This is a genomic window from Streptomyces sp. NPDC104307 (genome assembly GCF_055584045.1).
The window spans coordinates 1-228,304 of sequence record NZ_JBVJMU010000008.1 but is presented as its reverse complement, the minus strand read 5'-3'; the positions used below and the strand labels follow the sequence as shown (position 1 = coordinate 228,304).

Below are 228,304 nucleotides of genomic sequence, written 5' to 3'. Positions count from 1 at the left end.
CGGTGAGCGCGGCGTCGACCCGCGCCGCGGTCCGTCCGTCGGGGACCACGACCAGGGCACCGCGTCCGGAGGCGAGGGTCGCGGCGACGGCCCTGGCGGTCTCCTCCGGCCAGTGCGGTCCCGGCAGGGCGGTCCACACCGCCCTGGGCGCGCCGCCGGAGGCCAGCGCGTCCAGGAACGCCGCGCCCTGCCCGTAGCGCGCCCAGCTCCCGGGAGCGGGCACCGGAGGCGGCGCCATGGGCTCGGGAGAGGGCTTGGACTCTGCGCGGGCGTTCCTCGGTGGCACCGCGAGCTGCAGGACGTCCGCGAGACTGCCCGCGTACCGGTCGGCCACGGCTCGGGCGAGGCCGAGCAGCTCGGGCCCGAGGACCGGTTCGGGTGACACGACGGAGGCGAGGGCGGCCAGCGCCCCGCTGTAGTCGGACTCGGCCAGTCGCTCGACCAGGAACCCGTCGATCAGGCCGCCGCCCTCGCGCCGTCCGCCCCGGACGTTGCGGCCGCCCGCGCCGAAGCGCACCCGCACCCGCACGCCGGGCCGCGCGACGGCGTCGAGCTCCTCGGGGACCGCGTAGTCGAAGTACTGGTCGAGGTGGAGCGCGCCCTTGTTCACCAGGACGCGGGCCACGGGCAGCTCACCGGCGAGGGCTGCCCCGCGCCAGGTTCTCGGTTTGGCGCGGGGCACCTTGGCCTGCCGCACCGTCTCCCGGATCAGCGCAAGCTGCTCCGGAGCCCCGGTGCCGGGCTCGTCGGACCGCTCGTTGTCGCTGCTCACAGCCAAATTCCTACCAGACGCCACTGACATTCCGGCCGGCGCCGGACACCGGAGCAACGCCTGAGCCCGGACACCGATGAGGTGTCCGGGCTCAGGGGAAGGCGTGCCCGCCGGGCGGGGCCTACAGGCCCGCGGCCCCGCGCAGTGCGGCCACCCGGTCCGTGCGCTCCCAGGTGAAGTCGGGGAGCTCGCGGCCGAAGTGGCCGTACGCGGCGGTCTGGGCGTAGATCGGGCGGAGCAGGTCGAGGTCGCGGATGATCGCGGCCGGGCGGAGGTCGAAGACGTCGCCGATGGCGTGCTCGATCTTCTCGGTCTCGATCACGGCCGTACCGAAGGTCTCGACGAAGAGGCCCACCGGCTCGGCCTTGCCGATCGCGTAGGCGACCTGGACCTCGCAGCGGGCGGCGAGCCCGGCGGCGACGACGTTCTTGGCGACCCAGCGCATCGCGTAGGCGGCCGAACGGTCCACCTTCGACGGGTCCTTGCCCGAGAAGGCACCGCCACCGTGGCGGGCCATGCCGCCGTAGGTGTCGATGATGATCTTGCGGCCGGTCAGACCGGCGTCGCCCATCGGGCCGCCGATCTCGAAGCGGCCGGTCGGGTTGACCAGCAGGCGGTAGCCCTCGGTGTCCAGCTTGATGCCGTCCTCGATGAGCTGGTTGAGGACGTGCTCGACGACGAACTCGCGGATGTCCGGTGCGAGGAGCGAGTCGAGGTCGATGTCGCTGGCGTGCTGCGAGGAGACGACGACCGTGTCGAGCCGGACGGCCTTGTCGCCGTCGTACTCGATGGTGACCTGGGTCTTGCCGTCGGGACGCAGGTACGGGATGGTCCCGTTCTTGCGGACCTCGGACAGCCGGCGCGACAGCCGGTGCGCGAGGTGGATCGGCAGCGGCATCAGCTCGGGCGTCTCGTCGCAGGCGTACCCGAACATCAGGCCCTGGTCGCCGGCGCCCTGCTTGTCGAGTTCGTCCTCATCGCCCTCGACCCGCTTCTCGTAGGCGGTGTCGACGCCCTGCGCGATGTCGGGCGACTGCGCGCCGATGGACACCGAGACGCCGCAGGAGGCGCCGTCGAAGCCCTTCTTGGAGGAGTCGTAGCCGATCTCCAGGATCTTGTCGCGCACCAGCTGGGCGATCGGGGCGTAGGCCTTGGTCGTGACCTCACCCGCAACATGCACCTGACCTGTGGTGATCAAGGTCTCGACGGCGACACGCGACGTCGGGTCCTCTCGGAGGAGTGCATCGAGAATGGTGTCGCTGATCTGGTCAGCGATCTTGTCGGGGTGACCCTCGGTGACGGACTCCGAGGTGAAGAGACGGCGGGACACATCGCTCCCTGGGGTTGCAGCGGCTGCTGGCTGATCATTGGCGGACGGGCCCGGGAGCTGCGCCCGGTACGGTCCTGGACCAGTTTATCGGTCGGCTTCGGCCACTGGACAACGTGTCTCGCCCTTTGGGAGTTCTGTGACATGTGGCACGGCCCTCCGAAGGCCACTCGGCGGCCTCCGCGGAAGCCGTCCGGCGCCGTGTTCCCGGGGCACCGGGCCAACGGAGCGGCGACACGGGAAATTCACGCAAGTCGTGGCGACACGAGGTCCCAGACTGTGTCGGCGAGCGCCTCCTTGGGGCCGAACGGCACCGGGGTCTCGGCGCCGTCGGCCGCCAGCACCACCGCTTCGTTCTCCTCCGCGCCGAAGGTCCTGCGCTCCCCCACCTCGTTGACCACCAGCAGGTCGCAGCCCTTGCGGCGGAGCTTCTCCCGACCGTTGGCCAGGACGTTGTCGGTCTCGGCGGCGAATCCGACGACGATCTGTTCCGGCCGGGCGCGCCGCCCGGCGACCTCCGCGAGGATGTCCGGGTTGCGGACGAGTGCGATCGGCGCGGGCTCCTGGCCGTCCTTCTTCTTGATCTTCCCGGCGGCGTACTCGGCCGGGCGGAAGTCGGCCACCGCCGCCGCCATCACCACGACGTCCGCGTCCGCCGCCGCCTTCAGCACGGCCTCGCGCAGCTGCGTCGCGGTGCCGACCCGGACGATGTCGGCCCCGGACGGGTCGGGCAGGCCGGTGTTGGCCTCGATGAGCGTGACCCGCGCGCCGCGGGCGACGGCGGTGCGGGCGAGCGCGTACCCCTGCTTCCCCGAGGAGCGGTTGCCGAGGTAGCGGACCGGGTCGAGCGGTTCGCGGGTGCCGCCCGCGCTGATCACCACGTGGCGGCCCGCCAGGTCGGGGGCGACGGGCCCGCGGGCCAGCACGCGGCGGCAGACCTCGAAGATCTCCGCCGGCTCCGGCAGCCTGCCCTTGCCGGTGTCGACGCCGGTGAGCCGCCCCACGGCGGGCTCGATGACGACGGCGCCCCGGCGGCGCAGCGTGGCGACGTTCTCCCGGGTGGCCGGGTGCTCCCACATCTCGGTGTGCATGGCGGGCGCGAAGACGACCGGACAGCGTGCGGTGAGCAGCGTGTTGGTGAGCAGGTCGTCGGCGAGCCCGTGGGCGGCCTTGGCCAGCAGGTCGGCGGTGGCGGGGGCGACGACGACGAGGTCGGCGTGCTGCCCGATGCGCACGTGCGGGACCTCGTGGACGTCGTGCCAGACCTCGGTCGACACCGGGTGACCGGAGAGCGCCGACCAGGTGGCCGCGCCGATGAAGTGGAGCGATGCCTCGGTCGGCACGACCCGTACGTCGTGGCCGGACTCGGTCAGCCGCCGCAGCAGCTCGCACGCCTTGTACGCGGCGATGCCGCCGCTGACGCCCAGAACGACCTTCGGCTTCTCCACTGCGTCTCCCCGCACTCGGGTACGTACTCGGATACGTACGCCCCCATGCTGCCTCACCGTCGCGGACGCCGGTCTGCCGCCCCGGACACACCGCGGGCCCGGCGGTGGTGACCGCCGGGCCCGTGGTGAAGGTGCGTTTTCCTGCTACTGCGCGGGGCCCTCGATGGCCTCGGAGGTGAGCAGGCCCGCGTTGATCTCGCGGAGCGCGATCGAGAGCGGCTTCTCGTGCACGTGGGTGTCGACGAGCGGACCGACGTACTCAAGGAGTCCCTCACCGAGCTGCGAGTAGTACGCGTTGATCTGGCGCGCGCGCTTGGCGGCGTAGATCACGAGGCTGTACTTCGAGTCGGTTGCTTCGAGGAGCTCATCAATCGGCGGGTTGATGATGCCCTCGGGCGTGGTGATGGAAGAGGACACTCTCTGCCTTCCGAAGGGGGTGAAGATCAAAGAAATCTTTGACAGTCAGGGGCTGTGTGGTGCGGTCCCGTTCCGGTGCGACCCGTTCGTTCAGTCGCCGGCGGCACGGTGGCCGGAAGCCTCCAGCATCAAGGCTAGCAGCTCACGTGCCACATCCTCGACGGAGGTATTGACAAGCGTCGTATCGAACTCGGATTCGGCGGCCAGTTCGATCCTGGCCGCGGCGAGCCGTCGCTCGATCACGGCGGGTGCCTCGGTGCCCCGGCCGGTGAGCCGGCGCACCAGCTCGTCCCAGCTCGGCGGCGCCAGGAAGACCAGCTGCGCGTCGGCCATCGACTGCCTGACCAGCCGGGCGCCCTGGAGGTCGATCTCCAGCAGCACCGGCTCGCCCGCCTCAAGACGCTCCTGCACGGCGCGCCGCGGCGTGCCGTAGCGGTTGCCGGCGAACTCGGCCCACTCCAGCAGCTCGCCGTTGGCGATCAGCTTGTCGAACTCCTCGTTGTCCACGAAGAAGTAGTGGACGCCGTTGCGTTCGCCGGGGCGGGGCTTGCGGGTCGTCGCCGACACGGAGAGCCAGACCTCGGGGTGGACCTTGCGCATATGCGCGACGACCGTGCTCTTGCCGACCCCCGAGGGGCCGGAGAGCACGGTCAGCCGCGGACGTGCGTCCGGGGGTACGGGGGACGTCCCCCGGGATGTTGCAGCCATGGAGCGATTATCCAGGTTCTCAGGAGTGCCTGAGAACGTCAGGCGGGGCTGCCCCCGAACTCACGCTCCAGGGATGCGATCTGGTTGGAGCCGAGACCCCGCACCCGGCGGCTCTCGGAGATGCCGAGCCGTTCCATGATCTGCTTGGCGCGGACCTTGCCCACGCCGGGCAGGGACTCCAGCAGGGCGGAGACCTTCATCTTGCCGATGACGTCGTTCTCCTGGCCCGACTTGATGACCTCGTGGAGGGAGGCGCCGGAGTGCTTGAGTCGATTCTTGACCTCGGCCCGCTCCCGGCGAGCCGCGGCGGCCTTTTCGAGCGCGGCTGCGCGCTGTTCAGGGGTAAGGGGCGGAAGAGCCACGCCTACGTCACCTCGGATGTCGATCTGTCGGATACGGACCGGTGAGGCAGCGGGATCGCCCCTCACCTGGTGAGCAACGAACAACCTGTGTGCGTTGGCTCTCGACGGAGACTAGCGGCCAGGGCCGCCGGAGTCAGCGAGAACAGACGAAAAGTCCTGGTCAGCCTTTGCCGACCAGGACATTCCTGGCATAACAACCGAGATTTTTGGTCAGGATTACGTCAACACGCTGTTACGTGGGATGGTCAGCCTTCCGGGACGGCCGCGCGGACCTCGTCCGCGAACCGCTCGGCGGCTTCGCGCAGCCCTGCCGCGTCCGGACCCTGGCGCAGCACGCCCCGGCTCACGCTGGGCAGCACATTGCGTACCGCGTCCCCGAAGACCCCCGGCAGATCCGCGGGGGTCGCGCCCTGCGCGCCGATGCCGGGCGCGAGCAGCGGGCCGTTGACCGCGAGGTTCACTCCCGCTTCCCCGAGGGTGGCGCCGACGACCGCGCCGACCGAGCCGAGCGGGGTGGCCCCCTCGTTCTCGGCGGCCATGTGGTCGAGCATCAGCTGGGCCAGCGAGCGGCCGTCGGCCGCGGTGGCGCGCTGCACCTCGGCGCCCTCCGGGTTGGAGGTGAGGGCGAGCACGAAGACCCCGGAGCCGGAGATCGCCGCCGCGTCCAGCGCCGGCCGCAGCGAGCCGAAGCCGAGGTACGGCGAGACGGTGACCGCGTCGGAGAACAGCGGCGAGTCCTTGTCCAGGTAGGTGGCGGCGTAGGCGCCCATGGTGGAGCCGATGTCGCCGCGCTTGGCGTCCATCAGGACCAGCGCGCCCGCCGCCCGTGCCTCCTCGACGGCCTTCTCCAGGACGGCGATGCCGCGCGAGCCGAAGCGCTCGAAGAACGCCGACTGCGGCTTGAGGACGGCGACCCGGTCCGCCAGTGCCTCGACGACCGTACGGGTGAACCGCTCCAGGCCCGCGACGTCGTCGTTCAGCCCCCAGGAGGTGAGCAGGGAGGCGTGCGGGTCGATGCCGACGCAGAGCGGCCCACGGGTGTCCATGGCACGGCGCAGGCGTGCGCCGAAGGGTTCCAGGGTCATTTCACGGCCTTCCGGGTTTCCGCGCCGACCGCGTCGGCGAGGGTGGCGTACGGGGAGGCGGCCAGGCGCGCGGCCAGGCCCTTGTGGATCGACCGGGCGTAGAACGGGCCCTCGTAGATGAAGGCGCTGTAGCCCTGTACGAGCGTGGCGCCGGCCAGGATGCGCTGCCAGGCGTCCTCGGCGTTCTCGATGCCTCCGACGCCCACCAGGGTGATCCGGTCCCCCACTCGCGCGTAGAGGCGGCTCACGACCGCCAGGGAGCGTTCCTTGAGGGGTGCGCCGGACAGCCCGCCGGTCTCCCCGGTCAGGGACGGCGAGGACTTCAGGCCCAGGGTGTCGCGGGCGATGGTGGTGTTGGTGGCGATGATGCCGTCCAGGCCGAGTTCGACCGCGAGGTCCGCGACCGCGTCGATGTCCTCGTCCGCGAGGTCGGGGGCGATCTTGACGAGCAGCGGGACCCGGCGCCCGGTGACGGTCCGGTCCGCTGCCTCGCGTACGGCGGACAGCAGCGGGCGCAGCGACTCGGTGGCCTGGAGGTTGCGCAGGCCCGGGGTGTTGGGCGAGGAGACGTTGACGACGAGGTAGTCGGCGTGGGCGGCGAGCCGCTCGGTGGACTTCACGTAGTCGGCGGCGGCCTCGGCCTCCGGGACGATCTTGGTCTTGCCGATGTTGACGCCGACCGTGGTCCGGAAGACCGGGTTGCGGGCGGCCAGGCGCTCGGCCACGGCGGCGGAGCCCTCGTTGTTGAAGCCCATGCGGTTGATCAGCGCGCGGTCCGCGACGAGGCGGAAGAGCCGCTTCTTCGGGTTGCCCGGCTGTGGTTCGCCGGTGACCGTGCCGATCTCGATGTGGTCGAAGCCGAGCATCGACATGCCGTCGATCGCGACAGCGTTCTTGTCGAAGCCGGCGGCGAGTCCGAAGGGGCCGTGCATCCGCAGGCCGAGGGCCTCTGTGCGCAGTTCCCGGTGGCGGGGGGCGAGCGCGGCGGCGACGAAGGTGCGCAGGACGGGGATACGGGCGGCGAGGCGGATCCACCGGAAGGCCAGGTAGTGCGCCTGTTCCGGGTCCATCCGCTTGAAGACCAGCTGGAAGAAGAACTTGTACATCACGGTGTCCTAGGTGTTCTCACGAAGAGGGGGACACCGTTTCCGGTGTCCCCCTGTGGGCTGCTAGTCGCGGGCCGCGGTCAGATGTTCCGCGTGTTCCTGGAGCGATCGGACGCCCACGTCTCCGTGGTTGAGGGCGTCGATGCCCTGGACCGCGGCGGCGAGCGCCTGGACCGTGGTGAGGCACGGTACGGACCGGGCGACGGCCGCGGTGCGGATCTCGTAGCCGTCGAGCCGGCCGCCCGTTCCGTACGGCGTGTTGACGATGAGGTCGACCTCGCCGTCGTGGATCAGCTGGACGATGGTCTTCTCACCGTTGGGCCCCTCGCCCTCGGACTGCTTGCGGACCACGGTGGCGTTGATGCCGTTGCGCTTGAGGACCTCCGCGGTGCCGGAGGTGGCCATCAGCTCGAAGCCGTGGGCGACCAGCTCGCGGGCCGGGAAGATCATCGAGCGCTTGTCGCGGTTGGCGACGGAGATGAACGCGCGGCCCGAGGTGGGCAGCGGGCCGTACGCGCCGGCCTGCGACTTGGCGTACGCCGTGCCGAAGACCGAGTCGATGCCCATGACCTCGCCGGTGGAGCGCATCTCCGGGCCGAGGACCGTGTCGACGCCGCGGCCGCGGATGTCGCGGAAGCGCGACCACGGCATGACGGCCTCCTTGACGGAGATCGGCGCGTCCAGCGGCAGCGTGCCGCCGTCGCCGTGCTTCGGCAGCAGGCCCTCCGCGCGCAGCTCCGCGACGGTCGCGCCCAGCGAGATGCGGGCGGCGGCCTTGGCGAGCGGCACCGCGGTCGCCTTGGAGGTGAAGGGGACGGTCCGGGAGGCGCGCGGGTTGGCCTCCAGGACGTAGAGGATGTCTCCGGAGAGCGCGAACTGGATGTTGATCAGCCCGCGTACGCCGACGCCCTTGGCGATGCCCTCCGTGGAGGCGCGCAGCCGCTTGATGTCGTAGCCGCCGAGGGTGATCGGGGGCAGTGCGCAGGCGGAGTCGCCGGAGTGGATACCGGCCTCCTCGATGTGCTCCATGACGCCGCCGAGGTAGAGCTCGGTGCCGTCGTAGAGCGCGTCCACGTCGATCTCGATGGCGTCGTCGAGGAAGCGGTCGACCAGGACCGGCCGGGTGGGGCTGATCTCGGTGGACTCGGAGATGTACGAGGCGAGGCGGGTCTCGTCGTACACGATCTCCATGCCACGGCCGCCGAGCACGTACGAGGGGCGTACGAGGACGGGGTAGCCGATCTCGTCGGCGATGGCCTTGGCCCCGGCGAAGGTGGTGGCGGTGCCGTGCTTGGGGGCGGGCAGTCCGGCCTCGGCCAGGACCTGGCCGAAGGCGCCTCGGTCCTCCGCGGCGTGGATGGCCTCCGGCGGGGTGCCGACGACGGGCACGCCGTTGTCCTTGAGCGCCTGGGCGAGGCCCAGCGGGGTCTGGCCGCCGAGCTGGACGATGACGCCCGCGATCGGGCCCGCGAGGGACTCCGCGTGGACGATCTCCAGCACGTCTTCCAGCGTCAGGGGCTCGAAGTACAGGCGGTCGGAGGTGTCGTAGTCCGTGGAGACGGTCTCGGGGTTGCAGTTGACCATCACGGTCTCGTAGCCGGCGTCGCTCAGGGCGAAGGAGGCGTGGACGCAGGAGTAGTCGAACTCGATGCCCTGGCCGATGCGGTTGGGGCCGGAGCCGAGGATGATCACCGCAGGCTTGGTGCGGGGCGCGACCTCGCTCTCCTCGTCGTAGGAGGAGTAGAAGTACGGCGTCTTCGCGGCGAACTCGGCGGCGCAGGTGTCGACCGTCTTGTAGACCGGGCGGATACCGAGCGCGTGCCGGACCTCGCGGACGACGTCCTCGCGCAGACCTCGGATCCCGGCGATCTGGGCGTCGGAGAAGCCGTGCCGCTTGGCGTCGGCCAGCAGTTCGGGCAGCAGCTTGTCGGCGGCGGCCAGCTCGTCGGCGATCTCCTTGATGAGGAAGAGCTGGTCGACGAACCAGGGGTCGATCTTCGTGAACTCGAAGACCTCTTCCTGGGTGGCGCCGGCCCGGATCGCCTGCATGACGGTGTTGATGCGGCCGTCGGTCGGGCGGACCGCCTCGGCCAGCAGCTCGGCCTTGTCGCCGGGCTCACCGGTGAAGGTGAACTGCGAGCCCTTCTTCTCCAGGGAGCGCAGCGCCTTCTGCAGCGCCTCGGTGAAGTTCCGGCCGATCGCCATGGCCTCGCCCACCGACTTCATGGTGGTGGTGAGGGTGGAGTCGGCGGAGGGGAACTTCTCGAAGGCGAAGCGCGGGGCCTTGACGACGACGTAGTCGAGGGTCGGCTCGAAGGAGGCCGGGGTCTTCTCGGTGATGTCGTTGGGGATCTCGTCGAGCGTGTAGCCGACGGCCAGCTTGGCGGCGATCTTGGCGATCGGGAAGCCGGTGGCCTTCGACGCGAGCGCGGAGGAGCGGGAGACGCGCGGGTTCATCTCGATCACGATGACCCGGCCGTCGACCGGGTCGATGGCGAACTGGATGTTGCAGCCGCCGGTGTCGACGCCGACCTCGCGGATGATCGCGATGCCGATGTCGCGCAGCCGCTGGTACTCGCGGTCGGTAAGGGTCATCGACGGGGCGACGGTGATCGAGTCACCGGTGTGGACGCCCATCGGGTCGAAGTTCTCGATGGAGCAGACGACCACGACGTTGTCGTTCCGGTCGCGCATCAGCTCCAGCTCGTACTCCTTCCAGCCGAGGATGGACTCCTCCAGGAGCACCTCGGTGGTCGGGGAGAGCGTGAGGCCCTGTCCGGCGATGCGGCGCAGCTCCTCCTCGTCGTGGGCGAAGCCGGAGCCGGCGCCGCCCATGGTGAAGGAGGGGCGGACGACGACGGGGTAGCCGCCGAGCGTGTCGACGCCCTTCATGATGTCGTCCATGGAGTGGCAGATGACCGAGCGGGCGGACTCGCCGTAGCCGATCTTCGCCTTGACGGCTTCGACGACGCCCTTGAAGAGCTCGCGGTCCTCGCCCTTGTTGATGGCCTCGACGTTGGCGCCGATGAGCTCGACGCCGTACTTCTCCAGGACACCGTTCTCGTGCATGGAGATCGCGGTGTTCAGCGCGGTCTGGCCGCCCAGGGTGGGGAGCAGCGCGTCGGGGCGCTCCTTGGCGATGATCTTCTCGACGAACTCGGGGGTGATCGGCTCGACGTAGGTGGCGTCGGCGATCTCCGGGTCGGTCATGATCGTCGCCGGGTTGGAGTTCACCAGGATGACGCGCAGGCCCTCGGCCTTGAGGACGCGGCAGGCCTGGGTGCCGGAGTAGTCGAACTCGGCGGCCTGGCCGATGACGATCGGACCGGAGCCGATGACCAGGACGGACTGGATATCGGAGCGCTTAGGCACGCTGGCCCTCCATCAGGGTGACGAAACGGTCGAAGAGGTACGCGGCGTCGTGCGGGCCGGCGGCCGCCTCGGGGTGGTACTGGACGCTGAAGGCGGGCCGGTCCAGGAGCTGGAGGCCCTCGACGACCTGGTCGTTCAGGCAGACGTGGGAGACCTCGGCCCGCCCGTAGGCGGTGTCGGAGACCTTGTCGAGCGGGGCGTCGACGGCGAATCCGTGGTTGTGCGCGGTGACCTCGACCTTGCCGGTCGAGCGGTCCTGCACGGGCTGGTTGATACCGCGGTGGCCGTACTTCAGCTTGTAGGTGCCGAAGCCGAGCGCGCGGCCCAGGATCTGGTTGCCGAAGCAGATGCCGAAGAGCGGGGTCCGCCGCTCCAGGACGCCCTGCATGAGGGAGACCGGGTGGTCGGCGGTGGACGGGTCGCCGGGGCCGTTGGAGAAGAAGACGCCGTCGGGCGCGACCGCGTACACCTCCTCCAGGGTGGCGGTCGCGGGCAGGACGTGCACCTCGATGCCGCGTTCGGCCATCCGGTGCGGGGTCATGCCCTTGATGCCGAGGTCGATCGCGGCGACGGTGAACTTCTTGGTGCCGATCGCGGGGACGACGTACGTCTCCTTGGTGGCGACCTCCGCGGAGAGGTCGGCGCCGCTCATCTCGGGGGCCTGGCGCACCTTGGCGAGGAGGGTGCCCTCGTCGGCGAGCGCGTTGCCGGAGAAGATGCCGACGCGCATCGCGCCGCGCTCGCGCAGGTGGCGGGTGAGGGCGCGGGTGTCGATGCCGCTGATCCCGACGACGCCCTGGGCCGTGAGCTCCTCGTCGAGGGAGCGCTGTGAGCGCCAGTTGGACGGCTTGCGGGCGGGGTCACGTACGACGTAGCCGGAGACCCAGATGCGCTTCGACTCGGGGTCCTCGTCGTTCACCCCGGTGTTCCCGACGTGCGGGGAGGTCATCACGACGACCTGGCGGTGGTACGAGGGGTCGGTCAGCGTCTCCTGGTAGCCGGTCATGCCGGTGGAGAAAACCGCCTCGCCGAAGGTCTCCCCCACAGCCCCGTAGGCGCGGCCGCGGAAGGCGCGGCCGTCCTCCAGGACGAGTACGGCGGGAGCTTTGTCGGCTCCCCGGGTGGAGATCGTCATCGTGCGGTGCCTTCCGTAGAGCTGGTGAGGTGGTTGACGGCTTCGACCCAGGCAGGGTGTTCGGCCGAGTGGTCGGAGCGGAATCCGGAGTCGATCAGCTGGTCGCCGAGCGCCCAGGTGATGATCAGCAGCCCGCCCTCGGGGAGGACCTTGCCGGCGAGTGCCTTGTCGATGCGGGCCTCGCGCAGGTCGGCGGCGGGGACGAAGAAGTCCGCCGCGCCGGGCCGTACGACGTCGAGGCCCTGCTCGGTGAGGGTGAGTTCGACGCGGCTGCGGGTGCCGAGACCGTGGGCGACGATGCGGTCGAGCCACTGCCCGGCCGTCGTCGAGGCGTGGTAGCGCCCGGTCAGGGTGAGCAGCCGCTCGCCGTCCGCGAAGCCGTCCGGGCGGGTCGCGAGGTCCGGCAGTCCGGACTGGAGGCTGCCGCGCCACTTCCATCCCTGGCGCATCAGCCAGTAGACGAAGGCGACGAGGACGGCCAGTCCGATCACCCAGCTGATCCGGGCGGACCAGTCGGTCACCTCCGCCGACTTCTGCTCGGCGGCCAGTCGGTACAGCTGTTGGTTGGTGCTGAGTGTTGTCACGCGAGCTTCCCGTCGACGACCGTGGCACGGCCCCGCAGGAATGTGTGGGTCACTCGGCCCGGCAGCTCGCGTCCCTCGTACGGAGTGTTGCGGCTGCGGGAGGCGAAGCCCGCGGGGTCCACCGCTCCACGGTATGCCGGATCGACCAGGGTGAGGTTGGCGGGTTCGCCGGCGGCGACGGGGCGGCCGTGTCCTTCGAGGCGGCCGATGGCGGCCGGGCGCAGTGACATCCGGTCCGCGACGCCCGCCCAGTCCAGGAGCCCGGTCTCGACCATCGTCTGCTGGACGACGGAGAGCGCGGTCTCCAGGCCCACCATCCCCATGGCGGCCGCGGCCCACTCGCAGTCCTTGTCCTCGTGCGGGTGCGGGGCGTGGTCGGTGGCGACGCAGTCGATGGTGCCGTCGGCGAGCGCCTCGCGCAGGGCCATGACGTCGGCCTCTGTGCGCAGCGGCGGGTTCACCTTGTAGACCGGGTTGTAGGAGCGCACGAGCTCGTCGGTGAGGAGCAGGTGGTGCGGGGTGACCTCGGCGGTGACGTTCCAGCCCTTGGACTTGGCCCAGCGGACGATCTCGACGGATCCGGCGGTCGAGAGGTGGCAGATGTGCACCCGGGAGTCCACGTGGGCGGCGAGCAGCACATCGCGGGCGATGATCGACTCCTCCGCGACGGCCGGCCAGCCGCCGAGGCCGAGCTCGGCGGAGACGACGCCCTCGTTCATCTGGGCGCCCTCGGTCAGGCGGGGCTCCTGGGCGTGCTGTGCGACGACCCCGTCGAACGCCTTCACGTACTCCAGGGCGCGGCGCATGATCACCGCGTCGTCCACGCACTTGCCGTCGTCGGAGAAGACCTTCACTCCGGCGGCCGAATCGTGCATGGCGCCGAGTTCCGCGAGCTGCTTGCCCTCCAGGCCGACGGTGACGGCGCCGATGGGCTGCACGTCGCAGTAGCCGGACTCCTTGCCGAGCCGCCAGACCTGCTCGACGACTCCGGCGGTGTCCGCTACGGGGAAGGTGTTGGCCATGGCGTGGACGGCGGTGAAGCCGCCGACGGCCGCGGCCCTGGTGCCGGTCAGAACGGTCTCGGAGTCCTCGCGGCCGGGCTCGCGCAGGTGGGTGTGGAGGTCGACCAGTCCGGGCAGCAGGACCTGGCCCGCCGCCTCGATGACGGTGGCGCCGGCGGCGTCGAGGCCGGTGCCGAGCGCCGCGATGGTCTCGCCGTCGATCAGGATGTCCTGCGGCTCGCCGCCGAGGACCTTCGCGCCGCGAATAAGGATCTTGCTCATGGTTAGTTGTTCTCCTCGGTACGGGCGGCGGGCGACGGGTGGGACGGGGCGGCGGGTCCGGAGCCGCCCAGCAGCAGGTAGAGCACGGCCATCCGGATGGAGACGCCGTTGGCGACCTGCTCGACGACCGTGCAGCGGTCGGAGTCCGCGACCTCTGCGGTGATCTCCATGCCGCGGACCATCGGGCCGGGGTGCATGACGATGGCGTCGCCGGGCATCTTCGCCATCCGCTCGCCGTCCAGGCCGTAGCGGCGGGAGTACTCCCGCTCGGTCGGGAAGTACGCGGCGTTCATCCGCTCACGCTGCACACGCAGCATCATCACCGCGTCCGACTCCGGCAGCACCTTGTCGAGGCTGTAGCTGACGTCGCAGGGCCACTGCTCGACGCCGACCGGGACCAGGGTCGGCGGAGCCACCAGGGTGACGTGGGCGCCGAGGGTGGTCAGCAGGTGGACGTTGGAGCGGGCGACCCGGCTGTGCAGGATGTCGCCGACGATCGTGATCCGGCGGCCCGTGAGGTCCTCGCCGAGTCCGGCGTCCGCCCCGACCAGCCGGCGGCGCATCGTGAAGGCGTCCAGCAGGGCCTGGGTGGGGTGCTCGTGGGTGCCGTCTCCGGCGTTGACGACCGCACCGTCGATCCAGCCGGAGGTGGCCAGACGATAGGGGGCACCGGAGGCGCCGTGCCGGATGACGACGGCGTCGGCGCCCATCGCCTCCAGGGTCAGGGCGGTGTCCTTGAGCGACTCGCCCTTGGAGACGGACGAGCCCTTGGCGGAGAAGTTGATGACGTCGGCGGACAGCCGCTTGGCGGCCGCCTCGAAGGAGATGCGGGTGCGCGTCGAGTCCTCGAAGAAGAGGTTGACGACGGTGCGGCCGCGCAGGGTGGGGAGCTTCTTGATCGGCCGGTCCGCGACCCTGGCCATCTCCTCTGCGGTGTCGAGGATCAGGACGGCGTCGTCGCGGGTGAGGTCGGCGGCCGAGATGAGGTGACGCTTCATCTGGGTGTTCTCCGGGTGGCTGGAGGGTTCAGGCGTGCGGGCGTGCGGAAACCGCCGTACGGCACAGGTGAGCCGTACGCGAGGTGCGGTTACCGCTCGCCCGACGGGGCGGTCCGCCCGGCACCGAGCAGCACGGCGTCGCGGCCGTCCTCCTCGTCGAGCTGGACCTTGACCGTCTCCCGCAGCGACGTGGGGAGGTTCTTGCCGACGTAGTCGGCGCGGATCGGGAGTTCGCGGTGTCCGCGGTCGACGAGGACCGCGAGCTGCACCGCGCGGGGCCGGCCGATGTCGCCGAGCGCGTCGAGCGCGGCGCGGATCGTACGGCCGGAGAAGAGGACGTCGTCGACGAGGACGACCAGGCGGCCCTCGATGCCCTCGCCGGGGATCTCGGTGCGGGCCAGCGCCCGTGCCGGGTGCATCCGCAGGTCGTCGCGGTACATGGTGATGTCGAGGGAGCCGACCGGCATCTTCCGGCCGGTGATCTCTTCGAGCTTGTCGGCGAGCCGGCGGGCGAGGTAGACGCCCCGGGTCGGGATGCCGAGGAGCACCACGTCGTCGGCGCCCTTGGCGCGTTCGACGATCTCGTGGGCGATACGGGTCAGTACTCGGGCGATGTCGGGAGCCTCAAGAACGGGGCGTGCCGCATTGCCGGTGGCGTCGTGCTGTGCGTCCATAAGAAACGGACCTCCTTCTCCGCCTCACTGGACGGATCTTAAAGGACGTCGAAATTGCGTCATCCACGTTACCAGGGCTTGTGCAGGGCCCTCGACGCACCCCCGGGAGGTACCGGCCCGAACCTTTCAGCTTGACGCACCCAAGTAACGCTGCGTAACCTCACAGTGAGTTACCAGCCACGCGGCGGAGCCGCGAAATGTTCCAGCGTCCCGGGAGCCTTATGTCCAGCGAATACGCAAAGCAGCTCGGGGCCAAGCTCCGTGCCATCCGCACCCAGCAGGGCCTCTCCCTCCATGGCGTCGAGGAGAAGTCCCAGGGCCGCTGGAAGGCCGTCGTCGTGGGGTCGTACGAGCGCGGTGACCGTGCCGTGACCGTGCAGCGCCTCGCCGAGCTGGCCGACTTCTACGGTGTCCCCGTGCAGGAGCTCCTGCCCGGTACGACGCCCGGCGGCGCTGCCGAGCCGCCGCCGAAGCTCGTCCTGGACCTGGAGCGCCTCGCCCACGTCCCGCCGGAGAAGGCCGGACCGCTGCAGCGCTACGCGGCAACGATCCAGAGCCAGCGCGGTGACTACAACGGCAAGGTGCTCTCGATCCGCCAGGACGACCTGCGCACGCTCGCCGTGATCTACGACCAGTCCCCGTCCGTGCTCACGGAACAGCTGATCAGCTGGGGTGTGCTGGACGCGGACGCGCGCCGCGCCGTCGCCCACGACGAGGGCTGAGCGCCCCAGCAGAAACGTGCCGCCGGAGTGGTGGGGCCCTTTCCCGGACGCCCCGCCGCTCCGGCGTTCCTGTTTTTCCCGGCAGTCCGCCCCGCAGTCGGGCCGAGGCACGACGAAGGGCCCGCGGTCTGCTGACCGTGGGCCCTTCGTCGGCTGAGCGGCGCCGGAGGCTACTGCTCCCGGCGGAGGTTCGGCTTGAGGTCCTTGAAGCGGGCCAGCAGGCCGTTCACGAAGGACGGGGAGTCGTCGGTGGAGAACTCCTTGGCGATCTGGACCGCCTCGTCGATCACCACCGCGTCCGGTGTCGCGTCCACCCAGATCAGCTCGTACGCACCGAGCCGCAGGATGTTCCGGTCGACGACCGGCATCCGGTCGATCTCCCAGTCCACGGCGTAGGTGACGATGAGGTCGTCGATGCGGTCCGCGTATTGCGCGTACCCCTCGACGAGCTCCATCGTGTACTCGGTGACCGGCGGCTGACGGGTGTCGGACCGCGAGTGCCGCACCCAGTCCGCGAGGACCGTCTGCACGGACTCACCGCGCTGGTCGGCCTCGAAGAGGATCTGGAAGGCGCGCTTGCGGGCCGTGTTCCGGGCAGCCACGGTTAGCTGTTCACCCGGCCGAGGTAATCGCCCGAGCGGGTGTCGACCTTGATCTTCTCGCCGGTCGTGATGAAGAGCGGGACACCGATCTCGTAACCGGTCTCCAGCGTGGCGGGCTTGGTGCCGCCGGTGGAGCGGTCGCCCTGGACACCCGGGTCCGTGTGCTGGATGACGAGCTCGACGGCGGCCGGCAGCTCGACGTAGAGCACCTCGCCCTCGTGCTGCGCGACGGAGGCGGTGAAGCCCTCGATCAGGAAGTTGGCGGCGTCGCCGACGGACTTGCGGTCGACCATCAGCTGGTCGTACGTGTCCATGTCCATGAAGACGAAGTACTCGCCGTCCATGTACGAGAACTGCATGTCGCGCCGGTCAATGGTGGCCGTTTCGACCTTCACACCGGCGTTGAACGTCTTGTCGACGACCTTGCCGGAGAGCACGTTCTTGAGCTTGGTGCGCACGAAGGCGGGGCCCTTGCCGGGCTTGACGTGCTGGAACTCGACGACGGACCAGAGCTGGCCTCCGTCGAGCTTGAGCACCAGGCCGTTCTTGAGGTCGTTCGTGGAAGCCACGGTTGCGGAATCTCCTGGACTGAAGCTGGTGGAACGACCGAGGATGCGCGCTAGAGCGCGAGCAGCTCCTTGGTCGTAATGGTGAGTAGCTCGGGTCCGCCGTCCGCCTCGGGGCGCACGACGAGCGTGTCATCGATCCGGACCCCGCCCCGGCCCGGGAGGTGGACCCCCGGTTCGACGGTGACCGGCACACAAGCGTCCAGTTTACCCATGGCCGCAGGTGCCAGTTGCGGGTCCTCGTCGATTTCGAGCCCGACCCCGTGCCCGGTCCGGGTCGCAAGGCCCTCTCCGTGGCCTGCGGAGTCCAGGAGGTGGCGGGCCGCACGGTCCACGTCGCGGTAGGCGGCGCCGGGCACAAGTGCCTCCCGTCCAGCCCTCTGAGCGGCGAAAACCAGGTCGTAGAGCTCGATCTGCCAGTCGGCGGGAGCGGTGCCGATGACGAAGGTGCGGCCGATCTCGCACCGGTAGCCTCGGTAGTTCGCGCCGAGGCAGACGGAGAGGAAATCTCCTTCCTCCACCCTTCGGTCCGAGGGCCTGTGACGGCCCCGGCCGGAGTTGGGGCCGGTGGCGACGGACGTGGTGAAGGCGGGGCCGTCGGCGCCGTGGTCCACCAGCCGGCGTTCCAGTTCCAGCGCGAGGTGCCGCTCGGTGCGGCCGACCAGGATCGATTCGAGGAGTTCACCGAGCGCCTGGTCGGTGATCTCGGCGGCGATCCGCAGGCAGCCGATCTCCTCCTCGTCCTTGACGATGCGCAGCTGCTCGACGGTGACCCCGAGGTCGGCCAGCCGGAGCTTCGGGGCGACCGCGCCCATCGCCCGGTGCCGGGCCACGGTCAGATCGTGTTCCTCGACGGCCAGCGACTCCGCGCCCGCGGAGGTGGCCAGACCGGCGGCGGCGACCACCGGATCGCCGCCGGTGACCGACAGCAGGTCCACCCGGAGCTGTTCGTCGGTACGGCCGTCGGCCGGGTCACCGGTCGGCGGGCGGGGGCAGAGCAGAACGTCCTCGTCGGGGCCGAGCAGCAGCACGGCGCCCGGCGGCGCTCCCCCCGCCAGATAGCGGACATTGGCGGGGCGGGAGACCAGGGCGGCCGCGGATCCGACGGCGGCGCACCGGTCGCGGAGCAGCCCGCGTCGGACGGCGTACACCTCTGACATGCATCGAGCGTACGAGCGCGGCCCCGGGCCCGCTCGGTCAGCGCACCCGACCGGGGGCGGTGGGCCGCCGGGCCCGGCTACCAGGCCGGGGGGCTGGCTATGGAGCGGGCGAGTATGTCGTCCAGGACCCGGGCGGTGGTCTCCACGTCGTACGTGGAGTTGTCGATGATCGGCAGCCCGGAGCCGTACCAGCCGGCCATCCGGCCGTGGATGCGGGCGACCTCCTCGTCGGAGAGGCGGCGGTTGCCGCTGCGGGCGGCGTTGCGCTCCAGGACGACCTCCAGGCCCGGCAGCAGGACGACGGGCAGCAGCCCGGGGCCCACGTGGCGCTTCCAGCCGCCGAGGCCGACCACGGGGCGGTCCGGGAAGACCGCGTCATCGAGGATGCAGGAGATGCCGTTGGCCAGGAAGTTACGGGCGGCGAAGCCGCAGGTGCGGCGCGCCAGCCGGTACTGGGCCTCCGACTGGTCGTTCCACCCCGCCTGCGGGTCCGCGAAGCCCGAGCAGACCCACTCCCGGACGTCGTCGAGGCTGACGTGGGCGGTGGGGACCCGGCGGCGGCTGGCCCAGAGCTTGGCCACGGTGGTCTTTCCGGCGCCCGCGGGACCGATCAGGAGTACGGCGAGGGTCGCGGTGCCGGTCCCGGGCTCTGCGGGCGGCGCGGGCAGCGGTACGGGCCCGCCGGGCGGCAGCTGGATGTGCCCGGTGCTCTCCCGGGAGACCGGCGCCGGCGCCTGGTGCGGTGCCGGTCCGCTCCAGCCCTGGCCCTGCGCCTGCTGGGCGGGCGGGGCCTGCGGCGGCGCGGCGGGGCGGCCGGCCGGTGGCGGGGGGGCGGGGTGGCTCGACGGGGGCGGGCCCGGGGGGCCGGCCGGCGGCGGGACCGGCGGGCCGGGGTGTCCGGGGTGCTGGGCCTGCTGCGACCATCCGACAGGCCCGGTCCCGGGTCCGTGGGGCGGCGGCAGCGGTGCCCCCACTGCGTGCTGCATCCGGTGGCACTCCGTCTCGTACAGGCAACTGGCGCTGGTGGAACGGCAACCGTACAGTCCCCGGCCGCCACACAGGGAACGGCCGGGGACCGTACGAAGTGCCCCGACGGCCGAGTCGGCCACGTCGGCCGTGCGGTGCGACGTCCGTCAGTCCGTCAGTTCGTCCGCGAGGGCCCGCAGCGCGAGCCGGTAGGAGCCGATGCCGAACCCCGCCACGGTCCCGGTGGCGACCGGTGCGACCACGGAGTTGTGGCGGAATTCCTCGCGCGCGTACGGGTTCGAGATGTGCACCTCGATCAGCGGGGCGGTGCGCTGGGCGGCCGCGTCCCGCATTCCGTACGAATAGTGCGTGAAGGCGCCCGGGTTGAGAACGACCGGAATCGAACCGTCCGCGGCCTCGTGGAGCCAGCGGATCAACTCCCCCTCGTCGTTGGTCTCCCGGACGTCGACGTCGAAGCCGAGCTCCTTGCCGAGCGTGCGGCAGGCCTCGACGAGTCCGGCGTACGAGGTGGCCCCGTAGACGTCGGGCTCACGGGAGCCCAGCCGGCCGAGGTTGGGCCCGTTGAGGACGAGGACCCGTCGGGTCACGCCGACACCTCCCCGTAGGCGGCGAGCAGCACGGCCGGGTCGGGGCCCTCCAGGACGGTCGGCTTGCCGAGGCCGTCCAGGACGATGAAGCGCAGCAGGTCGCCGCGGGACTTCTTGTCGACCTTCATGTTCTCCAGCAGCTTGGGCCACTGATCGCCGCGGTAGGTGAGCGGCAGCCCGACGGACTCCAGGACGGCGCGGTGCCGGTCGGCGGTCGCGTCGTCCAGCCGCCCGGCCAGCCGGCCCAGTTCGGCGGCGAAGACCATGCCGACCGAGACGGCCGCGCCGTGCCGCCACTTGTAGCGCTCGTTCTTCTCGATCGCGTGCGCCAGGGTGTGCCCGTAGTTGAGGATCTCGCGCAGCCCGGACTCCTTGAGGTCGCTGGAGACGACCTCTGCCTTGACCCGGATGGCACGTTCGATCAGCTCGGAGGTGTGCGGTCCGGCCGGTGTCCGCGCGCCCTGCGGGTCGGCCTCGACGAGGTCGAGGATGACCGGGTCCGCGATGAAGCCGGCCTTGATGATCTCGGCCATGCCGCTGACGTAGTCGTTGACCGGCAGCGAGTCCAGGGCGGCGAGGTCGCAGAGCACTCCGGCGGGCGGGTGGAAGGCGCCTACGAGGTTCTTGCCCTCCGCGGTGTTGATGCCGGTCTTGCCGCCGACGGCCGCGTCCACCATGGCGAGCACGGTGGTGGGTACCGCGATCCAGCGCACTCCGCGCAGCCAGGTCGCGGCGACGAAGCCCGCGACGTCCGTGGTCGCGCCGCCGCCCACGCCGACGATGACGTCGGTACGGGTGAAGCCGGTCTGGCCGAGCGCCTTCCAGCAGTAGGCCGCGACCTCGACGGTCTTGGCCTCCTCCGCGTTCGGCAGCTGGATCGCGATGGCCTCGTAGCCCTGGTCCGCGAGGTCCTGGCGGACGGCCTCGCCGGTCTCCGCGAGCGCCTCGGGGTGCAGGACCGCTACGCGCTTGACGCGGTCGCCGATGAACGCGGGCAGCTCGCCCAGGAGTTGCCGGCCGATCACCACCTCGTACGGGTCGGTGCCCGCGCTGCCGGCGATCTGGATCCGGGTGGGGCCCTGCTCTGTCATCGTTGCGTTCTCCCGGCCGGACGACGGCGCGTCCGGCAGTTCCAGTGCTTCGAGGACCGCCTGGGCGACCTCTTGCGGTGTGCGCTCGTCGGTCGCGACGACCGCGCGGGCCACGTCCGTGTAGAGGTGGCGGCGGGCCTCCATGAGCTCGCGCCACTGCCGGCGCGGATTCACGGCGAGCAGCGGGCGCGCGGTGTTCAGCCCGACCCGCTTGACCGCTTCGTCGACGTCCATCGAGAGGTAGACGACGGCGTGGCCGGCCAGCAGGGCGCGGGTCGCCTCGTCGAGGACGGCGCCGCCGCCGAGCGAGAGGACACCCGTGTGCTCCGCGACCGCGTCGTGCACGGCCCGGCGCTCCAGCTCGCGGAACCGCTCCTCGCCCTCGTCGTAGAAGATCTCCGCGATCGGCTTCCCGGCCGTGGCGACGACATCCGCGTCGGTGTCCCGGTAGGTGGTGCCGAGCCGTCCGGCGAGCAGCTCACCGACGGTGGACTTGCCGACTCCCATCGGGCCGACCAGGACGATCAGCGGGGCGCTCATCGGATCTGCAGGTGGTCGAGGTACGACTGCACGTTGCGGTGGGTCTCGGCGACGCTGTCGCCGCCGAACTTCTCCGCGACCGCGTCGGCGAGCACCAGCGCGACCATCGCCTCCGCGACGATCCCGGCGGCCGGGACCGCGCAGACATCGGAGCGCTGGTGGTGGGCCTTGGCGGGCTCGCCGGTCACCACGTCCACGGTGGCCAGGGCGCGCGGGACGGTCGCGATGGGCTTCATCGCGGCGCGGACGCGCAGCAGCTCGCCGGTGGTGAGACCGCCCTCGGTGCCGCCGGAGCGGCCGGAGGCGCGCTTGATGCCGTCCTCGGTCACCAGGATCTCGTCGTGCGCCTGCGAGCCCGGCACCCGGGCCAGCTCGAAGCCGTCCCCGACCTCGACGCCCTTGATGGCCTGGATGCCCATGAGCGCGGCGGCGAGGCGGGCGTCGAGCCGGCGGTCCCAGTGCACGTGCGAGCCGAGGCCGACCGGCACTCCGTACGCCAGCACCTCGACCACACCGCCGAGGGTGTCGCCGTCCTTGTGGGCCTGGTCGATCTCCGCGACCATCTGCTTGCTCGCGTCCTCGTCGAGGCAGCGCACCGGGTCGGCGTCGAGCTTCCCGACGTCGGCCGGCGTCGGGTAGACCCCGTACGGCGCCTTGGCGGCGGCCAGCTCGACGACATGGCTGACGATCTCGATGCCGGCCGTCTCCTTGAGGTACGACCGGGCGACCGCTCCGAGGGCAACGCGCGCCGCGGTCTCCCGGGCGCTGGCGCGCTCCAGGATCGGCCGGGCCTCGTCGAAGCCGTACTTCTGCATGCCGGCGAGGTCGGCGTGGCCGGGCCGGGGGCGGGTCAGCGGGGCGTTACGGGCCTGCGCGGCCAGCACGTCGGGGTCGACCGGGTCGGCCGACATGACCTGCTCCCACTTGGGCCACTCGGTGTTGCCCACCATCACGGCGACCGGCGAGCCCATGGTCAGGCCGTGCCGGACCCCGCCCAGGAAGGTGACCTCGTCCTGCTCGAACTTCATCCGGGCGCCGCGGCCGTATCCGAGCCGTCGCCGGGCGAGCGCGTCCGCCACCATCTCCGTGGTGACCGGGACACCGGCGGGAAGACCCTCCAGCGTCGCCACCAGTGCGGGGCCGTGCGACTCCCCCGCGGTCAGCCAGCGCAACCTGCTCAACGGTGCTCCTCATGCTCGCGCCTGAAATCCGAACGGCGCGACCGGGTGCGCGGCCCTGGCCCGCCGCCCCCGATCCTCCCACGGACCGGACGGCCGACCCGCCGCCGGTCCAGCAGACGGACGGATCAAGCGGCCAGGAACGCGGTCGGCGGGCGGTCAGCGAGCGGCCAGTGCCTGCTCGCCGGCCTGCCTCATGGCGGCCAGCGGCGCCGGGGCGCGGCCCGTCATCTGCTCGACCTGGAGGACAGCCTGATGCACCAGGAGATCAAGACCTCCGATGACTGCACCGTTGCGGGCCGCCCAGGCGGCCGCCAATCCGGTGGGCCAGGGCTCGTACAGCACGTCGAAGAGGGTGCCCGGAGCCTTGGGCAGCGCTCCCGTCAGCGCGTCCGTGGCCCCGGCCGGGGTGGTCGCGATGACCAGCGGAGCCCGCAGTGCCTGCTCGGCCTCCGCCCAGTCGGCGATGCGGACGTCGACGCCGAGCCGTTCGCCCCAGCCGCGCATCTCGTCACCGCGTTCCCGGCTGCGGACGTAGGCCGTGACCGGTCCCGCGCAGATCTCGGAGAGCGCGGCGAGGGCGGAGGAGGCGGTGGCTCCGGCGCCGAGGACGGCCGCGGACTCCGTCTTCTCGACGCCCCGCTCGCGCAGGGCGGCGATCATTCCGGGGATGTCGGTGTTGTCGCCGGCCCGCCGGCCGTCCTCGGTGAGGACGACGGTGTTGACGGCCTCGACCGAGGCGGCGGTCCCGCTGATCTCGTCCAGCAACGGGATGACCGCCCGCTTGAGCGGCATCGTCAGCGAGAGCCCGGCCCAACTTCCGTCCAGCCCCTCGATGAAGCCGGGCAGCGCGGCCTCGTCGATCTCGTACCGGTCGTAGGACCAGTCGTCGAGCCCGAGTGCGGCGTACGCGGCCCGGTGCAGGACCGGGGAGAGCGAGTGGGCGATGGGCGAACCGAGAACGGCCGCGCGGTGATGCCCGTCAGTCGAGACCATGCAGTTCCTTGAACTTCTGGTTGAGCTTCTCGTGCTCTGCGGCCGTCTTGGTGAACTGGGTCTTCTTGCCGTCGAGCGAGATGAAGAACATCCAGCCGTCGCCGGTGGGCGCGAGCGTCGCCCGCAGGGCTTCGTCCCCTGGGTTGCTGACGGGACCCGGCGGAAGGCCGGCGTGGAAATAGGTGTTGTAGGGATCGGGATTGTTCCGGATGTCCTTCGACCTGATCTTGATTTCGCTCTGATTCGTGAGGTAGTTGTACGCCGAGTCGAATTCGAGCTTGCGGTTCGTCACCGTGTTATCGGGCTTCAGTCGGTTGTAGACGACTTCGGCCATCTTGCGGAAGTCATCGTGCGTGAGACCTTCCGCCTGGACCAGGCTGGCTACGGTGAGCACCTGCCACGGGCCGTCCAGCTTGTACTTCTTGGCGGTTCCTTCGAGGTCGAGCTTCTTGTACTCGTCGTTGGACCGCGAGACCATCTTTTCGAGGATCGCCTCCGGCTTGGTCTCCTTCGTGACCGGATATGCGGCCGGGTAGAGGAAGCCTTCCAGCGGGTCCTTGATGTCCTTGTTCTTGCTCGCCCAGCCGGGCAGGCCCAGATCGGACTTCCTGGACTTGGCGATGCCCTTGGTCGTGCCCTCCTTGAGGCTCAGCTTCTTGTCGATCATCGCGTAGACGGCGGCGTTGCGGGAACCCTCGGGAATCACCAGCAGGTTCTGGCTCTTCGGGTCGAGCATCATCTTCACGGCCTCGGCCGCGGCCATCTTCTCGTGCAGCAGATAGACGCCGGCCTGGATCGACTTCCCCTTGGGGTTCTCGCTCTGCGCGGAGACGAAGGCGTCGACACTCTTGACCACACCCTGCTTCTTCAGGATGTTGGCGATGTCGTACCCGTACGAGCCCTTGGGGATCTCGATCTCGACGGTCCCGGAGCCGCTGCCCGCGTAGTCCTCCGCCGGACCGAACTTGTCCTGGTAGTACGAGTAGCCGAAGTAGCCCACCCCGCCTACGCCGCCGACGAGGACAAGAGAGATGACCAGGCAGGCGCAGCCGCTGCGGCCCTTCTTCTTCTTGCCCTTGCCCCGGCGCTCGTCCCCGCCTCCACGGCGGGAGTCGCGGGGGTCATCATCGTCGTCGTAGTCGTCGTCCTTGGCATCGCCGCCGTCCACACCCGTGAAGAAGGGGTGGGTCTCCTCCGGCTGGACCTCGGGATCCCAGTCGGGGTTCTGCGCAGGCGCCTGTTCGGGTGCTTGTTCGGCTACTTGCTCGGGCGCCGACTGGCGGCGGCCGGGGGGCTGCGGCGGCGGGTAGGCCTCGGGGGTGCCGTAGTAGTCGTTCGTCTCGCCGTAGCCGTACCCGGCGGCGGGCCCGCCCTCGTACGGCATCGCGGCAGACTGCTGACCGGTGTCCCAGCCACCGTTATAAGGAGGCTGCTGGGCGTACGGATCCTGCTGGGCGCCGTACTGGGGCTGCTGCTGGTACTGCTGCTGCGCGTACGGGTCCTGCTGGTGGTGCGGCTGCTGCGCGTACGGGTCGTGCTGCTGCTGCGGCTGGGCGTACGGGTCGTGCTGTTGCTGCTGTTGTTGCTGCTGCGCGTAAGGATCCTGCGGCTGTTGTTGCGCGTACGGGTCCTGCGACTGCTGTTGCTGCTGCGTGTACGGGTCCTGCGACTGCTGTTGCTGCTGCGCGTACGGGTCCTGCGGGTAGGGCTGCTGCTGGCCGCCGTACTGGCCCTGGCCGTGGGCAGGCTGCTGGCCTCCCCATCCCTGGTCCCCGTACAAGGGGTCCTCGGGATGCCACGGTTCGGAGCCGGGGCCCCGGCCATACTCAGTCATCGATCCCCTTGAGCCGCGAGACGAGGTTCCGTCTCTTTGCTGTGCGGTGTTTGTTCGAACACCGCCGCATCGCGCGGAACGTTACCGTATCGCGATCAGACAACCACTTCGACGCCCTCGCCGGGAGGATTACCCGAAGCCCGTTCGGACTCCAGAGCGTTCTGAAGGATCACCACAGCGGCAGCCTGATCAATGACGGAACGGCCCTTTTTGGACTTCACGCCCGATGCGCGCAGGCCCTGACTCGCCGTCACTGTGGTCATCCTCTCGTCCAGCAATCGCACCGGAATGGGTGCGACCGCGCGGGCGAACACATCCGCGAATGCGCGGACCTTGACCGCGGCCGGCCCCTCTCCCCCGCCGAGGGAACGGGGCAGGCCGACGATGACCTCGATCGGCTCGTACTCCGCGACGATCTGGCCGAGCCGCCGGTGGGCGGCCGGGACATCGCGTCCCGGCACGGTCTCCACCGGCGTGGCGAGGATCCCGTCGGGGTCGCACGAGGCGACCCCGATCCGGGCGTCCCCGACGTCGATCGCCAGCCGGCGACCGCGGCGCATCGGCGTCATGTCCGGCGTCACGCCGTCTCGGTGACGAGGCGTTCGACAGCGGCGACGGCGTCACCGATGGCGTCCGGGTTCGTACCGCCGCCCTGGGCGACGTCCGGCTTGCCGCCGCCTCCGCCGCCGAGCGTCTTGGCGGCGGTGCGGACCAGGTCACCGGCCTTGAGGCCACGCTCGCGCGCGGCCTCGTTGGTGGCGATGACGGTCAGCGGGCGGCCGTTGGCCGTGGTGAACAGGGCCACGACGGCCGGCCGGCCGCCCTGGATGCGCCCGCGCACGTCGAGGACGAGCTTGCGCAGGTCGTCGGCGGAGGTGCCGTCCGGGACCTGGCCGGTGACCAGGGCGACGCCCCGGACGTCCTGGGCGGAGTCGACCAGACCGGCGGCGGCCGCCAGGACCTTCTCCGCGCGGAACTTCTCGATCTCCTTCTCGGCGTCCTTCAGCTTGCCGAGCATCCCGGCGATCTTCTCCGGAAGCTCCTCGGAACGGCCCTTGACGAGCTCCTGGAGCTGGGCGACGACCGTGTGCTCCCTGGCGAGGAAGTTGTACGCGTCGACGCCGACGAGAGCCTCGATGCGGCGCACGCCGGAGCCGATGGACGACTCCCCGAGCAGCTTGACCAGACCGAGCTGGGCGGTGTTGTGGACGTGCGTGCCGCCGCACAGCTCCTTGGAGAAGTCCCCGATGGTGACGACCCGGACCCGCTCGCCGTACTTCTCACCGAACTCCGCGATGGCGCCCTGCTTCTTGGCCTCGTCGATGGACATGACCTCGGCCTGGACGTCGAGCTCGCGGGAGAGCACGGTGTTGATCTTCTGCTCGACGTCGGTGAGGACCGTGCCGGGTACGGCGGCGGGCGAGCCGAAGTCGAAGCGGAACCGGCCCGGGGAGTTCTCGGAACCGGCCTGGGCGGCCGTCGGGCCCAGCGCGTCGCGCAGCGCCTGGTGCGTGAGGTGGGTGGCGCTGTGGGCGCGGGCGATGGCCCGGCGGCGGGTGTTGTCGATGGAGGCGAGGGCGGCGGCACCGACCGTGACCTCACCGACCTGGACGACGCCCTTGTGGACGTGGACGCCGGGGACCGGCTTCTGGACGTCGCGGACCTCGATCACCGCGCCGGTGTCGAGCCGGATCCGCCCGGTGTCGGCGAGCTGGCCGCCGCCCTCGGCGTAGAACGGGGTGCGGTCCAGGACGACCTCTACCTCGTCGCCCTCCAGAGCGGCGGGCGAGGGGACGCCGTCGACGAGGAGGCCGACGATCGTCGACTCGCCCTCGGTCATGGTGTAGCCGGTGAACTCGGTGGCGCCGGAGTTGTCCGCGACCTCGCGGTAGGCGGACAGGTCGGCGTGCCCGGTCTTCTTGGCGCGGGCATCGGCCTTGGCCTTGTCCCGCTGCTCCTGCATCAGGCGGCGGAACCCGTCCTCGTCCACGGACAGGCCCTGCTCCGCGGCCATCTCCAGGGTGAGGTCGATCGGGAAGCCCCAGGTGTCGTGGAGCAGGAACGCCTTGTCCCCGGCGATGACCCGGCCGCCGGCGGCCTTGGTCTCGGTGACGGCGGTCTCAAGGATGTTGGTGCCGCCCTTGAGGGCCTTGAGGAAGGCGGCTTCCTCCGCGAGGGCGACGGTCTCGATGCGCTTGCGGTCGGTGATCAGCTCGGGGTACTGGAGCCCCATCGTCTCGATCACGACGCCGACCAGGTCGTTGACGACGGACCCGGTGGAGCCCATCAGCCGCATCATGCGGATGGCGCGGCGCATGATGCGGCGCAGCACGTAGCCGCGGCCCTCGTTGCCGGGGGTGACACCGTCACCGATGAGCATCACGGAGGTGCGGATGTGGTCGGCGACCACGCGCAGCGAGACGTCCGTGGACTCGGCGGCGCCGTAGCGCACCCCGGTCAGCTCGGTGGCCTTGTCCATGACGACGCGCAGGGTGTCGGTCTCGTACATGTTCTGCACGCCCTGCAGGATCATCGCGAGGCGTTCCAGGCCGAGACCGGTGTCGATGTTCTTGGAAGGCAGGTCCCCGAGGATCGGGAAGTCCTCCTTGCCGTCACCGGCGCCGCGCTCGTACTGCATGAAGACCAGGTTCCAGATCTCCACGTACCGCTCGTCGTTGACGGCCGGGCCGCCCTCGACGCCGAACTCGGGGCCGCGGTCGTAGTTGATCTCGGAGCAGGGGCCGCAGGGTCCGGGGACGCCCATGGACCAGAAGTTGTCCTTCTTGCCCAGGCGCTGGATGCGCTCGGCGGGCACACCGATCTTGTCGCGCCAGATCTGCTCGGCCTCGTCGTCGTCCAGGTAGACCGTGATCCACAGACGCTCGGGGTCGAGGCCGAAGCCGCCGTCCGCCACGGAGCCGGTGAGCAGCTCCCAGGCGTACTCGATGGCGCCTTCCTTGAAGTAGTCGCCGAAGGAGAAGTTCCCGCACATCTGGAAGAAGGTGCCGTGCCGGGTGGTCTTGCCGACCTCTTCGATGTCCGGCGTACGGACGCACTTCTGCACGCTGGTGACGCGCGGGGCGGGCGGCTTGACCTCACCGAGGAAGTACGGCTTGAAGGGCACCATGCCCGCCGGGACCAGCAGCAGAGTCGGGTCGTCCGCGATGAGCGACGCCGAAGGGACGACGGTGTGACCGCGCTCCTCGTAGAAGCTCAGCCAGCGGCGGCGAATTTCAGCCGACTCCATCAGTGGTCCTCATTCCGGTTGTACGGGTTGTAGGGGAGCTTGCGGTTGCGGGCGCGTGCCCCGCGCCCGGCGGGCGGCGCCGCCTCGACGGCGAAGTGGGGCTGTACCGGGAGGTCTGGGTCGACCGGGGCTTCGAGCCCCAGCGCCTCGCCCAGCTCGGCCTCGCGCCTGACCATGCCCTCGCGGACGTCCAGCGCGAAGTCCTTGAGCCTGTGACCGGCCACGACCGCCTTGTCGGCGGCCTGCGCCGCGAGGCTCTCGGGGGTCAGCTGCTTGATCTTGCGGTTGACCTTGGCGGTGGCCCAGACCCCGGCGGCTGCGCCGGCGGTGAACCAGAACGTACGGCGGAACATCGCTGCGTCAGTCCTTCGATCCGCGGGAGTTTCTGCCGTTGCGCTTCCTGCCACGCGCGGACGGCACGGTCCGGCCGACGATCACCGATCGCCGGGAACGCGCTTCCGGTTCGGGGGCGGTCTTGCGGCCGATGGCCTGCCGGACCCCGTAGCCGAACGCGGCGACCTTGACCAGCGGGCCGCCGAACGTGGAAGCGACGGTGGTGGAGAGCGCCGAGGCGTTGGAGGTGACCTCCTGGACGTCCGTCGCGATCGCGTCGACCTTGTCGAGCTGGGTCTGCGCGGAACGTACGGTCGCGGAGGCGTCAGCGAGCAGCGGGACGGCCTGTTCGGTCACGTCCGCCACGAGTCTGGTGGTCGCCCTGAGCGTCTGCGCGAGCCTCACCAGCACGACGGCGAGGAACGAAACCAGGATCGCCCAGAAGACGGCCACCAGGATCCCGGCCACCTCACCACCGGACACAGTGCACCGCTCTCTCTGGCTTGTCGTCTGTCTCTGCGTTGTCCAGCGCGGTCCCGCGCTGGACTGCGTTGTTCAGCCTTGTTCGGTCTTGCTCTCTGCTCGTTCGGCGACGGCCCGCTTAGTGGCCGGTCACCGCCTCCGAGCCTATCGCGCCGGGGCTCGCGCCCTGTACCGCATTACCGCCTGGCACGACGGGAGTTCCCGCAACGAGATTGTACGGAGCGCTTTCGGGCCAGTACTCTGCGTGTTTCATGCGACGCTCTCAGCGCCCCTCCCCCTCCCCCGACGGTCCAGGTACACCGCCCACCGCCCGCGGCGGGCCCGCACACGGCCTTCCTGGCAATCTCCCGGCGGAACTGAACAGGTTCGTGGGACGTGATGACGAGCTGACCGAACTCGCCGGACTCCTGGAGGAGTCCCGGCTGGTCACCGTCGTGGGAGTGGGCGGGGTGGGCAAGACCCGCCTGGTCACCAGGGCCGCGGCCCTCCTGGAGAAACGGTACTGCGACGGGGTCTGGCTGCTGGAGCTGTCGGACGTGCACGATCCGGAACTGCTGGAACACGCACTCGTCGACGCGCTGGGCCTGACCGACCACACCAACAGGCCGCCGCGCACCACGCTCCTCGAACACTGCGCCGGGCGCCGGCTCCTGCTGGTGATCGACGGATTCGAACATCTCGTGGACGCCTGTGCGGAGTTGGTACGGGACCTGCTGCGCCGGGCCCCCCGGCTGCGGGTGCTGGCGGCCGGCCGGCTGCCGCTGGAACTCGACGGCGAGACCACCTACCCGCTCGCGACCATGACCGACCGGGACGCGCTCCGGCTCTTCACGGAGCGGGCCACCGCGGTGCAGCCGGAGTTCCGGCTGACCGAGGACACCCGGGGCGCTGTCCAGGAGCTCTGCCGGCGGCTGGACGGGATTCCGCTCGCGCTGGAGCTGGCGGCCGGACGGCTGCGGGCGCTCTCGGCCGAGCAGGTGCTGGAACGCCTCGACGACCGCTTCCGGCTGCTGACCGGAGGCAGCCGCAGCGCACTGGCCCGGCATCAGACGCTCCGTACGGCCATCGGCTGGAGCCATGAACTCTGCGCCCCGGAACAGCGGCTGCTGTGGTCACGGCTCTCGGTCTTCGCCGGGCAGTTCGACCTGGAGGCGGTCGAGTACATCTGCAGCGGCTCCGAGCTGCCGGCCGACTCGGTGCTCGACGTGCTCTCCGGGCTGCTCGCGCAGTCCATCGTGCTGCGGGAGGACTCGGCGGCCGGGACCCGCTACCGGATGCTCGACACGGTGCGCGAGTACGGCGCCGAGTGGCTGGCGGCCACCGGGGAGACGGAGCGGCTGCGGCGGCGTCACCGCGACTGGTTCCTGGGGCTGGCGACCTGGTGCGAGCTGGACTGGTTCAGCCCGAGGCAGAGCGAGGTGGCGGCCCGGGTGGAGAGCGAACTGCCCAATCTGCGGCGGGCCATGGAGTGTTCACTGGAGTGCCCGGAGGAGGCGCATCTCGCCCAGTACCTGGCGGGCACGCTCTGGTTCCTGTGGGTCGGCTGCGGGCGGCTCTCCGAGGGAAGGCACTGGCTGGACCACGTGCTGGAGGAGGAGACCCCGTACGACTCCTCCCGGTTGAAGGCGCTGTGGGTGCTCGGCTATGTCGCGGTCCTGCAGGGGGACCCGGTGGGGGCGATCTCGGCGCTGACCGAGTGCCGGGAGGAGGCGGAGCTGGCCGGCGACGCCACGGCCTCCGCGTACGCGCTGCACCGCACCGGCTGCCTGGCCCTCGTCACGGACGACACGGCGCGGGCGCAGGAACTGCTGCACGAGGCACTCGGCCGCTACCGGGAGCTCGGGGAGCTGAACAGCAATGTGCTGATGGCCCAGGTCGAACTGGCGATGTCGGTCGGGTTCCGGGGCGAGCTGGACCGCGCGGTCACGATCTGCGAGGAGGTCCGGGAGATCTGCGAGGACCACGGGGAGCGGTGGGCCCTCAGCTACGCGCTGTTCGTCCTGGCCTTCGCCGCCCTGGAGCGGGGCCGTCCGGCACGGACCAGGGAGCTCCTCGGGGAGTCGCTGTCCATCAGCCACGCCTTCCACGACCTGCTCGGCACCGTGCTCTCACTGGAACTGCTGGCGCTGGTCACGGTGGTCGAGGGCGACGCGGACGAGGCGGCGCTGTTGCAGGGGGCCGCCGAACAGATCTGGCCGTCGGTGGGGCTGCCGCTGTTCGGCTCCGAGCACTACGGGGCGCCCAGGGCCCGGTGCGAGAAGCTGGCCCGCCAGGAGCTGGGCGAGGAGCGGTACGCCTCGCAGCGACGGGCCGGCGCGGTGCTGGGCACCGACGCGGTGGTGGCCAGGGCACTGGCCGGGCGCCCCGGGAAGCGGCAGGACGGCGCGGAGACCGGCGCACCGGAGGCGCCGGGGCCGCTCCCCGAGACCGGGAAGACGCGAAAGCCCGCCGCCTCCCCGGCTTCGGGAAGGGGCGGGCCTGAGCGCTGGTGAAGAGCGACTACGCCTGGATCAGCGGGCGTAGTACTCGACGACGAGCTGCTCGTCGCAGATCACGGGGATTTCCTTGCGGTTCGGGTCCCGGTCAAGGCGGAAGGCCAGGGCCTTCAGGTTCACCTGCAGGTAGCGCGGGGTCTCACCGTCGGTGTCGTAACCACCCTCGCGGGCAACCTGGAAGGGGTGCTTGTCGCGGCTGCGCTCGCGGACCATCACGATGTTGTCGGGACGGACACGGAAGGACGGCTTGTCGACCTTCTGGCCGTCGACCTCGATGTGACCGTGCACGACCATCTGGCGCGCCTGGTAGATCGTCTTGGCGATACCGGAACGCAGGACCAGCGCGTCGAGACGGCGCTCAAGCTCGACGACGAGAGCCTCGCCCGTCTTGCCTTCGGCCTTCTTGGCGCGGTCGTAGGCGCGGGCCATCTGGCGCTCGCTGATGTCGTACTGGGCACGCAGACGCTGCTTCTCCAGCAGACGGACCTTGTAGTCCGAGTTCTGCTTGCGGCCGCGGCCGTGCTCGCCCGGCGGGTAGGGGCGGGCCTCGAAGTACTTGACGGCCTTCGGCGTCAGCGCAATGCCGAGCGCGCGGCTCTTCTTGACCTTGGGACGCGACTGATTAGGCACGTTCTCCAGACCTCCGTTGTAGGTTAGGTTAGGCTCACCTTACTCAAGGAGATCGCATGTCTCGCCCTGGGAACACCACACACGTCACGGACAGCACAGACAGCGGCAGCACACCTGAAGGTGCTGCTACGACGGAAGGCCGATCTGATCGTGGTCAGCCGCGTCCCAGCGGGCTTGAAAACACTCGGATGCCGTCAGCAGCCGAGCGCACACGAACTCTCGTACAGAGTACCTGCTCCTCGGTACTGCTCATCCCCGGCCTCGACTCCGCGGGCTCGGACCAGCTGATGCCGCTGTCCCGCAGCGTGGGTCCGGACGGGGATCTCTTCCTCGAATTCCCCGCGCAGTCCCCGGCGGTACGGGCCGCGACGCACGCCCAGGACGACGAGCTGACAGCTGTGCTGGAGATCACCGACGTGGCCCCGGTCTCCGTACCGCACCGCATCCGCGGCCGGGCCCGGGTCTTCGGCTGGCTCACCACCGTACCGGGCATGGCGGGACCCGGCCGGATGCTCCTGCGGCTGGAGACGGGTGAGGCGTACGTCGACGACCTCTGGGGCGCGCAGAGCGTCGAGCCGGAGGAGTTCCGCGACGCGTCCGCCGACCCGCTCGTCATCCACGAGGCGGAGCTGCTGCAGCATCTGCACGCGGCGCACGGCGATCAGCTGGGCGCGCTGTCCGGGCTGCTCGGCGAGCGGGCCACGGCCGGCTGCTCCGCGCACCGCCCGGCCGTCGTACCGCTCGCGCTCGACCGGCTGGGGCTGCGGGTGCGGGTGTGCGAGCGGGACGGCAGGTGCTTCGACGCACGCTTCGAGTTCCCCGAACCGGTGCGTGATGTGAACGAGCTGCGGCACGCCATGCACACCCTCTTCGAGGCGGCGGCGCACTGAGGGGCCCAGGCCCCCGGCCCCGGGCTATGTCCCGGACGGGCCCGCTTCGCCGTCGCCGCCGGTACGGCCGAGCCGCTCGCGGACCCGGTCCGCCACGTCCGCGTAACGCGCCTCCGCGCCGTACCGGGTGGGCTGGTAGTAGCGCTTGTCGCGCACGGCGTCCGGTGCGTACTGCTGGGCGGCGATTCCGCCGGGGACGTCATGCGGATAGACATAGCCCTGCGCGTGCCCCAGCTTGGCGGCCCCCTTGTAGTGGCCGTCGCGCAGATGTGCCGGGACGGGACCTGCCAGGCCCTTGCGCACGTCGTCCTGGGCGGCTGAGATCGCCAGCGTCGCCGCGTTGGACTTGGGGGCGAGCGCCAGGGCGATGGTGGCGTGGCTGAGGGTGAGCGCCGCCTCGGGAAAGCCGATCATCGCGACGGCCTGGGCCGCGGCGACCGCGGTGGGCAGCGCCGTGGGGTCCGCGAGACCGATGTCCTCGCTGGCCGAGATCATCAGCCGCCGGGCGATGAACCGGGGGTCCTCCCCCGCCTCGATCATCCGGGCCAGATAGTGCAGCGCGGCATCGACGTCCGAGCCTCGGATCGACTTGATCAGGGCGCTCGCCACGTCGTAGTGCTGGTCGCCGTCCCGGTCGTACTTCACCGCGGCGCGGTCGACCGTCTCCTCCAGGGTCAGCAGGGTGATCTCCGGCTCCCCCTTGGACAGCGCCGCGCCGGCCGCCGCCTCCAGCGCCGTCAGCGCCCGGCGTGCGTCACCGCCCGCGATGCGCAGCAGGTGCTCCTGCGCGTCCTGCGGCAGCGTCACCGCGCCGCCGAGTCCGCGCTCGTCGGCCAGGGCGCGGTGCAGCAGGTCGCGCAGGTCGTCGTCGGTCAGCGATTCCAGGGTCAGCAGCAGGGAGCGCGAGAGCAGCGGCGAGATGATCGAGAAGTAGGGATTCTCGGTGGTGGCCGCGATCAGCGTCACCCAGCGGTTCTCGACCGCCGGGAGCAGTGAGTCCTGCTGCGCCTTGGAGAAGCGGTGGATCTCGTCCAGGAAGAGGACGGTCTCCTTGCCGTAGCCACCGGTGGCGCGCCGGGCGCCCTCGATGACCGCCCGCACTTCCTTGACGCCCGCGGTGATCGCGGAGAGCTCGACGAAGCGCTTGTTGGTGGCCTTGCTGACCACGTACGCCAGGGTCGTCTTGCCGATGCCGGGCGGGCCCCAGAGGATCACAGACGAGGGGCCGGCCGGTCCCCCGCTCCCCTCTCCGACGAGGCGGCGCAGCGGTGAGCCCGGTTTGAGCAGATGCTGCTGGCCGACGACCTCGTCGAGGGTGCGCGGACGCATCCGGACAGCGAGGGGGCTGCTGGACGGGTCCTTCTCCTGGCGGTCTTCGGCTGCTGCGGTAAAGAGGTCGGGCTCCACATTCGAAAGCCTATGTCACCGCACTGACAACCCTGCCGGACCCCGGCCCGGAGCCGCGGCGCGCACGGGCCGCTCAGCTGGTCCAGAAGTCCCACCAGCGGGTCAGGATGAGCATGCCGATGATGCCGACCCACAGGACCGGCGGCACCCAGTGGAACTCGGTCAGTCCGTTGCGCAGCCAGCTGGGCGCCGGAATGATCCGGTGCTTGATGTTGTGTGTGGTGACGTAGCAGAACATGAAGATCGTGGCGACCCAGGCCAGGCAGCACCACAGGCACAGGGAGTTGATGTTGTACAGCGACTGGTACTGGAGCCAGGTGACGAAGCCGACGCCGAACAGGGTGCCCGCGTTCATCCCCAGCCAGTACCAGCCCCGGAAGCGCGCTCCGGCGAGCAGCGCCAGGCCGATGCCCATGATCACGGGGTAGGTGGCCAGACCGAGCCACGGGTTCGGGAAGCCGAAGGCGGCCGCCTGCTCGCTCTTCATGATGTTGCCGCAGGAGACCACCGGGTTGAGACTGCAGCCCGGGACGAAGCTGGGGTCCTCCATCAGCTTGAGCTTGTCGAGCGTGATGACCCACGCGGCGAGGAGTCCGGCAGCGCCCGTGATCACCAGCAGCAGTGCGAACGCACGACTGCCGCCGATGGTCCTCTTCCCGCCGTCCTCGTCCTGGTCGGAGGAGGGATGGTCAACCGCTGCAGTCGTCATATCGCCATTCCGTCACTGAGTAGCCTGCTGGGCACGGTCATTGTGCCGTACCGCCGCGCCGGTCCTCCGTTCGATGAAGATAAAGATGCGCGCGGAATCAGCGTGCGGTTCCGGGTACGGAGGGCGCCGACGGCACTGCTGGCAGGCGCTCCCGGGCCCGGCCGGGCTGCCGGCCGCCACGTACCGGCATCGGCTCTCCCGGACCGGAACCCCCCGGCAGCATGAATCCGGCTGCACCGAGTTGACGTGCCGGGCCGGGACACGGTGTCCCCGGTCGCGGGCGGGCGGGGACACCGCCCGCCCGCGACCCGTGCGGCGTCTACGCGAGGCGCGCCTTGATCGCCTCGGTCACCTCGGCCAGCGGAACGGCCGTCTGCTCACCGGACTCCATGTCCTTGAGCTGCACGACGCCCTCGGCCAGATCGCGCTCGCCGGCCACCACGGTGAACCGCGCGCCAGACCGGTTGGCGCTCTTCATCGCGCCCTTGAGTCCGCGGCCGCCGAACGCGAAGTCTGCGGCCACCCCCTCGCGGCGCAGCCGCGTCACGACGGCGAACAGCTTGCGCCGGGCCTCCTCGCCGAGCGGGACGGCGAAGACACTGGTGGTCGAGGGCAGTTCGAGCTCGATGCCCTCCGCCTCCAGGGCGAGCACCGTGCGGTCGACGCCGAGCGCCCAGCCGACCGACGGGAGCGCCGGTCCGCCGATCATCTCGGAGAGGCCGTCGTACCGGCCACCGCCGCCCACCGCGGACTGCGAGCCCAGTCCGTCGTGGACGAACTCGAAGGTGGTGCGGGTGTAGTAGTCGAGGCCCCGGACAAGCTTCTCGTCGTCCTCGTACACCACGCCCGCCTCGTTGAGCAGGTCGCGGACCTCCTCGTGGTACGCCTTGCAGGCGTCGCAGAGGTAGTCGCGCAGCACCGGGGCGCCGGTCAGCTGCTTCTGGACCTCGGGGCGCTTGTCGTCGAGGACCCGGAGCGGGTTGATCTCGATGCGACGGCGGGTCTCCTCGTCCAGGTCGAGCTCACGCAGGAAGCCCTGGAGCGCGTCGCGGTAGACGGGCCGGCATTCCTTGTCGCCCAGCGAGTTCAGCAGGATGCGGAACTCGCGCAGGCCAAGGGTGCGGTACGCCTGGTCGGCCAGGATGATCAGCTCGGCGTCCAGAGCCGGGTCCTCCGCGCCGATGGCCTCGGCACCGACCTGCGAGAAGTGGCGGTAACGGCCCTTCTGCGGGCGCTCGTAGCGGTAGTACGAGCCGGAGTACCAGAGCTTGACCGGCAGGTTGCCGAGCTTGTGGAGGTTGGCCTCCAGCGCGGCGCGCAGCACGGAGGCGGTGCCCTCGGGGCGCAGCGCCAGCTGGGAGCCGCCCTTGGTGGTGAGGGTGTACATCTCCTTGGACACGATGTCGGTGGACTCACCGACGCCCCGGGAGAACAGGGCCACGTCCTCGAAGCCGGGGGTCTCGATGTAGCCGTAGCCGGAGTTCTTCAGCGGTGCGGAGATCGCCTCACGCACCGCGAGGTACTTCGCGGAGTCGGGCGGGGTCAGGTCGTACGTGCCCTTGGGGGCCTTGAAGGTGCTCACGGTTTCGCTCTCGTCACATTCCTCGTCGGGGCGCGTCCATACCGCTCAGATACGGATTGGTGGCGCGCTCGCGGCCGATGGTCGTCTGGGGGCCGTGGCCGGACAGCACTACGGTCGAGTCGTCGAGCGGCAGGCACACACGGGCCAGCGACTCAAGCAGCTCGGCGTGGTCGCCGCCGGGCAGGTCGGTGCGTCCGACGGAGCCGGCGAAGAGCAGGTCGCCCGAGAAGAGGACCTGCGGAACATCCGCGGCCTCGGGCATCCTGAACGTCACCGACCCCTTGGTATGGCCGGGCGCATGCGAGACACCGAACTCCAGACCGGCCAGCGTCAGCCGGGCACCGTCGCTCAGCTCCTTGACGTCGTCCGGCTCCCCCACCGTCAGCTCGCCCATGAGCGGCATCCCGATGGAGCGGCCCAGTGCCTTCTCCGGGTCGCTCATCATGTAGCGGTCCTCCGGGTGGATCCAGGCGGGGACATCGTGGGCGCCGCACACCGGGACGACCGAGGCGACGTGGTCGATGTGGCCGTGGGTGAGCACGACGGCGACGGGCTTCAGCCGATGCTTGCGCAGTGCGTCCTCGACCCCGGACGCGGCCTGGTGGCCCGGGTCGATGATCACGCACTCCTCACCCGCGGCGGGGGCGACCAGGTAACAGTTGGTCCCCCAGGCCCCGGCGGGGAACCCGGCAATGAGCACGATCGTCCTTAATGGTCGTCCGACGAGGGATTGCGGCTGCGCGGTCGCAGCAGTTCAGAGCCTACCGGCGCTCCTCATTCCACAGCTAACCCATATACGGTACGGGGCAACTCAGGCCCGAACACACGACGCACAAGGAGATCACCCGGTGGTCAGCAGCGATCAGCGGCGGCGGCAGCTCGCCAGGGAGAAGTTCGAGCGGCAGCAGCAGCGCCGGGAGGAGGCCCGTCGCCGGACCCGGCGGCTGACGGTCATCATCACCTCCGCGGTGGCCGCGGTGGCCGTCATAGGCGGCATCACGTACTTCGCCACCGGCGACGACGGCAAGAAGGACAAGACCGACGCGGCCGCGAGCGCCAACCCGTCGGCGTCCCCCTCGCCCTCTCCCTCGGCGAGTGAGAAGAGCGCGCCCGAGCCGGCGATGAAGATCGACAAGAAGGCGAAGTACACCCTGTCGCTCAAGACGGGCCAGGGCGACATCGCGTTCACGATGGACGCGGCGAAGACCCCGCACACCACGAACTCCTTCAAGTCGCTCGCGGACAAGGGCTTCTTCGACGGCACCAAGTGCCACCGCCTGACCACGCAGGGTATTTTCGTCCTCCAGTGCGGTGACCCCAAGGGCGACGGCACCGGCGGTCCGGGCTACACGATCCCGGACGAGAACCTCACCGCGCTGGGCAAGCCGGGCAAGGACAGCGCGGTGACCTACCCGGCGGGCACGGTGGCGATGGCCAACACGGGCCAGCCGCACACCGGCGGCAGCCAGTTCTTCCTGGTCTACAAGGACACCAAACTGCCGCCCACCTACACGCCGTTCGGCACGATGGACAAGGCGTCGCTGAAGACCGTCGAGGCGATCGGCAAGGCAGGGGTCACCGGCGGCGCCGCCGACGGTGCGCCGAAGAAGGCCGTGAACATCTCGAAGGCGGCCGTCGACAAGGCGTGAGCACGGCGGGCCCCGGCACGATCCGCACGGCGGCGCCGGGCGCGCGCCGGATAATTTCGGCCGCGCGGAGTGCGGACAGCCGGGTGGCCCGTCGCCTAGATTGGCGTTGTGCAGGGCGGGCGCTGCCCGCCCCAGGAAACTGTGGACGATGCCAGGGGGGTGAACCCTCTCGCGGGCATCAGGTGGAGGAGGCGCTGTGAGCAGCGACCCGTGGGGCCGTGTCGATGAGACAGGCACCGTGTACGTGCGTACCGCCGACGGCGAGCAGGTCGTCGGATCGTGGCAGGCCGGTTCTCCGGCGGAGGCCCTGGCCTACTTCGAGCGCAAGTACGAGGGCATTGTGGTCGAGATCGGCCTCCTGGAGCGGCGGGTGAAGACCACCGATCTGTCCGCGAAGGACGCGACGACCGCCATCGAGCATCTGCGTGCGCAGGTCGACGAGCATCACGCCGTCGGGGACCTGGACGCGCTGCGCAAGCGGCTGGACGCCCTGGTGGCGACGGTCGACTCGCGGCGGGAGGAGCGCAAGGCCCAGAAGGCGAAGCAGACCGACGAGGCGAAGCACGCCAAGGAGGCGCTGGTCGTCGAGGCCGAGGAGCTGGCGCAGAGCGAGCAGTGGCGCTCCGCGGGCGAGCGGCTCCGTGCGCTCGTCGACACGTGGAAGGGCCTGCCCAGGCTCGACCGCAAGTCGGACGACGAGCTGTGGCACCGCTTCTCCCACGCGCGCTCGGCGTTCTCCAAGCGCCGCAAGGCCCACTTCGCCTCGCTGGACGCCCAGCGCGAGGAGGCCCGCAAGGCCAAGGAGAAGCTGGTCGTCGAGGCCGAGTCGCTGTCCCGTTCCTCCGACTGGGGTACGACGGCCGCCCGCTACCGCGATCTGATGACGGAGTGGAAGGCCGCCGGCCGCGCCCAGCGCGAGGCCGAGGACGATCTGTGGAACCGTTTCCGCGGTGCCCAGGACGTCTTCTTCGCCGCCCGCGGTGAGGTGTTCGCGGAGCGTGACGCGGAGCAGGGCGAGAACCTCAAGGTCAAGGAGGAGCTCGCGGTCGAGGCCGAGAAGCTGCTGCCGGTGAAGGACCTCAAGGCCTCCAGGGCGGCGTTCCGGGCCCTCAACGAGCGCTGGGAGGCCATCGGCCACGTACCGCGTGACGCCCGCCCCAGGATCGAGGCGCGGATGCACACGGTGGAGCGGGCGCTCCAGGAGGCCGAGGAGTCGGAGTGGCGCCGGACCAACCCGGAGGCACGTGCCCGTGCCGCGGGTCTGACCGGTCAGCTCCAGTCCGCCGTCGACAAGCTGCGCACCCAGATCGACACGGCGCGCGCTTCGGGCAACAACGCCCGTGCGGACAAGCTCGCCCGCGAGCTGGAGGGCCGGCAGGCGCTCCTGGACCAGGCCTTGAAGGGCCTTGAGGAGTTCGGCGGCTGAGACCGGTCCGCCGGTCCGCGTGTGAAGAACCCCTCCGCCGGTGGCGGAGGGGTTCTTCACGTCGTACGAGGGGCCGGACGGCCCGGGTTCAGGGCCGGCGGGCCGAGGTCACCCGGTAGACGTCGTAGACGCCCTCGACGCCGCGTACGGCCTTCAGGACGTGGCCGAGGTGTTTCGGGTCGCCCATCTCGAAGGTGAACCGCGAGGTGGCCACCCGGTCGCGGGAGGTCTGCACGGCCGCGGACAGGATGTTGACGTGCTGGTCGGACAGGATCCGGGTGACGTCGGAGAGCAGCCTGGAGCGGTCCAGTGCCTCGACCTGGATGGCGACGAGGAACACCGAGGACTGGGTGGGCGCCCATTCGACCTCAAGGATCCGCTCCGGCTCCTGCGAGAGCGAGTCGACGTTCACGCAGTCCGCACGGTGGACGGAGACTCCGCTGCCCCTGGTCACGAAGCCGATGATCGGGTCACCGGGAACGGGCGTGCAGCAGCGGGCCAGCTTGACCCAGACGTCCTCGACGCCCTTGACGACGACGCCCGGGTCGGCGTTGGAGCGGCGCTTGTTGCGGCCGTGCGAGGGCGGCGAGCTCTCCGCGAGGTCCTCGTTGGCCTCGTCCTGGCCGCCGAGCGCCTGGACCAGCTTCTGCACGACACCGGCCGCCGCGACATGTCCCTCACCGATCGCGGCGTACAGGGACGAGATGTCGGGGTAGCGCATCTCGTGGGCGAGCGTGACCAGGGAGTCGCCGGTCAGGATCCGCTGGATCGGCAGGTTCTGCTTGCGCATGGCCCGCGCGATGGAGTCCTTGCCCTGCTCGATCGCCTCGTCGCGGCGCTCCTTGGAGAACCAGGCGCGGATCTTGTTGCGTGCCCGGGGTGACTTGACGAAGCCGAGCCAGTCGCGCGAGGGGCCCGCACCGGCCGCCTTGGAGGTGAAGACCTCCACCAGGTCGCCGTTGTCGAGCGTGGACTCAAGCGGTACGAGCCGTCCGTTGACGCGTGCCCCTATCGTCCGGTGGCCCACCTCCGTATGGACGGCGTACGCGAAGTCGACCGGTGTCGCCCCTGCCGGGAGCGCTATGACGTCGCCCTTGGGTGTGAAGACGAAGACCTCGTTGCGCGAGAGGTCGAAGCGCAGGGACTCCAGGAACTCGCTGGGGTCCTCGGTCTCCTTCTGCCAGTCCAGGAGCTGGCGCAGCCACGCCATGTCGTTGACGGTGTCCTGGCCCCGGCCGGTGTTCCGGGGGACGTCGGTGCGCACCTTGGAGGCGCCCGCGACGGCCTCCTGCTTGTACTTCCAGTGCGCGGCGATGCCGTACTCGGCGCGGCGGTGCATGTCGAACGTACGGATCTGGAGCTCGACGGGCTTGCCGCTGGGCCCGATCACCGTGGTGTGCAGCGACTGGTACATGTTGAACTTGGGCATCGCGATGTAGTCCTTGAACCGGCCGGGGACCGGATTCCACCGCGCGTGGACGGTGCCGAGCGCCGCGTAGCAGTCGCGGACCGTGTCGACGAGGACGCGGATGCCCACCAGGTCGTAGATCTCCGCGAAGTCCCGGCCTCGCACGATCATCTTCTGGTAGACGCTGTAGTAGTGCTTCGGCCGGCCGGTGACGGTGGCCTTGATACGGGCGGCGCGCAGGTCGGACTGCACCTCGTCGGTCACTATGGCGAGGTATTCGTCGCGCTTGGGCGCCCGCTCCGCGACGAGCCGGACGATCTCGTCGTACATCTTCGGGTAGAGGATCGCGAAGGCGAGGTCCTCCAGCTCCCACTTGATGGTGTTCATGCCCAGGCGGTGGGCGAGCGGGGCGTAGATCTCCAGCGTCTCGCGGGCCTTCTTCTCCTGCTTCTCCCGCTTGAGATAACGCATGGTGCGCATGTTGTGCAGCCGGTCGGCGAGCTTGATGACCAGGACGCGCGGGTCCTTGGCCATCGCGACGACCATCTTGCGCACGGTCTCGGCCTGCGCGGCCTCGCCGAACTTGACCTTGTCCAGCTTGGTGACGCCGTCGACCAGCAGGGCGACCTGGTCGCCGAAGTCGCGGCGCAGGGTGTCCAGGCCGTACTCGGTGTCCTCGACGGTGTCGTGCAGCAGCCCGGCCATCAGGGTGGCCGGATCCATACCCAGCTCGGCCAGGATCGTGGTCACGGCGAGGGGGTGGGTGATGTACGGGTCGCCGCTCTTGCGCTTCTGGCCGCGGTGCCAGCGCTCCGCGACCTGGTAGGCGCGCTCGATCTGGCGCAGCGTGGAGGTCTCGATCTTGGAGTCGTTGCTCCGGACGGTACGCAGCAGCGGTTCGAGCACCGGGTTGTACGGGCTGGAGCGCTGGACGCCGAGGCGGGCCAGCCTGGCCCGGACCCGGTTGGAGGAGCCGCCACCGGTACGGGCCACCGGGCCCGCGGGCGCCGCAGCGGGCTTCGCCGGGGGCTTCGGCGCCGTCGGGGGCGGCGAGGCGGGTGCGGCCGGCTGGGCGGGGGAAGCGGGCGCGGGCCCGTTGGCCTCCGCGGCGGCCGGGCCCGTACCGGGCTCGGGCGCCGGAGGCTTCGGCTTCTCCGCGGGCTGCTTCGCGGGCGTGGCTGGGGCCGCCGCGGGCTGGTCGGGCTGCGGGGCGGCGACTGGCTGGGCCTCGTCTGGCAAGAGCGCTCCTCGTGCGGATCCGGACACCCGGAAAGGCCATCGTAACGACCCTGCGGCCGCTCCTCCCCCGGGGACCGTGGGAGAGCCCGCACAACGCGAAGCGGGCACCCGGTTGTTCCCGGGTGCCCGCTTCGGTGCCTGTCATGCGGTGCCGCGTGCGGCCCGCAGCGGTTCAGACCGTGATCAGGGCGTCCAGCGGAGCACCCTGCAGGCTCTCCTCGACGCGCGCCCGGCCGGCCAGGAACCCCAGCTCCATGAGGACGGCGACGCCCGCGACGCCGGCCCCGGCCCGCCGGATCAGCTCCAGCGAGGCGGCGGCGGTACCACCGGTGGCCAGCACGTCGTCGATGACCATGACCCGGTCATCGGCGGACAGGTCCTCCGCGTGGATCTCGATCTCCGCGCTGCCGTACTCCAGCTCGTACGTCTGGGCGAGCGTGGCACCGGGCAGCTTGCCGGCCTTGCGGACCGGGACGAAGCCGAGTCCGGCCCGTACCGCGACCGGTGCGGCCAGGATGAAGCCGCGGGCCTCCAGACCGACGATCTTCGTGGCGCCGTGCCGTACGCACAGCTCCGCCAGCGCTTCGGTGAGCGCGGTGAAGGCCACCGGGTCCGCGAGCAGCGGGGTGATGTCCTTGAACATCACCCCCGGCTTCGGGTAGTCGGCCACGTCACGGATCCGGCTGAGCAGGAGGTCCCTCGTGCTCGCGGTGGTGCTGCTGGTCATCGGCGCTTCCCCGGGGTGCGGCCATGGCCCCTGGGGGGCTCCTGGCGCTGTCCGACGACGGCGCCGGCGGGTGCGGCGTCCTCCGCCGCGTCCGGTGTGCCGCCCCGGCCGGCCCGGTCCGACTGCTCGGCCTCTGAGAGCTCGCCCTTGGCGGCGGCCGCCGCGCGCTTGGCGAGGACCCGCTTCTTGAGGGCCTTCATCTGGGGTTCGCGTTCCTTGAGGTCGGCGACCAGCGGAGTGGCGATGAAGATCGAGGAGTACGCACCGGCGGCGAGACCGACGAAGAGGGCCAGGGAGATGTCGTTCAGCATGCCGGCGCCGAGGACACCGCCACCGATGAACAGCAGACCGGCGACCGGCAGCAGGGCGACGATCGTGGTGTTGATCGAGCGGACCAGCGTGCCGTTGATCGAGCGGTTGGCGACATCGCTGTACGTCCACCGGGTCTGCTTGGTGATCCCCTTCGTGCCCTCCTTCAGGCTGTCGAAGACGACGACCGTGTCGTAGAGGGAGTAACCGAGGATCGTCAGCAGACCGATCACGGTGCCCGGGGTGACCTCGAAGCCGACCAGGGCGTAGACGCCGACCGTGATGGTGATGTCGTGGATCAGCGCGACCAGGGCCGCGATGGCCATGCGCCATTCGAAGGCGATGGCCAGATAGATCACGACGAGGACCATGAAGACGCCGAGCCCGGTCCACGCCTTGTTGGCGATCTGCTCACCCCAGCTGGGGCCGACCAGGTCGGCGGCGATCTTCTCCTCGGGGACGCTGAGGCCCTTGGAGAGGTCGCTCTTGATCGCGTCCGACTTCGAGGTGTCCACCTCGGTGATCTGGATGCGCAGTCCGCCGTTGCCCAGCTTCTGGACGATGGCCTGGTGGCCGGAGGACGTCGAGGCCAGGTCTTCCGCCTTCTCGACGGAGACGCTCGTCTTCGGCGTGGTGAAGACAGCGCCGCCCTTGAACTCGATGCCCATGTTCAGGCCGCTGACCGCCAGGCCGACGATGGCCGTGATGGTGATCAGGATCGAGATGCCGTACCAGATCTTGCGGTTGCCGATGAAGTCGTAGCCGACCTCGCCGCGGTAGAGACGGGCGCCGAGATTGCCGAGTCGCGACATCTCACGCCTCCTTCGGGTCGGTGGGGGCGTTGACACGGCGTGAACGGCGCAGCGGCGGCTTGGCGCCGAGCCGCTTCGGGTCCAGGCCGGACCACGGGTGACCGCTCGCGAAGAACTTCTTGCGGGCCATCAGCGTCATGACGGGCTTGGTGAAGAGGAACACCACGACCACGTCGAGCAGGGTGGTGAGACCCAGCGTGAACGCGAAGCCCTGGACCTTTCCGACGGTGACGACGAACAGCACCGCCGCGGCCAGGAACGACACGAAGTCGGAGACCAGGATGGTGCGCCGGGCGCGCGGCCAGGCCCGCTCGACGGCGGGACGGAGCGTGCGGCCCTCGCGGATCTCGTCACGGATGCGTTCGAAGTACACGATGAACGAGTCCGCGGTGATTCCGATCGCCACGATGGCGCCGCAGACAGCGGGCAGGTTCAGCGCGAATCCGATGGCCGGGCCGAGCAGCGACATGATCGTGTACGTCAGGATGCCGGAGACCAGCAGGCTGAGGAGCGCGATGAGCGCCAGTCCGCGGTAGTAGGCCACCAGGTAGATGACGACCAGGGCCAGGCCGATGGCACCGGCGATCAGGCCCGCCTTGAGCTGCTCACCGCCGAGCGCGGCGGTGACGGTGGTGACGCTCTGCTCCTGGAAGGAGAGCGGCAGCGCACCGTAGGACAGGACGTTGGCCAGGTCCTCCGCGGACTGCTGGGTGAAGCTGCCGGAGATCTCGGCGTCGGCGCTCAGCGCCTCCTTCACGGAGGGTGCCGAGACCACTTCGCCGTCGAGCGCGATGGCGAACTGGTTCTGCGGCTCCTGCTGCTGTGCGAGTGTGCCGGTGATCTTCTGGAACTTCTTGGCGCCGCCGCCGGTGAAGCCCATCTGGACGATCCACTGGCCGGACTGCTGGTTGATCGCCGCCTTCGCGCTGTCGACGTCCGTGCCGTCGACAGCGGCCGGGCCGAGCACGTACTTGGCGGAGCCGTCCTGCTCGCACGCGACCACCGTGTCGGTGGCCTTGGTGCCCTGGGAGGCCTTGGACCGGCCGGCCTTGGTGGAGCAGTCGAGCGCCTCGAACCGCTTCTGCAGCTTGGCGGCGGCCGCCTGCTCCTCTGCGGACGGCGTCGGAGTGCCGTCCGCCTTAGGGGTCTCGCTGGCCTTCGGGGTGGGCGTGGAGTCGGCCTTCAGGGCGCCGGTGACCGCGCGGCCCTGGGTGGTGGCGCTCGCGCTCGGCTTCGTGGACGGGTTCGACGCCTTGTCGGAGTCCGATGCCTTTTCGGAGGCGGAGGAGCTCGGCGACGGAGACGGGCTGCCCTTGCCGGTGGACGAGGCGCTGGGCTCAGGGGTGGGCGTTCCCTGGGCGACGGTCAGCACCGGCCGGAAGTAGAGCTTGGCAGTCGTACCGACCTGCTGCCGGGCCTGGGCGGAGTTCGTGCCCTTGGGGATGTTGACGATGATGTTGCTCTTGCCCTGCGTCTGGACCTCGGCCTCGGAGACACCAAGACCGTTGACGCGGCGTTCCATGATCTGGACCGCCGTGTCCATGTTGGTCTTGTTGATCGCCGACTCCTGGCCGGGCTCGGCCTTCGCCTCAAGCGTGATGGACGTGCCACCCGCCAGGTCGATGCCGAGTCGCGGCGTCGGCTGATGGGCCAGGAACATCCCGCCGGTGAGCGCGACCATGGCGATCAGGATCAGAGCCAGGGCGCGCCCCGGCCTGCCCTGACCGCCGGCCGGCCCTCGGCCCTTCTTCGGTGCTGCCACCTTCTCGTTTCTCCCTGTCCAACCGCCCCGCGCCGGTACGCGCCCAAGCGGCCACGAAGTGTAGTGGGGACCCGCCCCGCAGAAGACCGCACGGTCCGGGGACAGCCGGATGCCTGTGGGCTCACGGCATCCCCGGGTCGTGTGCTACTTCGCGTCGGCCTCGCCGTCGGACTTGCCGTCGGACTTCTTGTCGGCCGGCTCCGCGTCGTCCGCCTCGGCCTTCTTGCCGAGGTCGATCTTCGCGTCGTCGTCGGCGTCCGCGGAAGCGTCGTCGGCGGCGTCGAGCTCGGTCAGCGAGGAGGCGTCGTCGGGCACGACCGCGCCGTCGACGTCGAGCTCCTCCTCGTCGCCGTGGACGATGCGGTTGTACTCCGCGTCGTCGAGGACGGCACCGATGGAGTTCTTGGCGTAGACGGCGTGGACGCCGGGAGCGATCTCAAGGAGGACCGAGTCGTCGTGAAGCTCCTTGACGGTGGCGTACATGCCCCCGATCGTCCGGACGCCGGTACCGGGCTGCATTTCATTGCGCATGTTCGCAGCCGCCGCCTGCTTCTTCTTGGCGGACCGCGTCATCAGGAACATGGCCCCGATGAGCACGATGAAGGGGAGGAGAGTCACGGGATTCACGGGACGAGTTTCCTTCGCACGACCGCACTGGAAAGCGGCCTGGTCTACGGGGGTGGGTACACCGACCTTTAAGGGCGGCATCGGCGGAGTCTAAGCGAGTCCGCATCGATGGAACAACGCCCAGCATGGCACCCGGGTTCCGCTGCGGGCCAACCTGTGACTCATCACGCCCCGAACAGGCCCTGTTGTCCCTTTCCGCCCTGCTGCGGCGGAACCAGCCCGAGGTGGGCCCAGGCAGCCGGTGTGGCGACCCGGCCCCGGGGCGTCCTGGCCAGCAGTCCCTCGCGCACCAGGAAGGGCTCGGCGACCTCCTCGACCGTCTCGCGCTCCTCCCCCACGGCGACCGCGAGCGTGGACAGGCCGACCGGACCGCCACCGAAGAGCTTCATCAGGGCGCCGAGCACCGCCCGGTCCAGCCGGTCGAGCCCTCGGGCGTCGACCTCGTACACCTGGAGGGCGGCTCCGGCGATGTCCCGGTCGATCCGGCCGTCGGCCTTGACCTGGGCGTAGTCCCGGACGCGGCGCAGCAGCCGGTTGGCGATCCGGGGCGTGCCCCGGGAGCGGCCGGCGATCTCCGAGGCGCCGTCCACGTCGATCTCGACGTCGAGGAGGCGGGCCGAGCGGTGAATCACCCGTTCCAGTTCGACCGGCGTGTAGAACTCCATGTGCCCGGTGAAGCCGAAGCGGTCGCGCAGCGGGGGCGGCAGCAGCCCGGCCCTGGTGGTGGCGCCGACCAGGGTGAAGGGCGGCAGCTCCAGCGGGATGGCGGTGGCCCCGGGCCCCTTGCCGACGATCACGTCGACCCGGAAGTCCTCCATCGCCATGTAGAGCATCTCCTCGGCGGGCCGGGACATGCGGTGGATCTCGTCGAGGAAGAGGACCTCGCCCTCCTGGAGGGAGGACAGGATCGCCGCGAGGTCGCCCGCGTGCTGGATGGCGGGGCCCGAGGTGATCCGGATCGGCGCGCCCATCTCGGCGGCGATGATCATGGAGAGGGTGGTCTTGCCCAGGCCGGGGGCGCCGGAGAGCAGTACGTGGTCGGCGGTGGCGCCTCGGGCGCGGGCCGCCTTGAGGACCAGGTCGAGCTGTTCGCGCACCGTCTCCTGGCCGACGAACTCGTCGAGGTCCTTGGGGCGCAGTGCCGCCTCCACGGCGGTGTCCTCGCCGTCCGCTCCGGCGTCGACGAGGCGCTCGTCGAGCAGCTCGTCGGTGTCGGGTCCGGTCTCGTCCCAGTTCATCTCGTCAGTCCCGCCTCGGGTGTCTCTGTGCCGGGCCGCGCGGTGCCCGGCCCGGGGTGGCGAAGGTGCCCTCGGGGTCCGCTCAGCGCGTGCGGTTGAGGGTCTGCAGGGCGGCGCGCAACAGCTGCGGCACCGGCGGCTGGGCGCCCTCCGCGAGGGCCGCCTCCGCCTGCGGGGTCACGGCGGAGACCGCTTCGTCGGCCTCGCGGGTGGCGTAGCCGAGGCCGATCAGGGCGGCCTGCAGCTGGTCCCGCCAGGAGGAGGAGACCGCGGCGCCGATGCCCTGCTGGCCGATGTGGGCGCCGACCGGCTCGCCGAGTCTGTCCCTGAGTTCGAGCAGGAGCTTCTGCGCGCCCTTCTTGCCGATGCCGGAGACCGCGGTGAGCGCCTTCTCGTCACCGGTGGACACGGCGATGCGCAGGGCGTCCGGGCTGTGCGTGGCGAGCATGGCCTGGGCGAGCCGGGGGCCGACCCCACTGGCGGTCTGGAGCAGCTCGAAGGTCTGCCGCTCGTCGTCGTCGGCGAAGCCGTAGAGCGTCAGTGAGTCCTCCCGTACGACGAGGGAGGTGGCGAGCCTGGCCTCCTTGCCGATCCGGAGAGCGGCGAGGGTGTTCGGCGCGCACTGGACGGCCATGCCGATGCCGCCGACCTCGATCACGGCCGTGGTGGGGGCGATCGCGGCCACGGGGCCGGTGATGAAGGCGATCATCGGGTGACCTTCCGGACGGGAGCTGTTGCGGTGCGCGGAACGCGCGGGAGACGGGCCGCGGCCGCTGCCGCGTGCGCCTGCTGGAGGCGGTTGAGGGCCGGGGCGCGCCAGATGTGACAGATGGCGAGGGCCAGCGCGTCGGCGGCGTCGGCCGGTTTCGGCGGGGCGTCCAGCCGCAGGAGCCGGGTGACCATGGCCCCGACCTGGGCCTTGTCCGCGCGGCCGCTGCCGGTGACGGCGGCCTTGACCTCGCTGGGCGTGTGCAGGGCCACCGGGATGCCCCGGCGGGAGGCGCAGAGCATCGCGACCGCGCTGGCCTGGGCCGTGCCCATCACCGTACGGACGTTGTGCTGGGCGAACACCCGCTCGACGGCGACGTATTCGGGGCGGTGCTCGTCGAGCCACTCCTCGATGCCGCGCTCGATGGCCACCAGCCGGTGTCCGAGCTCCGCGTCGGACGCGGTGCGCACGACTCCGACACCGAGCATGGTCAGCGGACGGCCCGCGACTCCTTCGACGACTCCGACACCGCACCGGGTCAGCCCGGGGTCCACACCGAGTACCCGCACGGGTCGCCCCCTCCCTGCCGATCGGTCAACTGTTCTGGCAGGCTATCGGCTCGCACTGACAATGCGACGGGCCGACGGGGTGTGTCCCCCGTCGGCCCGTCCGCGAAAGCTGCGCCGGTCAGCCGGCGGCCGCTCAGGCGTCGACCTTCTCCATGACCTCGTCCGAGACGTCGAAGTTGGCGAAGACGTTCTGCACGTCGTCGCTGTCCTCCAGCGCGTCGATCAGCTTGAAGATCTTGCGGGCGCCCTCTTCCTCCAGCTCGACCTGCATGGTCGGGACGAAGTTGGCCTCGGCCGAGTCGTAGTCGATGCCGGCCTCCTGCAGCGCCGTGCGGACCGCGACCATGTCGGTGGCCTCACTGAGGACCTCGAACGTGTCACCGAGGTCGTTGACCTCCTCGGCGCCGGCGTCGAGCACCGCACCGAGCACATCGTCCTCGGAGAGTTCACCCTTGGGGACGATCACGACGCCCTTGCGGTTGAACAGGTACGAGACCGAGCCCGGGTCGGCCATCGAGCCGCCGTTGCGCGTCATGGCGACGCGCACGTCGGACGCGGCGCGGTTGCGGTTGTCGGTGAGGCACTCGATGAGCACCGCGACACCGTTCGGGCCGTAGCCCTCGTACATGATCGTCTCGTAGTCGGCGCCGCCGGCTTCGAGACCGGCACCGCGCTTGACCGCCGAGTCGATGTTCTTGTTCGGGACCGAGCTCTTCTTGGCCTTCTGGATGGCGTCGAAGAGGGTCGGGTTGCCGGACACATCGGCACCGCCGGTGCGGGCCGCGACCTCGATGTTCTTGATCATCTTCGCGAAGAGTTTGCCGCGCTTGGCGTCAATCACGGCCTTCTTGTGCTTCGTCGTAGCCCATTTAGAGTGGCCGGACATCTGCCTTCTCCTTCGCGTCACCAAATTCCGTACGAACCCCAGAGATCCTACCGGGATCGAGTCAGCCCGATGCGCGCACCATGTCGACGAAGTACGCGTGGAGGCGGTGGTCACCGGTCAGTTCCGGATGGAATGACGTGGCAAGGGCGTTTCCCTGCCGTACCCCCACGATGTGGCCGCCGTGCTCCGCCACAACCTGGGCCCGCGCCCCCACGGACTCGACCCAGGGGGCCCGGATGAAGACGCCCTCGACCGGTCCGCCGTCGATCCCGGCGACCTCCACGGCCGCCTCGAACGACTCGTTCTGCCGCCCGAAAGCGTTACGGCGCACGATCATGTCGATGCCGCCGATGGTCTCCTGGCCCGAGCGGGGGTCGAGGATCTTGTCCGCGAGCAGGATCATTCCGGCGCAGGTGCCGTAGACCGGCATCCCCGCGGCGACCCGATCGCGCAGCGGTTCCAGCATCCCGAACAGCTCGGCCAGTTTGGACATCGTGGTGGACTCGCCGCCGGGGACGACCAGGCCGTCGACCTCGGCGAGTTCCTCGGGCCGCCGGACCGGCCTGGCCAGGGCGTCCGCCGAGGCCAGGGCGATCAGGTGTTCCCGTACGTCGCCCTGGAGGGCCAGGACTCCGATCACAGGGGTGTCGCTCATCAGTGACTACCAGCCGCGGTTGGCGTAGCGCTCGGTCTCGGGCAGCGTGTCGCAGTTGATGCCGACCATGGCCTCGCCCAGGTCGCGGGAGGCATCCGCGATGATCTTCGGGTCGTCGAAGAACGTGGTGGCCTTGACGATGGCGGCGGCGCGCCTGGCCGGGTCGCCGGACTTGAAGATGCCGGAGCCGACGAAGACGCCCTCTGCGCCGAGCTGGCGCATCAGCGCGGCGTCGGCGGGGGTGGCGACGCCGCCCGCGGAGAACAGGACGACGGGCAGCTTGCCGAGCTCCGCGACCTCCTTGACCAGCTCGTACGGGGCACGGAGGTCCTTGGCGGCGGCGTACAGCTCGTTGTTGTCGTAGCCGCGCAGCCGGGCGATCTCGTTCTTGATCTGGCGCAGGTGGCGCACCGCCTCGACGACGTTGCCGGTGCCGGCCTCGCCCTTGGAGCGGATCATGGCCGCACCCTCCGCGATGCGGCGCAGGGCCTCGCCCAGGTTGGTGGCGCCGCAGACGAACGGGGTGGTGAAGGCGAACTTGTCGCTGTGGTTGACCTCGTCGGCCGGGGTGAGCACCTCGGACTCGTCGATGTAGTCGACGCCGAGGGACTGCAGGATCTGGGCCTCGACGAAGTGTCCGATGCGGGACTTCGCCATGACCGGGATGGAGACGGCCTCGATGATCTCCTCGATCATGTTCGGGTCGGACATCCGGGCCACGCCGCCGTCCTTGCGGATGTCGGCCGGCACCCGCTCCAGGGCCATGACGGCCACGGCGCCCGCGTCCTCTGCGATCTTCGCCTGCTCGGCGTTGACGACGTCCATGATCACGCCGCCCTTGAGCTGCTCGGCCATGCCGCGCTTGACGCGGGCGGTGCCGGTCGCCGGGGAGTCAGCGGACTGCGGGGTGGTGGGAAGCGTGGACACGGATCGACCTCACTGGGAGAAGGGGTGCTGAGCGTGCGGGGATGACGCACTGCTGAGCAAACTCTCCGGAGCCGGTCCACAGCAAGGGCCAATAGGAGGCCGGTGGATCGTTTTGACCCAGCGACGCCCCGCCCACGACTCGCCCACGACCTGCCGGCGACCCGCCCGCGACCGCGGCGCTAGGGCGTGGGTGTCAGCTGACCGGGCGGGCGGCGAGGGCGACCGGCGGCTCGTCGTCCATCTCGAAGGCGAGCGGGAACGGGGCATGACCGGCCAGCCGGAACCAGCGCACCGTACGGTGGCGGCGCAGCGCGCGGGCGGCCCGCACCGCGTCGTTGTGGAACCGGCGCGCCATCGGGACCCGGCGGACGGCGGCGGCCAGTTCGGACGCGGCCTCCTCGCCGCCCGGGATCTCCTGCACCGCCGCCACCTGCGCCGGCTCACCGAACACCGCGCGCAGGGCGGTGCTCAGTTCGCTCTCGGCGACCTCCCGGTGCTCCTCCTCCGCCTGACGGGCGGCGTGCGCGGCCTCGTACAGGACGATGGACGCGGCCGGGTCGAGGACTCCGGACGTGGCGAGTTCCTGGGTGACCGAGGCCCGGCGCAGCAGTTGCGCGTCGAGCGCGGCGCGGGCCGCGTCGATACGGGTGTGCAGGCGGTCGAGCCGGCCGGCGGTCCAGCTGAGGTAGAGGCCGATCGCGACGAGCACGACGACGGTCCAGATGAGGGTTTCGGTCACGGGCCGAAGGCTACCGGTGACCGGGCACCGTCCGGCCCGCGATCAGCCGGGCCGACAGCCCCGCGGGTCAGGTCACTGGTCCCGCGCCAGCCCGAACCTGGCCCGCAGCCCCGTGCGTTCGTCCGTGGCCACAGAGGCCGCGCCGTCCGCCACCGTCTCGTACACCGCGAGGATGTCCGCGCCCACCGTCGACCAGTCGAAGCGCCGCACATGTGCGCTGCCGCGCTCCCGCAGCTCCGCGCGCCGCTCCGGGTCGCCCAGCAGCCGGACCGCCGCCTCCGCCAGCGCGTCCGCGTCCTCGTTGGCGAAGAGTTCGCCGGCCGCTCCCAGGTCCAGGACCTGTGCGAACGCGTCCAGGTCGCTGGCCAGGACCGGTGCGCCCGCCGACATGGCCTCGACCAGGATGATGCCGAAGCTCTCGCCGCCGGTGTTGGGCGCGACGTACACGTCGACGCTGCGCAGCAGCCGCGCCTTGTCCTCGTCGCTGACCATGCCGAGGAACTCGACGCGCTCGCGCATCTCCTTCGGGAGCGAGGCGACGGCCTCCTCCTCGTCGCCCCGGCCGGCCACCAGGAGCCTGGTGTCGGGGCGGGCGGCCAGGATCGCGGGCAGCGCCCGCATCAGGACGGGCAGGCCCTTGCGGGGCTCGTCGATGCGCCCGATGAAGCCGATCGTGCCGCCCTGCCACTCGGGCCTGGGCTCGGCCGAGGCGAAGACGTCCACGTCGACACCGTTGGGGATGACCACCGCGTCGCCGCCCAGGTGTTCGACCAGGGTGCGGCGCGCGTACTCGCTGACCGCGATGCGCGCGCTGATCTTCTCCAGCGCCGGCTGGAGGATCGGGTACGCGGCGATCATCGCCCGGGAGCGCGGATTGGACGTGTGGAAGGTGGCGACGATCGGCCCCTGCGCCGCCCAGCAGGTCAGCAGGCCCAGCGACGGCGAGGTCGGCTCGTGGATGTGGATCACGTCGAAGGTGCCGTCGTGCAGCCAGCGCCGCACCCGCGCCGCGGACAGGAACCCGAAGTTCAGCCGGGCCACCGAGCCGTTGTACCGGACGGGCACGGCCCGGCCCGCGGAGACCACGTACGGAGGAAGCGGCGTCTCGTCGTCCGCCGGGGCGAGGACGGACACCTGGTGGCCGAGCCGGATCAGATGCTCGGCCAGATCGCGGATGTGGAACTGCACGCCGCCCGGTACGTCCCAGGAGTACGGGCAGACGATGCCGATTTTCAAGGCCCTAGTCTCCAAGGGGTTCGAGGTCGGCGAGCCAGAGTCGTTGCAGCATGTGCCAGTCCTCCGGGTGCTCGGCGATGCCCAGGGCGAACGCGTCGGCCAGGGCCTGTGTCATCACAGACGTCTTCTCCGCGCGGTTGCCTGAGCCGGGAACCTCGACGGGCGGATGGATCCGCGCCCTCATCACCGGCGTGTCGTCGTAGTTGAGCGTGACCGGCAGCAGCAGCGCCCCGGTCTGCTGGGCGAGCAGCGCGGGGCCGGCCGGCATCCGGGCCGTGTCGCCGAAGAACGAGACCTCGACGCCGGAGGCCGACAGATCGCGGTCCGCGACCAGGCAGACCAGGCCGCCCGCCCGCAGCCGCTGGGCCAGCGTGCCGAAGGCGGTCCCGCCGTTGTGCGCCAGGACCTCCATGCCCAGCCCCTCGCGGTACGCGACGAACCGGTCGTACAGCGACTCCGGCTTGAGCCGTTCCGCGACCGTGGTGAACGGGACCTTCAGATCCGTGGTGACCCAGGCGCCCGCCAGGTCCCAGTTCCCCAGGTGCGGCAGGGCGAGGATGACGCCTCGGCCGGCGTCGAGCCCCTCGGTCAGCCGGTGGGCGTCCGTCACGTCGATGGAGTCCTTGATCCGCCGCGCGCTCCAGGTGGGCAGCCGGAAGGACTCCATCCAGTACCGCATGTACGAGCGCATCCCGGCCTTGGACAGCGCGGCGAGGCGGGCGGGGCTCGCGTCCGGCACGATCCGCGCCAGGTTCGACTCCAGCCGCAGCACGCTCTTGCCGCGACGCTTCCAGACCTGGTCGGCGATGGTGCGGAAGAGGGCTCGTGCGGCCGGTTCCGGGAGCGTCTTGACCGCGGTCCAGCCGAGTCCGTACAGGGCGTCGCTGATCCGCTCCCCTGCGCCGGGCTTCGGTTCCCCGGTTGCGCGGCTCACTAGGCGGCCTCGCTCCCGGCCGCGTCGGCGGCCGCGGACTCGCGGCGCACCGTCACCACGCGCTGCACCAGCGTCACCAGGCTGCCCGCCGCGACGATCCACAGCGCGATCGGCAGGAGCACCTGGATGCCGGGCACCCCGAACCCGTGCAGACCCGCCAGACCGGCCGCCACCAGCGAGATCACCAGCCGCTCCGCACGTTCCACGAGCCCGTTGACCGCGACCGGCAGACCGATCGACTCACCGCGCGCCTTGGTGTACGAGACGACCTGGCCGCTCGCGAGACAGAAGATCGCGACGGCGCACAGGACGTTGTCGTCGCCGCTGCCCGCGTACCAGAGGGCGAAGCCGGCGAAGATCGCGCCGTCGGCCACCCGGTCGAGCGTCGAGTCGAGGAACGCGCCCCACCGGCTGGAGATGCCGGCCTGCCGCGCCATGTTCCCGTCGACGAGGTCGGAGAAGACGAAGATCGTGATGACGATCGTGCCCCAGAAGAACTCCCCCATCGGGAAGAAGACCAGCGCACCTGCCATCACCCCGGCCGTGCCGATCAGAGTGACCGCGTCAGGGCTCACGCCGAGACGGAGCAGCAGTGCGGCGAACGGTGTGAGGACACGCGTGAAGAATGCACGCGCGTACTTGTTCAGCATGGCCTTCCCGAGGGTTCGGTGGGCCGAGCGGCCCCATCGGCCACCGGCTGACCCATCGTAGTCACGACCGCCGCACTCCACCGTCCGGGCACCCCCGGCCTCCCGCCGCGGCCGGCCCCGGTCGTGGAGCCGCGCCCGACGTATGGACGGGACCCGGACACAGTGGAAAGCTCGGAAGTACCGCGGGCGTCGCCGAAGCCGCCGCGGCGGCTCCCCTCTGCCCGTGCACACTCCCCACCCCGCGCCCGGCGGTTCTCCCGCCCCGCGCCATCATCCGGGAGGCACGCACCATGGGCGACAAGGCACACGCACACACCGGGGCCGCCGGAGGAGTACCGACGGCCGGCCACCCCTCCTCCATCCGGAACGTGGTGCTGGTCGGCCACAGCGGCTCCGGCAAGACCACCCTCATCGAGGCCCTCGCACAGACCGCGGGCGCGGTCAACCGGGCGGGCCGGGTCGAGGACGGCACCACGGTCTCCGACCACGACGCAATCGAGCACCGCTCGCAACGCTCCGTACAGCTCTCCCTGGTCCCCGTCACATGGGACGGGGTCAAGATCAATCTGCTGGACGCCCCGGGATACGCGGATTTCGTCGGGGAGCTGAGGGCCGGTCTGCGGGCGGCGGACGCGGCCCTCTTCGTCGTCTCGGCGGCCCAGGAGGCCGAGGCGGTGGCCGGCGCCACCCGCGCCGTCTGGGAGGAGTGCGCCGCCGTCGGCATGCCGCGCGCCATCGTCGTCACCCACCTCGACACCGCCCGCACCCCGTTCGACGCCATGACGCGGATCTGCGGCGAGACGTTCGGCGCACTCCACCCGGACGGCGCGGGTGACGCCGTGCTCCCGCTCTATCTGCCCGTGCACGGGCCCGAGGGCTCCGACGGGCACGCGCCGCTGACCGGACTGACCGGGCTGCTCTCCCAGCGGGTCCTCGACTACTCCGGCGGCGAACGCGCGGAGAACCCGCCCGCGGCGGACCAGCGGGCCGCGCTCACCGACGCCCGCAACCGGCTCATCGAGGGGATCATCGCCGAGAGCGAGGACGAGACCCTGATGGACCGCTACCTCGCCGGCGCGGACATCGATATCAGGACACTCGTCGACGACCTGGAGCGCGCCGTCGCACGCGGCACCTTCCACCCCGTCCTGGCCGCCGCCCCCGCCGCCGAGGGCGCCCGCCAGGGCATCGGCACCGTCGAACTCCTCGACCTGATCACCGGCGGATTCCCGACCCCGCTCGAACACCCGCTGCCCGCCGTCACCACCCTGCGCGGCGCCCCGCTCCCCGCCCTCGGCTGCGACGCCGGGGGCCCACTGCTGGCCGAGGTCGTGAAGACGTCCTCCGACCCCTATGTCGGGCGGCTCTCCCTGGTGCGCGTGTTCTCCGGCACCCTGCGCGCCGACGACACCGTGCACGTGTTCGGCCACGGGCTCACCGGCCCCGGCCGCGAGGACCGCCCCTTCCACGAGGCCGAGACCCGCGTCGGGGCGCTCTCCGCACCGTTCGGGAAGCAGCAGCACCCCCTCACCGAGGCCATCGCGGGAGACCTCGCCTGCGTCGCCCGGCTGGGCACCGCGGAGACCGGCGACACCCTGTCGGACCCGGACCGCCCCTTGCTGATGGAGCCGTGGACGATGCCCGATCCGCTGCTGCCGCTCGCCATCGAGGCACACGGCAAGGCGGACGAGGACAAGCTCTCCGAGGGCTTGGCCCGGCTCGTCGCCGAGGACCCCACGATGCGCCTGGAGCAGAACCAGGACACCCGTCAGATGGTCCTGTGGTGCCTCGGGGAAGCCCAACTGGACGTGGCCCTTGACCGGCTGCGCAGCCGGTTCGCGGTCCAGGTCGACGCCGTCCCGCACCGCGTCGCCCTGCGCGAGACGTTCGCAGGGCCCGCCACCGGACGCGGCCGGCACGTCAAACAGTCCGGCGGCCACGGCCAGTACGCCATCTGCGAGATCGACGTCGAACCCCTGCCACCGGGGTCCGGCATCGAGTTCGTCGACAAGGTGGTCGGCGGCTCCGTACCGCGCCAGTTCATCCCGTCCGTCGAGAAGGGCGTCCGCGCACAGGCCGCCAGGGGCGTCGCCACCGGGCACCCGCTGGTCGATCTGCGGGTCACCCTGCGGGACGGTAAGTCCCACTCCGTGGACTCCTCCGACGCGGCCTTCCAGACCGCGGGCGCCCTGGCCCTGCGCGAGGCGGCCTCCGACACCCGCATCCAGCTGCTGGAACCCGTCGCGGAGATCAGCGTGCTGGTCCCCGACGACTGCGTCGGCCCGGTGATGAGTGACCTGTCGGGCCGCCGCGGCCGGGTGGTCGGCACCGAGCAGTCCGGGCCGGGACGCACCCTCGTCCGGGCGGAGGTACCGGAGCTGGAGATCGGCCGGTACGCGGTCGACCTGCGCTCCCTGTCGCACGGCACCGGCCGCTTCGACCGGGTGTACGCCCGCCACGAAGCCATGCCCGCCCACCTGTCGGACCGGATGCGCGGGCAGCGGGACGACGCCGCGAAGGATACGTAGCCGCCCCGCCCCCACGGTTGTCCACAGGGCCGGACACCGTACCGATTCGGACGATACGCTGTGGTTCCAGCTCAGAAAGTGTGCCGGGCACGGCAGTTGGGAAACAGCCGCAGGAGCGGTTCCTCGGCAGGCGAGTGGGGGCGGCAGTGGCCAACGACGGATTCGATTTCTCTCCCGGAGCGCAGATTCCGCTCCAGGGCTCCGCGGGAGCGGCGGTGGCGACCAACGCCCTCGCCTCCGCGGCGTACCGCGACACCCCGGTGGACGAGATCCTCAAGGCCAACAGCGAGTGGCACAAGTCGGAGGTGAAGGCGGGCCGGTCCAAGTTCTTCAAGTCCGACTACTTCAAGCCCAACTTCGGCGAGGCCTTCTCCCGAGCCGTTCAGGAACGCACCCTGGGCGGCGCCCGCAAAGCACTCATCCAGTCCTTCGGCAGCGATCCGCAGACCGTCGTCGAGCACTGCCTGTCCGCCTCGCGGCTCCGCAAGGCACGCGACACCAAACTCACCGCCGTGACCGCCGTCTTCGGCTTCCTCTTCCTCCCCGGAATGCTGCTGTGGATCATCGCCTTCCAGCTGCGCGACCTCCTTGGCAAGCCCAAGGACAAGCTGCTGGCCGGTCTGGGCGTCGTCCTGTTGCCGGTCATCGGCATCGGCGTGGTGTACCTCATGATCAAGATGCCCCTCAACGGATTCCTGGGCCTCTACGTGCGGGCGGCGGTCATCGCCCCGGTCATCGGATGGCTGATCGCCAAGCGGATCGCGGAGGCCTCCGCCCAGGACATGCGCGCCCGCTGGGAAGGGCTCCTGTCCGGCGGCGGTGTCATCGCCAAGATCCCCGAAGCCGTGCCGAAGAACCCGAGCGAGACCGCCCGGGAGGCGCTCCGCCAGGGCCTGGAGAAGCTCTCGGCCGAGCAGCAGTCCAACTCGGTGTTCTACGCGGGCCCCAAGGGCATCCTCGGCATGGGCACCCGCTGGGGCAGCTGGCAGCTCGCCGAGGATCTGGTGGCCAAGGATCCCGGCAAGGAGTTCCACCAGTTCCGCAGCTGGGACCTGATCCGCGTCATCCACGACCAGCTCAAGATGCTGGAGCGCGGCCCGCTGAACACGGGCGGCTTCCCCAAGCCCTCGGTCACCCACTGGATCGTGTCGCCCGTCGGTGAGAACGCCGACTCGGTCTCCCGCCCGGAGGGCGAGGACGTCGCCACCTTCCAGGTGAAGCCCCACGAGATACAGCGGATCTGCAACCACCAGCAGTTCGGCGGCGGCGACCGCCACTATCTGGGCGTCCAGTTCACCCTCTGGGACGGTCAGCTGGTCATCACCATGATGATCACCGTCACCGTGCTCTTCGAGACCCTGCGCATCGAGGTCACCGGGCACGCTCTCGGCCCGGTCCACTCGCTGTTCACCAGCAAACCCGCCGGCAAGAAGAAGACGGTCAACAAGACCGTCAGGTTCTGGGAGACCCGCGACATCACGCTGGCGCTGGTCGAGTCCAGCGAGGTGGTCCGGCTCGCCCTGCGCGCCCCGTTCACCTGGTACCCGCCGCTGCTCGACTACCTCGGCGGCAAGATCGCGCTGCCGGAACCCTTCGGACTGCGGCACGCCTGGGCCGAGAAGCCGTGGCGCCACCGCTTCATGGCGGACGACGCGATGCGCGCGGCCACACCCGTCCTGCGCGTGGTGCACAGCGCCGTCATCAAGGTGCTCGACGAGAACGGCGTCGACACCGAACGCTTCGGCAACCGCTCGTCGATACTGAGCGGACTCGTCCAGGACCCCTCCCCGCGCAAGGCCGACCTGTACGACGCGTAGGGCCTGTCACACCTGTGGGGCGCCCCGGGTTCCCCCCGGAGCGCCCCACACGGACAGTGTGATCGGCCGGGCCGATCAGACCGGCCAGGCGTCGGCCAGCATCTTCCGGGTGTCCGCCAGCAGCTGCGGCAGCACCTTGGTGTGACCCACCACCGGCATGAAGTTGGTGTCACCGCCCCAGCGGGGCACCAGATGCTGGTGCAGGTGCGCGGCGATACCGGCACCGGCCACCGCGCCCTGGTTCATCCCGATGTTGAAGCCGTGCGCACCGGAGGCCGCACGCAGCGCGGTCATCGCGCGCTTGGTGAAATCAGCCAGCTCGGCCGTCTCCGGACCGTCCAGCTCCGTGTAGTCCGCGACGTGCCGGTACGGCACCACCATCAGGTGTCCGCCGGTGTACGGGTACAGATTCAGCACGGCGTAGACCTGCTCGCCGCGCGCGACGACGAGCCCGTCCTCGTCCGACATCGGCGGAATCGCACAGAACGGACAGCCGTCGCCGGCCTCCGGACCGGTCGGCTTGTTCTCACCCTGGATGTACGCCATCCGGTGGGGCGTCCACAGGCGCTGGAACGCGTCGGGCGTCCCCACTCCGATCTGCTGCTCCGGCTCACTCGTCATGCCGATCAGCATATTGCTTACCCCGCGCGGCGCGTGTCGCCGGGGCCGGACCGGTTCCCGCACCGCGATGCTTGGCCGATGAGCGACCGCACCCGGGCCCGGACCCCGCCCGCCCTGACCAGGTGGGAGCAGCGCACCGAGGTACCGCTCTTCGCCGCGTCACTGCTGTTCCTGCTCGGCTACGCGGTCCGCGTCCTCGCCCCGCACGACGCCCAGCCGTGGCACGACATCTCCCTGATCCTGGTGGACACCACCTGGCTGATCTTCGCCGTCGACTACGCCGTGCGCGTCCGGCTGAGCGGCCTCGGCCACCGGTTCGTCCGGGTGCGCTGGCTCGACACGCTCGTGCTCCTGCTGCCGCTGCTGCGGCCGCTGCGCATGGTGAAGGTCTACTCGGCCGTCCAGCAGCGTCACGACGAACCCAGGCTCGGTCTGTACGCGCGCGTGATGACGTATGCGGGCCTGACGTCAGTGCTGCTGGGCTTCTCCGCGTCACTCGCCGTCTACCGGGTGGAACGCGACGCGCCGGGCGCCTCGATCCGGACCTTCGGCGACGCGGTGTGGTGGGCGTGCGCCACGCTCACGACGGTGGGGTACGGGGACGCCGCACCGGTCACGCCGACCGGCCGGGTCGTGGCGGCGGGCCTGATGGCCTGCGGACTGGCCCTGCTGGGTGCGGTCACGGGTTCGTTCTCGTCGTGGCTGATCCAGTCGTTCCGGCGGGAGGACGAGGAAGGGCCCCCGGCGAGCGGATAGCTCACCGGGGGCCCCTTTCTCCGGCCGGTCAGACCTGGACGCGGTCCTCGACGGCCTTCGCGATCTTGGCGATGGCGTCCTCGACGGGGATGCCGTTCTCCTGCGAACCGTCGCGGTAGCGGAAGGAGACGGCGCCGTTGGCCATGTCCTCGTCGCCCGCGATGATCATGAAGGGCACCTTGGCCTTCTGCTGGTTGCGGATCTTCTTCTGCATCCGGTCCGAAGAGGCGTCCACGTCGACCCGCAGCCCCTGCTTACGGGCCTTGGCGGCGAACTCCTGGAGGTACGGGATGTGCGCGTCGCCGATCGGGATGCCGACCGCCTGGACGGGCGCCAGCCACACCGGGAAGGCACCCGCGTAGTGCTCAAGGAGCACCGCGAAGAAGCGCTCGATGGAGCCGAACAGGGCACGGTGGATCATCACCGGGCGCTGCTTGGTGCCGTCGGGGCCGGTGTACTCCAGGTCGAAGCGCTCCGGCAGGTTGAAGTCGAGCTGCACGGTCGACATCTGCCAGGTGCGGCCGATGGCGTCCTTGCACTGCACGGAGATCTTCGGGCCGTAGAACGCGGCGCCGCCCGGGTCCGGGACCAGCGGCAGGCCCTGCTTCTCCGCGACCTGCTGCAGCGTCGCCGTGGCCTCTTCCCAGGCCTCGTCCGAGCCGACGAACTTCTCCGGATCCTTGGTGGACAGCTCCAGGTAGAAGTCGGTCAGTCCGTAGTCGCGGAGCAGGTTCAGGACGAAGGTGAGCGTCCGGTCCAGCTCCTCGGCCATCTGCTCACGGGTGCAGTAGATGTGCGCGTCGTCCTGCGTGAAGCCGCGCGAGCGGGTCAGGCCGTGCACGACGCCCGACTTCTCGTACCGGTACACCGTGCCGAACTCGAAGAGGCGCAGCGGCAGTTCACGGTACGAGCGGCCGCGCGCGTCGAAGATCAGGTTGTGCATCGGGCAGTTCATCGGCTTGAGGTAGTAGTCCACCCCGTCGTCGAGCTGCATGGGCGGGTACATGCCGTCGGCGTACCAGTCCAGGTGGCCGGACTTCTCGAAGAGCTTGCCCTTGGTGGCGTGCGGCGAGTAGACGAACTCGTAGCCCTCCTCCTCGTGGCGGCGGCGCGAGTAGTCCTCCATGGCCCGGCGGACGACGCCACCCTTGGGGTGGAAGACGGCGAGGCCGGGACCGATCTCGTCGGGGAAGGAGAAGAGGTCCAGTTCGTTGCCGAGCTTGCGGTGGTCGCGCTTGGCGGCCTCCTCCAGGAACTCCAGGTGCGCCTTCAGCTCGTCCTTGGTGGGCCAGGCGGTGCCGTAGATGCGCTGGAGCATGGGATTGCGCTCACTGCCCCGCCAGTACGCGGCCGCGTTGCGCATCAGCTTGAACGCCGGGATGAACCGGGTGGTCGGCAGGTGCGGGCCCCGGCAGAGGTCCTTCCAGCAGAGGTCCCCGGTCTTCGGGTCGAGGTTGTCGTAGATGGTCAGCTCGCCGCCGCCCACCTCGACGTCCGCGCCGTCGTCCGTGGAGGCGGAGCCCTTGATGCCGATGAGCTCCAGCTTGTACGGCTCGTCGGCGAGCTCCTCGCGGGCGGCCTCGTCCGTCACGACCCGGCGGGAGAACTTCTGTCCCCGCTTCTGGATCTCCTGCATCCGCTTCTCGATGGCCTTGAGGTCCTCGGGCGTGAACGGCTTCTCGACGTCGAAGTCGTAGTAGAAGCCGTCCTTGACCGGCGGGCCGATGCCGAGCTTGGCCTCGGGGTGCAGCTCCTGCACGGCCTGTGCCATGACGTGCGCGGTGGAGTGCCGGAGGATGTTGAGGCCGTCCTCGGACGAGATCAGGACGGGCTCGACACTCTCGCCGTCCTTGAGCTCGTACGCGAGGTCCTTCAGTTCACCGGCGATGCGGGCGGCGACGACGGTGCGCTCGCCGGGGAAGAGCTCGGCTGCCGTAGTGCCCGTCGTCACCACGCGCTCTTCCCGCTCGGAATCGCGTTGGATGGTCACACGGACGTCTGACACCGGTCTCTCCTGACTCAGGGGGTGCGCCGCATTCCCATGGCGGACGCAATGGGAATCGTACCGAGCCGACGGCCCCCATAGCGAAATGGGCCGCGTCCGCCCCGCTACTCCCCCGTGCACGCCTCCTCGAAATGGTCGACGTTCTCCTGGAGCGACTTCATCAGCCGGTCCCGCTCAGCGTCGTCGACCTGAACCGGAACCACCTGTGAGGTCCTGGTCAGCCGTCGGAATCCGCCCCGGCTCTCCAGCCGTCCCTCCACCCGTACCGGCAGTCCCACCAGGTGGGCGTGGCCCGCGATCCGGTACGCCTCCTCGTCCAGCTCCAGCCGCACGTGCGGCACCTCGGCGCCCGCCAGCACCCGCAGCCGTACGATTCCGGCGCCGCGCGGCCCCGAGCGGCGCATGCGGACGACCGCCCCGGTGATCCGTACCGGCACCGCGGGCTCGTCGCGGAGGTAGCGGGCGCCCGCCCGGCGCAGTGCGGGCAGATCGCCCGGGGAGAACTCCACCGGCTCCGGACGCGCCGGGCAGCCGTCGGGGGTGCCCGCGGCGGGCGCCCATTCCAGCGCGATCCCGGCACCCTCGGAGCCACGGACGAGCGCGACGACGGCCTCGGTCAGCTCACGGCTGACGCCCGCCGCGACGGCGCTGTCGAACGCGTCCATGCCGCCGGTGGCCCGTTGGTAGTCCACGGCCTCCCGGGTGGCGTGCAGGGCGTGGTGGAGCCGTACGGCGACGGGCCTGCCCGTCTCGACGGGGACGAACGCGGTGAGGTCGCGGCCGCCGGGCGCGGGCCCGATCAGGACACCGTCGAGGGCCGCGAGGGCGCGGCGCCGATGCCGGGCCCCGTGGTAGCCGGCCCGGCCACGGACCGCGAGGGCGCCGGCGAGCAGGATCTGCCGGGCCGCGCCGTGCAGCCGCTCCGCCCCGGTCCAGCTGGCCGCTCCGACGCCGGCGGCGGGTTCGGGGGCCTCGCGCCACCAGCGGATCTCGTCGCTGGGAACGGCGAGGGACACCAGGATGTCGCGGGCGGAGGGGGCCGCGCTGCGGGCCAGCGCGGTCAGCGCCTCGCCCAGCAGGTCCTCACTGTCCGGAAAGGCGCCGGTGCCGGGTACGAGCAGGCTGGTGGCGCCACCGGCAGCGGCGGAAGCTCCGGGCGGGGTCCAGCGGCTGTAGCGTCCGGCGGCCCCGCCGCGCCGCCGCCAGCCGTGCCGGGCGAGCAGCGCGGCGAGCACCGCGGGGTCCACCCGGGCGGGGTCGGGCAGGGTTCCGGTGGCCTCTGCGGGGCCGCCGGGCCGGAGTCCGGGTGGTTCGTCGGGGTGGGGTCGTACGGCTGACGGGATGGCTCCGTCGGCGGGCTCGTCCATCGGCCGGTGCATCAGGGTCTCCCTCCTGCCCCGACACGGGTCATGATCTCGCAGAGCGCCCGGTCGTCGAAGACGCGCGAGGTCGGGATCCGCACGGTGGTCCGGTGCCGGCCGGTCACCGGATGGCCGGCCAGGTTGGTCCAGTAACAGCAGTGCCGCAGGTCGAGGCGGTCGGGTCCGGCCCGCAGCCAGTCGTCCTGGCTGCGGGGGACGATCATCACAACCAGGATCTTGTGCACGGAGACGGGTGTCCGGGCGAGCTTCACGAGGTGTGCGTTGTCGAGCGTGAAGGCGAACGTCGCGCCGGGCGGGCGGGCCGGTATCTGATAGGTGCATTTCAGCTGGACCTTGATGGTCACCTCGTCGTCGACGAGGTGACCGGGGGCGCCGTGGCTGACGTGCCAGTCGATGCCGTTGTCGGGGAAGGGCTGCGACAGGGAGCACCCCGCCGCGGCCGCGACCGCGTGCAGGTAGCCCACCTGGAGGGTCTCCATGCAGGCGGTGGTGGCGAGTGTGCCGCGCAGCGGTGCGATCCGCCGGGGCAGCAGCCCACTCGGTTCGGGCTGCGCGAGTGCCATGGCTCCGTATGCCTTCCGGGCCGTGCCAATGGGATCGGGGACGCGGAGGTTCCGCCAACCACAGCCCCCTTCACATGTGTTGTCACCGCAGAGGACGGGCCGCAAACGGCGTATCAGGCAAAGGGCGCGGGTATCACCGAACCGGGCAGGGGAATCACGCCATCTGCCGCTCGGGCGCGAGGAGTTCGGGGATGACTCATTGGTACGAGGGGCCACTGGCCGCTTTTGACACCGAGACGACGGGAGTGGACGTGGAGGGGGACCGGATCGTGTCGGCCGCCCTCGTCGTCCAGGACAGCGCCGGCGGGCATATGCGCGTCACCCGCTGGCTGGTGAATCCGGGGGTGCCGGTGCCCGCGGGGGCGACGGAGGTCCACGGGCTGACCGATGACCACCTCCAGCGCAACGGGCGGTGGCCCGCGCCGGTGGTGGAGGAGATAGCGAGGGCGCTGGCCGAGCAGAGTGCGGCGGGGCGGCCGCTGGTGGTGATGAACGCCCCGTTCGACCTGACGCTGCTGGACCGGGAGCTGAGGCGGCACCGGGCGTCGTCGCTGGCCGGGTATCTGGAGAACGCGTCGTTGTGCGTGCTGGATCCCCGGGTGCTCGACAAGCACCTGGACCGCTACCGCAAGGGCCGGCGCACGCTCACGGATCTGTGCGAGCTGTACGGGGTGGTGCTGGACGGCGCGCATGACGCGGCGGCCGACGCGGCGGCGTCGCTGGAGCTGGTCCGGGCGGTCGGGCGGCGGTTCGCCGGCCGGCTGGAGCGGCTGACCCCGGCGGAGCTGCACACGCTCCAGGCCGCGTGGCACGCGGCCCAGGCGCGCGGACTGCAGGCCTGGTTCGCCAGGAGCGGCACGCCGGAGACGGTGGACCCGGCGTGGCCATTGCGTCCGGAGTTGCGCACGGCCGCGTGAGCGGACCGGTCGCGGACACGCAGAGGCCGGTCCGTCGGTGCTGCTGACGGACCGGCCTCTCCCGGGGTGGGCGATACTGGGTTCGAACCAGTGACCTCTTCGGTGTGAACGAAGCGCTCTCCCACTGAGCTAATCGCCCGGGAACGGGTTGAACCATACAGGGCCCTGCGGGTGTGGTTCAAACCGCTTCCAGCCGTGCCGCGAACCCCCGGCGTCCGGCCCGCATCATCAGGGCGTGATTGGCCCGGAACAGCGGGCGCCCCGGCACCGCGAGCACCCGCAGCAGCCGCTTGCGCACCTCGACCTCCTGCTCGTACGTGGCCCGGCTCCCGGCGCCGTGCGGGGTGACGGTCCAGCGGGCCCAGCCTTCGAGATCGCCGGTGATGGCCACTTCGAGGACCCCGGCGTGCGGATCGCGCCGTCGTTCGCGGACCGTGATGACCAGGTCGTACGGGAGCAGTGAGCGGATCCGGGTGGTGCCGGAGGTGTCGTCGGCGGAGGTGACCTGGCGGACCTGCGGCCACCATCGCGGGTACTGCTCCACCTGTTCCAGCAGCCGGTAGACGGCGCCGGTCGGGGCAGCGAGGTCCCAGACGGTGACAAATCGGTAGTGACTCCAGTCCATGCGTCCAGGATGCGCATACTCAGCCCGGGAACTGAGTATCCGTGCGCATGCCCCCTCGCTTGACCGCCACCACACTCGCGTTCATGGAACATCTGCCGCCGCCCACCGAGGAATTGGCGCTCCTCGACCGTGAGCTCGCCGGGCTGGACCTGCGCCGGTCCCAACTGCTGCACCGCCGCGCCTGGCTGCTGAACGCCCTGCGAGCGCCCGGCCCGATGACCGCGCCTCCCGCGCCCGCGTTCGCGGCGCCGTTCCCGGCGCCGGTCCGGCCGTCCGCCGCGGTCCGCACCGGGGGTGCGCAGAACGTGCTGCTCACCCTCGGCGGACTGCTGCTGACGGTCGCGGCGATCGCGTTCACCCTGGTCAGCTGGGGTCAGATGGGGATCAGCGGCCGCACGGCGGTGCTGGCGACCCTGACGCTCGCGGCGCTGGCCGCCCCGGCGGCGCTGCTGCGCCGGGGACTGTCCTCGACGGCAGAGGCGCTCGCCGCCCTCGCGTCGGTGCTGATGGTGCTGGACGCCTTCGCGCTGCACGAGCTGGCCGCGCCGGGGACGGGCGGTCTCGCCTTCGCCGCGACCGCTTCCGCGGTGCTGTCCGCACTGTGGGCGGGGTACGGACTGCTGCTCGGGCGGCTGCGGCTGCCGTTGCCCGCCTCGGTGCTCTGCGCGCAGTTGCCGTTGCTGCTGTGGGCGTGCGCGGAGCGGGCGGACGCCCTGGTGTTCTCCGCCGCGCTGCTGGCGACGGCGGCGCTGGACTGCGCGATCGCCGTGTGGGGCAAGGGAGTAGCGGTACGGGTGACGGCCTGCGCCGCGCTCTGCGCGACCGGTGGCACGGGACTGCTGATCGCGCTGGGGAAGTCGCTGGCGGCCGATGCGCCGTCAGGCGCGGTGCTGCCGGGGACTCTGCTGCTGGCGGGGGCGGCGATCGCGCTGTCCGGGGCCCGCCGGGCGCCGGTGGCGGCCGCGGTGGCCGGTGGTGTGGTGGCCGGTCTGGCGGCGGTGGCGGCCGTCGGCTCCGTGGTGGCCCCGGGGGTGCCCGGTGGCTGGGTGATGCCGGTGTATCTGCTGTGCGGCGGGGCGCTGTTGGCGGGTGTACGGGCTCCGCTGGGGCGTCCGGCCGGGCAGGGGTTGGTGTGGGCGTGCGGGGCGGTCACGGCGGGCTCCGTGCTGTTCTCGCTGCCGCCGGTCGCGGTGTCGCTGGTGGGTCCGGTGTCGCGGCTGGGCCGGGTGTGGGCCGGTGCGCCACGGGGCGGTGCCCGGGGTGCGGTGGGTGCGACGGGGCTGCCATGGACGGAGATGGGCGCGGCCCCCGTCGTCCTGCTCGTGGTGGCCGGGGCGCTCGCGGCGGCGTACCGGTGGTGGGAGGCCGTGCGGCGGTGGGCCGGGCCCGTACTCTCCCCCGGCCCCTCGGCGCGGGGTGCGGTCGGGGCCGTGGCTCCGGTGCTCGGCTGGGCGGGGATCACCGTGCTGCCCGCGGCACTCGACGTCTCGTACGCGGTGGCTGTCGCCGTACAACTGCTCCTGATCGTGGGCGTGTTCGCGGTGGCGGTGGGCGGTCTGCGGCGCGGGGCGACGGGCGTGGCGCTGACGGCTTCGGTGTGCGGGGCGGTGGGTGCGGTGGACGTGGCGCTGCTCTCGCTCGCCTCCGAGCCGGCGACCTATGCGGTGTTCGGAGCGCTGCTGGTGCTGGGCGCGGCTGCGGCGGTCGCGCTGGACGCTCACGTGGCAGGGAGCCCGCGGCAGGGCCGGGTGGTGGCGGCCGTGCGGGCGGTGGCGGCGTGCGCGGCGGTGGGCTGCGCCGTGGTGCTGACGGTCGCGGGCGGCGCCTCGCTGGGGCTGGCCGCGCACCGGGCGGCTCCGCTGGTGCTGGTGGTCCCCGCGCTGACCGTGCTGCTGGGCGCCCGGCTGAAGGCGCACGCGGTCGCGTTTCCGGTGGAGCTGGCCGGCGGTGCGGCGGCGGTACCGGCCGTCGTCATGGCTGCGGGCGATCTGCCGTCCCTCGCTCTGGTGCTGTCCCTGTGCGCGGTGCTGGCGGCGGGCACGGCGTTGCGTCCGGAGCGGCGGCCGGTGGCCGGGTATCTGGCGACGGCGCTGTTCCTGGCGGCCGCCTGGGTCCGGCTGTCCGCGTCCGGGGTGTCCTCCCCCGAGGCGTACACCCTGCCGGTGACCGTCGCGGCGCTGGTGATCGGCGTGCTGCGCCGCCGCCGAGACCCGGCCGCGTCGTCGTGGACGGCGTACGGGGCGGGCCTGGCGGCGACGCTGGTGCCTTCACTCGTCGCCGCCTGGGCCGATCCGCACTGGCTGCGGCCGCTGCTGCTCGGCGCGGCGGCCCTGGTGATCACGCTGGCGGGGGCGCGGTGGCGGCTCCAGGCGCTGCTGGTGCTGGGCGGTGCGGCGCTGGCGCTGGACGCCGTGCACGAGCTCGCGCCGTACGTGGTGCAGGTGGCCGGCGCACTGCCGCGCTGGGTCGCTCCGGCGCTGGCCGGGGTGGTGCTGCTGGCGGTCGGGGCGACGTACGAGAAGCGGCTGCGCGATGCCAGGCGGCTGCGGAACGCCCTGGGCCGGATGCGGTGAGGTGACCGCGGGGTGCGAACCGGCCGTGGACGGGGATCCGGAGAACCGGGCCCGAGTTCCCGATCCGGCGGGGGTCAGCCGCCGCGGTAGTGGTCGGCAACCGCGGCGAAGGCTGCCTTGGGCTCCCAGGGCAGATCCGGATACGTATCGCCGTGGCGGCCTTCGAGGATCTTGACGATGCCGAGGCTGGCGAGGTCGAGGTCGTCGCGGGGATCGCCGTCAGGCCGGTGCGGCAGGCTGTAGAGAGCGAAGAGGAACACGAAGGCGCTGTCGACACCCTCGCTGTCGAAGATCTCCAGCAGCTCGCTCAGGTAGGCCGCTTGGCCGGCTTCGTCCCGCTCGTACTCCCCGTTCAGCCGGAGCGGAGCGCCGGTGGCTTCGTCGGTTTCGAGGATCTCCATGCTGCGGGGTGCGACGTCGCCCGCGCCGCGCCAGGTGGCGGTGCCGAAGCCGGTGATGGCGACCGGTTTGGGCTGTGCGACCAGGCTGCGCACGGCGTCCCGGAACCGGTCTGCCACCTCCGCGGACCGGATGAGTTCGAAGGTCGTGAAGTCGAACAGGTCCCAGTCGACGGCTTCGAACTGGATGGCGGCGTACGTGACCTTGCCGTGGAAGCGCTCGCGGACCAGCGCCACGGCTTCACGGAGGAAGGCGTTGAGGCGGGTGCCGACCACGGCGAATCGCTCGGGCCTCAGGGCCGGGTCACCCAGGAGCCAGCCGATCCGCTCTTCGGTGCTGCCGCCTTCGAGGAAGCCGTGGTTCATGACGCTCAGCTCAGCGCCTGTGACGAACACGACCTCGGCTCCCTGCGACCGGAGTCGCTCGGCCCGCTCCGCGCAGTCGGCGAACAGCGTGAGGATCTCATCGGCCGTCAGGTCCAGCGGATACGGCGAAAACCAGATCTCCAGGCCGAGTTCGGCGGCGAGGCCGGCGGCGAGGTCCAGGCGATCCGGGTCACCGCCGGTGAGGTGGACCGCGGTGCAGTGGAGATCGTCGCGGATGACGGTCAGCTCCTTCTTGACCAGGTCGGGGTCGAAGCACTCCCGGGAGCTGCCGCCGTTGCGGATGAAGCCGGTGTCGTAACAGATGCCTTTGGCCCGCATGTCTCTGTCCTCTCGGTCGGGGCTTGAGCGTAGAAGCAAATATTGCGTGCGCGCAAGTTTGCGCGCACGCACCTCGACTGGGATAGTGCGGGGGTGACAGCAGGGCAGAACGGACTGCGTGAGCAGAAGAAGCAGGCCACCCGGGTGGCGTTGCGTGAGGCGGCACTGCGGCTGGCGCTCGCGCATGGGCCCGGCAACGTCCGCGTCGACGACATCGCGAAGGCGGCCGGGGTCTCACCGAGGACCTACAACAACTACTTCTCCAGTCGCGAACAGGCGATCGTCGCCGCCGTCACCGCCGAACGGGAATCGCGAGTCGTCGCGGCGGTGGCGGCCGCGCCCGCCCACGCCCGCCTCGCAGACGTCCTGACCGAAGCGGTCCTGGAGCAGTACACCGAACCACGTGACCGCGACGAGCTGCTGCTGATCATCGCCAGCCCCGCGCTGCGCGACACCTTCCTCGACACCACCGCGGCGATCGAACACCCCCTCGCCACCGCGATCGGCCGGCGCCTCGGCGGGACCGGCACGCCCACCGCCCGCGTGCTCGCGGCGAGCGTGGCCGCCGCTGTCCGGATCGCACTGCGGGAGTGGCTCCGGCCTCCGGCGGCACCCCTCGCGGCCGGTGGGCTCGTCGTGCCGTCCGGCTCACTGGCAGAGCCGCTCCGCTCCGCACTCGCCGTACTCGCGCCCGCACTCGACGCCGCCGAGGAAGAGGCACAGCCAGGCGCACGTCAGTCGGCCCGTGCCGCCGATGACGCGGCTTCGACGTAGCGCGGCGGCTCCCGCACCGGCGGCGAGGCGGTGAGGCGGCGAGATAGCTGAACAGCGCATGCGAAAACGCCGATGGCCCGGAAGCTTCAGGAAGCTTCCGGGCTATCGGTCCGGGGTGGGCGATACTGGGTTCGAACCAGTGACCTCTTCGGTGTGAACGAAGCGCTCTCCCACTGAGCTAATCGCCCCGGGCGCAGGCCAAACATTACCCCATGTCAGCGGCGTCCCCCGACCAGCTCCGGGTCACTCGTGGATCTTCCACGGCATGACGATTCCGAACTTCCACACATAGACCCCCACCAGCACCGCGACGATCACCAGGCCGATCACGGTGAGCGCGATGTTCCGCCGCCGGACCTTGGGATCGAGGGCCCGCTTGGCGGCCTCCGTGACCTTCCGCCGCGTCCAGCGCAGCACCAGCTGGGCCCAGACGAACTCGGTCGCCCAGATCGCCATGCCGCCGAAGATCACCAGCCAGCCGGGGCCGGGCAGCGGCAGCATGATGATGCCCGCCACCACCACGGCGAGGCCGACCAGGAACACTCCGACCTGCCAGCTCAGGTGCAGCGCCCTGGACGCCTTGATGAACCCGGGCGCCCTGGAGCCGAGCTCCGGACCCTCCTCCGTCGCATCCCGCGTGGCGTCCCCCGCCACATTTCCAGCCACGTCCCCCGTCGCGGGCGCCGGATCCGCCGCTGCGACGACCCCGTCCCGCTCGTCACTCTCCGCATTCATGGGGGCCAACCTACCGGAACGGCTCCCGTCACTGGAATGGCCGCATAACCCAAAGTTACACACCGCTGTACGAGCTACCTGAAGGATCACAAAACGGTCAGAGGGGTTTACAACGCCACCGTAGGTGGCATGTCGATTTCGCCGACGTGCGAATCCCCGAGCGCACACTGAGCGAAAGGCCCTGGCGCTTATGAACACCACGGTCAGCTGCGAGCTGCACCTGCGCCTCGTTGTGTCGAGCGAGTCCTCACTGCCTGTACCCGCGGGCCTGCGGTATGACACGGCCGATCCGTATGCCGTGCACGCCACCTTCCACACCGGAGCGGAGGAAACGGTCGAGTGGGTTTTCGCCCGCGACCTCCTTGCCGAGGGGCTGCACAGGCCCACCGGCACCGGAGACGTCCGCGTCTGGCCATCCCGTAGTCACGGCCAGGGCGTCGTCTGTATCGCACTGAGCTCCCCAGAGGGCGAAGCGCTGCTGGAGGCCCCGGCACGGGCCCTGGAGTCGTTCCTGAAGAGGACCGACGCCGCGGTCCCGCCGGGTACCGAGCATCGTCACTTCGATCTCGATACGGAGCTCTCACACATCCTGGCGGAAAGCTGAGCCAGGCCGAGAACTGCACGACGCCGTCCGACTCGGGGAGACGGCGTCGCGCGGACAACCTCATACGGCGGAAACCGGCGCCGTCACCACGGAATCCACCGTGGTGACGGCGCCGGTCCGCGTGCACACGCCCCCGCGCACCGCTGCCGTGCCAGTAGAGTCATCCGGCATCGGTGGGCGCCCCGCCCGCCGGAGGCCAGGGAGCGAATGCGTGCTGATCCCACACGACACCCGGATCGCCCTCGACACGGTGGTCGCTCTGGTGAACACCGCGCCCGAGAGCGCGCAGCCGCAGGAGGGAGCGCCGGCCGACGGGCTCGCCGGCATCCCCGCGCTCCACGCGTTCGCCGCCCGCCACCGGATGAGCGGGGTGACCGAGCTCGACGAGAAGGACCTGCGGGCCGTGCACGACGTACGGGCCCGGTTCGCGGCGGTCTTCGCCGCGCCGGACGCCCGGACCGCCGCCTCGCTCGTCAACTCCCTGGTCGCCGCCGCGGGCACCACGCCGCAGCTCAGCGACCACGACGGCTACGACTGGCACGTGCACTACTTCGCGCCGGACGCCTCGATCGCCGACCACCTGGCCGCCGACTGCGGGATGGCCCTCGCGTTCATCATCGTGGCGGGCGAGACGGAGCGGCTGCGGCGCTGCGAGGCGCCGGACTGCCGGCACGCCTTCGTCGACCTCTCCCGCAACCGTTCCCGTCGCTACTGCTCCAGCCGCACCTGCGGTAACCGCTTGCACGTCGCCGCGTACCGGGCGCGCCGCCGGGAGGCGGCCGACTGACCCCTCACAGCACTAAGAGATCGTGCAACGCAGCCATCAGCAGCAGGCCCCCGACCACCGTGAGGAAGATCATCAGAGGGGGCTGGGAAAGCGCGAAGAGGCAGCCACGCGGCTCTTCGGCGGGGGGTGCGGGGGCGTCGCCCCGGGAGGTGTCCACCATCTCGGGACGATCATGACGCAGGCCGGCCCCGTTGGCGATCAACACTCGTCTTTATGACGGCAGTTCACCCCTCACGTGGTGGCCGAAATCGCTCCGGCGTCCGATCCCCCATCACATATTCGGGACCGCCCCGCACTCCCCCGCCGCGTCGCCGTCAGTCCAGGTCCCGCAGCATCCGCAGCTGCACCGCCTGGTGGGGCGAGCCGCCGCCCTCATGACCGTTCCAGGGGTAGACCTCGATCTGCTTGGGGCCGGCCCAGTGGTTGTAGGCGGCGAAGACGGTGGACGGCGGGCAGACGGCGTCCATCAGCGCCACCGAGTACAGCGCGGGCACCGTCGCCCGAGCGGCGAAGCTGACGCCGTCGAAGTACGAGAGGGTCCGGAACACCTGCTCGGAGAAGCCGTTCTGGGCGGACAGGAAGCGGACGATCTCCTGGTACGGGTCCCGGTCCGTGAGCTCCACGGCGCGCCGGTAGTGCGTCAGGAACGGTACGTCGATGAGGGCCGCCTTGACGTGGGGGCTGAGCCCCGCCACCGCCTGCGCGATGCCGCCGCCCTGGCTGCCGCCGTGCACGACGATCCGGTCCGCGTCGACGGCCGGGTGGGCACGGGCCACCTCCACGGCGCGCACCGCGTCGGTGAACACCCGGCGGTAGTAGTACTCGTCGGGGGCGAGGATGCCCCGGGTCATGAAGCCGGGCGACTGCGGGTTGCCGCCGCCGTGCGGGTCCGCGGTGGAGCCCGGCGCTCTGTTGCTGACGGCGCCCTGGCCCCGGGTGTCCACGAGCAGGGTGGCCCATCCGGCGGCGGGCCAGACCAGGTGGTCGTGCGGCAGCCCGCGCCCGCTGCCGTACCCCAGGTAGTGGACGACGGTGGGGAGCGGGCCCTCGGCACCGGCGGGCACGTTCAGCCAGGCGCGTATGCGGTGGCCGCCCCAGCCGGCGAACGACACGTCGTGGGACACGACGTTGCTCAACGCCGCGTCGTACACGGTGAATTCCGCGTCCAGCGGATGGGCGGCCGCCTCTTCGAGGGTGCGCCGCCAGAAGGCGTCGAAGTCGTCGGGTTCAGCGACCTCCGGGCGGTAGGAGCGGAGTTGGTCCAGGGGCAGGTCGAACAGGGGCACGGCGTCTCCGTTTCGGGCAGGCTGAGGAAAACGGCACAGGTGTGGCGCACAGGTGACTGGCACGAGTGAACGGATCAAGGAAACAGCACCGCGCGCGACGGGCCGCGCGGGGGGGCTCAGCGCGGGGTGGAGCTCGACGCGCGTACGACGAGTTCCGGCTGGAGCACCACGCTGCGGTGCTCGTGGCGGCCGTCGTCGTCCGCCTCCTCCAGCAGGAGTTCGGCGGCCATCCGGCCCATCACTACGGCGGGCTGGCGGACCGAGGTGAGCGGCACGGCAGCGGCGGCGGCGAACTCGATGTCGTCGTATCCGACGATGGCGATGTCCTGCGGGACCCGTACACCGGCCGCGTAGAGGGCCTGCAGCACGCCGAGGGCGAGCAGGTCGTTGGCGCAGAACACGGCGGTGGGGCGCGGCACCAGGCCGAGCAGCCGGGCTCCGGCGTCGCGTCCCGCCGCCACGTCGAGCCGGTCGGAGGGGATCTCCACCAGGGCCTCGGGCTCCAGTCCGGCCTCGGCCAGGGCGGACAGCGCGCCGGTGCGGCGGTCCCTGATCTGGTGCAGGTCGCCCGGTCCGCTGACGTAGGCCACCGAGCGGTGCCCGGCGGAGATCAGGTGCCCGACGGCCAGGGCGCCGCCCCGCACGTCGTCGACGGAGACGGCGCAGGTCCCGGTGCCGGGTGCGACCCGGTCCACCAGGACGTAGGGAATCCGGTGGCGGCTGAAGGATTCGAGGTTGCGGCCGGTCGCGTCGGCCGGTGTGACCAGGACGCCGCAGACCCGCTGTTCCGCGAAGAGGCCGAGGTATTCGGCCTCTTCCGCGGAGCTCTGGCCGCTGTTGCAGACCATCACGCCGAGGCCTGCCCGCCGGGCGGCGCGCTCGGCCCCACGGGCGATGTCGACGAAGAAGGGGTTGCCCATGTCCAGGACGAGGAGGGCCATGATCCGGCTGCGTCCCGCCCTGAGCTGGCGGGCGGACTCGCTGCGGACGTAGCCGAGGTCCGCGATGGCCGCGAGCACCCGCGCCCGGGTCTCCGGGAGTACGGTCTCCGGCCGGTTGATCACATTGGAGACCGTGCCCACGGAGACCCCGGCCTGCCGGGCCACATCCTTGATCCCTGCCACACGCGCCACTTGTGTCCTGCCCCACTGGTGCCCTTGGCCGCGCTGGTCCAGCGGCGTCACCCCATCGTACGGACGGCGTGAGTGAATTGATTCAATCCGGTCGGGACGCTAGCCCTGATCCGCGAACACCGTCAAGGATCATGCGTGAATCGATTCAGACGGTACGGAGCACCGAGTGCCGGTCTCCGGGCACCAGTCGGGGGCGAACCCGGCGCCCCTCAGATGCCGTGCTTCTTCAGGATCGCCTCGATGTCGCTGAAGTCGTCGCCCGATCCGCTCGCCGCGGCCTGCTTCTTCGGCCTCTCCCGCTGCTGCGGCTGGGCCGCAGGGGAGCCGGCCCCCAGCGACGGCGCCGAGGCGGCCGGCTCCACCGCGCCGTCCCGCGCGGCACGGGCGGCGGCCTTGCGTTCCTTGCGGGTGCCGCCCGTGCGCCGTTCGACCGCGCGGGTCGTGATGAACAGCAGCCAGGCCACGCCCAGCAGGCCGAAGCCCAGCCAGACGCTCGGATTGAAGGCGATGTCCGTGACCCACTCGACGACACCGGTCAGCACCAGACCGACCGGGACCAGGGAGTAGGCCGCGATCCTGGTCGCCGCGAGGAAGCGCTTCCGGTACGCGGTGACGGCGGCGATGCCCAGGCCCGCCGCGGACGCCGCGGAACAAATGGTCTCGGCAAGCATCGGTGCCTCCAGGCGCAGGGGAAACGTCCCTTCCATCCTGCACCTGTCCATGGGCCCGGGGCCACGCCCGGAGCCCACTTCAGGGACATATCAGGGCCGGGATCCTCCGCAGGTGCCGTGCGGACGGACAACCGGGGCCGTACGCGCCGGTACCTGCCCGGATGCCGGTCGGGACTCGCCCCCGCACCCTGGGAGACTGGTCCCATGAGTGACTCCACCCCCGCAGCGCCGGTCGTTCTCGACATCTGGTGCGAGCTCCAGTGCCCCGACTGCCACCACGCCCTCACCGATGTGCACGCCCTGCGGGCCCGGTACGGCGACCGGATCGAGGTGCGGCTGCGGCACTTCCCGCTGGAGAAGCACAAGCACGCCTACGCCGCCGCACAGGCCGCGGAGGAGGCCGCGGCGCAGGGCAGGGACTGGCCGTACATCGAGGCGGTCCTCGCCCGCACCGCGGAGCTCGGCCGGACCGGCGAGCCGCTGCTGATCGAGGTGGCGGAGGAACTCGGACTGGACGCGGAGGAGTTCGACACCGCCCTGATCGACGGCCGGCACCTGCTGATCGTCGACGCCGACCAGGCGGAGGGCAAGGCGATCGGGGTCACCGGCACCCCGACCTATGTGATCGGCGGAGAGCGGCTGGACGGCGGCAAGAGCCAGGAGGGTCTGCGCGAGCGGATCGAGGAGATCGCCGACCGGCTGCTCTCCGGACAGAGCTGAGCCCTCCGGGGGCTCCTCGCACGCCCCGGCGGGAGCCTCCGGACGCCGCGAGGAGCCACCGGAACCCACGGAAGCCTTCCGGACCCCGCGAGGAGCCAGCGGAACCAGCAGAGGCCTCAGAGGTCCGGCGCGGGGCTACAACTGCTTGGCCAGGTTGTACCGGGTCGGCTCGTAACCCAGCGACTCGTACAGCCGGACCGCCGGGATGTTGGCCGTGACCACGTGCAGGCCCAGTCGGTCGTGGCCCGCCGCCAGCGCGATCCGCTCCGCCTCGGTCATCAGCGCCCGCCCGTACCCCCTGCCCCGGAACTCCTCGTGCACCTCCACGTCGAACACGTAGCCGACGAGCACGCCCGGGTGCATCTCGAACCGGGCCACCCAGACGTGCCCCACGGTCCCGCTCTCGTGGATCAGGAGGTGCAGGTGGGCGCCCTCGGTCGCCAGGCCGTCCGGAAGGTGCCCGGCGTGGGAGGCGCGGGCGGCCGGCAACGCGGCCTCCGCCGGGATTCCCCGGGTGACCAGGCTTTCGGCGTACCCCGCGATCGCACTGCCCTCCCACCGGGCGAACTCGTCGGGCGACATCGGGCGTGCGGTCAGCCCGTCCGGCAGGGCCGGAGGAACCGGTGGCAGTGACTTGATCATGTTCCTGCCGCGCTCGGTGTACCCGAGTGCGGCGGTGAGCCGCCGCGCCGGGACGTCGGCGGCGCCGACATCCGTACGCACCTGAACGCAGCCCCAGCCGCGCAGCACCTCCTCGGCCGCCAGCGCGGCGATGGTCCCGCGGCCACGTCTGCGGACGGGTTCGTCGATCCGCAGGGATCGCAGCACGCCCGCCCCGCCGGCCGAACCCGGCTCGACGGCGATCTCGACGGCGCCGACGGGGCGCCCGTTGTCGCACACGTCGTACGCGCGGTCCCGTGCGCCGTCGGCGCCTTCGTGTATCGGCCCGGAGGGCCGCAGTGTCGTGGTCATCTCGGGATTTCTATCCCCCTGACGCGACGTCGTCATCCGCTTTTACGAGCGCCCGTTCACGCGCCCCGACGACGTGTCCCCGGACACCGGCTACGGGTCCAGGTCCTCGCCGGCCCGCTCGTCGAAGACGCTCATGGCCTTGGCGGTCACCGGACCGGGAGCTCCGGGCAGCTCCCTGCCGTCGACCCGGTGGACGGCCTGGATGTCGCGGAGCGTGGAGGTGAGGAAGACCTCCTCGGCCCGTTCCAGTACGTCGAAGGGCAGTTCGGTCTCCTGCGCCCCTGTCCACTCCACCGCCAGGGCCCGGGTGATCCCGGCCAGGCAGCCCGAGGCGACCGGCGGGGTGTGCACCTGCCCGTCGAGGACGACGAAGACATTGGAGCCGGTGCCCTCGCAGAGCTGTCCGACGGTGTTGGCGAAGAGCGCCTCTGTGGCGCCGCGCTCGTGGGCGCGGGCGAGCGCGACGACGTTCTCGGCGTACGAGGTGGTCTTGAGCCCGGTGAGCGCGCCGCGTTCGTTGCGCGTCCAGGGGACGGTGATGACCGCCGTGGTGTCCGGGCGGCGCTTCACCTCCCCGAGCGCGACGACCAGACCGGGTCCGGCGGTACCCCGGTCGGAGCCGAGCGGCGAGATGCCTCCGGTGTACGTGATCCGGAGCCGGCCGAGGGCGGCGGGGTTGGCCTCGATGACGGCGGCGCAGGCCCGGCGCACCTCGTCCTGGTCGGGCGCCGGCAGGCCGAGTCCGCGGGCGGAGCGGGCCAGCCTGTCGAGGTGCCGGGTGAGTGCGAAGGGCTTGCCGCCGGTCGTCCTGACCGTCTCGAAGATGCCGTCGCCCACGGTGAGCCCGTGGTCGAGCACGGACACCCGTGCGTCATCGGCGTCGCGCAGTTCGCCGTTGACCCAGATCCTCATGGTGCGGTCCTTCCGGTTGCTTCGTATGCGCCCGACGCTACCGCGAGCAGCCTGGACGCCTTGAGTTCGGTCTCGTCCCATTCCCGTTCCGGATCCGACCCCCAGGTGATGCCGGCGCCGGTGCCGAAGCGCAGGACGGGGGCGGCCCCGGTGCGGTCGGTCCAGAAGGTGCGGATGCCCACGGCGAGCGAGGCGGTGGCGCGGTCGGCGTCCACCCAGCCGATGCCACCGCAGTACGGGCCGCGCGGGGCGGTCTCCAGCTCGCCGATGATCCTCAGCGCACTGGCCTTCGGGGCGCCGGTGACCGAACCGGGCGGGAAGGCCGCGTCGAGGATCTCCGGCCAGCCGGTCCCCTCCGCCAGCAGTCCGCGCACCGTGGAGACCAGGTGGACGAGGCCCGGGTGCTTCTCGACCGCGCACAGATCGGGAACGGTGACCGATCCGGTGGCGCAGACCCGTCCGAGGTCGTTGCGGACCAGATCGACGATCATCACGTTCTCCGCGTGGTCCTTCTCCAGCAGATCGTCCTCCGTGCGGCCGGTGCCCTTGATCGGTCCGGACTCCACGGTGCGGCCGTCCCTGCGGAGGAACAGTTCGGGGGAGGCGGTCGCGATCTCCACGCCGTGCGCGGGCAGCCGGATCGTTCCCGCGTACGGGGCGGGGTTGCCGCGCGCCAGCAACGCGGTGAGGGCGTCCACGTCGGCCGCGGACGGGTCCGGCAGCCGGGCCGTCATCACCCGGCAGAGGTTGGCCTGATAGACCTCGCCCGCCGCGATGTACGCGCGGATCCGGCGCACGGCGGCGATGTACGCGGCGCGGTCCAGCGACGAGTTCCAGTCACCGGCGGCGGGCCCGTGCCAGCCGCCCGGCACCGGGGCGGGCACGGCGGCGGTGCGTACGGTGGCGAAGCGGGCGCAGGTGAGCCGTCCCTCGAAATCGGCGGAAACGGCCCAGAACCCGGACGAGTCGAGGGCTGCTGGGTCGCTGGTCACATCCCGCAGATCGGAGGCGACGAGGCCGCCGAAGCGGGCCATTGGGGCAAGGTCGTGCACGTCGGTGAGTCTAGGACGGCCCGCGGTGACCTGCGCCGGGGCGAGTGCACCTCAGCACGCTGCACAAACGCGTTTTTGTACTGGCCCCGGAATCCGCTAGAGTTCATCACGTCGCCGGGACGCGCAAGTGAACCGGAACCGACAAGCGGACGTAGCTCAGTTGGTAGAGCGCAACCTTGCCAAGGTTGAGGTCGCCAGTTCGAACCTGGTCGTCCGCTCGCAGAAGGTGGGGGATCTTTCCCGAACCCCCATCCCTGGTGGAGTGGCCGAGAGGCGAGGCAACGGCCTGCAAAGCCGTCTACACGGGTTCAAATCCCGTCTCCACCTCCAAGGACGATTAGCTCAGCGGGAGAGCACTTCCCTGACACGGAAGGGGTCACTGGTTCAATCCCAGTATCGTCCACCGGTCCGCGAGGACCCCCGCGCGATTAGCTCAGCGGGAGAGCGCTTCCCTGACACGGAAGAGGTCACTGGTTCAATCCCAGTATCGCGCACGCAGTACACGCAGGGTCACCCTGCGCGATTAGCTCAGCGGGAGAGCGCTTCCCTGACACGGAAGAGGTCACTGGTTCAATCCCAGTATCGCGCACAGCCCGAAGCCCCGGTCGTCTCGACGACCGGGGCTTCGTCGTTGTCGTACGCGGCCGTGTCGTGGCCCGGCCGGATGCTGTCCGGGCCACGACGCGGGGCGAACCGGGTCAGGACGAGAAGAGCATCCGGCCGAAGCTCTTCTGCCGGTAGTGACCGTGGTGGCCGCCGCCGTGGTGCTGCTGGTGCGGAGCGCCCCAGGCGGGTGCGGGGGCGGCCGGGTAGGCCTGCGGTGCGGGCGGCGGGGGCGGAGCCTGCTGCGTCCACTGCGCTTCCATGCGGGTCAGGGACTCCAGCTCGCCGTAGTCCAGGAATATCCCCCGGCAGCCGCTGCACTGCTCGATCTGAATGCCGTTGCGGTTGTACGTGTGCATCGGTGCGTGGCACTTGGGACACTGCATGTTCGGGCTCACTCCTCGCCGTCGGTTAGCCGTCGCCGGAATGCGTGCCCGCCGACGGTCGGTTCACCCTACGACGCGTTTCCGGTGGCCAACTCGGGTGGGAGAGTAGCAATTCGGGCACAGCTCCCGATCATCATCTGTTCCACCTCATCCGGATCCCGGCCCTCCGCCGCCGACTTGGCGAGGGCCAGTGCGGCGGTCTGAACGGTCAGGGCGCGGGCGGCGACGTCCAACTCCGGCCAGGGGTCGCCGTCCGGGGGCAGCGCGGGCCCGCCGGCAGCCCGGTAGGCGCCCAGGAAACGGAACCAGACCTCGGGCGGCAGCAGCCCGGCCGCGTACCAGGCGGCGGGCCTGGCCAGGTCCCAGGCGGCGTCACCGATGCCCGCGTCGTCGACGTCGATCATCAGCCAGCGGCCGCGCGGGGCGGGATACCGGACGAGCTGGCCCAGGTGCAGATCGCCGTGGCAGAGGAAGCGGGCGCGGTCCGAGGGGGCGGGGGTCTCGGCACGCGCCCAGCCGGGCAGCCGCTGCCAGGCCGCGAGCACCGGCCCGGTGGACGGGTCACCGGGACGCGCCGCCCGCATCCGGTCCACGGCGAGCGCCGCCTTCGCGGGCCCCCGCATGACCGGGAGCGCGGGAACCGCGACACCGGGAGCCGGAGGCGCGATGCCGGGAGCCGGAAGACCGTGAGCCGGAAGACCGTGAGCCGGAAGCGGGGTGCTGTGGAGTCGGGCCAGGAGCGCGGCGGCCTCCTCCCACGGTGCCGCGTCCGGGTCACCCGGGTCCACGGGCTCTCCGTAGGGCCACAGGGTGACCGGGCGGCCGTGCAGCTCGGTGAGGTACGGCGACGGCCGGGCGGGACGCTCTGCGGCCGTCACGGGGGCTGCCGGCGGCCGTGCGGGCACGGGAAGGGGCGCGAGCAGGACGTCCGCCAGGGCGGGGAGGGCCGACAGCCGGAGGCGGGCGGCCAGGTCGGCGGTGTCCGTTCCGGGAGCGTGGGCCTTGGCGACGACCGCGCCGCTGCGGACCACGGTGCCGTCCGCCCGGTCTGCCAGCACGAGGGGCGGCGGGCAGTCGCAGCCGGCCGGGGCGGGGCTGTGGGCGTGGGCCGCGTCGTGGGCGAGGGCGCCCAGCGCACGTACGACTGCGGTGGTCACGGTCTCCCCCGGTGGCGCAGGATCTGCGGGCCCGGCCGGCGCCGCACCCGCCGAGGAGCGTACGCGGGCCGCCCGCACCGGTCACTCTCCGGGCTCCGCCCCATGTGAAGAGCCCGGTGGCTCGAAGACGGCGGCCCCTCAAGGACCCCGGACAGCGCGATGTCCGGTCAGCTCCCCAGCTGACCGGACAAACGCTGCCGTCCGCCGCACCCCCGTCCCCACGGGGTTGTTGGCCGGATGTCCCGGTCCGAACCGCTCTTCCGGACCCGGGGCGCCGCTCAGCGCCCCAGCATCACGCCCACGGACGACGCCTGTGTGACCACCGCGTCCCAGCCGCCGAAGACGACTACGAGCAGGGCCGCCAGAGGAAGAACCATGGCCGTCGCCACCAGCGGGTGGCGCTTGCCGGACGACGGACGGCTGCCGAACGAGGCGTACGCCTTACGTCCCTGCGTGCGGATCATGGTCCGCGCTGCCGTGTCCGCCATGGTTCCTCTCCTGACCTGATGTGGAGCGGCGGGCGTTTGGCCTCGGGGGACGAGTGCGACGCCCGCCGCACAACTTCAACATTAGGGATTCGGCCGACGGGCGGCGTCATGCCCGCGTACCGAATGCCGGGCCTCCCGGAGGATGAGCCGGCGGTGGTCGGCTACTCCCCTGGGTGGAGACCGGCCCGGCGGACCTTGGGGTCATCCCCGAGGGGACGCTCGGAAGCGTCCTCCCTGGGTACCGGTTGTTCGACCAGGGCCAGCACCCTGGTCGCCATGAAGCGGGCGGTGCGCACCACTGATCCGTTCCTGGTGACTTCACTCACTTCGACCACCCCCCGACGGACCGCTGTCTCCACCCGGCGACCCGCTCTGGAGGCCACTACTTCGTAGGTACGGGTCGTGTCCCCGGCGTCCACGACTATCTCGACTCGATCGCCCTTCACTGATCCAATCCCCCTTCTGCGACGGACCTTTGAGATCTCGCACGGGCCGGGGAGCCTGGATCTGCGGCTCCCTGACCACTCCTCAATTCTGGCACCCGGCACTGACAATCGATTCGGCGGCGAGGGCGCGGCCTCTGAGCACCCCGGGCGGCGGGTACGTAAGCTGTGCCTCGTCAGGCGGACCAGGCAGCGGGGATGGGCAGACATGGCGATGATGCGGCTCCGGCGCGAGGACCCGCGTGTCGTCGGTTCGTTCAGGCTTCACCGGCGGCTCGGGGCGGGCGGCATGGGTGTCGTCTACCTCGGTTCCGACCGGCGCGGCCAGCGGGTGGCGCTGAAGGTGATCCGCCCGGACCTGGCGGAGGACCAGGAGTTCCGCTCGCGGTTCGCCCGCGAGGTGTCCGCCGCCCGGCGGATCCGCGGCGGCTGTACGGCCCGGCTGGTGGCCGCCGATCTGGAGGCGGAGCGCCCGTGGTTCGCCACGCAGTACGTCCCGGGGCCCTCGCTGCACGACAAGGTGGCCGAGGAGGGCCCCCTGTCGGCCGCGGAGGTGGCTTCGATCGGGGCGGCGCTCTCCGAGGGTCTGGTGGCCGTGCACGAGGCGGGGGTCGTCCACCGTGACCTCAAGCCGTCGAACATCCTCCTCTCCCCCAAGGGCCCGCGGATCATCGACTTCGGGATCGCCTGGTCGACCGGCGCCTCCACCCTCACGCATGTCGGTACGGCGGTCGGATCGCCCGGCTTCCTCGCTCCCGAGCAGGTGCGGGGCGCGGCAGTGACGCCGGCGACGGACGTCTTCTCGCTCGGCGCCACGCTGGCGTACGCGGCGATGGCCGATTCACCGTTCGGGCACGGCAGTTCCGAGGTGATGCTCTACCGCGTGGTGCACGAGGAACCGCAGTTGTACGACGTCCACGACGCGCTCGCCCCGCTGGTGAGCGCCTGTCTGGCGAAGGACCCGGAGGAGCGGCCGAGCACGCTCCAACTCTCCATGCGGCTCAAGGAGATCGCCGCGCGGGAGGCGCAGGGGCTGCACGAGAGCCGGCCCCCGGCCCAGCGCTCCGCCCAGGAGGCGGACCGGCCGACCGGCCGGCTCGACGGCCCGTACACCGAGCAGCAGACCCGCCGCGCACCCGGCCCCGCCCCGTTGTCGCGCCCGCAGAGCCGGCAGAGCGCGCCGCCGCGTCCCTCCTCGCCGCGCACCGGGGGTTCGCGCCCGGAGCGTCAGCCGCGCGGCACGACGGGTTCCGGGAAGCGGTCGCAGGGCGCGAACGGGACGAAGGGCAGGCAGGGCACCCGGCCCGGGACGCGTTCGACCTCGACAGGACGGCGTCCGGCCAATCCCCGGCTGCTGCGGCAGCGGCTCGTGGTCTTCGTCGTGGTGACGCTGCTGGTGGCGCTGGGTATCGCGGCGGCCCAGGGCTGTCAGGGGCCGGCCCGCGGCCTCGGTGCGGGCCAGAGCCAGAACCCGGGCCAGAGCCAGGGCCTGAACGAGCAGTGGTAGCCGCCGGAGCCCTTCAGCTCTCTGGGCGGCCGGTGGCCACCGCGTAGAAGGCGACGGCGGCCGCCGCGCCCACGTTCAGCGAATCGACGCCGTGGGCCATCGGGATCCGTACCCATTCGTCGGCGGCGACGAGGGCCTGGGTGGACAGTCCGTCCCCCTCTGCCCCGAGCATCAGGGCCACCTGGTCCATCCGGTGCGGCGCCGCCTCCTCGATGCTGCTGGCCTTCTCGTCGGGCGTCAGGGCGAGCAGCTTGAAGCCCGCCTCCCGTACGGTCTCCAGCGCCTTGGGCCAGGTGTCGAGCCGGGCGTACGGGACGGAGAAGACCGCGCCCATCGAGACCTTGACCGAGCGCCGGTACAGCGGGTCGGCGCAGTCCGGTGAGAGCAGGACCGCGTCCATGCCGAGAGCGGCGGCGCTGCGGAAGATCGCCCCGATGTTCGTGTGGTCGTTGACGGCCTCCATGACGACCACGCGGCGGGTGGTGCGCAGCAGTTCGTCGGCGGCGGGCAGCGGTTTGCGCTGCATGGAGGCCAGGGCGCCCCGGTGCACGTGGTAGCCGGTGACGCGCTCGGCCAGCTCCGGGCTGACCGCGTACACGGGGGCCGGTACCTCGTCGATGACGTCGCGCATCAGGTCGACCCACTTCGCCGAGAGCAGCATGGACCGCATCTCGTACCCGGCCTGCCTGGCGCGTCTGATCACCTTCTCGCCCTCGGCGATGAAGAGGCCCTCCGCGGGCTCTCGCCTGCGCCGGAGCTCGACGTCCGTCAGGCCGGTGTAGTCGCGCAGTCGGGGGTCGTCGGGGTCGTCGACGGTGATGAGATCAGCCACAGGTTGATACTGCCTTGTCCGGTGTGTGGTGCCAACGGTCTGGAGGAAGATCCGTTACCGATGGTTACTCGGCGGAACTTCCGGTGCCGGCCGTCCCGACCGCGACGACGTCACCGATGACGATGACGGCGGGCGGGCGCACGTCCTCGGCCTCGGCCCGCTCGCCGACGGTCGCGAGCGTCGCGTCGACGCGGCGCTGGGCGGCCGTGGTCCCTTCCTGGACCAGCGCGACCGGGGTCTCGGGGTCCTTGCCGTGGGCGATGAGCGCGCGGGCGATGGCGCCGATCTTGTCGACGGCCATCAGGAGGACCAGGGTGCCGCGCAGCCGGGCGACGGCCGACCAGTCGACCAGCGAACGCTCGTCTTCGGGGGCGACGTGGCCGCTGACCACGGTGAACTCATGGGCGACCCCTCGGTGCGTGACCGGGATACCGGCCGCGCCCGGCACCGAGATCGAGCTGGAGATGCCGGGGACGACGGTGCAGGCGATGCCCTCCGCGGCGAGCGCCTGGGCCTCCTCCATGCCGCGCCCGAAGACGAACGGGTCGCCGCCCTTGAGCCGGACGACCGCCTTGCCGGCCTTCGCGTGCTCGATCAGCGCGTTGTTGATCGCTTCCTGCGCCATGTAGCGGCCGTACGGGATCTTCGCGGCGTCTATCACCTCGACGTGCGGGGGGAGTTCGTCCAGCAGGTCGCGCGGGCCGAGCCGGTCCGCGATGACGACGTCGGCCTCGGCCAGGAGCCGGCGGCCTCTGACGGTGATCAGGTCGGGATCGCCGGGGCCGCCGCCGACCAGGGCGACGCCGGGGGTCCTGGTGCGGTGGTGGGGTGCGGCGAAGGTGCCGTCGCGCAGGCCCTCGACGATGGCGTCGCGGACGGCGGCGGAGTGGCGCGGGTCGCGGCCGCCCTGCCCGTCGGTGGTAAGCACGGCGACGGTGATGTCCTCGCTGCGGCCGGTGGCGGGGGTCCAGGCGGTGGCGGCGTCCGCGTCGTCGCTGCGGACGCACCAGGTGCGGGTGCGCTCGGCCTCTGCGGAGGCGGCGTCGTTGGCCGCGGTGTCGTCGGACGCGATGAGCGCGTACCAGGTGTCGGTGAGGTCCCCGTCGGCGTACGCCCGGCGCTCCCAGCGGATCTCGCCCGCGTCCGCCATCGCCTCGACGGACGCGGTGGCGGAGGGTGACACGAGGACGATGTCCGCGCCTGCCGCGATGAGGGCGGGGAGGCGGCGCTGAGCGACCTGGCCGCCACCGACGACGACTACGCGGCGCCCGCTCAGGCGCAGTCCGACGGGGTACGCGGGGTGAACGGCGTGCTCGGCCATGGCGGTGCGGGCTCCTCGTGCGGTGCGTGTGCTGCGGCGCCGCTGCGGCGGTGGAGCGGCTGTGACGTGCGGGTTCACGATACGGGGTCGACCGGACGTCGGGTCCGACCCGGGGCTCCGCCCCGGACCCCGCGCCTCAAACGCCGGCGGGGCTGGTTTTTGCCCCTGCAAGGCTGGATGGTGCGCCTGCGGCGGGCCGATCAAGCCTCTCCGGCGATTGAGGAGCGGGGGTCCCGGGGGCAGCGCCCCCGGGACCCCCGCGGACAGCGTCCTACTTCTCCGTGACGCCCGCCGAGTCGAACGTCGCCACCTCGTGCATCGCGCGGGCCGCGCTCTGCACGATCGGCAGCGCCAGCAGTGCGCCCGTACCCTCGCCGAGGCGGAGGTCCAGGTCGACCAGCGGGCGCAGGCCCAGCTTGTTGAGCGCGGCGACGTGGCCGGGCTCGGCGCTGCGATGGCCCGCGATGCAGGCGGCCAGGGCTTCCGGCGCGATGGCACGGGCCACCAGGGCCGCGGCGCCCGCGCTGACGCCGTCGAGGATGACCGGCGTACGGAGCGAGGCCCCGCCGAGGAGGAATCCGGCCATCGCCGCGTGCTCCAGGCCGCCGACGGCAGCGAGCACGCCGATCGGGTCGGCCGGGTCGGGCCGGTGCAGTTCGAGAGCGCGGCGGACCACGTCGACCTTGCGGGCGTGCATCTCGTCGTTGATGCCGGTGCCGCGGCCGGTCACCTCTGCCGCGTCCATCCCGGTGTACACGCAGATCAGGGCGGCAGACGCCGTCGTGTTGGCGATGCCCATCTCACCGGTGAGCAGGCCCTTGTTGCCGGCCGCGACCAGATCGCGGGCGGTCTCGATACCGACCTCGATCGCCGCGAGGACCTCCTCGCGGGTGAGCGCGGGGCCGGTGGTGAAGTCGGCCGTCCCGGCGCGCACCTTGCGGGGCAGCAGTCCGGGCGTCGCGGGCAGTTCCGCGGCCACCCCGACGTCGACCACGCACACCTCGGCGCCGACCTGGGCCGCGAAGGCGTTGCAGACCGCGCCGCCGCCGAGGAAGTTGGCGACCATCTGGCCGGTCACCTCCTGGGGCCACGCCGTGACGCCCTGGGCGTGCACCCCGTGGTCGCCGGCGAAGATCGCGACTGCGGCGGGCTCCGGGACCGGCGGCGGGCACATCCGGGAGAGCCCGGACAGCTGCGCCGAGATGATCTCCAGCATGCCGAGCGCACCGGCCGGCTTGGTCATCCGCTTCTGGCGTTCCCAGGCCTCGCCGAGCGCCTTGGCGTCCAGCGGCCGGATGTTGGAGATGGTCTCCTGCAGCAGGTCGTGCGGCTCCTCGCCGGGCAGGGCGCGGCGGCCGTACGTCTCCTCGTGGACGACCCACGACAGCGGGCGGCGCTTGGACCAGCCCGCCTGCATCAGCTCGGGCTCCTCCGGGAACTCGTCCACGTAACCGACACAGAGGTACGCGACGACTTCGAGGTGCTCGGGCAGGCCGAGTGAACGGACCATCTCGCGCTCGTCGAAGAAGCTGACCCAGCCGACGCCGAGCCCCTCGGCCCGTGCGGCGAGCCAGAGGTTCTCGACGGCGAGCGCCGAGGAGTAGGGGGCCATCTGCGGCTGGGTGTGCCGGCCCAGGGTGTGGCGGCCGCCACGGGTGGGGTCGGCGGTGACGACGATGTTGACCGGGGTGTCGAGGATCGCCTCGATCTTCAGTTCCTTGAACTGCTTGGCCCTGGCCTTGGGGAGCGACTTTGCGTACGCGTCGCGCTGGCGCTGCGCCAGTTCGTGCATGGAGCGGCGGGTCTCCGCAGAACGGATGACGACGAAGTCCCAGGGCTGCGAGTGCCCGACGCTGGGCGCGGTGTGCGCCGCCTCCAGGACCCGCAGCAGGACCTCGTGCGGGACCGGGTCGCTGCGGAAGCCGTTGCGGATGTCGCGGCGCTCGCGCATGACGCGCAGGACGGCCTCGCGCTCGGCATCGTCGTAACCGGGCGCGGGGGGCGAGGTGACGGGCGCCTCCTCGGCCGGAGCCTCCGCGTCGACCTCGACCACGGTCTCGGTCTCGGTCTCGGTCTCGGTCTCCGGGAGAGCCTCGCGTACTTCAGCGGGTGCCTCAGGCGCGTCCACGGTCTGGATGTCGTCCACCGGCTCCGGCTGAACGGGCTCCAGCCGTACGGGCTCCGGGGCGTTCTGCGGTACGACCGGCTCGGGCTGTTCGGCGACGGGCTCGGCCTCGGCCACCTGGACAGGCGTGGCTTCCGTGCTGTCCGTCAGGTCCGGGGTCTCGATGACCTCGGGACCCGTCTCGGCCTCCGGCACGGGCTCCATGGCGAACGTCCGGACCTCGGGCTCGGCCTCCACGACCGCCTCGGGCTCGGCCGGCTGTTCGACGACGGGCACCGGGGCCGGGTGCGTCGCGGTCGGCAGCGAGCCCACCGCAACGAACCGGCCCAGCGAGGCACCGTCCGGCACAGGCTCCACAGGCGGCACGTCGACCGGAGCCGCGTGGGCCGGAGCCATGTCGGCCTGAGCCGCATCGGCCGGAGCCATGTCGTTGGGGGCTACGTCGTTGGGCGCTACGTCTGTGGGGGCCGCGTCCACGGGAGCCGCGTCCACGGATACCGCCTCCGCCGGTGCCGCCTCCGCAGGCGCTGCGTCGACCACAGCCTCGACCGGTGCCGGTACGGGCTGGGTCTCCGGCTCCGGCAGGGCCTCGACCGGAACCTCCGTCGGCACCGGAACGGCGACGGGCTCCTCGGCCACAACCGGCGCGGGCTCGACGGACACGGCGGCCGGCACGGGCTCCGCGGGCGCCTCCGGGACGACCGTTTCTGCTTCTGGCCGCAGATCCTGAGCCACCGCCGGCCCGGCTTCCACGGCGACCGGCGTGGCGGCCTGCTGCGGTGCCCGGCCCGCCCACTGGTTCCCCTGCGGGGGGATCTCGCCGAGCTGCGGGCCCGGCAGCGAGGCCGATTCCTCGGCCGTCATCTCGAAGTACTCGGGTTCGGCCGTGACCGGTCCCGCGTGCCGTGCGGGCGCGGGAGCCGGAGCGGACGGCTGGGTCTGGGCCTGCGGCGCGCCCGCAGGGCCCCGGTCCGCGAGCGAACGGACCACGCCGCCGCCCGACGTGCCGCCGTAGCCCGGCTCGGGCGAGGCCGGTCCGCGGTGCAGCGGCCGGCGCACGGGCGCTTGGGTCTGAGCCTGGGCCACCGGCACCTGGGCCGGTGCCGGCGCGGGAACGGGCGACGGGATGCGGACGCCGCTGAGGTCTACGGAGCCCGAATCGCGGCCGCCGGACTCGTGGGTCCCCTGGCCGGTCCGCGGCAGCGGCTCGGCGGGAGCGTGCATCGCGTACTCGGGCACCTGGACCCGCGCCTGCTCCTGGAGCTGCACGGGGCCCTGGGTCTGCAGGGGGCCCTGCGCCTGCGCCAGATGATCGTCGCCCGGCGGCCGCGACGAGTAACCGCCCTGCTCGGGCAGGGCGGCCTGCGGCTCGCTCCAGGCGCCCTGGGGGCTGGGCATCAGCAGAAGGTCGTCGTCCTCTGGCGCCTGCTCGGAGGGATCGAGGAAGGTGTAGCCGTCCGGGGCGGGGACGCCCGGCTGCTCCACCATGCCCGCGTTCTCCGGCAGTCCCTCGCCCGGGATCCGGCCGGTGTCACTCATGCGTACCCCTCGCCCATCGTCAGTGCTCCTTCGGCCCTTCGCCCGGGTCGCCCGAACACGGCACACAGGCGCTCGTCCAGTGGAACGAGCCGGCGCGCCGCGCGGCACGAAACGGTCGCGGACATACTGCATTCTCGCGGTCGTTCGCCGCCGCGGCAGCTCATTTCGCCACGGCTCGCTGTGGACTGCGCCACGTTGCGCGTCCCCCGGTTCCGCCGTACCACAACGGGGGCCAAAACGGTCCCCTTTTCCGGACATTGACGAACGAAGCGACGATGATCCGGGCGCGGTGCAACGATCGGCCAGCCTACCTCCCGCCGTGTACCGACAGGGTCAGGGGGCGAGATCCGAACGCAGTGCGGACAGCAGGAAGACGACCGAGCGTTCGCGCTCCGACCATGCGGACGTGTCGAGTTCGACGGACTGCAGGAGCGAGCAGGCGACCGTGTATCCGTTCTCGGTGAGGGCGGCGCCCAGTGCCTCGGCCTCGTCCCGGGTCGAGGCGTGGGTGACGATCCGCTCCGGCCTGCGGTCCGCGACAGCGGTGACGACGGGGACGCCGCCGCCCCCGATCCGTACGACATCGGGCTCTGGCAGCCTCTCCAGCACGTGCGGGGCGCGGCCCTCGACCACCTGGAGCTGGACTCCGAAGGCCCGCGCCGCCGCCGCGGTGCGGTCGCAGGCGTCCCGGTCGCTGTCCACGGCGAGGACCGCGGCGCCGAACCGGGCCGCCTCCACCGCCAGGGCGCCGCTGCCCGAGCCGATGTCCCAGACCAGGTCGCCGGTCCGGGGTCCGAGGTGGGCCAGCTGAGCGGCGCGCAGCCCGGGGGTCTCGCCCTCGCCGCCCTCCGCCACGGGTTCCGCTCCCTCGCCCCGGTAGGCGCCTGCGGGCAGCGCCCAGCCGCGTACGCCCTGGGGGTAGGCGGGGTGGCGGCCGGCGATCCACGCTCCGTCGGCCCGCTGTTCGGGGCCGCCGCCGATGACGATGACGACGTTGGGGTCGCGCCAGACGTGGTCGGCCGCCTTCTCCGAGGTGACGACGGTGACCTGTTCGCGGGTGGTGCCGAGCTCCTCGCAGATGACGAACGTGCGGTGGACGCCTTCGAGCAGCAGGGCCAGTTCGGCGGGGCCCGCGCCGGGCGAGGTCAGGACCGCGACCTTGTGGTGGGCACGGCACACGTTCACCGCGCGGCGCAGGGTGCGGGGGTGGGCGACGACGGTCTGGGCGTCCTCCCACGGCATGCCGGCGCGGGCGAAGGCGGTGGCCACGGCGGAGACGGCGGGCACCACTTCGACTTCGAGGCCGTGCTCGGGCGCGCGCAGACTGCGTACGACTCCGAAGAACCCCGGATCGCCGTCGGCGAGGACCACGGCGCTGCCCCGGTGGCCGGCGATCCGGCGGGCGGCCAGGTCGATCGAGCCGAGCCGGATCCGTTCCGCGCCGTGCGGCACTTCGGGCAGTGCGAGGTGGTGGGCGGCTCCGGCGACGAGCGTGGCGGCCGAGAGCGCGGCGGTGGCCACTCGGCTGAGTGGTGAGCCGTCCCAGCCGATCACTGTGACCCGGTCGGCCATCTGTCGTCAGTCTCCTGGAGTCGGGTCGGTGCAGGCGGGGATGGTCGCCCCGGGGCGGGCACGGCGGGATCACCCGGCCGGTGCCGGTGCGGTGCGGTGCGGAGCCGGGGAGGGGTCAGTTCCAGTCGTTGTACGTACCGTATCCACCGGCGTCGGCGAGCTGCTCGGCGACTCCCTCCAGGTCCTCGGGGAGCAGGCCCCAGACGATCAGGTCGGTCCTGATGTCGGCCCATCCGCCGTCCTCGGTCTGCGAGCGGGCTATCCGGGCGTTGCGCAGGATCCCCTCACTGATGCAGCCGAGCTTCTGGGCGACCTGCTGGGAGGCGGTGTTGTCGGCGGCGGTGCGCAGCTCTATCCGCTCGAAGCCCTGGTCGCGGAAGAGCCACTGGGCGAGGGCCAGCACGGACTCGGTGGCGTATCCCTCGCCGCGTGCCCAGGGGGCGGTGATGTAGGCGGCCTCCGTGGCCAGGGTCCGCCAGTCGGTGTTGTGCAGCCGGACCGAGCCGACGAGGCGCTGGGTGAGGAACTCGGTGACGGCGAAGACGATGCCGTCGCCCTTGGTGCGCTGCGCGGGGGCGATCCGGCGGACCCAGCGTTCCGCGTCGACCTGGGTGTAGGGGTGGGGTGCCTCGGTCCAGGCCGTGACGAGTTCGTCGTTCATCATCTCGATGTACGCGGGGACGTCAGCCATGTCGAAGGGGCGCAGCACCAACCGATCCGTGCTGATGGAGATGTCCGGAAAGGTGGAAGTCATGCGCAGCTCCATGCCGAAGACCGTGTAAAGGCACAGCATGCAGCATCGGGCCGGGCCTGTGCATGGGCGGGTCCGCACGGCGGAGCCCCGCACACCCGGGCGGGGTGTGCGGGGCTCGTCGGGCAAATGCCGCGCGGGGGTCAGGACTTGGCCGCGGACCCGAAGGCGGGGATGACCGAGCCCTGGTAGCTGTCCTCGATGAACTTCTTGACCTCGTCGGAGTGCAGGAGCTTCACGAGCTTCTGGACGCGGACGTCCTTCTCGTTGCCCTTCTTCACGGCGACGATGTTGGCGTACGGGTTGCCGTCGGCCTTCTCGATCGCGAGGGCGTCGGTGGCGGGCTTGAGCTTGGCCTCGATGGCGTAGTTGCCGTTGATGACGGCGGCGTCCACGTCGTTCAGGGCGCGGGGGACGGTCGCGGCCTCCAGCTCCTTGAACTTGAGGCCCTTCTTGTCGGTGATGTCGCTCAGCTTGGCGCTGGTGCCGACGCCGTCCTTGAGGGTGATCAGGCCGTTCTCCGCGAGCAGCTGGAGCGCGCGGCCCTCGTTGGTGGTGTCGTTCGGTACGGCGATGGTCTGGCCGGACTTGATGCCGTCCAGGTCCTTGACCTTGTGGGAGTAGAGGCCGAGGGGCTCCAGGTGGACGGTGCCGACGGAGACCAGGTGGGTGTTGTTCTTCTTGTTGAAGTCGTCGAGGTAGGGCTGGTGCTGGAAGAAGTTGGCGTCGACCTGGCCGGTCTCGGTGGCAGTGTTCGGCAGGACGTAGTCCGTGAACTCCTTGACCTCCAGCTTGAGGCCGGCCTTGGCCGCCAGGTTCTTCTTGACGAAGTCCAGGATGTCGGCGTGCGGCGTCGGGGACGCGGCGACGACGAGGGCCTTGGAGGTGTCGGCCTTGGCGCCGGTCTCGCTCTTGGACGCCGGGTCGGAGTCCGTGCCGCAGGCGGTGAGGCCGAAGGCGAGGGCGGCGGTGGCGGCGGCAGCTGCGGTGATCTTGATGTTCTTGCGCACGAAGAGTGCCTCTTTCAGGTGGTGATGGTGGTACGCCCGGACAAGGAGTGCGGGCTCGGAGGAGAGAAGTCTCAGGAGGTGGTGCGGCCGCGGCGGGCCAGCAGGCGTACGGCGGTGTCGCCGATCAGCTGGATCACGGTCACGATGACGATCAGGAGCGCGACGGTGATGAGCATGAACTGGTTGTCGAAGCGCTGGAATCCGTAGGTGACGGCCTTGGAGCCGAGTCCTTCGCCGCCGACCGCGCCGGCCATCGCGGAGTAGCCGATGAGCACGATGACGGTGGTGGTGACGCCGGAGACGAGGGAGGGCAGGGCCTGCGGCAGGAGGACCTTGCGGACGATCGTCGGGATGGAGCCGCCCATGGACTGGACGGCCTCGACGAGCCCGTGGTCGACCTCGCGGACGGCCGTCTCGACGAGCCGGGCGAAGAACGGGATGGCGCCGACGGCCAGCGGCACGATCATCGCGGTCGGGCCGATGAAGGTGCCGACGACCCAGGTGGTGAAGGGGATCAGGGCGATCAGCAGGATGATGAACGGCAGTGAGCGGCCGATGTTCACGATCACGCCGATGACCTTGTTCACCGGGGTGTTCCGCAGCAGTCCGCCCTTGTCGGTGAGGACGAGCAGGACGCCGAGCGGCAGCCCGACCAGGACGGTGACGACCGCTGACCACAGGACCATGTAGAGGGTGTCGACGGTGCCCTGTGTCAGCAGCGGCTGCATTTCGGACCAGGTCACTTCGCCACCTCCTTGGTGAGCGGTGCGGGAATCGTCGCGGGTTCGGCGTCCGTGTTCTCGGCGTTCTCGGTGATCTCGACGAGCTCCGCCTGGAGGCCCTGCTCGCGCAGGAAGCCGATGGGCACGACGTTCTCCTCGAACCGGCCGGGCAGCTCGATGCGCATCCGGCCGACCTGCCTGCCGCCGACGGTGTCCATCGCGGCGCCCAGGATCGATATGTCGATGTTGTACGTACGGGAGAGCTGCGAGATCACCGGCCGGGCGGCGGCGTCGCCGTGGAAGGTGACGTCGACGACCGTGCTGCCGGGTCCGGAGGCGCTGCCGCCGACCGGGAACAGCTCGTGGGCGAGTTCGGAGCCGGGGGTGGCGAGCAGTTCGCCCACGGTGCCGGACTCGACGATGCGGCCGCCGCGCATCAGGGCGGCGGAGTCGCAGACGGTCTTGACGACGTCCATCTCGTGCGTGATGAGCAGAACGGTGAGGCCGAGCTGCTGGTTGAGGTCGCGCAGCAGCTGGAGGATGGAGCGGGTGGTCTCGGGGTCCAGCGCCGAGGTCGCCTCGTCGGAGAGCAGCACCTTGGGGTCCCCTGCGAGTGCGCGGGCGATGCCGACGCGCTGCTTCTGGCCGCCGGAGAGCTGGCCGGGGTAGGCCTTGGCCTTCTCCGAGAGGCCGACCAGTTCGAGGAGTTCGAGGGCCTTGCGGGTGCGTTCGCGGCCGGTGACGCCGAGGATCTCCAGCGGGAGTTCGACGTTGTCGCGCACGGTGCGGGAGGCCAGCAGGTTGAAGTGCTGGAAGACCATCCCGATGCGGCTGCGGGCCTCGCGCAGTTCCCGGCCGGCCCGGCGGCCCCGTCCCGCGAGGGCGGTCAGGTCCTGGCCGGCGACGGTCACGGTGCCGGAGGTGGGGCGCTCCAGCAGGTTGACGCAGCGGATGAGGGACGATTTTCCGGCGCCGCTCTGTCCGATGACGCCGTACACCTCGCCCTCGCGGACATGGAGGTCGACGCCGTCCAGAGCGGTGACCTCACGGTCGCGCGACTGGTAGACCTTCGTGAGGCCCGTAGTGGTGATCACAGGGGTTTCCGTCACTGTCGAGTGCGCGGCGCGGTGTCCGCCGGGCACGGGGCATTCGTCCGGTGGGGCTTGGGACTTCGATCGGACGTTTCGAGCGGGGTCTCGGCACGGCCCGGCGCGGTGGTGACCGCGGGGCGGCGTGCCGGAGCAGCTCGTTCCGCTGGGTGCGGACGGCTCGGGCTCGGTCTCGCTTCGGGGCGCGAGGCTCAGGCGGGGGCCCTCAGAAGGCGCGCATTCGACACATACAACGAGCACCGGGCGTCGTGATCGCCTCGGTCGCAAGGGTGCGGCTGCTCGTCGTGGTCATGTCCCAAGTAAAACAGACGTAACGGTCCACCCCGACCGGATGTCCGAATAGCGGACGGCCCTGGATGACACCCAGGCCGCGCCGTGCCGGCCGTCTCGCTTTTTCGCCGCACCGCCCTGACCTGCAATTATCCGGGGAGCGGGCGCTCGGTGACGCGATCGGCCACCGGGACGGCCTGGTCCTGTCCTGTGGCCAAGGCCACGATCCCGGTGCGGGTACGGGGGCGCACGCGGCGGGCGGCCCGCCCCGTAATACCCTCGGCTCATGCTTGACGCCCTGACGATCGCGGTCGGCGTGGCCGCCCTCGCCCTCGCCGCCTGGTGCGGATTCGCCGCTTACCGGGACCAGCCGACCAAGGACTGGCACTTCATCGGGATGGCCGTGGTCTCGGTGCTCGCGCTGGCCCAGTTGGTGGTGGGGATCGTGCAGCTGGCCCGCGGTGAGCGGCCGGAGCAGGGCATGACCATCTTCATCGCGTATCTGATCGGGGCCTTCCTCGCCGTACCGGCGGCGGGGTTCCTGTCGCTGAGCGAGCGGACCCGGTGGGGTTCGGTGACGGTGGCGGCGGGCGCGGTCGTACTGGCCGTTCTCGAAGTACGGCTCTACGACATCTGGGGAAACTGACCGTGACCGACACCGATAGCACCCCCGCGGCGGACACCGGCGAGAAGAAGCCCTTCGACCTGGGCACCGGTCCGGGCCGGGTACTGGTCTGGTTCTACGGCGTGTTCACCGTGGCGGCGGCGTCCCGTTCGATCGTCCAGATGATCCTGGACTTCGGGAAGGCCCCGCTGGCCTATGTGCTGTCGGCGGTCGCCGCGCTCGTCTACGGCTTCATCACGTATTCACTGGTGCGCGGCGGGGAGCGGGCGCGCAGGACGGCGCTGGTGTGCTGCGCCGCCGAGCTCGCCGGGGTGCTGATCGTGGGTACGTGGACGCTGGCGGAGCCGTCCGCGTTCGCGGATGCCACCGTCTGGTCGGACTTCGGTGCGGGCTACCTGCTCATCCCGGTGATCCTGCCGGTCACCGGGATGATCTGGCTGCGCCGCGCGAGGACCGCGTAGGCGGCACGCGAGGACCGTCGTAACCGCCGGACGGGTCAGGCGCTGGTCACGTACGCGGCGGCCGAGGCCTCCTTCTCCAGCAGGATCATCCGGACGCCGTCCTGGCCGGTGGCGTTGCCCACGGGGGCGTAACCGGCCCGGCGGTAGAGCCGCAGGTTGCTCTCGCTGAGGTGCCCGGTGTGCAGCTGGAAGCGGGTGGCCGCGCGCTGGTCCGCGAGGCCGGATTCCGCGGCCCGCAGCAGCCGGGCTCCGAGGCCGTGCCCCTGGAGCCTGGGGTGGACGCAGAGCCGTCCGATCAGTCCGGTGCCGCTCTGGTCCGCGGAGCCGCGTACCGTACCGACGACTTCCTCACCCAGCCGGGCCACGAACACCAGGTCCGCGGCGATTTCGGCGCGCAGTGAGTCGAGGGTCTGGACAAGTGGCTCGATCCGGTAGTTCCCGTACAGCTCCGCCTCGCTCTGAAAGCTGAGGTACTGGAGCTTCAAGATCTGTTCGGCGTCCTGTGTGCCCGCCGCCGAGATGATCACGCTCATGCCCATCCGCGCATGCCTCCCGCTCATCTGATCCGCCGGTTGTCTACCGCTCCTTTCCCCGCGGTTCAGGAGCTACAACCTCCGCCGCCAGCATTCTGCGCAGACATCCAAGGCATCGGGAACGGATCGGGCCCAAACTCCCCTGTGACATAGCCAACTCCCCTGCGATCTCGCGGTAGGTGGGATCGTTCGGGGCCAGCAGCGCCCTCAGCAGTCGGGCGCAGCGGGCCGGCAGCCGGTCGACCGCCGCGCGCAGTAACCGGCGCTGTTCGGCGCCGGCGAAGGCCCGTTCCGGGCAGCCGGCCGGATCGGGGGCGGTCTCGTCACGGTAGGGCCGCTCGTTGCGACGGTACGGCGGGCCCGGCGCGCCTCCCCACGCACGGTGTCCCGGACCCAGCGGGCGGCGTCCTTCGGCGGTCCCTGCTCGGGCAGCCGTTCCAGCAGCCGCAGCCAGACGGCCTGTTCGAGGTCGGCGCGGTCGACAGCGGCGCCGGTGGCCGAGGCCGCCGCCTCGGCCCTGGCCTCGGCCCTGACCAGCGGATACAGGGTGCGGACCACGGCTGCCGGAGCGGGCCGGGACGGCGCGGCGGAAAGATCGAGAAGCGTCATGCACCCACCCGACGCGGCTCTGCGGCCGCAGGTTGCCGAACCGGCCCCGTACCACCCGACCGAGGTGCACCCGGCCGGGTGCTGACGGGCCCGTGCCCCGCCTGATCCGGACGAAAGGCCCTACTTCCCCGTGAAGTCCGCCGCCGCGAGCAGTGCCGTGTCCGGGTTGTCGGAGAAGATCCCGTCGATGCCCGTCGCGAAGTACGCGGCGAAGGCGCCGAAGGCGTCGCCGTACGCATTGGGGTCGCTGCCGCGCCGGAAGTCCGCGGGCAGGAAGGTGTTCTCGTTGCGCATCGTGTAGGGGTGCAGGATCAGCCCGCGGGCGTGCGCGTCGCGCACCAGGGTGGTGGGCTGCGCGAGCCTGCCGGACGCGTCCTTGGGGATGATCAGGTCCAGCGTCGGCCCGATGCCCTGGGCGAAGGACGCCATCCACTTCAGGCCCGCAGGCTTCACCAGGTCGTCGGTGGTGCGCGGGTCGCCGGTCGCCGTGAAGTCCCAGGGCTGGGTGCCGGTGCCGGAGAGGAGGACGACGCGCGGAGTGGCGACGAGCTTCGACAGCCGCTGGATGCTGGTCGGCTCGAAGGACTGGAGGATGAGCGGCGACTGGGCGCGGTGGCGGTCGTAGCGGCGCAGCAGCTTGACGAGGCGTTCCTCAAGACCGAGGCCGAGGCCGCGGAAGTAGGTGGGGTGCTTGGTCTCGACGTACAGCCAGACCGGCTTCCCGCGCTTGCGGCCCTCGCGGTCGGCCCAGCGCAGGACCTCCTCGAAGGTCGGGATCTCCCAGCGGCCGTCGTACAGCGTGTTCTTCTGGCGGTTGCCCGGGATGCGTTCCTTGGCCCGCAGTGTCTTCAGTTCGGCGAGGGTGAAGTCCTCGGTGAACCATCCGGTGAGCGGGATGCCGTCGACGGTCTTGGTGGTCCTGCGGCTCGCGAACTCGGGGTGCGCGGAGACGTCGGTGGTGGCGGTGATGTCGTTCTCGTGGCGGCAGACGAGGTGCCCGTCCCGGGTCGGCACCAGGTCCTGCTCGATGACGTGGGCGCCCATGTCGAGGGCCAGCTGGTACGAGCCGAGGGTGTGTTCCGGGCGGTATCCGCTGGTGCCCCGGTGTCCGATGACGGTCGGCACCGGCAGGTCGAGTCGGTGTCCGGAGCCGCCGTGGCCGCCGGAGCGCTCGGCGGTGTTCCCGGCGGCCCGCGCCGTCCCGGACAGGCCGACGGCCGCGGTCCCGAGTACGGCGGCTCCCACGCCCATGACGGTCCGTCGTCCGGGTGTGGCGTGCGCACGCTCTGTCATGAATGCTCCTCGCATATGATGTCCGGCATCTGTCGAGCGGGGCCCGAGCGTAGGCAGCTGGGCCGTCCGGACGGCGGCATCCGGGCCAACGTGGCGCAAACACACGTCAACACCGCGTATCCACTGCGTGAACCCGATGTGCGATCAGCGAGTACCCGCGAGTATCGTCCTCACCTGCATGGACCGCTCAATCCGTCGCTCGGCCGGCCCGGCCACTACACCGGAGGAACCGTTGTCCCGACACGCACTCATCAAGGCAGTGCTAGGACCGATCCTGCGCCTGATGTTCCGGCCGCGGGTGGAGGGCATCGAGAACATTCCGGGATCCGGGCCGGTGATCCTGGCGGGAAATCACCTCACCTTCATCGACTCGATGATCATGCCGATCTGCTGCGAACGTCCGGTGTACTTCATCGGCAAGGACGAGTACGTCACCGGCAAGGGCCTCAAGGGCCGCCTGATGGCGTGGTTCTTCACGGGCGTCGGCATGATCCCGGTGGACCGGGACGGCGGCCGCGGCGGTGTCGCGGCGCTGATGACGGGGCGCCGGGTGCTGGACGAGGACAAGGCCTTCGCGATCTACCCGGAGGGGACCCGCTCCCCCGACGGCCGCCTCTACCGGGGCCGGACGGGCATCGCGCGGCTGACGCTGATGACGGGTGCGCCGGTCGTGCCGTTCGCGATGATCGGCACGGACAAGCTCCAGCCGGGCGGCTCCGGTCTGCCCCGGCCCGGCAAGGTCACGGTGCGCTTCGGTGAGCCGATGGAGTTCTCCCGCTACGAGGGCATGGACCGCGACCGCTATGTGCTGCGGGCGGTGACGGACTCCGTGATGGCCGAGGTGATGCGGCTGTCCGGTCAGGAGTACGTCGACATCTACGCGACGAAGGCCAAGGCCGCCTGAGCCCGCTCGGTCCTGCGGAAGGGTCCGTACCCCGGTCGGGGGTACGGACCCTTCCGCGTACCGGTTTCACCCGTCCGGCTCACGGCGGTACGTCACCGGCGGCGCCGGGCGGCCGTCAGTCGTGCACGATGCCTTCCTCCAGCTCCTGGCCGCGCAGCAGGTACCAGGCCGCGACCGCCGTCGCCAGCAGGACGGCGGCGCCCACGGCGGAGGCGAGCCGCAGCCCGTCGACGAACGCGTCCTGGGCCGCGGAGACCAGGTCCGTCCCCTGCTGCCCGGGGAGTGTCTTGGCCGCCTCGACGGCGCCGCCCAGTGATTCGTGGGCGGCGGAGGAGGTGGCGGCGGGTACCCCCGCCGGAGTGGCGAAGCCCTGGTAGACCCCGGTGACGACGGAGCCGAGCAGGGCGATGCCGAGCGCCGCGCCCAGCTCGTACGCCGTCTCGGAGACCGCGGACGCGGAGCCCGCGTGTTCCTTGGGGACGCTGGAGAGGATCACGTCGGACGTCACGGTGAAGGCGAAGCCCGCGCCCACGCCCACAACCAGCAGCAGGGCGCCGATCAGCGGGTATCCGGTTTCCTTGTGGATCGCGGCGACCGCGGCCAGCGACAGGCCGATGGCCCCGAGGCCCCCGGACACCACGGACCGCACGGAGAAGCGGCGGGCGGTGGTCCCGGCCAGCAGGCCCGCGGTGACCGCACCGACGGCCGCCGGTAGTTCGGCCAGCCCCGCCTCCAGCGGCGCCCGGCCCTGGACCAGTTGCAGGAACTGGGAGAGGAAGAAGACCAGCCCGGACAGGCCGAGGATGGTCAGCAGGTCCGCGAGCACGGCGCCGGAGAAGCCCCGGTGGCGGAAGAGCCGCATGTCCAGCAGCGGCGCGGGGAGGCGGAACTGCCGGCGTACGAACCAGACGAGCGCGGCCGCACCACCGACGCCCGCGAGCGCGACCGGCCAGCTGCCGCCGTGCGCCGCCAGCTCCTTGACGGCGTACACGACTCCGAACATGCCGACCAGCGAGAGACCGACGCTGACGATGTCCCACGGTCCGGGCGCGGGGTTCTTCGACTCGGGGATCAGCTTGATCCCCACGACGACGAGCACGGCCATGACCGGCAGGTTGATCAGGAAGACCGAGCCCCACCAGAAGTGCTCCAGGAGGAAACCGCCGACGACGGGGCCCACCGCCGCGCCTGCGGAGGCCATCGCGCCCCAGATGCCGATGGCGAGGCTGCGTTCGCGCGCGTCATGGAAGATGTTGCGGATCAGGGCGAGGGTGGACGGCATCAGGGTGGCGCCGGCGACGCCGAGCAGGGCGCGCGCCAGGATCATCATCTCGGGCGTCATCGCGTAGGCGTTGAGCACCGAGACCGCGCCGAAGGCGGTGGCTCCGCAGAGCAGCAGCTTCTTGCGGCCGATGCGGTCACCGAGGCTCCCCATGGAGACGAGGAGTCCGGCGATGACGAAGGAGTAGACGTCACCGATCCAGAGCAGCTGGGTGCCGGTGGGCTCCAGGTCCTCGCTGAGGAACGGGGTCGCCAGACCGAGCACGGTCGCGTCGATGGCGACCAGCAGGACGGCCAGCACGAGCACGGACAGCGCGATCCACCGCCCGGGGCGGCGCAGCTCGGTCGGGGGCTCCGGGTGCTGTTCCATGCTGCTCATTGCTCCACGCTCCGGCGTGCGCCGCCGAGCAGCAACTCGACGATCATGTACTGGAAGTCCTGCGCGGCCACCCGTCCCACCTGGACGGCCCAGGCGCCGGTGCTGATGAGCCCGTAGAGGGCCTCGGTCAGCCAGGCGGGGGTCAGGTCGATGCGGATCTCGCCGCGCTCCTGGCCGCGCCGGAAGAAGGCGGAGACCCGTGCGTCCAGCCGGTCCCAGCCCTCGTTCATCTCGCCGCCCTCGAAGAGCTGGTTCTCGGTGACGAGGAAGGAGAGCAGTCCGGCACTCGGCTCGACGGCCGCGACGAACCGGCGCAGCGCCTCCTCCGAGGTGCCCTCGTCGAGCCCGGCCCGGTCGAGCGCGGCCCCGAACTCCTGGATGCCCAGCTCTTCCAGGGCCCTGACCAGGGCGTCCCGCCCGGCGAAGTGCCGGTGCAGGGTGGCGCGTCCGATACCGGCGGCCTTGGCGACCTCATCCATGGTGGCGGTCGATTTACGGGTCAGCAGGGCGGCGGCGCTGCGCAGCACCTGCTCACGATCGAGAGTCATGAGACGAGATTAGCCCACTTGAGACGCTCATGTCTCATTCGGGGTGCCGAAGCTCCTGCGCGCCGAGGGCTGCGCGCCGGCTGTCGCGTGCGGGGGCTGCGTGCCGGCTGTTGCGTGCCGCGAGGAGTCTCAGGGGTTGAATGACCGCGGGAAGCCGCTGTACGGCGTCGAGATCCGGTTGTCCGTCATCCGGCCATCGCGCCGGGCGGTGAGGGGAGCGGGCCACAGGCCCGTATCGTGGCGATCGGCCCAGGAAGCACCGGGCTCCGGCCGGAGGGTCGTGAACACGAACCCACTCCTTGCCACTTTTAACTTATAGCGCATGGGGGGGCTTGCCACAAGGCCCCCGTAATGGCGCAGAATCAGGTACACCGCGCCGGTCCAGGCGCCCCGCCGCGCGCATCGACCGCGAGCGGCCCAGTCCCGGAGCTGATGACGTGAACCCCCTGACCACCAGCGCGTTCGACCTTCCCGACCGCCTCTCCCACAAGGCCGATCCGGCCCTGATCGCCAGCGACGAGGAGCACTTCGCGGCCATCGCGGAGTGCCTCGACGCGTCGATCTCCGAGCTCACCGAGCGGCTCGCCGCCGAGCGCAGGACGCCCGGCGGTGCGGGCCGGCAGGCGATGGACCGGGACGTGGAGATCCACCGGCTGACCGCCCGGCTGCGCGCGCTGCGCCGCTTCGGCCTCGACCTCTGCCTGGGGCACATGGTCGCGGCGGACGACGGCGAGCCGCTGTTCGTCGGACGGCTCGGCCTCACCGACAGCTCGGGCCGCCGGCTGCTCATCGACTGGCGCTCCCCCGCGGCCGAGCCGTTCTTCGGCGCCACCCACGCCAACCCGATGGGGCTGGCGAGCCGCCGCAGGTACCGCTGGACCCGCGGCCTGATCAGCGACTACTGGGACGAGGTGTTCACCTCCGAGGGCTTCGCCGGGCACGCCGCGCTCGACGACCAGTCCGCGTTCATCGCCAGCCTGGGCAGCAACCGCTCGGCCCGGATGCGGGACGTGCTGGGCACCATCCAGGCCGACCAGGACGCCATCATCCGCGCGGGCTCGCGCGGCGCGCTCGTCGTCGACGGGGGCCCCGGTACGGGCAAGACGGTCGTCGCCCTGCACCGTTCCGCCTACCTCCTGTACTCCGACCCCCGGCTCGGTCACCGCCGGGGCGGCGTGCTGTTCGTCGGCCCGCACCAGCCCTACCTGGGCTACGTCGCCGACGTGCTGCCCAGCCTCGGCGAGGAGGGCGTGCAGACGTGCACCCTGCGGGACCTGGTGACCGAGGGGGCGGCCGCAGGACCGGAGGCAGACCCGGAGGTGGCCCGGCTGAAGTCCTCCGGGCAGCTGGTGGCGGCGGTCGACGCGGCCGCCAGGTTCTACGAGGAGCCGCCCGCCAAGGGGATGACGGTCACCACCCACTGGTCGGACATCCAGCTGACCGCCGCCGACTGGGCCGTGGCGTTCGACGCGGCGGAACCCGGCACTCCGCACAACGAGGCGCGCGACCAGGTCCGCGACGAGCTGCTCACGATCCTGGTCGAGAAGCACGAGGGCGACGTCTCGGACGCCGTACTGCGCAAGTCGCTGCTGAAGAACCGGGAACTGCTCACCACCTTCGACCGCGCCTGGCCGCTGCTGGAGGCGGCCGACGTCGTCGGGGACCTCTGGTCCGTCCCCGCCTACCTGCGCCGATGTGCTCCCTGGCTCAGCCGCGACGAGGTCTCCCGGCTCCAGCGGGCGGACGCCCAGGCGTGGACGGTGTCCGACCTGCCGTTCCTGGACGCGGCCCGGCAGCGCCTCGGCGACCCGGAAGCCTCCCGCCGCAGCCGCCGGCACCAGGCGGCGCTCGCCGCCGACCGCGAGCACATGGACAAGGTCATCGACACCCTGCTCCAGGCGGACGACGACGGTGAGGGCGCCGTGACGATGCTGCACGGGAAGGACCTCCAGGAGGCCCTGGTCGACGACAGCGGCGCACCCGGCACCGAACCGGACCAGCTCGCCGGGCCGTTCGCACACGTCGTCGTGGACGAGGCCCAGGAACTGACCGACGCGGAGTGGCAGATGCTGCTGCTCCGGTGCCCCTCCGGGAGCTTCACCATCGTCGGGGACCGCGCCCAGGCCCGCCACGGGTTCACCGAGTCGTGGCAGGAACGGCTGAAGCGGGTCGGGCTGGACCGGATCAGCCTGGCCTCCCTGAGCATCAACTACCGGACGCCGGAGGAGATCATGGCGGAGGCCGAGCCGGTCATCCGGGCCGTGCTCCCGGACGCCAACGTACCGGCGTCCGTCCGCAGCAGCGGACTCCCCGTCACGCACGGTTCCACGGCGGACCTGGGCCCGGTCCTGGACACCTGGCTCGCCGCCAATGACGACGGGATCGCCTGCGTCGTCGGCGATCCCGGGTTCGAGCCGACCGCCCGCGTCCGGTCGCTGGCCCCGGAACTGACCAAGGGACTCGAATTCGACCTGGTCGTCCTGATCGACCCGCAGACGTTCGGTGAGGGCATCGAGGGAGCCGTCGACCGCTATGTCGCGATGACCAGGGCGACCCGGCAGCTCGTCGTCCTCACGAGCCCCTGACGCCGGGCCGGCCGCGCCGCCTCACTCGTCGAGGAGGACCAGATCGCGGCCGGCCAGCCCGGCCGGGTCGGTGATGACGAACAGTTCGACGACCTTCCCGCGCTCGATCGCGAACCGCATGACGGAGAAACCCTCTCCCTCGCGCGCCGCGATGACCGCGGGGGCGCCGTCGAGCAGCGCGAACCGCGCCGACCTGGCGTACGGCGCGAACATGATCGCCCGCCGCGCCACGTTCGCCGCGCCACGCACCACCGTGGGGGCCTCGACGGCACTGCCGCCGGACCGGGACACGACATCGGGGTCGAGCACCGCGACGAGCGCTTCGAAGTCCCCGCCTCTGGCGGCCGCCAGGAAGGCGTCCACGATCTCGCGGCGGGCCGCCCCGGGGCCGGGCTCGGGGGCGACGCCCCGCACCCGGCGGCGGGCCCGGCTGGCGAGCTGCCGGGCGGCGGCCGGGGTGCGGTCGACGATGCGGGCGATCTCGTCGAACGGCACCGCGAACATGTCGTGCAGCACGAAGGCGAGCCGCTCGGCCGGGTCGAGCGTTTCGAGGACCACCAGCAGCGCGAGACCCACCGAGTCGGCGGTCAGCGCCTGCTGTTCCGGGTCCCCGCCGGGCTCGGGGACCGACGCCGGACCGGGCTCGGGCGCCTCGGGCACCCCCGTCTCCAGGGGCTCCTCGCGGCGGACGCGGCGCGAGCGGAGCATGTCCAGGCAGACCCGTCCGACCACGGTCGTCAGCCAGCCGCCCAGGTTCTCGATCGCCGCGCTGTCAGAGCGGGCGAGCCGGATCCAGGCCTCCTGGACCGCGTCCTCCGCCTCGTCCGACGAGCCGAGCATCCGATGGGCCACGGCCTTCAGATGGGAGCGGTTCTCCTCGAACCGCGCCGCCAGGAACTCGATCTCGTCCACAGCCGTCCTCCCGTGTCAGGTGTTCTCATCACGTTGACGCGGCAGACCCGCCGGATGTGACCACCGTGCCCGGATCCGTCGTGCGGGAAGCCGTCGTGCGGGGCGGACGGCTCAGCTCCACGGCAGCGAAGCCCGGTGGCGCCAGTAGGCCTCCGGCTCCTCCACCAGCGCGTCCAGCCGGGCGCGCCGTTCCTCGTCGAGGCCGAGGACGGCGGCGTGCAGGTTTCCGGCGAGCTGGCTGACGGTCGCGGCGCCGGAGAGCACCACCCCGGCCCACGGCTGGTGCAGCACCAGCGCCAGGGCCACCGCGTCGCTGCCCAGTCCCTCCTCTTCTGCGATCTCCCGCACCACGGCCGGGGCCTCCGTGCCCGCCAGCCGGCCGTTGGCCATGGCCTCCTTGACGATCACGGTGAGTCCGGCGGCGTGCGCGTCGGCCAGCGCCGGTCCGGCCGAGGTCTCCAGTGCGTTGTAGGTGGCCTGGACCGTACGGAAGAGGGGCTCGCCGTCGACCGTGACGGCGAGGGCCGCCCGGATGGCCTCTGCCTGCGCGGGCCCACTGGTGGAGAGGCCGATGCTGACGCCTTCCGCGGCGAGCGCGGCGAGGCGGGCGTGCAGCTCCTTGTCCGTCAGGGCCGGGCTGTCCGCGGTGACGGAGTGGATCTGGTAGAGGTCGAGCCGGTCACCGAGCAGCTCGGCGGTCTCGGCGCGCTGGCGCTCAAAGGTGGCGAGGCTGTGGTCCTTGACCTCGTGCGCCTCGGCGTCGACGGCCCAGTCGGCGGTGTAGGTATAGCCCCACTTGCTCCCGATGACGACGTCGCGCACCTCGGGCCGGGCCGTCAGCCACTCGCCGAGGAACTCCTCCGAGCGGCCGTAGGAGCGGGCCGCGTCGAAGTAGCGGACGCCCTGGGCGTAGGCGGCGTCGAGCAGTTCGTGGGTGCGGGCGCGGAGCGCGTCGGCGGTGCGCTCGTCCGGCAGGTCGCGGTCACGGTGGAGATTGATGTAGCCGGGCCTGCCGACCGCTGCCAGGCCGAGCCCGATGTGGGCGGTCGGGGTGGTGGTACTGGCCAGTCGGGCGAAGGGCATCGCGGGCTCCTCGTGTTCGGTGGGGCAACGCGGCCGGGGCCGTCCTGCCCCGGCCTGCCGCACAGGTCATGGGTGTTCACCTGCCCGGACCCGGCCCGGACAGGCCCCACCCGACCAACGTAGCCCGCGATGCCCGTCCGGCTACTTGCGCGCGGCCCAGGCGTGCTGTGTCGCGAGGTCCTCCTTGACCTCGGCCAGCTGGACGGCGACCGCGGAGGGCGCCGTGCCGCCCCGGCCGTCGCGGGAGGCCAGCGCGCCGGCCACGTCGAGGACGGTGCGGACCTCGGGGGTGAGGTGCTCGGAGATGTTCGCGAACTGCTCGTCGGTCAGCTCGTCGAGCTCGATGCCGTGCCGCTCGCACTCCTTGACGCAAGCGCCCGCGACCTCGTGGGCAACGCGGAACGGCACCCCCTGCTTGACCAGCCACTCCGCGATGTCGGTGGCGAGCGAGAAGCCGGCCGGGGCCAGCTCCTCCATGCGCTCGCGGTTGACGGTGAGCGTGGCCATCATGCCGGTGAAGGCGGGCAGCAGGACTTCGAGCTGGTCGCAGGAGTCGAAGACCGGCTCCTTGTCCTCCTGGAGGTCGCGGTTGTACGCGAGCGGCAGGGCCTTCAGCGTGGCCATCAGCCCGGTGAGGTTGCCGATGAGCCGTCCCGACTTGCCCCGGGCCAGTTCCGCGATGTCGGGGTTCTTCTTCTGCGGCATGATCGACGAGCCGGTGGAGAAGGCGTCGTGGAGGGTGACGAAGGAGAACTCCTTCGTGTTCCAGATGATGATCTCCTCCGCGATCCGGGAGAGATTGATGCCGATCATCGCGGTGATGAACGCGAACTCGGCGACGAAGTCCCGCGAGGCCGTGCCGTCGATGGAGTTGGCCACCGAGCCGCGCTCGAAGCCGAGGTCGGCCGCGACCGCCTCCGGGTCCAGGCCGAGCGAGGAGCCGGCGAGTGCGCCGGAGCCGTAAGGCGACACGGCGGTCCGCTCGTCCCACTGCCGCAGCCGCTCGGCGTCCCGGGACAGCGGCTGCACATGGGCCAGGATGTGGTGGGCGAACAGCACCGGCTGGGCGTGCTGGAGGTGCGTGCGCCCTGGCATGGCCACGTCCGGGTGGGCCTCCGCGAGGCCGACCAGGGCGTCCTGGAGCTCTGCGAGGAGACCGCCGATGATCCGGGCGTGATCGCGCAGGTACATCCGGAAGAGCGTGGCGATCTGGTCGTTGCGGGAGCGTCCGGCCCGCAGCTTGCCGCCGAGCTCCGCGCCGAGCCGCTCCAGCAGGCCGCGCTCCAGGGCGGTGTGGACGTCCTCGTCCGCGACGGTGCCGGTGAACGAGCCGTCCGCGACGTCCGCCTCCAGCTGGTCGAGTCCGGCGGTCATCCGCTTCAGCTCGTCCTCTGTGAGCAGCCCCGCCTTGTTGAGGACCCGCGCGTGGGCGCGGGAGCCGGCGATGTCGTACGGCGCGAGGCGCCAGTCGAAGTGGACGGACGCGGACAGCCTGGCCAGCGCCTCGGCCGGGCCGTCCGCGAACCGGGCACCCCAGAGGCGTACGTCGCTGTTGCCGTTGCCGTTGCTCACTGCGTGCTCCTCGGAAGAACAAGGGGGTTTGGATGTGCGGCCGCCTCCCCGCGCGGGCGGCCGGGGAGGCGGTGACGTAACGGGGTGGGGTCAGGTCAGGTCACGCCGGGCGGCGTCTCCGCCGCGAGCGGACCCGATGGCGACGGAGGTGTCCGGGCCGCCCGAGCAGGCGAGTACGACGCGCTCGGTCACGGGTTCCTCCTCACGGTGCGCTCACTGACGCGTATAACTATACGACCCTTCGTATGCTTTGCCAAAGTCGCAGGTGAGGGGCGCGGCGAAGGCCTTCCTGGCGCCGATATTCGCTGGTCGGCCGCTGCCCTCCCGCTTAGCATCGGCATTCACACAGACAGGGGGCGGCCATGGCGGCGGACTGGGCGGCGGCGGAACGACTGGCCCGGGGACTCCCGCTGCGGGAGGCGCTGGACGTCTCCCGCGCGCGGTCGTGGGTGAGCCTCGACCTCGGGGTGCGCGTCCTGGCGTGGGAGTCACCGCAACTGCTTCCGGCGCACGCCTGGGCGGATGGGCGGCGGCTGCGGTGGGACTGGGACGCGCCCCTACCGTCCGTACGCCTGCGCGACCGCCCCCCGTCCGAGAGCGAACTGGCGCTCGCCCTGTGCCACCCGGACGGCAGGATCCGGGAAGCGGCCCTCGGCCGGGCGGCCGGGTCCCCGGCCCTGCTGCCCCTGGTGATCGTCCGGTGCGCGGACTGGGCCGAACCGGTACGCGAGCGGGCCAGGGCCCTGCTGTCACGTGAGCCCGCGACCGCGCTCGCACCGTGGGCCGGGCTGGTCGTGCTGCTGTCCCGCCGCGCCCAGGGCCGATTCGCGCTGGAGCTGCTCGGACGGGCGCTGAGCGAGGGGCCCGCCGCGTCGGTGGAGGCGCTGCTCGGCGGCGGTGACCGCGCCACCCGCCGGTTCGCCCACCGCATCGCGCTCGGTCGCGCGCTCCTCGCACCGGACAGGCTGGCCCGCATCGCGGCGAGCACCGACGACACGCCCCTCCAGGACCTGTGCGCGGACGCGGCGATCGCCTCGATGGGTGCGGAGGACCAGGAAGTCGTGGTGAACACGCTCCTGGCGGCCGGGGCCCCGCGGGTGCGCGCCGCGGGCGTCACCGCGCTGCGCCGCACCGGACGGCACGGCGAGGCCCGTGACTTCCTCGCGGACCGGTCGGCCCCCGTCAGGGCCTGTGCCCGCTACGTGCTCCGGCAGGGCGGGGTGGACCCGCTGCCCCTGTACCGCGCACTGTGCGCGGCTCCGGCCGACCACCCCGGTGCCTGCGCAGGGCTGGGCGAATGCGGGGTGCCCGGCGACGCGGAGACGCTGTGGCCGCTGCTGGACCACCCGCTGCCCGCCGTCCGCCTCCACACCGTCGCCGGACTGCGGGCCCTCGACGCCGTGACCCGGGAACGGCTGGCTCCCCTGCTCGACGACCCGTCATCCCCGGTCGTCCGCGCGGCCACCCGGGCGCTGCTGCCGGACGCGGGCGGCTTCTCCCCGGAGTGGCTGCGCGACCGGGCGGCGGCGGACCGGCCGCGTCCGGTGAGGGTGGCGGCGGCCCGGCTGCTGCGTGCGGCCGGCCACTCCGGTCCCACCGGTTGAAATCTCCCTGCCCGCGCGGGCCCCGGGGAAGATAATCGAACGCATGGGAAAGACATACGAACGCATCGACGGGCGGCTGCGGACCTTCATCGAGGAGCAGCACATCTTCTTCACGGCGAGCGCGCCGCTGGACGGTGACGGCACGGTCAACCTCTCCCCCAAGGGGGTCAGCGGCTCCTTCGTGGTGCTGGACGAACAGCGCGTGGCGTACCTGGACTTCGCCGGGAGCAACGCGGAGACGGTGGCCCATCTGCGCGAGAACGGCCGGATCACCCTGATGTGGTGCGCCTTCCAGGGGCCGCCGACCATCGTGCGGGTGCACGGCCGGGGTGAGCCGGTCTTCCGCGACGACGACCGCTTCCCGGGTCTGCTCGGGAGGTTCGACGGGGTGGACGCCTCCCGGCACGGGCTGCGGGCGATCATCGTGGTGACCGCCGAGCTGATCCGGGACAGCTGCGGATACGCGGTCCCCTTCATGTCGTACGACGAGGACCGGCCGCTGCACGGCCAGCGCTTCTCGCGGGACGACGACGCCTCGCTCAGCGCCTACTTCGCCAAGAAGGACCACATCGCCACCAGCATCGACGGGCTGCCGGGGGTGCCGCTCCCGCTGCCCGCCATGCCGCCCGCGCAGTGAGCGGTTGGGCCGTACGGAGCAGGCGCGCGGGTGGTGGCGCGACGGCCGGTCTACGGTCCGGGACATGCGCAGACGTCTGGTCACCGCTTCGGTACTGCTCGCCCTCACCGCCCTCGTCGGGGCCCGGCCGCCGGCGGACCCGCCGTTGCCGGAGCGGCTGGCCGACACCGGGGGCGGCTCCCAGCTGATCACCGCGGAGGCCTCCGCCACCGGGGCCACCACGGGCACGGTCACCTGGTGGAGCAGGCGTTCCGGGCAGTGGGTGGCGGCCGGAACCGCCCCCGCCCGCTTCGGAGCCAACGGGCTGACCGAGGGCGCCACGCGCGAGCAGGGCACGAACACCACACCGACCGGGCTCTACGACCTGCCGTACGCCTTCGGGGTGGCGGCGGCCCCGCCCGGTACCCGCTACCCCTACCGCCGGGTCCACAACGGGTCCTGGTGGTGCCAGGACAACGCGGCGCGGGCGTACAACCGGTGGGTGGAGCCGCGGCCCGCCGACTGCCGGGCTTCCGAGGCCGAGCACCTGATCACGTATCCGGCGCAGTACGCCCGTGCGCTGCTCGTCGGCTTCAACTACGAACGTCCGGTGCGCGGGCGCGGAGCCGGGATCTTTCTGCACGTCAACGGGCGCGGTGCGACCGCCGGTTGTGTCTCCGTACCGGCGGCCGCGATGGACCGGATCCTGGCCTGGGCCGATCCTTCTCGTCGTCCGCACCTCGCGATCGGGACCCGTTCGGGCCCGACCGCGATCACCCGCTACTGAGCCTCAGCGGTCGTTCTGCGCGAGCCGCAGCAGGTGGTCGGCCAGCGCCTGTCCGCCCGCCGGGTCGCGGCTGATCAGCATCAGCGTGTCGTCCCCGGCGATGGTGCCGAGGATGTCGTGCAGTTCGGCCTGGTCGATGGAGGAGGCGAGGAACTGGGCGGCGCCCGGGGGCGTGCGCAGCACCACGAGGTTGGCCGAGGCCTCCGCCGAGATGAGCAGTTCGGCGGAGAGGCGGCGCATCCGCTCCTCCTTCGCGGAGCCGCCCAGCGGTGCGTGCGGGGTGCGGAAACCGCCCTCGCTCGGCACCGCGTAGATCAGCTCGCCGCCGGTGTTGCGGATCTTCACCGCGCCCAGTTCGTCCAGGTCCCGGGAGAGCGTCGCCTGGGTGACGCTCAGTCCGTCGTCGCCGAGGAGCTTGGCCAGCTGGCTCTGCGAGCGCACCGGCAGCCGGTTCAGGATGTCCACGATCCGGCGGTGGCGTGCGGTGCGGGTCTGCGGCACGGACGGCCCGCCGTGCTCGGATTCCTGCGCCTCGGTCATCGTCGTCGCCTCATTCTCCGGAACGTCATTCTCCGGATCGTCCGTGTGCCGCGTCGAGTACGCCGGGAAGTGCCCGGAGGAACGTGTCCACCTCCGCGTCACCGATGATCAGGGGCGGCATCAGCCGAACGACATCGGGTGCGGGTGCGTTCACCAGGAGTCCGGCGCCCTGAGCCGCCTGTTGCACCTGGGGTGCGAGGGGCTCGGTGAGCACGATACCCAGCAGCAGCCCGGAGCCCCGGACATGGGAGACCAGGGGGTGTCCCAGGCCCTCCACGCCTTCCCGGATCCGCTCGCCGAGCCGCTTCACGTTGTCCAGCGCGCCGTCGGCGGCCAGGGTGTCCAGGACCGCGAGTCCGGCGGCGCAGGCGACCGGGTTGCCGCCGAAGGTCGTGCCGTGCTGGCCGGGCGTCAGCAGTTCCGCGGCCGCGCCGAACGCCACCGTGGCGCCGATCGGCAGTCCGCCGCCGAGCCCCTTGGCGAGCGTGACGAGATCGGGCTCCACGCCCTGGTGCCGCTGGTGCTCGAACCAGGTGCCGCACCGGCCGATGCCCGTCTGCACCTCGTCGAGGACCAGCAGGGTGCCGGTGGCCCGGGTGATCTCCCGGGCGGCCTCCAGGTAGCCCTTGGGCGGGACGACGACGCCGTTCTCGCCCTGCATCGGCTCGATGATCAGCAGCGCGGTCTCCGTGGTCACCGCGGCCCGCAGCGCCTCCGCGTCCCCGTACGGGACGTGCGTGACGTCACCGGGCAGCGGGACGAACGCCTCGCGCTTCTTGGGCTGGCCGGTGAGCGCGAGGGCGCCCATCGTCCGGCCGTGGAAGCCGCCGTCGGTGGCGACCATGTGGGTGCGCCCGGTCAGCCGGCCAATCTTGAACGCGGCCTCGTTGGCCTCTGCGCCCGAGTTGGAGAAGTAGACCTTGCCGGTGCGGCCGAAGAGCTGGAGCAGCCGTTCGGCGAGCGCGACGGGCGGTTCGGCGATGAAGAGGTTGGAGACGTGGCCGAGGGAGGCGATCTGGGTGGTGACCGCCTCGACGATCGCGGGGTGGGCGTGGCCCAGCGCGTTCACCGCGATGCCGCCGACGAAGTCGAGGTACCGGTTGCCGTCGGCGTCCCACACCTGGGCACCCTCGCCTCGGACGAGGGACAGCTTCGGGGTGCCGTAGTTGTCCATCAGCGCGGTCTGCCAGCGCTGCGAGAGCTCGGCGTTGGTCATGCTTCCCCCTGTGCGTCGGGCACGACCATCGTGCCGATTCCCTCGTCGGTGAAGATCTCCAGCAGGATCGAGTGCTGGACCCGGCCGTCGATGACCCTGGCCGTCTCGACGCCGTTGCGGACGGCGTGCAGGCAGCCCCGCATCTTGGGCACCATTCCGCTGGAGAGTTCCGGCAGGAGCTTCTCCAGTTCGGTGGCGGTGAGGCGGCTGATCACGTCGTCGCTGTTCGGCCAGTCCTCGTAGAGGCCCTCGACATCGGTGAGGACCATCAGCGTCTCGGCGTTCAGCGCGGCGGCGAGCGCGGCGGCCGCGGTGTCGGCGTTGACGTTGTAGACGTGGTTGTCCTGCGCCGAGCGGGCGATGGAGGAGATGACCGGGATGCGGCCGTCGTCCAGGAGCGCCTGGATGGCCCCGGTGTCGATCGCGGTGATCTCCCCGACCCGGCCGATGTCGACGGCCTCGCCGTCGATGACGGGCCGGTGCTGGGTGGCGGTGATGGTGTGGGCGTCCTCGCCGGTCATGCCGACGGCGAGCGGCCCGTGCTGGTTGAGCAGGCCCACCAGCTCGCGCTGGACCTGTCCGGCAAGCACCATCCGTACGACGTCCATCGCCTCGGGCGTGGTGACGCGCAGACCGGCCTTGAACTCGCTGACCAGGCCCTGCTTGTCGAGCTGGGCGCTGATCTGCGGGCCGCCGCCGTGCACGACCACGGGCTTGAGGCCCGCGTGCCGCAGGAAGACGACGTCCTGCGCGAAGGCGGCCTTCAGCTCCTCGTCGATCATGGCGTTGCCGCCGAACTTGATGACGACGGTCTTGCCGTTGTGCCGGGTCAGCCAGGGCAGCGCCTCGATGAGGATCTGCGCCTTCGGGAGTGCGGTGTGCTTCCGCGCGGTGGTCATGAGCTGTACGCGCTGTTCTCGTGGACGTAGTCCGCGGTGAGGTCGTTGGCCCAGATGACGGCCGACTCGGTGCCCGCGGCGAGGTCGGCGGTGATCCTGACCTCCCGGTAGCGCATGTCGACGAGGTCGCGGTTTTCACCGACCCCGCCGCTCTTGCAGACCCAGACGTCGTTGATGGCGACGTTCAGCTCGTCCGGCTCGAAGGCGGCCTTCGTCGTGCCGATGGCGGACAGCACCCGGCCCCAGTTGGGGTCCTCGCCGTGGATGGCGCACTTGAGGAGGTTGTTACGGGCGATGGAGCGGCCCACCTCGACGGCGTCGTCCTCGGTCGCGGCGTTGACGACCTCGATCCTGATGTCCTTGGACGCGCCTTCGGCGTCCCCGATCAGCTGCCGGGCCAGATCGTCGCAGACGGTCCGCACGGCCTCGGCGAACTCCCCCTGCTCCGGGGTGATTCCACTGGCCCCGGAGGCCAGCAGGAGCACGGTGTCGTTGGTGGACATGCAGCCGTCGGAGTCGACCCGGTCGAAGGTGGTGCGGGTGGCGTCGCGGAGCGCGGCGTCCAGTCCGGCGGTGTCCACGTCGGCGTCGGTGGTGAGGACGACGAGCATGGTGGCGAGGCCGGGGGCCAGCATGCCCGCGCCCTTGGCCATTCCGCCGACGGTCCAGCCCTCGCCGCCCGCGACGGCGGTCTTGTGCACGGTGTCGGTGGTCTTGATGGCGATGGCGGCCTTCTCGCCGCCGTGCTCGCTCAGGACCGCCGCGGCCTTCTCGATGCCCGGGAGCAGCTTGTCCATGGGGAGCAGGAGGCCGATGAGCCCGGTGGAGGCGACGGCGATCTCGCCCGCGCTGTGGCCGCCCAGTACCTCGGCGGCCTTCTCGGCGGTGGTGTGGGTGTCCTGGAAGCCCTGCGGACCCGTACAGGCGTTGGCGCCACCGGAGTTGAGGACGACCGCGGTCACCGCGCCACCCTTGAGGACCTGCTCCGACCAGCGGACGGGGGCGGCCTTGACACGGTTGGAGGTGAAGACGCCCGCGGCGGCGCGACGCGGACCGTTGTTGACCACGAGGGCCAGGTCCGGGTTACCGCTGTCCTTGATTCCGGCGGCGATGCCCGCCGCCGAGAATCCCTGTGCTGCCGTGACGCTCACGGTGCGACTCCGATCGTGGAAAGACCTGTGTCCTCGGGGAGTCCGAGGGCGATGTTCATGCTCTGCAGGGCGCCGCCCGCGGTGCCCTTGGCGAGGTTGTCGATGGCGCTGATCACGATGACGCGGCCCGCCGCCTCGTCGTACGCGACCTGGATCTGGACGGCGTTGGAGCCGTACACGGCGGCAGTCGCGGGCCACTGCCCCTCGGGCAGCAGATCGACGAACGGCTCGTCCGCGAAGGCCTTCTCGTACGCGGCGCGCAGGGACTCGGCGCTGACGCCCGGCTTCGCCTTCGCGCTGCACGTGGCGAGGATGCCGCGCGGCATCGGCGCGAGGGTCGGCGTGAACGACACGGTGACCGGCTCACCGGCCGCCGCGCTCAGGTTCTGGATCATCTCGGGCGTGTGCCGGTGGACGCCGCCGACGCCGTACGGCGACATGTTGCCCATCACCTCGGACCCGAGCAGATGCGGCTTGGCCGCCTTGCCCGCGCCGGAGGTGCCGGACGCGGCGACGATCACGGCCTCGGGTTCGGCGAGCTGGGCCGCGTACGCCGGGAACAGCGCGAGCGACACGGCGGTGGGGTAGCAGCCGGGCACCGCGATACGCTTGGTTCCCGCCAGCCCGGCCCGCCCGCCGGGCAGCTCGGGCAGGCCGTACGGCCAGGTACCGGCGTGCGGCGAGGCGTAGAACTTCTCCCAGTCCGCGGCGTCCTTGAGCCGGAAGTCGGCCCCCATGTCCACCACGAGCACGTCGTCACCGAGCTGCTCCGCCACGGCGGCGGACTGCCCGTGCGGCAGCGCGAGAAAGACCACGTCGTGCCCGGCGAGCACCTCGGGCGTGGTCGGCTGAAGCACCCGCCCGGCGAGCGGCCGCAGGTGCGGCTGGAGCGCCCCGAGCGGCTGTCCCGCGTTGGAGTTCGCGGTGAGGGCCCCGATCTCGACCTCCGGGTGGACCAGGAGAAGACGCAGCAGTTCCCCGCCGGCGTATCCGCTCGCCCCTGCCACCGCTGCACGTACCACCATCGAAATCCTCCTCGTCGATGGCATGACTATACGCAGCGTCGCACTTTTATGCAAAGAATGGGCTGGTCGGGGCAGTCCGGACTGTGACTGAGCGCTTCGGTTGGCGGCTGAGCGTGGTGGTTGGCGGGGCTGAGCGTGGTGGTTGGCGGGCAGGTTTTCGTCAGGCGCCGGCCCAGACCGCGGCGTCCGTGCCCCACAGACCCGGCGGGCGTGCCCAGTTCACCGGGCCTCCCTCGTACGACACCGGCGGCAGCGCGTGCCGCAGTCGGCCCATGGGGCTGTCGGTCTCGGTCAGCCGGCGCCCGGCGTCGAAGCCGTCGTCCTCGCCCGGAGCGGGGGCCAGGTCGTGGACCAGCCAGTGCGCGGTCTGCGTCAGGGCCAGGCGGACCAGCCTGGTGCCGCCCGTGCGGTGCTGCTCGGTGAGCGCGCGCAGCACCCCGGCCGCCAGCAGATAGCCGGTGCCGTGGTCGAGCGCCTGGGCGGGCAGCGCGCCGGGCGAGTCCGGCGAGCCCTCCAGTTCGGCGATGCCGGTGGCCACCTGGACCAGGCTGTCGAAGCCTCGCCGCTCGTGCCACGGCCCGTAACGGCCCCACGCGGACAGCTGGGCGATCACGAGACCCGGACGGCGCCCGGCGAGCGCCTCGGGCGTCAGCCCGAACCGGTCCAGCGCGCCCGGCCGGTAACCGGTAACCACCACGTGCGCCTCGTCGAGCAGCTCCTCGAAGACCCGGCGGCCGGTGGCGTCACCCAGGTCCAGGGTGGTTGAGCGTTTCCCCATCCCCGTGTCGTTGTGGGCTTCCTGACTTTCCGGCAGCTGTGGGGCGTCGATCCGCAGCACGTCCGCCCCGAGCAGCGCCAGCGTTCGGGTGGCGACCGGCCCGGCGAGCACCCGGGTCAGGTCCAGGACGCGCAGCCCTGCGCACGGCAGCGCGGCGTCACCGAGCACCCGGTTCGGGGCGTCGTCGACGCACACCGTTGTCAGCAGCGGCTGCCCCGCTACCAGGACCCCCTGCTCGCTCTTGGCCCACTCCTCGGGGCCGCGTGCCGCGACGGCCAGACCGCCCGCCGCGTACACGGTCTCCTCCACCTCCAGCGCGGTACGCCCCGCGATCGCCCCGGCCACCGCCTCCTCGCCGGCGTCCCCCGGCACCCCGAGAGCGGCGAGCAACCGGGCCCGATGGTGCGGGTAATTGGCGTGCGTACGGACCCATCCATCGGCCGCCCGCCAGAACCGGGACAGCGGCGCGAAGGTCGACCACGCTTGCCCGTCGACCCGCACCAGCCGGTCGCTGAGGAACGCCGTCGCGACCGACTCGTCGTCGACCCGCACCCGGGGCACGGGCCGCCCCGTGCGTACGGAAGTGAGCTCGGCGGCCGCGAGCGAGCACACCGCGACAGTGGCCCGCGCCAGCTCCATGACGGGCAGCCGCGCCGGCAGCCCGCCGGACGGACCGCCGTAGGACACCCGGTCGAGCAGAGAAGAATCGGCACCCAGTGCCGCCCAAGCCTGCGAAGTACCTGCGAAGGTTGGCGAGTTCACACCCGCACTATGGCACTGAGTGCCTATTACGGGAAGGGTCCCGGCCGCCACACGCCCAGGACCTGACTTGACCCCGAACCGACGTCCCGCCAACCACCACGCTCATCCGCCGACTGAAGCGCTCAGTCACACGGACTCAGTTCCTGCGCTCGATCTTCTTCTCCTGCATCAGCTCCCGCAGCTCGGAGTCGGACGGCGGGTGCAGCGTGTCCAGCAGACGGCGCAGCCCGGGTTCGTCCAGGGTCTGGCTGCTGACCTCGGCCTCCGCGTCCGGGAGGCGACGGGTGAGGCTGATGGTGCGGCCGCCGGGGAAGACGCGGACCGTGCGCATCCCGCCGTGCGCGTCCACCGTGCAGGAATCGCCCTTCCTCACCGGCTCGGGGCACCGGGGCGCGGGAGAGAGTGCCGGACGCACGTTGATGTCGGCGTACCCCGTGCTGTTCTGTCGGGTGGGGCGGTACTCGACCAGGAAGTAACCCGGACCGGCCTCGGCGAGGACCAGTTCCATGCCGGACGGTGCGTCGGCCAGGTAGAGCAGCTCGGCGCGTTCCCGGTAGCGCGCGATCTCCGCCTCGCTCCGCCGCTCCCGCGACTGTGCGGGACCGACGAAACCCCCGTAGGCCACCGCGGCCGCCAGCACGACCACCGCCCCGACCCGCACCCACCGGTTCGGTACAAAGAGTGCCGCGGCCACCGCGTAGGGCACGCCCGTCAGCGCGAGGCGGGCGCCGGTGCTCCCCAGATCGACATCGCTGCCGTAGGCGGCCAGCCCTGCCAGGACTCCGAGCGTGCCGAGGACGAAGACCGCGACCGCCCAGCCGAACCGCCGCGACCCGGTCTCGCACATCGGCACCAGGCCCCGCACCGGGATGCCCGTCACGGTCAGCAGGCCCACGGTCAGCGCCACTCCGAGGACGAGGGCCGGGACCGCCGCGGCGAACCCGCCGCCCCACGCCGAAGCCAGCAGCGTGAACCCGAGTGCCGGCACCGCGACCGCCATCACCGCCCAGACCAGGAGCAGGTGAAGGGCCGTCAGCGTGCGTCTGTGACTCGTCATGCCGCGGATTCTGACAGTCGGTCCCGCGTCGCACATGAGTTCGCGTACTCAGCTCACACCGCGGCTGCCGACAGACGCCGCTACTCGGTGAGGCGCTGGGTTCCCACGACGGACAGGAAGTCGAGGCGCTCCGCGTCACGGGTCCCGGGCTGTGCCGTGTAGACCATGACGCGCAGGCTGCTGCCCGCGACGTTGAGGACGTCACAGTCGAGGGTGAGAGCACCGGCGTGGGGGTGATCGATGGTTTTACGGCCGGCTTCGTGTTCTGCTGCCGTGCCGCTTTCCCAGAGTCCGGCGAATTGGGCGCTGCGCGTGCGGAGTTTCCGAACCAGCGATTTCAGCTCGGGATCGTGGGGGTATTGGCCACTGGTGCGTTTCAGGTCGGCGGCCAGGAGTTCCCGGAGTTCTCCGTTCGACTGCGGAGTATGTCGCACGCGGGTTCTGGAACTGACGAACGCTCGCCAGGCGGCGTTCAGGTCTTCGCCGTGCCATTCGCCCATGAGGGCCGTGTAGAGGGGGTTGGCGAGGAGCTGGGTCCAGGCCGCGTCGTAGACGGCGACGGGGGTGGTGACGAGCCGGTCGAGGATGCGGTGGATGCCGGGTGTGAGGTGGCGGGGGATGAGGCCGACGCCCGGCGGCGCCAGTCCTGCCAGGCGGAACAGGTGCTCCCGCTCGCCCGGAGCGAGGCGGAGGGCGCGGGCGAGGGCCTCGACCACCTGGGAGGAGGGGTGGGTGGCTCGGCCCTGTTCGAGGCGGACGATGTAGTCGGCGGAGATACCGGCGAGCTGGGAGAGCTCTTCCCTGCGCAGGCCGAGGGCGCGTCTACGGCTCGTGGTGGGCAGACCGACCGTTTCCGGGGTGACACGGTCGCGCCAGGCGCGAAGGGCTCCGCCCAGTTCTGTATGAGCCATGTCAGCCATTGTGGCAAACCCGGACCGGCTCTTTCCTGGTACCGCGAGTCCCAGGAAAACGCGTCCGCTGTCTGACAGCCGGGAAATGCCCCAGGCTGGTGGCACGGCGGAAAGGCCGGCGGCGGAGAGCAAACCCTGAGCCGGCAGCCGCAGACCGAAAGGAACACCCCCATGAGCAAGCTCGCTCTCGTCACCGGCGCGACCTCCGGCATCGGCAGGGCGTTCGCCGAGCGCTTCGCCGCCGACGGCTACGACCTGATCGTCGTCGGCCGCCGCCGGGACCGTCTCGCGGAGTTCGCCTCCGGGCATCCCGGGGTGAACGTGCGCACGGTCGCCGCGGACCTGTCCACGCAGGAGGGCATCGACTCCGTCGCGGAGTACTGCGCGGACGAGCCACTGGACGTGCTGGTCAACAACGCCGGTGTCTCCCACTACATGCCGCTGGCCGAGCTGCCCGCCGACAAGGCCCGCGAACTGATCAACGTCAAGGTTCTCGCCCCCACCCTGCTGATGCGCGCCGCCGTCGGCGGGATGCGGCGGCGCGGCACCGGCACCCTCGTCAACGTCGCCGGAATGATCGCCTTCTCCGGACCCGCCGACCCGTCGGTGATGCCGCGCCGCGCCGTGTACGCCGGTACCCTCGCCCACCTCGTGGCCATGACCCAGGCGCTCAGCGCCGAGCTAGCGGGCACGGGTGTCAGGGCCCATGTGGTCTGCCCCGGTGTCGTCGCCACCGAGTTCCACTCCGCCCAGGGCCTGGACATGAGCGCCGTACCCCGCATGAGCGCGGAAGACCTGGTCACCGGCGCGCTGCGCGGACTGGAGCTCGGTGAGGTCGTCAGCGCCCCGGGCGTCGAGGATCCCGGGCTCCTCCAGGACGTCTTCAGCGCGGACCTGGCGGCCTTCGGCGGCCAGAGCCCGCAGTTGGCCACCCGTTACCGGAGCAGCTGACCCGGCACCCCGTCTCCGCCGGACAGGCCCCAGCGGTCTCCGGTCCCCCTCAGGCCGCGGAGCGGGGGAGGCCGGTGGACCGGTACTCCTCCACGATCCGGTAGCCGACACTCGTATACAGGTTCATCGCCACCTCGTTGCCGCCCCACACGGTGAACATCAGCACCGAGTCACCGGCCGCGAGCGTCGCCTGTTCGCCGGCCGCCATCGCGGCCCGGCCGTACCCCTTGCCCCGGTACCGCTCGTCGATGTGGAGCGAGTAGCCGTACGTGGCTCCCGGGAGGTGCCCGTGCTTCAGCCAGCCGGTGCCGATCGGCTCACCCGCGGCCTCAAGGACCAGGAGGGTGGTCGCGGGCGTCGCCAGGCCCTCGGGGATCAGCTTCGCGAAGTCGTCGTCGGACTTGCGTGCGGCTTCCTCGGGGCTCTTGGCCCCCGACCGGACGATGTCGTCGACGTAGGCGAGCTTCTCGGCGGCCAGCCACTCGGGGTACTCGGCCGGCGTCATCGGCCGTGCGGTGACGCCGTCGACCGGTTCCGGCGGGGAGTCGATGCGCCGCGCCCTGAGCTGGCCCCGGACGCCGTACCCGTCGAACAGCGCGCCGACCGGCTCGGTGATCCGTATGTCCACCCGGCCCGCGCCGCGCTCCGCGCACCACTCCTCGGCCCAGTCCCGGGCGGCTTCCTCGTACCCGCGGCCGGCCTGGTCCGCCTCGACGCGGAGGTCGCCTATGCGCCCGGTGGGCACCCCGTTCTCGTCCTCCACGGACACCGCGACGTAGCCCACCCGGGTCCCGGCGTCGGTGATCCGGGCGACGGTCCAGTCGCCGAGCCTGCCGCGCGTCTCCTCGACCGTCCGCCGCGTCGCGGCGTCACCGAGACCTGCCGCCAGCAGCCAGGAGCTCAGCCGACGCTCGAAGTCCTTCTGCCAATCCCCGCTGTCACCAAGGGCGTTGAATTCTGTCACCCGGTCACACTAAGGCGTGTCCCCGCTCTCATCGCCGCTCTCCCGGTTGGCGCGGTCGATCTCGGCCATGTGCTCCTCCGCCCACGCCCGCACCATGGCCAGCGGCTCCTCCAGGGACAGGCCGAGTGGGGTGAGCCGGTAGTGGACGCGCGGCGGCACCGTCGGCTCCACCCGGCGCTCGGCCAGGCCGTCGCGGGTCAACCCCTGGAGGGTGGTGGACAGCATCTTCTGCGAGATACCGGGCATCCTGCGGCGCAGTTCCGCGAAGCGCACCTCCCCCGGGGATGCCTCCGCCAGCACTTTGACGGCCATCGACATCCACTTCGTGCCGATCCGGTCGAGCAGGCCGCGGGTCGGGCACTCCGGGTCGAACAGGTCTCCGCGACCGCCCTGCGGGGGCCGTCGCGCCATAGAGGTCACCTGGAGCTCACCACCTGAGGCGGAAGTGCCGTCTTGGCACCCCCGTAGTAGTTACCTATCGTTTTGTAGTCACCAATGGTAACCGCAACGTGTGGCCACGAGCCGCATCGCCCGAACCCTTCCGGAGTCCACCGTGCCCGTTCCGTCGAGTCCCCCCGCCCACCCCGAGCTCCGGCAGGTCACGGCCAACGGCATCGAGATCAACGTGGCCGTCGCGGGTGAAGGACCGGCCGTCCTGCTGCTGCACGGCTTCCCGCACACCTGGCGGCTGTGGACCCACGTCATGGACGGACTGTCGGACCGGTTCCGGGTCATCGCACCGGATCTACGGGGGTTCGGCGCGAGCACCCGGGCGGTGGACGGCTACGACGCGGGCACGCTCGCGGCGGACGCTGAGGCCCTGCTCCACGCGCTGGGGGAGAGTTCCGCCGCGGTCGTCGCCATCGACGCGGGCGTGCCGCCGGCCTTTCTGCTGGCCATGCGCCGGCCCGGTCTCGTCCGGCAACTGGTGGTCATGGAGTCACTGCTGGGCCCGCTTCCGGGCGCCGAGGAATTCCTCGCACAGGGGCCACCGTGGTGGTTCGGCTTCCACCGCGAGCCCGGTCTCGCGGAATCCGTACTCGCCGGGAACGAGGACCGGTACATCGACTGGTTCCTCCACGAAGGCACGCTCGGGCGGGGCGTGGAGCCCGCCCTTCGTGCGGCCTTCCTCGACGCCTTCAGCGGAAGCGGGGCCCTGCGGTGCGCCTTCTCCTACTACCGCGCGCTGCCGTCGAGCGCCGGGCAGATCCTGGACGCCACCCAGAGGGGCCGGCTGACCGTGCCCACCATGGCCATCGGCGCCCGGCCCGTCAGCAGGGCGCTCGAACAGCAGCTGCGGCCGGTGACGGACAGCCTGGTCGGCCGGCTCGTCGAGGACTGCGGGCACATCATTCCGCTGCACCGGCCGGACGAGCTGCTGCGCCTTCTGGATCCGTTCCTCACGTCGGCCGGAGCATCGGCGGGTGCGTAGGCCGGTCCGTGGGCCGGTGCGCCGGCCGATAGGTCGGCCGGTACGTAGGCCGGGGTTCCCGTGGACACGACGCTTCGCCGAGCCGTGGCCCCGTACCCGTGGGGTCCCGCCGCGTACTCTCGTTTCCCATGCCAGCCCCTCCCCTGCACCATGTCGCGGTGCTCGTCCTCGACGGCGCGAAGCCGCTCGATGTCGGCATTCCCGCCCAGGTGTTCACGACCCGCGCGAGCATGCCGTACGAGGTGCGGGTGTGCGGTGCGGCGCCCGGTCTGGTGGCCGGCGGCGACGGCCTCTCGTACTACGTCACCCACGGGCTCGACGCGCTCGACTGGGCCGACATCGTCTTCGTGCCCGGCTACCGGCTCCCCGACCGTGACGACCCGCCGCAGCCGGTCATCGACGCGCTGATCGCCGCCCATGAGCGGGGCGCGCGCCTCGCCGCCATCTCGACCGGGGCGTTCGCGCTCGCCGCCACCGGTCTCCTCGACGGCCGGCGCGCCACGACGCACTGGCACTACACGCGGGCGCTCGCCGCGAAGTACCCGCTCGTCCGGGTCGACGAGAACGTCCTGTTCGTCGACGAGGGCGGAGTCCTGACGTCGGCGGGCGCCGCCTCCGGCATCGACCTGTGCCTGCACGTGCTCCGCGGCGACCTCGGGGTGGCCGCCTCCAACCACGCGGCCCGGCGCCTGGTCGCGGCGCCCTACCGCAGCGGCGGCCAGGCCCAGTACGTGCCGCGCAGCGTGCCCGAGCCGCTCGGGGAGCGGTTCGCCGCCACCCGTGAGTGGGCGCTGCACCGGCTGGGCGAGCCCCTCACCCTCGACGCGCTGGCCCGGCACGCGGCGGTGTCGCCCCGGACGTTCTCCCGGCGGTTCACCGAGGACACCGGGTACACCCCGATGCAGTGGGTCATGCGCGCCCGGATCGATGTGGCCCGCGAGCTGCTGGAGCGCTCCGAGCGGGGCGTCGAGCAGATCGCGGCCGATGTCGGGCTCGGTACCGGCGCGAATCTGCGGCTGCACTTCCAGCGCATCCTGGGCACCACTCCGAGCGAGTACCGGCGCACCTTCGCCCAGGGCGAATAGCCCGTGCGGGGTGTGGCGGGATCCTTACGGACCATGGCGATCACGCCGCTGTCAGAGGGGTGTGACGAGCGCGATGCTGGAAGCGAGGAGAAAGGGACTCTCACATGACTCGCATCGCCATCAACGGATTCGGCCGCATCGGACGCAACGTGCTGCGCGCGCTGCTGGAACGCGAAAGCGACCTCGAAATCGTCGCCGTCAACGACCTCGCGGAGCCCGCCGCACTGGCCCGGCTACTCGCGTTCGACAGCACCGCAGGCCGGCTCGGACGTCCGGTGAGCGTGGACGGGGACACCCTCGTCGTCGACGGCCGCCGCATCAAGGTGCTCGCCGAGCGCGAACCGGGACAGCTGCCGTGGACCGAGCTGGGCGTCGACATCGCACTGGAGGCGACCGGCCGCTTCACCTCCGCCAAGGCCGCTCGCGCGCACCTCGACGCGGGTGCGAAGAGGGTGCTCGTCGCCGCGCCGTCGGACGGCGCGGACGTCACGCTCGCCTACGGCGTCAACACCGACGCGTACGACCCGGCCCTGCACACCGTCGTCTCGAACGCCTCGTGCACCACCAACGCCCTCGCGCCGCTGGCCGCCGTGCTCGACGACCTCGCCGGCATCGAGCACGCCTTCATGACGACGGTGCACGCCTACACCCAGGAGCAGAACCTCCAGGACGGCCCGCACCGCGACGCCCGTCGCGCCCGCGCCGCCGGGATCAACATCGTGCCGACGACGACGGGCGCCGCCAAGGCGATCGGCCTGGTGCTGCCCAACCTCGACGGCAAGTTGTCCGGCGACTCCATCCGCGTACCGGTTCCGGTGGGCTCGATCGTCGAGCTGAACACCACCGTGGCCCGCGATGTGACGCGCGACGAGGTGCTGGAGGCGTACCGGACGGCCGCGCGGGGGCCGCTGGCAGGGGTACTCGAATACTCGGAGGACGCGCTCGTGTCGTCCGACATCACCGGCAACCCGGCCTCGTCGATCTTCGACTCGGCCCTTACCCGGGTCGAAGGCCGTCACATCAAGGTGTCCGCCTGGTACGACAACGAGTGGGGCTTCTCGAACCGCGTGATCGACACGCTGACGCTGCTCGCCACTCGCTGAGCGGGGGCGGGGGCGGACACGGCGGGCGGGGGCGGTTCCGGCCGCCCCCGTCAGTGCCCCGTGACGGCGGCCGCCGGGGTCAGGACCGGTCCTGCTCCTTGCCGCCGCGCTCCGCGTTCCGCTCCTTGATGCGGACCGTCTCCTTGCGGACCTCGGCCTGGGTGGCGCGCTCCTTGCGCAGCCACCCGGGGTCGTCCTGCTTCAGGGCTTCGATCTGCTCCGTGGTGAGCGCTTCCGTGACGCCACCGCGCGCGAGACCGGAGATGGAGACACCGAGCTTGGCGGCGACCACCGGCCGGGGGTGCGGGCCATCGCGTCGCAGCTCCCGCAGCCACTCGGGCGGCTCCGACTGGAGTGCCGCCAGCTCGGCGCGCGAGACGACACCCTCCTGGAACTCGGCGGGTGTGGCTTCGAGGTACACACCCAGCTTCTTCGCCGCGGTCGCGGGCTTCATTGTCTGGGTGGTCTGGTGCGACGTCATGGGGTCAAGAGTATCGAGCGTGTGCGCTACCGCTGACCACGACCGGTAACCTGGCGGGGTGACAGGCTCGGAAGCAACCCCTTCGTTCCGGCTCGCGTACGTCCCCGGGGTGACCCCCACCAAGTGGGTGCGGATCTGGAACGAGCGCCTGCCCGACGTCCCCCTCTCCCTCGTCGCGGTACTCGCTGCGGAGGCCTCGGCCCTGCTGCTCGACAGCGGCGCCGACGCGGGATTCGTACGGCTGCCGGTGGACCGGGCGGAGCTCAGCGCGATCCCCCTCTACACCGAGGCGACCGTGGTCGTGATCCCCAAGGACCACGTGATCGCTGCGGTGGACGAGATCTCCGCCGAGGATCTGGCCGACGAGATCGTGCTGCACCCGCTGGACGACGTCCTCGACTGGGAGCGGCTGCCCGGCCGGCCCGCGATCGAGCGTCCCGCCACGACGGCGGACGCGATCGAGCTGGTGGCGGCCGGGGTGGGCGTCCTCGCCGTCCCGCAGTCGCTCGCCCGCCTGCACCACCGCAAGGACCTGACGTACCGGCCGCTCTCCGGCGCCCCCGAGTCGCGCATCGCACTGTCGTGGCCGGAGGACCGGACCACCGATCTGGTGGATGACTTCATCGGGATCGTCCGGGGCCGGACGGTGAACAGCACCAGGGGCCGCGGTACGCCGCCCGCGGAGAAGCCGAAGCGTAAGGCTCCGGAGACCGGTGGCGCCCGGCGCAAGCCCGCGGCCGGTGCGGGAGCGGGGAAGGGCGCCCGGGGCGGCTCCGGTGGCGCGAGGGGGGCCAAGGGCGGCTCCCGGGGCGCGAAGGGCGCTGCGGGCGCCAAGCGCGGAAAGCCCCGCAAGCGGCCGTAACACCCCGGTTGAACCTCAGTATCAGCATCAATGTCAGACCCGGCTGGCACGATCGGTGATCATGACGCACACCGAACGTACGATGCCGCCGCTGAACGCCGACGAGCGCACCAATCTGGAGAGCTGGCTCGACTTCTACCGGGCCACCGTGGCACTGAAATGCGAGGGCCTGGCCGACGAGCAGGTCCGGGAGAGCTCTGTCCCGCCGTCGTCGCTGACGCTGCTGGGGCTGGTCCAGCACCTGACCGAGGTCGAGCGGAACTGGTTCCGCCGGGTGCTCGCCGCGGAGGACGCCCCGCCCACACACCCCGCACCGGCCGGTTCCGGCGGGAACGACGGCGGTTTCGAGGTCTCCGCCGGCGCCTCCTTCACACAGACCCTCGCGGCGTGGCGGGACGAGGTCACCCTGTCCCGCGCCAACTGTGCCGCGCGGGCGCTGGAGGACACCGTTCCCTTCATGGGCGGCGAGGTGAGCCTGCGGTGGATCTACACGCACATGATCGGTGAGTACGCCCGCCACAGCGGCCACGCCGACCTGCTGCGCGAGCGGATCGACGGCAGTACCGGAGTGTGACGGCGCGAGGGGCGGCCGCCCCTCGTGTGCGCCGTGCGCGCGGGCCATATGCGCCCGGCCCGTCACACGGGAGCGGTGTTTCACCGCGCCCGCCCGACGGGCCGGTGCGGCCGGATGTCAGGATGGTTGCATGACGAGCAAGGTTTACTTCGACATCACCATCAACGACGAGCCCGCCGGGCGGATCGTCTTCAACCTGTACGACGAGGTCGTCCCCAAGACCGCGGAGAACTTCCGCCAGCTGGCGACCGGCGAGCACGGCTTCGGCTACAAGGGTTCGTCCTTCCACCGGGTCATCCCGGCGTTCATGCTCCAGGGCGGCGACTTCACCCGGGGCGACGGCACCGGCGGCAAGAGCATCTACGGCGCGAAGTTCGACGACGAGAACTTCAAGCTGGCGCACACCAAGCCCGGTCTGCTCTCCATGGCGAACAGCGGCCCGAACTCGAACGGTTCGCAGTTCTTCATCACGACCATCGTGACCTCGTGGCTGGACGGCAAGCACGTGGTGTTCGGCGAGGTCGCCGACCAGGAGAGCATGGACCTGGTCACCAAGATCGAGGGTCTCGGCTCGCAGAGCGGCCGGACCAAGGCGAAGGTCACCATCGCGGACTCCGGGGTGCTCTGATCCCGGCCCGCCGGCTGAACAGCTGACCGGACGCGCCGGCCGACGAACACCGTCGGCCGGCGCGTTCGTCATATCCAGGGCTCTCGTATCCGGGGCCCCACACACCACTGTCAACGGAAGGTTGACACCCTCTCTGCTGTCAACCTAAGGTTGACACATGACGAAACCAGTCGGCTCCACGCATCCGGTCCGCCTCGACGACCTCATCGAAGCCATCAAGAAGGTCCACCCCGACGCCCTGGACCAGCTCCAGGACGCCGTCATCGCCGCCGACCACCTCGGTGACGTCGCAGACCACCTGATCGGCCACTTCGTGGACCAGGCCAGGCGCTCCGGCGCCTCCTGGACGGAGATCGGCAAGAGCATGGGGGTCACCCGGCAGGCGGCCCAGAAACGGTTCGTCGCCAAGAACCCCGGCGAGCCGACCGAACTCGACCCCAGCCAGGGCTTCGGCCGCTTCACCGCGCGCGCCAAGAACGTCGTGATGGCCTCCCAGAACGAGGCGCGCGCCGCGGGCAACAGCGAGATCGGCACCGAGCACCTCGTACTCGGGCTGCTCAGCGAGCCGGAAGCGCTCGCGGCGGCGTTCATCAAGGCCCAGGTGGTCACCCTGGACACCGTCCGCCAGGCCGCCACGGCGGCGCTCCCGGCGGCCTCGGAGGAGGAGCTGCCCGAGCTCCTCCCCTACAACGCCGACGCCCGCAAGGCGCTCGAACTCACCTTCCGCGAGGCGCTGCGACTGGGCCACAACTACATCGGGACCGAGCACATCCTGCTCGCCCTGCTGGAGCACGAGGACGGCGCGGGACTGCTGACCGGCCTCGGTATCGACAAGGCGACCACGGAGGCGGCCGTCGTCGAAGCGCTCACGCTCATCGTCGCCGCGCAGGAAAAGGACTGACCGGCCAGGACCGACCGGCCAGGACCGGGCACCGAAACGCTCAGCGCGCCCCGGTCTCCAGGCAGAGGCTCCAGCGGCGGGGCAGCCCGGTCAGCGTGACGGTGGAGAGCGGGCGGACGTCGACGTTCCAGTACGTCGAGGGCGGCGCCCGCAGCGCGTACACCAGGGCGGCCCGGATGACGGCCGGTTCGGCCACGGCGACGATCAGCCCGTCACAGGCGGGCCGGGTGTCCAGCCAGCCGCCTATCCGCGAGATGAACGCGAGCAGCGTCTCACCGCCGTGCGGCGCGGAGCGCGGGTCCGCGAGCCAGGCGTCCACGGCCGCGGGCTCGCGCGCGGTGACGTCCGCGAGGGTGAGTCCGCGCCACCGGCCCATGTCGCAGTCGCGCAGGGCGGGCTGGACCATCGGGGCGAAGCCGAGCGCCTGGCCGGTGGCACGGCTGCGGGCGGTCGGTGAGCAGTAGCGCAGTTCGGCCGCCCCCAGGGGCAGCAGGGCGGGGGCGGCGAACTGCACCTCGTGCCAGCCGGTCTCGTCGAGCGGCCGGTCGTCCTCGAAGCGCTCACCGAGCAGGGAGGAGTTGCGTGCCGCGGCGACGAGTGAGACTCGAACACTCATGGCGGCGATCGTGGAGCCGTTCGCCCCGCAGGTCAAGAGTGCGGCCGGAAGCGCTTCCGGATCAGCCGAGCTTCAGGGACATCCACTTCTCCGGGCTGTCCAGCGGCTTGAAACCGACCTTCTCGTACACGCCGTGGGCGTCGTCCGTGGCGAGCACGATCGTCCGGACGCCGGCCCCGGCGAGGTGATCGCGCGCCACGGTGACCATGCTCGCGCCGAGTCCATGGCCGCGGGCTGCGCGGTCGACGTACACATCGCAGACCCAGCCGAAGGTGGCGTGGTCGGTCACCACCCTGGCGTAGCCGACCTGTTCGCCCGAGGCGAGGTCGTAGGCGCCGAAGTTGAGTGAGCCGGCGATGGCCAGATCCTGGCGTTCCCGGGTCCGGCCGAGCGCCCAATAGGCGTCGGTAGAGAGCCAGTTGTGAATCCTGGCCGCGTCCAGCCGGGACGGTTCGGACGATATCTCGTAACGCTGCTGGGGAGTTTCCGTCATCCTCCGAGCGTAGCCTCCGGCGCGTCGAGGGCGCCCTCCCAGGCGGTGCGCAGCCGCCGCACGCCCTCCGCGATCTCGGCCGTCCCGGCGACGGCCGCGTAGCTCAACCGGACGTGGGGCGCGGGTGGTTCGGCGCAGAAGTACGGCCGTCCCGGCGCGATGGCGACGCCGGCCCGCAGGGCGGCCGAGACCATGGCGGACTCGTCGGCGCCGGCCCCGGTGCCGGGCAGTCCCACCCAGAGGCTGCCGCCGCCCGCCGGGATGTGCGGGACGGCGAGCGCGGGCAGCTCACCGCGCAGCGCCGCCGTCATCGCGGTGCGGCGGGCCCGCAACTCGGTGGACAGGGACCGCAGATGGCGGCTCCAGGTCGGGGTGCCGACGAGTTCGAGCGCGGCTTCCTGGATCGGCCGGGGGACGAAGAAGCTGTCGACGACCTGGATCGCGCGCAGCCGTTCGAGTACCGGGCCGCGCGCGGCGAGGGCTCCCACCCTGAGGCTGGGTGAGGTCACCTTGGTGAGGGAGCAGACGTGGACGACGACCCCGTCGGGGTCGTCCGCGGCCAGCGGCAGCGGCAGCGGTCCGGCGTCGTCGTGGACGAGCCGGCGGGCGAAGTCGTCCTCGATGACGAACGCCCCCGCCTCCCTGGCGATCCGGACGGCCTCGGCTCGCCTGGCAGGGGCGAGGACGGCGCCGGTCGGGTTCTGGAACAGCGGCTGGCAGACGAAGACCCGGGCGCCGGTGGCCCGGAACGCGGCGGCGAGCAGCTCGGGCCGCACACCGTCGGTGTCGGCCGGGACCGGTACGGGCCGCAGCCCGGCGGCCCGCGCCACCGCCAGCATGCCCGGGTAGGTGGGCGATTCGACGAGCACCGGGGCGCCGGGCGGGGCCAGCGCCCGCAACGCGGTGGCCAGCGCGCTCTGGCCACCGGCGGTGATCAGCACGTCGGCGGCGGTGAGCGCGGGCCCGATCTCGTGGGCGAACCAGGCGCGCAGTTCGGTCAGTCCGTCGGTGGGCGGGCGACCCCAGGCGCCGGGGCGCCGGCCGGCCCGCGCGAGGGCGGCGGCGAGGGCGCGTTCCGGCTGGAGCGAGCTGTGCAGATAGCCGCCGTTGAACTCGACGACGCCGGTGGCCGGGGCCGCCAGGGTGGCCAGCACGCCGGACGCGTCGACGCTGCGGGGTACGGCCTCTGGGCCGCCGTCGCCGCTGAGGGACACCTCCTGCCACGAGGTGTCGCCGGCCGGCGGTGCCGCGCCGCGGGGCTGCGCCCGGAACGCGCCCGAGCCGGGGCGGGTGACGACGAGCCCTTCCGCAGCGAGCTGCGCGATGGCCCGCGAGACGGTCACGGGACTCGCCCGGAAGCGCTCGACCAGGGCACGGCTGGACGGCAGCTTCTCCCCGGGTGAGTAGCGGTTCAGCTCTCTCCGCAGACAACCCGCCAGGTCGGCCACACTGCTACGCTCATGCATGAAAGCAGAGGATAGCGCTACTCCCAGCAGCACGATAGCGGTCGGGCCCACGGCGGACGGCACGGACCGCGCCCACGCACCGGACGTACCGGGCAGCGGCCCCGGAGTCCGGCGGGCAGGGCCGAACGGCACGCTGCTCGCCGGGCTCGGGGTGCTCGCCTTCTCCCTGACCTTCCCCTCCACCGCGTGGGGACTGGAGAGCTTCGGCCCCTGGTCCCTGGTGGCGTTGCGCAGTCTGCTGGCCGCCGCGATCGCGGGCGGCGTGCTCCTCGCGACCCGGGTGCCGGTGCCGGAGCGCCGGCACTGGGCGGGGCTCGCCGTCGTGGCGGGTGGCGTGGTGGTCGGGTTCCCGCTGCTGACCACGCTGGCGCTACGGACCTCGACGACCTCGCACGCGGCCGTGGTGGTGGGGCTGCTGCCGCTGACCACGGCGGTGTTCTCCTCGCTGCGGACCGGATCGCGGCCCTCCGTCACGTTCTGGACCGCGGCGGTGGCCGGCGCCGGGGTGGTGATCGTCTTCACCGTGTGGCAGAGCGGCGGCACGCTCTCGGCCGGGGACGTCTTCCTGTTCGGCGCCCTGCTGGTGTGCGCGGCCGGGTACACGGAGGGGGGCAGGCTGGCGAAGGTCATGCCGGGCTGGCAGGTGATCGGCTGGGCGCTGATCCTCACGCTGCCGCTCACCGTGGCGGGCACCGCGCTCGCGCTGGCGTACGAGCCGGTGCGGCTGACCGCGCACGGGGTGATCGGCGTGGTCTGGGTCGCGGCGTGCTCGACCTTCCTCGGGCTGTACGTCTGGTACCGGGGCATGGCGGAGATCGGGGTGGCGCGGGCCAGCCAGCTCCAGCTCGCGCAGCCGCTGCTGACGCTGGTCTGGTCGTACTTCCTGCTCGGCGAGCAGGTCTCGGCGGCCGCACCGGTGGCAGCCGTCGCGGTACTCCTCTGCATCGCGGCGACCCAGCGCGCGGGCGGTGCCGGGCGCGGCCGGTGACCGCCCCCGGTGAATCGGCCGGCCGCACCCCGTCCGGACATAGACTTGTCGACATGGACCGCCACCCGTGAGGAGGTCACTCCCGATGGAGGCACACCCGGGCGACCGGCTGGTGACGCACGGCAGGACCGTGGGGCAGCAGGACCGGGTCGCAGAGATCGTCGAGGTACTCGGTGACGGGGGCACTCCCCCGTACCGCGTCCGCGACGGCGACGGACATGAACACCTTCTGGCACCCGGCCCCGACAGCGTCGTCCGCCACGACGACGCCGCCGGGCCCCGGGACGGCGGAGCGCCGTGAGTCAGCCGGGCGGGCGCACCCGCGAGCGGTAGTGGTCGGCCACCACTCGCTCCATCGCGCCGATCCGGTCCGCGACCACGGCCCGCCCCGAGAAGTAGGCGTGGCCGCGGACCTGGTCGTACCCGGCGGCGAGGTCGATGTGCCGGGACAGTTCCGCCGGGTCCCGCCAGGCCGCCGGCTGGTCCGGATCGCCTGCCTTGTAGAGCGCCTCACCGATGAAGAGGTCCACGCCCGTGCCGCGTACCACCTCGTTCCACCAGGGCACCAGCACCGCGTAGTCGGCGGCGGCGAGGCCGATGTTCCAGTAGAGCTGCGGGCAGATGTAGTCGATCCAGCCCTTCTTGATCCAACCGCGGGTGTCGGCGTACAGATCGTCGTAGGTCTGCACCCCGGCGGCGCTCTTCGAGCCGAGCGGGTCGGTCGAGGCATTGCGCCACACCCCGAACGGGCTGATGCCGAACCGGACGCCCGGCCGGACCGCCTTGATCCGCCGGGCGGTCTCCTGCACCAGCTTGTCGGTGTTGGAACGCCGCCAGGCCGCCTTGCTCGCGAAGCCCGCACCGTACTTCTCGTACGCGGCCCCGTCCGCGAAGGACTGCCCGGCGACCGGGTAGGGGTAGAAGTAGTCGTCCCAGTGGACCGCGTCGATCTCGTAGCGGCGCACCGCGTCCAGCATCGCGTCCTGGACGAAGCTCCGGACCTCGGGCAGGCCCGGGTTGTAGTAGAGCTTCCCGCCGTACGGCAGCGCCCAGTCGGGGTGCACCCTGGCGGGATGGGTGGCGGCCAGCCGGGAGCGGTCGGTGTGGTTCGCGACCCGGTACGGGTTGAACCAGGCGTGCAGCTCCAGGCCCCGGCTGTGCGCCTGGCGCACCGCGGTCCCCAGCGGGTCCCAGCCGGGGTCCTTGCCCTGTACGCCGGTGAGGCACCTGGCCCACGGCTCGTACGGGGAGGGCCACAGCGCGTCGGCGGACGGGCGGACCTGGAGGATCACCGCGTTGAGCCGCCGGTCGACGGCCTCGTCGAGGTAGCCGATCAGCTCCGCCTCCTGGGCCGCGGCGGAGAGCCCCGGCTTCGACGGCCAGTCGAGGTTGTCGATCGTCCCCACCCACATGCCTCTGAGCTCACGCCGCACCGCGTCACGGGGCGCGCCCTGCCCCTCCGCGCGCCGCTCGCCCGGCGGCTCCGCGGCGGCCGCCGCGGCCACGGAGCCCGCGGCCACCACCGAGGCCACGGTCCCGGCCGCACCGGCCACAAAGCTTCTTCTGGCGATTTGCCGCATTTCTTCGTACCTGCCGTTTCTCTGTCCTCTTCCGGCCCCCGCGATCGCAGGCCAGGGCCGTGCGTGCCCGCCCCGGCCTGCGATCCCGAGCGGGGCGCGGAGTAACGTCGTGGGGTCGAGGCGGAGCCCGGAACCGAACGGAAGCCGCCGCACGGAGAACAGTGAAAGGCACGAGGTGACGGACTCTATGGCGGACATCGCACGCGTCGGAGTGGTCGGCTGCGGCCAGATGGGCGCAGGCATCGCGGAGGTGTGCGCCCGCAGCGGCCTCGATGTCAGAGTGGCCGAGACCACCGGCGAGGCGCTGGAGATCGGCCGTACCCGGCTCTACAACTCCCTCTCGAAGGCCGCCGAACGCGGCAAGATCACCGAGGAGGAGCGCGACGAGACCCTCGGCCGCCTCAGCTTCACCACCGACCTCGGCGAGTTCGCGGACCGCGATCTGGTCATCGAGGCCGTGGTGGAGAACGAGCAGGTGAAGACCGAGATCTTCCAGGTGCTGGACCAGGTGGTGACCCGGCAGGACGCGATCCTCGCCTCCAACACCTCCTCGATCCCGCTGGTGAAGCTGGCCGTCGCGACCTCCCGCCCCGACCGGGTCATCGGCATCCACTTCTTCAACCCGGCCCCGGTGCAGAAGCTCGTCGAGCTGATCCCCGCGCTGACCACGTCGGACGAGACGGTCAAGCGGGCCGAGGCCGTGGTGCAGGACATACTGGGCAAGCACCCGATCCGCGCCCAGGACCGCTCCGGCTTCGTCGTCAACGCGCTGCTGATCCCGTACCTGCTCTCCGCGATCCGGATGTTCGAGTCGGGTATCGCCAGCCGCGAGGACATCGACAACGGCATGGAGATGGGCTGCGCCCACCCGATGGGCCCGCTCAAGCTCGCCGATCTGATCGGCCTGGACACCGTGGCCTCGGTCGCGGACTCGATGTACGACGAGTACAAGGAGCCGCTGTACGCCGCTCCCCCGCTGCTCCAGCGGATGGTGGACGCGGGCCGGCTCGGCCGGAAGACCGGTTCGGGTTTCTACGCCTACTGACCGTCCCCCTGGAGGGCCCGGCGCTTACGGCGCCGGGCCCTCGTGCGTTCGCCCCAGGACCGGCCCTCGGTCCCGCGCCGTTCAGGCGGCAGGGGGTGAGGAGGTGCTGCCGCGTACTTCCAGCCGGGTCGACAGCTCCAGCCGCAGGGTGTCCACCTGCTCGCCGTCGATGATCCGCAGCAGCGTCGTCGCGGCCATCGACGCCATCTCCTGGAGCGGCTGGCGCACGGTCGTCAGTGCCGGATGGGTCCAGCGCGCCACGGGCAGGTCGTCGAAGCCGATCACGCTCATGCCGGCCGGGATCTCCACCCCGCGGGCCCGGAGCGCCTCGAACGCCCCCAGCGCCTGGAGGTCGCTGGCGGCGAAGAGGGCGGTGGGCGGCTCCTGGCCGCACGCGGCGGCCTCGTCCAGCAGACGTGCCGTGCCGGCCCGCCCGGAGGCGTCGTTGAACTCTCCGTACGAGACCCAGCCGTCCGGCACCGGCAGCTCGGCGCGCTCCATGGCCGCCCGGAACCCGTCGGCGCGGGCCCTGCTGCACAGCAGCTGACGCGGCCCCGCCAGATGGGCGATCCGGGTGTGGCCCAGCCCGATGAGGTGCTCGGTGGCGCTCACGGCCCCCGCCCAGTTGGTCGCTCCGACGGTCGGGACCAGCGCGTCCACACTGCCGACGGGGTCGACCAGGACGAAGGGGATGTCCATCGCGCTGAGCCGTCTGCGCTGCTGCGGGGTGAGTTCGGAGACCACCAGGATGGCGCCGCTGCTGCGGCGCGCGGCCAGCTGGTCCAGCCACTCGCGGGTGTCCGCGCTCCGGCCGTGGACCGCGGACAGGACCATGCTGGCGCCCGCTTCGGCCAGGACCTCGTCCACGCCCCGGATGATCTCGACGGACCACAGGCTGTCGAGCTCGTTGAGCACCAGGTCCACGACGGCGCCCCGGCGGCGGGCGGGGCGGCGTTCATAGCCCAGGTCGTCCATGACGGACTCGACGCGCTCCTTGGTCTCGGCGGACACGTCGGAGCGGTCGTTCAGCACCTTGGACACCGTGGAGACGGAGACACCGGCCACCGAGGCGATCTTGTTCAGGGTGACCCTGCCGGAGGTGCCGGTGGGCTCCGTCGTCATCCTTGCCGTCCGTTTCTCTGTGTGGTCACTGGTCAGCTGCTTCGCAGAGCGTATCGGCCCGGTACTCGGCCCAGCCGAAGTCCGCCGGCGCCCCCGCTCCGGTGAGGTCCTGGGCGCACAGCCCGATGAAGGCGCCGGTGAATCCCCAGGAGCGGAAGTGGCCGGTGTCCAGATCGCCCTGGGTGGCGCTCTCGTCGGAGAGCGGGGTGGTGTCCAGCTCCGGTCCGACCGGCCGCCAGGCGCCCGGCCCCGCCGGGCGGACGGAGAACAGGGCGCGGTCCCCCCGCACCGCCAGCCGCAGGTCCAGGGGACCGTCCCCCACGGGCACGGGGGCGCTGGGTTCGCTGTAGGCGCCGTGGCCGCAGACCCCCAGGCGCACCACGCGGCCGAGCTCCTCGTCCCAGGTGAGGTGGAGGTAGTGCCAGAGCGTGGAGTTGTAGTAGTGGGTCAGGCCGGCCATCTGGAGTGGTGAGCCGGGCTCGGCGCTCATCGTGGTGGTGAAGGTGAAGTGCGGTGACTGCTGGCGGCGGCCGACGAGGGACTGGTGGTGGGTGGAGCCGAGCGACTGGGCGCCCCGCAGCCGCAGGTACCCCGGGCGCTCCGTCAGGCTCAGCCAGCGCGGGTCCGGGTGCCGGCGCAGGGTGGACCAGACGGGGCCGAGGACCGGGCCGTCGAAGTCGTCGCGGGCGGGCGGCGACGGCAGCGGCGCCGGGGGCAGCGCGGGCCCGGCTACGGCGGAGCGCGGCGTGACCGGGATGTCGGCGCCGGTCGCGGGGGCGGCCAGCCTCGGCCAGCCGTCGGGCGGCCACTCGATCCGCTGGATCGCGGTCTCCCGGCCCATCACGCAGGCTCCGCGCGGGCTGAGCGGCCGGGCCACCAGGTGAGCGAGGAACCACTCCCCGGCGGGGGTGGCGACCAGGCTGCCGTGTCCGGCCTTCTGCAGCGGGTGGTCCGCGTGACCGGCGGAGGTGAGCAGCGGGCCGGCCGGGTCGGTCTCGTACGGCCCTTCCGGGCGTCGGGAGCGGGCGACGGTGACGGCGTGGTTCCAGCCGGTGCCGCCCTCCGCGGTCAGCAGGTAGTACCAGTCGTCGTGGCGGTAGAGGTGGGGGCCCTCGGTGTGGGCGAGTCCGGTGCCGTTGAAGATCCGGTGGACCGGTCCGGTCACCCGGCGGGCGGCCCGGTCCCACTCCTGGAGGAGGATGCCGCCGAAGGGATGGCGTCCGGGCCGGTGGTCCCACTCCATCCACAGCGCCCAGCTGCGCCCGTCGCCGCCCGGCCCGTCGTCGTGGAAGAGGGAGGGGTCGAAGCCGTGCGAGGGGAACGGCACGGGGTCGGACCAGGGCCCCTGGGGCGTGGGGGCGGTGACCACCTGGTTGCGTACGTCCTTGAACGCGCCGGAGAGATTGGTGACGTCGCTGAAGACGAGGTGGAACTGTCCGTCGGTGTACGAGAGGCAGGGGGCCCAGATACCGCCGGAGTCGGGTCTGCCGGTCAGTTCGGCCAGCCGTTCCTCGTCCAGTACGCCGCCCAGGGGCTGCCAGTGCACGAGGTCCCGGGAGTGGTGGAGGGTGACTCCGGGGAGCCATTCGAAGGTCGAGTTGGCGATGTAGTAGTCGGTGCCGACCCGCAGGATGGAGGGGTCTGGGTGGAACCCGGGCAGCACGGGGTTGATGATGGCCCCGGCGCTGCCGCCGGTGAGGCCGGGTTCGCGGATGCTCGGCGCGGCGGTCATGTGTCTCCTGACGCGTGGGTGGGAGGGAAGTCGGGCCGCCGGTCAGCCCTTGACGGCCCCGGCCATCACCCCGGAGACGATCCGGCGGGCCAGGACGGTGAACACGACGAGGACCGGCAGGACGGACACCACGACCCCGGCGAGCATCAGCGTGTAGTCGGTGTAGTAGCCGGCCGCGAGCTGGTTGAGAGCGATCTGCACCGTGCCGTTCTCCGGGGGCAGGGCGATCAGCGGCCAGAAGTAGTCGTTCCACGCGAACATGAAGGTGAACATGGCGAGCACGGTGGCAGTGGTCCGTACCCCCGGCACCACCACGTGCCAGTAGGTGCGCAGCAGACCCGCGCCGTCCATCCGGGCGGCTTCCACCAGTTCGTCGGGGATGTTCTCCTCGACCGCCTGCCGCATCCAGAACACGCCGATCGCGGAGACCAGCGCCGGCACGATGAGTGCGGAGAGCTTCCCGTACAGGCCCATGTCGGTGACGAGCATGTAGAGCGGGATGATGCCGAGCTGGGTGGGGACCATGACGGTGACCACGACGCAGACCAGCAGGAAGCCGCGGCCCGGGAAGCGGAGTTTGGCGAAGGCGAAGCCGGCCAGGGAGGACAGCAGCACGTTGCTGACGGCGGTGGTCGAGGCCACGATCAGTGAGTTGCCCAGCGCCTGCCAGAAGGCGGACAGTTCGAAGACGCGCTGGATGTTCTCGAAGAGGTGCCCGCCCGGGATCAGCGGCGGGGTCGAGCCGGCGAGGACGGAGTTGTCGTCGTGCGAGGCGACGACGAAGCTCCAGTAGAGCGGGAAGACGGAGGCGGCGATGACGGCCGCGAGCACGGCGTACGCGAGTGCTCCGGGTCTGTCGGGGCGCCGGGGGCCCGTCCGGGGAGGCCGGTGGCGGCGACCGCCCTGTTCGGCGCGGCGGGGTGCCGGAGCCCGGGTGGGTGTGGTGAGGGCCATGGAGTTCTCCTGATACCGGGTCAGCCGCGGTCGGAACGGCGTACGAGCAGGAAGTTCAGTGCGGCGATCGCCGCGATGACGAGGAAGAGCACCCAGGAGATGGCGGAGGCGTAACCGGCGTCGTTGTTGATGAAGCCGTACTTGTAGAGCATCAGCGTCAGGGTCTGGAACTGGTGCTCGGCACCGCCCTCGGCATTGCCCTGCTGGTCGAAGAGGAAGGGTTCGGCGAAGAGCTGGAGTCCGCCGATCGTGGAGATGACCACCGTGAACACGACGGTGGGTCGGATGGACGGCAGGGTCACCTTGAGGAAGGTGCGCAGCCGTCCCGCTCCGTCGATCTGCGCGGACTCGTACAGCTCCCGGGGGACGGCCTGCATCGCGGCGAGGTAGATCAGCGCGTTGTAGCCGGTCCAGCGCCACATGACCATGAAGCTGATCGCGAGGTGCGAGCTCCAGGTGTCGGCGGTCCAGTCGACCGGGGAACCGATGAGGCCCAGGCCCTCCAGGGCCCAGTTGACGATGCCGAAGTCCCGGCCGAAGAGCTGGGAGAAGACGAGTGCGACGGCGACGACGGAGACGTACTGCGGTACGAGCACGAGGGCCCGCCACACACTGCTGGCACGCAGCTTGCGGTCCAGCAGCCAGGCCAGGGCGACGGCGGCCAGCAGCTGTGGGGCCGTCGAGAGCACGAAGATGCTCAGTGTGTTGAACGTGGCGGTGTAGAAGTCGGAGTCACCGAGCAGCCGGGTGAAGTTGTCGAGTCCGGTCCAGTCACCGGGGCCGGCGAGACGGTCCCAGTCGTGCAGCGAGACCCAGAAGGTCTGGAGCAGCGGGTAGAGCCCGAAGATGCCGAAGACGACGAAGAACGGGGCGATGAAGAGGTAGGGCAGCAGATGCCGCTCCGGCCGCAGCCGGCCGGCTCGTCGTCCGCTCCTTCCGGGGCCCGGTTGGATGCGTGCCTGGAGCGCCATGCGCGTACTCCGTGTGGTGTGTCGGGGTCGGACGGGGTGGGTGGGGGCCGCGGCGGTGCCGGGTCGGCGCCGGCACCGCCGCTCACGGTCAGCGGAGGTTCTTGTCCGCCTCTTCGAGCGCCTTGTTCCATGCCTTGTCCGGGTCGGCCTTGCCCTGCTCGACGAGCTGGAGGGCGTTGCCGAAGGGGATGCGGGCCTGCTGGTCCTTGGTGCCTCGGTAGTTCGGCTGGAGGCCCTTGGCCGAGGACACGAAGATCTCGCCGGTGGGCGCGTCGCTGAAGTAGGGCTGCTTCGTCCCCTTGATCTCCGGATCGTCCAGGACCGTGACGAGGGAGGGCAGGGCGCCGACCGGGCCGGTGAAGATCTTCTTCTGGGAGGCGGGCGAGGTCAGGAAGTCGGCCAGCGCGGCGGCTTCCTTCACGTGCTTGCTCTGCTTGGGGACGGTGAGGAAGGAACCGCCCCAGTTGCCGCCGCCGCCGGGGACGGCCGCGATGTCCCACTTGCCGGCGTTCGCGTCACCGGCGGCGGTCTTGATCTGGCCGGTCATCCAGGCCGGGCACGTCATGGTGGCCATCCGGCCCTGTTTGATGCCCGCGTTCCACTGCTGGCTGAAGGGCTGGAGGTTGGCCGACTGGTGGTCGGCGGTCGCCTTGGCCGTGGCCTCGAAGAACTCGTGGACCTTCGGGTTGGTGTCGCCGACGTACTTGTCATCGGCGTCGAAGAACCCGTACTGGGTCTGGTTCATCATCGCGGTGAAGATGTTGCCCGAGCTGTCGAACCAGGCCTTGTCCTTCACCTTCTTCCGGAAGGTGTCGCCGGCGGCGAAGTAGGCGTCCCAGGTGGGCCAGAGCTTGGCCACCTCCTCGCGGTCCGTGGGGAGTCCGGCCTGTGCGAAGAGGTCCTTGCGGTAGCAGATGGCCAGGCTTCCGACGTCGGTGCCGTAGCCCATCACGAAGTCGGTGCCTCCGAGCGTGCCCTGATCCCACTTCCAGCCCAGGTACTCGCCCTTGCGCTTCCGCGCACCGAAGTCGGCGAGGTTGGTGAACTTGTCCTTCACGGCCCGGAACTTGGGGAGGTAGCCCTCCTCGATGGCGACGACGTCGGCCGCTCCGCTGCCCGAGGCGATCTGGGTGGACAGCTGGTTGTGGTGCTGGTCGAACTGGGAGATGCGCTCCTTGATGACGATGTCGGGGTGCGACTTCTCGTACTCCTTGATGAGCGGCTTGTAGCCGAAGTCGCTGAACGTGGCCACGGTCAGGGTGGTCTTTCCGTCGGCTTCCCCGCTGTCCGCGCCACAGGCGGACAGGGCGACGAGGGCGGCGGTGACGGTGAGCGCCGCGGCGGTTCTGCGGGCACGCGTACGGCCCATGGTGGTCCTCCGGGACAGGTGCGGGATGAAGTCGCACCAAGGTCGCGCCGACCCGAAACATCTGTCAAGAGTTTCGCGAAAATCTACGGGAAGTTGAAATGGCCTGCGCTCCACCAGAACGCAGCGTTCGTTCCGTGCCCGAAGTTAACCCGACAAAAAACCGCATATGCGGGCTCATCACATCTCCCCGGTCGAAGCAGCCAGGGAAAGTTTCGTAGCGATGCGTCGCTGACCTGCAACGGTCAACGAAACTTTCGAACGCTCTTGCCTCGTACTTTTCGCGGCTCCATCATTCGAGCGCTCACCGGCCGCCACCCCCATGGCCCGCCGTATCCGCCCCTCCCCCCTCTGGAGCCGCCATGAGACATCCGACGCCACGCCGACCCCTGCTCCGGGCAGTGGGAGCGGGGGCCGTGGCCCTTGCCGCCCTGCTGTCGTTCGCCGGGCTCGGCACCCCCTCCTCCGCATCGGCCGCCACCGCTGCCGCCGCCCCGGGCCGCGGGGTGCCGGCCGACGGCAAGGTCATGATGGTGATGGGCCAGGACAGCGACACCCTGTCCGACTACCGCGCCGACGTGCTCGGCCGGCCGGAGCTGGGGGCGCCGGCCCCGGGCGGAGTCACGCTCTACACCAATCTGGTGCTCGGCGGCTCACCCGCACCGCTGGCCGGCCTGGACGGGCCGGTCGACTGGGGCGCCGGCACGGTCGACTTCGCCCGGACGATGAACGAGTACCCGGGCGCGGCCGTGGCCGTCGGGCTGTACCTCTCCGACGCCACCTCCGGCTGCGGCAACCAGCCGCTGCGCGCCATCATCGGGCGCAACGACGACGACGTCACCTCGGGCAGCCCGAACCTCATCACTCAGTACCGGGCCAAGGTCGACGAGATGATCAACCGGTTCAAGAGCTACGACCGGGACGTCCTCCTGCGCATCGGCTACGAGTTCGACGGGCCGTGGAACTGCTACAGCGCCGACTTCTACAAGGACGCCTTCCGTTACATCAAGGGTCGCATCGACGCCCTCGGGGCCACCCGCGTGGCGACCGTCTGGCAGAGCGCCGCCTGGCCGGTGAACACCAGCACCGATCATCCGGAATGGGGCTACATCGTCACCGATCCCGGCCACTTCGACGACTGGTACCCGGGCGACGCCTACGTCGACTGGGTCGGCCTGTCCGCCTTCTACAACTCCCGCTCGGTGCAGACCCAGTGGGGCTGCGGCTCGCACGACACCGATCCGGTCGGCCTGCAGAACCGGGTGCTGGACTTCGCCCGGACACACGGCAAGCCCGCGATGGTCGCGGAGGCCGCACCCCAGGGAGCCAGGACCGGCGCCGGGACCGCGAGCTGCATCTTCACCAACAGCCCGGCACCCGCGAGCGGCCAGGCCATCTGGGACGGCTGGCACGCCGGCTACTTCGACTGGGTGAACACCAACAAGGACGTCATCCGCGCGGCGGCCTACATCAACACGGACTGGGACGCACAGACCCAGTGGCAGTGCGCACCCGGCGCCCAGGCCGGCGGCCCCGCCTGCGCGAACGGAAACTGGGGCGACTCACGCGTCCAGGCGAATGCCACGGTGCTGGACAACTTCGTCGCCGAGATCAAGAAGCCGCTCTGGTCGACCGGTTCGTCCGACTCCACGGGCTCCTCGCCCGCCGGGAGCCCCCGGTGACCGTCCCGCACGGCGCCACGCTCCCGTACGCACCGAGGAGACCCATGCCCCACGTCACCCCGCGCCTCCGCCGCGTCCGGCGCGCCCTCGCCACCGCGACGGCCGCCGCGCTGCTCCTGCTCACCGCCCAGACGGCCACCGCCTCCACGACGGACCCGGCCGCGCCCGAACTGCTGCTCGGCCAGTCCACCCGCGGTGCGCTGAACGACTTCGACTCCTTCGCCCAGGGCGCCGACGGCGGCTCGGTCTACTACGAGCTGCGCAGCGGCGACTGGGTCAACGCCGAACACCGCGCCTTCGCCGAGGAGCTGGCCGCACAGGGCAGGACCGTGCAGATCGGCATCAGCTGGAAGGACAACCCACCCGGCTTCGAGGGCGGCGACGAGAACGCCAAGGCCGCCAGGTCCCGGGCGGTCACCGCCGAGATCGCGGCGGGCGGCCACACCGCGCAGCTGGACCGCCTGCTCGCGTTCACCAACGCCCACCCCTCGGCCTCCTTCAAGCTGCGCCTGGACTACGAGGTCAGCACCTTCTACCACTGCACCGACGCGAGCTGTTCCTCGTACAAAGACGCCTTCAACACGCTCGCCGCCTATCTGGACGGGCACTCCACCGCGCACAACCTGTCGTTCGTCTACCACCCGGTGCGCGGCGAGTTCGAGGCGCTGTATCCCGGGGACGCGGCCGTCGACTGGGTGGGGGTCTCGATCTTCGCCCATGAGCTCTGCCTGCCGATCCAGGAGCACGGCTACCTCTACAACGGCACCCCGCCGCAGAACTACGACATCGCCGCGAGCCAGTGCCGCAACGCGTACATCGACACCGACGCGAACGGCAACCCGGCCGCCGTGTGGCGCAATTTCGACCACGACGCCAACGTCCTCAAACTGGTCAAGTTCGCCAAGGACCACGGCAAGCCGGTCATCCTCTCCGAGGCGGGCATGATGAACTTCACCGCTGACAACGGCAGTACGGACGGCCTGGAGCAGCAGCAGGGCGACCGCTGGGTGCAGCGGCTCTTCTCGCTGATGAACTACCGGGGCCCGATCCCCAACCTCCCCGGCGAGTACGACCTGCGCGGGGTGATCCGCTCGGTCGTCTACATCAACCTGGACTTCCGCTACGGCTGGGACGGCATCGACGACGGCAGCTTCGACTTCGCGCCCGACACGACGTGGTTCGTGGACGGCCGGCTGTCCCGCTACACGGCGGCCAAGGCCTCCTTCTGCCGCGGACTCGCCGACAACGGCTTCACCGCACGATGCCGCTGACGGCGGCGCCCCCGCGCCCGCGCGGTCCGGTCCGCCGGACCGCGCGACCCGTCATGGGACCGCTCCCGTCGCCGTCGCCTTCCTGTTCTCCCCCCTTGAGAGGAACACCGTGCGCCCTGCAGCACTCCCCCGTCCGCGAGCGTCGGCCCTCCTGGTCGCGGCGGTACTGGCCGGCTCCCTGATCTCCGGCGGGGGGCAGAACAGCACGGCGGCCGGCCGGGCCGCCGCGGCCCCCGAAGTGATCACCGTGGACACCGGCCGCCAGTCCGGACCGCTGACCAAAGCCGGGCTCGGCACCCTGTTCGGCGTGACGACGACTCCCGACACCCCGGCCGCGCTCGCCGACGGCACACAGGTGCTGCTCGCCCAGCACCAGAGCCTGGACGGCGACACCTCCTACCCGAGCTCGACGGAGTCGGTGGCCGGGAGACTCCGGGGCACCGGGGTGAAGATGGTCGGCCGCTACAACGATCTGATGGGCGGCTGGCCGTACGTCTGGAAGGGCGTCGACGACTGGATGGGCAAGGTCGACAGCGCGACCCGCTCGATCCAGAAGTACAAGGACGTGCTGGGCGCGGTGGCACCGCTCAACGAGCCGGACAACAAGCTCGGCCCGCAGGCGGACAGCCCGTTCATGACCGATCCGCGCGTCCCCGGCGCCACCTACGACGCCAAGGTCAACTGGCTCTGGACAGCCACGGTCCGCCGCATCCGGACCATCGACACCACCGTGAAGATCATGGGCCCCAACTACGAGCACTACAACCCGTGGGAGTCCGCGGACCGGCAGCCGCGGATGCGGGACTTCCTGGTCAACGCCAAGGACACGGGCACGCTGCCCGACATCATCGGCTGGCACAGTCTCGGGCCCAGTCCGGGCGACGTACCCGAGGCCCTCACCCGCTACTACCGGCCCCTGGAGAAGGAGCTCGGGATCCCGCCCCGGCCGGTCATGATCGAGGAGTACGGTCCGGGCAACGGCGAGTTCGAGGGCGTACCCGGCACCATGATCAAGCACTGGGCGGAATTCGCCCGGTACGGCGTCGACTCGGCGGCCATGGGCATCTACACCAACCCCGGACTGCTCGGCAACAGCCTGCGCCGCACCGCCGACGGGCTCAAGCCCAACGGGGGCTGGTACTTCATGAACTGGTTCCGCGAACTGGGCGGCTCCCAGCTGGCCGTCAGCCGCTGGGACACCCGGCACTACCAGGGTTCCGACGCGGTGGCTTCCTGGGACTCGGCGTCGCGCGCGGTGACGGTGCTGGCGGGCGGGGACGACGGCGACATCGACCTACGGCTGCTCGGACTGGCCGCACGGGGCCTCGGGCCGCAGGTCAGGGTCAGGATCGACTACGCGAAGTGGACCACCGATCCGCTCGCGACCGACCGGCGGGCCGAGCGGGCGGGCGCCCCGCAGACCGGGACGTATCACCTGTACGACAAGGTGCTGCCGCTCGACGCGGGCGGCGACCTCACCGTCCCCATCCGCACGATGGAACGCCTCAACGGCTACCGCGTGATCGTCGAGCCGGCCGCCCCGGCGGCGGCGTACCCCGGCACGTACGAGGCGGAGGACGCGCAGCAGTCCGGCACCGTCACGCATACCGGCGGCGACTCGGTCCTCGCCTCCGGCCGGGGATACGTCGGCGGGATCGACGGGCCGGACAGCTCGGTGACCTTCACCGTGGAGGCGGCGAAGGCGGGCATCCATCTGCTGACGGTGCGCTATGCGAACGGCACCGCGGACACGGCCACCCACGCGGTACGGGTGGGCGGTCAGGCACAGGGCTCCGTGACCTACCCGGCGACCGGCGGCTGGGCGAACACGACCATGAGCACCTCGGTCAAACGCGTCGCGCTCGCGGCGGGCCGGAACACGGTGACGCTGGCCAAGGGCACCGGCTACGCCGAGCTCGACTTCATCGACGTGCGCCCCGACACCCATCGCTACGAGGCGGAGCTCGCCTCGGTCACCGACGCGGGTATCCGGCACTACCAGTGGAACGAGTTCCCGGACTACGTGGGCGGGATCGACGGTCCCACCAGCGCGGTGGAGTTCGCCGTCGACGCGCCGCGGTCCGGCTCCTACCTCGTGGACGTCGGATACGCCAACGGGCAGCCGGGAACGGCGAGTCACTCGGTCACGGTCAACGGAGCAGGGGCGGGGACGATCGCCTACCCCTCCACCGGCGCCTGGCTGAGCGGGCCCCGGCAGGACGCGGTCGCCGGCACCGCCACCGTCCGGGTCACCCTGAACGAGGGGGTGAACCGGATCCGGCTCACCAAGGCGGAAGGGTTCGCCGAACTGGACTGGCTCGCCCTGCGTCCCGCGTGAGGGGGCCTCGGCCGCCGGCCGTGCCCGGGAGGGCGGACGCTCTCCGGGCACGGCCCGCAGGTCAGCCGGACCCGTACAGGTCCGAGAGGCTGATGCCGGTGGTGGCGCCCTCGCCGCCGAGCGGGACCTGGTGGTCGAGGCTGACGAACTTGCCGTCCTCCTGCCACAGGGCCGGCTTCAGCAGGGCGTACTTCGCCTCGTCCCAGGTGGTCCAGTCGTTGTTCAGGAGGCCACCGGTGTCGCCGGAGTTCGGGTTGAGGCACCAGAAGGTCTGGCTGATCCGGTTCTCCACGATCAGGTCGCGCAGCGCCTTCATCCACTTCTCGTTGGGGCCGTTGTCGAGGAAGCCGCCCCATTCACCGATGAGCAGGGGAGCGGTGTTGTTCTTGTGCAGGTAGAGCCAGTTGGGGTCCCAGACGTCGCGCTCCAGGGTCGTGCGGTCCCACGTGCCCTGGAACCACGGCTGCTGGAAGACGAGCGGCCCGTAGTCGTGCGGGGAGTAGACCAGCTGGTCCTGCTGGTCGCCGAGGTCCACCGGGTGCTCGGCCGCCCCCCGGAGGTTTCCGCCCCACCAGTCGTAGTGGTAGTCCGCCTCCGCGGTGGAGCTCCAGTCCGTGCCGTTCTTCGGATAGACCTCGATGCCCTCGCAGAGGATCAGCACCTTGGGGTTGACCGCCAGGATGCGCTTGCCGGCGGTCTCACAGGCGTACTTGAAGTTGTCCTGGTCGGTGGAGCCGTCCCACTTGGCGCGCGGGCTCTCGGACTGCTTGCCGTGCGGCTCGTTCTTGATGTCCATCGCCACGAGGGTGTCGTCGTCCTTGTAGCGGTCGGTGACCCATTCCCAGGCGGAGTAGAACTGCTCGGTGGTGATCGAGCCCTTCCACCACACCGGGTGGATGTGCCCCGCGTTGTCGGCCTCGGCGCTGTGGACGTCCAGCAGCACCTTGATGCCGTACTTCCGGGCCGTCGCGAGGAAGGCGTCGAAGACCTCCAGCGTGGTCCTGTCCTTCAGTTCGGGGTTGGCCCAGGTGTTGACCGCGCTGGGGACGGCCGCCTGGCCGTTCTTCCACTCCAGGAGCAGCTGGGTGGAGATGGGCACGCGGACGAGGTTGATGCCGCGCTCGGCCATCTGCTGGGTGACGGTGTCCAGGTTGGCCGACCACAGCCCGTGGAAGACCCGTTCGGTGGCGTTGAAGCCGAACCAGTTGGCCCCGGTCAGCCAGACCTGGTGCCCGTCCTCGTCCACGATCCGGTTTCCGTCGGTATGCAGCCAGTCGTCCCCTGCCGCTGCCCGGGAGGAGGTGGCGGGGGCGGGCGTGGGGGCCGCTTCGGCCGCGACCGGACCGCAGAGTGCGAACAGCGTCGCCGTGGCGGTAGCGACCGCCGCGGCCACGCCGAGGCGTTTCCTTCTGAACGAGGTCATGCGTCTGGCTCCTTCGGGTGGGAGCGCTCCCAATGTGCCACGGACCCTGCGTCCGCGAAGGGGGCATCGGGATCTTCGGGCAACACCTGTGAGGGCCCCCGGCCGGACGGAGACGGTGCACGGTGCCGGCCGGGGCGGTGCCCGCGTTCGGAACCGTGGCACCGCGCCGCAGGGCGTGTCAACGCTTTCGTCATTGTTTCGTGACCCCCGCCCAAGAGCACCACGACGACCCGGCTTTGCGATTGTCACCACCCTTGCAGGGTGGCCGAGTTGGCTTATATAACGTTGTAAATATGGCCTCTGGACACGCCGCCCGGATGCCTGGAAACCAGCGCCGAACCCGCCCAGGAGACGACCATGACGCTTCGTTCCGCCCGCTCCGACGACGCGACGGAGACCCCGGCAGCCGGTGCCACCCGGCGTCAGGTGTGCCGTGACGCCGCCCTGATGGGAATCGCGGCCGGCTCGCTCACCCTCCCCGTGGCGGGAACCGCTGCGGCGGCCCCGGCCGCCCCCTCGCACCGCGCGCCCCGGCCTCCGCTCGACGTGCGGTCCCTCGCCCAACGGCGGTACGGGGCGGACGCCGACTGGTACGCCGCGAACATCCCGTTCGTCGACCTCCCCGACGACACCGTCCAGGACACGTACTACTACCGCTGGGAGGCGTTCAAGAAGCACCTGCGCTCCACGGCCGACGGCATGCTCATCACGGAGTTCCTGCCCTCCGTCTCGTGGGAGGGCGCCAACTCGACCATCAGCGCGGCCGTCGGGCACCACATCCACGAGGCGCGCTGGCTGCGCGACCGCACCTACGTCGAGGACACGCTTGACTGGTGGCTCGGGGGCGGCGGGGCCCTGCGCCAGTACACCTCCTGGATCGGTGAGGCGGTGTGGGCGGACTACGAGGTGAGTGCCGACAGCCGGATACCGCTCCGCCATCTCGACGCGCTCCGGGCCGATCTCGCCGCCTGGGAACCGCATTACGACCAGGACATGGCGCTCTACTGGATCGCTCCGGTCAACGACGCCACCGAGTTCACGACCAGCGGCCTCGACGTGGGCGACGGCTGGGCCGGGGAGGCGTTCCGGCCGACCCTGAACAGCTACCTGTTCGCCGGCCACCGCGCGGTGGGCCGGATCGCCGGGCTGGCCGGGGACCGCGCGCTGGCGACAGCACACGCCGCGCGGGCGGAAAAGCTGCGGGCACGGGTGCAGGAGGCCCTGTGGAACCCGGAGTTCGGGCACTTCACGGACCGGTTCGGTCCGCAGTACCCGGAGCGCCGGTCCGGCTTCGTCAGCGGCCCCGAACTGGCCGGGTTCGTCCCGTGGTACTTCGGCCTTCCCGACGCGCGGTTCGACGGGGCGTGGCGCTCCCTCACCGACCCCGGCGCGTTCGCCGGGCCGCACGGGCTGCGGACGATCCTGCCCTCCTCGCCGTACTACCTGGTCCAGCACCGCACGCCCGGCAGCAGTCCGGGCGAGTGCGAATGGAACGGGCCGTCCTGGCCGTTCCAGACGAGCCAGGTGCTCACCGCGATGGCCTGGCTGCTCGACGAGCGGCGCCGCTCCCCCGTCGGCCCGGACGACTACGCGGCGCTGCTGCACCAGTACGCCGCCCAGCAGCGCAAGGACCGGCGCCCCTACGTCGCGGAGAACCTCGACCCGGACACCGGCGAGTGGATCGCGGACTTCCCGGACCGCAGCGAGCACTACAACCACTCGACCTTCGCCGACCTGGTCCTGTCGGGTCTCCTGGGGCTGCGCCCGTCGGCGGACGAGACACTGCGGGTGCGGCCGCTCGTGCCTCGTTCATGGGACCACTTCGCACTTCAGAACGTTTCCTACCACGGCCGCGACGTGAGCGTCGTCTACGACCGGGACGGCAGCCACTACCGGCTGGGCGTCCGGGGACTGTGCGTCTGGGTGGACGGCCGGCTCGTGGCGTCGGGGCGTCCGGTGTCGGGGACGACGGTGGATCTGCGCTCCGCTCCGGTGCGGCGTCCCGAGCCGCTCGCCAACCGTGCCTTCAACCACAAGGGGGAGGGCTTCCCGCAGGCCACCGCGTCCTCCTCGGGTGACGGCACCCGGCCGGCGGCCGCGGTGGACGGCCGTGTCTGGTTCGACCGCGCACCGGCCAACCGCTGGGTGTCCGAGTCCGACGGCGCCCGGTCCGTGGAGTTCACGGTGACGACGGCCACCGAGGTCACCGTGGACCGGGCGCGGATCCACTACTACGACGAGGGGCCGGGCTCCGGCATCCGGGTACCCGCCGGCCACCGCCTCCAGTACCGGGACGGCGACCGCTGGCACGACGTACGGACGAGCCCCGGATCCGACCGCGCGCCGGCCCCGAACACGGCGACCTCCCTGCGGTTCGCGCCGGTCACCTCGGACCGGTTCCGCCTGGTCCTGACGGCCGCCAAGGGGTGCCGCGTCGCGCTCGCCGACCTCGAACTCCTCGGCACCCGGTGACAGGCTGAGGGGTGCGGCACAGGGCCACCCGCTGGTGGCCCTGTGCGCCCGGCCGCGGCCAGGCCGTCGCTCAGGCGCCGGCCGGGGGTGCGGCCTGCGGTCCTGCGACGAGCATGCGGTCCACGACCCGCGCCGTCGCGAGACCGTCCCCGGGCTCGCAGAAGTCCCTCCTGAACCGCACGTACTTCTCCAGGTACTCCGCTTCGACGGCATCGACGTCGCGCACGGCCTTGACCAGCTCTTCCGAGGTCTTCAGCAGCGGGCCGGGCGCCCGGGTGGTGAAGTCGAAGTACAAGCCGCGCAGCGAGTCCCGGTAGTGCTCCAGGTCATAGGTGAAGAACAGCATCGGCTTACCCGAGTGCGCGAAGTCGAAGAGCGCGGAGGAGTAGTCGGTGATCAGGACATCGGCGACGAGGTACAAATCGGCGATGTCCGGGTAGCGGGTGACGTCCCACACGAAGCCCCGGCCCGCGCCCGGTACGTTGTCGTGCACCCTGGGGTGCTTGCGGAAGAGCAGCACATGGTCGTGCCCGAGTTCGGCCTGGGCCGCGGCAAGATCGATCCGCAGATCGAGTTTGTACAGATTGCTCGCGTGCTTCTGGTCCTCCCGCCAGGTGGGGGCGTAGAGCACCACCTTCTTGCCCTCGGGCAGGCCGAGCCGCTCCCTGACCCGCGCGGCCCGCGCGTCACGGTCGGGAGCGTGGAAGACGTCGTTGCGCGGATAGCCGGTTTCGAGCAGGTCGCCTTCGATGGAGTACGCCCTGCGCATGATCTCCGTGGTGTACGCGTTCGGCGACACCACGAAGTCGAACTGCCGATAGCTGTGCGGCAGACCGGCGATGTAGGACGGGCTCGACTGCGGAGAGCCGAGCAGGTCCTTGCCGATCTTCTTCAGCGGCGTGCCGTGCCAGGTCTGTACGACCCGTTGCCCGGGGCGGGTGAGGAACCAGTCGCCTATCGCCGAGTTGACGACGACGTAGCGGCTGCGTGCCAGTGCCTCGTACCACGCGCGGCTGCCCCAGCCCACCACACGCGCTTCCGACGGCATCTCGGGCAGCCCCGCGTCCTGGGTCCAGATGTGCTCAAGGCCGGCCCCCCGGCGGACCAGTTCCTCGTAGACCGACCGAGGGGAGTCCGAGAACTGCTTGCCCCCGAGGCTGATGTAGAGGACCGAGTCGCGCAGGGGAAGTTCGCGCTGCTCGTGATAGTACGTTTCGCGCAGTATGCGCTGCTGGTAGGCGCCGTGCTCATCGGGGCCGAGCAGCCGCTCCGGCTCGATGAAGATGCGGTCGAAGTAGCGGCGGTCCACGGAGTAGGCACGCTGCGGGCCGCTCAAGGACATGGGCAGCTCGTGCACCTGCTCCGGACGCAGGGTCACCGGGACGTCCCCGGACTTGTCCCAGGCGTCCGCGTCGCGGAAGAACAGGTACCAGCGGCCGGGGCACAGGGGAAGCTCGGGACCGTGCGTCTGGGGGGCCGCCTCGGGCTTGATCCGAAGTGTGAACCGCCCGTCGGTGAGCTCGACCGGCAGCTCCTTCTCCTCGAAGCGGACGCCGTGCCGCAGGATGAACTTCTTCCCGGCCGACTCCTCACCGGGATACGTGCCCTCAAGCACCAGCTCCCCCGGCCCCGTCACGGTCATCGCGTCGACGACGGGCCGTACGGCTCGCGTTGCCAGCATCAGCCTGCCGGGCCCGTCGCGGTGGACGGCCAGCTCGCGGCCGGGGCCGAGCCCGTGCCTTGAGGTCGTGAAGCCCTCGGCGAGGGGGGCCTCCTGGGCCCGCCCGTCATCCCCGCGCAAGGTCACTTTGAATTGCCGGGTCCTGGTTCCCGGCAGGTCGTTCTCGGCCAGCTGGGCAAGGCTGAAGACCGCTTGGTGGTGCTGGAACGCGTCCGGGGAACCGGACAGCGGAGTGAGCGGGCTGTCGAGCCTGTCGTCGCCTTCGACGATGCGCACGGCGGTGGGGACCTCGGCGCCGCTCCGCGCCCTGGTGACGACTCGCAGTTCGCCGTCCGCGACGGTGCAGGACTCGACCTCCACAGCGGGCTGCCGCACCGTGATGCTCACGGCGTTCTTGATGAAGCCGACCACGAGATGTGAGCCGTCCGCCAGATGACGGACCTGGTTGTGCCCGGCCGTGCCCGCGTCGCGCTGGCGCACCCGGGCGCCGTAGGTCCCGCCCGGTCCCGGTATCCCGATGTAGAGAAACCACTGGCCGGCACCGAGCTTGGCGAGCTCGTTCAGCCGACGAGCGGGGACGACGACTTCGAAGCCCGACTGGTCGTAGCAGTGCAGCGCCTGTCCGGAGGCGGCGGTGGCCTGCTGGCTGACGGTGCGGCGCATGCGCAGTTTGATGCGGCGGCCGGTCTCGCCGTGCTCCAGCACCGCGAACCGGCCGATGGCGCGGCCCGATGAGCGCGGCAGGTTCGCGACAAACGCGTACCCTCCCCACACCAGATCGTCGCCGCGCCAGTCGACCGAGGTGAGCTGCGCCGTCACCGGCAGGTCGCGAGGCTTGAGCGCGGTTATCCGTTCGGGCAGCGCGAGGCTCCGCATCCCCGGCAGCACCAGGCGCGGGCGCCGGACGCCTGCCACGAGAAAGGCGCCCGGGTCCCTGCGCTGGCTCCGGACCACCTCGACAAGATCATCGGCACGCCCCTCGGCAGCGAGGTACCAGATGACGCGCGCAGCCGGACGGAGGGCGGTGAGCGCCCCCTCGCCGTGGGTGTCGAGCAGTTCCCGCGCCGTGGCACTCAACTCTTCGCGCTCGGCCTGCGAGCTCTCGGGGAAGAAGCGCAAGATCCTCTGCACTCTTGCCGATGCGAGATCGACGAGAGACTGCGCCATGAATAACGCCCTTCTTCCATGTGGCAGTTGACTTCAAGCCGTCATGCGTTGACCGAGTCTGCCTGCGATTGATGCGGATTTATCGTACGCAACCAATGAGGGGCACTTGCCGGAGTTGCGCGCCATCGGCCGGGCCCGGAGGCGAGGGTATCCGCAGCCCGGGAGACGTAAAGCCCCCGTACCGTCAACATCAAACATATTGTCGGCATTGCGCATCCCGAACGCTTTGAGTGCGTTTCGCTCCGATTTGCCTGAGCGGTTCGCGGCAGGGTGGGCGTTCACGGCGGCTGCGGGCACCTGCAATTGTGGACAGTTGTACGGATCTTGTAAAAAATTTCTGTGATGTAAATGACACTCTTCTGGACCGAAGGGGCGATTTAAGGCCTGGTTCACTTCCCCTTGGCTTGGCTGTCATGCATCCAGTTTCAGGCTTTCTTCCTGAAAGATGCGATATGTCCAAACTTCACGCGCGCCGCCAGGTCGGCATTCCTGGCACTGCAAATCCCCAAGGCGCAGGCCGATGGCACATCCATTGATATCGAAGTGCCGACAGGCGCATTCACCCGCTACGGCGCCAATAACGAACCATTCCCATAGCGCGTCGGGTTGAGGAAAGGCGCCCTCCTCTTCTGACGCCGGCCGATTGCGTACGACGCCCTCACGGAACTCGACGCCGTACGGCGGCTCCTTCTTGGACCCATGAATCCAGGACCCCACAAATCCCGGCTTCCCCCGCCGCTCCGGTGCGAGGGGCCGGCGGGCCCCTCGCACCGGAGCGGGCCGGCTCGGCCCAGCCGCGATCAGCCCAGCCGTAAGTGGTGCAGCATCATCAGCCCGGCCGCCATGCCCGCGGCCGGGACCTCACCGCGGGCGATCATGTCGGGCACCAGCTTGAGCGGTATCCACTCGCGGCGCGAGGACTCGAAGGCGTCGCAGGGCTCGCCGGTCCATTCGGCCTGCTCGCCCCAGTAGAAGTGGTGCCGGGCGTCGGTGAGACCGTTCGACGGCTCCACGGTCAGCAGCGGGCGCAGCGGTCCGGGGCGCCAGCCGGTCTCCTCCTCCATCTCCCGCGCGGCCGCCGCCGCGAGGCCCTCACCGTCCTCGACGACGCCCGCGGCGAGTTCCCAGCCCCAGCTGTCGGTGATGAACCGGTGCCGCCACAGGAGCAGCACCTCGTTCGCCTCGTTGACGACAGTGGCGGCGGCGACGGGGCGGAGCCGGATGACGTAGTGGTCGAGATGGTCGCCGTCCGGGAGGACGACATCAGCCAGATTGACCCGGAACCAGCGATTCTCGTACACAGTCTGTTCGTTCAGGTTCGTCCACTGCACAGTTCTGCCACCTTCTGACTAGTAGGTGGCCATATCGCAGCAGACCTGCGCTCACAGTGGTACGCGCAGCGATCCGTCGATCAGCTCCGCGGCCCGTTCCGCCTCCGCGCTGCCGCTCATCACCAGGTGCTCGCGAACGGAGCGCAGCCGGTCGCGCAGCCGCTGCGACTCCATGCCCCTGGCACGGTCCGCCATCTCCGAGGCCGTGACCGCCGCCCGGTCGGCCTCGCCCTGCCGCAGCTCGATGGTGGTCAGCATGGCCAGCCGGTGCACCCGGCCCCGGTCGTGCGCGGGCGTGCGCACCGCTGCCACCGCGTGCTCCCTGGCGGCGGGCAGGTCTCCGAGGCTCAGCAGCGCCTCCGCCACCTGGACGTTGACCAGTCCCGGCTGTACGTACCCCGTCTCGTCCGGCTCCTGGCCCGGCCGGATGCGCTCGGCCTCCGACTCGGCGCGCCGGATGGACTTCAGCGCGCTGCCGCCGTCGCCGAGATGGGCGTACGCCTTGGCCTGCATCGCGTGCAGATCGGCCGCGAGCGCGGGGGTGATGTCACGTCCGGCGGCCCGCAGCGCCGCCTCCGCGAACGCGACGGACTGCCGGTAGTCGGCCAGGAACAGCGACTGGTTGACCAGCATCGCGATCACATAGCCGCCCAGCCCCCGGTCCCCGCTCGCCTTGGCCAGCCGCAGCGCCTGGTGGAAGTAGCGCTGGGCGAGCCCGTGCGCGTCGGAGTCGTAGGCGCAGATGCCCGCGACGGCCACCAGCCCGCCCGTCGCCCGGTGCAGCTGACGCCCCATCGCGTCGCTGTAGCCACCGCGCAGCAGCGGGGCGGCCTCGGTGTTGAGGAAGCCGACGATGCGTGAACGCGTCGCGATACCGCCCGCCCTGCGGTACATGAGTTCGTAGTGGGCGCGGGCGGCGCGCAGTGTCGCTATGTCGGCCATGCCGACCCGGCTCGTACCGGCACGGGAGACGTCCGCGTCCTCCGGCGGGTTCTCCCACTCCCACACGGGCATCACCGCGGTGGTCCCGGTGACGGCCGGGGCGGCGACGACGTGCGGGCGCTGCTGTTCGTCGGAGCGCCACAGCGCGGTGGCCCGTTCGACGAACCCGGTGAGCGAGGACCCCTGCCCCGGAGCGCGTCCGTCGTGGGCCGCCATGCCGATGTCGTCGAGCGAGACGGCCCTGCGCAGGCGGGAGCCGAGCACTTCGCAGATCAGGTCCGGCACCTGGCCGCGCGGGCGCTGGCCCTTCAGCCAGCGGGCGACGGCGGTGTGTTCGTACCGCAGGCACAGGCCCCGGCCGCGGCCGGCCCGGTTGACGTGCGCGGCGAGCCCGGCCCGGGAGACACCCGCCTCATCGATCAGAGCCTCTAGCAGAGTGTTGGGCTCCATTGCCCCCATTGCCCCCTCCGGTGGGTCGGCACGCCAGGACGTGTCGCCCCAGTGGAGCACGATTCACACGGGGTGTGAACGGAATGCCCGAACCGTCCCGCTGCGCACGCTGTTGCGCGGACCCGCGAATGGCTTGACTGAGTCCCTCGCAAGAGGCGGCCGGGTCGTCTGCTCCCCCTCGTACAGCACGACGACCCACACCCGCGCCGTCCGCTCTGCCGACCTGCCCGACACTCCGCGGCAGAGCGGACGGCGCCGGATCGCACGACCCACTGCCCACTGATCGGAGGGTGGCCGCGGGTCGGCCGGGCGCCGGGTTCCCCCGGACCCGGTCGGGGCCCGTGTGCGGTCCCCCGCCTCCGGGCGAGCACACAGGAGGGGCGTGTCCGGTGGCCGGACACGCCCCTCCTCCGCCTGTGCGCCTGAGCCGTTACGCGCCGCGCAGCACCGCGCCCGTGCGCTCGGCGGCCAGCGCCACCGCGGCGTCCCGGGCGGCGGTGGCCTCGTCGACGGTCAGCGTGCGGTCGGCGGCACGGAACCGCAGCGCGTACGCCAGGGACTTGCGGCCCCCGCCGATCTGCTCACCCGTGAAGACGTCGAACAGCCGCAGCGATTCGAGGAGTTCGCCCGCGCCCTCGCGCAGCGCCCGCTCCACCTCTGCGGCGGGCACGTCCTGCTCCACGACCAGCGCGACGTCCTGGGTCGCCACCGGGAAGGTGGAGATCCTGGGCGCCTGGAGCGCGCCGTCCACGGCCTGCTCCAGGACGTCGAGCTCGACCTCCATGGCGCAGGTGCGCTCGGGCAGGTGGAGCTCCTTGATGACGCGCGGGTGCAGCTCACCGGCGTGCCCGAACAGGGTCTCCTCGCCGTTGACCGTCACGTACAGCGCGGCGCAGCGGCCCGGGTGCCACGGCGCGTGCTGCCCGGCGCGGATCGTGAGCTCGACACCGGCCTCACGGGCGATGGTGCGGGCTGCCTCGACGGAGTCCGCCCAGTCGGCCGGGCGGCCCTTGCCCCACCAGCCGGCCTGCTCGCGGGCGCCTGCGAGGACGACCGCGGCGCGGCGCGGCTGACGCGGGAGCGCCGCGTTCAGCGAGGCGATCTCCTCGTCGGTGGGGCGCCGGTCGACGGGGAGCCGGACAGGCTTGGTCTCCTGGCCTGTCAGTGGGGTCTCCCCTGCTCGAACGGAGCTGAGAGCTTGGGGAATGAAGACGAGACCGGTCTCGAAGAGCGCGAGGTCGTGGCTGCCCCGGCCGTCGTTGCGCCGCAGTGCGCCGAGGAGGCCCGGCAGCAGCGTGGTGCGCAGCGACGGCTCCTCGTCGGAGAGCGGGTTGACGAGCCTGACCGTGCGGCGGCGGTCGTCGGCCGCGTCCAGGCCCAGCTGGTCCAGGACCGCTTCACCGGTGAAGGGGTAGTTCAGCGCCTCGACATAGCCCGCGCCCGCGAGGGCCCGGCCGACGCGGCGGTGCAGCCGCTGGCGGTCGGTGAGGCCTCGGCCGGAGGGCGGCGTGGGGAGCGTGGACGGGAGGTTCTCGTAACCCTCCAGCCGGATGACCTCCTCCGCCAGGTCGTTCGGCTCGTTCAGGTCGGGCCGCCAGGGCGGCGCGGTGACGAGCAGTTCGTCCTGTCCGTAGACGTCGCAGCCGACCTCCTGGAGGCGGCGTACGACGGTCTCGCGGCCGTAGGCGACACCGGCCACCCTGTCCGGGTGGTCGGCCGCCATCGTGATGGTGCGCGGGCCGGACGGGGCGGTCACCTCGGTGACCCCCGCCTCCGCGGTGCCACCGGCGAGCAGCACCAGCAGGTCCACGGTGCGCTGCGCGGCAGCGGCGGCGGCCTGCGGGTCGACGCCGCGCTCGAAGCGCTTGGACGCCTCTGAGGCCAGCTTGTGGCGGCGCGCGGTGCGGGCGATCGAGATCGCGTCGAAGTGCGCGGCCTCGATGACGACCTCGGTGGTGCGGGTGTCCTCCTCCGCGTCCGCGATCTCGGTGTTGGCCCCGCCCATGACACCGGCCAGGCCGATCGGCCCGCGGTTGTCGGTGATGACGAGGTCGGCCGGGTCCAGGACCCGGACGGCGCCGTCGAGGGTGGTGAGCTTCTCGCCCCGCTCGGCGCGGCGCACCCCGATCGGGCCGTCGATCCGGGTCCGGTCGTAGGCGTGCAGCGGCTGGCCGAGTTCGAGCATCACGTAGTTGGTGACGTCGACCGCGAGCGAGATCGGCCGCATCCCGGCCTTCTGGAGCCGGCGCCGCAGCCAGATCGGGGAGCGGGCCTCGGGCTGCAGGCCGACCACGGTGCGCGCGGTGAAGCGGGAGCAGCCGATCGGGTCCGCGACCTGGACCGGGTAGCCGTACGCGTTCGGCGCGGGCACGTCCAGGAGGGCCGGGTCGCGCAGCGGCAGACCGTAGGCGATGGCGGTCTCACGGGCGACGCCGCGCATCGACAGGCAGTAGCCCCGGTCGGGGGTGACGGCGATGTCGAGGACCTCGTCGACGAGCTGGAGCAGCTCGATCGCGTCGGTACCGACCTCGTGCTCCGGCGGCAGCACGATGATGCCGCCGCTGCCGTCGTCGCCCATGCCCAGCTCGTCGCCGGAGCAGATCATGCCGTGCGAGGTCTTGCCGTACGTCTTGCGCGAGGCGATCGCGAAGTCGCCGGGCAGGACCGCGCCGGGGAGGACCACGACGACCTTGTCGCCGACGGCGAAGTTACGGGCGCCGCAGACGATCTCCTGCGGCTCACCGGTGCCGTTGGCGGAGCCGACGTCCACCGTGCAGAAGCGGATGGGCTTCTTGAAGCCCTCCAGCTCCTCGATGGTGAGCACCTTTCCGACGACCAGCGGGCCCTTGAGGCCGGCGCCGGTCTGCTCGACCGTCTCGACCTCAAGGCCGACGGCGACGAGCTTGGCCTGTACGTCACGGCCGGTCTCGGTGGCAGGCAGGTCGACGTACTCCCGCAGCCAGGAAAGCGGGACGCGCATCAGATCTCCATCCCGAAGGGCCGGGTGAACCGGACGTCGCCTTCGACCATGTCTCGCATGTCTTCTACGTTGTGGCGGAACATCAGCATCCGCTCGATGCCGAACCCGAAGGCGAATCCGCTGTACTTCTGGGGGTCGACGCCGCAGGCGATGAGCACCTTCGGGTTGACCATGCCGCAGCCGCCGAGCTCGATCCAGCCCTCGCTGCCGCAGGTGCGGCAGGGGCGGTCCGGGTTGCCGACGGACTCGCCGCGGCAGACGTAGCAGACCATGTCCATCTCGGCGGACGGCTCGGTGAACGGGAAGAAGTTCGGCCGCAGCCGGGTCTTCATGTCCGGGCCGAAGAGCGCCTGGACCATGTGGTCGAGGGTGCCCTTGAGGTCGGCCATGGTGAGGCCCTCGTCGACGGCGAGCAGCTCGATCTGGTGGAAGACCGGGGTGTGCGTCGCATCCAGCTCGTCGGTCCGGTAGACCCGGCCGGGGCAGACGACGTAGACGGGGGGCTCGCGGTCGAGCAGCGTGCGGGCCTGGACCGGCGAGGTGTGGGTGCGCAGGACGACACCGGACTCGTCGTTCTTCGCGCCGTCGGCACCCTCGACGAAGAAGGTGTCCTGCATCTGCCGGGCCGGGTGGTCGGGCACGAAGTTCAGGGCGTCGAAGTTGAACCACTCGGCCTCGGCCTCCGGGCCCTCCGCGACCTCGTAGCCCATGGCCACGAAGACGTCGGCGACGCGCTCCATGATCGTCGTCAGCGGGTGGCGGGCGCCGGCCGGGGTGCGGTCGTAGGGCAGCGTGACGTCCACCGCCTCCTCGACCAGGACCCGGGCGTCCCGCTCGGCCTCCAGCTCCGCCTGGCGGGCGGCGAGCGCCCGGCCCACGGCGGCGCGGGCCTGGCCCACGCGCTTGCCCGCCTCGGCCTTGGCCTGCGGCGGCAGCGCGCCGATCTCGCGGTTGGCGAGGGACAGGGGCGAGGTACCACCGGTGTGCGCGGTCTTCGCCTGGGCGAGCGCGTCGAGGTCGCCCGCGGCGGCGAAGGCGGCGAGCGCCTCGTCCCGGATGCGCTCGATCTCTTCCGGTTTCAGTGCCTCGACCTCGACTGGGTCGTACGACTTGTTCGGTGCCGACATCTCTTCCCGTACTTCCGATTGGCTGGTGGCGCGACCCCGCTCGACGACTGGAGGACGCAAAGGTGCCAATGGTCGAGTCTAAGGGCCACAAGGTGTGGGAGGCGCCCGCGGGCCGCCCGGCCCCTACTTCATGTAGGCCGGCGTGCTCACGGGCAGGATAAATCGGAATTCGGCGCCGCCGCCGGGGCCGCGGCCGACGGTGATCGTGCCGCCGTGCGCCTCGACGATGCCTTTGACGATGTAGAGGCCCAGGCCCGTGCCACCGCGCTTGCTGCCCCGCCAGAAGCGGGTGAAGACGCGGCCCATCGACTCCTCGGGGATGCCGGTGCCTTCGTCGCTCACGGTGACGGCCGTTCCCTTCTCGTCGCTCTTGGCCGGTGCGGGTGCCACCTCGATGGTGACGGTTCCCTCGCCGTGGCGCACCGCGTTTTCCAGCAGGTTGCCCAGCACCTGGTCGACCTTGTCCGGGTCGGCCCAGACAGCGGGCAGCGGCTGGCAGGTGCGGACGAGGAAACGGTCCGGCGCCTGGCCGTTCGCGGTGAGCGCCTGGATGTGGCGCTCCACGGCCGCCGAGAGGTCCACGGGCTGGCGGCGCAGCTCCAGCCGGCCCGAGTCGATCCGGGAGATGTCGAGCAGCTCCGTGATGAGCCGGGTGACGCGGTTGGCGTCGGCGTAGACCGTCTCCAGCATCAGCCGCTTCTGGTCGTCGGTGAACCGCTCCCATTTCGCCAGCAGCGTGGCGGTGAACCCCTTGACGGAGGTCAGCGGCGAGCGCAGCTCGTGTGCGACGGTGGCGATCAGCTCGGCGTGGCTGCGCTCGGTACGGCGGCGGGCCTCGGTGCCGCGCAGGCTGACCACCAGCCGTCGGACGGGCCCGGTGGGGCTCTCGCGTACGTAGCGTGCGGAGACGAGGACCTCACGGCCGCCGGGCAGCAGCAGATTCCGTTCGGGCTGGCCGACCCGGGTGGCGAGGCCGCCGTAGGGGTCGGTCAGCTCCCACCAGCGGCGGCCCTTGAGGTCCTCCAGCGGCAGCGCGTGCTCCAGCGGGCGGCCGAGGGCGGCGGCCCTGGGCATGGCGGTGATCCGTGCGGCGGCGGCGTTGAAGCAGATCACCCGGCCGGTCTCGTCCGCGACGACGAGCCCGTCGGGAAGGTCGTCGGGGTCCAGCCCCGGACCGGCGGGGCCGGCGTCCGGGTCCGCGTCCACGCGCACGTGGGCCGCGTCCGTCGCCTGCCGTCCACTCATGCCGACAGCCATATTCCCGTACCCCACCTCTCGAACCGGTGCAGTGGGCCCCCGAGTTCGTCACCCTACTAGTCGTCGGTGACGGAGCGACACCCTGCGTCGCTCCGAGAGACGACCGGCCGGGTCAGCCCGCGCTGCGGGGCGGGCGCTGGGCGCGCGCGGAGGCGTACAGGCAGACGGCGGCGGCGGTGGCGAGGTTGAGGCTCTCCGCCTTGCCGTGGATCGGCACCCGCACCACGGCGTCGGCCAGCGCCCGGGTCTCCTCCGGCAGGCCCCAGGCCTCGTTGCCGAAGACCCAGGCGGTGGGGCCGCCCATGGTGCCCGCGTCGAGTTCGTCGTCGAGGTCGTCCTCGCCCGCGCCGTCGGCGGCCAGGATCCGCGAGCCCGCGTCCCGCAGCCCCTGTACGGCCTGCTCGACGGGCACCCCGACGGCCACCGGCAGGTGGAAGAGCGAACCCACGGACGCGCGCACCGACTTGGGGTTGTAGAGGTCGACCGAGGCGTCGGTGAGGATCACGGCGTCGGCGCCCGCCGCGTCGGCGCAGCGCAGCACCGTACCGGCGTTCCCGGGGTCCCGGACGTTCGCCAGGACGGCGACGAGCTTCGGCCGCGCGGCGAGGACCGACTCGAACGGCGAGTCGAGGAAGCGGCAGACGCCGATCAGGCCCTGCGGGGTCACGGTCTGCGAGACGTCGGCGAGCACCTCGCTGTCGGCCAGGTGCACCCGTGCGCCCGCCGCGAGGGCCGCGTCGATGATGGCCTCGTACCGTTCGGCTGCCTCTGCGGTGGCGAACAGCTCGACCAGGGTCGCCTCACCGTCGCCGCCCCGGTGGGCCGCGGCCTCGCGCACGGCCTGCGGCCCCTCGGCGATGAACCTGCGCTCCTTGCCGCGGAAGTTGCGCCTGGCCAGCCGCCGGGCGGCGGCGACCCGTGGCGATCGCGGGGAGATCAGTTCAGGGATGCCCATGATCGGCGGCGAGCCTCTCTGCGTACGAAGGTGCGGGTCGTGACAGGTGGTGACGGGGGTGCAACGCACCGGACCCGCAGACGACGAGCGCCTGCGGGTCCGGCTCAATACCAGGAAGTGCGGCCCTGAATCAGGCGGCCTTCGGGGCGTTGACGTCGCTCGGGAGGGCCTTCTGGGCCACCTCGACGAGGGTCGCGAACGCGTTGGCGTCGTTCACCGCGAGCTCGGCCAGGATCTTGCGGTCCACCTCGATGTTGGCGGCCTTCAGACCCTGGATGAGGCGGTTGTACGTCATGCCGTTCTGGCGGGCAGCGGCGTTGATGCGCTGGATCCACAGCTGACGGAAGTCGCCCTTGCGCTTCTTGCGGTCGTTGTAGTTGTAGACCAGGGAGTGGGTGACCTGCTCCTTGGCCTTGCGGTACAGGCGCGAGCGCTGACCGCGGTAGCCGCTGGCGGCTTCGAGAATTGCCCGGCGCTTCTTGTGGGCGTTGACTGCCCGCTTGACGCGTGCCACTTGTTAACTCCTTGTAGCGGGGCCGTGGTCGTACTCACACGGCCCGGAAACGAATTGGTCCCGGTCGGATCGAGGGCGCGCCCCCGGATTCACCGGGGGCGACGGCCTCACTTGCCGAGAAGCTTCTTGATCTTCTTGGCGTCGGCCGGAGCCACGACGACCGTGCCGGTCAGCGAGCGGGTCTTCTTGGACGACTTGTGCTCAAGAAGGTGGCGCTTGCCGGCCCTCTCGCGGAGCACCTTGCCGGAGCCGGTGATCTTGAAGCGCTTGCTGGCACCGCTGTGCGTCTTGTTCTTCGGCATCGCGCCGTTCTCTCCTCGTCAGTGGCGCCCCTCCCGGTGCGGGCACCGGGCCGCAGGGGCGTCAGGTCTTGATGGGATTCCGGGGGGACCCGGGGGCGCCTGGATGGCGACCCCCGAAGGTCACGCCTCGGAAGGTGTCTCGGCCGGAGCCTCTGAGGACGCCTCGGCCGGAGCCTCGGCAGCCTCGTCCGCGGACTCGGCGTCGTCGGGGGCGTACCCCTGGCGCTCCGCCTTGCGGGCGGCCTGGGCCTCGCGGGCCTCGGCCATGGCTTCGGTCTTCTTCTTGTGCGGGCCAAGAACCATGATCATGTTCCGGCCGTCCTGCTTCGGGTTGGACTCGATGAAGCCGAGTTCCTCCACGTCCGAAGCGAGACGCTGGAGCAGTCGGAAGCCCAGCTCGGGGCGGGACTGCTCACGACCACGGAACATGATCGTGATCTTGACCTTGTCACCCTGCTTGAGGAACCGGACGACGTGACCCTTCTTGGTGTCATAGTCGTGCGGGTCGATCTTCGGCCGGAGCTTCATCTCCTTGATGACCGTGTGCGCCTGGTTCTTGCGCGCCTCACGGGCCTTCATGGCCGACTCGTACTTGAACTTCCCGTAGTCCATGAGCTTGCACACGGGCGGACGGGCGGTAGCCGCCACCTCGACCAGGTCGAGGTCGTACTCCTGTGCAAGTTCCAGGGCCTTGGCAAGCGGGACAATCCCGACCTGCTCGCCGCTGGGACCGACAAGTCGCACCTCGGGTACGCGAATCCGGTCGTTGATGCGGGGCTCGGCGCTGATGGATCCTCCTCGGTAGCACCACGCGGCCGCCTGGCGGACAGCCACGTAACGTCTGTTTCGACAGACCAACCGTTGCGGAGGCAAGAAAAATGCCCCGGACGGGACACAGGCGGGGCTCCTGGAAAACCGGAGCACCGTCGCGGTCAACCGCGGGGCGCATCGGGCGGCTCCATCGTCCGTACGGAACGATGGGCGCCACCTGACCGGTGACCCGCCGTCCTGGGGACGGTCAGGTGGGAGATCGGAGCCTCCACTTGTGGGCCGGGCACATAGATGCCCAGCCGGTCGTTACACAAGGTTAGCAGCTCGGCCGGGCGGGCGCTAACCGGTCGTCGCGGGCACTCCCGCAGCGGGGCCGGGCCCGGCGTGGGCCTATCGTATGAGACATGAGCGACGCGACCCCCACCACTGATTCCCCCGGCTTCGACGAGATGGCCCGCGACATCGCGGAGGTGCCGGCGGTCGAGGTCATCGTGACGGTCGCGGTCAACCTGATGAGCGCCGCCGCCGTGAAACTCGGACTGACCGAGGACGGCGACGAGCACAAGGACCTCGACGAGGCCCGCAAGCTGGTCCACGCGCTGGCCGGCCTGCTGGACGCGAGCACCACCGAGATCAGCTCCTTCCACGCGGCTCCGCTGCGGGACGGCCTGAAGTCGCTCCAGCTGGCGTTCCGCGAGGCCTCGCTCGTACCGGACGAGCCGGGCCGGGGTCCCGGCGAGAAGTACACCGGACCGGTCTTCGGCTGAGCCGGTACGCCCCTTCCCTGCTGTTTCCTCTCCGACGAACGTGAGCCCCCGCCCTTTGTGGACGGGGGCTCACTGCGTGCGAGGGCCGGAATCAGGCCTCCGCGGCCTCCGCGGTCTGCTCGTCGCGTCCGGCGACGGGGTGGGTCACCCGGTGGGCCAGCGCCGCGATGACACCGCCGACCAGGGGCGCCACCAGGAACAGCCAGAGCTGGGAGAGCGCCGCACCGCCGGCGAAGATCGCCGGGCCCAGACTCCGCGCCGGGTTCACGCCGGTTCCGGTCAGCGGGATGCCGACCAGGTGGATCACCGCGAGGGAGAGGCCGATGGGCAGCCCGTCGAATCCGACGACGGCGAGCTTGTGGGTCACCGCGAGCACGACGAACACCAGCAGGAAGGTGAGCACCACCTCGGCAAGGAACGCGCCGCCCATGTTGATGTGCACGTCAGAGCGGTCCCCGTAGCCGTTGCTGCCGAACTTGCCGCTCGTCTTCAGTCCGGGCACCTGCTTGGCCAGCAGGAACAGCAGGGCGGCACCGGCGATACCACCGAGGAGCTGCGCGATCCAGTACGTCACCGCGGTGCGTACGTCGATCCGCCGGGCCGTCAGCATTCCCAGGGTGACCGCCGGATTGAGATGACAGCCGGAGATCGGGCCGAGTGCGTAGGCCAGGGCCAGAAGCACGAAGCCGAAGGCCAGCGCGATGCCGACGGTCCCGATGAACTGGACACCGAGCACCGCTGATCCGACGGCGAAGAAGACCAGCAGGAGCGTGCCCAGGAACTCCGATGCCGCCATTCGCGTCTGCATACAACCACCTCGCGAAGATCGTCCGCTTTCTTCGCAATTCTCCGACTCCGCACCCCGTTGCGCGCGTTGAGCCGAGGGGGTGATCAGCGAGTGAACAGGGCGTCACCCGGTGCGTTCGCGTCGGCCGGGAGCAGCGCGAGGTCCAGGCCCCGGACCAGCCGGGCCCGCAGCACCTCGCTGGCGGCCAGCGACCGCGCGACCCGGCCCGCCGCCTCCGCGGGGTCGGCGTCCGCCGCGAGCACCAGGGCGAGCGTGCCGTCGGCGCGGCCCGGACCGAGGTGGGCGCGGAGCACCGCGGGTTCGGCGGCGACGGCCTCGCGCACCGCGGAGGTGACGGCGGGGTCGTCCAGCGGGTCGGCGCTGGTCCGGCCCTCCGCGAGGGCCAGCAGCGCGGAGCCGGTCACCTCGAAGGCCACCGGGCCCGCGAGGTCGAGCACCAGGGTGTCCGCCTTCTCGTGCACGGCTGCCTGGAGCGCCTGGTGCAGGGGTACGGCGACGGGGCGGGCCTGCGGGTCCCAGCGGGCCAGCGAGGCGGTGGAGGTGAAGGCGGGCAGGGCGCGGCGGTCACCGGCCTGGAGGGTGGGGACGGCCATGTCGCTGGTCTTCTCCCGGCGCAGCCCCTTCTCGTCCTCCTCCACCTCGCCGAGGACGGCGACCACGGGGACCAGCAGCCTGGCCCCCCTGAGGGCTTCGAGCACCGGGCCGACGGCCTCGCGGTTCTCGGCCCAGGCGGACAGGGCCGAGGTCAGGGCGGGGTCTGCCGTGCCGTCGTCGTCGGAGTATCCGGGGTCCGGAATGTTCTTCTGCGCCACAGGGCGAGCGTAGTGCCTGGCCGTGGCCGTCCTGCCGACAGGTCGGATCCGGGCGCCGGGAGGCCGCTCGTGCGGTGCGCCGGGGGTGCGCCGGTCAGCGGCGCGGGAAGACCGGCCGCCCGTTGCGGCCGCGCCACAGCACCACGGCCAGCCCGAGCAGGAGGGCGCCGAGGCCGCCCGCGACCGGGGCCAGCCAGCCCGCGGGCCCCTCGTCCTCGCGGGCCGGGGTGGGGCCGGATCCGAAGTACTTCTCGCGGTAGCCCGCCGCGGTGGAGTCCGGGCGCAGACCGGCCGGACGGAGCTCGGCACCCGCCTTGATGGCCGCGGCCGGGTCGACCATGCCGTAGCCCCGTGAGTCGTCCCGGCCGCCCGCGGGGGAATCGCGCGCGGTGTCCGTGAGGAGCTTCTTGATCTGGGCGGGCGTGAGGCCGGGGTGGGCGGCCCTGACCAGGGCGACCGCGCCGGAGACGAAGGCGGACGCGGCCGAGGTGCCCCACTCCACGTAGTACTGCCGGTCCGGTGCGGGGACGACGATGTCGTCCCCGGGGGCGCTCACGGCGGCGTACCAGCGGCGGGTGGAGAAGGAGGCGTGGGTGCCGTAGCGGTCGACGGCGGCGACCGCGATCACTCCGGGGTAGGCGGCGGGGTACGAGATGTGGTCACCCTTCTCGCCGCTGTTGCCGGCTGACGCGACGACGACCGCGCCCTTCTTCAGCGCGTACTGGACGGCCGCGTCCTCGCCCGGCTCCGGATGGGCGGACTCGCTGTCGTCGCCCAGCGAGAGGTTGATGACGTCGGCGCCGTGGTCCGCGGCCCAGCGGATGCCGTCCGCGAGGGCCGTGCCGCGGGACTTGCGGGCCTTGGCCCGGTCCGGGTCGCTCGCCTCCAGGATGACCCGGACGGGGAGGATCTTCGCCTGGGGCGCGATGCCGAGCACCCCGTCGTCGTCCGAGGCCCCGTGGCCCCGGCCCGCGATGATCGCGGCCATCGCGGTGCCGTGCCGTGCCCAGGACCGGTCGCCCCGTCCGGCGCCGAAGCCGATCATGTCCTTGCCGGGCAGTACCTGGCCCGCCAGATCGGGCAGGCTGCTGTCCACCCCGGTGTCGACGACGGCGACGGTGATGCCCTTGCCCCGGCTGGTCCGCCAGGCCTCGTCGGTGTGGAGTGCGTCCAGGCCCCACTGCTGGGCCCGGATGGTGTCCGCCCGCGCCGGTGACGCGGGCAGCAGCGCGAGCGCGGTGGCGGCGCAGACCGCGCCGAGGGCGCGGTGGCGGCGGGCACGGCGGGTCGCTCGGGACACTCTGGTCACTCCTGGCACTCGGGGATCACTCCGGTTTCTCCGTGCGCTCTGTGACGGCCCTGCGCAGACCGCGTTCGACCAGGCCCGCCAGGCCCTTGGCCTCGTGGCCGAGCCCGGCCTGGGCGGCGGCGGTCGTGGCGTTCCGGGCCATGGCCTCGGCAGCGGGCTGCGGGGCGGTGACCGCACGCCCGTCGGCGAAACCGGAGACCGCGAACACCACGACGGGGACCTCGGTCAGTACCTGCACGCTCCAGCTGGCGCGCTGCTTGTCGCCGAATCCGGCGGCCGGGGTGCCCTTGACGGGATACGCGCGCGGCATCAGATCGGTGCGCGCGTCCAGGTGCTGACCGGTGAACCGGGTGCTGAGCGCCCGCATGGCCTCGGTGTCGCCCTCGGTGAAGAGCAGCCCGACGGTGGTGACGCTGCTGGACGTCGCGTCCGTGTACGTGGCGCGCAGCAGCCTGGCGCAGCCGGCCGGGCGCACCGTCTTCAGCAGCAGCGGGTCCAGAGCCGTCGCGCAGCCGCTGTCCGGGGCGACGGCGAGCCTGGTCCAGACCCGGTCGGAGCCGCCGGGCCCCGCGCCGTCGCCCTTGAGGGTGCGCGGGAAGAGGGTGTCCACGGGCACGCTGTGCCAGGCGGCGCGGCCCACGTTGTAGGTGCTGTGGGCCGCCGGATCGGCCGAGGAGTCGCTGATCAGCCAGCTGCCGGTGGCCGCGCCGCCGATCAGGCCGAGCCCGAGCACGACGCAGACGGCGGCGGCCGCGGTCCTGAAGGGGCTCCTGGTCCGTACGGGGCGGAGCCTGGTGGTGGTCTCGGCGGGCGTCTCGGCCGGGGGGAGGAACTGCGGCGGCCAGCCGGCGGGCGGCGCGGCGGGCTCCTCTGACCACCGGGGCGGCGCGCCGAGCTCCACGGCGCCCACCGGGCGGCGCCGGGTCGCCGCGGGCGGCGTCGCGGGGCGGGGCGGGAAGGCCGGAGCGGCGGGGGGCCCGGTGGGGCGCGGCGGTGCCGGTGGCACGGGCCGGAGCCGGGCGGTCGACTCCACGGCGGGCGGTGCGGCGGCGGGCGGCTTCGCCGGGACTGCGACCGGGGCTGCGGTTGCCTCGGGTGCGGGCGGTGCAGGCGGTGCGGGCGGTGCGGATGCGGCAGATGGTGCGAGTGCGGGTGCGGCGGGCGATGTGGATGCGGCAGACGGTACGGATGCGGCGGCCGATGCGGATGCGGCAGGTCCCGGGGGCGTGGGCGCCCGGCCGTCCGGCGGGGTGGCCGGGCGTGGCGGGACGGGAGCGCGCTGCGCCTCGGTACTCATCAGCCCCCCTGGTCCGTTCCGTACCGCACGCGGATCGCCGCCACAGGCAGGCTCGTTGCGCGCCGCGTGACCGTCACTCTACGGGCTGCGGCACCCCTGATGGGAGCGGGCCGCCGGGCGCCGGACCGATCTGCGCAGATCATCCCCCTACCCAGCGGTACAGGTGTCTGGCAAGCTGCGGCCATGACTGCCCGCGCCGCTGACCGGACCCGCTACAACCGGGCCACCGCCCATCTCGATGCCCCGATCGCCGTCGTCGATCTGGAGGCCTTCGATGCCAACGCCGACGACCTGGTACGCCGTGCGGCCGGGAAGCCGGTCCGGGTGGCGAGCAAGTCGGTGCGCTGCCGTGCCCTGCTGGAGCGGGTGCTCGCGCGGCCCGGCTTCGCCGGGATCATGTCGTTCACGCTGGCCGAGTCGCTGTGGCTGGCCCGTGCCGGGTTCGAGGACGTGCTGCTGGCCTATCCCTCGGCCGACCGGCCGGCGTTCGCGGAGCTCGCCGCGGACCCGAAGCTGGCCGCCGCCGTGACGGTGATGGTGGACGACCACGCGCAGCTGGAGCTGATCGACGCGGCGCGTGCCGGGGGCGGCGAGGAGATCCGGGTCTGTCTGGAGCTGGACACCTCGCTGCGGATGCTCGGCGGCCGGGTCAGGATCGGGGCGCTCCGCTCGCCCCTGCGCTCCCCCGCCCAACTGGCCGAGCTGGCCCGGTCCGTGGCCCGCAGGCCCGGTTTCCGGCTGGTGGGTCTGATGGCGTACGAGGGCCATATCGCCGGGGTCGGTGACTCGGTCGCGGGGCGCCCGCTGCGGTCCCGGGCGATCCGGCTGATGCAGGCCTCCGCCCGGCGGGAACTGGCGGTCCGGCGCGCCGAGGTGGTGCGGGCGGTACGGGCCGTGGCGCCGGACCTGGAGTTCGTGAACGGCGGCGGCACCGGCAGTGTGCAGCACACCGCCGCGGAGCACGCGGTGACGGAGATCGCGGCCGGTTCCGGGCTGTACGTGCCCCGGCTGTTCGACAACTACACCTCGTTCACGGCCCGTCCGGCGGCCCTGTTCGCCCAGCCGGTGGTACGCAGGCCCGGGGTGGGTGTGGTGACGGTGCTCGGTGGCGGTTACCCGGCGTCCGGTGCGGCCGGTCCCGACCGGCTGCCGGTCCCGTACCTGCCGGAGGGGCTGCGCTACGACCCGCAGGAGGGCCCTGGCGAGGTGCAGACCCCGCTGCTCGGCGCCCCGGCCGACGATCTGCTGATCGGTGACAAGGTGTGGTTCCGGCACGCCAAGGCCGGTGAACTGTGCGAACGGTTCGACGAGTTGCAGCTGATCGAGGGGGACCGGATCACGGCGACCGTGCCGACGTACCGGGGCGAGGGCCGCACCTTCCTCTGAACCCGGGGCGGCGTCAGGGAGCCACGGAGCTGCCGACGCCGCCGTTCGTCGCGCTGTCACCGATCGGCCGGATGCCCTTGGTGAGGGTGTCCATGAGGGAGAGCGGGGGCCCGTCGGGGCCGGCGTCGAAGGCGTAGCGCACGACGACGAGCGACTCGCTGCCGACGCTCGACGGAAAGACGAGCGACTGCACGTAGCCGCCGGGGCCCTTCCCGGTGACGACCTTCCAGCGCACCTCGTAGCCGGTGCGTCCCGCCACGCTGACCGAGGCGGCGGCGAGCTGCTTGTGGGACGTGATGCCGCCGTGGATACGGGTGCCGACGGCGTTCTCCTGGTACGCGGCGTCCGCCGCGTCGGCTATGTCGTCCTTGGCGAGCTTCTCCGCGGTGTCGGCGTCGGCGGCGTTGGGGGTCCGCGTGGTCACCGTGCCGTGGTAGCAGAAGTCCCCGGAGCTGCCGGGGCAGCTGTAGGAGCGGGCGGTGCGCATCGTGAGCACCCCCTCCACGGTGCTCTCCGGCTTCTCCCACCCGTCGGGGATCGGCAGGGTGATGCCGTTGAGCTGGTCCACGAGCACGGCCGGGTCGCCGCCGTCTGCCGGGGCGTCCGGCGAGGGGCTGTCGCCGGGGCCGTCGTGGGTGGCGGTGTCCGGGGGCGGGGTGCTGCTCGACCGGGCCACCGGGCGCGTGCCGTCGTCGTCCCTGCCGAGCAGCACCGCTCCGGTCACCGCCGCGCCGACGACGACCGCACCGGCCACCACCATGGCGACGATCCGGCCGCTTCCGCCGCCGCTCCCCCGGCCGGGCCCGGCGGGGGAAGCGGACTGCGCGGGGACGTACGGCGGTACCGCGGCGGCGTACGGGCGGGTGTGGCCGGTCCACGCCGTACCGTCCCACCACCGCTCGTGGCCCGGTACGGCGGTGTCCGGATACCAGCCGGGCGGCGTCGCGTTGCTCATCGCCCCACTCTAGGTTCCGGACCTTGCGGACATGGTCTAGAGGGGCGTGACGTAGGCGCCTGAGATGCCGCCGTCGACGAGGAAGTCCGTGGCGTTGACGAAGGAGGAGTCGTCGCTCGCCAGGAAGGCGACCGCGGCCGCGATCTCGGTCGCCTCCGCGAACCGGCCGAGCGGAATGTGCACCAGTCGGCGGGCGGCGCGCTCCGGGTCCTTGGCGAACAGTTCCCGGAGCAGCGGGGTGTTGACCGGTCCCGGGCACAGCGCGTTGACCCGGATGCCCTCGCGGGCGAACTGGACGCCCAGTTCACGGGAGATCGCGAGCACCCCGCCCTTGGACGCGGTGTAGGAGATCTGCGAGGTGGCGGCGCCCATCCTGGCGACGAAGGAGGCGGTGTTGATGATCGAGCCCCGCCCCTGGCGCCGCATGTAGGGCAGGGCCGCCTTGCAGCAGAGGTAGACGGAGGTGAGGTTGACGTCCTGGACGCGTTTCCAGGCCTCCAGGCCCGTGGTGAGGATGGAGTCGTCGTCGGGCGGCGAGATGCCGGCGTTGTTGAAGGCGATGTCGACGGAGCCGTAGGTGTCGTGCGCCGCCGCGAACAGCGCCTCGACCTGTCCGGGGTCTGTGACGTCGACCCGTACGAAGGTGCCGCCGACCGCCTCTGCGGCCGCCTTGCCCGCGCTCTCGTCGATGTCGCCGCAGACCACGTGCGCGCCCTCGGAGGCGAGCCGGTGGGCGGTGGCGAGGCCGATCCCGCTGCCGGCGCCGGTGATGACGGCGGTGCGGCCGACGAGGCGGCGGCAGATGTTCCCGTTGTCCGTGGTCATACCGGTTCAGGCCTCCGTACTGAGGAAGACGTTCTTGGTTTCGGTGAAGGCGGTGAGGGCGTCGGGCCCGAGTTCGCGGCCGAGGCCGGACTGCTTGAACCCGCCGAACGGGGTCCAGTAGCGGACCGCGGAGTGGGAGTTGACGGAGAGGTTCCCCGCCCGGACGGCCTGCGAGACGCGCAGCGCGCGCCCCACGTCCCGCGTCCAGAGGGAGCCCGCGAGGCCGTAGCGCGTCGCGTTGGCGAGCCGGACGGCGTCCGCCTCGTCGTCGAAGGGCAGCACGACCGCGACCGGACCGAACACCTCCTCCGTGGCGACGGGCGAGTCCTCGGACGCGTCGGTGAGGACGGTCGGCGGGAACCAGAATCCGGCGCCCCCGGGCGCGCTGCCCCGGATGGCGGCCGCGCCCTCGGGGACGTAGCCGCGCACCCGGTCCAGCTGGGAGCGTGAGATGAGCGGGCCCATCTGCGTCTTCTCGTCGGACGGGTCGCCCACGACGACGGCGGCGACGGCCGGGGCGAGCAGCTCCAGGAAGCGGTCGTACGCGGACCGCTGGACCAGGATCCGGGTGCGGGCGCAGCAGTCCTGGCCCGCGTTGTCCAGGAAGGACATGGGGGCGGCGGCCGCTGCGGCTTCGAGGTCGGCGTCGGCGAAGACGATGTTGGGGCTCTTGCCGCCGAGTTCGAGGGTGATCCGCTTCACGTGCTCGGCGCACTTGGCCATGATCCGCTTGCCGACCCGGGTGGAGCCGGTGAAGACGATCTTGGCGACGTCCGGGTGCTCGACCAAGGCGTTGCCCGCTTCCTCGCCCGCGCCGGGCAGTACCTGGAAGAGGTGTTCGGGCAGTCCGGCCTCCAGGGCGAGAGCGGCGAGCCGGAGCGCGGTCAGCGGGGTGGTCTCGGCGGGTTTGAGGAGGACGGCGTTGCCCGCCGCGAGGGCGGGGGCCAGGCCCCAGGCGGCGATCGGCATGGGGAAGTTCCAGGGTGCGATCACGCCGATGACGCCGAGGGGTTCGAGCAGGGTGATGTCGATGCCGCCGGGTACGGGGATCTGCCGGCCGTTCAGCCGTTCCACTCCCCCGGCGGCGTAGTCGAGCAGATCGCGGACGTTGCCGGCCTCCCAGCGGGCGTTGCCGATGGTGTGGCCCGCCTCGCGGACCTCCAGCCGGGCCAGCTCCTCGGTCCGGCCGTCCACGGCGGCGGCGAACCGGCGCAGCAGCCGGGCCCGGTCGGCGGGGGCGAGCGCGGCCCAGGTCCGCTGGGCGGCCGCGGCGCGGGTGACGGCGGCGTCCACCCCGGCCGCGGTGGTGGCCGGCACGGTGGCGACGATCTCCTCCGTCGCCGGGTTCAGTACCTGGTGCTCACGGGTCAAGGAAGTCCTCACAGACGTTCGAAGGAGCGCTTGATCTCCCAGTCGGTCACCGCCGCGTCGAAGGCTTCGAGCTCGACGCGGGCCATGTTGGCGTAGTGCGCGACGACCTCGGCCCCGAAGGCGGCTTCGGCGATCTCGCTGTGCTCCCAGAGGACGGCGGCCTCGCGCAGACTGGTGGGGACGTGGTCGTATTCGGCGGTGTAGGCGTTTGTGGCACAGGGCTCGGGGAGTTCGAGCCCGTGCTCGATCCCGTACAGGCCTGCGGCGACGAGTCCGGCGACGGCGAGGTACGGGTTGACGTCGCCGCCGGGGAGCCGGTTCTCGAAGCGCAGCGACTGGCCGTGCCCGACGACCCGGAGCGCGCAGGTGCGGTTGTCCGCGCCCCAGGCGACGGCGGTCGGGGCGAAGGAGCCGGGCTGGAACCGCTTGTAGGAGTTGATGTTCGGCGCGTAGAGGAGCGAGAAGTCGCGCAGCGCCGCGAGCTGCCCGGCGAGGAAGTGCCGCATCACCGGGGACATGGCGCCGTCCCCTTCCGCCATGACGCTGCGGCCGGGCTCTTCGGTGGAGCGGAGCGAGAGGTGGATGTGGCAGGAGTTGCCCTCGCGCTCGTTGAACTTGGCCATGAAGGTGAGCGCGACGCCCTCCTGGGCGGCGATCTCCTTGGCACCGGTCTTGTAGACGGCGTGCTGGTCGCAGGTGACCAGGGCCTCGTCGTAGCGGAACACGATCTCGTGCTGGCCGGGGTTGCACTCGCCCTTGGCGGATTCGACGGTGAGGCCCGCGCCCGCCATCTCGTTGCGGATGCGGCGCAGCAGGGGTTCGACGCGGCCGGTGCCGAGGACGGAGTAGTCGACGTTGTACTGGTTGACCGGGGTCAGGTCGCGGTAGCCGCGGTCCCAGGCCTGTTCGTAGGTGTCCTTGAAGACGATGAATTCGAGTTCGGTGCCCGCGTGGGCGGTGTAGCCGTGCCCGGCGAGACGGTCCAGCTGACGGCGCAGGATCTGGCGGGGCGCGGCGACGACGGGTGAGCCGTCGCTCCACGCGAGGTCGGCGGTGACCATCGCGGTGCTCTCGTTCCAGGGCACCCGGCGCAGCGTGGTGAGGTCGGGGAGCATGGCGAAGTCGCCGTAGCCGCGTTCCCAGGAGGACATGGCGTAGCCGTCGACGGTGTTCATGTCGGTGTCGACGGCGAGCAGGTAGTTGCAGCCTTCGGTGCCGTGCGGCACGACCTCGTCGAGGAAGAAACCGGCGGCGAAGCGCTTTCCCTGGAGCCGCCCCTGCATGTCGGGGAAGGCCAGGACCACAGTGTCGATCTCGCCGCTGTCGACGAGGACGCGGAGTTCCTCGACGGCGAGCGGGGCTGTTCGGTCGGACACGGATGGATCCTCTCCTCGCAGGCCGACAGATGATCCGGATCTATGGACAGCTGATCCAAATCTATGGGCAGGGCAAGGGATTTGGATACGGTGCCGATGCGTTCCGCGTGCCGTGCGAGAGGGAGATCCGATGAACAGCCCGCTGATCGGGGTCAGTACATATCTGGTGGACTCGGCACGTTGGGGGCTCTGGGACCTGCCCGCCACGCTGCTGCCCGCCGGTTACAGCCGGCTGGTCCGTGAGGCGGGCGGCCTGGCCGTGCTGCTGCCGCCGGACTCCCCGGAGGCGGCCGCTTCGGTGGTGGCGCGGCTGGACGCGGTGGTGGTCGCGGGCGGTCCGGACGTGGACCCGGCGCGGTACGGGGCCGGGCGTGATCCGCGGACCGGGCCGCCCGCCCCCGAGCGGGACGGCTGGGAGGCGGCGCTGATCGGCGCGGCGCTGGAGTCCGGCACCCCGCTGCTCGGCATCTGCCGGGGGATGCAGCTCCTCAACGTCGCCCTCGGCGGGACGCTGACCCAGCACATGGACGGGCACACGGGCCCCGAGGGGAAGAGCGGCGTGTTCGGCTCCCATACGGTGACGCCGGTGCCGGGGACCAGGTACGCCTCCGTGGTGCCCGGCGACTGCGCCGTGCCCACCTACCACCACCAGGCGGTAGACCGGCTCGGCGCGGGCCTGGTGGCCTCCGCGCACGCGGCGGACGGCACCGTGGAGGCGGTCGAACGGCCGGGCGCGGGCTGGGTGCTCGGGGTGCAGTGGCATCCGGAGATGGGCGACGACGTACGGGTGATGGCGGCGCTGGTGGCGGAGGCGGCCCGGCTAGCCGAGCCGTTGGCCGAGCCGGTTCCGTAGCCAGCCCAGGGCGGCCGCGCCCTGGGCCGCCTGAAACGCCCGCAGTGTGGGCAGGCCCGGCGGTCCGGGAAGCAGTGAGTGCCCGACGAAGTAGCCGGCCAGGGCGGCGAGCACGGCGGTGACCGCCGCGGGTTCCGCGTCACGGCCGAGCGGGTGGGCCGTGAAGACGGCCTCCGGGTCCGGGCCGCCCTGCGCCGCGACGCACGGCAGCATCGCCAGCAGGTCGAACCAGGGCGCGGCGCGCACCGCGTGCGGCCAGTCGACGAAGACGACCCGGTCCGCTGTGAGCAGGATGTTGTCCGCGCGCAGGTCGGCGTGGGCGAGGCTGTCGCCCTCCGCGGCCTCCGCCCAGCCGGACTCCAGTTCCGCCAGGGCGCCGAGACGGGACGCGGCCCAGGGGCCGAGGCGGGCGTCGCCCCCTGCCGCGCGCAGGGTCCGCCAGCCGGTGAACATCGAGGCCTCGCGCCGGGCGACGGAGGGTGCGTCGATCGGCGCCGGGGTGAGGGAGCGGGTGAGCGCGGTGACGGCGGCCAGGACCCGGTCCAGCTCGGCCGGGTCCCAGGGGACGGCGGGCTGACGGCCCTCGATGTCCTCCAGTACGAGCGCGACGCGGGTGCCGTCGTCGTACGAGCCGAGCAGCCGGGGCGCCGGGGCGTGCGGCGGCAGGGCGGCGGTGTGGCGGGCCTCCGCGCGGTGCAGGTCCGGGGCTCCGGCGTTCACCTCGGCGCTCACCGCCTTGACGAACGCCCGGCCGCCGTCCGCGAGCCTGACCCGGGCGGCGACGCCGGGCGAGAAGCCGCCGCTCTGGCTGCGGGCTTCGACGACGGGCGAGCCGAGGATGTCCTCCACGGCGCGGCGCACGGCGGCCGGCAACCCGGACCAGTCGTGGCGGACACCGGAGGCGGGCGGTGCGGTGATGGTCATCCGCGCATCCTTCCCGGCCGCCCGGGGCACGGGCCAGCGGTTTTGCGCGGCCCCGGACGCGGGCGCGGCCATGGTGGTGAGGCCGGCGGTGCGGTGGTGCCGGCCGTTCAGCGCAGCGCCGCCCGCAGCGCCGCGGGCGCCCGGACCAGTGACGGTCCGTACCAGGTGAGGTACCGCCCGTCGACGAGTGCGGCGGGCAGTGCGGGGAATGCCTCGGGTCCGTCGGCGGCGGTGAACCGGTACGGCTCGTCGGGCAGCACCACCAGGTCCGCGCCGGCCGCGTTCAGCTCGTCGAGCGGGATCCGGGGGTAGCGCTCGGCGTGGTCCGCGTAGACGTTGCGCACGCCGAGCCGGCCCAGCAGGTCCCCGGCGAAGGTGTCGCGGCCCAGGACCATCCAGGGCTTCCGCCAGACGGGGACGACGGCACGGCGCGGGGCGGACGGCGGGTCCAGTGCCGCCCAGGCGGCCTCCGCCTCGTCCAGCCAGTGGGGCCTCGGCAGTCCACAGGCCCCGGTCAGCAGCCGGTCCAGCTCCGCGAACGCGTCGTCGAGCGTGCGGACGGTGGTGACGAGCACCTCGGTCCCGGCCTCCCGCAGCGCGGCCAGGTCGGGTTCCCGGTTCTCCTCCTCGTTGGCCACGACGAGATCGGGGCGCAGCGCGAGGATCGCGGGCACGTCGGGGTTCTTGGTGCCCCCGACCCGGGCGACCCGCAGCCCGGCGGGGTGGGTGCACCAGTCGGTGGCGCCGACGAGCAGCCCGGGGCCGCTCTCGGCGACGGCCTCGGTGAGCGAGGGGACGAGGGAGACGACCCGCACCACTGATTCCTCCTGACAGCTCCGCGCCTCAGCGGCGCGGGTCGAACGTCGCGTCGATGTGTTCGGCCACCGCGACGAACAGCAGCCGGGTGCCGGGGACCGTGGCCCGCCAGCGGTGGCGCACTCCCCCGGACAGGAACAGCGTGTCGCCGCGCTCCAGCCGGTACGCCTGGCCCTCCGCCTCCACCTCTGCGGCGCCCTCCGCCACGTACAGCACCTCGTCGTTGCGGTGCTGGAACTCGCGGCCGAGGTCCAGCTCACCGGTGAATTCCAGGGCGCTGAGCTGGTGGCGTCCGCGCACCACCCGGCGTACCCCGTCCCCGTCCTGTGGCGTACCGCGCACGACGTCGACGGCGCGCGCCGAGTCGGCGGCGGCCCGCAGCCGCGCGGTGGTGGTCTCCAGCGCGTCCGCGACCCGGTCCAGGGACCGGGCGCTGGGTCTGGCCCGTTCGTTCTCGATCTGGCTGAGGAACGGTACGGACAGGCCACTGCGCGTCGCGACCGCGGCCAGCGTGAGCCCCAGGGACCTTCGCTGCCGTCGGACCGCCGCGCCCACCCGGAGTGTTTCCTTGTCGTCCATGTCCGGCTCCCTCCCGACCCCATCCTTCCGGCTGCCAGCACCTTACGCACACCGTTACGCGAGGACGGCCGGTAATGAGACGTCCGGACAGCCCGAAAGGGGTGGTCCCCGCCGCCGGCGGGGACCACCCCTTTCTGCGCCGGGCCCCTGGTGGGGCACGACGGGGTTACTGCTGAGGTGCCATCTTGTCCGCGATGCCCGGATTCTTGTCCATCCAGGCCTTCACGGCTTCTTCCTCGTGTCCCGTACCGCGCTTCTGGATCTCGTTCTCCAGGCCGCCGAGCTGGTCCTCGCTCAGCTTGAAGTTCTTGAACCACTTGGTGAGCTGCGGGTAGTTCTTCGGGAAGTCCTTGGAACCGATGGTGTGCAGCCGGTCGCCCTCACCGAACGCCTTCTGCGGGTCCTGGAGCTTGGTCATCTTGTACTCGTTGTAGGCCCAGTGCGGGGTCCACAGGAGTACCGCGATGGGCTCCTTCTTGGCGTACGCGCGCTTCAGCTCAGCGAGCATGCCGGGCGTCGAGGAGTCGACGACCTTGTACTCCTTGTCCAGGCCGTACTTCGGCAGCACGTTCTTCTTGAGGTTCTCCATCGTGGCCGTGCCCGGCTCGATGCCGACGATCCGGCCCTTGAACTCGTCGCTCTTGCCCTTGAGGTCCGCCAGGGTCTTGACGTCCTTGACGTAGCTGGGCACCGCGACCTCGATCGAGGTGGGGCCGTACCACGAGCCGACGTCCGTCAGCTTGGAGCCGTACTTGTCCCAGTAGTTCTTCTGGGTGTACGGGAGCCAGCCGTCGAACTGCACGTCGAGCTGGCCGCGGGACATCGCGGTGTACATCGGGCCGACCTCGAACTGCTTGAGGTTGATCTTGTATCCGCGGTCCTCCAGGACGGCCTTCCACAGGTACGTGGCGGCGATGTCCTCCTCCCACGGGAACCAGGCCATCTCGACGGTGCGCTCGCGCTCGTCCTTGCCGTTGGCGCCCTTGGAGGTCTTGGCCGCGGCGACCGGAGCCGCCTTGTCGGCGAAGCCCGGGTTGGCCTTGAGCCAGGTGCGGACGGCCTCCTGCTCCTTGCCGGAGCCGCTCTTCTGGATCTGCGCCTCAAGACTGGTGAGCTGGTCCTCGGTCATCTTGAAGTTCTTCAGCCACTTGCCGACCTCGGGGTTCTCGTCGGAGAAGCCCTTGCGGCTCAGCGTGTGGATGCCGTCGCCCTTGCCCCAGAGGTTCTTGGTGTCCTTGAGCTTGGTCAGGTCGTACTGGTTGTACGCCCAGTGCGGCGACCAGAGCGGAACCACGATGGGCTCCTTCTTGGCGTACGCGCGCTTCAGCTCGGCCAGCATGGACGGCGTGGAGCCGTCGACGACCTTGTACTCCTTGTCCAGGCCGTAGCCCGGCAGGATCTTGTCCTTGAGCAGGCCCGTCTCACCGGCACTCGGCTCGATGCCCACGACGCGGCCCTTGAACTTGGAGGCCTTGCCCTTGAGGTCGTCCAGGGTCTTGACGTCCTTCACGTACGAGGGGACGGCCAGTTCCAGGGTGGTGGGTCCGAACCAGGAGCCCATGTCGTCCAGGCGGTCCTTGTACTTCTTCCAGTACGCGGCGTGGGTGACCGGCAGCCAGGAGTCGGTCTCGAAGTCGATCTGACCGTTGGCCATACCGGTGTACAGCGCGCCGGCCTCGTACTGCTTGGCGTCGACCTTGAAGCCGCGCTGCTCCAGCAGCTCCTTCCACAGGAAGGTGGAGGCGATGCCCTCGTCCCACGGGATGTAGCCCATGCTGACCGTCTTGCCGGCGCCGACGTTCTTCGGGTCGCTCTTCGCGGTGTTGTCCGCGTCCGAGGAGCCGCCGAACAGGCTCATGCTTCCGGCGACGAGCGCGAGGACGACGATGCCGGCCACGGCGACGACGGGCTGCGGGCGGTAGTTCCACACCTTCAGTCCGCCGGCCATGGCCTGCGCCTTGGCGAGCGCGCGGCGGGCCAGCGGGGAGACCTCGCGGCCCAGGGCGCTGGTCATCCGGTCCAGGTACATCGCCAGGATGACGATGGAGATACCGGCCTCGAAGCCGAGGCCGACGTCGACGTTGCCGATGGCGCGGTAGACGGAGCCACCGAGGCCGCCGCCGCCGACCATGCCGGCGATGACCACCATGGACAGGCCCAGCATGATGACCTGGTTGATGCCCGCCATGATCGTGGGCAGCGCCAGCGGCAGCTGCACCCGCAGCAGGGTGTTGCGCGAGGTGGTGCCGAAGGCCTCCGCCGCCTCGACGAGCTCACCGTCGACCTGCCGGATGCCCAGCTCGGTCATCCGGACGCCCGGGGGCAGCGCGAAGATGATGGTGGCGATGATGCCGGGGACGACACCGACGCCGAAGAAGATGACGCCGGGGATCAGGTAGACCATGGCGGGCATGGTCTGCATGAAGTCGAGGACCGGCCGGGTCACCGCGCTGACGGTCTTGGAGCGGGACGCCCAGATACCGAGCGGAACGGCCAGCACCAGCGTCACGATGGTCGCGACGAGTACCAGGGTGAGCGTGTCCATCGCCTCGTCCCACAACTCGACCGAGTCGATGAGGGCGAAGCCGACGAACGCGAGCACACCGGCGAGCAGACCGCGCAGCCACCAGGCGATGACAGCGACGATGCCCGCGAAGAGCAGGGGTGCGGGGGCGGAGAGCACGGCGGCTATGCCGTCGAACATTCCGCTGACTATGGAGCTGATGGCGTCGAAGAGCCAGGCCAGATGGGTCTGGAGCCAGTCGACGGCGGAGTCGACCCAGTCGCCGAGGTGGAGCCTAAACACTGGCCACCTTCTTCAGCGAGGCCGCGGCGTCCAGGGGAGCCTCGGCGGGGGTCATCGGCTCACCGAGCACGGCGAGCAGCCGGGCACGGGGCACGACGCCGACGAGCTTGCCCTTGTCGTCGGTCACGGCGACCGCGACGGCGCTCTGCGAGCAGGGCGTGAACAGCTCGATGATCGGGGTGGACTCCGTGACGGTGGCCGGGGCCTCCCGCAGGACGTCCTCCGGGGTACGGAGTTCCTTGCCCGCATCGGTCCTGGTGCCGATGACGGTGTCCGTCTCGGCCATGATCGCGCCCGCGGTCAGCACCCGGGAGCGGTCCACGTCCTGGGTGAAGGAGGCGACGTAGTCGTTGGCCGGGGTGACGAGGATGTCCTCGGCGCTGCCGAGCTGGACTATCTCCCCGTCGCGCATCACGGCGATGCGGTCACCGAGGCGCATGGCCTCGTTGAGGTCGTGGGTGATGAAGACGATGGTCTTCTTCAGCCGCTTCTGCAGTTCCAGGAGCTGGTCCTGCATATCGCGGCGGATCAGCGGGTCGAGTGCGCTGAAGGACTCGTCCATGAGGAGCAGGTCGGCGTCGGTGGCCAGCGCGCGGGCCAGGCCGACACGCTGCTGCATACCGCCGGACAGCTCGTCGGGCCAGGAGTTCTCCCAGCCCGCCAGGCCGGTCATCTCCAGGGCCTCCGTGGCGCGCCGGTTGCGCTCGTCACGCGGGACGCCCTGTACCTCCAGGCCGTAGCCGGCGTTCTCCAGCACGCTGCGGTGGGGGAAGAGGGCGAAGTGCTGGAACACCATGCTGATCTTGGTGGACCGGACGTGGCGCAGTTCGGCGGGGGCCAAGGCGGTCAGGTCCTGGCCGTCGAACAGCACCTTCCCCGCGGTGGGCTCCAGCAGCCCGTTGAGCATCCGCAGCAAAGTGGACTTGCCGGACCCGGACAGACCCATCACAACGAAGATCTGTCCCGGTTCCACGGTGAACGATGCGTCGATCACCGCTGCGGTCGTTCCCTCGGCGCGCAGCTCGTCGCGGCTGGAGCCGCCTTCGAGTTTCCGCACGGCTTGATCGGGTCGTCTGCCGAAGACCTTGTACAAGTGTTCGGCTTGCAGCCTTGACACATACACCTCACGCGTTGAACCGGAAACGGTCTGCCACCCCCTCCGGCAGACCGTGGAGCGCGCGGATTCGGTCCGCATGGCACGTGCACAAGTTGAAAATGCGACGTAGTCCGCTCCAATGCCGCGCCTGCCCCCGCTTACACAAGCCAAACACGAGAGTGACCCAGCTCACACAGAAGCCGCTTGGGATCGGGAACCGCGTCCTCTGCGGCCACTGTCAGCGGGGTGCGGCATCATCGGGGGGTGACGCGACGCCTGATGCTCCTCGACACCGCTTCCCTCTACTACCGCGCCTACTTCGGAGTCCCCGACTCGGTGCGCGCACCGGACGGCACCCCGGTGAACGCCGTGCGCGGACTGCTCGATTTCATCGGCCGGCTCGTGCAGGACCACCGGCCGGACGATCTGGTCGCCTGCTGGGACGCGGACTGGCGGCCGCAGTGGCGGGTCGACCTCATCCCGTCGTACAAGGCGCACCGCGTCGCGGTGGAGACCGGCACGGGGCTGCCCGACGAGGAGGAGACGCCCGACACGCTGGCCCCGCAGGTGCCGGTCATCGAGGACGTGCTCGACGCCCTGGGGATCGCCCGGGTCGGCGCCGCGGGGTACGAGGCGGACGACGTGATCGGCACGCTGACCGGCCTGGCGACCGGCCCGGTGGACATCGTCACGGGCGACCGGGACCTCTACCAGCTGGTGGACGACGCCCGCGGGGTGCGGGTGCTCTACCCGCTGAAGGGCGTCGGATCGCTCCAGGTGACGGACGAGGACTGGCTGCGCGAGAGGTACGGGGTGGACGGCTCCGGCTACGTGGATCTGGCACTGCTGCGCGGCGACCCGAGCGACGGGCTGCCCGGTGTGCCCGGCATCGGCGAGAAGACGGCGGCCAAGCTGCTGGACGCCTTCGGTGACCTCGCCGGAATCATGGCGGCGGTCGACGACCCGGCCGCGAAGCTGACGCCCACGCAGCGCAAACGGCTCGACGGGGCCCGCGACTACCTGGCCGTCGCGCCGACGGTGGTACGGGTCGCCGGCGATGTGCCGCTTCCGGCGTTCGACCCCGCGCTGCCCGCGGAGCCGCTCGACCCGGCGGCCCTCGAAGCGCTCGCGGAGCAGTGGGGGCTGGGGGGCGCCCTGCAACGGCTGCTCTTCTCGCTCCGGAACTGAGATGTTAGGTTTACTTAGGTAACCCTAAATCGATGGTCCGGGTAGACGTAACAGGGAGAATTTCTGTGGCAGAACGACCGGCGCGGCAGGCCCCCACGGCGCAGGGTGCGCAGGTCCTGCGCACCGAGCAGATCACCCCGCACATGATCCGGGTGGTGCTCGGCGGCGACGGTCTCGCGGACTTCGCGCTCTCCGGTTACAGCGATCACTACGTCAAGCTCTGCTTCGCCCCCGAGGGCGCCGACTACGCGCACCCCTTCGACATGGCCCGCATCCGCGAGGAGTTCCCGCGCGAGCTGTGGCCCACCACCCGTACGTACACGGTGCGCTCCTGGGACCCGGCCGCCCGGGAACTGGCCATCGACTTCGTGGTGCACGGCGACGAGGGCCTGGCCGGCCCGTGGGCCGCCCGCGCCAAGGCCGGTGACCAGGTGACGTTCCTGGGGCCGGGCGGCGGTTACGGCCCGGACGCCTCGGCCGGCTGGCACCTCCTGGTGGGCGACGAGAGCGCACTGCCGGCGATCGCCGCGGCGCTGGAGCAGATGCCGGCGGACGCGGTGGTGCGCGCCTTCATCGAGGTCGCGGACGCCGCGGAGGAGCAGAAGATCACCACTCCGGACGGCGCGGAGGTGACCTGGCTGCACCGGGGCGACCGCCCGGTCGGTGAGGCGCTCACCGCCGCCGTCAAGGATCTTGAGTTCCCGGCGGGCGAGGTGCAGGCGTTCGTCCACGGCGAGGCCGGTTTCGTCAAGGACATCCGCCGCCACCTGCGGCTGGACCGAGGCATCCCGCTGCCCCAGCTGTCGATCTCCGGCTACTGGCGGCTCGGCCAGAACGACGACGCCTGGCGCTCGGTCAAGCGTGAGTGGAACGCACAGGTGGAACGCGAAGAGAGCGCCGCGTAGGTCGCGTCCGCACGGCATCCGGCTCATGCATGGCTGTGCCCCGGTCCATGGACCGGGGCACAGCCATGTGCGCTTCCCCGCTCGCCCCCGGACGCCCCGGGCCGGTCACGGCGCGGGGCGTCCGGGACACGGCGTCGGTCAGACCGACTTCTGGTACGAACGGAAGGTCCGGGTCGACAGCCACACCGCGACCGCGGCGAGCACCAGCAGCGCTCCCCCTCGGCTGAGCACCAGCCACCGGTCCGGCTCCGCGCTCAGCGCCGAGCGGCCCGCCACCATCGCCCAGTTGACCGGGTTGAAGTCGGCGATGTGGCGCATCCACGACGGCATCTGGCTCGGGGCCATGAAGGACGAGGACAGGAAGGTCAGCGGCAACAGCAGGAACGTGTTGATACCGATGATCGACTCCCGCTGGCGCACCAGCATGCCCAGGGCGTTGGAGAGCGCGCCGAAGACCGTGCCGAGCAGGATCGAGGCGACGACCAGGACCAGCAGTCCGCCCACCCCGCCCGGGTAGTCGGCGCCCGCGGCCAGGCCGAGCAGCACGATGACCACGGACTGTGCGGCCGTACTGATGCCGTTCTGCACGACGTTGGCGTTCATCAGGGCGTTGCGGCTGACCGGTGTCGTCAGGAAGCGGTTGAGCGTGCCGCGCTCTATCTCCTCCAGGGTGCCCATGCCGGCCCACATGCTCGACCCCAGGGCGCTCATCACGACGATGCCGGGGATCAGGTAGTCCAGGTACGACGTGGTGCCGAAGCCGCCCAGTTCGACGACCTTCTTGAAGAGGTTGCCGAACAGGAACAGCCAGATCACCGGCTGGATCAGCGAGATCGCCAGGAAGACCGGCTGCCGCAGGACCGCCGTCAGCTGGCGCTGGGTCATGTACCAGGTCTGGGAAAGGGTCTGGCTGCTCATCGGGTGCCTCCCGCGGCGACCGGGGCGTGCGCGTCGTGTGAACCGGCGGACTCCGCCTCGGAGAAGCGGCGCCCGGCGTAGCGCAGATAGACATCGTCGAGGGAGGGGCGGGCGACGGTGGCCGAGGCGACGGCGGAACCGGCCCGCTCCAGGGCACCGAGCAGCACCGGGACGGCCGCCGCTCCGTCCTCGGCGCGGACGCTGACCCGGCGCTCCTCGACCAGTACCTCGTACACGCCGGGCAGGCCGGACAGCGCGGCACCGACGGCGTCGCGGTCCGTCTCGGCGCGCAGCTCCAGGTGGACGGCGTCGCCGCGCAGTTCGCCCTTGAGCTCGTCGGGGGTGCCCTCGACGACGATCCGGCCTCGGTCGACGATCGCGACGCGTTCCGCGAGCCGGTCGGCCTCCTCCAGGTAGTGCGTGGTGAGCACGATGGTCAGGCCCTCCTCGCCGGCCAGCCGGGAGATCTCGTCCCACATCGCCGTGCGGGCCTCGGGGTCGAGGCCGGTCGTCGGCTCGTCGAGGAAGAGCACCTCGGGGCGGTGGACCAGCCCGAGTGCCACGTCCAGTCGGCGCTGCATCCCGCCCGAGTACCCCTTGACCTGGCGTCTCGCGGCGTCCGCGAGGCCGAAGCGGTCCAGCAGTTCGTCGGCCCGCCGCTGGACGGCGGTGCCCCGCATCCCGTACAGCCGGCCCTGGAGCAGCAGGTTCTCGCGGCCGGTGGCGACCGGGTCGGCGCCGGACTTCTGGGCGACCACGCCGATGGCCCGGCGGACCCGGTCGGGGTGGCGCAGGACGTCGTGCCCGGCGACCGAGGCGTGGCCCGAGTCGGGGCGGGCGAGTGTGGTGAGGATCTTGACGGTGGTGGACTTCCCCGCGCCGTTGGGCCCTAGGAGCCCGAAGACGGTGCCGGACGGCACGGTGAGGTCCATGCCGTTCAGCGCGGTGACATCACCCGGATAGGTCTTGATCAGCTGTCGCGCCGCTACGGCTGGCGCACGGGTGCTCATGACAGAGCTCTCCTGTGGTCGGCGGGGCACCCGGTTCTCCGGGTGCCCGGTACGCCGGTCCGTTCCACGCGTGGAGTGCCGGGCTATCCTGGGTGTGCCGCACCTCGATGGCCTGGCCCGCCTTCACGGCATGTCCGGTCCGGGGTTCGAGACCCTGGCGGGCGCTGCTCCAACAGCGCCTGCCGGGGTCTTTTCTCTGTGCTGCCCGTCCTCCCCCGTCACGCCTCGCGCGCGGGATCGAGGACGATGTCCTGCTGGTCCATGTCCTTCCAGTCCTGGGGCACCTCGCCCGTCTCGTGGAACGACTTCCATTCCTCGATGCCGCTGATGGTGGCCTCATCGAGTTCCTTGCGGAAACTCCTGATCCACTCCAGCTGCGCCTCGATCATGTGGACCTGGTATTCGGTCTCCACGACGAAGACCCGGGGGAGTCTGCCGCCCAGCTGGGCGAGGACCCCCCGGAGCGCGGCGGCCTGCATCGTCTGAGCCTGCTCCCGGTCCGCCAGCAGCTCTGCCACCTCGTCCGGCGGCAGGACGGGAAGGAGTGACAGGGCCGTGTCGAAGGCGGGGAACTCCGCGGCCGGGACCGCGATCAGGTCGGACAGCCAGTCCAGCATCTCGGTCCGCCCGGCCTCCGTGATGCCGTAGAGCGTGCGCTCGGGGCGGTTTCCCTCCCGCTGCACGCCCGCGACCTCCACGTATCCGTGCTTCTCCAGGTTCTGGACCACGGTGTAGAGCGAGCCGAAATTGATCTTGACGCTGTGCTGCTTGCCCCGACGGCGCAGGGTCTGGGCGATCTCGTACGGGTGCATCGACCGCTCGGCGAGCAGCACCATCACCGTGAGTGCCAGAGGATTACTGAGCTTGCGCCGTTTGGCCACCGCCCCCACCACCTTTCGCTCGCCGTCGAATACTCGTCACCGAACATATCGCGAGTTCTCCGAACCAGTCAACCGCGATGTATCGCGAAATCCGCACACCATGGAAGGCGGGGCAGGGAAGGATTCGCACATTTTCCCGTCCGCCGACCAATCCGCACCGTCACCGGCTCCGAATCATCTGTGGAGACCGATGACCGTCCCGGGAGGAAGCCCGCGTGAAAGAAGCCGTGCACATCAGCGGACTGGCCTCGGCCGGACCCGACCTCCAGGAACTCCTGGGGATGGTCGCCAGAGGAGATCAGGACGCTTTCGCCCAGGTGTACGAAGCCGTCTGCGGCCCGGTGCTCGGGCTGGTGAGAAGCGTCCTGCGCGACCCCGCCCAGTCGGAGGAGGTCGCGCAGGAGGTGCTGGTGGAGGTGTGGCGCACCGCGCCCCGCTTCCAGGCGGCCCGCGGCAGCGCCATGAACTGGGTGCTGACGCTGGCCCACCACCGCGCGGTGGACCGGGTGCGCTCGGTGGAGGCGACGACGGCCCGTGAGCACAAGGCGGCGCTGCTCGACCGCACCCCCGCCTTCGACGACGTCACCGAACAGGTCGAGAGCCGGCTGGAGCGGGAGCAGGTCCGCCGCTGCATGCGGACGCTCTCGGAGCTGCAACGGGAATCCGTCACTCTGGCGTACTACCGCGGACTGACCTATCGCGAGGTCGGGGAACTGCTGGCGGTACCGCTCGGAACGATCAAGACTCGACTGCGCGACGGGCTGATCCGGCTGCGCGACTGCCTCGGGGTGAGCGCATGAGCAACGCCGGACTTCACACACTGACCGGGGCCTACGCCCTCCACGCGCTCCCGGAGACCGAGCGCCGGGAGTTCGAACGCCACCTGGGCGACTGCGAGGCCTGCTCCGTGGAGGTGCGGGAGCTCTCGGAGACCGCCACCCGGCTCGGCCTCGCCGTGTCGGCCACGCCCTCGCGGGATCTGCGCGAGCGCGTACTGCGGGAGATCACGACCGTACGGCAGGAGCCGCCGTCCAGCCGTCACCGCGCCCGCTCCGGCGGTACGGCGGAGCGGAACGGCGCGGCCAGGGCCGGGCGGTGGTCGAAGTTCGCGCTGGCCGCGTGCCTGGCCGCGGCGGCCGGCCTGGGCGGCGTCGCCGTACAGCAGAACCAGGAGGCACAGGACGCCCGGTCCGACGCCCGCGCCAGTGAGCAGCGGAGCGCGCAGGTGGCCGAGGTCATCTCGGCACCCGACGCCAAGACCGATTCGGCCACGTTGAGCGACGGCGCGAAGGGCACCGTGGTGGTCTCCAGGAGCCAGGACCGGGCCGTCTTCCTCGCCTCTGGGCTGCCGGAGGCGCCTGCGGGCAAGGACTACCAGCTCTGGTACGACGACGGCGGCACGATGCGTTCGGCAGGGCTGATGCAGGCGACCGGCCCATCGTCGACGACGTACGCGACCCTCCTCGAAGGACCGGTGGACGACGCGACGGGCATGGGCGTCACGCTCGAACCGGCGGGTGGCTCCGAGCAGCCGACCACCACCCCGCTGGCGTTGATGAAGCTGCCACCGGCCTGAGGAGGCGGCCGGTGACCGGCCGGAACGGCGTGTTCCGGCCGGTCACCGGCCGCATGAGCCGGGCCACGGCGGGAACACGCCATGGGCGGGACCGTCGGCCGCCACGCGCGGGTCCCGCCCCAGGGACGCGGTGGCCTCCGTGCTCGCCCGGGTCGGGTCGTCCCGGCGGGCCGTGGCCACTTCGCGGTGCTCACCCCGTACCTCCGCCGTTGGGAGGCGATGGAGGTACGGGGCCCACTGCACCGCGCCAGGTGCGCTACCCGCGTGGCGGCCGGGGGAGGAAGCCGCTGGTCCTGGCGGTGTACTCGGCGAAGCCGGGGCGCTCGGCCATATGCCGTTCCAGCAGGGCCTTTCCGCTGCCGCCGATGAGCAGGAAACTCATCAGCACGGGCGCCACGAGGGTGGCCGCGGCCGCTGCCGGCGCCTCGCAGACCATCAGGAACAGCCCCCACCACACGCAGAAGTCACCGAAGTAGTTCGGATGCCGTGTCCAGGACCACAGCCCCCGGTCCATGATCCGTCCCCGGTTGGCCGGATCCGCCTTGAACCGGGCCAGCTGGTGGTCCCCCACCGCCTCGAAGCCGAGCCCGACCGCCCAGAGCGCGGCCCCCGCCCACACCAGGGCGCCGGCCGGCCCTCGCACGTACCCGGCCGCCTGCACCGGCAGCGAGATCAGCCAGACCAGCGCGCCCTGGAGCAGGTACACCTTCCGCAGGGCGTACAGCGCGGGGCTGCCCGGCGCTCTGGCCAGCATCTTCTCGTAGCGCGGGTCCTCCCCGTGCCCGCGCCCCCGGCGGGCGATGTGCCAGGCCAGCCGCAGCCCCCACACCGCCGTCGCCGCAGTGACCAGCAGCCGCCGGGTGCCGTCCCCGCCGCCGCCCGCCGACATGGCGTACGAGACCAGCGCGACGGCGGTGAAGCCCAGACCCCAGGCGACGTCCACGACGCGGTGCACGCCCTTGCGCAGCGCGACGGCGAAGGTGACGAGCATGACGGCGAGGGCGGCGCCCGCGGCGGGCGCGAGGCCCTGTGCGAACGCCGCCCATCCGAAGCCGTTCATCCGGTGGCCCCGGCCGTCATGCCGTCGCGGGCGGGCGGTACCGCCGCCGGATCGGCGTACCAGCCCCGCCTGGTGGCGGGCATCCCGGCCGTTCCGGTCTCCTCCGGCCGCACGGAGAGGATCTGGTCGACGCCCATCCCACGTTCCTCGAAGACGAGGGCGCCACCGGCCAGGTAGAGCCGCCACACCCGTACGGTCTCCTCACCCACCAGGTCCGTGAACTCCTTCTGCTTCCGCTCCAGGGTCTCCCGCCAAGCGTCGACGGTCCGTACGTAGTGCTCGCGCAGGGCCTCGACGTCGCGCACTTCGAGTCCGGCGCCCTCCAGCAGCGCGACCGTCTCACCGAGCGGGCGCATGTGCATGTCGGGGGCGATGTACGACTCGATGAACGCGCCGCCGCCCGGGGCGTTGCGGCCCCGGGACATCTGCTGGACCAGCACCCGGCCCTGCGGGCGGACCATGGCGTGCAGTGTGGCGGTGAAGGCGGGGTACTCGGCGTCACCTACGTGCTCGCCCATCTCGATGGTGGACACCGCGTCGTAGCCGCCCTCGTGGCCCGGGGCCAGGCCGATGTCGCGGTAGTCGCAGCAGCGGACCTCGACCAGGTCCTCCAGGTTCCGTGCCGCCACCTGCGCGCGGACGTGGGCGGCCTGTTCGCGGGAGAGGGTGACGGCGGTGACGCGGACTGCGTGCCGCTGTGCGGCGTACAGGGTCAGCGAGCCCCAGCCGCAGCCGATGTCGAGCAGCCGCGCCCCGGGGCGCAGGTCCAGCTTCCGGCAGATGAGTTCGAGCTTGTCGTGCTGGGCGTCGACGGCTTCGTAGCCGGGTGCGTCACTGGTCCAGTAGCCGCAGGAGTAGGCCATGGTCTCGTCGAGGAGCAGGGCGTAGAAGTCGTTGGAGAGGTCGTAGTGGTGGCTGATCGCGGCCCGGTCCCTGGACTTGCTGTGCAGGACGCCGTGGAGCCCGGCGCGGGCGGCCGGGACCGGTGGCCGGGGGCCCACCGCGCCGAGGCGCAGTGCGGTGCCGGCGGCCCGCAGCCGGTCCCCGACACCGGGACACGGCGGGCGCAGTCCGCGCTCGCGTACCGCGCGGCGCATCGCCCGCAGCCCCTCGGCCAGGTCTCCCTCGACCTCGACGTCGCCGGTGATGTACGCCTCGGCGAGACCGAGTTCGCCCGGTTCCCACAGCAGCCGGCGCAGCGCCCGCCGGGACCGGACATGGACCAGGGGGCCGTCGGCGGCTCCGGTCTCGCTGCCGTCCCACATCCGCACCCTGACCGGGAGCGGGCCGCCGAGCAGCTGTTCGACGAGGGGTTCGAGGCGCTGGGCGGCGCCGGTCGTCGTCTGCTTGTCCTGCTTGCCGGTAGGAGTCATCACGCCGTTTCCTGACGGGTCAGCAGCAGTTGCCGCACATGGAGGTAGCCGGAGCGGAATCCCGCCTCGGAGTAGGCCAGATAGAAGGTCCACATGCGGCGGAAGGTCGCGTCGAAACCGAGTGCGTCGACTTCCGCCGCCCGTTCGGTGAACCGTTCGCGCCACAGTCGCAGCGTCTCGGCGTAGTGGGTGCCGAAGTCGTCGCACCGGTCGATGCGCAGGCCGGTGTGCCGGGCCGCGACCTCCGTCATGGCCTCGACGGACGGCAGGAGTCCGCCGGGGAAGATGTACTTGTGGATCCAGGTGAAGGTGGTCCGGGAGGCGCGCATCCGGTCGTCCGGCATGGTGATGGCCTGGAGGGCGATGCGGCCGCCGGGGGCCAGCCGCTCCTCCAGCGTCCGGAAGTAGACCGGCCAGTACTCCGCGCCGACCGCCTCGATCATCTCGACGCTGACCACGGCGTCGAAACTCCCCTCCACGCTGCGGTAGTCGCAGAGCCTGACCTCGGCCCGGTCCGCGTACCCGGCCTCGCTGATCCTGCGGCGCGCCAGGTCCCGCTGTTCGGCGGAGAGCGTGACGGAGAGGACGCGGGCCCCTCGGGCGGCGGCCCGGATCGCCAGTTCTCCCCAGCCGGTGCCGATTTCGAGGAGTTCGGTGCCGGGTCCGACCCCGGCCAGGTCGAGCAGCCGGTCGATCTTGCGGTGCTGTGCGGCGGGCAGCGCCTCGGCGTCCGCGGGGAAGCTGCGGAAGACGGCGGACGAGTAGCTGAGGGTCTCGTCGAGGAAGAGCGCGAAGAGCTCGTTGGACAGGTCGTAGTGGTGGCTGATGTTGTCCCGGGCGCCTTCCGGGGTGCCGAGCTGTTCGGCGGGCCGGCGCCCTGCCCAGAGTCCGCGCAGCTTCTGGAGGGGCTGCGGGATCAGGGTGGAGACGTGCCCGGCGAGGACCGTGAGGACGCCCACCGGGTCGGGCGAGTCCCACTCGCCCGCCATGTACGACTCCCCGAAGCCGATCAGGCCGTTCACGCCGATCCTGCGGAAGAAGGCATCGGGGTCGCGGATGTCCATCAGGGGGCCGCCGAGGCCGATGTCCTCCTGTCCGGCGAGCCGGGCGCGGAGCGGGAGCCGGGCCAGCGCGTGGCGTACGAGCCGCCGCGCGACGACGGTCCGCGGCCGGGACGCGTGCGGCGGCCGGGCGACGTCCGGCCAGCGCTCCGGGTCGGTGTCCGGGGCGTGCGCCGGGGACGGCGGAACCGGGGACGGGGCGTGTGCCTGGGACGGCAGAACCGGGGACGGCGGAACCTGGGACGGGACGGCCGCCGGGGGCGAGGTGGCCGGGGGCGACGCGGAGTGGGGCGACGGGGAGTGGGACGTGGACACGCTCACTGCATTCCTTCCTGAACGGTGTGGCGGGGACGGGGCCGCACGGGGAGTCCGCGCAGCAGGAGGCGGATTCCGTGCAGCCGGATGGCGATCGAGACGACCGCCGTGGACCAGGGGTGGCGCAGCGCGAGGCGGAGCAGTACGCGCGGGGTCACCGGGCGTCGTACGCCGCGCACGGTGGCGGTGAAGGGCCGCGTTCCGGACCGTTCCAGACGCACCGCCAGTTCGAGTCGGGGTCCGGGCTCCGGGAGCCGCATCGAGTAGGCGCCGTCGACGCCGAAGAACGGCGAGACGTAGAACTCCTTCTCGGTGGAGGCCCGTCCGGCGGCGTCGGGGCGCAGCAGGTAGCAGTGCCGTTCGCCGTAGGTGTTGTGCACCTCCGCGACCGTGCAGAGCGGGGTGCCGTCGGCGCGGCGGCACCAGTAGACGGTCAGCGGGTTGAAGACGTGGCCGAACACCCGGGCCTGGGTGAGCATCCGCACGGTTCCGTCGGCGAGGTCGATGCCGTTCGCGGCCAGGAACCGGCTCAGACCGGCCCGGATGGTGGGGGCGGTGCCGCCGAAGTGGTCGCGCGGATCGAAGCGGGCCAGGACCCGCAGGGCGGCGGGCAGCGGCGGCGGTCCGTCCGGGTCGATCAGCCACAGGTAGGTGCGGTGCCGGAACGCGTACGTGACGGGCGCGGACCGCACATGGGCGATGATGCACGGGTAGAGGGCGTTCACCAGTCCACCCCCAGGGCTCGGGCCGCGTCCGCCCCCGAGCGGCAGCCGTCCTCGTGGAATCCCCAGCCGTGGTACGCCCCCGCGTAAGCTGTGCGCGGCCCTGACAGGGCGGGCAGCCGGGCCTGCGCCGCGACCGACTCCGGGGTGTAGACGGGGTGTTCGTACACCATGCGGGCGCGGACCAGTCCGGGGGCGACACGGTCTGCGCCGTTCAGCGTGACGACGAAGGTCTCGGGGGCGTCGAGCCGCTGGAGCCGGTTCATGTCGTAGCTGACGGTGACGTGGTCGGGGCTCGCGGCGCAGGACGGCATCAGGTAGTTCCAGGAGGCGCGGGCCCCTCGGGCGCTCGGCAGCAGCCGGGTGTCGGTGTGCAGGAGGGTCGGGTTGCGGGAGTAGCGGAACGCGCCGAGGGTGTCGCGCTCCTCGTCCGTGGGGTCCGCGAGCAGGCGCAGCGCCTGGTCGGGGTGGGTGGCGATGACGACGGAGTCGAACTGCTCCGCGGTGTCGTCGGCGGTGGTGATCTCCACGCCGTCGGGGTGCCGGCGCACCGCACGGACCGGGGTCGAGGTGCGGACGGCGCCGAGCTCCTTGGTGACCCGTTCGACGTAGGCGCCCGATCCGCCGGTCACGGTCCGCCACACCGGGGAGCCGGTCACCGAGAGCAGCCCGTGGTGGTCGAGGAAGCGGAAGAGGTAGCGGGCCGGGTACCGCATCGCGGTCACCGGGTCGCAGGACCAGACGGCGGAGACCAGCGGGGTCAGGAAGTGGGCCGTGAAGTACGGCGAGAAGCGGCCGAGGGCGGCGAACTCGCCCAGCGTCATGGTGTCCGCGCCGGGTCCGCCGTCCGCCAGCAGGCGCCGGGCGGACCGGTGGAAGCGGGGCACCGCCGCCAGCATCCGCAGATAAGCCGGATTGCGGGCCGACCCGGGCCGGGCGAGGAGGCCCGTCGCGCCCCGGGCGCCCGCGTACTCCAGTGCGCAGCCCTCGCACCGCACGGACATGCTCATCTCCGACTCCTGCGTGGCGACGCCGAGTTCCGCGAAGAGCCGCAGCAGGTGCGGGTAGGTGCGCCGGTTGTGCACGATGAACCCGGAGTCCACCCGGTGGACGCGGCCGTCCGACGCGGGCAGGTCATGGGTGTGCGCGTGGCCGCCCACCCGGCCGTCCGCCTCGAACAGCGTCACGTCGTGGGCTGTGCGCAGGATGTGGGCGGCCGTCAGCCCGGCCACCCCGCTGCCCACCACGGCTGTCCGTCGCCGCATCCCTGTCATACCGCTCCCTTCGAGCACCGGCGCCACTCGCCCCTCCTTCTGTTTCCGGGGCAGCGGCGGATGCCTCTCGCGTGTGATTCGTTGCAGGTGGCACCGCGGATTGGCGGTGATCCACTCTCATCCATTCGGGTGAGGGACCAATCCGCCGGGCGACCGGCGCCGAATCCCCGGTGTGAGCGAAGATCAGAACGATGCGCAGGACGGGGCCCGAGGGTCCCGGCGGTCCCGCTGGGCGCGAGCCGCTCTCGCCGCGCTCAGCGGTCTGATCGCCGGGTTCAGCGCCCTGGCCGTCGCCGAGCTGGCCGCGGCGGCGGTCCGTCCGGAGGCGGGTCCGGTCACGGCGGTGGGCGGGGCGGTCATCGACCGCACTCCCCCGGCGCTGAAGGACTTCGCCGTCCGGAACTTCGGCACCAACGACAAGCTGGTTCTGGAGCTGGGAATCCTGGTTCTGCTGGCGGGCTTCGCCGTGGTGATCGGAGTGCTCGCGCTGCGGCACCGGCGGATCGGCTCGGCTGCCGTCCTGGTCTTCGGTGTGGTCGGGGCGGTCGCGGCGGTGGGGCGGCCTGAGGGCCGGCCGGCCGACGCACTGCCCTCTGTGGTGGGTGCCGTACTGGCCGCAGGGGTGCTGTATCTCCTGGTCGGACGGCTCGCCCTGGTTCCCGGTCCCTCCCCCGCGGCTGGCGGGAGGGGCGGGGGGCCGGCGCCTCGCACCTTCGACCGGCGGGGCTTCGTCATCGCGGCGAGCGCCGCGGCGGCGGCCTCCGCGGGCGCCGGGGTGCTGGGCCGCCGGCTTACCTCCGCCGTTCAGGCCGGGGCGACCGCCTCACGTCACGACCTGGTGCTGCCCGTGCCCGCCTCCGCGGCGCCGGCGGTACCGGCCGGCGCCGATCTGCGGATCCGGGGGCTGGGCTCGTTCATCACGCCGAACAAGGACTTCTACCGGGTGGACACGGCCCTGGTCGTCCCGCGCATCGACGCGAACGACTGGAAGCTGAGGATTCACGGCAAGGGCGTGAAGCGCCCGGTGGAGCTCACCTTCAAGGACCTGCTGCGCCGCGAGATCATCGAGCGCGACATCACCATGACCTGCGTGTCCAACGAGGTCGGCGGACCGTATGTCGGCAACGCCCGCTGGATCGGGGTGCGGCTGGCCGATCTGCTGCGCGAGGCGGGGGTGAAGCCGCCGTCCCGCGGCGGACCCGCCGACCAGATCATCACGCGCTCGGTGGACGGCATGACCATCGGCACCCCGGTCGAGACGGTGATGGACGGCCGCGACGCCATGCTCGCCCTCGGTATGAACGGTGAGCCGCTGCCCTTCGAGCACGGCTTCCCGGTCCGGATGGTCGTTCCCGGCCTGTACGGATACGTGTCGGCCTGCAAGTGGATGAAGGACATCGAACTCACCACGTTCGACGACTACGACGCCTACTGGGTCAAGCGGACCTGGTCCCAGCAGGCCCCCATCAAGACCGAGTCGCGGATCGACACCCCCCGCCCGTTCGCCTCCCCGAAGCCCGGCACGATCCCGGTGGCCGGGGTCGCCTGGGCCCAGCACCGCGGGATCTCGCGGGTCGAGGTCCGGGTGGACGGCGGACCGTGGCACACCGCGCGGCTGGCCGCGGAGGACAGCCGGGACACCTGGCGCCAGTGGGTGTGGGAGTGGCCGGCCACCTCCGGCAACCACACCCTCGAAGTCCGCGCGACGGACCGTACCGGCGTCACCCAGACCGACAAGCGGGTCGGCACGGTGCCCAACGGGGCGACCGGCTGGCACTCGGTGGTGGTCGACGTGTCCTGAGCGGACGCCCCCGCCGCATCGCCCTGCTCCCGTGCGGGAGCACGGCCCCGGGCTCACACACTCCCCCTCGCTCGCTTGACGTAATCAATCAGTTACCCGAACCGATTCAGGAGAACATCATGAACGCCCTCCACATCCGCCGCGCCGCCGTCGCCGTGTCCGCGGCGGTGGTACTCCCGCTGGCCCTGACCGCCTGTTCCAGCGACTCCAAGGACAGCGCCTCCGGCTCCACCGCCAGCTCCGCGAAGGCATCGGCCTCCGCTTCCGCCGGCGACTCGATGAACATGGACAAGCCCTTCGGTCCCGGCTGCGCCTCCGTACCGAAGAGCGGTTCGGGCTCCTTCGACGGCATGGCGAAGGACCCGGTCGCCACGGCCGCCTCCAACAACCCGGCACTCTCCACCCTCGTCACCGCCGTGAAGAAGGCCGGGCTGGTCGACACCCTGAACAACGCGCAGAACATCACGGTGTTCGCCCCGACCAATGACGCCTTCGCCAAGATCCCGAAGGCCGACCTGGACAAGCTGCTGGCCGACAAGGCCGAGCTCACCAAGGTGCTCACCTACCACGTGGTGGGCGAGAAGCTGGCGCCGAAGCAGCTGGACAAGGGCTCCTTCGAGACCCTGGAGAAGGGCAAGCTGACGACGTCGGGTTCGAACATGGAGTACACCGTGAACGACTCCTCGAAGGTCGTCTGCGGCAACGTCCCGACCGCCAACGCGACGGTCTACATCGTCGACTCCGTCCTGATGCCCCCGAAGTAACCGCTCACCACTGAACGACGCGCGCCCCCGGCATCCACCGGGGGCGCGCGTCGTCGCGATTCCCGACGAAATTCGACCGCCTGGAAACTACACATAAGGCACAAATAAGAGCAGAATGGCAGAGCAGGCCGCTCATCGCACAAGGCGCTCACTGGCCTGCGGGAGCGAAGGAGACGAACCTCATGTCAAACGTCTCGCACGCCGGCCACGACTTGGCCGGACACCCCGACGCCTCCGAAATGCGCGATCGTTACGACCGGGTGATGGGTGGTCGCGATGTGGCACTCGTGGACGGACCGGTGTTCCTGGTCGGCCTGTACTGCGCCATCTCGCCCTGGGTGCTGCACTTCACGACAAGCCAGACCACCCTGGTGAACCACAACCTGATCATGGGAATCGCGATCGCCGTGCTGGGTCTCGGGTTCACCGTGATGCCGCAGAGGATGTATGGCCTGAGCTGGGCCATCTGCGCCATGGGCGCATGGATGATCATCTCGCCCTGGGTGGTGGGCAGCAGCCCGGACATGGGCGTCGTACTCAACAACGTCATCATCGGCGGCCTGACCGCTCTGCTCGGTCTGGTCTGCGCGGGGGCGTCGTTGAAGAGCAGCAGGGGCAGGTCGTAGAACGCGCCCCTGGGCTGTGACGGCCCGCACCGCGGATCACCCCACGGTGCGGGCGTCCGCGTGCCCGGAGTGTGACGCGCGGACACCCGCCCTCTCCCGCCGTTCGTCACGACGACCGCAACTATTCATCCCTCTCACCGGTCTTGTGGGTTGACGGCAGCTACCGGCGGCCCCTCGGGCAGCCGGTGGTGGCATTCGGGAAGTACCGGGACGGGAGTGGGCGCATGGCGCGGCATCTGATGGCGTGTAGGGCTCTGGCGACAGCGGTGGCGGCGGGCGCTCTGGTGGCACCAGCCGCCTCAGCGGCGCCGGTTCACACCGCGACGGCAGCGTCGGAGACCCCGCGGAAGGCGGCCGCGTCCGCGCCGGGCGACGTGGACGGCGACGGCTTCGGCGACCTCGCCACAGGCGCCCCGGAGGGCACCATCAAGGGCTACGCCAAGGCGGGTTACGTCTCCCTCGTCTACGGCACGAAGCAGGGCCTACGGGTCACCCGGCACAAGGGCATCACCCAGGACACGGCCGGAATTCCCGGCGTGCCGGAGGCCGGTGACCGGTTCGGCTCCTCGGTGGCCATGGGCGACGTGGACGGCGACGGGTACACCGACCTGGTGATCGGTTCCGGCGGCGAGGCCATCGGGACGGTGGCGGGCGCGGGCGCCGTCACCGTCGTCTTCGGCGCCAAGGGTGGGCTGGGCAGCGACGCCATCGCCTTCCACAACCCGAAGCCCTCCGCGCGTGAGGGCTTCGGCGACAGCCTGACGGTCGGGGACTTCAACCACGACGGCCGGGACGACATCGCGGTCGCCACCGACACGAAGGTGAACGTCGTACGCGGGGCGAGCGATCTGCGGGACATCGACGAACCGGCGATGACCGCGTACGCCCCGCCCGGCGGCGGCGCCGGAATGGGACCGATCTCCTCCGGCGACATCAACGGCGACGGCTTTACGGACCTGGTCACACAGGCGTACTTCGACGACGGGGCCGACGAAGGAACCCTGGGCGTGCTGCCGGGCTCGGCGCAGGGCCTCAAGACGCGGCCGATCGGCCGGACCGGGCTGCCCTTCACCGGCTACAGCGTCGTGACCGGTGACATCACGGGTGACGGCCGGGACGACGTGGTCGTGGACACCAACGGTTCCGACGGCCCCGACGAGTTCCTGCTGCGCATGTTCCCGGGCACCGCCGCCGGGCTGGGCGAGGGGGTGCCCTACGGCGGCCCGGTGGAACCGGGCACCGCGGGCGTCCTGGCGGACACCGACGGCGACGGGCACGCCGACCTGGTGACCGCCGTGGTCGGTGAGCCCGACTCCGACGGCATCCAGAACGCGGGGGCGCTGACCGTCGTACCGGGGAAGACGACCGGACTGGACGCCTCCCGCGCCCGGAAGCTGACCCTGGACTCGCCGGGGGTGATGGGCGTGATGGAGGGCAACGACCAGTTCGGCAGCTCCGTGACGGCCGGGGACTTCGACGCGGACGGGCGCGCGGACCTGGCGGTCGGCGCGCCGGGGAAGTACCTGGCGACGGGCGCGGTGAGCGTCATCCCCGGTTCGAAGACGGGACCGACCGGGACGGGCTCGATCCTCTTCACCCCGGAGTCGCTGGGCCACCCGGTCGCGAAGGCCCGCTTCGGCTCAGCCGTCGGCGCACGGACCGCCCACTGACGACCGGGCGTACCCGAGGGGCGGGTTGCGGGAGCAGGCTGCGGGGGTGACCCCTTCGCAGCCCGCGACCCGCCCTCGCCGGTTCACCCCACCGAGCTGTAGGCCACCACTCCCCGCAGGACCTCGTCAACGGCCTTGCGTGCGTTGCGTCCCACTGAACTGCCCTCGCGCGGCGCCGCGGCGGCCACCTGCCCCAGCACATCGATCACCTGCTTGCACCAGCGCACGAAGTCGCCGGCGGGCATCTCCGCCTCGCGCAGCACCTCGTCCAGCGTCCGGCCGGACGCCCACATGTAGACGGACCAGGCGAAGCCGAGGTCGGGTTCGCGCTGTCCGACCCCCTCCGCCTGGTTGATCTTGAAGTCCTCCTCCAGGGCGTCGAGCCGCCCCCAGATCCGGACCATCTCGCCCATCGCCGTCTTCGCCGGTCCGGACGGCAGCTTGGGCGCCACCGCGTCGTCGGCCTGCCGGGCCTCGTACACCAGCGCCGAGACGCACGCGGCGAGTTCGGCGGGGTTGAGCCCCTCCCACACACCGGCGCGCAGGCACTCGCTCGCCAGCAGGTCCAGCTCCCCGTAGAGGCGGGCAAGCCGCTTGCCGTGCTCGGTGACCTCGCTGCCGCGCAGGTAGTCGAGCTCGGTGAGCAGCGCGACGATCCGGTCGAAGGTGCGGGCGATCGTGTTGGTACGCCCTTCGATGCGGTGCTCCAGCTGCCGGGTGTCCCGCTGCAGCCGGTGGTAGCGCTCGGCCCACCGCGCGTGGTCCTCGCGCTCGTCGCACCCGTGGCAGGGGTGCGCGCGCAACTCGGCCCGGTAGCGGGCGATCTCGCGGTCGTCGGCGGCGCCGGAGCGCTCCTTGCGGTGCCGCTCCGGCACGATGTGCCCGGCCTTGGTGCGCAGCGCGGAGGCCAGATCGCGGCGGGACTGCGGTGAGCGCGCGTTGAACGACTTCGGGACGCGCATCCGCTCCAGCGCCTCCACCGGCACCGGGAAGTCGATCGAGGCGAGCCGCTTGACCTGCCGTTCGGCGGTCAGCACCAGGGGCCTCGGCCCGTCGTGGTACTCCATGCCCCGGTGCCCGTGCCCGTTGGTCCGCCCTGCGGGCAGTCCGGGGTCCAGGACGAGTGCCAGCCCGGCGAACTTCCCGGTCGGCACGTGGATGACATCGCCGGGCTTGAGCTTCTCCAGGGAGGCCGCCGCCGCGGCCCGCCGCTGCGACGCGCCGTGCTTGGCGAGCTCCGTCTCCCGGTCCTTGAGGTCGCGGCGGAGCCGCGCGTACTCCTCGAAGTCACCGAGGTGGCAGGTCATTCCCTCCTTGTAGCCCTCCAGGCCCTCCTCGTTCTTCTGGACCTGGCGGGAGATCCCGACCACCGACCGGTCCGCCTGGAACTGTGCGAAGGAGGTCTCCAGCAGTTCGCGCGAGCGGTGCCTGCCGAACTGCTGCACCAGATTGACGGCCATGTTGTAGGAGGGCCGGAAGCTGGAGCGCAGCGGATACGTACGCGTACCCGCCAGTCCGGCGAGCGCTCCGGGGTCCATGCCGCGCTGCCAGAGCACCACCGCGTGACCCTCGACGTCGATCCCGCGCCGTCCGGCCCGGCCGGTCAGCTGGGTGTACTCGCCGGGGGTGATGTCGGCGTGCTGCTCTCCGTTCCACTTGACGAGCTTCTCCAGGACCACGGAGCGTGCGGGCATGTTGATGCCGAGGGCCAGCGTCTCGGTCGCGAAGACCGCCTTGACGAGCCCGCGCACGAAGAGCTCCTCGACGACCTCCTTGAAGGTCGGCAGCATCCCCGCGTGGTGTGCGGCGATGCCCCGCTCCAGGCCTTCGAGCCACTCGTAGTAACCGAGGACGTGCAGGTCCTCGCCGGGGATGGACGCGGTCCGCTCCTCGACGATCTCCCGCACCAGCCGGCGCTTGTCCTCGTCGTTGAGCCGCAGCCCGGCCTGCAGACACTGCTGGACGGCGGCCTCGCAGGCGGCGCGGCTGAAGATGAACGTGATGGCGGGCAGCAGCCCCTCGGCGTCCAGCCGGTCGATGACCTCCGGCCGCGAGGGTGTCCAGATCCGACTGCGCTGGCGCCGCTCGCGCTCGCGGTCCGCCTCGCGCACCATCTTTCCGCGCCGGCGCTCGCGCGGGTTGTATCCGCGCTGGTTCTCCATGCGGGCGAGCCGGACGAGGTCGGGGTTGACCTCGCGGCGGGCGGAGCCGCGGCCGCCGTGGTCGCTCTCCTCCTCGAAGAGGTCGTACATCCGGCGTCCGGCCAGCACGTGCTGCCAGAGCGGTACCGGACGGTGCTCGGAGACGATCACGGCGGTGTCTCCGCGGACGGTGTCCAGCCAGTCACCGAACTCCTCGGCGTTGGACACGGTCGCCGACAGTGACACCAGCGTCACGGACTCGGGCAGGTGGATGATCACTTCCTCCCACACCGCGCCCCGGAAGCGGTCGGAGAGGTAGTGCACCTCGTCCATCACCACGTAGCCGAGCCCGCTCAGTGCCTGGGAGCCCGCGTACAGCATGTTCCGCAGCACCTCGGTGGTCATGACGACCACCGGGGCATCGGCGTTGACGCTGTTGTCGCCGGTGAGCAGGCCCACCTTGTCCGCACCGTAGCGCTTGACCAAGTCGGCGAACTTCTGGTTGGAGAGGGCCTTGATCGGGGTGGTGTAGAAGCACTTGCGGCCCTGCTCCAGGGCGAGGTGCACGGCGAACTCGCCGACGATCGTCTTGCCCGAGCCCGTCGGCGCGGCGACGAGGACGCCCTTACCGGCCTCCAGCGCCGTACAGGCCTCGATCTGATAGGGGTCCAGATCGAATTCGTACATCTCGCGGAACGGCCCGAGAGCGGTCGCCTGCTCGGCGGCTCGGATCCGGGAAGCCTGGTATCGCTCAGCTGGTGAGAGGTCCTCTGTCATCTTGTCCACGAGCCTACCCGCCGGGTCCGACAGTGACGCGATCTTTAGTTCACCGTGGCAGAACCGGCAGCAGTACCCGCCCCGAGCACTCTGACGGCGCCCTTGACGCAGGTCGCGGTCAGGGGCAGCGCGCCGAGCGGTTCGCCGTCCGCGTACGCGGTGACACCGACTGCTTCGAGGGAGATGGAGGAGACCCGGTGCGTGGTGACGACGGGGTGGCTGAGATGGGTGCCCTTGTAGACCTTGGGGAACACCTTGAGCAGGGTGGTGCGGCTGCAGTCGCCCACCACGGTCACGTCGAACAGCCCGTCGTCCATGACGGCGTCCGCGCAGATCCGCATGCCGCCGCCGTACGTCGATCCGTTGCCGACGGCTATGAGGGTCGCCGCGATCTCCTGGACCGGGCCGCCGTCGAGGCTCATCCGGTAGGCGATGGGCCGGAACGCGGCGAGTTCGGCGAGGATCGCCAGGTCGTACTTGAACCGGCCGCCGGGCCAGCGCATCCGGTTGCCCCGGTCGTTGACCCGGGAGTCGAAGCCGGAGGCGAGCACGGACCCGAACCACCGGTCTCCGGCCCGGCCGAGGTCGATCTCGCGGACGAGGCTGCCCTTGAGCGCCTCGGCGGCCAGCCGGCCGGCCGAGGCCGGATCCCGTATCGGCAGGCCGAGGGCGCGGGCGAAGTCGTTGCCGGTTCCGACGGCCACGACACCGAGCGGCGTCCGGGTACCGGCCACGGCCTGCAGGGCGAGCGACATCATCCCGTCCCCGCCGACCGCCACGAGCGCGCCGGTCCCCCCGGCCACGGCGTCCCGGGCCCGCCGCAACGCGTCGTCGGCGTCCTCACCGAGGACCGTACGGACGGAGAATCCGGCGTCCCGCAACGCGGAAGCGGCCGGCTGCGCGGCGTGCGCGCCCCGGCCGCGTCCTGCGGTGGGATTGACGAAGAGGGTGATCTCGCTGGTCACCCGGGGACCCTACAAGGTCAGGTGATGTCGTCGTAACCGTTCGACCGAGGCGATCGTCCGCCGTCCCGTTCCCCGTCGGCCTGTTCGGGCAGCGAGGGCCGCGCCGCCGAGACGTTCTCCATGTCACCGATGTCCTCGGGAGTGAGGTCCAGCTCCGACGCCTCGTCGTCGTCCAGCTCGGCGTCGGGGTTGTTCCGTCGCCTGCGCCGGTCGTTGGCCAGGCAGATACCGAGTGCGAGGAAGTAGAGCAGCACGATCGGGGCTGCCAGCGTGATCATCGTCAGCGGGTCGCCCGTGGGCGTGGCGACCGCGGCGAAGATCGTGATGCCCATGACCATGCCGCGCCACCAGCCCGCGAGCCGCTTGGCCGTGAGCACCCCGGTGAAGTTCAGCAGGACGAGCAGGAGCGGCAGCTCGAAGGCGAGACCGAAGACGACGACCATGCGCGTGACGATGTTGAGGTAGTCGTCGACGGGCAGCAGGTTCGTCGTGTTCTCGGGGGTGAATTCGAGCAGGACCGCGGCCGTCTGCGGCATCAGCTTGTAGGCGAGCGCGGCACCCACGAGGAACAGCGGCACACCCGCGCCGACGAAGCTCAGCGCGTACTTCTTCTCGTGCTTGTGCAGACCCGGCGCGAGGAACGCCCAGAGCTGGTAGAGCCAGACGGGGGTGGAGAGCACCACTCCCGCCATGAGGGAGACCTTGAGCGCGATGGAGAACGGCGCGACCAGACCGTTCACCGTCATCTCGGCGCACGGGTGGCCGTTCTCCTGGACCTTCCTGCCGTTGGTGCAGCCGACCGACTCCAGGATCGGGCGGATCAGGAAGTCGATCAGGTCCTTGTAGAAAAAGGCCGTGACCGAGGTGATGACGATGACCGCCAGGACCGCGATCAGCAGTCGGTTACGCAACTCACGCAGGTGATCAGCGAGAGGCATCCGCCCCTCGACGTCCTTCTCCTGCTTGCGGGCAGACTTGAGCAACCCACTTCCCTCGTCTCGTGCGGCAGCTGCCGGGAACGCGGCAGCTGTCAGCTCTGGGTGGTGGGCTTCGCTTCACTCACGGGGCGGGAGCTCGTCACATCGCCGGGGGAGGCCTGGATCGTGCGCGCGGCGGCGGGCTGCTGGGCCGCCTGGTCCGCGGCGGCCGCGTCCGTCGTGGTCGCCGGCTCGTCGTCCTTCTTCATGGCCTTGGCCTCGCTCTTGAGGATGCGGGCCGACTTGCCGAGCGAACGGGCCATGTCAGGAAGCTTCTTGGCACCGAACAACAGGAGAACGACAGCAATGATCAGAACGATCTCTAGAGGCTTCAGATTGCCCATGATGTGCTTCCTTCTCGCTGAGACGGCTGGAGGTGGGCTCGCTGCCCTTGGGTCGGACTGCCCTTGGATCGGACACTCGTCCGACCTCTTCGCTGGGAGCGATCGTAACCCGCAGGAGTAAACGCGAGGCAATGCCCGTGCATACTTTGGCTAGCGGCCAGCACCTCCCTGCCCAGGCCGCCACCAGCAGCGTACCCCCCGGAACTGAGAAACAGGAGGCCGCGCCCGCCCGGATCGAACAGGCCGCCTACCTCAGGGTTTCACCCGTGGCCGCGAGATCGGTGGCCGCGTGCTCCAGATCCTCCGCGGCCCGGTTGATGCGCTCCGTGGTACGCGTCACCTGGTGACCGAGGCGCTGGGCCTCGATGAACACCCTGATGGCCAGCACGCCCAGGACGGCGATGCCGAGGAACCCCAGGGCGATGGCGAGCATGGGCCAGAACATCCGCAGAGCCTCGATGTTTCTCGTGTCCGGGTCCAGAGGACCGATGTGATCTGTCTGAGGGGCGCCCGCCGCCGTCCGTCTTCTACCGGCCGGTGTGCAGGCGCAGTGTCCGTACGCCGCCGTCGGTGAGCAGCTCCACTATCCGCTCCCCCGCGGTCCTGCGGACCGCGGCGTCGCACTCGGGGCAGGTGAAGGAGTAGAACGTCGTCCGGCTGGTGGCACCGATCGCGAGCCGGATGGCGCCCGCTGTCAGCTCGAACCGTGCGCGGCAGTCCGGGCAGGCGGCCCTGAACCGTACGGACTCGGGAACGACGACGGTCGGAACGGATGAAACATCCGACACCACGGACAGGTTGCTCATGTCTCTTCCGCGCTCCCCTCAGGCCGGGCCGTCGTAGGCGGTGAGTGCCGCCCGCGCCGCCCGCCGCGCGCTCTGTGCCAGCTCCGGCGGTGAGACGATCCGCCCCTCCCGGCCGAGCCGGAGCGCCAGTCTGCGCAGCGAGGCCGGATCAGGCGTCCGCAGGGTGATCCGCATGCCGCCGTCGGGCAGCTCGTGGGCGCTGTCGTGCGGGTAGTACTCCGCGACCCAGCGCCCGCCGGGACCCACCTCCACGACGACCTCCGGATCCTCTGCGGCGGGCTGGACCAGCCCCTCCGAGAGGTCCCGCAGCTCCAGCTCCGGCGGCGCGGCCGGCTCGTCGAGCAGCCGGATCTCGGCGACCCGGTCGAGGCGGAAGGTGCGCCGGTCCTCCGAGGACCGGCACCAGGCCTCCATATAGGTGTGCCCGACGGCGAACAGCCGGATCGGGTCCACCTCGCGCTCGGTGAGCTCGTCGCGGGCGGGCGAGTAGTAGCGCAGCCAGAGCCGGCGCCGCTCGGAGATCGCCCGGTCCACATCCGCGAAGACGCCGCCCTCGGACTCGAAGGTGACCGAGAGCCGGGAGCTGGCCGCCCCCACCTCACCGGCCGCGGCCTCCAGCTTGGCGGTGGCGCGCAGCAGCGCCTGCCGGTCGCTCTCCCGCAGTCCGGGCAGCGTCGCGACGGCGCGGGCGGCGACCAGCAGGGCCGTCGCCTCGTCGGCGGCGAGCCGGAGCGGCTCCGCGACGTCGTCCGGGTTGTGCCACCAGATCCGGTCGCCGTCGGTGTCGATGTCCAGCAGATCGCCGCCGCGGAAGCTCGTCCCGCACATGGGCAGGACGTCGAGGTCCGAGATGAGCTCGTCCTCGGTGATCCCGAAGGCCCGTGCGACGTCCTGGACGTGGGCGCCGGGGCGCTCACGCAGATACGTCACCAGCGAGAGCATCCGGCGGGTCTGGTCGATGGCGTTCGTGGCCATGAGTACGGGTCCCCCTCAGTCCTTGGCCACGGCGCGCAGCCGGTCCACCACATCGGCCCGCAGATCCGCGGGTTCCCGCACGACCACGTCCGGACCGAACTCGACGAGCCAGGCGTCCAGACCGTGTCCGTACGGGATCTCCAACTCCTCCCACCCGTCCCCGAGTTCCCGGACCGATATCGCCCGGGCCCGCAGCGGGTAGCCGGAACCGGTCCGTAGCCTGATCAGCGCGGTGCGGGTCGCCGTCTCCCCCGCCCAGCTCTCGACGGTCTCGCGGACGGTGACGACGTCGGGCACCTGCGCGGTGAACGCGCCGGCCCGGGAGCGCACCTTGCCGGCGATCCGGGAGAGCCGGAACACCCGCTCCGCGCCCCTGCCCCGGTCCCAGCCGGCCAGATACCAGTGCCCGCGCCAGCACTCCAGCGTCCAGGGCTCGACCTGGCGCTGCTCGGGGCGGGCGGCATTGGCCTTGCGGTAGTCGAAGGTCACCGCGCGGCGGTCCCGGCAGGCCAGCATCAGCGGTTCGAACGCGGCCTCGTGCACCGGGATACGGGGTTCGAGGGCGCTGTGCACCTCGTACGCGTCCTCGGCCTCCGGCATGCCGGCGGCGCGCAGCTTCTGCAGGGCGCCGCTGGCCGCACCGGCCAGCCGGGCCTGCTGCCAGACCTTGGCGGCCAGCCCGAGCGCGGCGGCCTCCTCCGCGTCCAGCGTGATCGGGGGCAGCCGGTTGCTGTCGCGACGGGCGAGATAGCCGGTGTCGCCGTCCAGGTTCTCCACGGTCTCGATGACCAGACCGAGCTCGCGCAGATCGTCCTTGTCGCGCTCGAACATCCGGTTGAAGGCGTCGTCGGAGCCCGCTTCCAGGTAGGCCTCGATGGAACCGCGCAGCTCGCGCTTGCTGAGCGGGCGCCGGGTCCCCAGCAGACACAGTGCCAGGTTCATCAGCCGCTCGGCCTTGGCAATCGCCATCGACGCCCTCTCTGTTTTGCGCTACGACCCTCGACCGTACCGCTCCGGGGGCTCCGGAAGAAAGTGAGGGCCCGCGCCTTGCGGCACGGGCCCTCGCGACACAGCAGGTGCGGATCAGACGGCGACCAGGTCGCAGACGAAGATCAGCGTCTCGCCCGGGGCGATCTTGCCGCCGGCGCCGCGGTCACCGTACGCGAGGTGCGCGGGGATGGTCAGCTGGCGACGGCCGCCGACCTTCATGCCCTGCACGCCCTTGTCCCAGCCCGCGATGACCTGACCGCCGCCGAGCTGGAACTGGAGCGGAGCGCCGCGGTTCCAGGAGGCGTCGAACTCCTCGCCGGTGGAGAAGGACACGCCCACGTAGTGGACGGAGACGGTCTGGCCGGCCTGGGCCACCGGGCCGTCGCCTTCCCAGATGTCCTTGATCTCCAGGTCGGCCGGCGGCTCGCCACCCGGGAAGTCGACCTCGGGCTTCTCGATGCTCACTGACTTTGCTCCTCTAAATGATGAACTGGGCAACCGGGACAGTCTTACATCTTCGCCAGGATGTCCACGGCGAAGACCAGCGTCGAGTTCGCCGGGATGGACTGCTGCGCCTTGCTGCCGAAGGCCTGGTCCGGCGGGACGACGAGCAGCACGCGGCTGCCGATCTTCTTCCCGATCAGGCCGTTCTTGAGCCCCTTGAGGGTCACCTGGGCCAGCGGGAAGGTCTGCGTCTTGCCCGTCGCGTAGGTGCTGTCGAACGTCTTTCCGTCCTTCCACAGCAGCCCCACGTAGTTCACGACGACGCTGTCGGTCCCCTTGACGACCTCGCCCTTGGACTCCAGGACGTAGTTGGAGACCAGCTTCTTGGGCGGGGTGGACTTGCTGGGGATCTTGACGCTCGGCGCCTTGCCGTCCGTGTTCGTGCCCACCTTCGGCAGGTCGACGTTGTCCTGGGCGACCTCGCTGCCCTTGGCAGAGGCGGGGATCTGCTTCGCCTTCAGGATGTCGACGACGAAGACGAGGGTGGAGTTCGGCTTGATGTCACCCTGGCCCTGAGCGCCGTAACCGAGGTCCGGCGGGATGACCAGCTGGACCCTGCTGCCGACCTTCTGGCCGACGAGGCCCTTGTCCCAGCCCTGGATGACCATGCCGGCGCCGAGCGTCAGGTCGAACGGCTGCTTGCGGTCGTAACTGTTGTCGAACGGCTTGGTGGAGTCCCAGGCCTGTCCGAGGTAGTTGACCTGGATCGCGTCGCCGTTCTTGAGCTTCGCGCCGTCGCCCTCACTGACAACGTTGGTCTTGAGCTCCTTGGGCGGTGTTCCCGAGCCCTTGGCCAGGGTGGGCTTCTCGCCGAACTTCGCGCCCGCGGTGATGGCGGGGAATCCGCTCTTGGAGGGGGCGGACGCGGAGGCGGAAGCGGAGTCGGAGCCCTTGTCGTCGCTACCGCAGGCGGCTGACAGCAGCAGCAGGGGGACGACTAGAAGGCCGGCAAGTCGGCGCACTGGTTCCTCAGATCTCAGACGACACGTTTGTTGGGGCAGGCCCCATGGGGGTCCCCGACACTCTAGGGCGTGGAAAGGGCCCCGTACGAGGAACGTACGGGGCCCGAGTCGCACGAGGGCCGAGGCGCGTCCTGCGCCCGCTCACATACCCGCGATCAGCTTCTCCACTCGGTCGTCCACGGAACGGAACGGGTCCTTGCACAACACCGTGCGCTGCGCCTGGTCGTTGAGCTTGAGGTGGACCCAGTCGACGGTGAAGTCCCGTCGCTGCTCCTGGGCCCGCCGGATGAAGTCGCCGCGCAGCCGGGCCCTGGTGGTCTGCGGGGGCACCGACTTGCCCTCGAAGATCTTCAGGTCGTTGCAGATGCGGGCGGCCTGCCCCTTGCGCTCCAGCAGGTAGTACAGGCCTCGGCGGCGATGGATGTCGTGGTAGGCGAGGTCTATCTGGGCGACCCGCGGATTCGACATGGTCATGTTGTGCTTGCCCCGGTACCGCTCGATGAGCTTGTACTTCATGACCCAGTCGATCTCGGTGTCGATCCGGTCGAGGTCCTCGGCCTCGATCGCGTCCAGCGTGCGGCCCCACAGTTCGAGGACCTTCTCGACGTTGCCCGTGCGGATGCCGCGGCGGTCGACGAAGTCCACGGCCTTCTCGTAGTACTCGCGCTGCACCTCGATGGCGGATGCCTCGCGGCCGCTGGCCAGGCGCACCTTGCGCTGTCCCGTGATGTCGTGGCTGACCTCCCGGATCGCCCGGATGGGGTTCTCCAGCGTCAGATCCCGCATCACCGTGCCCGCCTCGATCATGCGGAGCACCAGATCGGTGGCGCCGACCTTGAGCAGCATGGTCGTCTCGGACATGTTGGAGTCACCGACGATGACGTGGAGGCGGCGGTACCGCTCCGCGTCCGCGTGCGGTTCGTCCCGGGTGTTGATGATCGGACGGGAGCGTGTCGTCGCGGAACTGACGCCCTCCCAGATGTGCTCGGCACGCTGGCTGACGCAGTAGACGGCGCCCCTCGGGGTCTGCAGCACCTTGCCGGCACCGCAGATCAGCTGCCTCGTGACGAGGAAGGGAATGAGGATGTCCGCGAGCCGGGAGAATTCTCCGTGCCGGGCCACGAGGTAGTTCTCATGGCACCCGTAGGAGTTTCCGGCCGAATCGGTGTTGTTCTTGAAGAGATAGACGTCGCCCGCGATTCCCTCCTCGTGCAGACGGCGTTCGGCGTCGACAAGCAGGCCTTCGAGAATGCGCTCGCCGGCCTTGTCGTGAGTGACCAGCTCGGTCAGGTTGTCGCATTCGGGGGTTGCATATTCCGGATGCGATCCCACGTCGAGGTAGAGGCGGGCGCCGTTCCGCAGAAAGACATTGCTGCTGCGGCCCCATGACACAACACGGCGGAAGAGGTAGCGCGCCACTTCATCAGGAGACAGTCGGCGCTGTCCCCTGAACGTGCACGTGACGCCGTACTCGTTCTCCAGCCCGAAAATGCGGCGGTCCATGACTGAACATTACGCCTGATGGCCCGAGCTGAAACCGGGTTCGACGGCACCGTTTCGATCATTTTCCGATCCTCGCACCGCGACAGCGCTACGCCCGGGAGCTGCGAGGACCCTTCCGGTGGCCAGCAGAACCAGCAGCGCCGCCACTCCACCGGCCCCCGCCACCGCGAAGCTCCACGCCGTCCCGCCCAGCTCCACGGCCGGTCCCGCCACGGCCGTCCCGGCCGCCGCGCCCACCCCGAACGTCGTCACCAGCCACGAAAAGGCCTCCGTCACCGTGCCGCTGGGCGCGTGCCGGTCGACGACGATGAACGAGCAGGCGATCGCGGGCGCCAGGAACACCCCCGCGACCCCGGCCAGCACGGTCATCGCCACCACGCCGGGGGTCAGCATCAGCGGCAGGTAGCCCAGCGCGAGCAGCGCCACGATCACCCGCAGCCGGCGCTCAGGCGGCCCCGACCACTGCCGCGCCCCGTACAGCGAGCCACCGATCAGCGCGCCGAGCCCGAGCGCGGCCATCAGCCAGCCGTAGACGGAGTCCTGGCCGTGGTCGTCGGCATAGGCGACGCCCGCCACCGTGATGGAGCCCAGCGCCAGCCCGACGAAGAAGAACGAGCCGAGCAGGGCCAGCAGCCCCGGCGAACGGAGCGCGCCGAGCCAGTGTGCCTCGCGCGGCGCCGAGCGCCAGGTCCTGGACGGCTCTGACAGGACGACGGAAAGCGCCCCCAGGACCCCTATCGCGTTGATCACGAGGAGCGCGGCGGCGGGCGACCAGAGGGAGACCAGCAGGGTCACCAGCAGCGGCCCCACCGTGAACATGACCTCCTGGGCCACCGCGTCCATGGCATACGCCCGGTGCACCCGGTCCTCACTGCCGAGGACGCTCGGCCACAGGGCCCGCAGGCCGCCCTCCAGAGGAGGTGTGGCCACGCCCGCGAGGGCCACGGCCCCGTAGGCGAGCGGCAGCGAACCGAAGCCCGCCACGGCGAGCAGGGCCATTCCGATGGCGGACAGGACGGCGGCGGGCAGTTGGACGCGCGGCTGGCCGTACAGGTCCACGGCGCGGCCCAGCAGCGGCTGTCCGACCGCCGTGCCCAGCCCGTACACCGCGGCGAGCGCGCCCGCGAGGGCGTAGCTGCCGCCCTCCGCACGGGTGAACAGCACGATCGCGATGGGGGCGGTGCCGTTCGGCAGCCGCCCCACGAGGGTGCCGGTCAGCAGCCGGGCGGCATGCCGCGCCCGGAGGATGTCCAGATATCCCGCGGCCATGTCCCGCCCCTCTCCCCGGGACGCCTTCCGGCCACCCTAGGTGTTACGTATAACTTCCTGGTTCATACGTACCATGTGACCAGCTGGCGGGTCCACCTCACGGCGCCTGCCCCGACCGGCCCGGAGGCCCGAGTGACCAGCCCAGCACAGCCCGCCCCCTCCCGGCCCACCAGCCGTGACGTGGCACGGGCCGTCGGCGTCTCGCAGGCCACCGTCTCCCTGGTCCTCGGCGGCAAATGGCGCGGCCGGGTCTCCTCCGCCACCGCGGAGCGGGTGCGGGAGGCCGCCCACGAGCTCGGGTACCGGCCGAATCTCGCCGCCCGCAATCTGCGCCTGGGCAGCACCAGGACCGCCCTGCTCGTCGTCCCGGCCCTCACCAACGAGTTCTTCGCCCGGGTGTACACCGGGGCCGCCGCCGTCGCCGCGGAACACGGCTTCGGTGTCGTCCTGTACCCCTCGCCCGACGGCACCGGTCCGGCCCGGGACCCCTTCGCCTCGGCCCGCGCCGCGCTCGACGGGGTGATCGCCTCATCGATGGCCGCCGACGCGCTGGGCGCACTGCACGGGGCCGAACTGCCGCTGGTCATGCTCGACAGCGACCCCTCGGCCCCTGGTCCGGCGGCCCGCGTCAACCTCGATGTCGCCGACGGGATGCGTCAGGTGACGGAGCATCTGCTCGCCCTCGGCCACCGCCGCTTCGTCCATCTCGCCTCGGCCGTCGACACCTGGACGTTCGCGGTCCGCGCCGAAGCCGTCCGGGACGCCCTGCGCGGCGTGCCCGGCACCGACGTACGCACCGTGCCGGCCGCGCTGGACGTACGGGCCGGCCACGCGGCCGCGGAGCGCGCGCTGGCCCTTCCCGGCCCCCGGCCCACCGCCATCGTCTGCGACGACGACATCCTGGCCGCGGGCGCCTGCAAGGCGGCACGCCGGCTCGGACTGCGGGTACCGGACGACCTCTCCGTGACCGGCTTCGACGATCTGGCCCTGGCCACGGCCGTGGAGCCCGAACTCACCACGGTGCGGCTGCCCGCCGAACAGGTCGGTGAGCGCGGCATGAGCGCCCTGCTGGCCGTTCTGGACGGCCGCACGGCCGAGACCGGCAGTCTGCCGGTCCACCTGGTCGTCCGCGGCTCGTCCGCTCCCCCGCCCTCGAACCCGCCCGCATGACAGAGCCCCGGCCCGCCGGAAGGCGGACCGGGGCGGAGTCGTACGGCGGAACGGACTACTCCACGTCCCCACCCGAATCGGTGGAGTCGGAGCCGGCCGAACCGGAATCCGCGGCGTCACCGGAGTCGGTAACGGCCTTCTTGCCGGTCGGCTTGCCGCTCGACTTGCCGGTGGCCGTCGCCGTGGCGCTGTCGTCGCCGTCCTCCGTGTCCGAGGGGGCGTCCGTCGGCGTCGATCCGGCACCGTCGGCCTCCAGCAGCCGCGCCAGCTGCCGTCCGACGATCCGCTTGAACTTGCGCTGCTGCGGCCTCGTACGGTCCAGGACCGCGACCTCCAGCCGGTCCGCGGGGATCTCCCGCTCACTGCCGTTGGGATCGCGGGACAGCGCCTGCACCGCCAGCTTCAGCGCCTCGGCCAGTGACATCCCGTCACGGTGCCGCTGGTCCAGGAAGGTGCTGATCTGCTCCGCGTTGCCACCGACGGCGACCGAGCCGTGCTCGTCCACGATCGAGCCGTCGTGCGGCAGCCGGTAGATCTGGTCACCGTCCGCCGCCGCGCCCACCTCGGCGACGACCAGCTCCACCTCGTACGGCTTCTCGGCCGCACTGGAGAAGATGGTGCCGAGCGTCTGCGCGTAGACATTCGCCAGTCCACGGGCCGTCACATCGTCACGGTCATAGGTATATCCGCGCAGATCGGCATAGCGGACGCCGCCGATGCGCAGATTCTCGTACTCGTTGTACTTACCGGCGGCGGCGAAACCGATCCGGTCATAGATCTCGCTGAACTTGTGCAGCGCACGGGACGGGTTCTCGCCGACGAACACAATGCCGTCGGTGTACTGCAGCACAACCAGGCTGCGACCACGGGCGATGCCCTTCCGGGCGTATTCCGCCCGGTCGGCCATGGCCTGCTGAGGTGAGACATAGAACGGCGTCGACACCGGCTATCCGTCCCTTTCTGTCAGTGACAAGAGCATCGAAGAAGCCTGGGAACGGGGGTCAGAGAAGCTCGGCGCGCGGGCCGTCGGGCTGTTCCAGCCTTCGTTCCAGAACCGAGCGGGCGATGTCTGCGGATTCCGCCTCGGCCAGCTTCCGGAAACCCTCGTCTGTGATGACGGTGATGATCGGATAGATGCGCCGGGCGACATCGGGCCCACCGGTCGCCGAGTCGTCGTCCGCCGCGTCGTACAGCGCCTGCACGACCAGAGTGAGCGTCTGCTCCTGCGTCAGGTCCTCGCGGTAGAGCTTCTTCATGGAGGTGCGGGCGAAGATCGACCCGGAGCCCGTGGAGGCGTAGCCCTGCTCCTCGGAGCGGCCTCCGGTGACGTCGTAGGAGAAGATCCGGCCCCGCTCGCGGTCGACGTCGTAGCCGGCGAAGAGCGGCACCACGGCGAGCCCCTGCATGGCCATCGCCAGATTGCTCCGGATCATCGTGGAGAGCCGGTTCGCCTTGCCCTCCAGGGAGAGCTGGGCACCCTCGACCTTCTCGAAGTGCTCCAGCTCCAGCTGGAAGAGCTTGACCATCTCCACGGCCAGCCCGGCCGTACCGGCGATACCCACCGCCGAGTACTCGTCGGCCGGGAACACCTTCTGGATGTCGCGCTGCGCGATCATGCTGCCCATGGTCGCCCGACGGTCACCGGCCAGCACCACGCCGCCGGGGAACGAGGCCGCCACGATCGTCGTCCCGTGCGGGGCCTCGATGGCGCCCTTCATGGGCGGCAGCTGCCGGTTGCCCGGCAGCATCGCGGGCGACTGATCGGTCAGGAAGTCCATGAAGGAGGACGATCCCGGCGTCAGGAAGGCAGCTGGTAGACGCCCGGTGCTACGAGTGTTGGCTTCCACGCGTTTCCCTCCACGTATGCGGCTGCACGCCTTATGGCGTCCGGCCGGTCCTTGAGCTGCCCCAGAGCCGCGTTGCAGCTGAAGCACAGTACGCCACGGACCCTACCCGTCTCATGGCAGTGATCCACATGCTCAGCCGGGGCGACGAGACAGATGCAGCAAACACCCTGCTGCGCGGCGCCCAGTGCCTCCAACTCGACAGGAGTAAGGCCGTATTTGCGCTGAAAGTAGCTGACCCGGTTCCGCTCCGCCCGGCAGACGCGACAGTAGCTCGCCCAGCCGTCAGAAGACGACTTATTGCGCTCCCACTGATCATGGGGTTTCACGACCTCGCACTGCGGGCAGCGCTTGTGGCCCCGCGGCACCGGCACCTTGACTCGGACGGACTTGCCCTTTGTCTCCTGACGCTGCCGGTAGTACTCAGCCGAGCACTTCCGGCAGTACGCCTGGAGACCATCCCGCATCGCCCTGTTACTGGCGAAGGACTGCCTCGGCAGTTCCTTTCGACAGCGAGAGCAGTTCCTCCCCTCGGGATTTTCGGACATAAAGCCCTATTCTCCGCCCTTCTGAACAAATGACCTCACGAAATCCTCGGCGTTGGCCTCAAGGACGTCGTCGATCTCGTCCAGGACGTCGTCGACGTCGTCGCTCAGCTTCTCCTGTCGCTCCTGGAGGTCGTCGGAGGCCTGCGCGTCCTGCGCCTGCTCCTCTGTCCCCTCGGTGGAGCGCGTCGCCTTCTGCTGTCCGCCGCCGGTGTCCTTGGTCGCCATATAGCTCACCCCACTCGGTTCGAAGCACTTGATCAGACCCTACCTACGGGGTCCGACATTGGCCCGGTACTTGTCTCAACGTCCGGAGGTCATCGGAATGATTCCCAGCCGACGGCCCTTTCAGCCGCCCGTGAGCACCCGGACCAGCTCTTCCGCCGTACGACAGCGGTCCAGGAGGTCCTTGACGTGCTCACGGGTGCCCCGGAGCGGCTCCATGGTGGGCACCCGCTGCAGGGAGTCATGGCCCGGAAGATCGAAGATGACCGAATCCCAGGAGGCCGCCGCGACGTCGTCCGCGTACTGCTCCAGGCAGCGGCCGCGGAAATACGCCCTGGTGTCCTCCGGAGGCGCCGTACGGGCCTGCTCGACCTCGTTCTCGTCCAGCAGGCGGTTCATCCTGCCTCGGGCCGCCAGACGGTTGTACAGACCCTTGTCCGGCCGTACGTCGGCGTACTGGAGGTCCACCAGGTGCAGACGGGGCGCGTCCCAGTCGAGGCTGTCACGGCGGCGGTAGCCCTCCATGAGCTCCCGCTTGGCGATCCAGTCCAGCTCGCGGGAGAGGCTCATCGGATCGTTCTCCAGCCGGCTGAGCGTGTCCTCCCAGCGGATCAGGATGTCCTTGGTCTGCTCGTCGGCGTCCGCCCCGTACCGCTCCTCGACGTACTTGCGGCCGAGCTCGAAGTACTCCATCTGGAGCTGTACAGCGGTGAGTGTCCGGCCGCTGCGCAGCGTGACCAGCTGCTGGAGATCCGGGTCGTGGGACACCTGGTGCAGCGTGCGCACCGGCTGGTCGACGGCCAGGTCGACGTTGATGAAGCCGTCCTCGATCATGGAGAGGACCAGTGAGGTGGTGCCCAGCTTGAGGTAGGTGGAGATCTCCGAGAGATTCGCGTCGCCGATGATCACGTGCAGTCGGCGGTACTTCTCCGCGTCCGAGTGGGGTTCGTCGCGGGTGTTGATGATCGGCCGCTTGAGTGTGGTCTCCAGGCCGACCTCGACCTCGAAGTAGTCGGCGCGCTGGCTGATCTGGAAGCCGTGCTCATGGCCGTCCTGGCCGATTCCGACCCGTCCCGCTCCGGTGACGACCTGGCGCGAGACGAAGAACGGGGTCAGGTGGCGCACGATGTCCGAGAACGGGGTCTCCCGCTTCATCAGGTAGTTCTCGTGCGTGCCGTACGAGGCGCCCTTGTTGTCGGTGTTGTTCTTGTAGAGGTGGATCGGCAGGGCGCCGGGCAGCTGGGCCGCGCGTTCGGCGGCCTCGGCCATGATGCGCTCGCCGGCCTTGTCCCAGAGGACGGCGTCCCTCGGGTTGGTGATCTCCGGGGAGCTGTACTCGGGGTGTGCGTGGTCGACGTAGAGCCGTGCCCCGTTGGTGAGGATGACATTGGCCAGGCCGATGTCCTCGTCCGTGAGCTGACTGGAGTCGGCGGTCTCGCGGGCGAGGTCGAAGCCTCGCGCGTCTCGCAGCGGGTTCTCCTCCTCGAAGTCCCAGCGGGCGCGGCGCGCCCGGTGCATCGCCGCCGCGTAGGCGTTGACGATCTGGGACGAGGTGAGCATGGCATTGGCGTTGGGATGGCCGGGCACGGAGATCCCGTACTCGGTCTCGATGCCCATTACTCGCCGTACGGTCATGCGGCCCTCCTTGCCCGGCGGCGCTCCCTTCCGGGAACGGCGCTCAAGTACCGCTGCTTGTCCGGTGCGTGCGCGGTTTGCCCGTACCCGCACTGCGCGACCGGGCGGTATGCATGAGCCTAGAGCGCCTCTGTGCTGGTGGGGAGATCAATTACGTCATTGCTGCGGTGTCGGCGCGGCTGTCCGGAAAGCAACCGGCTGCGGATGCCCGGCCGGGCATCCGCAGCCGATCCGCGTTCTACAGGTACTGCCCGGTGTTCGCCACCGTGTCGATGGACCGCCCGGTGTCCGCGCCCTGCTTTCCGGTGACGAGTGTGCGGATGAAGACGATCCGCTCACCCTTCTTGCCGGAGATCCTGGCCCAGTCGTCCGGGTTGGTGGTGTTCGGCAGGTCCTCGTTCTCCTTGAACTCGTCCACACATGCCTGGAGGAGGTGGGAGACGCGAAGGCCCTTCTGGCCCTGGTCGAGGAAGGCCTTGATGGCCATCTTCTTGGCCCGGTCGACGATGTTCTGGATCATCGCGCCGGAGTTGAAGTCCTTGAAGTACAGGACCTCCTTGTCGCCGTTGGCGTACGTCACCTCAAGGAAGCGGTTCTCCTCGGACTCGGTGTACATCCGTTCGACGACCGACTGGATCATGGCGTGCGCGGCGGCCTCCTTGGAGCCGGTGTGCTCCGCGAGGTCGTCGGCGTGCAGGGGCAGCGAAGGCGTGAGGTACTTCGCGAAGATGTCCTTCGCGGCCTCCGCGTCCGGACGCTCGATCTTGATCTTCACATCGAGGCGGCCGGGCCGCAGGATCGCGGGGTCGATCATGTCCTCGCGGTTGGAGGCGCCGATCACGATGACGTTCTCCAGGCCCTCGACGCCGTCGATCTCGGCGAGCAGCTGGGGGACGATGGTGTTCTCCACGTCCGAGCTGACGCCGGATCCCCGGGTGCGGAAGAGCGACTCCATCTCGTCGAAGAAGACGATGACGGGGGTGCCCTCACTCGCCTTCTCGCGGGCACGCTGGAAGACCAGGCGGATGTGGCGCTCGGTCTCACCGACGTACTTGTTGAGGAGTTCGGGGCCCTTGATGTTGAGGAAGTAGCTCTTTCCGGCGGGCTGGCCGGTTACTTCGGCGACCTTCTTCGCGAGGGAGTTGGCGACGGCCTTGGCGATGAGCGTCTTGCCGCAGCCGGGCGGGCCGTAGAGCAGGATGCCCTTCGGCGGCCGCAGTTCGTGCTCCTTGAAGAGGTCCGGGTGCAGATAGGGGAGCTCTACCGCGTCGCGGATGAGCTCGATCTGGTCACCCAGGCCGCCGATCTTGTTGTAGTCGATGTCCGGGACTTCTTCGAGGACGAGCTCTTCGACCTCGCTCTTGGGAACGACTTCATAGACGTAGCCGGACCTGGGTTCGAGCAGCAGGGCGTCGCCGGGCCGGATGGTGATGTCCAGCAAGGGCTCGGCGAGCCGCACCACCCGTTCCTCGTCGGTGTGCCCGACCACCAGGGCTCGTTCGCCGTCCTCAAGGATCTCCTTGAGGGTGACGATGTCCCCGGCACGCTCGAATTCCATGGCGTCGACCACGTTGAGCGCTTCGTTGAGCATGACTTCCTGGCCGCGCCGGAGGTCTTCGAGCTCAACGCTGGGACTGACGTTCACCCGGAGCTTGCGGCCCCCGGTGAAGATGTCGCAGGTGCCGTCCTCGTTGGCCTGCAGGAACACACCGAAGCCGGCCGGTGGCTGTGCCAGCCGGTCGACCTCTTCCTTGAGGGCCACGATCTGGTCGCGGGCCTCGCGGAGTGTGCTGGCGAGCCGCTCGTTCTGAGCGGACACGCCTGCGAGGTTGGTCTGGAACTCGACGATCCGCTCTTCGAGAATCCTCGTATGCCGCGGAGAGTCGGCGAGCTTACGTCGCAGGACGGCGATTTCCTGCTCAAGATAGGCGACCTGGCCGGCTGGGTCATCGGACCCCCGTCCGGGCCGGATGCCGCGGTTGGTGTCGTCGTCGTGGGCTGCCACGGTCCTCACCTCCTCCAAGGGGAGCTGGACGCTTCCTGACCCTACCTGGGTGGGTGATGATTGAAACCCCTAGATCACAAAGACTGTGAGGCGTGTCCGATCTTCACCCTTGCGCTCTCCCTCGTGTCAGGGGAATACCCACCCTTCAACATCGGAAAGCGGCCGGTTGTATCGTCGAAGTGTTCAACACCCGTCAGGGCTGGCTTTTTTTGTTCGGATACGCAGGAAACGGCAGGCGAAATGACCGCGCAGCAGGACGCTCCCACCGGTGGCGACACGCAGGACCTGGAGGTCTGGATCGATCAGGACCTCTGCACGGGGGACGGCATCTGTGTGCAGTACGCGCCCGAGGTCTTCGAGCTGGACATCGACGGACTCGCCTATGTGAAGAGCGACGGGGACGAGCTGCTGCAGGACAAGGGGGCGACCACCCCGGTGCCGTTGCCGCTTCTCCAGGACGTGGTCGATTCGGCCAAGGAGTGTCCGGGCGACTGTATTCATGTACGACGCGTTTCGGACAGGGTCGAGGTCTTCGGCCCCGAGGCAGCCTGAGCGCCCTGCCGGGCAGGGCCGGGTACGGCGACCGTCAGGCGTTGCCGCCGGTGGAGTCGTCGGACAGGCTGTTGCGTACGAAGGCCCCGTTCTGCCACTGCCAGGTGACCTTCTCCTGCTCGTCGGGGCAGCAGGACGGGACCGAGGGCGAGGAGTAGCCGAGGAGTGTCGCGGAGACGACGCCCTCACGCACGGTGAAGTCACCGATGCTCATCTTCTGGGCGGGGTCGACCAGGGTCGCGACGATCCTGGGTGCGGCCCCGCTCTCCTGTGTGAGGACGTAGACGCCGCTGGGCGGGGTACCCAGTCCGGCCGTGCAGTGGACCACCGCGACGGTTTCCGGGCGGCCGTCGCCGTCGAGGTCTCCGGGGGCCTCCTTGGCGACCGTGTTGCCGCCGTCGCCGCACTTCAGGGGGAACGCCGCGCGGGCGGGGTCGGGCGGGGCCACGGGTGCCGTGCCGTGCTGTACCGCGGTGCGGTGGGGCGTGGTGGAGGCCGAGGCGGCCGTGTCGGGCTGGAGCAGGCCGGCTGCCGCGACGACGGCGGCCATGGCCGCCGCGGTGGCGAGCCAGTGCAGCGTCGTGGAGTCGGTGTGCGCGAGGTCCGGGAGCGCGGAGGTCTGCACGCGGGATGTCTCCTGTGGTTCCTGTGGTGCGGAATGCCTGAGCGGCAGTGCCGTCGGCAGGGCGTCGGCGGCCGGGTGGCGAGTGGCCAGCATCGTGCCACACCTCACACATCAACGGAACGGTGGGGTCCTCGGGATCGCCCGCCTCCGTTGTGCCGGTACCGGCACAACGAAAAGGCGCCGCCGCCGAGTTCCCGGACAGGCCCGGGAACTCGGCGGCGGCGCGGATGCGTTGCCTCGTCAGTCGGCGGCGGTGCCGCTCTGGCTGCCGGGTCCGCTGTAGTCGTCGCCGTAGGCGCCCTTGGAGGGGCGGCGGCGGCGCGGCGGGGCCTGGACCCCGTCGGCCAGCCGGCGGGCGGTGACGAGGAAGCCGGTGTGGCCGATCATCCGGTGGTCCGGGCGGACGGCGAGGCCCTCGACGTGCCAGTTGCGGATCATCGATTCCCAGGGCTGCGGTTCCGCGAAGCAGCCGATCTCACGGATGGACTCGACCGTGCGGGAGAGCTGGGTGGTGGTCGCCACGTACGCGCAGAGGATGCCGCCCGGGACGAGCGCCTTGGAGACGGCGTCCAGGCACTCCCAGGGCGCGAGCATGTCCAGGACGACGCGGTCGACGTCGGTCTCCGTCAGGTTGTCCTGGAGGTCTCCGACGGTGAGCTGCCAGGCGGGGTGCGGGCTGCCGAAGTAGCGCTCGACGTTCTGCTGGGCGATCTCCGCGAAGTCCTCGCGGCGCTCGTAGGAGTGCAGCATGCCCTGCTCGCCGATGGCGCGGAGCAGGAAGGTCGAGAGGGCGCCGGATCCCACGCCGGCCTCCACGACGCGGGCGCCGGGGAAGATGTCGCCGAAGGCCAGAATCTGCCCCGCGTCCTTGGGGTAGACCACGGCGGCGCCGCGGGGCATGGACAGGACGTAGTCGGGGAGCAGGGGGCGCAGCGCGAGGTAGACGACGTTCCCCGTGGTGCGGACAACACTGCCTTCGGGAGCACCGATCAGCTCGTCGTGCGAGAAAGAACCCTTGTGGGTGTGGAAGTTCTTTCCGGCTTCGAGCGTGAAGGTGTAGTGGCGTCCCTTGGGATCGGTGAGCTGGACCTGGTCCCCGACCTTGAAGGGCCCGCGTCGGCGGGCGGCACCGGTCGGTTCAGACATGTGACCAGCGTACCGGTGTTTCCGTGGGCTCCGACCGCGTGTCCCGGTGCGGGCGCGGGGTCAGGCGGCGGGGCGGGCCATGGCGGCGACGAACGCCCGTTCCACGTCGGCCGTGGAGAGCACGCCGTAGATCTCGCCGGTGTCCTCGACGACGAGGTACTCGGTGGCGGGGCTGGCCTTGAGCCGGTCCAGGAGGGCTTCGCCGGCGAGTTCGGCGGAGACCTTCATGCCGTCGGTGAGGTCCTGGGCGAGGCCGCTGACGGCGACCCAGGGGCGGCGGTGTTCGGGGACGGCGACGATGGCGGCCTCCCGGACGACGGCCTTGGGTTCGCCGGTTCCGTCGACGACGACGAGGGCGCGGGCGCCCGCCTCGTTGGCGCGGCGCAGCGCCTCTGAGAGCGGGGTGGCGGCCTCGACGGGTACCGCGCGCCTGGTGAGGGCGCGGGCGCGCAGGTCGGGCAGGTGCTCGCGGAGCCGGGCCATGCGCAGGCTGTTGCCCGCTCCGGTCCAGATGATGGCGGCGAGGACCGCGGCGAGCAGGGCGTCGATGACGGTGTCCATGCCGCTGAGGCTCTCGGTGTCGTTGCCGAAGGACCCGGTGCGGGTGAGGAGGGGGAGGCCGATGAGGGTGATGACGGCGAGGGCGCGGCCGACCCAGGCGGCGGCGACGGTGCCGCTCATCGGGCGGCCCGTGATCTTCCAGACGACGGCGCGGAGCATCCGGCCGCCGTCGAGCGGGAGGCCGGGCAGCAGGTTGAAGACGGCGACGATGAGGTTGGAGATCATCAGTCCGCCGAGGAGCACTCCGGGGACGGTGCCGCGTTCGACGAAGTTCAGCGGGATGTAGAAGAGACCGGCCAGGACGAGGGAGAGCAGCGGGCCGACGAAGGCGAGGAAGAATTCGCGGCCGGGGGTCTCGGACTCCTTCTCGATCTCGGAGACGCCGCCGAAGAACTGGAGCTGGATGCGGCGTACCGGCAGTTTGTAGCGCAGTGCGACCACGGTGTGCGCGAGTTCGTGGACGAGCACGGAGGCGTAGAAGGCGATGGCGAAGAAGAGTGCGACGAGGTAGCGCGCCGCGCCGAGGCCGGGCAGCACCCGGTCGAGCTGGCCGCCGAAGACCCAGGTGATCAGGGCCGCGACGAGGAACCAGCTCGGTGCGACGTAGACGGGTACTCCGAAGGGGCGGCCCATCAGGATGCCGCCTCCGGGCTCTTCGCGGCGCGGCGGTTTGCCCTTGCCGGGGCCGGCGGCGGGGTCCGGTCCCCCTGCGCCGGGCTGCGGCCGCCCGCTGTTGCCGCTCTCGTCCACGAGGTCCCTTCGGTCGGTGCCGTCCGGCACGATCATGCAGTGTTCTGGGGTCTGTGGTCGATGGTATGCCGGTTGTTGTCAGTGGCGGGTCGTAGGGTCTTCGTCATGACCTCAGTGCCGCGGCCGCCTCAGCCGCCCTCGTCCCTTTCGCCGTCGCGGGCGAGTGACTTCATGCAGTGTCCCCTGCTGTACCGCTTCCGGGTCATCGACAAGCTGCCGCAGAAGCCCAGTGAGGCGGCTACCCGGGGGACGCTGGTCCATGCGGTGCTGGAGCGGCTGTTCGACAATCCGGCGACGGAGCGGACGGCCGGCCGGGCCACGGCGCTGATCCCCGGGCAGTGGGACCGGCTGCTGGAGTCGAAGCCGGAGCTGTCGGAGCTGTTCGCGGAGGATCCGCAGGGTGAGCGGCTGTCGCGGTGGCTGTCGGAGGCGGAGCGGCTCGTGGAGCGCTGGTTCTCGCTGGAGGATCCGACGCGGCTGGAGCCGGCCGAGCGGGAGCTGTTCGTCGAGACGGAGCTGGAGTCGGGGCTGCGGCTGCGCGGGGTGATCGACCGGATCGACGTGACACCGACCGGTGACGTCCGGATCGTCGACTACAAGACGGGGAAGGCGCCGCGTCCGGAGTACGCGGAGGGTGCTCTCTTCCAGATGAAGTTCTACGCGCTGGTCGTCTGGCGGCTCAAGGGTGTGGTGCCGCGCCGCCTGCAGCTGGTGTACCTCGGCAGTGGGGACGTGCTGACGTACGACCCGGTGGTGGCGGATCTGGAGCGGGTGGAGCGCAAGCTGCTGGCCCTCTGGGAGGCGATCTCGCTGGCCACGGAGACCGGCGAGTGGCGGCCGCGGCCGACGAAGCTGTGCGGCTGGTGCGACCACCAGGCGCTCTGTCCCGAATTCGGCGGTACTCCCCCGGTCTATCCGCTGTCGGTACGCCCGGCGGAGCCGGGGCAGGACGTCCAGGGCAGAATGGACCCGGTCCATGCTGAGGCCGGCCGGCCTGTGGCCCTCGAAGGACCTTAAAAGGAGACTCCGTGGCGATCCGCGTCCTACTGGTCGATGACCAACCGCTGCTGCGCACCGGCTTCCGGATGATTCTGGAGGCGGAGGGTGATCTCGCGGTGGTGGGTGAGGCCGGTGACGGTCTCCAGGCTCTCGACCAGGTGCGGGCGCTGCAGCCCGATGTGGTGCTGATGGACATCCGGATGCCGCGGATGGACGGGGTGGAGGCGACGCGCCAGATCAGCGGTCCCGGCAAGGACGGTCCGGCGAAGGTGCTGGTGCTCACGACGTTCGATCTCGACGAGTACGTGGTGGAGGCGCTGCGCGCGGGTGCCAGTGGGTTCCTGCTGAAGGACGCCCCGGCCAATGAGCTGGTGCAGGCGATCCGGGTGGTCGCGGGCGGCGAGGCGATGCTCGCCCCGAGTATCACGCGCCGGCTGCTGGACAAGTACGCGGACCATCTGCCGTCCGGCGAGGAGCCGGTTCCGGACACGCTCAACACGTTGACGGACCGCGAGGTGGAGGTCCTGAAGCTGGTGGCGCGCGGCCTGTCGAATGCCGAGATCGCCGCCGACCTCTTCGTCAGTGAGACGACGGTGAAGACGCATGTGGGCCATGTGCTGACGAAGCTCGGACTGCGTGACCGGGTGCAGGCGGCGGTGTACGCGTACGAGAGCGGGCTGGTGCGCCCCGGCGCCCAGTGACCCCGCCGGGCGGCCACCAGGGGTGACGTCCGGGGCTCAGTCGGTGCCGCGGCCCAGTTCCCAGAGCTGGAGGTCGGCGGAGGAGTTGACGGCCCACTCCACGCCGGTGAGGCCGTCGAGGGAGGCGACGTACTGCTTGCCCTGCCAGACGGGGAGAACGGGGACGTCCTCCGCGACGATGTCCTGGAGCTGCTTGAAGGTCTTGGCGGCGATGCTGCGGTCGGCCTCGCGGCGGGACTGCGGGATGAGCGTCTTCTGGGCGAGGGCCGACTTGTAGGGCGAGTTGAGGAAGTTGTTCCTGTCGAGGAACGGGGCCGTGTAGTTGTCCGGGTCCGGGAAGTCGGGGAACCAGCCCATGCCGTAGACGGCGTAGTCGCCGCGCAGTTCGGCCGGGCGGTACTTCTCCCAGGGGGTGCCCTCGACGGTCACGTCGAACAGGCCGGTGTCCTTCAGCTGCTTGCGCAGGGTCCTGAACTCGGCCGCGGTGGCGTCGCCGTAGTGGTCGGTCGTGTAGTGCAGGGTGAACTTCACCGGGGTGTGGATCCCGGCATCACGCAGGATCGCGGCGGCCTTGGCCGTGCTGGGCTCGCCGTACTTGTTGAAGAACGAGTTGGTGTGTCCGGCGATGCTGGACGGGATCAGCGAGTACAGCGGTTCGGCCGTGGTGCCGTACACCTCGCTCGCGATCTGGCCCCGGTCGATGATCTGGGCCATGGCCTGGCGGACCGCCTTGTTCTTCACGGCGGGGTCGTCGGTGTCGAATCCGAGATAGCTGATGGCGAGGCCGGGCATCTCGGTGAGCTTGATGCCGTCCTGGGGGTGCTCCAGCATCTTCTGCGACTGCTGGGGCGACATGGTGCGGGTCATCATGTCGATCTTCTTGTCTTCGAGCGCCTTGCCCATGGCGGTGGCGTCGGGGAAGAGATCGAGTTCCACCTTGTCGTTCAGCACCTTGAGATCCCCCTTGTAATGGGGATTCTTCGTGAAGACGACTTTCACGACCTGATCGTTCTTCACTTCCGGCTTCATCGTGTACGGCCCCGAGCCGTCCACCTGGAATCCGTCACGCGGGGAGCCCGCCGGGTATTTGGCGGGCTGGACTATTCCGGCGGGCGGGGTGGCCAGCTTGTAGGGGAAGGTGGCGTCCGAGGTCCGGAGGTGGAATATGACCTCGCGCTCCCCCTTGGTCTCGACGGTGTCGATGTTGTCGAGGAGGGCTGCGGGACCGTTGGTGGACTTGATGCGGATGACACGGTCGATGGAGTACTTGACGTCCTGCGCGGTGACCGCGCTGCCGTCGGCGAATTCGAGGCCGTCGCGCAGCTTGCAGCGGTAGCTCTCGTTCTCCGTGTCGGTGAAGGAGCAGCTCTCGGCGGCCTCTGGCACCGGCTCGCCGCCGCCGCGCGGGACGTGTGTCAGCGTCTGCACGGTCTGCCGCAGTACGTTCCAGACACCCGCCTCGTAGCCGATGGCGGGGTCGAGCGGTGCGGGGGCGTCCTTCGAGCCGACGAACCGGTCCGTGGTGCCGACAACGATGGCGCCGCTGCCATCGCTCCCACCGTCCGACGCGCCGCAGGCGGCGAGTACGGGCGCGAGCAGGCCCACGACGGCCGGCAGCACCAGTGTCTTGCGGTTCATCTTGGACGTTCTCCCTCATCCGGTCATGGAGAAAACGACATTAGTAGGCGTCCTCCGCAATGCCGGACCGGAGCCGTCCGGTGCGTAATCAGGTGGTGACGGGAATGCGCTGACCACGGCTTGCCGGATGCCGGAATGATTCGTACAGGGATTCATGAAACGGGACACTTGGGTACGTCAAAACGGACAGCCCGGCGAATCTCCCGAACACGTTATGGGCCATTCGGGTGAGGAAGGTCACTTCGATAGAAACAGAGTGAGCGTTTCCGGGTATTGACATGCACTCGACTTGCTTACACGTAAGCGCGACAGGAACTGCACTTCCGGTGCCGAGAGATTCTCCATTCATTCACAGAAATACTCTCGGTGTACGACTCAGCGCATTCCCGTGATCAGGCCCCTGAGAAATGCCAGATCGACTTCTTCGAGAGAGCTCACGACGACCCGGCCGGGGGCGGGGGCGATCGGTGACACCGACGGCACGGCGACCACCCGGCACCCGGCGGCCTCGGCCGCGGCCACCCCGGTCGCGGTGTCCTCGATGACCGCGCAGAGCCGGGGGTCGGCCCCGAAGCCGTGCGCGGCGGCGAGATACGGCTCCGGGTGCGGCTTCGTCCGGGTGACCTCGTCGCCCGCGACGGTCAGCGCGAAGTGGTGGTGGCCCACGGAGTCCAGCACCCGGTCGATGATCCGCCGGTGCGAGGCCGAGACCAGGGCGGTGGGGATCCGGTGCCTGCCCAGCTCGGCCAGCAGCCGGGCAGCTCCCGGCATCAGGGGCACCCCGAGGCCGATGCGCTTCTCGAAGCGGTCGTTGAGCAGCACGGTCACCTCGGGAAGCGTGATGTCGGCGCCGGTGGACTCGATCAGGTACCCGGCGCTGCGGGTCATCGGGCCGCCGACGACCACCTCACGCCACGCCTCGTCCAGCGTGTGCCCGAGGTCGGCGAAGACCTCCTTCTCGACATCCCACCAGAAGCCCTCGGTGTCGACCAGGGTGCCGTCCATGTCGAGGAGCACGGCCTGCAGGGCCGCACCCTCGGCCGTCCGGTTCAGGGACGCGGGGATCGTACTGGTCATCCGGCACACCTTTCATGAGGGGCGAGAAGGCCGGCCACCGTTCCCCGGAGGGAAGGTGACCGGCCTGCACTGGACCGACCAGTGTACGACTCGTCCGGCTACCACGCGTTGAACGGAGCCCTACCGCGCGTTGAAGTACTTCGCCTCCGGGTGGTGGATGACGATCGCGTCGGTGGACTGCTCCGGGTGGAGCTGGAACTCCTCGGAGAGGTGCACGCCGATCCGCTCGGGCTGGAGCAGGTCGGCGATCTTCGCCCGGTCCTCCAGGTCGGGGCAGGCGCCGTAGCCGAGGGAGAAGCGCGCGCCCCGGTACTTCAGCGCGAACATGTCCTCGACGTCGGCCGGGTCCTCCCCGGCGAAGCCCAGCTCCGAGCGGACCCGGGCGTGCCAGTACTCGGCGAGCGCCTCGGCCAGCTGGACGGAGAGCCCATGCAGCTCCAGGTAGTCGCGGTAGGCGTTGGCCTCGAAGAGCTTGGCGGTCTCGCCGCCGATCCGCGATCCGACGGTGACGACCTGGAGACCGATCACGTCCGTCTCGCCGGACTCCTCCGGGCGGAAGAAGTCCGCCAGGCAGAGGCGGCGGCCGCGGCGCTGGCGCGGGAAGGTGAAGCGGGTGCGCTCGGAGCCGTCCTCGTGCAGCAGGATCAGGTCGTCGCCCTTGGAGACACAGGGGAAGTAGCCGTAGACGACGGCCGCTTCCAGCAGGTTCTCGGTGTGCAGCTTGTCGAGCCAGCCGCGCAGATGCGGGCGGCCCTCGGTCTCGACCAGTTCCTCGTACGTCGGTCCGTCACCGGCGCGGGCCTGCTTGAGGCCCCACTGCCCCTTGAAGAGGGCGCCTTCGTCGAGCCAGGAGGCGTACTCCTTGAGCTGGATGCCCTTGATGACCCGGGTGCCCCAGAACGGCGGGGTGGGAACCGGGTTGTCAATGGACACGTCGGAGCGGACACCCTCCTCGGGCTCCTCGACCTCCAGCACGGCGGTCTCGCGCTTGGGCACGCGCCGCTGCTTGAGCTCGGGCAGGGTGGCGCCGGGGACGCCGCGCTTGACCCCGATGAGCGCGTCCATCAGGCGCAGTCCCTCGAAGGCGTCGCGGGCGTAGCGGACCTCTCCCTCGTAGATCTCGTGGAGGTCCTGTTCGACGTAGGCGCGGGTGAGGGCGGCGCCGCCGAGGATGACGGGGTACTCGGCGGCCAGCTTGCGCTG

Annotated in this window: 208 protein-coding genes, 7 tRNA genes and 1 pseudogene (1 of these 216 cut by a window edge); 57 read left to right on the top strand and 159 right to left on the bottom strand. The window is 71.1% G+C overall.

Going from position 1 to position 228,304, the window contains the following annotated elements; all coding sequences use genetic code 11:
• From ACZ601_RS22160 to pyrR, 14 genes are all read right to left on the bottom strand, one after another.
• A protein-coding gene (locus ACZ601_RS22160; protein WP_469540472.1) for a primosomal protein N' crosses the window boundary here: on the bottom strand, positions 1–772 show its beginning. Its footprint begins 1,379 nt before the window's first position; 772 of the gene's 2,151 nt are visible here — the first part of the coding sequence; it begins with the start codon at positions 770–772; its stop codon lies beyond the left edge, outside the window.
• A 121-nt stretch (positions 773–893) separates the two neighbouring features.
• Positions 894–2,102: a methionine adenosyltransferase gene (gene metK, locus ACZ601_RS22155; RefSeq protein WP_469540470.1), complete on the bottom strand. Its 1,209-nt coding sequence runs from the start codon at positions 2,100–2,102 to the stop codon at positions 894–896.
• Between the two features lie 242 nt (positions 2,103–2,344).
• On the bottom strand, positions 2,345–3,547 hold the full coding sequence (gene coaBC, locus ACZ601_RS22150) for a bifunctional phosphopantothenoylcysteine decarboxylase/phosphopantothenate--cysteine ligase CoaBC (protein ID WP_469540467.1): 1,203 nt from the start codon (positions 3,545–3,547) through the stop codon (positions 2,345–2,347).
• 144 nt (positions 3,548–3,691) lie between these two features.
• On the bottom strand, positions 3,692–3,964 hold the full coding sequence (gene rpoZ / locus ACZ601_RS22145; RefSeq protein WP_003970369.1) for a DNA-directed RNA polymerase subunit omega: 273 nt from the start codon (positions 3,962–3,964) through the stop codon (positions 3,692–3,694).
• A 90-nt stretch (positions 3,965–4,054) separates the two neighbouring features.
• The gene (gene gmk, locus ACZ601_RS22140; RefSeq protein WP_440575626.1) at positions 4,055–4,672 is read right to left on the bottom strand and encodes a guanylate kinase; all 618 of its coding nucleotides are present in this window, start codon (positions 4,670–4,672) and stop codon (positions 4,055–4,057) included.
• A 38-nt stretch (positions 4,673–4,710) separates the two neighbouring features.
• Entirely contained in the window at positions 4,711–5,034 is a 324-nt protein-coding gene (locus ACZ601_RS22135; RefSeq protein ID WP_024490957.1) for an integration host factor, read from the bottom strand.
• Positions 5,035–5,279: 245 nt separating this feature from the next.
• Complete coding sequence (pyrF, locus tag ACZ601_RS22130) at positions 5,280–6,119, bottom strand: orotidine-5'-phosphate decarboxylase (RefSeq protein ID WP_469540463.1); 840 nt, start codon at positions 6,117–6,119, stop codon at positions 5,280–5,282.
• Positions 6,116–7,225, bottom strand: a complete 1,110-nt coding sequence (locus ACZ601_RS22125; protein ID WP_469540460.1) for a quinone-dependent dihydroorotate dehydrogenase — start codon at positions 7,223–7,225, stop codon at positions 6,116–6,118. The genes pyrF and ACZ601_RS22125 overlap by 4 nt, the downstream gene beginning before the upstream one ends.
• Positions 7,226–7,288: 63 nt before the next feature.
• A complete protein-coding gene (gene carB / locus ACZ601_RS22120) occupies positions 7,289–10,597 on the bottom strand; it encodes a carbamoyl-phosphate synthase large subunit (protein WP_440575623.1) in 3,309 nt (1,102 codons plus the stop codon).
• Entirely contained in the window at positions 10,590–11,732 is a 1,143-nt protein-coding gene (carA, locus tag ACZ601_RS22115) for a glutamine-hydrolyzing carbamoyl-phosphate synthase small subunit (RefSeq protein ID WP_469540457.1), read from the bottom strand. The genes carB and carA overlap by 8 nt, the downstream gene beginning before the upstream one ends.
• Positions 11,729–12,316, bottom strand: coding sequence for a PH-like domain-containing protein (locus ACZ601_RS22110; protein ID WP_440575621.1), 588 nt, complete (start codon positions 12,314–12,316; stop codon positions 11,729–11,731). The genes carA and ACZ601_RS22110 overlap by 4 nt, the downstream gene beginning before the upstream one ends.
• The gene (locus tag ACZ601_RS22105) at positions 12,313–13,599 is read right to left on the bottom strand and encodes a dihydroorotase (protein ID WP_469540454.1); all 1,287 of its coding nucleotides are present in this window, start codon (positions 13,597–13,599) and stop codon (positions 12,313–12,315) included. The genes ACZ601_RS22110 and ACZ601_RS22105 overlap by 4 nt, the downstream gene beginning before the upstream one ends.
• A gap of 2 nt (positions 13,600–13,601) precedes the next feature.
• The gene (locus ACZ601_RS22100; protein WP_440575619.1) at positions 13,602–14,597 is read right to left on the bottom strand and encodes an aspartate carbamoyltransferase catalytic subunit; all 996 of its coding nucleotides are present in this window, start codon (positions 14,595–14,597) and stop codon (positions 13,602–13,604) included.
• An 89-nt stretch (positions 14,598–14,686) separates the two neighbouring features.
• On the bottom strand, positions 14,687–15,271 hold the full coding sequence (pyrR, locus tag ACZ601_RS22095; protein WP_073737550.1) for a bifunctional pyr operon transcriptional regulator/uracil phosphoribosyltransferase PyrR: 585 nt from the start codon (positions 15,269–15,271) through the stop codon (positions 14,687–14,689).
• Between the two features lie 221 nt (positions 15,272–15,492).
• Between pyrR and bldD the strand changes: the two genes are divergently transcribed.
• Complete coding sequence (gene bldD, locus ACZ601_RS22090) at positions 15,493–15,993, top strand: transcriptional regulator BldD (protein WP_014157378.1); 501 nt, start codon at positions 15,493–15,495, stop codon at positions 15,991–15,993.
• Positions 15,994–16,163: 170 nt separating this feature from the next.
• Here bldD and nusB read toward each other — a convergent pair whose 3' ends face one another.
• From nusB to ACZ601_RS22025, 13 genes are all read right to left on the bottom strand, one after another.
• On the bottom strand, positions 16,164–16,595 hold the full coding sequence (gene nusB / locus ACZ601_RS22085; RefSeq protein ID WP_024490948.1) for a transcription antitermination factor NusB: 432 nt from the start codon (positions 16,593–16,595) through the stop codon (positions 16,164–16,166).
• Positions 16,596–16,597: 2 nt separating this feature from the next.
• Complete coding sequence (gene efp, locus ACZ601_RS22080) at positions 16,598–17,164, bottom strand: elongation factor P (protein WP_024490947.1); 567 nt, start codon at positions 17,162–17,164, stop codon at positions 16,598–16,600.
• A 50-nt stretch (positions 17,165–17,214) separates the two neighbouring features.
• Positions 17,215–18,321 carry an aminopeptidase P family protein gene (locus ACZ601_RS22075; RefSeq protein ID WP_469540449.1) on the bottom strand — a complete coding sequence of 369 codons (1,107 nt, stop codon included), beginning with the start codon at positions 18,319–18,321 and terminating at the stop codon, positions 17,215–17,217.
• 77 nt (positions 18,322–18,398) lie between these two features.
• Entirely contained in the window at positions 18,399–19,307 is a 909-nt protein-coding gene (locus ACZ601_RS22070) for a Pro-rich N-terminal domain-containing protein (RefSeq protein ID WP_469540446.1), read from the bottom strand.
• 147 nt (positions 19,308–19,454) lie between these two features.
• Positions 19,455–19,895, bottom strand: a complete 441-nt coding sequence (aroQ, locus tag ACZ601_RS22065; RefSeq protein ID WP_024491791.1) for a type II 3-dehydroquinate dehydratase — start codon at positions 19,893–19,895, stop codon at positions 19,455–19,457.
• Positions 19,892–21,526 carry a 3-dehydroquinate synthase gene (aroB, locus tag ACZ601_RS22060; protein WP_440575153.1) on the bottom strand — a complete coding sequence of 545 codons (1,635 nt, stop codon included), beginning with the start codon at positions 21,524–21,526 and terminating at the stop codon, positions 19,892–19,894. The genes aroQ and aroB overlap by 4 nt, the downstream gene beginning before the upstream one ends.
• Positions 21,523–22,707 carry a chorismate synthase gene (aroC, locus tag ACZ601_RS22055; RefSeq protein WP_469540442.1) on the bottom strand — a complete coding sequence of 395 codons (1,185 nt, stop codon included), beginning with the start codon at positions 22,705–22,707 and terminating at the stop codon, positions 21,523–21,525. Before aroC ends, aroB begins: the two co-directional genes overlap by 4 nt.
• Positions 22,708–22,863: 156 nt before the next feature.
• A complete protein-coding gene (locus tag ACZ601_RS22050; RefSeq protein WP_469540440.1) occupies positions 22,864–23,700 on the bottom strand; it encodes a shikimate dehydrogenase in 837 nt (278 codons plus the stop codon).
• On the bottom strand, positions 23,687–25,534 hold the full coding sequence (gene mltG, locus ACZ601_RS22045) for an endolytic transglycosylase MltG (protein ID WP_469540438.1): 1,848 nt from the start codon (positions 25,532–25,534) through the stop codon (positions 23,687–23,689). Before mltG ends, ACZ601_RS22050 begins: the two co-directional genes overlap by 14 nt.
• A 95-nt stretch (positions 25,535–25,629) precedes the next feature.
• Positions 25,630–26,103: a Holliday junction resolvase RuvX gene (ruvX, locus tag ACZ601_RS22040; RefSeq protein ID WP_469540670.1), complete on the bottom strand. Its 474-nt coding sequence runs from the start codon at positions 26,101–26,103 to the stop codon at positions 25,630–25,632.
• 8 nt (positions 26,104–26,111) lie between these two features.
• Positions 26,112–28,781: an alanine--tRNA ligase gene (gene alaS / locus ACZ601_RS22035; protein WP_469540436.1), complete on the bottom strand. Its 2,670-nt coding sequence runs from the start codon at positions 28,779–28,781 to the stop codon at positions 26,112–26,114.
• Positions 28,781–29,134, bottom strand: coding sequence for a DUF6167 family protein (locus ACZ601_RS22030; RefSeq protein WP_469540433.1), 354 nt, complete (start codon positions 29,132–29,134; stop codon positions 28,781–28,783). Before ACZ601_RS22030 ends, alaS begins: the two co-directional genes overlap by 1 nt.
• 7 nt (positions 29,135–29,141) lie before the next feature.
• The gene (locus tag ACZ601_RS22025) at positions 29,142–29,582 is read right to left on the bottom strand and encodes a DUF948 domain-containing protein (RefSeq protein ID WP_073737538.1); all 441 of its coding nucleotides are present in this window, start codon (positions 29,580–29,582) and stop codon (positions 29,142–29,144) included.
• 266 nt (positions 29,583–29,848) lie between these two features.
• Here ACZ601_RS22025 and ACZ601_RS22020 point away from each other — a divergent pair, with 266 nt between their 5' ends.
• Positions 29,849–32,089: an ATP-binding protein gene (locus tag ACZ601_RS22020; protein WP_469540430.1), complete on the top strand. Its 2,241-nt coding sequence runs from the start codon at positions 29,849–29,851 to the stop codon at positions 32,087–32,089.
• A gap of 18 nt (positions 32,090–32,107) precedes the next feature.
• On the opposite strand, the gene rpsD is transcribed toward ACZ601_RS22020, so the two are convergent.
• Positions 32,108–32,722, bottom strand: coding sequence for a 30S ribosomal protein S4 (gene rpsD / locus ACZ601_RS22015; protein ID WP_311306772.1), 615 nt, complete (start codon positions 32,720–32,722; stop codon positions 32,108–32,110).
• A 188-nt stretch (positions 32,723–32,910) separates the two neighbouring features.
• On the opposite strand from rpsD, the gene ACZ601_RS22010 reads away from it, so the two are divergent.
• Positions 32,911–33,612 carry a DUF2470 domain-containing protein gene (locus ACZ601_RS22010; RefSeq protein WP_440575160.1) on the top strand — a complete coding sequence of 234 codons (702 nt, stop codon included), beginning with the start codon at positions 32,911–32,913 and terminating at the stop codon, positions 33,610–33,612.
• Between the two features lie 24 nt (positions 33,613–33,636).
• Here the strand turns inward: ACZ601_RS22010 and ACZ601_RS22005 are convergent, their stop codons facing one another.
• From ACZ601_RS22005 to ACZ601_RS21990, 4 genes are all read right to left on the bottom strand, one after another.
• Positions 33,637–35,019: a replication-associated recombination protein A gene (locus tag ACZ601_RS22005; protein ID WP_440575161.1), complete on the bottom strand. Its 1,383-nt coding sequence runs from the start codon at positions 35,017–35,019 to the stop codon at positions 33,637–33,639.
• Positions 35,020–35,092: 73 nt separating this feature from the next.
• Positions 35,093–35,728 carry a vitamin K epoxide reductase family protein gene (locus ACZ601_RS22000; protein ID WP_440575162.1) on the bottom strand — a complete coding sequence of 212 codons (636 nt, stop codon included), beginning with the start codon at positions 35,726–35,728 and terminating at the stop codon, positions 35,093–35,095.
• Between the two features lie 319 nt (positions 35,729–36,047).
• Positions 36,048–37,310, bottom strand: a complete 1,263-nt coding sequence (hisS, locus tag ACZ601_RS21995) for a histidine--tRNA ligase (protein ID WP_311306768.1) — start codon at positions 37,308–37,310, stop codon at positions 36,048–36,050.
• Positions 37,311–37,323: 13 nt separating this feature from the next.
• On the bottom strand, positions 37,324–38,010 hold the full coding sequence (locus ACZ601_RS21990; RefSeq protein ID WP_440575164.1) for an MBL fold metallo-hydrolase: 687 nt from the start codon (positions 38,008–38,010) through the stop codon (positions 37,324–37,326).
• Positions 38,011–38,158: 148 nt separating this feature from the next.
• On the opposite strand from ACZ601_RS21990, the gene ACZ601_RS21985 reads away from it, so the two are divergent.
• Both ACZ601_RS21985 and ACZ601_RS21980 read left to right on the top strand, forming a co-directional pair.
• Positions 38,159–38,959, top strand: coding sequence for a peptidylprolyl isomerase (locus ACZ601_RS21985; protein ID WP_469540424.1), 801 nt, complete (start codon positions 38,159–38,161; stop codon positions 38,957–38,959).
• Positions 38,960–39,155: 196 nt separating this feature from the next.
• Positions 39,156–40,385 (top strand): DUF349 domain-containing protein, encoded by a 1,230-nt coding sequence (locus ACZ601_RS21980; protein WP_440575166.1) that lies wholly within the window; start codon positions 39,156–39,158, stop codon positions 40,383–40,385.
• Between the two features lie 88 nt (positions 40,386–40,473).
• Here the strand turns inward: ACZ601_RS21980 and ACZ601_RS21975 are convergent, their stop codons facing one another.
• The 15 genes from ACZ601_RS21975 to pgsA form a co-directional block, all read right to left on the bottom strand.
• On the bottom strand, positions 40,474–43,032 hold the full coding sequence (locus tag ACZ601_RS21975; protein WP_469540420.1) for a RelA/SpoT family protein: 2,559 nt from the start codon (positions 43,030–43,032) through the stop codon (positions 40,474–40,476).
• 172 nt (positions 43,033–43,204) lie between these two features.
• Positions 43,205–43,759 carry an adenine phosphoribosyltransferase gene (locus ACZ601_RS21970; RefSeq protein ID WP_440576344.1) on the bottom strand — a complete coding sequence of 185 codons (555 nt, stop codon included), beginning with the start codon at positions 43,757–43,759 and terminating at the stop codon, positions 43,205–43,207.
• The gene (gene secF, locus ACZ601_RS21965) at positions 43,756–44,880 is read right to left on the bottom strand and encodes a protein translocase subunit SecF (RefSeq protein WP_440576343.1); all 1,125 of its coding nucleotides are present in this window, start codon (positions 44,878–44,880) and stop codon (positions 43,756–43,758) included. The genes ACZ601_RS21970 and secF overlap by 4 nt, the downstream gene beginning before the upstream one ends.
• A gap of 1 nt (position 44,881) precedes the next feature.
• Positions 44,882–46,642, bottom strand: coding sequence for a protein translocase subunit SecD (gene secD / locus ACZ601_RS21960; protein WP_440576342.1), 1,761 nt, complete (start codon positions 46,640–46,642; stop codon positions 44,882–44,884).
• A 144-nt stretch (positions 46,643–46,786) separates the two neighbouring features.
• Positions 46,787–47,269, bottom strand: coding sequence for a preprotein translocase subunit YajC (gene yajC / locus ACZ601_RS21955; RefSeq protein ID WP_469540416.1), 483 nt, complete (start codon positions 47,267–47,269; stop codon positions 46,787–46,789).
• 164 nt (positions 47,270–47,433) lie between these two features.
• Complete coding sequence (gene ruvB / locus ACZ601_RS21950; RefSeq protein ID WP_469540414.1) at positions 47,434–48,507, bottom strand: Holliday junction branch migration DNA helicase RuvB; 1,074 nt, start codon at positions 48,505–48,507, stop codon at positions 47,434–47,436.
• 82 nt (positions 48,508–48,589) lie between these two features.
• Positions 48,590–49,216 carry a Holliday junction branch migration protein RuvA gene (gene ruvA, locus ACZ601_RS21945; protein WP_469540411.1) on the bottom strand — a complete coding sequence of 209 codons (627 nt, stop codon included), beginning with the start codon at positions 49,214–49,216 and terminating at the stop codon, positions 48,590–48,592.
• The gene (gene ruvC, locus ACZ601_RS21940; RefSeq protein ID WP_469540409.1) at positions 49,213–49,785 is read right to left on the bottom strand and encodes a crossover junction endodeoxyribonuclease RuvC; all 573 of its coding nucleotides are present in this window, start codon (positions 49,783–49,785) and stop codon (positions 49,213–49,215) included. The genes ruvA and ruvC overlap by 4 nt, the downstream gene beginning before the upstream one ends.
• A 133-nt stretch (positions 49,786–49,918) precedes the next feature.
• Positions 49,919–50,671 carry a YebC/PmpR family DNA-binding transcriptional regulator gene (locus ACZ601_RS21935; protein ID WP_329226742.1) on the bottom strand — a complete coding sequence of 251 codons (753 nt, stop codon included), beginning with the start codon at positions 50,669–50,671 and terminating at the stop codon, positions 49,919–49,921.
• Between the two features lie 61 nt (positions 50,672–50,732).
• A complete protein-coding gene (pdxT, locus tag ACZ601_RS21930; protein WP_469540406.1) occupies positions 50,733–51,326 on the bottom strand; it encodes a pyridoxal 5'-phosphate synthase glutaminase subunit PdxT in 594 nt (197 codons plus the stop codon).
• 6 nt (positions 51,327–51,332) lie between these two features.
• Positions 51,333–52,253 (bottom strand): pyridoxal 5'-phosphate synthase lyase subunit PdxS, encoded by a 921-nt coding sequence (pdxS, locus tag ACZ601_RS21925; protein WP_440576336.1) that lies wholly within the window; start codon positions 52,251–52,253, stop codon positions 51,333–51,335.
• 193 nt (positions 52,254–52,446) lie between these two features.
• Complete coding sequence (locus tag ACZ601_RS21920) at positions 52,447–52,992, bottom strand: hypothetical protein (RefSeq protein WP_440576335.1); 546 nt, start codon at positions 52,990–52,992, stop codon at positions 52,447–52,449.
• A gap of 72 nt (positions 52,993–53,064) precedes the next feature.
• Positions 53,065–54,228 carry a glycosyltransferase family 4 protein gene (locus ACZ601_RS21915; protein ID WP_469540403.1) on the bottom strand — a complete coding sequence of 388 codons (1,164 nt, stop codon included), beginning with the start codon at positions 54,226–54,228 and terminating at the stop codon, positions 53,065–53,067.
• Between the two features lie 4 nt (positions 54,229–54,232).
• On the bottom strand, positions 54,233–55,162 hold the full coding sequence (locus tag ACZ601_RS21910; protein WP_469540401.1) for a phosphatidylinositol mannoside acyltransferase: 930 nt from the start codon (positions 55,160–55,162) through the stop codon (positions 54,233–54,235).
• Entirely contained in the window at positions 55,162–55,812 is a 651-nt protein-coding gene (pgsA, locus tag ACZ601_RS21905; RefSeq protein WP_440576332.1) for a phosphatidylinositol phosphate synthase, read from the bottom strand. Before pgsA ends, ACZ601_RS21910 begins: the two co-directional genes overlap by 1 nt.
• Before the next feature lie 290 nt (positions 55,813–56,102).
• On the opposite strand from pgsA, the gene ACZ601_RS21900 reads away from it, so the two are divergent.
• Both ACZ601_RS21900 and ACZ601_RS21895 read left to right on the top strand, forming a co-directional pair.
• On the top strand, positions 56,103–58,340 hold the full coding sequence (locus tag ACZ601_RS21900) for an elongation factor G-like protein EF-G2 (protein ID WP_469540398.1): 2,238 nt from the start codon (positions 56,103–56,105) through the stop codon (positions 58,338–58,340).
• Positions 58,341–58,486: 146 nt separating this feature from the next.
• On the top strand, positions 58,487–60,157 hold the full coding sequence (locus ACZ601_RS21895; protein WP_469540395.1) for a hypothetical protein: 1,671 nt from the start codon (positions 58,487–58,489) through the stop codon (positions 60,155–60,157).
• Between the two features lie 75 nt (positions 60,158–60,232).
• Here ACZ601_RS21895 and ACZ601_RS21890 read toward each other — a convergent pair whose 3' ends face one another.
• A complete protein-coding gene (locus ACZ601_RS21890; protein ID WP_311306748.1) occupies positions 60,233–60,790 on the bottom strand; it encodes an HIT family protein in 558 nt (185 codons plus the stop codon).
• Between the two features lie 66 nt (positions 60,791–60,856).
• Between ACZ601_RS21890 and ACZ601_RS21885 the strand changes: the two genes are divergently transcribed.
• Complete coding sequence (locus ACZ601_RS21885; protein WP_469540391.1) at positions 60,857–61,534, top strand: potassium channel family protein; 678 nt, start codon at positions 60,857–60,859, stop codon at positions 61,532–61,534.
• A gap of 28 nt (positions 61,535–61,562) precedes the next feature.
• On the opposite strand, the gene thrS is transcribed toward ACZ601_RS21885, so the two are convergent.
• The 3 genes from thrS to ACZ601_RS21870 all read right to left on the bottom strand — a co-directional run bounded on the left by thrS (position 61,563) and on the right by ACZ601_RS21870 (position 65,484).
• Complete coding sequence (thrS, locus tag ACZ601_RS21880) at positions 61,563–63,539, bottom strand: threonine--tRNA ligase (RefSeq protein ID WP_469540389.1); 1,977 nt, start codon at positions 63,537–63,539, stop codon at positions 61,563–61,565.
• 104 nt (positions 63,540–63,643) lie between these two features.
• Positions 63,644–64,918 (bottom strand): hypothetical protein, encoded by a 1,275-nt coding sequence (locus ACZ601_RS21875; RefSeq protein WP_469540386.1) that lies wholly within the window; start codon positions 64,916–64,918, stop codon positions 63,644–63,646.
• Positions 64,918–65,484 carry a DUF4365 domain-containing protein gene (locus tag ACZ601_RS21870; RefSeq protein WP_390091521.1) on the bottom strand — a complete coding sequence of 189 codons (567 nt, stop codon included), beginning with the start codon at positions 65,482–65,484 and terminating at the stop codon, positions 64,918–64,920. Before ACZ601_RS21870 ends, ACZ601_RS21875 begins: the two co-directional genes overlap by 1 nt.
• A 191-nt stretch (positions 65,485–65,675) precedes the next feature.
• Between ACZ601_RS21870 and ACZ601_RS21865 the strand changes: the two genes are divergently transcribed.
• Positions 65,676–66,401, top strand: a complete 726-nt coding sequence (locus ACZ601_RS21865) for an exonuclease domain-containing protein (protein ID WP_469540383.1) — start codon at positions 65,676–65,678, stop codon at positions 66,399–66,401.
• Between the two features lie 67 nt (positions 66,402–66,468).
• Here the strand turns inward: ACZ601_RS21865 and ACZ601_RS21860 are convergent.
• Positions 66,469–66,540 (bottom strand) — tRNA-Val (locus ACZ601_RS21860).
• Positions 66,541–66,579: 39 nt separating this feature from the next.
• Positions 66,580–67,026, bottom strand: coding sequence for an SRPBCC family protein (locus tag ACZ601_RS21855; protein WP_440575797.1), 447 nt, complete (start codon positions 67,024–67,026; stop codon positions 66,580–66,582).
• 83 nt (positions 67,027–67,109) lie between these two features.
• Between ACZ601_RS21855 and ACZ601_RS21850 the strand changes: the two genes are divergently transcribed.
• Positions 67,110–69,599: an SCO7613 C-terminal domain-containing membrane protein gene (locus ACZ601_RS21850; RefSeq protein WP_469540381.1), complete on the top strand. Its 2,490-nt coding sequence runs from the start codon at positions 67,110–67,112 to the stop codon at positions 69,597–69,599.
• Positions 69,600–69,673: 74 nt separating this feature from the next.
• Here ACZ601_RS21850 and ACZ601_RS21845 read toward each other — a convergent pair whose 3' ends face one another.
• Positions 69,674–70,702, bottom strand: coding sequence for a hypothetical protein (locus tag ACZ601_RS21845; RefSeq protein ID WP_469540378.1), 1,029 nt, complete (start codon positions 70,700–70,702; stop codon positions 69,674–69,676).
• A gap of 93 nt (positions 70,703–70,795) precedes the next feature.
• Between ACZ601_RS21845 and ACZ601_RS21840 the strand changes: the two genes are divergently transcribed.
• On the top strand, positions 70,796–71,476 hold the full coding sequence (locus tag ACZ601_RS21840) for a TetR/AcrR family transcriptional regulator (protein ID WP_469540375.1): 681 nt from the start codon (positions 70,796–70,798) through the stop codon (positions 71,474–71,476).
• Positions 71,477–71,592: 116 nt separating this feature from the next.
• On the opposite strand, the gene ACZ601_RS21835 is transcribed toward ACZ601_RS21840, so the two are convergent.
• Together ACZ601_RS21835 and ACZ601_RS21830 are read right to left on the bottom strand one after the other, a co-directional pair.
• Positions 71,593–71,664: transfer RNA gene (locus ACZ601_RS21835), tRNA-Val, on the bottom strand.
• Between the two features lie 55 nt (positions 71,665–71,719).
• Positions 71,720–72,211: a TIGR02611 family protein gene (locus ACZ601_RS21830; RefSeq protein WP_469540372.1), complete on the bottom strand. Its 492-nt coding sequence runs from the start codon at positions 72,209–72,211 to the stop codon at positions 71,720–71,722.
• Between the two features lie 190 nt (positions 72,212–72,401).
• On the opposite strand from ACZ601_RS21830, the gene ACZ601_RS21825 reads away from it, so the two are divergent.
• Positions 72,402–72,815: an SsgA family sporulation/cell division regulator gene (locus tag ACZ601_RS21825; RefSeq protein WP_003959770.1), complete on the top strand. Its 414-nt coding sequence runs from the start codon at positions 72,402–72,404 to the stop codon at positions 72,813–72,815.
• Positions 72,816–73,026: 211 nt separating this feature from the next.
• Positions 73,027–73,602, top strand: coding sequence for a CGNR zinc finger domain-containing protein (locus tag ACZ601_RS21820; RefSeq protein ID WP_440575801.1), 576 nt, complete (start codon positions 73,027–73,029; stop codon positions 73,600–73,602).
• Positions 73,603–73,606: 4 nt separating this feature from the next.
• Here the strand turns inward: ACZ601_RS21820 and ACZ601_RS21815 are convergent, their stop codons facing one another.
• The 4 genes from ACZ601_RS21815 to ACZ601_RS21800 all read right to left on the bottom strand — a co-directional run bounded on the left by ACZ601_RS21815 (position 73,607) and on the right by ACZ601_RS21800 (position 76,692).
• Positions 73,607–73,804, bottom strand: a complete 198-nt coding sequence (locus tag ACZ601_RS21815; RefSeq protein ID WP_469540677.1) for a hypothetical protein — start codon at positions 73,802–73,804, stop codon at positions 73,607–73,609.
• Positions 73,805–73,916: 112 nt separating this feature from the next.
• Positions 73,917–74,888: an acetylxylan esterase gene (locus ACZ601_RS21810; protein WP_469540368.1), complete on the bottom strand. Its 972-nt coding sequence runs from the start codon at positions 74,886–74,888 to the stop codon at positions 73,917–73,919.
• Between the two features lie 116 nt (positions 74,889–75,004).
• Positions 75,005–76,021: a LacI family DNA-binding transcriptional regulator gene (locus tag ACZ601_RS21805; protein ID WP_440575803.1), complete on the bottom strand. Its 1,017-nt coding sequence runs from the start codon at positions 76,019–76,021 to the stop codon at positions 75,005–75,007.
• Positions 76,022–76,230: 209 nt separating this feature from the next.
• A complete protein-coding gene (locus ACZ601_RS21800) occupies positions 76,231–76,692 on the bottom strand; it encodes a hypothetical protein (RefSeq protein ID WP_469540365.1) in 462 nt (153 codons plus the stop codon).
• A 204-nt stretch (positions 76,693–76,896) separates the two neighbouring features.
• Here ACZ601_RS21800 and ACZ601_RS21795 point away from each other — a divergent pair, with 204 nt between their 5' ends.
• Positions 76,897–77,412 carry a DsbA family protein gene (locus ACZ601_RS21795; protein ID WP_469540362.1) on the top strand — a complete coding sequence of 172 codons (516 nt, stop codon included), beginning with the start codon at positions 76,897–76,899 and terminating at the stop codon, positions 77,410–77,412.
• A 135-nt stretch (positions 77,413–77,547) separates the two neighbouring features.
• Here the strand turns inward: ACZ601_RS21795 and ACZ601_RS21790 are convergent, their stop codons facing one another.
• The 3 genes from ACZ601_RS21790 to ACZ601_RS21780 form a co-directional block, all read right to left on the bottom strand.
• On the bottom strand, positions 77,548–78,384 hold the full coding sequence (locus ACZ601_RS21790) for a GNAT family N-acetyltransferase (protein ID WP_469540360.1): 837 nt from the start codon (positions 78,382–78,384) through the stop codon (positions 77,548–77,550).
• 90 nt (positions 78,385–78,474) lie between these two features.
• On the bottom strand, positions 78,475–79,296 hold the full coding sequence (locus tag ACZ601_RS21785; RefSeq protein WP_469540358.1) for an aminotransferase class IV: 822 nt from the start codon (positions 79,294–79,296) through the stop codon (positions 78,475–78,477).
• Entirely contained in the window at positions 79,293–80,330 is a 1,038-nt protein-coding gene (locus ACZ601_RS21780) for a chorismate-binding protein (protein ID WP_469540666.1), read from the bottom strand. Before ACZ601_RS21780 ends, ACZ601_RS21785 begins: the two co-directional genes overlap by 4 nt.
• A gap of 163 nt (positions 80,331–80,493) precedes the next feature.
• Here ACZ601_RS21780 and ACZ601_RS21775 point away from each other — a divergent pair.
• From ACZ601_RS21775 to ACZ601_RS21755, 5 genes are all read left to right on the top strand, one after another.
• Positions 80,494–80,566 (top strand) — tRNA-Gly (locus ACZ601_RS21775).
• Positions 80,567–80,604: 38 nt separating this feature from the next.
• A tRNA-Cys gene (locus ACZ601_RS21770) sits at positions 80,605–80,678 on the top strand.
• Position 80,679: 1 nt separating this feature from the next.
• Positions 80,680–80,751: transfer RNA gene (locus tag ACZ601_RS21765), tRNA-Val, on the top strand.
• A 19-nt stretch (positions 80,752–80,770) separates the two neighbouring features.
• Positions 80,771–80,842, top strand: a tRNA-Val gene (locus ACZ601_RS21760).
• A gap of 23 nt (positions 80,843–80,865) precedes the next feature.
• Positions 80,866–80,937, top strand: a tRNA-Val gene (locus tag ACZ601_RS21755).
• Positions 80,938–81,046: 109 nt separating this feature from the next.
• Here ACZ601_RS21755 and ACZ601_RS21750 read toward each other — a convergent pair.
• The 4 genes from ACZ601_RS21750 to ACZ601_RS21735 all read right to left on the bottom strand — a co-directional run bounded on the left by ACZ601_RS21750 (position 81,047) and on the right by ACZ601_RS21735 (position 83,428).
• Positions 81,047–81,337 (bottom strand): TFIIB-type zinc ribbon-containing protein, encoded by a 291-nt coding sequence (locus ACZ601_RS21750; RefSeq protein ID WP_469540356.1) that lies wholly within the window; start codon positions 81,335–81,337, stop codon positions 81,047–81,049.
• A gap of 68 nt (positions 81,338–81,405) precedes the next feature.
• Positions 81,406–82,494 carry a phosphotransferase family protein gene (locus ACZ601_RS21745; RefSeq protein WP_469540354.1) on the bottom strand — a complete coding sequence of 363 codons (1,089 nt, stop codon included), beginning with the start codon at positions 82,492–82,494 and terminating at the stop codon, positions 81,406–81,408.
• A 278-nt stretch (positions 82,495–82,772) separates the two neighbouring features.
• On the bottom strand, positions 82,773–82,982 hold the full coding sequence (locus ACZ601_RS21740) for a hypothetical protein (RefSeq protein WP_073737491.1): 210 nt from the start codon (positions 82,980–82,982) through the stop codon (positions 82,773–82,775).
• Positions 82,983–83,143: 161 nt separating this feature from the next.
• Positions 83,144–83,428 (bottom strand): hypothetical protein, encoded by a 285-nt coding sequence (locus ACZ601_RS21735; protein ID WP_371774192.1) that lies wholly within the window; start codon positions 83,426–83,428, stop codon positions 83,144–83,146.
• A gap of 205 nt (positions 83,429–83,633) precedes the next feature.
• On the opposite strand from ACZ601_RS21735, the gene ACZ601_RS21730 reads away from it, so the two are divergent.
• Positions 83,634–84,932, top strand: coding sequence for a serine/threonine-protein kinase (locus ACZ601_RS21730; RefSeq protein WP_469540351.1), 1,299 nt, complete (start codon positions 83,634–83,636; stop codon positions 84,930–84,932).
• 13 nt (positions 84,933–84,945) lie between these two features.
• Here ACZ601_RS21730 and ACZ601_RS21725 read toward each other — a convergent pair whose 3' ends face one another.
• From ACZ601_RS21725 to ACZ601_RS21690, 8 genes are all read right to left on the bottom strand, one after another.
• A complete protein-coding gene (locus ACZ601_RS21725) occupies positions 84,946–85,764 on the bottom strand; it encodes a TrmH family RNA methyltransferase (protein WP_024490659.1) in 819 nt (272 codons plus the stop codon).
• A 64-nt stretch (positions 85,765–85,828) separates the two neighbouring features.
• Positions 85,829–87,085 (bottom strand): uroporphyrinogen-III C-methyltransferase, encoded by a 1,257-nt coding sequence (cobA, locus tag ACZ601_RS21720; RefSeq protein WP_469540347.1) that lies wholly within the window; start codon positions 87,083–87,085, stop codon positions 85,829–85,831.
• A gap of 271 nt (positions 87,086–87,356) precedes the next feature.
• Positions 87,357–90,749, bottom strand: a complete 3,393-nt coding sequence (gene cobT, locus ACZ601_RS21715; RefSeq protein ID WP_469540345.1) for a nicotinate-nucleotide--dimethylbenzimidazole phosphoribosyltransferase — start codon at positions 90,747–90,749, stop codon at positions 87,357–87,359.
• 333 nt (positions 90,750–91,082) lie between these two features.
• Positions 91,083–92,321: a precorrin-6y C5,15-methyltransferase (decarboxylating) subunit CbiE gene (cbiE, locus tag ACZ601_RS21710; protein WP_469540343.1), complete on the bottom strand. Its 1,239-nt coding sequence runs from the start codon at positions 92,319–92,321 to the stop codon at positions 91,083–91,085.
• 115 nt (positions 92,322–92,436) lie between these two features.
• Positions 92,437–93,114 carry a GNAT family N-acetyltransferase gene (locus tag ACZ601_RS21705; protein WP_024488847.1) on the bottom strand — a complete coding sequence of 226 codons (678 nt, stop codon included), beginning with the start codon at positions 93,112–93,114 and terminating at the stop codon, positions 92,437–92,439.
• Positions 93,115–93,215: 101 nt separating this feature from the next.
• Positions 93,216–94,082 (bottom strand): MetQ/NlpA family ABC transporter substrate-binding protein, encoded by an 867-nt coding sequence (locus ACZ601_RS21700; protein WP_440573437.1) that lies wholly within the window; start codon positions 94,080–94,082, stop codon positions 93,216–93,218.
• Between the two features lie 71 nt (positions 94,083–94,153).
• Entirely contained in the window at positions 94,154–94,825 is a 672-nt protein-coding gene (locus tag ACZ601_RS21695) for a methionine ABC transporter permease (RefSeq protein WP_024488849.1), read from the bottom strand.
• Entirely contained in the window at positions 94,822–95,898 is a 1,077-nt protein-coding gene (locus ACZ601_RS21690; RefSeq protein WP_440573436.1) for a methionine ABC transporter ATP-binding protein, read from the bottom strand. Before ACZ601_RS21690 ends, ACZ601_RS21695 begins: the two co-directional genes overlap by 4 nt.
• 571 nt (positions 95,899–96,469) lie before the next feature.
• Here ACZ601_RS21690 and ACZ601_RS21685 point away from each other — a divergent pair.
• Together ACZ601_RS21685 and ACZ601_RS21680 are read left to right on the top strand one after the other, a co-directional pair.
• Positions 96,470–96,829, top strand: a complete 360-nt coding sequence (locus ACZ601_RS21685; protein ID WP_362963318.1) for a hypothetical protein — start codon at positions 96,470–96,472, stop codon at positions 96,827–96,829.
• A gap of 2 nt (positions 96,830–96,831) precedes the next feature.
• On the top strand, positions 96,832–97,269 hold the full coding sequence (locus tag ACZ601_RS21680) for a hypothetical protein (RefSeq protein WP_024488852.1): 438 nt from the start codon (positions 96,832–96,834) through the stop codon (positions 97,267–97,269).
• A 35-nt stretch (positions 97,270–97,304) separates the two neighbouring features.
• Here ACZ601_RS21680 and ACZ601_RS21675 read toward each other — a convergent pair whose 3' ends face one another.
• The 3 genes and pseudogenes from ACZ601_RS21675 to ACZ601_RS21665 form a co-directional block, all read right to left on the bottom strand.
• Positions 97,305–97,808: a GNAT family N-acetyltransferase gene (locus ACZ601_RS21675; RefSeq protein ID WP_440573441.1), complete on the bottom strand. Its 504-nt coding sequence runs from the start codon at positions 97,806–97,808 to the stop codon at positions 97,305–97,307.
• 37 nt (positions 97,809–97,845) lie between these two features.
• Positions 97,846–98,411, bottom strand: a pseudogene (locus ACZ601_RS21670) (sigma-70 family RNA polymerase sigma factor).
• Between the two features lie 120 nt (positions 98,412–98,531).
• On the bottom strand, positions 98,532–99,704 hold the full coding sequence (locus ACZ601_RS21665; RefSeq protein WP_469540336.1) for a glycerophosphodiester phosphodiesterase: 1,173 nt from the start codon (positions 99,702–99,704) through the stop codon (positions 98,532–98,534).
• Between the two features lie 232 nt (positions 99,705–99,936).
• Between ACZ601_RS21665 and ACZ601_RS21660 the strand changes: the two genes are divergently transcribed.
• Positions 99,937–100,608 carry a lysophospholipid acyltransferase family protein gene (locus ACZ601_RS21660; protein WP_440573433.1) on the top strand — a complete coding sequence of 224 codons (672 nt, stop codon included), beginning with the start codon at positions 99,937–99,939 and terminating at the stop codon, positions 100,606–100,608.
• 115 nt (positions 100,609–100,723) lie between these two features.
• On the opposite strand, the gene ACZ601_RS21655 is transcribed toward ACZ601_RS21660, so the two are convergent.
• Together ACZ601_RS21655 and ACZ601_RS21650 are read right to left on the bottom strand one after the other, a co-directional pair.
• Positions 100,724–102,268, bottom strand: a complete 1,545-nt coding sequence (locus ACZ601_RS21655; protein WP_469540333.1) for an MFS transporter — start codon at positions 102,266–102,268, stop codon at positions 100,724–100,726.
• A complete protein-coding gene (locus tag ACZ601_RS21650; RefSeq protein WP_469540330.1) occupies positions 102,265–102,816 on the bottom strand; it encodes a TetR/AcrR family transcriptional regulator in 552 nt (183 codons plus the stop codon). The genes ACZ601_RS21655 and ACZ601_RS21650 overlap by 4 nt, the downstream gene beginning before the upstream one ends.
• 437 nt (positions 102,817–103,253) lie before the next feature.
• Here ACZ601_RS21650 and helR point away from each other — a divergent pair, with 437 nt between their 5' ends.
• The gene (gene helR, locus ACZ601_RS21645; RefSeq protein ID WP_469540327.1) at positions 103,254–105,401 is read left to right on the top strand and encodes an RNA polymerase recycling motor ATPase HelR; all 2,148 of its coding nucleotides are present in this window, start codon (positions 103,254–103,256) and stop codon (positions 105,399–105,401) included.
• A 21-nt stretch (positions 105,402–105,422) separates the two neighbouring features.
• Here helR and ACZ601_RS21640 read toward each other — a convergent pair whose 3' ends face one another.
• From ACZ601_RS21640 to argH, 3 genes are all read right to left on the bottom strand, one after another.
• Positions 105,423–106,313, bottom strand: coding sequence for a sigma-70 family RNA polymerase sigma factor (locus tag ACZ601_RS21640; protein WP_469540324.1), 891 nt, complete (start codon positions 106,311–106,313; stop codon positions 105,423–105,425).
• Positions 106,314–106,424: 111 nt separating this feature from the next.
• On the bottom strand, positions 106,425–107,396 hold the full coding sequence (locus ACZ601_RS21635) for an aldo/keto reductase (RefSeq protein WP_469540321.1): 972 nt from the start codon (positions 107,394–107,396) through the stop codon (positions 106,425–106,427).
• 141 nt (positions 107,397–107,537) lie between these two features.
• Positions 107,538–108,968, bottom strand: a complete 1,431-nt coding sequence (gene argH / locus ACZ601_RS21630) for an argininosuccinate lyase (protein WP_469540318.1) — start codon at positions 108,966–108,968, stop codon at positions 107,538–107,540.
• 362 nt (positions 108,969–109,330) lie between these two features.
• Here argH and ACZ601_RS21625 point away from each other — a divergent pair, with 362 nt between their 5' ends.
• The 3 genes from ACZ601_RS21625 to ACZ601_RS21615 all read left to right on the top strand — a co-directional run bounded on the left by ACZ601_RS21625 (position 109,331) and on the right by ACZ601_RS21615 (position 111,975).
• Positions 109,331–110,572: a hypothetical protein gene (locus ACZ601_RS21625; RefSeq protein ID WP_469540316.1), complete on the top strand. Its 1,242-nt coding sequence runs from the start codon at positions 109,331–109,333 to the stop codon at positions 110,570–110,572.
• Positions 110,573–110,615: 43 nt separating this feature from the next.
• A complete protein-coding gene (locus ACZ601_RS21620) occupies positions 110,616–111,209 on the top strand; it encodes a pyridoxamine 5'-phosphate oxidase family protein (RefSeq protein ID WP_469540313.1) in 594 nt (197 codons plus the stop codon).
• Positions 111,210–111,273: 64 nt separating this feature from the next.
• On the top strand, positions 111,274–111,975 hold the full coding sequence (locus tag ACZ601_RS21615; RefSeq protein ID WP_469540311.1) for a L,D-transpeptidase family protein: 702 nt from the start codon (positions 111,274–111,276) through the stop codon (positions 111,973–111,975).
• Between the two features lie 3 nt (positions 111,976–111,978).
• On the opposite strand, the gene ACZ601_RS21610 is transcribed toward ACZ601_RS21615, so the two are convergent.
• From ACZ601_RS21610 to ACZ601_RS21575, 8 genes are all read right to left on the bottom strand, one after another.
• Positions 111,979–112,515, bottom strand: a complete 537-nt coding sequence (locus tag ACZ601_RS21610) for an arginine repressor (RefSeq protein WP_073737468.1) — start codon at positions 112,513–112,515, stop codon at positions 111,979–111,981.
• A 25-nt stretch (positions 112,516–112,540) separates the two neighbouring features.
• The gene (locus ACZ601_RS21605) at positions 112,541–113,731 is read right to left on the bottom strand and encodes an acetylornithine transaminase (RefSeq protein ID WP_469540309.1); all 1,191 of its coding nucleotides are present in this window, start codon (positions 113,729–113,731) and stop codon (positions 112,541–112,543) included.
• Positions 113,728–114,630: an acetylglutamate kinase gene (gene argB / locus ACZ601_RS21600; protein ID WP_440573422.1), complete on the bottom strand. Its 903-nt coding sequence runs from the start codon at positions 114,628–114,630 to the stop codon at positions 113,728–113,730. Before argB ends, ACZ601_RS21605 begins: the two co-directional genes overlap by 4 nt.
• Positions 114,627–115,781 (bottom strand): bifunctional glutamate N-acetyltransferase/amino-acid acetyltransferase ArgJ, encoded by a 1,155-nt coding sequence (gene argJ / locus ACZ601_RS21595; RefSeq protein WP_469540304.1) that lies wholly within the window; start codon positions 115,779–115,781, stop codon positions 114,627–114,629. The genes argB and argJ overlap by 4 nt, the downstream gene beginning before the upstream one ends.
• The gene (gene argC / locus ACZ601_RS21590; RefSeq protein ID WP_371628644.1) at positions 115,778–116,806 is read right to left on the bottom strand and encodes an N-acetyl-gamma-glutamyl-phosphate reductase; all 1,029 of its coding nucleotides are present in this window, start codon (positions 116,804–116,806) and stop codon (positions 115,778–115,780) included. The genes argJ and argC overlap by 4 nt, the downstream gene beginning before the upstream one ends.
• A gap of 160 nt (positions 116,807–116,966) precedes the next feature.
• Positions 116,967–118,346, bottom strand: coding sequence for a CoA transferase (locus tag ACZ601_RS21585; RefSeq protein ID WP_469540300.1), 1,380 nt, complete (start codon positions 118,344–118,346; stop codon positions 116,967–116,969).
• A gap of 136 nt (positions 118,347–118,482) precedes the next feature.
• Positions 118,483–119,403: a hypothetical protein gene (locus tag ACZ601_RS21580; protein ID WP_469540297.1), complete on the bottom strand. Its 921-nt coding sequence runs from the start codon at positions 119,401–119,403 to the stop codon at positions 118,483–118,485.
• An 80-nt stretch (positions 119,404–119,483) separates the two neighbouring features.
• Positions 119,484–120,314: a helix-turn-helix transcriptional regulator gene (locus ACZ601_RS21575; protein ID WP_469540294.1), complete on the bottom strand. Its 831-nt coding sequence runs from the start codon at positions 120,312–120,314 to the stop codon at positions 119,484–119,486.
• Between the two features lie 171 nt (positions 120,315–120,485).
• Between ACZ601_RS21575 and ACZ601_RS21570 the strand changes: the two genes are divergently transcribed.
• Positions 120,486–121,265, top strand: a complete 780-nt coding sequence (locus ACZ601_RS21570; protein ID WP_440573417.1) for an SDR family NAD(P)-dependent oxidoreductase — start codon at positions 120,486–120,488, stop codon at positions 121,263–121,265.
• Between the two features lie 49 nt (positions 121,266–121,314).
• Here ACZ601_RS21570 and ACZ601_RS21565 read toward each other — a convergent pair whose 3' ends face one another.
• Both ACZ601_RS21565 and ACZ601_RS21560 read right to left on the bottom strand, forming a co-directional pair.
• The gene (locus tag ACZ601_RS21565; protein ID WP_469540291.1) at positions 121,315–122,229 is read right to left on the bottom strand and encodes a GNAT family N-acetyltransferase; all 915 of its coding nucleotides are present in this window, start codon (positions 122,227–122,229) and stop codon (positions 121,315–121,317) included.
• Positions 122,230–122,238: 9 nt separating this feature from the next.
• Positions 122,239–122,640, bottom strand: a complete 402-nt coding sequence (locus ACZ601_RS21560; RefSeq protein WP_469540289.1) for a winged helix-turn-helix transcriptional regulator — start codon at positions 122,638–122,640, stop codon at positions 122,239–122,241.
• Between the two features lie 142 nt (positions 122,641–122,782).
• Here ACZ601_RS21560 and ACZ601_RS21555 point away from each other — a divergent pair, with 142 nt between their 5' ends.
• The 3 genes from ACZ601_RS21555 (at position 122,783) to gap (ending at position 125,849) form a co-directional block, all read left to right on the top strand.
• Entirely contained in the window at positions 122,783–123,661 is an 879-nt protein-coding gene (locus ACZ601_RS21555) for an alpha/beta fold hydrolase (protein WP_469540286.1), read from the top strand.
• Between the two features lie 128 nt (positions 123,662–123,789).
• Positions 123,790–124,746 carry a GlxA family transcriptional regulator gene (locus ACZ601_RS21550; protein ID WP_469540283.1) on the top strand — a complete coding sequence of 319 codons (957 nt, stop codon included), beginning with the start codon at positions 123,790–123,792 and terminating at the stop codon, positions 124,744–124,746.
• A 104-nt stretch (positions 124,747–124,850) separates the two neighbouring features.
• The gene (gene gap / locus ACZ601_RS21545; protein WP_440573413.1) at positions 124,851–125,849 is read left to right on the top strand and encodes a type I glyceraldehyde-3-phosphate dehydrogenase; all 999 of its coding nucleotides are present in this window, start codon (positions 124,851–124,853) and stop codon (positions 125,847–125,849) included.
• Positions 125,850–125,928: 79 nt separating this feature from the next.
• On the opposite strand, the gene ACZ601_RS21540 is transcribed toward gap, so the two are convergent.
• Positions 125,929–126,330 carry a DUF5997 family protein gene (locus ACZ601_RS21540; RefSeq protein WP_469540281.1) on the bottom strand — a complete coding sequence of 134 codons (402 nt, stop codon included), beginning with the start codon at positions 126,328–126,330 and terminating at the stop codon, positions 125,929–125,931.
• 58 nt (positions 126,331–126,388) lie between these two features.
• Here ACZ601_RS21540 and ACZ601_RS21535 point away from each other — a divergent pair, with 58 nt between their 5' ends.
• The 4 genes from ACZ601_RS21535 to ACZ601_RS21520 all read left to right on the top strand — a co-directional run bounded on the left by ACZ601_RS21535 (position 126,389) and on the right by ACZ601_RS21520 (position 129,295).
• A complete protein-coding gene (locus ACZ601_RS21535; protein ID WP_469540278.1) occupies positions 126,389–127,192 on the top strand; it encodes a LysR family substrate-binding domain-containing protein in 804 nt (267 codons plus the stop codon).
• Between the two features lie 61 nt (positions 127,193–127,253).
• Positions 127,254–127,766: a DinB family protein gene (locus ACZ601_RS21530; protein ID WP_469540275.1), complete on the top strand. Its 513-nt coding sequence runs from the start codon at positions 127,254–127,256 to the stop codon at positions 127,764–127,766.
• Positions 127,767–127,896: 130 nt separating this feature from the next.
• The gene (locus ACZ601_RS21525; protein ID WP_440573409.1) at positions 127,897–128,394 is read left to right on the top strand and encodes a peptidylprolyl isomerase; all 498 of its coding nucleotides are present in this window, start codon (positions 127,897–127,899) and stop codon (positions 128,392–128,394) included.
• Between the two features lie 157 nt (positions 128,395–128,551).
• The gene (locus tag ACZ601_RS21520) at positions 128,552–129,295 is read left to right on the top strand and encodes a Clp protease N-terminal domain-containing protein (RefSeq protein WP_469540270.1); all 744 of its coding nucleotides are present in this window, start codon (positions 128,552–128,554) and stop codon (positions 129,293–129,295) included.
• A gap of 40 nt (positions 129,296–129,335) precedes the next feature.
• Here ACZ601_RS21520 and ACZ601_RS21515 read toward each other — a convergent pair whose 3' ends face one another.
• The 3 genes from ACZ601_RS21515 to ACZ601_RS21505 all read right to left on the bottom strand — a co-directional run bounded on the left by ACZ601_RS21515 (position 129,336) and on the right by ACZ601_RS21505 (position 131,870).
• Positions 129,336–129,911, bottom strand: coding sequence for a histidine phosphatase family protein (locus ACZ601_RS21515; RefSeq protein ID WP_440573407.1), 576 nt, complete (start codon positions 129,909–129,911; stop codon positions 129,336–129,338).
• 61 nt (positions 129,912–129,972) lie between these two features.
• Positions 129,973–130,404: a GNAT family N-acetyltransferase gene (locus ACZ601_RS21510; RefSeq protein ID WP_469540267.1), complete on the bottom strand. Its 432-nt coding sequence runs from the start codon at positions 130,402–130,404 to the stop codon at positions 129,973–129,975.
• Complete coding sequence (locus ACZ601_RS21505; RefSeq protein ID WP_469540265.1) at positions 130,401–131,870, bottom strand: aminotransferase-like domain-containing protein; 1,470 nt, start codon at positions 131,868–131,870, stop codon at positions 130,401–130,403. The genes ACZ601_RS21510 and ACZ601_RS21505 overlap by 4 nt, the downstream gene beginning before the upstream one ends.
• On the opposite strand from ACZ601_RS21505, the gene ACZ601_RS21500 reads away from it, so the two are divergent.
• Together ACZ601_RS21500 and ACZ601_RS21495 are read left to right on the top strand one after the other, a co-directional pair.
• Positions 131,869–132,858 carry a DMT family transporter gene (locus tag ACZ601_RS21500; RefSeq protein ID WP_469540262.1) on the top strand — a complete coding sequence of 330 codons (990 nt, stop codon included), beginning with the start codon at positions 131,869–131,871 and terminating at the stop codon, positions 132,856–132,858. The genes ACZ601_RS21505 and ACZ601_RS21500 overlap by 2 nt on opposite strands.
• Positions 132,859–132,943: 85 nt before the next feature.
• Positions 132,944–133,159 (top strand): DUF1918 domain-containing protein, encoded by a 216-nt coding sequence (locus ACZ601_RS21495; protein ID WP_469540260.1) that lies wholly within the window; start codon positions 132,944–132,946, stop codon positions 133,157–133,159.
• 1 nt (position 133,160) lies between these two features.
• Here ACZ601_RS21495 and ACZ601_RS21490 read toward each other — a convergent pair whose 3' ends face one another.
• Positions 133,161–134,438 (bottom strand): glycoside hydrolase family 10-like protein, encoded by a 1,278-nt coding sequence (locus tag ACZ601_RS21490; RefSeq protein ID WP_469540257.1) that lies wholly within the window; start codon positions 134,436–134,438, stop codon positions 133,161–133,163.
• Positions 134,439–134,625: 187 nt separating this feature from the next.
• On the opposite strand from ACZ601_RS21490, the gene ACZ601_RS21485 reads away from it, so the two are divergent.
• On the top strand, positions 134,626–135,483 hold the full coding sequence (locus tag ACZ601_RS21485) for a 3-hydroxybutyryl-CoA dehydrogenase (RefSeq protein ID WP_073737446.1): 858 nt from the start codon (positions 134,626–134,628) through the stop codon (positions 135,481–135,483).
• 81 nt (positions 135,484–135,564) lie between these two features.
• Here the strand turns inward: ACZ601_RS21485 and ACZ601_RS21480 are convergent, their stop codons facing one another.
• The 5 genes from ACZ601_RS21480 to ACZ601_RS21460 all read right to left on the bottom strand — a co-directional run bounded on the left by ACZ601_RS21480 (position 135,565) and on the right by ACZ601_RS21460 (position 141,631).
• Positions 135,565–136,605, bottom strand: coding sequence for a LacI family DNA-binding transcriptional regulator (locus ACZ601_RS21480; RefSeq protein ID WP_440573401.1), 1,041 nt, complete (start codon positions 136,603–136,605; stop codon positions 135,565–135,567).
• 25 nt (positions 136,606–136,630) lie between these two features.
• Entirely contained in the window at positions 136,631–138,337 is a 1,707-nt protein-coding gene (locus ACZ601_RS21475) for a glycoside hydrolase family 43 protein (protein ID WP_469540254.1), read from the bottom strand.
• Positions 138,338–138,379: 42 nt separating this feature from the next.
• Positions 138,380–139,291, bottom strand: coding sequence for a carbohydrate ABC transporter permease (locus ACZ601_RS21470; protein ID WP_469540251.1), 912 nt, complete (start codon positions 139,289–139,291; stop codon positions 138,380–138,382).
• Positions 139,292–139,311: 20 nt separating this feature from the next.
• Positions 139,312–140,262 carry a carbohydrate ABC transporter permease gene (locus ACZ601_RS21465; RefSeq protein WP_469540249.1) on the bottom strand — a complete coding sequence of 317 codons (951 nt, stop codon included), beginning with the start codon at positions 140,260–140,262 and terminating at the stop codon, positions 139,312–139,314.
• A gap of 88 nt (positions 140,263–140,350) precedes the next feature.
• Positions 140,351–141,631, bottom strand: coding sequence for an ABC transporter substrate-binding protein (locus ACZ601_RS21460; protein WP_469540247.1), 1,281 nt, complete (start codon positions 141,629–141,631; stop codon positions 140,351–140,353).
• A 413-nt stretch (positions 141,632–142,044) separates the two neighbouring features.
• Between ACZ601_RS21460 and ACZ601_RS21455 the strand changes: the two genes are divergently transcribed.
• The 3 genes from ACZ601_RS21455 (at position 142,045) to ACZ601_RS21445 (ending at position 146,919) form a co-directional block, all read left to right on the top strand.
• Positions 142,045–143,310 (top strand): glycoside hydrolase family 26 protein, encoded by a 1,266-nt coding sequence (locus tag ACZ601_RS21455; RefSeq protein ID WP_469540245.1) that lies wholly within the window; start codon positions 142,045–142,047, stop codon positions 143,308–143,310.
• A gap of 44 nt (positions 143,311–143,354) precedes the next feature.
• On the top strand, positions 143,355–144,581 hold the full coding sequence (locus ACZ601_RS21450) for a glycoside hydrolase family 26 protein (protein ID WP_469540242.1): 1,227 nt from the start codon (positions 143,355–143,357) through the stop codon (positions 144,579–144,581).
• A 109-nt stretch (positions 144,582–144,690) separates the two neighbouring features.
• Entirely contained in the window at positions 144,691–146,919 is a 2,229-nt protein-coding gene (locus ACZ601_RS21445) for a CBM35 domain-containing protein (RefSeq protein WP_469540239.1), read from the top strand.
• 61 nt (positions 146,920–146,980) lie between these two features.
• On the opposite strand, the gene ACZ601_RS21440 is transcribed toward ACZ601_RS21445, so the two are convergent.
• Positions 146,981–148,342 carry a glycoside hydrolase family 5 protein gene (locus ACZ601_RS21440; RefSeq protein WP_469540236.1) on the bottom strand — a complete coding sequence of 454 codons (1,362 nt, stop codon included), beginning with the start codon at positions 148,340–148,342 and terminating at the stop codon, positions 146,981–146,983.
• A 357-nt stretch (positions 148,343–148,699) separates the two neighbouring features.
• Between ACZ601_RS21440 and ACZ601_RS21435 the strand changes: the two genes are divergently transcribed.
• Positions 148,700–150,814 (top strand): MGH1-like glycoside hydrolase domain-containing protein, encoded by a 2,115-nt coding sequence (locus tag ACZ601_RS21435; protein WP_469540233.1) that lies wholly within the window; start codon positions 148,700–148,702, stop codon positions 150,812–150,814.
• A gap of 70 nt (positions 150,815–150,884) precedes the next feature.
• Here the strand turns inward: ACZ601_RS21435 and ACZ601_RS21430 are convergent, their stop codons facing one another.
• From ACZ601_RS21430 to infC, 10 genes are all read right to left on the bottom strand, one after another.
• Positions 150,885–153,662 (bottom strand): CDP-glycerol glycerophosphotransferase family protein, encoded by a 2,778-nt coding sequence (locus ACZ601_RS21430; RefSeq protein ID WP_469540230.1) that lies wholly within the window; start codon positions 153,660–153,662, stop codon positions 150,885–150,887.
• A gap of 800 nt (positions 153,663–154,462) precedes the next feature.
• Positions 154,463–154,993: an NUDIX domain-containing protein gene (locus ACZ601_RS21425; RefSeq protein WP_073737434.1), complete on the bottom strand. Its 531-nt coding sequence runs from the start codon at positions 154,991–154,993 to the stop codon at positions 154,463–154,465.
• Between the two features lie 51 nt (positions 154,994–155,044).
• Complete coding sequence (locus tag ACZ601_RS21420; protein ID WP_469540228.1) at positions 155,045–156,385, bottom strand: transcriptional regulator; 1,341 nt, start codon at positions 156,383–156,385, stop codon at positions 155,045–155,047.
• A gap of 430 nt (positions 156,386–156,815) precedes the next feature.
• Positions 156,816–159,365, bottom strand: coding sequence for a phenylalanine--tRNA ligase subunit beta (gene pheT, locus ACZ601_RS21415; protein ID WP_469540226.1), 2,550 nt, complete (start codon positions 159,363–159,365; stop codon positions 156,816–156,818).
• The gene (gene pheS / locus ACZ601_RS21410) at positions 159,365–160,492 is read right to left on the bottom strand and encodes a phenylalanine--tRNA ligase subunit alpha (protein WP_073737431.1); all 1,128 of its coding nucleotides are present in this window, start codon (positions 160,490–160,492) and stop codon (positions 159,365–159,367) included. The genes pheT and pheS overlap by 1 nt, the downstream gene beginning before the upstream one ends.
• Before the next feature lie 123 nt (positions 160,493–160,615).
• The gene (locus tag ACZ601_RS21405) at positions 160,616–161,749 is read right to left on the bottom strand and encodes a sensor histidine kinase (RefSeq protein ID WP_469540223.1); all 1,134 of its coding nucleotides are present in this window, start codon (positions 161,747–161,749) and stop codon (positions 160,616–160,618) included.
• Between the two features lie 112 nt (positions 161,750–161,861).
• Positions 161,862–162,704, bottom strand: coding sequence for a TrmH family RNA methyltransferase (locus ACZ601_RS21400; RefSeq protein ID WP_469540220.1), 843 nt, complete (start codon positions 162,702–162,704; stop codon positions 161,862–161,864).
• Between the two features lie 130 nt (positions 162,705–162,834).
• The gene (rplT, locus tag ACZ601_RS21395) at positions 162,835–163,218 is read right to left on the bottom strand and encodes a 50S ribosomal protein L20 (protein ID WP_073737428.1); all 384 of its coding nucleotides are present in this window, start codon (positions 163,216–163,218) and stop codon (positions 162,835–162,837) included.
• Positions 163,219–163,325: 107 nt separating this feature from the next.
• Positions 163,326–163,520 (bottom strand): 50S ribosomal protein L35, encoded by a 195-nt coding sequence (rpmI, locus tag ACZ601_RS21390; protein WP_003970213.1) that lies wholly within the window; start codon positions 163,518–163,520, stop codon positions 163,326–163,328.
• 120 nt (positions 163,521–163,640) lie between these two features.
• Positions 163,641–164,354, bottom strand: coding sequence for a translation initiation factor IF-3 (infC, locus tag ACZ601_RS21385; RefSeq protein ID WP_311306680.1), 714 nt, complete (start codon positions 164,352–164,354; stop codon positions 163,641–163,643).
• Positions 164,355–164,695: 341 nt separating this feature from the next.
• Between infC and ACZ601_RS21380 the strand changes: the two genes are divergently transcribed.
• Positions 164,696–165,058: a DUF1844 domain-containing protein gene (locus ACZ601_RS21380; RefSeq protein WP_401929953.1), complete on the top strand. Its 363-nt coding sequence runs from the start codon at positions 164,696–164,698 to the stop codon at positions 165,056–165,058.
• Between the two features lie 91 nt (positions 165,059–165,149).
• On the opposite strand, the gene ACZ601_RS21375 is transcribed toward ACZ601_RS21380, so the two are convergent.
• The 4 genes from ACZ601_RS21375 to ACZ601_RS21360 form a co-directional block, all read right to left on the bottom strand.
• Entirely contained in the window at positions 165,150–165,866 is a 717-nt protein-coding gene (locus ACZ601_RS21375) for an MIP family channel protein (RefSeq protein WP_469540215.1), read from the bottom strand.
• A gap of 83 nt (positions 165,867–165,949) precedes the next feature.
• Positions 165,950–166,678 (bottom strand): SseB family protein, encoded by a 729-nt coding sequence (locus ACZ601_RS21370; RefSeq protein WP_469540213.1) that lies wholly within the window; start codon positions 166,676–166,678, stop codon positions 165,950–165,952.
• A gap of 94 nt (positions 166,679–166,772) precedes the next feature.
• Complete coding sequence (gene mycP, locus ACZ601_RS21365) at positions 166,773–167,978, bottom strand: type VII secretion-associated serine protease mycosin (RefSeq protein ID WP_469540210.1); 1,206 nt, start codon at positions 167,976–167,978, stop codon at positions 166,773–166,775.
• Positions 167,979–168,003: 25 nt separating this feature from the next.
• A complete protein-coding gene (locus ACZ601_RS21360) occupies positions 168,004–168,897 on the bottom strand; it encodes a hypothetical protein (protein WP_469540662.1) in 894 nt (297 codons plus the stop codon).
• Positions 168,898–169,467: 570 nt separating this feature from the next.
• On the opposite strand from ACZ601_RS21360, the gene ACZ601_RS21355 reads away from it, so the two are divergent.
• Positions 169,468–170,670 carry an amino acid deaminase/aldolase gene (locus ACZ601_RS21355; protein ID WP_401929944.1) on the top strand — a complete coding sequence of 401 codons (1,203 nt, stop codon included), beginning with the start codon at positions 169,468–169,470 and terminating at the stop codon, positions 170,668–170,670.
• Between the two features lie 13 nt (positions 170,671–170,683).
• Here ACZ601_RS21355 and ACZ601_RS21350 read toward each other — a convergent pair whose 3' ends face one another.
• Genes ACZ601_RS21350 through ACZ601_RS21335 form a run of 4 tightly spaced genes read right to left on the bottom strand, consistent with a single transcriptional unit; the run spans position 170,684 to position 175,197 of the window.
• On the bottom strand, positions 170,684–171,625 hold the full coding sequence (locus ACZ601_RS21350; protein ID WP_469540207.1) for a DUF2510 domain-containing protein: 942 nt from the start codon (positions 171,623–171,625) through the stop codon (positions 170,684–170,686).
• Positions 171,626–171,661: 36 nt separating this feature from the next.
• The gene (locus tag ACZ601_RS21345; RefSeq protein ID WP_469540205.1) at positions 171,662–172,450 is read right to left on the bottom strand and encodes a 3-oxoacyl-ACP reductase; all 789 of its coding nucleotides are present in this window, start codon (positions 172,448–172,450) and stop codon (positions 171,662–171,664) included.
• Positions 172,451–172,456: 6 nt separating this feature from the next.
• Complete coding sequence (locus ACZ601_RS21340) at positions 172,457–173,821, bottom strand: aldehyde dehydrogenase family protein (RefSeq protein ID WP_469540203.1); 1,365 nt, start codon at positions 173,819–173,821, stop codon at positions 172,457–172,459.
• A gap of 8 nt (positions 173,822–173,829) precedes the next feature.
• Entirely contained in the window at positions 173,830–175,197 is a 1,368-nt protein-coding gene (locus ACZ601_RS21335) for a glutamine synthetase family protein (RefSeq protein ID WP_469540200.1), read from the bottom strand.
• A gap of 130 nt (positions 175,198–175,327) precedes the next feature.
• Here ACZ601_RS21335 and ACZ601_RS21330 point away from each other — a divergent pair, with 130 nt between their 5' ends.
• Positions 175,328–176,050, top strand: coding sequence for a gamma-glutamyl-gamma-aminobutyrate hydrolase family protein (locus ACZ601_RS21330; protein WP_469540197.1), 723 nt, complete (start codon positions 175,328–175,330; stop codon positions 176,048–176,050).
• Here the strand turns inward: ACZ601_RS21330 and ACZ601_RS21325 are convergent.
• The 5 genes from ACZ601_RS21325 to ACZ601_RS21305 form a co-directional block, all read right to left on the bottom strand.
• The gene (locus ACZ601_RS21325; RefSeq protein ID WP_469540194.1) at positions 176,018–176,974 is read right to left on the bottom strand and encodes an aminoglycoside phosphotransferase family protein; all 957 of its coding nucleotides are present in this window, start codon (positions 176,972–176,974) and stop codon (positions 176,018–176,020) included. The two genes, ACZ601_RS21330 and ACZ601_RS21325, sit on opposite strands and share 33 nt — an antisense overlap.
• Positions 176,975–177,081: 107 nt before the next feature.
• The gene (locus ACZ601_RS21320) at positions 177,082–177,789 is read right to left on the bottom strand and encodes a helical backbone metal receptor (RefSeq protein ID WP_469540192.1); all 708 of its coding nucleotides are present in this window, start codon (positions 177,787–177,789) and stop codon (positions 177,082–177,084) included.
• Positions 177,790–177,817: 28 nt separating this feature from the next.
• Entirely contained in the window at positions 177,818–178,369 is a 552-nt protein-coding gene (locus tag ACZ601_RS21315; protein WP_024494137.1) for a helix-turn-helix domain-containing protein, read from the bottom strand.
• A 166-nt stretch (positions 178,370–178,535) separates the two neighbouring features.
• Complete coding sequence (locus tag ACZ601_RS21310; RefSeq protein ID WP_469540189.1) at positions 178,536–181,175, bottom strand: ABC transporter permease/substrate binding protein; 2,640 nt, start codon at positions 181,173–181,175, stop codon at positions 178,536–178,538.
• Positions 181,168–182,232, bottom strand: a complete 1,065-nt coding sequence (locus tag ACZ601_RS21305; RefSeq protein ID WP_469540186.1) for a quaternary amine ABC transporter ATP-binding protein — start codon at positions 182,230–182,232, stop codon at positions 181,168–181,170. The genes ACZ601_RS21310 and ACZ601_RS21305 overlap by 8 nt, the downstream gene beginning before the upstream one ends.
• Before the next feature lie 318 nt (positions 182,233–182,550).
• Between ACZ601_RS21305 and ACZ601_RS21300 the strand changes: the two genes are divergently transcribed.
• A complete protein-coding gene (locus tag ACZ601_RS21300; protein WP_469540659.1) occupies positions 182,551–183,459 on the top strand; it encodes a 5'-3' exonuclease in 909 nt (302 codons plus the stop codon).
• Positions 183,460–183,524: 65 nt separating this feature from the next.
• A complete protein-coding gene (locus tag ACZ601_RS21295; RefSeq protein ID WP_440576731.1) occupies positions 183,525–184,364 on the top strand; it encodes a siderophore-interacting protein in 840 nt (279 codons plus the stop codon).
• 138 nt (positions 184,365–184,502) lie between these two features.
• Here the strand turns inward: ACZ601_RS21295 and ACZ601_RS21290 are convergent, their stop codons facing one another.
• The 3 genes from ACZ601_RS21290 to ACZ601_RS21280 form a co-directional block, all read right to left on the bottom strand.
• On the bottom strand, positions 184,503–185,282 hold the full coding sequence (locus ACZ601_RS21290; RefSeq protein WP_469540182.1) for an ABC transporter permease: 780 nt from the start codon (positions 185,280–185,282) through the stop codon (positions 184,503–184,505).
• The gene (locus tag ACZ601_RS21285) at positions 185,279–186,292 is read right to left on the bottom strand and encodes an ATP-binding cassette domain-containing protein (RefSeq protein ID WP_469540180.1); all 1,014 of its coding nucleotides are present in this window, start codon (positions 186,290–186,292) and stop codon (positions 185,279–185,281) included. Before ACZ601_RS21285 ends, ACZ601_RS21290 begins: the two co-directional genes overlap by 4 nt.
• Before the next feature lie 218 nt (positions 186,293–186,510).
• Complete coding sequence (locus ACZ601_RS21280) at positions 186,511–187,173, bottom strand: PadR family transcriptional regulator (RefSeq protein WP_469540177.1); 663 nt, start codon at positions 187,171–187,173, stop codon at positions 186,511–186,513.
• A gap of 215 nt (positions 187,174–187,388) precedes the next feature.
• Here ACZ601_RS21280 and ACZ601_RS21275 point away from each other — a divergent pair, with 215 nt between their 5' ends.
• A complete protein-coding gene (locus ACZ601_RS21275; protein ID WP_073737408.1) occupies positions 187,389–187,973 on the top strand; it encodes a sigma-70 family RNA polymerase sigma factor in 585 nt (194 codons plus the stop codon).
• A complete protein-coding gene (locus ACZ601_RS21270) occupies positions 187,970–188,749 on the top strand; it encodes an anti-sigma factor (RefSeq protein WP_469540174.1) in 780 nt (259 codons plus the stop codon). Before ACZ601_RS21275 ends, ACZ601_RS21270 begins: the two co-directional genes overlap by 4 nt.
• Before the next feature lie 256 nt (positions 188,750–189,005).
• On the opposite strand, the gene ACZ601_RS21265 is transcribed toward ACZ601_RS21270, so the two are convergent.
• From ACZ601_RS21265 to ACZ601_RS21245, 5 genes are all read right to left on the bottom strand, one after another.
• Positions 189,006–189,809: a DUF1295 domain-containing protein gene (locus tag ACZ601_RS21265; RefSeq protein WP_469540171.1), complete on the bottom strand. Its 804-nt coding sequence runs from the start codon at positions 189,807–189,809 to the stop codon at positions 189,006–189,008.
• Complete coding sequence (locus ACZ601_RS21260; protein ID WP_469540657.1) at positions 189,806–191,182, bottom strand: class I SAM-dependent methyltransferase; 1,377 nt, start codon at positions 191,180–191,182, stop codon at positions 189,806–189,808. The genes ACZ601_RS21265 and ACZ601_RS21260 overlap by 4 nt, the downstream gene beginning before the upstream one ends.
• Complete coding sequence (locus ACZ601_RS21255; protein ID WP_469540654.1) at positions 191,182–192,462, bottom strand: class I SAM-dependent methyltransferase; 1,281 nt, start codon at positions 192,460–192,462, stop codon at positions 191,182–191,184. The genes ACZ601_RS21260 and ACZ601_RS21255 overlap by 1 nt, the downstream gene beginning before the upstream one ends.
• 98 nt (positions 192,463–192,560) lie before the next feature.
• Complete coding sequence (locus ACZ601_RS21250; RefSeq protein WP_469540651.1) at positions 192,561–193,286, bottom strand: DUF1365 domain-containing protein; 726 nt, start codon at positions 193,284–193,286, stop codon at positions 192,561–192,563.
• Positions 193,280–194,554, bottom strand: coding sequence for an NAD(P)/FAD-dependent oxidoreductase (locus ACZ601_RS21245; protein WP_469540170.1), 1,275 nt, complete (start codon positions 194,552–194,554; stop codon positions 193,280–193,282). Before ACZ601_RS21245 ends, ACZ601_RS21250 begins: the two co-directional genes overlap by 7 nt.
• A 262-nt stretch (positions 194,555–194,816) precedes the next feature.
• Between ACZ601_RS21245 and ACZ601_RS21240 the strand changes: the two genes are divergently transcribed.
• The 4 genes from ACZ601_RS21240 to ACZ601_RS21225 all read left to right on the top strand — a co-directional run bounded on the left by ACZ601_RS21240 (position 194,817) and on the right by ACZ601_RS21225 (position 199,415).
• On the top strand, positions 194,817–196,355 hold the full coding sequence (locus tag ACZ601_RS21240) for a molybdopterin-dependent oxidoreductase (RefSeq protein WP_469540648.1): 1,539 nt from the start codon (positions 194,817–194,819) through the stop codon (positions 196,353–196,355).
• A gap of 119 nt (positions 196,356–196,474) precedes the next feature.
• Positions 196,475–197,119 (top strand): fasciclin domain-containing protein, encoded by a 645-nt coding sequence (locus ACZ601_RS21235; RefSeq protein WP_440575786.1) that lies wholly within the window; start codon positions 196,475–196,477, stop codon positions 197,117–197,119.
• A gap of 182 nt (positions 197,120–197,301) precedes the next feature.
• Positions 197,302–197,745, top strand: coding sequence for an SPW repeat protein (locus tag ACZ601_RS21230; RefSeq protein WP_440575785.1), 444 nt, complete (start codon positions 197,302–197,304; stop codon positions 197,743–197,745).
• Between the two features lie 224 nt (positions 197,746–197,969).
• The gene (locus ACZ601_RS21225; RefSeq protein WP_469540166.1) at positions 197,970–199,415 is read left to right on the top strand and encodes an FG-GAP-like repeat-containing protein; all 1,446 of its coding nucleotides are present in this window, start codon (positions 197,970–197,972) and stop codon (positions 199,413–199,415) included.
• Between the two features lie 83 nt (positions 199,416–199,498).
• On the opposite strand, the gene ACZ601_RS21220 is transcribed toward ACZ601_RS21225, so the two are convergent.
• From ACZ601_RS21220 to ACZ601_RS21165, 12 genes are all read right to left on the bottom strand, one after another.
• Entirely contained in the window at positions 199,499–202,333 is a 2,835-nt protein-coding gene (locus ACZ601_RS21220) for a DEAD/DEAH box helicase (protein ID WP_469540645.1), read from the bottom strand.
• A gap of 44 nt (positions 202,334–202,377) precedes the next feature.
• Entirely contained in the window at positions 202,378–203,298 is a 921-nt protein-coding gene (locus tag ACZ601_RS21215) for a diacylglycerol kinase (protein ID WP_469540164.1), read from the bottom strand.
• 17 nt (positions 203,299–203,315) lie between these two features.
• Positions 203,316–204,281, bottom strand: coding sequence for a twin-arginine translocase subunit TatC (gene tatC / locus ACZ601_RS21210; protein ID WP_469540161.1), 966 nt, complete (start codon positions 204,279–204,281; stop codon positions 203,316–203,318).
• Positions 204,282–204,328: 47 nt separating this feature from the next.
• Positions 204,329–204,622, bottom strand: a complete 294-nt coding sequence (gene tatA, locus ACZ601_RS21205) for a Sec-independent protein translocase subunit TatA (protein ID WP_327340513.1) — start codon at positions 204,620–204,622, stop codon at positions 204,329–204,331.
• A 244-nt stretch (positions 204,623–204,866) separates the two neighbouring features.
• Positions 204,867–205,064 (bottom strand): hypothetical protein, encoded by a 198-nt coding sequence (locus ACZ601_RS21200; RefSeq protein WP_073737398.1) that lies wholly within the window; start codon positions 205,062–205,064, stop codon positions 204,867–204,869.
• An 82-nt stretch (positions 205,065–205,146) separates the two neighbouring features.
• A complete protein-coding gene (locus tag ACZ601_RS21195) occupies positions 205,147–205,425 on the bottom strand; it encodes a hypothetical protein (protein WP_311306654.1) in 279 nt (92 codons plus the stop codon).
• Between the two features lie 18 nt (positions 205,426–205,443).
• Entirely contained in the window at positions 205,444–206,400 is a 957-nt protein-coding gene (locus ACZ601_RS21190; RefSeq protein WP_073737396.1) for a helix-turn-helix transcriptional regulator, read from the bottom strand.
• A gap of 15 nt (positions 206,401–206,415) precedes the next feature.
• Complete coding sequence (locus ACZ601_RS21185; RefSeq protein WP_311306652.1) at positions 206,416–207,369, bottom strand: helix-turn-helix transcriptional regulator; 954 nt, start codon at positions 207,367–207,369, stop codon at positions 206,416–206,418.
• A gap of 114 nt (positions 207,370–207,483) precedes the next feature.
• On the bottom strand, positions 207,484–207,855 hold the full coding sequence (locus ACZ601_RS21180; protein WP_469540155.1) for an FKBP-type peptidyl-prolyl cis-trans isomerase: 372 nt from the start codon (positions 207,853–207,855) through the stop codon (positions 207,484–207,486).
• A 44-nt stretch (positions 207,856–207,899) separates the two neighbouring features.
• Positions 207,900–208,856: an FKBP-type peptidyl-prolyl cis-trans isomerase gene (locus tag ACZ601_RS21175; protein WP_440575778.1), complete on the bottom strand. Its 957-nt coding sequence runs from the start codon at positions 208,854–208,856 to the stop codon at positions 207,900–207,902.
• Positions 208,857–208,997: 141 nt separating this feature from the next.
• Complete coding sequence (gene pafA / locus ACZ601_RS21170; protein ID WP_024493415.1) at positions 208,998–210,359, bottom strand: Pup--protein ligase; 1,362 nt, start codon at positions 210,357–210,359, stop codon at positions 208,998–209,000.
• A gap of 9 nt (positions 210,360–210,368) precedes the next feature.
• On the bottom strand, positions 210,369–211,628 hold the full coding sequence (locus tag ACZ601_RS21165) for an MFS transporter (protein WP_440575777.1): 1,260 nt from the start codon (positions 211,626–211,628) through the stop codon (positions 210,369–210,371).
• A 132-nt stretch (positions 211,629–211,760) separates the two neighbouring features.
• Between ACZ601_RS21165 and ACZ601_RS21160 the strand changes: the two genes are divergently transcribed.
• Positions 211,761–212,798 carry a LacI family DNA-binding transcriptional regulator gene (locus ACZ601_RS21160; protein WP_469540151.1) on the top strand — a complete coding sequence of 346 codons (1,038 nt, stop codon included), beginning with the start codon at positions 211,761–211,763 and terminating at the stop codon, positions 212,796–212,798.
• 55 nt (positions 212,799–212,853) lie between these two features.
• On the opposite strand, the gene prcA is transcribed toward ACZ601_RS21160, so the two are convergent.
• The 6 genes from prcA to arc form a co-directional block, all read right to left on the bottom strand.
• Positions 212,854–213,741 (bottom strand): proteasome subunit alpha, encoded by an 888-nt coding sequence (gene prcA / locus ACZ601_RS21155; protein WP_469540147.1) that lies wholly within the window; start codon positions 213,739–213,741, stop codon positions 212,854–212,856.
• A 58-nt stretch (positions 213,742–213,799) separates the two neighbouring features.
• A complete protein-coding gene (prcB, locus tag ACZ601_RS21150; RefSeq protein WP_440576712.1) occupies positions 213,800–214,645 on the bottom strand; it encodes a proteasome subunit beta in 846 nt (281 codons plus the stop codon).
• Complete coding sequence (locus ACZ601_RS21145; RefSeq protein WP_469540642.1) at positions 214,597–215,109, bottom strand: endonuclease VII domain-containing protein; 513 nt, start codon at positions 215,107–215,109, stop codon at positions 214,597–214,599. Before ACZ601_RS21145 ends, prcB begins: the two co-directional genes overlap by 49 nt.
• Before the next feature lie 87 nt (positions 215,110–215,196).
• Entirely contained in the window at positions 215,197–215,415 is a 219-nt protein-coding gene (locus ACZ601_RS21140) for a ubiquitin-like protein Pup (protein WP_073737565.1), read from the bottom strand.
• 120 nt (positions 215,416–215,535) lie between these two features.
• The gene (gene dop, locus ACZ601_RS21135; protein WP_469540143.1) at positions 215,536–217,047 is read right to left on the bottom strand and encodes a depupylase/deamidase Dop; all 1,512 of its coding nucleotides are present in this window, start codon (positions 217,045–217,047) and stop codon (positions 215,536–215,538) included.
• Between the two features lie 238 nt (positions 217,048–217,285).
• The gene (gene arc, locus ACZ601_RS21130) at positions 217,286–219,052 is read right to left on the bottom strand and encodes a proteasome ATPase (protein ID WP_073737389.1); all 1,767 of its coding nucleotides are present in this window, start codon (positions 219,050–219,052) and stop codon (positions 217,286–217,288) included.
• Between the two features lie 240 nt (positions 219,053–219,292).
• Between arc and ACZ601_RS21125 the strand changes: the two genes are divergently transcribed.
• Entirely contained in the window at positions 219,293–219,604 is a 312-nt protein-coding gene (locus tag ACZ601_RS21125) for a ferredoxin (RefSeq protein ID WP_024490916.1), read from the top strand.
• 34 nt (positions 219,605–219,638) lie between these two features.
• Here the strand turns inward: ACZ601_RS21125 and ACZ601_RS21120 are convergent, their stop codons facing one another.
• The 3 genes from ACZ601_RS21120 to ACZ601_RS21110 form a co-directional block, all read right to left on the bottom strand.
• Positions 219,639–220,229, bottom strand: coding sequence for a hypothetical protein (locus ACZ601_RS21120; protein WP_469540640.1), 591 nt, complete (start codon positions 220,227–220,229; stop codon positions 219,639–219,641).
• Positions 220,230–220,469: 240 nt separating this feature from the next.
• The gene (locus ACZ601_RS21115) at positions 220,470–221,375 is read right to left on the bottom strand and encodes a tRNA (adenine-N1)-methyltransferase (RefSeq protein ID WP_024490918.1); all 906 of its coding nucleotides are present in this window, start codon (positions 221,373–221,375) and stop codon (positions 220,470–220,472) included.
• Positions 221,376–221,435: 60 nt separating this feature from the next.
• Entirely contained in the window at positions 221,436–222,686 is a 1,251-nt protein-coding gene (locus ACZ601_RS21110) for a site-2 protease family protein (protein WP_440576720.1), read from the bottom strand.
• 171 nt (positions 222,687–222,857) lie between these two features.
• On the opposite strand from ACZ601_RS21110, the gene ACZ601_RS21105 reads away from it, so the two are divergent.
• Both ACZ601_RS21105 and ACZ601_RS21100 read left to right on the top strand, forming a co-directional pair.
• Positions 222,858–223,703 carry a RecB family exonuclease gene (locus tag ACZ601_RS21105; RefSeq protein WP_440576715.1) on the top strand — a complete coding sequence of 282 codons (846 nt, stop codon included), beginning with the start codon at positions 222,858–222,860 and terminating at the stop codon, positions 223,701–223,703.
• A gap of 11 nt (positions 223,704–223,714) precedes the next feature.
• Positions 223,715–224,386, top strand: coding sequence for a response regulator transcription factor (locus ACZ601_RS21100; RefSeq protein WP_311306640.1), 672 nt, complete (start codon positions 223,715–223,717; stop codon positions 224,384–224,386).
• A 36-nt stretch (positions 224,387–224,422) separates the two neighbouring features.
• Here the strand turns inward: ACZ601_RS21100 and ACZ601_RS21095 are convergent, their stop codons facing one another.
• From ACZ601_RS21095 to ACZ601_RS21085, 3 genes are all read right to left on the bottom strand, one after another.
• The gene (locus ACZ601_RS21095; RefSeq protein WP_469540137.1) at positions 224,423–226,024 is read right to left on the bottom strand and encodes an ABC transporter substrate-binding protein; all 1,602 of its coding nucleotides are present in this window, start codon (positions 226,022–226,024) and stop codon (positions 224,423–224,425) included.
• Positions 226,025–226,399: 375 nt separating this feature from the next.
• Positions 226,400–227,101, bottom strand: coding sequence for an HAD family hydrolase (locus ACZ601_RS21090; RefSeq protein WP_469540133.1), 702 nt, complete (start codon positions 227,099–227,101; stop codon positions 226,400–226,402).
• 120 nt (positions 227,102–227,221) lie between these two features.
• Positions 227,222–228,304 (bottom strand): vitamin B12 dependent-methionine synthase activation domain-containing protein (locus ACZ601_RS21085; RefSeq protein WP_469540130.1); only part of this gene is annotated, 1,083 nt, incomplete at its 5' end.

Coding starts and splice junctions, on each gene's coding strand:
- gmk (WP_440575626.1), bottom strand. CDS start 4,672: ATGGCTGCAACATCCCGGGGGACGTCCCCCGTACCCCCGGACGCACGT.
- pyrF (WP_469540463.1), bottom strand. CDS start 6,119: ATGACCCTGGAACCCTTCGGCGCACGCCTGCGCCGTGCCATGGACACC.
- ACZ601_RS22125 (WP_469540460.1), bottom strand. CDS start 7,225: ATGTACAAGTTCTTCTTCCAGCTGGTCTTCAAGCGGATGGACCCGGAA.
- carA (WP_469540457.1), bottom strand. CDS start 11,732: ATGACGATCTCCACCCGGGGAGCCGACAAAGCTCCCGCCGTACTCGTC.
- ACZ601_RS22105 (WP_469540454.1), bottom strand. CDS start 13,599: ATGAGCAAGATCCTTATTCGCGGCGCGAAGGTCCTCGGCGGCGAGCCG.
- ACZ601_RS22100 (WP_440575619.1), bottom strand. CDS start 14,597: ATGAAGCGTCACCTCATCTCGGCCGCCGACCTCACCCGCGACGACGCC.
- pyrR (WP_073737550.1), bottom strand. CDS start 15,271: ATGGACGCACAGCACGACGCCACCGGCAATGCGGCACGCCCCGTTCTT.
- bldD (WP_014157378.1), top strand. CDS start 15,493: ATGTCCAGCGAATACGCAAAGCAGCTCGGGGCCAAGCTCCGTGCCATC.
- ACZ601_RS22075 (WP_469540449.1), bottom strand. CDS start 18,321: ATGTCAGAGGTGTACGCCGTCCGACGCGGGCTGCTCCGCGACCGGTGC.
- ACZ601_RS22070 (WP_469540446.1), bottom strand. CDS start 19,307: ATGCAGCACGCAGTGGGGGCACCGCTGCCGCCGCCCCACGGACCCGGG.
- aroB (WP_440575153.1), bottom strand. CDS start 21,526: ATGAGCGCCCCGCTGATCGTCCTGGTCGGCCCGATGGGAGTCGGCAAG.
- ACZ601_RS22050 (WP_469540440.1), bottom strand. CDS start 23,700: ATGGTCTCGACTGACGGGCATCACCGCGCGGCCGTTCTCGGTTCGCCC.
- mltG (WP_469540438.1), bottom strand. CDS start 25,534: ATGACTGAGTATGGCCGGGGCCCCGGCTCCGAACCGTGGCATCCCGAG.
- ruvX (WP_469540670.1), bottom strand. CDS start 26,103: ATGACGCCGATGCGCCGCGGTCGCCGGCTGGCGATCGACGTCGGGGAC.
- alaS (WP_469540436.1), bottom strand. CDS start 28,781: ATGGAGTCGGCTGAAATTCGCCGCCGCTGGCTGAGCTTCTACGAGGAG.
- ACZ601_RS22030 (WP_469540433.1), bottom strand. CDS start 29,134: ATGTTCCGCCGTACGTTCTGGTTCACCGCCGGCGCAGCCGCCGGGGTC.
- ACZ601_RS22020 (WP_469540430.1), top strand. CDS start 29,849: ATGCGACGCTCTCAGCGCCCCTCCCCCTCCCCCGACGGTCCAGGTACA.
- ACZ601_RS22010 (WP_440575160.1), top strand. CDS start 32,911: ATGCCGTCAGCAGCCGAGCGCACACGAACTCTCGTACAGAGTACCTGC.
- ACZ601_RS22000 (WP_440575162.1), bottom strand. CDS start 35,728: ATGACGACTGCAGCGGTTGACCATCCCTCCTCCGACCAGGACGAGGAC.
- ACZ601_RS21970 (WP_440576344.1), bottom strand. CDS start 43,759: ATGACCAGCAGCACCACCGCGAGCACGAGGGACCTCCTGCTCAGCCGG.
- secF (WP_440576343.1), bottom strand. CDS start 44,880: ATGTCGCGACTCGGCAATCTCGGCGCCCGTCTCTACCGCGGCGAGGTC.
- ruvB (WP_469540414.1), bottom strand. CDS start 48,507: ATGAACTGGGACGAGACCGGACCCGACACCGACGAGCTGCTCGACGAG.
- ruvA (WP_469540411.1), bottom strand. CDS start 49,216: ATGATCGCCTTCATCACCGGCCCCGTGGCCGCGATCGCCCCCACCACG.
- ACZ601_RS21935 (WP_329226742.1), bottom strand. CDS start 50,671: ATGTCCGGCCACTCTAAATGGGCTACGACGAAGCACAAGAAGGCCGTG.
- pdxT (WP_469540406.1), bottom strand. CDS start 51,326: ATGAGCGACACCCCTGTGATCGGAGTCCTGGCCCTCCAGGGCGACGTA.
- pgsA (WP_440576332.1), bottom strand. CDS start 55,812: ATGCTGAACAAGTACGCGCGTGCATTCTTCACGCGTGTCCTCACACCG.
- ACZ601_RS21900 (WP_469540398.1), top strand. CDS start 56,103: ATGGGCGACAAGGCACACGCACACACCGGGGCCGCCGGAGGAGTACCG.
- ACZ601_RS21890 (WP_311306748.1), bottom strand. CDS start 60,790: ATGCTGATCGGCATGACGAGTGAGCCGGAGCAGCAGATCGGAGTGGGG.
- ACZ601_RS21885 (WP_469540391.1), top strand. CDS start 60,857: ATGAGCGACCGCACCCGGGCCCGGACCCCGCCCGCCCTGACCAGGTGG.
- ACZ601_RS21875 (WP_469540386.1), bottom strand. CDS start 64,918: ATGCACCGGCCGATGGACGAGCCCGCCGACGGAGCCATCCCGTCAGCC.
- ACZ601_RS21870 (WP_390091521.1), bottom strand. CDS start 65,484: ATGGCACTCGCGCAGCCCGAACCGAGTGGGCTGCTGCCCCGGCGGATC.
- ACZ601_RS21865 (WP_469540383.1), top strand. CDS start 65,676: ATGACTCATTGGTACGAGGGGCCACTGGCCGCTTTTGACACCGAGACG.
- ACZ601_RS21855 (WP_440575797.1), bottom strand. CDS start 67,026: ATGGACTGGAGTCACTACCGATTTGTCACCGTCTGGGACCTCGCTGCC.
- ACZ601_RS21850 (WP_469540381.1), top strand. CDS start 67,110: ATGGAACATCTGCCGCCGCCCACCGAGGAATTGGCGCTCCTCGACCGT.
- ACZ601_RS21845 (WP_469540378.1), bottom strand. CDS start 70,702: ATGCGGGCCAAAGGCATCTGTTACGACACCGGCTTCATCCGCAACGGC.
- ACZ601_RS21830 (WP_469540372.1), bottom strand. CDS start 72,211: ATGAATGCGGAGAGTGACGAGCGGGACGGGGTCGTCGCAGCGGCGGAT.
- ACZ601_RS21825 (WP_003959770.1), top strand. CDS start 72,402: ATGAACACCACGGTCAGCTGCGAGCTGCACCTGCGCCTCGTTGTGTCG.
- ACZ601_RS21800 (WP_469540365.1), bottom strand. CDS start 76,692: ATGCTTGCCGAGACCATTTGTTCCGCGGCGTCCGCGGCGGGCCTGGGC.
- ACZ601_RS21795 (WP_469540362.1), top strand. CDS start 76,897: ATGAGTGACTCCACCCCCGCAGCGCCGGTCGTTCTCGACATCTGGTGC.
- ACZ601_RS21790 (WP_469540360.1), bottom strand. CDS start 78,384: ATGACCACGACACTGCGGCCCTCCGGGCCGATACACGAAGGCGCCGAC.
- ACZ601_RS21785 (WP_469540358.1), bottom strand. CDS start 79,296: ATGAGGATCTGGGTCAACGGCGAACTGCGCGACGCCGATGACGCACGG.
- ACZ601_RS21780 (WP_469540666.1), bottom strand. CDS start 80,330: ATGGCCCGCTTCGGCGGCCTCGTCGCCTCCGATCTGCGGGATGTGACC.
- ACZ601_RS21750 (WP_469540356.1), bottom strand. CDS start 81,337: ATGCAGTGTCCCAAGTGCCACGCACCGATGCACACGTACAACCGCAAC.
- ACZ601_RS21740 (WP_073737491.1), bottom strand. CDS start 82,982: ATGGCGGACACGGCAGCGCGGACCATGATCCGCACGCAGGGACGTAAG.
- ACZ601_RS21730 (WP_469540351.1), top strand. CDS start 83,634: ATGGCGATGATGCGGCTCCGGCGCGAGGACCCGCGTGTCGTCGGTTCG.
- cobA (WP_469540347.1), bottom strand. CDS start 87,085: ATGGCCGAGCACGCCGTTCACCCCGCGTACCCCGTCGGACTGCGCCTG.
- cobT (WP_469540345.1), bottom strand. CDS start 90,749: ATGAGTGACACCGGCCGGATCCCGGGCGAGGGACTGCCGGAGAACGCG.
- cbiE (WP_469540343.1), bottom strand. CDS start 92,321: ATGGCCGACCGGGTCACAGTGATCGGCTGGGACGGCTCACCACTCAGC.
- ACZ601_RS21705 (WP_024488847.1), bottom strand. CDS start 93,114: ATGCTGTGCCTTTACACGGTCTTCGGCATGGAGCTGCGCATGACTTCC.
- ACZ601_RS21685 (WP_362963318.1), top strand. CDS start 96,470: ATGCTTGACGCCCTGACGATCGCGGTCGGCGTGGCCGCCCTCGCCCTC.
- ACZ601_RS21675 (WP_440573441.1), bottom strand. CDS start 97,808: ATGGGCATGAGCGTGATCATCTCGGCGGCGGGCACACAGGACGCCGAA.
- ACZ601_RS21665 (WP_469540336.1), bottom strand. CDS start 99,704: ATGACAGAGCGTGCGCACGCCACACCCGGACGACGGACCGTCATGGGC.
- ACZ601_RS21655 (WP_469540333.1), bottom strand. CDS start 102,268: ATGAGCAGCATGGAACAGCACCCGGAGCCCCCGACCGAGCTGCGCCGC.
- ACZ601_RS21650 (WP_469540330.1), bottom strand. CDS start 102,816: ATGACTCTCGATCGTGAGCAGGTGCTGCGCAGCGCCGCCGCCCTGCTG.
- ACZ601_RS21635 (WP_469540321.1), bottom strand. CDS start 107,396: ATGCCCTTCGCCCGACTGGCCAGTACCACCACCCCGACCGCCCACATC.
- ACZ601_RS21625 (WP_469540316.1), top strand. CDS start 109,331: ATGGCGGCGGACTGGGCGGCGGCGGAACGACTGGCCCGGGGACTCCCG.
- ACZ601_RS21620 (WP_469540313.1), top strand. CDS start 110,616: ATGGGAAAGACATACGAACGCATCGACGGGCGGCTGCGGACCTTCATC.
- ACZ601_RS21615 (WP_469540311.1), top strand. CDS start 111,274: ATGCGCAGACGTCTGGTCACCGCTTCGGTACTGCTCGCCCTCACCGCC.
- ACZ601_RS21610 (WP_073737468.1), bottom strand. CDS start 112,515: ATGACCGAGGCGCAGGAATCCGAGCACGGCGGGCCGTCCGTGCCGCAG.
- ACZ601_RS21605 (WP_469540309.1), bottom strand. CDS start 113,731: ATGACCAACGCCGAGCTCTCGCAGCGCTGGCAGACCGCGCTGATGGAC.
- argB (WP_440573422.1), bottom strand. CDS start 114,630: ATGACCACCGCGCGGAAGCACACCGCACTCCCGAAGGCGCAGATCCTC.
- argC (WP_371628644.1), bottom strand. CDS start 116,806: ATGGTGGTACGTGCAGCGGTGGCAGGGGCGAGCGGATACGCCGGCGGG.
- ACZ601_RS21580 (WP_469540297.1), bottom strand. CDS start 119,403: ATGACGAGTCACAGACGCACGCTGACGGCCCTTCACCTGCTCCTGGTC.
- ACZ601_RS21575 (WP_469540294.1), bottom strand. CDS start 120,314: ATGGCTCATACAGAACTGGGCGGAGCCCTTCGCGCCTGGCGCGACCGT.
- ACZ601_RS21570 (WP_440573417.1), top strand. CDS start 120,486: ATGAGCAAGCTCGCTCTCGTCACCGGCGCGACCTCCGGCATCGGCAGG.
- ACZ601_RS21560 (WP_469540289.1), bottom strand. CDS start 122,640: ATGGCGCGACGGCCCCCGCAGGGCGGTCGCGGAGACCTGTTCGACCCG.
- ACZ601_RS21550 (WP_469540283.1), top strand. CDS start 123,790: ATGCCAGCCCCTCCCCTGCACCATGTCGCGGTGCTCGTCCTCGACGGC.
- gap (WP_440573413.1), top strand. CDS start 124,851: ATGACTCGCATCGCCATCAACGGATTCGGCCGCATCGGACGCAACGTG.
- ACZ601_RS21540 (WP_469540281.1), bottom strand. CDS start 126,330: ATGACGTCGCACCAGACCACCCAGACAATGAAGCCCGCGACCGCGGCG.
- ACZ601_RS21530 (WP_469540275.1), top strand. CDS start 127,254: ATGACGCACACCGAACGTACGATGCCGCCGCTGAACGCCGACGAGCGC.
- ACZ601_RS21525 (WP_440573409.1), top strand. CDS start 127,897: ATGACGAGCAAGGTTTACTTCGACATCACCATCAACGACGAGCCCGCC.
- ACZ601_RS21520 (WP_469540270.1), top strand. CDS start 128,552: ATGACGAAACCAGTCGGCTCCACGCATCCGGTCCGCCTCGACGACCTC.
- ACZ601_RS21515 (WP_440573407.1), bottom strand. CDS start 129,911: ATGAGTGTTCGAGTCTCACTCGTCGCCGCGGCACGCAACTCCTCCCTG.
- ACZ601_RS21510 (WP_469540267.1), bottom strand. CDS start 130,404: ATGACGGAAACTCCCCAGCAGCGTTACGAGATATCGTCCGAACCGTCC.
- ACZ601_RS21500 (WP_469540262.1), top strand. CDS start 131,869: ATGAAAGCAGAGGATAGCGCTACTCCCAGCAGCACGATAGCGGTCGGG.
- ACZ601_RS21505 (WP_469540265.1), bottom strand. CDS start 131,870: ATGCATGAGCGTAGCAGTGTGGCCGACCTGGCGGGTTGTCTGCGGAGA.
- ACZ601_RS21495 (WP_469540260.1), top strand. CDS start 132,944: ATGGAGGCACACCCGGGCGACCGGCTGGTGACGCACGGCAGGACCGTG.
- ACZ601_RS21490 (WP_469540257.1), bottom strand. CDS start 134,438: ATGCGGCAAATCGCCAGAAGAAGCTTTGTGGCCGGTGCGGCCGGGACC.
- ACZ601_RS21485 (WP_073737446.1), top strand. CDS start 134,626: ATGGCGGACATCGCACGCGTCGGAGTGGTCGGCTGCGGCCAGATGGGC.
- ACZ601_RS21480 (WP_440573401.1), bottom strand. CDS start 136,605: ATGACGACGGAGCCCACCGGCACCTCCGGCAGGGTCACCCTGAACAAG.
- ACZ601_RS21475 (WP_469540254.1), bottom strand. CDS start 138,337: ATGACCGCCGCGCCGAGCATCCGCGAACCCGGCCTCACCGGCGGCAGC.
- ACZ601_RS21470 (WP_469540251.1), bottom strand. CDS start 139,291: ATGGCCCTCACCACACCCACCCGGGCTCCGGCACCCCGCCGCGCCGAA.
- ACZ601_RS21465 (WP_469540249.1), bottom strand. CDS start 140,262: ATGGCGCTCCAGGCACGCATCCAACCGGGCCCCGGAAGGAGCGGACGA.
- ACZ601_RS21460 (WP_469540247.1), bottom strand. CDS start 141,631: ATGGGCCGTACGCGTGCCCGCAGAACCGCCGCGGCGCTCACCGTCACC.
- ACZ601_RS21450 (WP_469540242.1), top strand. CDS start 143,355: ATGCCCCACGTCACCCCGCGCCTCCGCCGCGTCCGGCGCGCCCTCGCC.
- ACZ601_RS21440 (WP_469540236.1), bottom strand. CDS start 148,342: ATGACCTCGTTCAGAAGGAAACGCCTCGGCGTGGCCGCGGCGGTCGCT.
- ACZ601_RS21435 (WP_469540233.1), top strand. CDS start 148,700: ATGACGCTTCGTTCCGCCCGCTCCGACGACGCGACGGAGACCCCGGCA.
- ACZ601_RS21430 (WP_469540230.1), bottom strand. CDS start 153,662: ATGGCGCAGTCTCTCGTCGATCTCGCATCGGCAAGAGTGCAGAGGATC.
- ACZ601_RS21420 (WP_469540228.1), bottom strand. CDS start 156,385: ATGGAGCCCAACACTCTGCTAGAGGCTCTGATCGATGAGGCGGGTGTC.
- pheT (WP_469540226.1), bottom strand. CDS start 159,365: ATGCGCGTCCCGCTTTCCTGGCTGCGGGAGTACGTCGACCTGCCTGCC.
- pheS (WP_073737431.1), bottom strand. CDS start 160,492: ATGTCGGCACCGAACAAGTCGTACGACCCAGTCGAGGTCGAGGCACTG.
- ACZ601_RS21405 (WP_469540223.1), bottom strand. CDS start 161,749: ATGGCTGTCGGCATGAGTGGACGGCAGGCGACGGACGCGGCCCACGTG.
- ACZ601_RS21400 (WP_469540220.1), bottom strand. CDS start 162,704: ATGGGCATCCCTGAACTGATCTCCCCGCGATCGCCACGGGTCGCCGCC.
- rpmI (WP_003970213.1), bottom strand. CDS start 163,520: ATGCCGAAGAACAAGACGCACAGCGGTGCCAGCAAGCGCTTCAAGATC.
- ACZ601_RS21380 (WP_401929953.1), top strand. CDS start 164,696: ATGAGCGACGCGACCCCCACCACTGATTCCCCCGGCTTCGACGAGATG.
- ACZ601_RS21375 (WP_469540215.1), bottom strand. CDS start 165,866: ATGCAGACGCGAATGGCGGCATCGGAGTTCCTGGGCACGCTCCTGCTG.
- ACZ601_RS21355 (WP_401929944.1), top strand. CDS start 169,468: ATGACTGCCCGCGCCGCTGACCGGACCCGCTACAACCGGGCCACCGCC.
- ACZ601_RS21350 (WP_469540207.1), bottom strand. CDS start 171,625: ATGAGCAACGCGACGCCGCCCGGCTGGTATCCGGACACCGCCGTACCG.
- ACZ601_RS21345 (WP_469540205.1), bottom strand. CDS start 172,450: ATGACCACGGACAACGGGAACATCTGCCGCCGCCTCGTCGGCCGCACC.
- ACZ601_RS21330 (WP_469540197.1), top strand. CDS start 175,328: ATGAACAGCCCGCTGATCGGGGTCAGTACATATCTGGTGGACTCGGCA.
- ACZ601_RS21325 (WP_469540194.1), bottom strand. CDS start 176,974: ATGACCATCACCGCACCGCCCGCCTCCGGTGTCCGCCACGACTGGTCC.
- ACZ601_RS21315 (WP_024494137.1), bottom strand. CDS start 178,369: ATGGACGACAAGGAAACACTCCGGGTGGGCGCGGCGGTCCGACGGCAG.
- ACZ601_RS21300 (WP_469540659.1), top strand. CDS start 182,551: ATGCTCCTCGACACCGCTTCCCTCTACTACCGCGCCTACTTCGGAGTC.
- ACZ601_RS21290 (WP_469540182.1), bottom strand. CDS start 185,282: ATGAGCAGCCAGACCCTTTCCCAGACCTGGTACATGACCCAGCGCCAG.
- ACZ601_RS21285 (WP_469540180.1), bottom strand. CDS start 186,292: ATGAGCACCCGTGCGCCAGCCGTAGCGGCGCGACAGCTGATCAAGACC.
- ACZ601_RS21270 (WP_469540174.1), top strand. CDS start 187,970: ATGAGCAACGCCGGACTTCACACACTGACCGGGGCCTACGCCCTCCAC.
- ACZ601_RS21265 (WP_469540171.1), bottom strand. CDS start 189,809: ATGAACGGCTTCGGATGGGCGGCGTTCGCACAGGGCCTCGCGCCCGCC.
- ACZ601_RS21260 (WP_469540657.1), bottom strand. CDS start 191,182: ATGACTCCTACCGGCAAGCAGGACAAGCAGACGACGACCGGCGCCGCC.
- ACZ601_RS21245 (WP_469540170.1), bottom strand. CDS start 194,554: ATGACAGGGATGCGGCGACGGACAGCCGTGGTGGGCAGCGGGGTGGCC.
- ACZ601_RS21235 (WP_440575786.1), top strand. CDS start 196,475: ATGAACGCCCTCCACATCCGCCGCGCCGCCGTCGCCGTGTCCGCGGCG.
- ACZ601_RS21230 (WP_440575785.1), top strand. CDS start 197,302: ATGTCAAACGTCTCGCACGCCGGCCACGACTTGGCCGGACACCCCGAC.
- ACZ601_RS21225 (WP_469540166.1), top strand. CDS start 197,970: ATGGCGCGGCATCTGATGGCGTGTAGGGCTCTGGCGACAGCGGTGGCG.
- ACZ601_RS21220 (WP_469540645.1), bottom strand. CDS start 202,333: ATGACAGAGGACCTCTCACCAGCTGAGCGATACCAGGCTTCCCGGATC.
- ACZ601_RS21200 (WP_073737398.1), bottom strand. CDS start 205,064: ATGTTCTGGCCCATGCTCGCCATCGCCCTGGGGTTCCTCGGCATCGCC.
- ACZ601_RS21195 (WP_311306654.1), bottom strand. CDS start 205,425: ATGAGCAACCTGTCCGTGGTGTCGGATGTTTCATCCGTTCCGACCGTC.
- ACZ601_RS21190 (WP_073737396.1), bottom strand. CDS start 206,400: ATGGCCACGAACGCCATCGACCAGACCCGCCGGATGCTCTCGCTGGTG.
- ACZ601_RS21185 (WP_311306652.1), bottom strand. CDS start 207,369: ATGGCGATTGCCAAGGCCGAGCGGCTGATGAACCTGGCACTGTGTCTG.
- pafA (WP_024493415.1), bottom strand. CDS start 210,359: ATGGACCGCCGCATTTTCGGGCTGGAGAACGAGTACGGCGTCACGTGC.
- ACZ601_RS21165 (WP_440575777.1), bottom strand. CDS start 211,628: ATGGCCGCGGGATATCTGGACATCCTCCGGGCGCGGCATGCCGCCCGG.
- ACZ601_RS21145 (WP_469540642.1), bottom strand. CDS start 215,109: ATGCGGGATGGTCTCCAGGCGTACTGCCGGAAGTGCTCGGCTGAGTAC.
- ACZ601_RS21140 (WP_073737565.1), bottom strand. CDS start 215,415: ATGGCGACCAAGGACACCGGCGGCGGACAGCAGAAGGCGACGCGCTCC.
- dop (WP_469540143.1), bottom strand. CDS start 217,047: ATGACCGTACGGCGAGTAATGGGCATCGAGACCGAGTACGGGATCTCC.
- ACZ601_RS21125 (WP_024490916.1), top strand. CDS start 219,293: ATGACCGCGCAGCAGGACGCTCCCACCGGTGGCGACACGCAGGACCTG.
- ACZ601_RS21115 (WP_024490918.1), bottom strand. CDS start 221,375: ATGTCTGAACCGACCGGTGCCGCCCGCCGACGCGGGCCCTTCAAGGTC.
- ACZ601_RS21105 (WP_440576715.1), top strand. CDS start 222,858: ATGCAGTGTCCCCTGCTGTACCGCTTCCGGGTCATCGACAAGCTGCCG.
- ACZ601_RS21095 (WP_469540137.1), bottom strand. CDS start 226,024: ATGAACCGCAAGACACTGGTGCTGCCGGCCGTCGTGGGCCTGCTCGCG.
- ACZ601_RS21090 (WP_469540133.1), bottom strand. CDS start 227,101: ATGACCAGTACGATCCCCGCGTCCCTGAACCGGACGGCCGAGGGTGCG.